This window comes from Phenylobacterium sp. (assembly GCF_036677185.1).
In the GTDB taxonomy this organism is placed as follows: Bacteria; Pseudomonadota; Alphaproteobacteria; order Caulobacterales; family Caulobacteraceae; genus Phenylobacterium.
This window is the reverse complement of sequence record NZ_JAKFEN010000017.1, coordinates 1-224,875: the sequence shown is the minus strand read 5'-3', so window position 1 is coordinate 224,875 and position 224,875 is coordinate 1. Positions and strand designations below refer to the sequence as shown.

Annotated in this window: 212 protein-coding genes, 1 tRNA gene, 5 pseudogenes and 1 riboswitch; of the genes and pseudogenes, 115 read left to right on the top strand and 103 right to left on the bottom strand. The window is 69.2% G+C overall.

From position 1 onward, the window contains the following. The first annotated feature begins 94 nt into the window (after positions 1-94). A complete protein-coding gene (locus tag V6M51_RS08335) occupies positions 95-508 on the top strand; it encodes an Hsp20 family protein (RefSeq protein ID WP_332766238.1) in 414 nt (137 codons plus the stop codon). Between the two features lie 69 nt (positions 509-577). Next, positions 578-832, top strand: a complete 255-nt coding sequence (locus V6M51_RS08330) for a DUF1150 family protein (protein WP_254837199.1) — start codon at positions 578-580, stop codon at positions 830-832. A 50-nt stretch (positions 833-882) separates the two neighbouring features. Here the strand turns inward: V6M51_RS08330 and V6M51_RS08325 are convergent, their stop codons facing one another. The 3 genes from V6M51_RS08325 to V6M51_RS08315 form a co-directional block, all read right to left on the bottom strand. Further along, positions 883-1,347, bottom strand: a complete 465-nt coding sequence (locus V6M51_RS08325) for a PTS sugar transporter subunit IIA (protein ID WP_305674287.1) — start codon at positions 1,345-1,347, stop codon at positions 883-885. A 70-nt stretch (positions 1,348-1,417) separates the two neighbouring features. Then, the gene (hpf, locus tag V6M51_RS08320; protein ID WP_332766311.1) at positions 1,418-2,056 is read right to left on the bottom strand and encodes a ribosome hibernation-promoting factor, HPF/YfiA family; all 639 of its coding nucleotides are present in this window, start codon (positions 2,054-2,056) and stop codon (positions 1,418-1,420) included. Between the two features lie 32 nt (positions 2,057-2,088). Continuing rightward, on the bottom strand, positions 2,089-2,709 hold the full coding sequence (locus V6M51_RS08315; protein WP_332766235.1) for an exopolysaccharide biosynthesis protein: 621 nt from the start codon (positions 2,707-2,709) through the stop codon (positions 2,089-2,091). Between the two features lie 300 nt (positions 2,710-3,009). Here V6M51_RS08315 and V6M51_RS08310 point away from each other — a divergent pair, with 300 nt between their 5' ends. After that, positions 3,010-4,059: an aspartate-semialdehyde dehydrogenase gene (locus V6M51_RS08310; protein ID WP_332766233.1), complete on the top strand. Its 1,050-nt coding sequence runs from the start codon at positions 3,010-3,012 to the stop codon at positions 4,057-4,059. Here the strand turns inward: V6M51_RS08310 and V6M51_RS08305 are convergent. The 5 genes from V6M51_RS08305 to V6M51_RS08285 form a co-directional block, all read right to left on the bottom strand. Then, complete coding sequence (locus V6M51_RS08305; RefSeq protein ID WP_332766231.1) at positions 4,056-4,850, bottom strand: MetQ/NlpA family ABC transporter substrate-binding protein; 795 nt, start codon at positions 4,848-4,850, stop codon at positions 4,056-4,058. The genes V6M51_RS08310 and V6M51_RS08305 overlap by 4 nt on opposite strands. Positions 4,851-4,869: 19 nt before the next feature. Beyond that, positions 4,870-5,535 (bottom strand): methionine ABC transporter permease, encoded by a 666-nt coding sequence (locus tag V6M51_RS08300; RefSeq protein ID WP_332766229.1) that lies wholly within the window; start codon positions 5,533-5,535, stop codon positions 4,870-4,872. Beyond that, positions 5,535-6,515 (bottom strand): methionine ABC transporter ATP-binding protein, encoded by a 981-nt coding sequence (locus V6M51_RS08295; RefSeq protein ID WP_332766227.1) that lies wholly within the window; start codon positions 6,513-6,515, stop codon positions 5,535-5,537. The genes V6M51_RS08300 and V6M51_RS08295 overlap by 1 nt, the downstream gene beginning before the upstream one ends. Positions 6,516-6,709: 194 nt before the next feature. Beyond that, a complete protein-coding gene (gene rpoN / locus V6M51_RS08290; protein ID WP_332766225.1) occupies positions 6,710-8,200 on the bottom strand; it encodes an RNA polymerase factor sigma-54 in 1,491 nt (496 codons plus the stop codon). 119 nt (positions 8,201-8,319) lie between these two features. Beyond that, positions 8,320-9,063, bottom strand: a complete 744-nt coding sequence (locus V6M51_RS08285) for a glutathione S-transferase family protein (protein WP_332766223.1) — start codon at positions 9,061-9,063, stop codon at positions 8,320-8,322. Positions 9,064-9,168: 105 nt separating this feature from the next. Between V6M51_RS08285 and V6M51_RS08280 the strand changes: the two genes are divergently transcribed. Then, positions 9,169-9,900: a helix-turn-helix transcriptional regulator gene (locus V6M51_RS08280; RefSeq protein WP_332766221.1), complete on the top strand. Its 732-nt coding sequence runs from the start codon at positions 9,169-9,171 to the stop codon at positions 9,898-9,900. 33 nt (positions 9,901-9,933) lie between these two features. On the opposite strand, the gene V6M51_RS08275 is transcribed toward V6M51_RS08280, so the two are convergent. The 7 genes from V6M51_RS08275 to V6M51_RS08245 all read right to left on the bottom strand — a co-directional run bounded on the left by V6M51_RS08275 (position 9,934) and on the right by V6M51_RS08245 (position 15,269). Then, the gene (locus V6M51_RS08275; protein ID WP_332766219.1) at positions 9,934-11,982 is read right to left on the bottom strand and encodes a S9 family peptidase; all 2,049 of its coding nucleotides are present in this window, start codon (positions 11,980-11,982) and stop codon (positions 9,934-9,936) included. 83 nt (positions 11,983-12,065) lie between these two features. Further along, positions 12,066-12,800, bottom strand: a complete 735-nt coding sequence (gene lptB / locus V6M51_RS08270; protein ID WP_332766310.1) for an LPS export ABC transporter ATP-binding protein — start codon at positions 12,798-12,800, stop codon at positions 12,066-12,068. A 25-nt stretch (positions 12,801-12,825) separates the two neighbouring features. Continuing rightward, the gene (locus V6M51_RS08265; protein WP_332766217.1) at positions 12,826-13,392 is read right to left on the bottom strand and encodes an LptA/OstA family protein; all 567 of its coding nucleotides are present in this window, start codon (positions 13,390-13,392) and stop codon (positions 12,826-12,828) included. A 53-nt stretch (positions 13,393-13,445) separates the two neighbouring features. Further along, entirely contained in the window at positions 13,446-14,063 is a 618-nt protein-coding gene (gene lptC, locus V6M51_RS08260) for an LPS export ABC transporter periplasmic protein LptC (RefSeq protein WP_332766215.1), read from the bottom strand. Between the two features lie 8 nt (positions 14,064-14,071). After that, positions 14,072-14,689: a ribonuclease D gene (locus tag V6M51_RS08255; RefSeq protein ID WP_332766213.1), complete on the bottom strand. Its 618-nt coding sequence runs from the start codon at positions 14,687-14,689 to the stop codon at positions 14,072-14,074. A gap of 51 nt (positions 14,690-14,740) precedes the next feature. Next, positions 14,741-14,827, bottom strand: a tRNA-Leu gene (locus V6M51_RS08250). Between the two features lie 31 nt (positions 14,828-14,858). Continuing rightward, on the bottom strand, positions 14,859-15,269 hold the full coding sequence (locus V6M51_RS08245; protein ID WP_332766211.1) for a Rid family hydrolase: 411 nt from the start codon (positions 15,267-15,269) through the stop codon (positions 14,859-14,861). Positions 15,270-15,389: 120 nt separating this feature from the next. Between V6M51_RS08245 and V6M51_RS08240 the strand changes: the two genes are divergently transcribed. Continuing rightward, the gene (locus V6M51_RS08240; protein WP_332766209.1) at positions 15,390-16,361 is read left to right on the top strand and encodes a complex I NDUFA9 subunit family protein; all 972 of its coding nucleotides are present in this window, start codon (positions 15,390-15,392) and stop codon (positions 16,359-16,361) included. Here V6M51_RS08240 and V6M51_RS08235 read toward each other — a convergent pair. Then, entirely contained in the window at positions 16,358-17,164 is an 807-nt protein-coding gene (locus tag V6M51_RS08235; protein ID WP_332766207.1) for an undecaprenyl-diphosphate phosphatase, read from the bottom strand. The two genes, V6M51_RS08240 and V6M51_RS08235, sit on opposite strands and share 4 nt — an antisense overlap. 220 nt (positions 17,165-17,384) lie before the next feature. Between V6M51_RS08235 and V6M51_RS08230 the strand changes: the two genes are divergently transcribed. Continuing rightward, the gene (locus V6M51_RS08230; protein WP_332766205.1) at positions 17,385-18,833 is read left to right on the top strand and encodes an NAD(P)-dependent oxidoreductase; all 1,449 of its coding nucleotides are present in this window, start codon (positions 17,385-17,387) and stop codon (positions 18,831-18,833) included. Positions 18,834-18,910: 77 nt separating this feature from the next. Further along, positions 18,911-23,482 carry a glutamate synthase large subunit gene (gene gltB / locus V6M51_RS08225; RefSeq protein ID WP_332766204.1) on the top strand — a complete coding sequence of 1,524 codons (4,572 nt, stop codon included), beginning with the start codon at positions 18,911-18,913 and terminating at the stop codon, positions 23,480-23,482. On the opposite strand, the gene V6M51_RS08220 is transcribed toward gltB, so the two are convergent. Together V6M51_RS08220 and V6M51_RS08215 are read right to left on the bottom strand one after the other, a co-directional pair. Continuing rightward, positions 23,479-23,775, bottom strand: a complete 297-nt coding sequence (locus V6M51_RS08220; protein ID WP_332766309.1) for a GIY-YIG nuclease family protein — start codon at positions 23,773-23,775, stop codon at positions 23,479-23,481. The two genes, gltB and V6M51_RS08220, sit on opposite strands and share 4 nt — an antisense overlap. A gap of 55 nt (positions 23,776-23,830) precedes the next feature. Beyond that, positions 23,831-25,006 carry a citrate synthase gene (locus tag V6M51_RS08215; RefSeq protein WP_332766203.1) on the bottom strand — a complete coding sequence of 392 codons (1,176 nt, stop codon included), beginning with the start codon at positions 25,004-25,006 and terminating at the stop codon, positions 23,831-23,833. A gap of 75 nt (positions 25,007-25,081) precedes the next feature. Here V6M51_RS08215 and V6M51_RS08210 point away from each other — a divergent pair, with 75 nt between their 5' ends. From V6M51_RS08210 to queG, 4 genes are all read left to right on the top strand, one after another. Then, complete coding sequence (locus tag V6M51_RS08210) at positions 25,082-26,167, top strand: citrate synthase/methylcitrate synthase (RefSeq protein WP_332766202.1); 1,086 nt, start codon at positions 25,082-25,084, stop codon at positions 26,165-26,167. Positions 26,168-26,239: 72 nt separating this feature from the next. Next, a complete protein-coding gene (locus tag V6M51_RS08205) occupies positions 26,240-27,202 on the top strand; it encodes a cation diffusion facilitator family transporter (protein WP_332766201.1) in 963 nt (320 codons plus the stop codon). An 11-nt stretch (positions 27,203-27,213) separates the two neighbouring features. Beyond that, entirely contained in the window at positions 27,214-27,900 is a 687-nt protein-coding gene (gene fzlA / locus V6M51_RS08200; RefSeq protein WP_332766200.1) for an FtsZ-binding protein FzlA, read from the top strand. Next, positions 27,881-29,056, top strand: a complete 1,176-nt coding sequence (queG, locus tag V6M51_RS08195; protein WP_332766199.1) for a tRNA epoxyqueuosine(34) reductase QueG — start codon at positions 27,881-27,883, stop codon at positions 29,054-29,056. Before fzlA ends, queG begins: the two co-directional genes overlap by 20 nt. 37 nt (positions 29,057-29,093) lie before the next feature. On the opposite strand, the gene V6M51_RS08190 is transcribed toward queG, so the two are convergent. The 4 genes from V6M51_RS08190 to V6M51_RS08175 all read right to left on the bottom strand — a co-directional run bounded on the left by V6M51_RS08190 (position 29,094) and on the right by V6M51_RS08175 (position 32,986). Then, positions 29,094-29,732 (bottom strand): glutathione S-transferase family protein, encoded by a 639-nt coding sequence (locus tag V6M51_RS08190; RefSeq protein ID WP_332766198.1) that lies wholly within the window; start codon positions 29,730-29,732, stop codon positions 29,094-29,096. Next, positions 29,732-30,550 (bottom strand): crotonase/enoyl-CoA hydratase family protein, encoded by an 819-nt coding sequence (locus V6M51_RS08185; RefSeq protein ID WP_332766196.1) that lies wholly within the window; start codon positions 30,548-30,550, stop codon positions 29,732-29,734. Before V6M51_RS08185 ends, V6M51_RS08190 begins: the two co-directional genes overlap by 1 nt. Before the next feature lie 11 nt (positions 30,551-30,561). Beyond that, entirely contained in the window at positions 30,562-31,470 is a 909-nt protein-coding gene (locus V6M51_RS08180) for a glutathione S-transferase family protein (RefSeq protein ID WP_332766194.1), read from the bottom strand. 82 nt (positions 31,471-31,552) lie between these two features. After that, positions 31,553-32,986 (bottom strand): MFS transporter, encoded by a 1,434-nt coding sequence (locus tag V6M51_RS08175; RefSeq protein WP_332766192.1) that lies wholly within the window; start codon positions 32,984-32,986, stop codon positions 31,553-31,555. Positions 32,987-33,128: 142 nt separating this feature from the next. On the opposite strand from V6M51_RS08175, the gene V6M51_RS08170 reads away from it, so the two are divergent. After that, positions 33,129-34,283 (top strand): saccharopine dehydrogenase family protein, encoded by a 1,155-nt coding sequence (locus V6M51_RS08170; protein WP_332766190.1) that lies wholly within the window; start codon positions 33,129-33,131, stop codon positions 34,281-34,283. Positions 34,284-34,658: 375 nt separating this feature from the next. Beyond that, positions 34,659-34,985, top strand: coding sequence for a UrcA family protein (locus V6M51_RS08165; RefSeq protein WP_332766188.1), 327 nt, complete (start codon positions 34,659-34,661; stop codon positions 34,983-34,985). A 216-nt stretch (positions 34,986-35,201) separates the two neighbouring features. Here V6M51_RS08165 and V6M51_RS08160 read toward each other — a convergent pair whose 3' ends face one another. Beyond that, entirely contained in the window at positions 35,202-36,023 is an 822-nt protein-coding gene (locus V6M51_RS08160) for an acyl-CoA thioesterase (RefSeq protein WP_332766186.1), read from the bottom strand. A 2-nt stretch (positions 36,024-36,025) separates the two neighbouring features. Beyond that, positions 36,026-36,580, bottom strand: coding sequence for a dTDP-4-dehydrorhamnose 3,5-epimerase (rfbC, locus tag V6M51_RS08155; protein ID WP_332766185.1), 555 nt, complete (start codon positions 36,578-36,580; stop codon positions 36,026-36,028). Positions 36,581-36,613: 33 nt separating this feature from the next. Between rfbC and V6M51_RS08150 the strand changes: the two genes are divergently transcribed. Further along, positions 36,614-37,654: a glycosyltransferase family 2 protein gene (locus V6M51_RS08150; RefSeq protein ID WP_332766184.1), complete on the top strand. Its 1,041-nt coding sequence runs from the start codon at positions 36,614-36,616 to the stop codon at positions 37,652-37,654. Here V6M51_RS08150 and argE read toward each other — a convergent pair. Further along, the gene (gene argE, locus V6M51_RS08145) at positions 37,614-38,795 is read right to left on the bottom strand and encodes an acetylornithine deacetylase (RefSeq protein WP_332766183.1); all 1,182 of its coding nucleotides are present in this window, start codon (positions 38,793-38,795) and stop codon (positions 37,614-37,616) included. The genes V6M51_RS08150 and argE overlap by 41 nt on opposite strands. A 103-nt stretch (positions 38,796-38,898) precedes the next feature. On the opposite strand from argE, the gene purU reads away from it, so the two are divergent. The 3 genes from purU to V6M51_RS08130 all read left to right on the top strand — a co-directional run bounded on the left by purU (position 38,899) and on the right by V6M51_RS08130 (position 41,141). Continuing rightward, positions 38,899-39,741 (top strand): formyltetrahydrofolate deformylase, encoded by an 843-nt coding sequence (gene purU, locus V6M51_RS08140; protein WP_332766182.1) that lies wholly within the window; start codon positions 38,899-38,901, stop codon positions 39,739-39,741. Between the two features lie 65 nt (positions 39,742-39,806). After that, positions 39,807-40,634, top strand: coding sequence for an enoyl-CoA hydratase-related protein (locus V6M51_RS08135; protein WP_332766180.1), 828 nt, complete (start codon positions 39,807-39,809; stop codon positions 40,632-40,634). 57 nt (positions 40,635-40,691) lie between these two features. Then, positions 40,692-41,141 (top strand): DUF2214 family protein, encoded by a 450-nt coding sequence (locus V6M51_RS08130; protein ID WP_332766178.1) that lies wholly within the window; start codon positions 40,692-40,694, stop codon positions 41,139-41,141. 158 nt (positions 41,142-41,299) lie between these two features. Here V6M51_RS08130 and V6M51_RS08125 read toward each other — a convergent pair whose 3' ends face one another. The 8 genes from V6M51_RS08125 to V6M51_RS08090 form a co-directional block, all read right to left on the bottom strand. Then, a complete protein-coding gene (locus tag V6M51_RS08125) occupies positions 41,300-42,097 on the bottom strand; it encodes an SDR family NAD(P)-dependent oxidoreductase (RefSeq protein ID WP_332766307.1) in 798 nt (265 codons plus the stop codon). Positions 42,098-42,099: 2 nt separating this feature from the next. Continuing rightward, positions 42,100-42,663 (bottom strand): carboxymuconolactone decarboxylase family protein, encoded by a 564-nt coding sequence (locus V6M51_RS08120; RefSeq protein ID WP_332766177.1) that lies wholly within the window; start codon positions 42,661-42,663, stop codon positions 42,100-42,102. A gap of 70 nt (positions 42,664-42,733) precedes the next feature. Then, positions 42,734-43,234: an FKBP-type peptidyl-prolyl cis-trans isomerase gene (locus V6M51_RS08115; RefSeq protein ID WP_332766176.1), complete on the bottom strand. Its 501-nt coding sequence runs from the start codon at positions 43,232-43,234 to the stop codon at positions 42,734-42,736. Between the two features lie 11 nt (positions 43,235-43,245). Continuing rightward, complete coding sequence (locus V6M51_RS08110) at positions 43,246-44,454, bottom strand: threonine ammonia-lyase (RefSeq protein ID WP_332766175.1); 1,209 nt, start codon at positions 44,452-44,454, stop codon at positions 43,246-43,248. A 62-nt stretch (positions 44,455-44,516) separates the two neighbouring features. Next, entirely contained in the window at positions 44,517-44,801 is a 285-nt protein-coding gene (locus tag V6M51_RS08105; protein WP_332766174.1) for a hypothetical protein, read from the bottom strand. A gap of 11 nt (positions 44,802-44,812) precedes the next feature. Further along, positions 44,813-45,895, bottom strand: coding sequence for a GNAT family N-acetyltransferase (locus V6M51_RS08100; RefSeq protein ID WP_332766173.1), 1,083 nt, complete (start codon positions 45,893-45,895; stop codon positions 44,813-44,815). Positions 45,896-45,966: 71 nt separating this feature from the next. Continuing rightward, a complete protein-coding gene (locus V6M51_RS08095) occupies positions 45,967-47,031 on the bottom strand; it encodes a mannose-1-phosphate guanylyltransferase (RefSeq protein WP_332766171.1) in 1,065 nt (354 codons plus the stop codon). Further along, a complete protein-coding gene (locus V6M51_RS08090) occupies positions 47,032-48,849 on the bottom strand; it encodes an ABC transporter ATP-binding protein (RefSeq protein WP_332766170.1) in 1,818 nt (605 codons plus the stop codon). 103 nt (positions 48,850-48,952) lie between these two features. On the opposite strand from V6M51_RS08090, the gene V6M51_RS08085 reads away from it, so the two are divergent. From V6M51_RS08085 to V6M51_RS08075, 3 genes are read left to right on the top strand one after another with little or no spacing between them, the layout of a single operon-like run. After that, complete coding sequence (locus tag V6M51_RS08085) at positions 48,953-49,480, top strand: D-glycero-alpha-D-manno-heptose-1,7-bisphosphate 7-phosphatase (RefSeq protein ID WP_332766169.1); 528 nt, start codon at positions 48,953-48,955, stop codon at positions 49,478-49,480. Then, complete coding sequence (locus tag V6M51_RS08080; protein WP_332766167.1) at positions 49,477-50,385, top strand: ABC transporter ATP-binding protein; 909 nt, start codon at positions 49,477-49,479, stop codon at positions 50,383-50,385. The genes V6M51_RS08085 and V6M51_RS08080 overlap by 4 nt, the downstream gene beginning before the upstream one ends. Further along, complete coding sequence (locus V6M51_RS08075; protein ID WP_332766166.1) at positions 50,382-51,752, top strand: hypothetical protein; 1,371 nt, start codon at positions 50,382-50,384, stop codon at positions 51,750-51,752. The genes V6M51_RS08080 and V6M51_RS08075 overlap by 4 nt, the downstream gene beginning before the upstream one ends. Here V6M51_RS08075 and V6M51_RS08070 read toward each other — a convergent pair. From V6M51_RS08070 to V6M51_RS08055, 4 genes are all read right to left on the bottom strand, one after another. Beyond that, a complete protein-coding gene (locus tag V6M51_RS08070) occupies positions 51,709-53,331 on the bottom strand; it encodes a cisplatin damage response ATP-dependent DNA ligase (RefSeq protein ID WP_332766165.1) in 1,623 nt (540 codons plus the stop codon). The genes V6M51_RS08075 and V6M51_RS08070 overlap by 44 nt on opposite strands. Before the next feature lie 34 nt (positions 53,332-53,365). Continuing rightward, positions 53,366-53,530 (bottom strand): hypothetical protein, encoded by a 165-nt coding sequence (locus V6M51_RS08065; RefSeq protein ID WP_332766164.1) that lies wholly within the window; start codon positions 53,528-53,530, stop codon positions 53,366-53,368. 46 nt (positions 53,531-53,576) lie between these two features. Then, complete coding sequence (locus tag V6M51_RS08060) at positions 53,577-54,599, bottom strand: ligase-associated DNA damage response exonuclease (protein WP_332766163.1); 1,023 nt, start codon at positions 54,597-54,599, stop codon at positions 53,577-53,579. Positions 54,600-54,945: 346 nt separating this feature from the next. Next, positions 54,946-56,856, bottom strand: coding sequence for a TonB-dependent receptor domain-containing protein (locus tag V6M51_RS08055; RefSeq protein ID WP_332766162.1), 1,911 nt, complete (start codon positions 56,854-56,856; stop codon positions 54,946-54,948). Between the two features lie 196 nt (positions 56,857-57,052). On the opposite strand from V6M51_RS08055, the gene V6M51_RS08050 reads away from it, so the two are divergent. Together V6M51_RS08050 and V6M51_RS08045 are read left to right on the top strand one after the other, a co-directional pair. Then, positions 57,053-57,457, top strand: coding sequence for a PaaI family thioesterase (locus V6M51_RS08050; protein ID WP_332766160.1), 405 nt, complete (start codon positions 57,053-57,055; stop codon positions 57,455-57,457). Further along, on the top strand, positions 57,454-57,864 hold the full coding sequence (locus V6M51_RS08045) for a PaaI family thioesterase (protein ID WP_332766158.1): 411 nt from the start codon (positions 57,454-57,456) through the stop codon (positions 57,862-57,864). Before V6M51_RS08050 ends, V6M51_RS08045 begins: the two co-directional genes overlap by 4 nt. Here V6M51_RS08045 and V6M51_RS08040 read toward each other — a convergent pair. Then, a complete protein-coding gene (locus V6M51_RS08040; protein WP_332766157.1) occupies positions 57,861-58,241 on the bottom strand; it encodes a hypothetical protein in 381 nt (126 codons plus the stop codon). The genes V6M51_RS08045 and V6M51_RS08040 overlap by 4 nt on opposite strands. Positions 58,242-58,312: 71 nt before the next feature. Further along, the gene (gene phnD / locus V6M51_RS08035; protein WP_332766155.1) at positions 58,313-59,305 is read right to left on the bottom strand and encodes a phosphate/phosphite/phosphonate ABC transporter substrate-binding protein; all 993 of its coding nucleotides are present in this window, start codon (positions 59,303-59,305) and stop codon (positions 58,313-58,315) included. A 130-nt stretch (positions 59,306-59,435) separates the two neighbouring features. Here phnD and V6M51_RS08030 point away from each other — a divergent pair, with 130 nt between their 5' ends. From V6M51_RS08030 to V6M51_RS08005, 6 genes are all read left to right on the top strand, one after another. Next, positions 59,436-61,127 (top strand): lysine--tRNA ligase, encoded by a 1,692-nt coding sequence (locus V6M51_RS08030; RefSeq protein ID WP_332766153.1) that lies wholly within the window; start codon positions 59,436-59,438, stop codon positions 61,125-61,127. 53 nt (positions 61,128-61,180) lie between these two features. Then, positions 61,181-61,549: a YccF domain-containing protein gene (locus V6M51_RS08025; RefSeq protein WP_332766151.1), complete on the top strand. Its 369-nt coding sequence runs from the start codon at positions 61,181-61,183 to the stop codon at positions 61,547-61,549. A 104-nt stretch (positions 61,550-61,653) separates the two neighbouring features. Next, the gene (locus V6M51_RS08020) at positions 61,654-62,127 is read left to right on the top strand and encodes a MerR family transcriptional regulator (protein WP_332766149.1); all 474 of its coding nucleotides are present in this window, start codon (positions 61,654-61,656) and stop codon (positions 62,125-62,127) included. Between the two features lie 79 nt (positions 62,128-62,206). Continuing rightward, positions 62,207-63,994: an acyl-CoA dehydrogenase C-terminal domain-containing protein gene (locus tag V6M51_RS08015; RefSeq protein ID WP_332766147.1), complete on the top strand. Its 1,788-nt coding sequence runs from the start codon at positions 62,207-62,209 to the stop codon at positions 63,992-63,994. Further along, positions 63,994-64,446: an OsmC family protein gene (locus V6M51_RS08010; protein ID WP_332766145.1), complete on the top strand. Its 453-nt coding sequence runs from the start codon at positions 63,994-63,996 to the stop codon at positions 64,444-64,446. Before V6M51_RS08015 ends, V6M51_RS08010 begins: the two co-directional genes overlap by 1 nt. After that, entirely contained in the window at positions 64,447-64,866 is a 420-nt protein-coding gene (locus V6M51_RS08005) for a GFA family protein (RefSeq protein WP_332766144.1), read from the top strand. Here V6M51_RS08005 and V6M51_RS08000 read toward each other — a convergent pair. Both V6M51_RS08000 and V6M51_RS07995 read right to left on the bottom strand, forming a co-directional pair. Beyond that, positions 64,863-65,273 carry a very short patch repair endonuclease gene (locus tag V6M51_RS08000; protein ID WP_332766143.1) on the bottom strand — a complete coding sequence of 137 codons (411 nt, stop codon included), beginning with the start codon at positions 65,271-65,273 and terminating at the stop codon, positions 64,863-64,865. The genes V6M51_RS08005 and V6M51_RS08000 overlap by 4 nt on opposite strands. 4 nt (positions 65,274-65,277) lie before the next feature. Then, positions 65,278-66,042 carry a LytTR family DNA-binding domain-containing protein gene (locus V6M51_RS07995; protein ID WP_332766141.1) on the bottom strand — a complete coding sequence of 255 codons (765 nt, stop codon included), beginning with the start codon at positions 66,040-66,042 and terminating at the stop codon, positions 65,278-65,280. 105 nt (positions 66,043-66,147) lie between these two features. On the opposite strand from V6M51_RS07995, the gene V6M51_RS07990 reads away from it, so the two are divergent. Further along, on the top strand, positions 66,148-66,786 hold the full coding sequence (locus V6M51_RS07990; protein ID WP_332766139.1) for a DUF2306 domain-containing protein: 639 nt from the start codon (positions 66,148-66,150) through the stop codon (positions 66,784-66,786). Here V6M51_RS07990 and cysK read toward each other — a convergent pair. Together cysK and V6M51_RS07980 are read right to left on the bottom strand one after the other, a co-directional pair. After that, positions 66,753-67,742, bottom strand: a complete 990-nt coding sequence (gene cysK, locus V6M51_RS07985) for a cysteine synthase A (RefSeq protein ID WP_332766137.1) — start codon at positions 67,740-67,742, stop codon at positions 66,753-66,755. The genes V6M51_RS07990 and cysK overlap by 34 nt on opposite strands. A 96-nt stretch (positions 67,743-67,838) precedes the next feature. Next, on the bottom strand, positions 67,839-68,975 hold the full coding sequence (locus tag V6M51_RS07980) for a DNA cytosine methyltransferase (protein WP_332766135.1): 1,137 nt from the start codon (positions 68,973-68,975) through the stop codon (positions 67,839-67,841). A 45-nt stretch (positions 68,976-69,020) separates the two neighbouring features. On the opposite strand from V6M51_RS07980, the gene V6M51_RS07975 reads away from it, so the two are divergent. The 4 genes from V6M51_RS07975 (at position 69,021) to recQ (ending at position 74,315) form a co-directional block, all read left to right on the top strand. Further along, positions 69,021-69,512 (top strand): COG3650 family protein, encoded by a 492-nt coding sequence (locus V6M51_RS07975; protein WP_332766133.1) that lies wholly within the window; start codon positions 69,021-69,023, stop codon positions 69,510-69,512. An 80-nt stretch (positions 69,513-69,592) separates the two neighbouring features. Then, positions 69,593-71,332 carry an N-acyl-D-amino-acid deacylase family protein gene (locus V6M51_RS07970; protein WP_332766131.1) on the top strand — a complete coding sequence of 580 codons (1,740 nt, stop codon included), beginning with the start codon at positions 69,593-69,595 and terminating at the stop codon, positions 71,330-71,332. An 11-nt stretch (positions 71,333-71,343) separates the two neighbouring features. Further along, the gene (locus V6M51_RS07965; RefSeq protein WP_332766129.1) at positions 71,344-72,366 is read left to right on the top strand and encodes a TauD/TfdA family dioxygenase; all 1,023 of its coding nucleotides are present in this window, start codon (positions 71,344-71,346) and stop codon (positions 72,364-72,366) included. Between the two features lie 104 nt (positions 72,367-72,470). After that, positions 72,471-74,315: a DNA helicase RecQ gene (recQ, locus tag V6M51_RS07960; protein ID WP_332766127.1), complete on the top strand. Its 1,845-nt coding sequence runs from the start codon at positions 72,471-72,473 to the stop codon at positions 74,313-74,315. Positions 74,316-74,336: 21 nt separating this feature from the next. On the opposite strand, the gene V6M51_RS07955 is transcribed toward recQ, so the two are convergent. Further along, positions 74,337-74,756, bottom strand: a complete 420-nt coding sequence (locus V6M51_RS07955; protein WP_332766125.1) for a CBS domain-containing protein — start codon at positions 74,754-74,756, stop codon at positions 74,337-74,339. Between the two features lie 90 nt (positions 74,757-74,846). Next, positions 74,847-77,084: a TonB-dependent receptor gene (locus tag V6M51_RS07950; protein ID WP_332766124.1), complete on the bottom strand. Its 2,238-nt coding sequence runs from the start codon at positions 77,082-77,084 to the stop codon at positions 74,847-74,849. A gap of 268 nt (positions 77,085-77,352) precedes the next feature. Here V6M51_RS07950 and V6M51_RS07945 point away from each other — a divergent pair, with 268 nt between their 5' ends. Then, positions 77,353-78,438: a sensor histidine kinase gene (locus V6M51_RS07945; protein ID WP_332766122.1), complete on the top strand. Its 1,086-nt coding sequence runs from the start codon at positions 77,353-77,355 to the stop codon at positions 78,436-78,438. A 162-nt stretch (positions 78,439-78,600) separates the two neighbouring features. Here V6M51_RS07945 and V6M51_RS07940 read toward each other — a convergent pair whose 3' ends face one another. The 3 genes from V6M51_RS07940 to V6M51_RS07930 form a co-directional block, all read right to left on the bottom strand. Then, positions 78,601-78,831 carry an aa3-type cytochrome c oxidase subunit IV gene (locus tag V6M51_RS07940; protein WP_332766120.1) on the bottom strand — a complete coding sequence of 77 codons (231 nt, stop codon included), beginning with the start codon at positions 78,829-78,831 and terminating at the stop codon, positions 78,601-78,603. 68 nt (positions 78,832-78,899) lie between these two features. Then, on the bottom strand, positions 78,900-79,964 hold the full coding sequence (locus tag V6M51_RS07935; RefSeq protein ID WP_332766118.1) for an alpha/beta fold hydrolase: 1,065 nt from the start codon (positions 79,962-79,964) through the stop codon (positions 78,900-78,902). Then, complete coding sequence (locus tag V6M51_RS07930) at positions 79,965-80,441, bottom strand: PaaI family thioesterase (protein ID WP_332766116.1); 477 nt, start codon at positions 80,439-80,441, stop codon at positions 79,965-79,967. A gap of 216 nt (positions 80,442-80,657) precedes the next feature. Between V6M51_RS07930 and V6M51_RS07925 the strand changes: the two genes are divergently transcribed. After that, entirely contained in the window at positions 80,658-82,091 is a 1,434-nt protein-coding gene (locus tag V6M51_RS07925) for an amidohydrolase (protein ID WP_332766114.1), read from the top strand. Then, positions 82,091-83,458 carry an amidohydrolase family protein gene (locus V6M51_RS07920; protein ID WP_332766112.1) on the top strand — a complete coding sequence of 456 codons (1,368 nt, stop codon included), beginning with the start codon at positions 82,091-82,093 and terminating at the stop codon, positions 83,456-83,458. The genes V6M51_RS07925 and V6M51_RS07920 overlap by 1 nt, the downstream gene beginning before the upstream one ends. Before the next feature lie 3 nt (positions 83,459-83,461). On the opposite strand, the gene V6M51_RS07915 is transcribed toward V6M51_RS07920, so the two are convergent. Continuing rightward, entirely contained in the window at positions 83,462-85,618 is a 2,157-nt protein-coding gene (locus V6M51_RS07915) for a beta-glucosidase family protein (RefSeq protein ID WP_332766111.1), read from the bottom strand. A 123-nt stretch (positions 85,619-85,741) separates the two neighbouring features. On the opposite strand from V6M51_RS07915, the gene V6M51_RS07910 reads away from it, so the two are divergent. Together V6M51_RS07910 and V6M51_RS07905 are read left to right on the top strand one after the other, a co-directional pair. Continuing rightward, a complete protein-coding gene (locus V6M51_RS07910; RefSeq protein WP_332766110.1) occupies positions 85,742-86,332 on the top strand; it encodes a TetR/AcrR family transcriptional regulator in 591 nt (196 codons plus the stop codon). Positions 86,333-86,386: 54 nt separating this feature from the next. Next, positions 86,387-87,601 (top strand): acyl-CoA dehydrogenase family protein, encoded by a 1,215-nt coding sequence (locus V6M51_RS07905; RefSeq protein ID WP_332766109.1) that lies wholly within the window; start codon positions 86,387-86,389, stop codon positions 87,599-87,601. Here the strand turns inward: V6M51_RS07905 and V6M51_RS07900 are convergent. Continuing rightward, positions 87,598-88,986, bottom strand: a complete 1,389-nt coding sequence (locus V6M51_RS07900; protein ID WP_332766108.1) for an amidase family protein — start codon at positions 88,984-88,986, stop codon at positions 87,598-87,600. The genes V6M51_RS07905 and V6M51_RS07900 overlap by 4 nt on opposite strands. A 92-nt stretch (positions 88,987-89,078) precedes the next feature. On the opposite strand from V6M51_RS07900, the gene V6M51_RS07895 reads away from it, so the two are divergent. Then, positions 89,079-89,909 carry an AraC family transcriptional regulator gene (locus tag V6M51_RS07895; RefSeq protein WP_332766107.1) on the top strand — a complete coding sequence of 277 codons (831 nt, stop codon included), beginning with the start codon at positions 89,079-89,081 and terminating at the stop codon, positions 89,907-89,909. A gap of 3 nt (positions 89,910-89,912) precedes the next feature. On the opposite strand, the gene V6M51_RS07890 is transcribed toward V6M51_RS07895, so the two are convergent. The 5 genes from V6M51_RS07890 to V6M51_RS07870 all read right to left on the bottom strand — a co-directional run bounded on the left by V6M51_RS07890 (position 89,913) and on the right by V6M51_RS07870 (position 98,134). Continuing rightward, positions 89,913-91,706 (bottom strand): M3 family oligoendopeptidase, encoded by a 1,794-nt coding sequence (locus V6M51_RS07890; RefSeq protein ID WP_332766105.1) that lies wholly within the window; start codon positions 91,704-91,706, stop codon positions 89,913-89,915. A gap of 33 nt (positions 91,707-91,739) precedes the next feature. After that, positions 91,740-92,705: an alpha/beta hydrolase gene (locus tag V6M51_RS07885; RefSeq protein ID WP_442957844.1), complete on the bottom strand. Its 966-nt coding sequence runs from the start codon at positions 92,703-92,705 to the stop codon at positions 91,740-91,742. 170 nt (positions 92,706-92,875) lie between these two features. Then, positions 92,876-95,005 carry a PQQ-dependent dehydrogenase, methanol/ethanol family gene (locus V6M51_RS07880; protein ID WP_332766101.1) on the bottom strand — a complete coding sequence of 710 codons (2,130 nt, stop codon included), beginning with the start codon at positions 95,003-95,005 and terminating at the stop codon, positions 92,876-92,878. An 82-nt stretch (positions 95,006-95,087) separates the two neighbouring features. Next, positions 95,088-95,735, bottom strand: a complete 648-nt coding sequence (locus V6M51_RS07875) for a metal-dependent hydrolase (RefSeq protein ID WP_332766100.1) — start codon at positions 95,733-95,735, stop codon at positions 95,088-95,090. A 38-nt stretch (positions 95,736-95,773) separates the two neighbouring features. Next, positions 95,774-98,134 carry a hypothetical protein gene (locus V6M51_RS07870; RefSeq protein WP_332766098.1) on the bottom strand — a complete coding sequence of 787 codons (2,361 nt, stop codon included), beginning with the start codon at positions 98,132-98,134 and terminating at the stop codon, positions 95,774-95,776. On the opposite strand from V6M51_RS07870, the gene V6M51_RS07865 reads away from it, so the two are divergent. Both V6M51_RS07865 and V6M51_RS07860 read left to right on the top strand, forming a co-directional pair. Then, positions 98,118-98,756, top strand: a complete 639-nt coding sequence (locus tag V6M51_RS07865) for an acetyltransferase (RefSeq protein ID WP_332766096.1) — start codon at positions 98,118-98,120, stop codon at positions 98,754-98,756. The genes V6M51_RS07870 and V6M51_RS07865 overlap by 17 nt on opposite strands. A 113-nt stretch (positions 98,757-98,869) precedes the next feature. Beyond that, positions 98,870-100,369: a sigma-54-dependent transcriptional regulator gene (locus tag V6M51_RS07860; RefSeq protein ID WP_332766095.1), complete on the top strand. Its 1,500-nt coding sequence runs from the start codon at positions 98,870-98,872 to the stop codon at positions 100,367-100,369. A gap of 216 nt (positions 100,370-100,585) precedes the next feature. Here V6M51_RS07860 and V6M51_RS07855 read toward each other — a convergent pair whose 3' ends face one another. The 3 genes from V6M51_RS07855 to V6M51_RS07845 all read right to left on the bottom strand — a co-directional run bounded on the left by V6M51_RS07855 (position 100,586) and on the right by V6M51_RS07845 (position 103,624). Then, positions 100,586-101,431: a response regulator gene (locus V6M51_RS07855; RefSeq protein ID WP_332766093.1), complete on the bottom strand. Its 846-nt coding sequence runs from the start codon at positions 101,429-101,431 to the stop codon at positions 100,586-100,588. Between the two features lie 60 nt (positions 101,432-101,491). Next, a complete protein-coding gene (locus tag V6M51_RS07850; RefSeq protein WP_332766091.1) occupies positions 101,492-102,778 on the bottom strand; it encodes an adenylosuccinate synthase in 1,287 nt (428 codons plus the stop codon). A 252-nt stretch (positions 102,779-103,030) separates the two neighbouring features. Further along, positions 103,031-103,624 carry an acyloxyacyl hydrolase gene (locus tag V6M51_RS07845; RefSeq protein WP_332766089.1) on the bottom strand — a complete coding sequence of 198 codons (594 nt, stop codon included), beginning with the start codon at positions 103,622-103,624 and terminating at the stop codon, positions 103,031-103,033. 100 nt (positions 103,625-103,724) lie between these two features. On the opposite strand from V6M51_RS07845, the gene V6M51_RS07840 reads away from it, so the two are divergent. From V6M51_RS07840 to V6M51_RS07830, 3 genes are read left to right on the top strand one after another with little or no spacing between them, the layout of a single operon-like run. After that, positions 103,725-104,144 (top strand): VOC family protein, encoded by a 420-nt coding sequence (locus tag V6M51_RS07840; RefSeq protein WP_332766087.1) that lies wholly within the window; start codon positions 103,725-103,727, stop codon positions 104,142-104,144. Beyond that, a complete protein-coding gene (locus tag V6M51_RS07835) occupies positions 104,141-105,121 on the top strand; it encodes a threonine ammonia-lyase (RefSeq protein ID WP_332766086.1) in 981 nt (326 codons plus the stop codon). Before V6M51_RS07840 ends, V6M51_RS07835 begins: the two co-directional genes overlap by 4 nt. Continuing rightward, positions 105,121-105,477, top strand: coding sequence for a GFA family protein (locus tag V6M51_RS07830; RefSeq protein WP_332766085.1), 357 nt, complete (start codon positions 105,121-105,123; stop codon positions 105,475-105,477). Before V6M51_RS07835 ends, V6M51_RS07830 begins: the two co-directional genes overlap by 1 nt. On the opposite strand, the gene V6M51_RS07825 is transcribed toward V6M51_RS07830, so the two are convergent. Next, positions 105,474-106,463: a glutathione S-transferase family protein gene (locus V6M51_RS07825; RefSeq protein WP_332766083.1), complete on the bottom strand. Its 990-nt coding sequence runs from the start codon at positions 106,461-106,463 to the stop codon at positions 105,474-105,476. The genes V6M51_RS07830 and V6M51_RS07825 overlap by 4 nt on opposite strands. Positions 106,464-106,542: 79 nt before the next feature. Between V6M51_RS07825 and V6M51_RS07820 the strand changes: the two genes are divergently transcribed. Then, on the top strand, positions 106,543-107,028 hold the full coding sequence (locus tag V6M51_RS07820) for a GNAT family N-acetyltransferase (RefSeq protein ID WP_332766081.1): 486 nt from the start codon (positions 106,543-106,545) through the stop codon (positions 107,026-107,028). Here V6M51_RS07820 and V6M51_RS07815 read toward each other — a convergent pair. The 4 genes from V6M51_RS07815 to V6M51_RS07800 form a co-directional block, all read right to left on the bottom strand. Then, the gene (locus V6M51_RS07815; protein WP_332766079.1) at positions 107,009-107,968 is read right to left on the bottom strand and encodes a hypothetical protein; all 960 of its coding nucleotides are present in this window, start codon (positions 107,966-107,968) and stop codon (positions 107,009-107,011) included. The genes V6M51_RS07820 and V6M51_RS07815 overlap by 20 nt on opposite strands. A gap of 66 nt (positions 107,969-108,034) precedes the next feature. Next, a complete protein-coding gene (locus V6M51_RS07810; protein ID WP_332766078.1) occupies positions 108,035-111,169 on the bottom strand; it encodes an efflux RND transporter permease subunit in 3,135 nt (1,044 codons plus the stop codon). Then, a complete protein-coding gene (locus V6M51_RS07805; RefSeq protein ID WP_332766077.1) occupies positions 111,166-112,281 on the bottom strand; it encodes an efflux RND transporter periplasmic adaptor subunit in 1,116 nt (371 codons plus the stop codon). Before V6M51_RS07805 ends, V6M51_RS07810 begins: the two co-directional genes overlap by 4 nt. Position 112,282: 1 nt before the next feature. Continuing rightward, a complete protein-coding gene (locus tag V6M51_RS07800) occupies positions 112,283-113,713 on the bottom strand; it encodes a TolC family protein (RefSeq protein ID WP_332766076.1) in 1,431 nt (476 codons plus the stop codon). Between the two features lie 336 nt (positions 113,714-114,049). Here V6M51_RS07800 and V6M51_RS07795 point away from each other — a divergent pair, with 336 nt between their 5' ends. Together V6M51_RS07795 and V6M51_RS07790 are read left to right on the top strand one after the other, a co-directional pair. Next, positions 114,050-115,699, top strand: coding sequence for a M28 family metallopeptidase (locus tag V6M51_RS07795; RefSeq protein ID WP_332766075.1), 1,650 nt, complete (start codon positions 114,050-114,052; stop codon positions 115,697-115,699). Positions 115,700-115,707: 8 nt separating this feature from the next. Beyond that, positions 115,708-116,511 carry a DUF72 domain-containing protein gene (locus V6M51_RS07790; RefSeq protein ID WP_332766074.1) on the top strand — a complete coding sequence of 268 codons (804 nt, stop codon included), beginning with the start codon at positions 115,708-115,710 and terminating at the stop codon, positions 116,509-116,511. A 144-nt stretch (positions 116,512-116,655) separates the two neighbouring features. Here the strand turns inward: V6M51_RS07790 and V6M51_RS07785 are convergent, their stop codons facing one another. Next, positions 116,656-116,964, bottom strand: coding sequence for a hypothetical protein (locus V6M51_RS07785; protein WP_305675406.1), 309 nt, complete (start codon positions 116,962-116,964; stop codon positions 116,656-116,658). A 252-nt stretch (positions 116,965-117,216) separates the two neighbouring features. Between V6M51_RS07785 and V6M51_RS07780 the strand changes: the two genes are divergently transcribed. The 6 genes from V6M51_RS07780 to map all read left to right on the top strand — a co-directional run bounded on the left by V6M51_RS07780 (position 117,217) and on the right by map (position 123,178). Then, positions 117,217-119,154 carry a methyl-accepting chemotaxis protein gene (locus tag V6M51_RS07780; protein ID WP_332766073.1) on the top strand — a complete coding sequence of 646 codons (1,938 nt, stop codon included), beginning with the start codon at positions 117,217-117,219 and terminating at the stop codon, positions 119,152-119,154. Positions 119,155-119,280: 126 nt separating this feature from the next. Further along, on the top strand, positions 119,281-119,691 hold the full coding sequence (locus V6M51_RS07775) for a hypothetical protein (protein ID WP_332766071.1): 411 nt from the start codon (positions 119,281-119,283) through the stop codon (positions 119,689-119,691). Positions 119,692-119,777: 86 nt separating this feature from the next. Next, entirely contained in the window at positions 119,778-120,407 is a 630-nt protein-coding gene (locus V6M51_RS07770) for a TetR/AcrR family transcriptional regulator (protein ID WP_332766069.1), read from the top strand. Beyond that, positions 120,400-121,458 (top strand): alpha/beta hydrolase, encoded by a 1,059-nt coding sequence (locus V6M51_RS07765; protein WP_332766067.1) that lies wholly within the window; start codon positions 120,400-120,402, stop codon positions 121,456-121,458. The genes V6M51_RS07770 and V6M51_RS07765 overlap by 8 nt, the downstream gene beginning before the upstream one ends. Further along, the gene (locus V6M51_RS07760; RefSeq protein ID WP_332766065.1) at positions 121,439-122,416 is read left to right on the top strand and encodes an NADPH:quinone oxidoreductase family protein; all 978 of its coding nucleotides are present in this window, start codon (positions 121,439-121,441) and stop codon (positions 122,414-122,416) included. The genes V6M51_RS07765 and V6M51_RS07760 overlap by 20 nt, the downstream gene beginning before the upstream one ends. Positions 122,417-122,431: 15 nt before the next feature. After that, positions 122,432-123,178, top strand: a complete 747-nt coding sequence (gene map, locus V6M51_RS07755) for a type I methionyl aminopeptidase (RefSeq protein ID WP_332766064.1) — start codon at positions 122,432-122,434, stop codon at positions 123,176-123,178. A gap of 183 nt (positions 123,179-123,361) precedes the next feature. Here the strand turns inward: map and V6M51_RS07750 are convergent, their stop codons facing one another. Continuing rightward, complete coding sequence (locus V6M51_RS07750) at positions 123,362-125,017, bottom strand: M28 family metallopeptidase (RefSeq protein ID WP_332766062.1); 1,656 nt, start codon at positions 125,015-125,017, stop codon at positions 123,362-123,364. Between the two features lie 109 nt (positions 125,018-125,126). On the opposite strand from V6M51_RS07750, the gene V6M51_RS07745 reads away from it, so the two are divergent. The 4 genes from V6M51_RS07745 to V6M51_RS07730 are packed head-to-tail and all read left to right on the top strand — an operon-like array spanning position 125,127 to position 127,926. Beyond that, complete coding sequence (locus V6M51_RS07745; protein ID WP_332766060.1) at positions 125,127-125,789, top strand: TetR/AcrR family transcriptional regulator; 663 nt, start codon at positions 125,127-125,129, stop codon at positions 125,787-125,789. Beyond that, positions 125,761-126,327, top strand: coding sequence for a carboxymuconolactone decarboxylase family protein (locus tag V6M51_RS07740; protein WP_332766059.1), 567 nt, complete (start codon positions 125,761-125,763; stop codon positions 126,325-126,327). Before V6M51_RS07745 ends, V6M51_RS07740 begins: the two co-directional genes overlap by 29 nt. Next, positions 126,324-127,082, top strand: a complete 759-nt coding sequence (locus V6M51_RS07735; protein WP_332766058.1) for an N-acyl homoserine lactonase family protein — start codon at positions 126,324-126,326, stop codon at positions 127,080-127,082. Before V6M51_RS07740 ends, V6M51_RS07735 begins: the two co-directional genes overlap by 4 nt. Positions 127,083-127,086: 4 nt before the next feature. Further along, positions 127,087-127,926 carry an SDR family NAD(P)-dependent oxidoreductase gene (locus V6M51_RS07730; RefSeq protein WP_332766056.1) on the top strand — a complete coding sequence of 280 codons (840 nt, stop codon included), beginning with the start codon at positions 127,087-127,089 and terminating at the stop codon, positions 127,924-127,926. A gap of 3 nt (positions 127,927-127,929) precedes the next feature. On the opposite strand, the gene V6M51_RS07725 is transcribed toward V6M51_RS07730, so the two are convergent. Continuing rightward, positions 127,930-129,801, bottom strand: coding sequence for an ABC transporter ATP-binding protein (locus V6M51_RS07725; RefSeq protein ID WP_332766054.1), 1,872 nt, complete (start codon positions 129,799-129,801; stop codon positions 127,930-127,932). Beyond that, the gene (locus tag V6M51_RS07720) at positions 129,798-131,609 is read right to left on the bottom strand and encodes an ABC transporter ATP-binding protein (protein WP_332766052.1); all 1,812 of its coding nucleotides are present in this window, start codon (positions 131,607-131,609) and stop codon (positions 129,798-129,800) included. Before V6M51_RS07720 ends, V6M51_RS07725 begins: the two co-directional genes overlap by 4 nt. A 441-nt stretch (positions 131,610-132,050) precedes the next feature. Here V6M51_RS07720 and V6M51_RS07715 point away from each other — a divergent pair, with 441 nt between their 5' ends. From V6M51_RS07715 to V6M51_RS07705, 3 genes are all read left to right on the top strand, one after another. Next, a complete protein-coding gene (locus V6M51_RS07715; protein WP_332766051.1) occupies positions 132,051-133,637 on the top strand; it encodes an AMP-binding protein in 1,587 nt (528 codons plus the stop codon). 36 nt (positions 133,638-133,673) lie between these two features. Next, the gene (locus V6M51_RS07710) at positions 133,674-134,738 is read left to right on the top strand and encodes an alpha/beta fold hydrolase (protein ID WP_332766050.1); all 1,065 of its coding nucleotides are present in this window, start codon (positions 133,674-133,676) and stop codon (positions 134,736-134,738) included. 173 nt (positions 134,739-134,911) lie between these two features. Then, positions 134,912-136,129, top strand: coding sequence for an amidohydrolase family protein (locus tag V6M51_RS07705; protein ID WP_442957845.1), 1,218 nt, complete (start codon positions 134,912-134,914; stop codon positions 136,127-136,129). Here V6M51_RS07705 and V6M51_RS07700 read toward each other — a convergent pair. Next, the gene (locus tag V6M51_RS07700; protein ID WP_332766048.1) at positions 136,126-136,863 is read right to left on the bottom strand and encodes a TorF family putative porin; all 738 of its coding nucleotides are present in this window, start codon (positions 136,861-136,863) and stop codon (positions 136,126-136,128) included. The genes V6M51_RS07705 and V6M51_RS07700 overlap by 4 nt on opposite strands. Before the next feature lie 84 nt (positions 136,864-136,947). On the opposite strand from V6M51_RS07700, the gene V6M51_RS07695 reads away from it, so the two are divergent. Both V6M51_RS07695 and V6M51_RS07690 read left to right on the top strand, forming a co-directional pair. Then, positions 136,948-137,847, top strand: coding sequence for a LysR family transcriptional regulator (locus tag V6M51_RS07695; protein ID WP_332766046.1), 900 nt, complete (start codon positions 136,948-136,950; stop codon positions 137,845-137,847). Positions 137,848-137,935: 88 nt separating this feature from the next. Beyond that, positions 137,936-139,099 carry a DegT/DnrJ/EryC1/StrS family aminotransferase gene (locus V6M51_RS07690; protein WP_332766045.1) on the top strand — a complete coding sequence of 388 codons (1,164 nt, stop codon included), beginning with the start codon at positions 137,936-137,938 and terminating at the stop codon, positions 139,097-139,099. Positions 139,100-139,251: 152 nt separating this feature from the next. Here the strand turns inward: V6M51_RS07690 and V6M51_RS07685 are convergent, their stop codons facing one another. Then, entirely contained in the window at positions 139,252-140,937 is a 1,686-nt protein-coding gene (locus V6M51_RS07685) for an alpha/beta fold hydrolase (protein ID WP_332766044.1), read from the bottom strand. Positions 140,938-141,145: 208 nt separating this feature from the next. Here V6M51_RS07685 and V6M51_RS07680 point away from each other — a divergent pair, with 208 nt between their 5' ends. The 7 genes and pseudogenes from V6M51_RS07680 to V6M51_RS07650 all read left to right on the top strand — a co-directional run bounded on the left by V6M51_RS07680 (position 141,146) and on the right by V6M51_RS07650 (position 145,664). After that, complete coding sequence (locus V6M51_RS07680) at positions 141,146-141,805, top strand: ParA family protein (protein WP_332766042.1); 660 nt, start codon at positions 141,146-141,148, stop codon at positions 141,803-141,805. Between the two features lie 82 nt (positions 141,806-141,887). Then, positions 141,888-142,853: a quinone oxidoreductase family protein gene (locus tag V6M51_RS07675; RefSeq protein WP_332766041.1), complete on the top strand. Its 966-nt coding sequence runs from the start codon at positions 141,888-141,890 to the stop codon at positions 142,851-142,853. A gap of 138 nt (positions 142,854-142,991) precedes the next feature. Continuing rightward, positions 142,992-143,828, top strand: a complete 837-nt coding sequence (locus V6M51_RS07670; protein ID WP_332766040.1) for an alpha/beta fold hydrolase — start codon at positions 142,992-142,994, stop codon at positions 143,826-143,828. Next, complete coding sequence (locus tag V6M51_RS07665; protein WP_332766038.1) at positions 143,825-144,259, top strand: DUF3995 domain-containing protein; 435 nt, start codon at positions 143,825-143,827, stop codon at positions 144,257-144,259. Before V6M51_RS07670 ends, V6M51_RS07665 begins: the two co-directional genes overlap by 4 nt. 31 nt (positions 144,260-144,290) lie before the next feature. Continuing rightward, positions 144,291-144,374 (top strand): annotated as a pseudogene (locus tag V6M51_RS07660) (SDR family oxidoreductase); the annotation flags it as partial. A gap of 85 nt (positions 144,375-144,459) precedes the next feature. Next, positions 144,460-145,077 carry an SDR family NAD(P)-dependent oxidoreductase gene (locus tag V6M51_RS07655; RefSeq protein WP_332766037.1) on the top strand — a complete coding sequence of 206 codons (618 nt, stop codon included), beginning with the start codon at positions 144,460-144,462 and terminating at the stop codon, positions 145,075-145,077. After that, positions 145,074-145,664, top strand: coding sequence for a histidine phosphatase family protein (locus tag V6M51_RS07650; RefSeq protein ID WP_332766305.1), 591 nt, complete (start codon positions 145,074-145,076; stop codon positions 145,662-145,664). Before V6M51_RS07655 ends, V6M51_RS07650 begins: the two co-directional genes overlap by 4 nt. Here the strand turns inward: V6M51_RS07650 and V6M51_RS07645 are convergent. Continuing rightward, positions 145,615-145,845 carry a hypothetical protein gene (locus tag V6M51_RS07645; protein WP_332766036.1) on the bottom strand — a complete coding sequence of 77 codons (231 nt, stop codon included), beginning with the start codon at positions 145,843-145,845 and terminating at the stop codon, positions 145,615-145,617. The two genes, V6M51_RS07650 and V6M51_RS07645, sit on opposite strands and share 50 nt — an antisense overlap. A gap of 142 nt (positions 145,846-145,987) precedes the next feature. Between V6M51_RS07645 and V6M51_RS07640 the strand changes: the two genes are divergently transcribed. Further along, positions 145,988-146,734: a YebC/PmpR family DNA-binding transcriptional regulator gene (locus V6M51_RS07640; protein WP_332766035.1), complete on the top strand. Its 747-nt coding sequence runs from the start codon at positions 145,988-145,990 to the stop codon at positions 146,732-146,734. Between the two features lie 5 nt (positions 146,735-146,739). On the opposite strand, the gene V6M51_RS07635 is transcribed toward V6M51_RS07640, so the two are convergent. Further along, positions 146,740-147,642, bottom strand: a complete 903-nt coding sequence (locus tag V6M51_RS07635; RefSeq protein WP_332766033.1) for a LysR substrate-binding domain-containing protein — start codon at positions 147,640-147,642, stop codon at positions 146,740-146,742. 103 nt (positions 147,643-147,745) lie between these two features. Between V6M51_RS07635 and V6M51_RS07630 the strand changes: the two genes are divergently transcribed. From V6M51_RS07630 to V6M51_RS07610, 5 genes and pseudogenes are all read left to right on the top strand, one after another. Then, on the top strand, positions 147,746-149,161 hold the full coding sequence (locus V6M51_RS07630; RefSeq protein WP_332766031.1) for a cytochrome P450: 1,416 nt from the start codon (positions 147,746-147,748) through the stop codon (positions 149,159-149,161). 197 nt (positions 149,162-149,358) lie between these two features. After that, on the top strand, positions 149,359-150,048 hold the full coding sequence (locus V6M51_RS07625) for an MgtC/SapB family protein (RefSeq protein WP_332766029.1): 690 nt from the start codon (positions 149,359-149,361) through the stop codon (positions 150,046-150,048). 618 nt (positions 150,049-150,666) lie between these two features. Then, positions 150,667-150,780: pseudogene (locus V6M51_RS23865) on the top strand (PEPxxWA-CTERM sorting domain-containing protein); the annotation flags it as partial. Between the two features lie 66 nt (positions 150,781-150,846). Next, a complete protein-coding gene (locus V6M51_RS07615) occupies positions 150,847-151,179 on the top strand; it encodes a hypothetical protein (protein ID WP_332766025.1) in 333 nt (110 codons plus the stop codon). Positions 151,180-151,226: 47 nt separating this feature from the next. Further along, on the top strand, positions 151,227-151,694 hold the full coding sequence (locus tag V6M51_RS07610; protein ID WP_332766024.1) for a hypothetical protein: 468 nt from the start codon (positions 151,227-151,229) through the stop codon (positions 151,692-151,694). A gap of 164 nt (positions 151,695-151,858) precedes the next feature. Here V6M51_RS07610 and V6M51_RS07605 read toward each other — a convergent pair whose 3' ends face one another. Beyond that, a complete protein-coding gene (locus V6M51_RS07605) occupies positions 151,859-153,844 on the bottom strand; it encodes a translation factor GTPase family protein (RefSeq protein WP_332766023.1) in 1,986 nt (661 codons plus the stop codon). 169 nt (positions 153,845-154,013) lie between these two features. On the opposite strand from V6M51_RS07605, the gene V6M51_RS07600 reads away from it, so the two are divergent. Both V6M51_RS07600 and V6M51_RS07595 read left to right on the top strand, forming a co-directional pair. After that, positions 154,014-154,718, top strand: coding sequence for a type I pantothenate kinase (locus V6M51_RS07600; RefSeq protein ID WP_332766022.1), 705 nt, complete (start codon positions 154,014-154,016; stop codon positions 154,716-154,718). Positions 154,719-154,741: 23 nt separating this feature from the next. Beyond that, entirely contained in the window at positions 154,742-155,524 is a 783-nt protein-coding gene (locus V6M51_RS07595; RefSeq protein WP_332766020.1) for a site-2 protease family protein, read from the top strand. A gap of 54 nt (positions 155,525-155,578) precedes the next feature. Here V6M51_RS07595 and V6M51_RS07590 read toward each other — a convergent pair whose 3' ends face one another. After that, positions 155,579-155,788 carry a hypothetical protein gene (locus V6M51_RS07590; protein WP_332766018.1) on the bottom strand — a complete coding sequence of 70 codons (210 nt, stop codon included), beginning with the start codon at positions 155,786-155,788 and terminating at the stop codon, positions 155,579-155,581. 110 nt (positions 155,789-155,898) lie between these two features. On the opposite strand from V6M51_RS07590, the gene V6M51_RS07585 reads away from it, so the two are divergent. Together V6M51_RS07585 and V6M51_RS07580 are read left to right on the top strand one after the other, a co-directional pair. Further along, the gene (locus tag V6M51_RS07585) at positions 155,899-156,219 is read left to right on the top strand and encodes an ArsR/SmtB family transcription factor (protein ID WP_332766017.1); all 321 of its coding nucleotides are present in this window, start codon (positions 155,899-155,901) and stop codon (positions 156,217-156,219) included. Beyond that, a complete protein-coding gene (locus V6M51_RS07580; RefSeq protein ID WP_332766016.1) occupies positions 156,216-156,698 on the top strand; it encodes an SRPBCC domain-containing protein in 483 nt (160 codons plus the stop codon). Before V6M51_RS07585 ends, V6M51_RS07580 begins: the two co-directional genes overlap by 4 nt. A 50-nt stretch (positions 156,699-156,748) precedes the next feature. On the opposite strand, the gene V6M51_RS07575 is transcribed toward V6M51_RS07580, so the two are convergent. Further along, complete coding sequence (locus V6M51_RS07575; protein WP_332766014.1) at positions 156,749-157,381, bottom strand: protocatechuate 3,4-dioxygenase; 633 nt, start codon at positions 157,379-157,381, stop codon at positions 156,749-156,751. Positions 157,382-157,573: 192 nt separating this feature from the next. Between V6M51_RS07575 and V6M51_RS07570 the strand changes: the two genes are divergently transcribed. From V6M51_RS07570 to V6M51_RS07555, 4 genes are all read left to right on the top strand, one after another. Further along, entirely contained in the window at positions 157,574-157,786 is a 213-nt protein-coding gene (locus V6M51_RS07570; protein WP_332766012.1) for a hypothetical protein, read from the top strand. A gap of 2 nt (positions 157,787-157,788) precedes the next feature. Beyond that, entirely contained in the window at positions 157,789-158,091 is a 303-nt protein-coding gene (locus V6M51_RS07565) for a hypothetical protein (protein ID WP_332766010.1), read from the top strand. Positions 158,092-158,206: 115 nt separating this feature from the next. Continuing rightward, the gene (locus tag V6M51_RS07560) at positions 158,207-158,722 is read left to right on the top strand and encodes an arsenate reductase/protein-tyrosine-phosphatase family protein (RefSeq protein WP_332766008.1); all 516 of its coding nucleotides are present in this window, start codon (positions 158,207-158,209) and stop codon (positions 158,720-158,722) included. 45 nt (positions 158,723-158,767) lie between these two features. Next, positions 158,768-159,445, top strand: a complete 678-nt coding sequence (locus tag V6M51_RS07555; RefSeq protein ID WP_332766006.1) for a superoxide dismutase — start codon at positions 158,768-158,770, stop codon at positions 159,443-159,445. Positions 159,446-159,585: 140 nt separating this feature from the next. Here V6M51_RS07555 and V6M51_RS07550 read toward each other — a convergent pair whose 3' ends face one another. Together V6M51_RS07550 and V6M51_RS07545 are read right to left on the bottom strand one after the other, a co-directional pair. Further along, the gene (locus V6M51_RS07550; protein WP_332766004.1) at positions 159,586-160,224 is read right to left on the bottom strand and encodes a helix-turn-helix domain-containing protein; all 639 of its coding nucleotides are present in this window, start codon (positions 160,222-160,224) and stop codon (positions 159,586-159,588) included. A gap of 366 nt (positions 160,225-160,590) precedes the next feature. Further along, positions 160,591-162,648: a hypothetical protein gene (locus V6M51_RS07545; protein WP_332766003.1), complete on the bottom strand. Its 2,058-nt coding sequence runs from the start codon at positions 162,646-162,648 to the stop codon at positions 160,591-160,593. 228 nt (positions 162,649-162,876) lie between these two features. On the opposite strand from V6M51_RS07545, the gene ruvC reads away from it, so the two are divergent. The 3 genes from ruvC to ruvB all read left to right on the top strand — a co-directional run bounded on the left by ruvC (position 162,877) and on the right by ruvB (position 165,189). Continuing rightward, positions 162,877-163,380: a crossover junction endodeoxyribonuclease RuvC gene (gene ruvC / locus V6M51_RS07540; RefSeq protein WP_332766002.1), complete on the top strand. Its 504-nt coding sequence runs from the start codon at positions 162,877-162,879 to the stop codon at positions 163,378-163,380. After that, positions 163,377-163,994: a Holliday junction branch migration protein RuvA gene (gene ruvA, locus V6M51_RS07535; RefSeq protein ID WP_332766001.1), complete on the top strand. Its 618-nt coding sequence runs from the start codon at positions 163,377-163,379 to the stop codon at positions 163,992-163,994. Before ruvC ends, ruvA begins: the two co-directional genes overlap by 4 nt. Positions 163,995-164,145: 151 nt before the next feature. Further along, complete coding sequence (gene ruvB / locus V6M51_RS07530; protein WP_332766000.1) at positions 164,146-165,189, top strand: Holliday junction branch migration DNA helicase RuvB; 1,044 nt, start codon at positions 164,146-164,148, stop codon at positions 165,187-165,189. A gap of 184 nt (positions 165,190-165,373) precedes the next feature. Here ruvB and V6M51_RS07525 read toward each other — a convergent pair whose 3' ends face one another. Beyond that, the gene (locus tag V6M51_RS07525; protein WP_332765998.1) at positions 165,374-166,072 is read right to left on the bottom strand and encodes a hypothetical protein; all 699 of its coding nucleotides are present in this window, start codon (positions 166,070-166,072) and stop codon (positions 165,374-165,376) included. 88 nt (positions 166,073-166,160) lie between these two features. Continuing rightward, entirely contained in the window at positions 166,161-166,364 is a 204-nt protein-coding gene (locus V6M51_RS07520) for a DUF1674 domain-containing protein (RefSeq protein ID WP_332765996.1), read from the bottom strand. 112 nt (positions 166,365-166,476) lie between these two features. Between V6M51_RS07520 and V6M51_RS07515 the strand changes: the two genes are divergently transcribed. The 5 genes from V6M51_RS07515 to purH all read left to right on the top strand — a co-directional run bounded on the left by V6M51_RS07515 (position 166,477) and on the right by purH (position 172,408). Then, the gene (locus V6M51_RS07515; RefSeq protein WP_332765994.1) at positions 166,477-166,860 is read left to right on the top strand and encodes a hypothetical protein; all 384 of its coding nucleotides are present in this window, start codon (positions 166,477-166,479) and stop codon (positions 166,858-166,860) included. Positions 166,861-166,900: 40 nt separating this feature from the next. After that, positions 166,901-168,184, top strand: a complete 1,284-nt coding sequence (locus V6M51_RS07510; protein WP_332765993.1) for an RsmB/NOP family class I SAM-dependent RNA methyltransferase — start codon at positions 166,901-166,903, stop codon at positions 168,182-168,184. 47 nt (positions 168,185-168,231) lie between these two features. Further along, positions 168,232-168,894: a ribulose-phosphate 3-epimerase gene (gene rpe, locus V6M51_RS07505; protein WP_332765992.1), complete on the top strand. Its 663-nt coding sequence runs from the start codon at positions 168,232-168,234 to the stop codon at positions 168,892-168,894. A gap of 4 nt (positions 168,895-168,898) precedes the next feature. Next, positions 168,899-170,629 carry a heparinase II/III family protein gene (locus V6M51_RS07500; protein WP_332765991.1) on the top strand — a complete coding sequence of 577 codons (1,731 nt, stop codon included), beginning with the start codon at positions 168,899-168,901 and terminating at the stop codon, positions 170,627-170,629. 59 nt (positions 170,630-170,688) lie between these two features. Continuing rightward, positions 170,689-170,771: riboswitch (ZMP/ZTP riboswitch) on the top strand. A gap of 23 nt (positions 170,772-170,794) precedes the next feature. Next, positions 170,795-172,408 (top strand): bifunctional phosphoribosylaminoimidazolecarboxamide formyltransferase/IMP cyclohydrolase, encoded by a 1,614-nt coding sequence (gene purH, locus V6M51_RS07495; protein WP_332765989.1) that lies wholly within the window; start codon positions 170,795-170,797, stop codon positions 172,406-172,408. Between the two features lie 15 nt (positions 172,409-172,423). On the opposite strand, the gene V6M51_RS07490 is transcribed toward purH, so the two are convergent. Both V6M51_RS07490 and V6M51_RS07485 read right to left on the bottom strand, forming a co-directional pair. Then, a complete protein-coding gene (locus V6M51_RS07490; protein WP_332765987.1) occupies positions 172,424-177,268 on the bottom strand; it encodes an NAD-glutamate dehydrogenase in 4,845 nt (1,614 codons plus the stop codon). 211 nt (positions 177,269-177,479) lie between these two features. Continuing rightward, a complete protein-coding gene (locus V6M51_RS07485; protein WP_332765985.1) occupies positions 177,480-178,616 on the bottom strand; it encodes an AI-2E family transporter in 1,137 nt (378 codons plus the stop codon). Positions 178,617-178,866: 250 nt separating this feature from the next. On the opposite strand from V6M51_RS07485, the gene V6M51_RS07480 reads away from it, so the two are divergent. Continuing rightward, a complete protein-coding gene (locus V6M51_RS07480; protein WP_332765983.1) occupies positions 178,867-180,348 on the top strand; it encodes a helicase HerA-like domain-containing protein in 1,482 nt (493 codons plus the stop codon). Between the two features lie 175 nt (positions 180,349-180,523). Here the strand turns inward: V6M51_RS07480 and V6M51_RS07475 are convergent, their stop codons facing one another. Together V6M51_RS07475 and V6M51_RS07470 are read right to left on the bottom strand one after the other, a co-directional pair. After that, a complete protein-coding gene (locus tag V6M51_RS07475; RefSeq protein WP_332765981.1) occupies positions 180,524-183,223 on the bottom strand; it encodes a PAS domain-containing protein in 2,700 nt (899 codons plus the stop codon). Between the two features lie 117 nt (positions 183,224-183,340). Continuing rightward, complete coding sequence (locus V6M51_RS07470; protein ID WP_305677353.1) at positions 183,341-184,120, bottom strand: SDR family NAD(P)-dependent oxidoreductase; 780 nt, start codon at positions 184,118-184,120, stop codon at positions 183,341-183,343. A gap of 51 nt (positions 184,121-184,171) precedes the next feature. On the opposite strand from V6M51_RS07470, the gene V6M51_RS07465 reads away from it, so the two are divergent. Beyond that, a complete protein-coding gene (locus V6M51_RS07465) occupies positions 184,172-184,600 on the top strand; it encodes a YkvA family protein (RefSeq protein WP_332765980.1) in 429 nt (142 codons plus the stop codon). Between the two features lie 58 nt (positions 184,601-184,658). Here V6M51_RS07465 and V6M51_RS07460 read toward each other — a convergent pair whose 3' ends face one another. From V6M51_RS07460 to V6M51_RS07445, 4 genes are all read right to left on the bottom strand, one after another. Beyond that, positions 184,659-185,528: a DMT family transporter gene (locus tag V6M51_RS07460; protein ID WP_332766303.1), complete on the bottom strand. Its 870-nt coding sequence runs from the start codon at positions 185,526-185,528 to the stop codon at positions 184,659-184,661. Between the two features lie 43 nt (positions 185,529-185,571). Then, positions 185,572-186,288 (bottom strand): 2OG-Fe(II) oxygenase, encoded by a 717-nt coding sequence (locus V6M51_RS07455; protein ID WP_332765979.1) that lies wholly within the window; start codon positions 186,286-186,288, stop codon positions 185,572-185,574. Positions 186,289-186,305: 17 nt separating this feature from the next. Continuing rightward, complete coding sequence (locus V6M51_RS07450) at positions 186,306-187,157, bottom strand: SDR family NAD(P)-dependent oxidoreductase (RefSeq protein WP_332765977.1); 852 nt, start codon at positions 187,155-187,157, stop codon at positions 186,306-186,308. 133 nt (positions 187,158-187,290) lie between these two features. Then, the gene (locus V6M51_RS07445; protein ID WP_332765975.1) at positions 187,291-188,295 is read right to left on the bottom strand and encodes an NADPH:quinone oxidoreductase family protein; all 1,005 of its coding nucleotides are present in this window, start codon (positions 188,293-188,295) and stop codon (positions 187,291-187,293) included. Between the two features lie 314 nt (positions 188,296-188,609). On the opposite strand from V6M51_RS07445, the gene rlmN reads away from it, so the two are divergent. From rlmN to V6M51_RS07430, 3 genes are read left to right on the top strand one after another with little or no spacing between them, the layout of a single operon-like run. Next, positions 188,610-189,788 carry a 23S rRNA (adenine(2503)-C(2))-methyltransferase RlmN gene (rlmN, locus tag V6M51_RS07440; protein WP_332765973.1) on the top strand — a complete coding sequence of 393 codons (1,179 nt, stop codon included), beginning with the start codon at positions 188,610-188,612 and terminating at the stop codon, positions 189,786-189,788. Between the two features lie 52 nt (positions 189,789-189,840). Further along, positions 189,841-190,269 (top strand): DUF350 domain-containing protein, encoded by a 429-nt coding sequence (locus V6M51_RS07435; RefSeq protein WP_332765971.1) that lies wholly within the window; start codon positions 189,841-189,843, stop codon positions 190,267-190,269. Positions 190,270-190,275: 6 nt separating this feature from the next. Continuing rightward, positions 190,276-191,106 (top strand): S1 family peptidase, encoded by an 831-nt coding sequence (locus V6M51_RS07430; RefSeq protein ID WP_332765970.1) that lies wholly within the window; start codon positions 190,276-190,278, stop codon positions 191,104-191,106. A gap of 136 nt (positions 191,107-191,242) precedes the next feature. On the opposite strand, the gene V6M51_RS07425 is transcribed toward V6M51_RS07430, so the two are convergent. From V6M51_RS07425 to V6M51_RS07415, 3 genes are read right to left on the bottom strand one after another with little or no spacing between them, the layout of a single operon-like run. Continuing rightward, a complete protein-coding gene (locus V6M51_RS07425) occupies positions 191,243-192,961 on the bottom strand; it encodes an AmpG family muropeptide MFS transporter (RefSeq protein ID WP_332765969.1) in 1,719 nt (572 codons plus the stop codon). 37 nt (positions 192,962-192,998) lie between these two features. Further along, complete coding sequence (locus tag V6M51_RS07420; RefSeq protein ID WP_332765967.1) at positions 192,999-194,525, bottom strand: response regulator; 1,527 nt, start codon at positions 194,523-194,525, stop codon at positions 192,999-193,001. A 46-nt stretch (positions 194,526-194,571) separates the two neighbouring features. Next, entirely contained in the window at positions 194,572-194,961 is a 390-nt protein-coding gene (locus tag V6M51_RS07415; protein WP_332765965.1) for a helix-turn-helix domain-containing protein, read from the bottom strand. 99 nt (positions 194,962-195,060) lie between these two features. On the opposite strand from V6M51_RS07415, the pseudogene V6M51_RS23860 reads away from it, so the two are divergent. The 4 genes and pseudogenes from V6M51_RS23860 to V6M51_RS07400 form a co-directional block, all read left to right on the top strand. Continuing rightward, positions 195,061-195,249: pseudogene (locus V6M51_RS23860) on the top strand (response regulator transcription factor); the annotation flags it as partial. A 124-nt stretch (positions 195,250-195,373) separates the two neighbouring features. Further along, the gene (locus V6M51_RS07410; RefSeq protein WP_332765963.1) at positions 195,374-195,766 is read left to right on the top strand and encodes a hypothetical protein; all 393 of its coding nucleotides are present in this window, start codon (positions 195,374-195,376) and stop codon (positions 195,764-195,766) included. Positions 195,767-195,935: 169 nt separating this feature from the next. Next, positions 195,936-196,289 (top strand): hypothetical protein, encoded by a 354-nt coding sequence (locus V6M51_RS07405; RefSeq protein WP_332765961.1) that lies wholly within the window; start codon positions 195,936-195,938, stop codon positions 196,287-196,289. A 61-nt stretch (positions 196,290-196,350) separates the two neighbouring features. Continuing rightward, on the top strand, positions 196,351-196,773 hold the full coding sequence (locus tag V6M51_RS07400; protein ID WP_332765960.1) for a hypothetical protein: 423 nt from the start codon (positions 196,351-196,353) through the stop codon (positions 196,771-196,773). Here the strand turns inward: V6M51_RS07400 and V6M51_RS07395 are convergent, their stop codons facing one another. Together V6M51_RS07395 and V6M51_RS07390 are read right to left on the bottom strand one after the other, a co-directional pair. Next, positions 196,774-197,181 (bottom strand): GFA family protein, encoded by a 408-nt coding sequence (locus tag V6M51_RS07395; RefSeq protein ID WP_332765959.1) that lies wholly within the window; start codon positions 197,179-197,181, stop codon positions 196,774-196,776. Between the two features lie 11 nt (positions 197,182-197,192). Beyond that, a pseudogene (locus tag V6M51_RS07390) lies at positions 197,193-197,804 on the bottom strand (ATP-binding protein); the annotation flags it as partial. A 73-nt stretch (positions 197,805-197,877) separates the two neighbouring features. On the opposite strand from V6M51_RS07390, the gene V6M51_RS07385 reads away from it, so the two are divergent. Together V6M51_RS07385 and V6M51_RS07380 are read left to right on the top strand one after the other, a co-directional pair. After that, the gene (locus V6M51_RS07385) at positions 197,878-198,303 is read left to right on the top strand and encodes a hypothetical protein (protein ID WP_332765958.1); all 426 of its coding nucleotides are present in this window, start codon (positions 197,878-197,880) and stop codon (positions 198,301-198,303) included. 146 nt (positions 198,304-198,449) lie between these two features. Continuing rightward, the gene (locus V6M51_RS07380) at positions 198,450-198,902 is read left to right on the top strand and encodes a hypothetical protein (protein ID WP_332765957.1); all 453 of its coding nucleotides are present in this window, start codon (positions 198,450-198,452) and stop codon (positions 198,900-198,902) included. 243 nt (positions 198,903-199,145) lie between these two features. On the opposite strand, the gene V6M51_RS07375 is transcribed toward V6M51_RS07380, so the two are convergent. Continuing rightward, positions 199,146-200,099 carry an IS1595 family transposase gene (locus V6M51_RS07375; protein ID WP_332765955.1) on the bottom strand — a complete coding sequence of 318 codons (954 nt, stop codon included), beginning with the start codon at positions 200,097-200,099 and terminating at the stop codon, positions 199,146-199,148. 108 nt (positions 200,100-200,207) lie between these two features. Between V6M51_RS07375 and V6M51_RS07370 the strand changes: the two genes are divergently transcribed. Then, entirely contained in the window at positions 200,208-200,441 is a 234-nt protein-coding gene (locus V6M51_RS07370) for a DUF6471 domain-containing protein (protein ID WP_332765953.1), read from the top strand. A gap of 4 nt (positions 200,442-200,445) precedes the next feature. On the opposite strand, the gene V6M51_RS07365 is transcribed toward V6M51_RS07370, so the two are convergent. From V6M51_RS07365 to V6M51_RS07330, 8 genes and pseudogenes are all read right to left on the bottom strand, one after another. Beyond that, positions 200,446-201,303 carry a hypothetical protein gene (locus V6M51_RS07365; protein WP_332765951.1) on the bottom strand — a complete coding sequence of 286 codons (858 nt, stop codon included), beginning with the start codon at positions 201,301-201,303 and terminating at the stop codon, positions 200,446-200,448. A 171-nt stretch (positions 201,304-201,474) separates the two neighbouring features. Then, a pseudogene (locus V6M51_RS07360) lies at positions 201,475-202,389 on the bottom strand (YifB family Mg chelatase-like AAA ATPase); the annotation flags it as partial. Positions 202,390-202,590: 201 nt separating this feature from the next. Continuing rightward, positions 202,591-203,538: a glutathione synthase gene (gshB, locus tag V6M51_RS07355; protein ID WP_332765950.1), complete on the bottom strand. Its 948-nt coding sequence runs from the start codon at positions 203,536-203,538 to the stop codon at positions 202,591-202,593. An 80-nt stretch (positions 203,539-203,618) separates the two neighbouring features. Then, complete coding sequence (locus V6M51_RS07350) at positions 203,619-204,434, bottom strand: SirB1 family protein (protein ID WP_332765949.1); 816 nt, start codon at positions 204,432-204,434, stop codon at positions 203,619-203,621. Between the two features lie 14 nt (positions 204,435-204,448). Beyond that, entirely contained in the window at positions 204,449-204,823 is a 375-nt protein-coding gene (locus V6M51_RS07345; protein ID WP_332765948.1) for a YraN family protein, read from the bottom strand. After that, a complete protein-coding gene (rsmI, locus tag V6M51_RS07340) occupies positions 204,820-205,695 on the bottom strand; it encodes a 16S rRNA (cytidine(1402)-2'-O)-methyltransferase (RefSeq protein ID WP_332765947.1) in 876 nt (291 codons plus the stop codon). The genes V6M51_RS07345 and rsmI overlap by 4 nt, the downstream gene beginning before the upstream one ends. A 65-nt stretch (positions 205,696-205,760) precedes the next feature. Further along, the gene (hemW, locus tag V6M51_RS07335; RefSeq protein WP_332765946.1) at positions 205,761-206,927 is read right to left on the bottom strand and encodes a radical SAM family heme chaperone HemW; all 1,167 of its coding nucleotides are present in this window, start codon (positions 206,925-206,927) and stop codon (positions 205,761-205,763) included. Beyond that, on the bottom strand, positions 206,924-207,523 hold the full coding sequence (locus V6M51_RS07330) for a non-canonical purine NTP pyrophosphatase (RefSeq protein ID WP_332765945.1): 600 nt from the start codon (positions 207,521-207,523) through the stop codon (positions 206,924-206,926). The genes hemW and V6M51_RS07330 overlap by 4 nt, the downstream gene beginning before the upstream one ends. A gap of 366 nt (positions 207,524-207,889) precedes the next feature. On the opposite strand from V6M51_RS07330, the gene V6M51_RS07325 reads away from it, so the two are divergent. After that, the gene (locus tag V6M51_RS07325; RefSeq protein ID WP_305677334.1) at positions 207,890-208,420 is read left to right on the top strand and encodes a DUF2975 domain-containing protein; all 531 of its coding nucleotides are present in this window, start codon (positions 207,890-207,892) and stop codon (positions 208,418-208,420) included. Position 208,421: 1 nt separating this feature from the next. Next, positions 208,422-208,661 (top strand): helix-turn-helix domain-containing protein, encoded by a 240-nt coding sequence (locus tag V6M51_RS07320; protein WP_332765944.1) that lies wholly within the window; start codon positions 208,422-208,424, stop codon positions 208,659-208,661. 15 nt (positions 208,662-208,676) lie between these two features. On the opposite strand, the gene rph is transcribed toward V6M51_RS07320, so the two are convergent. Further along, positions 208,677-209,393 (bottom strand): ribonuclease PH, encoded by a 717-nt coding sequence (gene rph, locus V6M51_RS07315; protein ID WP_332765942.1) that lies wholly within the window; start codon positions 209,391-209,393, stop codon positions 208,677-208,679. Positions 209,394-209,407: 14 nt separating this feature from the next. Here rph and hrcA point away from each other — a divergent pair, with 14 nt between their 5' ends. From hrcA to V6M51_RS07290, 5 genes are all read left to right on the top strand, one after another. Then, positions 209,408-210,559, top strand: coding sequence for a heat-inducible transcriptional repressor HrcA (hrcA, locus tag V6M51_RS07310; RefSeq protein ID WP_442957666.1), 1,152 nt, complete (start codon positions 209,408-209,410; stop codon positions 210,557-210,559). Between the two features lie 10 nt (positions 210,560-210,569). Then, positions 210,570-211,184, top strand: a complete 615-nt coding sequence (grpE, locus tag V6M51_RS07305; protein ID WP_332765940.1) for a nucleotide exchange factor GrpE — start codon at positions 210,570-210,572, stop codon at positions 211,182-211,184. A 251-nt stretch (positions 211,185-211,435) separates the two neighbouring features. Continuing rightward, complete coding sequence (locus tag V6M51_RS07300; protein ID WP_332765938.1) at positions 211,436-212,401, top strand: retroviral-like aspartic protease family protein; 966 nt, start codon at positions 211,436-211,438, stop codon at positions 212,399-212,401. Positions 212,402-212,560: 159 nt separating this feature from the next. Then, positions 212,561-213,679, top strand: coding sequence for a DNA polymerase III subunit beta (gene dnaN / locus V6M51_RS07295; protein WP_332765936.1), 1,119 nt, complete (start codon positions 212,561-212,563; stop codon positions 213,677-213,679). Between the two features lie 61 nt (positions 213,680-213,740). Then, the gene (locus tag V6M51_RS07290; protein ID WP_332765934.1) at positions 213,741-215,684 is read left to right on the top strand and encodes a S9 family peptidase; all 1,944 of its coding nucleotides are present in this window, start codon (positions 213,741-213,743) and stop codon (positions 215,682-215,684) included. Here the strand turns inward: V6M51_RS07290 and V6M51_RS07285 are convergent. Then, positions 215,681-217,267, bottom strand: coding sequence for an energy transducer TonB (locus V6M51_RS07285; RefSeq protein WP_332765932.1), 1,587 nt, complete (start codon positions 217,265-217,267; stop codon positions 215,681-215,683). The two genes, V6M51_RS07290 and V6M51_RS07285, sit on opposite strands and share 4 nt — an antisense overlap. Positions 217,268-217,367: 100 nt before the next feature. On the opposite strand from V6M51_RS07285, the gene recF reads away from it, so the two are divergent. Together recF and gyrB are read left to right on the top strand one after the other, a co-directional pair. After that, the gene (gene recF / locus V6M51_RS07280; RefSeq protein ID WP_332765930.1) at positions 217,368-218,507 is read left to right on the top strand and encodes a DNA replication/repair protein RecF; all 1,140 of its coding nucleotides are present in this window, start codon (positions 217,368-217,370) and stop codon (positions 218,505-218,507) included. Further along, positions 218,504-220,945: a DNA topoisomerase (ATP-hydrolyzing) subunit B gene (gene gyrB / locus V6M51_RS07275; protein ID WP_332765928.1), complete on the top strand. Its 2,442-nt coding sequence runs from the start codon at positions 218,504-218,506 to the stop codon at positions 220,943-220,945. The genes recF and gyrB overlap by 4 nt, the downstream gene beginning before the upstream one ends. Here the strand turns inward: gyrB and V6M51_RS07270 are convergent. Then, complete coding sequence (locus V6M51_RS07270; RefSeq protein WP_332765926.1) at positions 220,942-222,090, bottom strand: alpha/beta hydrolase; 1,149 nt, start codon at positions 222,088-222,090, stop codon at positions 220,942-220,944. The two genes, gyrB and V6M51_RS07270, sit on opposite strands and share 4 nt — an antisense overlap. Positions 222,091-222,271: 181 nt before the next feature. On the opposite strand from V6M51_RS07270, the gene V6M51_RS07265 reads away from it, so the two are divergent. The 3 genes from V6M51_RS07265 to V6M51_RS07255 all read left to right on the top strand — a co-directional run. After that, on the top strand, positions 222,272-223,405 hold the full coding sequence (locus tag V6M51_RS07265; RefSeq protein WP_332765925.1) for a Re/Si-specific NAD(P)(+) transhydrogenase subunit alpha: 1,134 nt from the start codon (positions 222,272-222,274) through the stop codon (positions 223,403-223,405). A 14-nt stretch (positions 223,406-223,419) separates the two neighbouring features. Then, positions 223,420-223,740, top strand: a complete 321-nt coding sequence (locus V6M51_RS07260; RefSeq protein ID WP_332765923.1) for a proton-translocating transhydrogenase family protein — start codon at positions 223,420-223,422, stop codon at positions 223,738-223,740. Between the two features lie 4 nt (positions 223,741-223,744). Further along, positions 223,745-224,875: NAD(P)(+) transhydrogenase (Re/Si-specific) subunit beta (locus V6M51_RS07255; RefSeq protein WP_332765921.1), on the top strand; the 1,131-nt coding region annotated here is incomplete at its 3' end.

Genomic DNA, 224,875 nt, shown 5'->3' with positions numbered 1-224,875 from the left:
ATTCCGTCGTCCGCCCACCAGATAGAGTCCATCCGGAGTTTCGCGCCGATTGCGGGCGAGGTTCCGGGGAGTCGCTTGGAGCGAGGACTCTGGAATGAACCGGTCGATCGTATTCGACAGCCCTTTCCTGCTGGGCTTCGATCACACCCGTAGCCTGATTGAGCGCGCGGCCAAGGCCGCGGCCGAGAGCTATCCGCCCTACAATGTGGAGGATCGCGGCGACGGGAACCTGCGCATCACGCTGGCCGTGGCCGGGTTCACCCCCGACCAGCTGCACGTGACGGTGGAGGACCGCCAGCTGATCGTGGCCGGCAAGCGCGAAGGCGCGGGCGAGGAGGCCTATCTGCATCGCGGCATCGCGGCGCGGGGCTTCATCCGCAACTTCGTCCTGGCCGACGGCATGATGGTGGAGGGCGCGCTGCTGGAGCACGGCCTGCTCCATATCGACCTAACCCGACCGGAACCTGAACGGCTGGTTCAGCGGATTCCCATCCGCACCGGCGGATAATCCAGCCCAGCTAGACGGTCGGCTGAACTTGCGACCGTCGGATGCGTTGAGTTTACGGAGGTGGTCATGATGACGCCCAATCTTACGACCGAAGCTTTCGCCGCCCTCGGCGGCCCCGATCTCGTCTATGTCCGGCCGATCAAGGCCGCCGAGATCATCGCCTCGACCCCCGCGGCCCAGATCCAGGGCTTCGATCTCGATCCCAACCAGACCCTCTATGCGGTCCACCGCGCCGATGGCGAGCGCCTGGCTGTGCTGACCGACAAGGAGTCCGCCGTCGCCGCCGCCCTCGCCCACGAACTGGCGCCGGTCTCGGTCCACTAAGTCGTTGGGGCGCCGCTCGTCCCCGCCGCGAGGCGGGGACTTGAGCGCACTCACGCGGCCGCGGAGGGCCGCTCCTGCACCAGCAAGGCATGGATGGCGTCGGGCGTGCGCGCCTTGCGCAGATGATCGCGCAGGTCGCCCTGGCGCAGCAGGCGCGAGACCCGGGCCAGCGCCCGCAGGTGCTCAGTCGAGGCGTTTGGCGGGGCGAACAGGGCGAAGATCAGATCCACCGGCTGGTCGTCGACCGCATCGAAATTCACCGGGGTGTCCAGACGGATGAACACGCCGCGCATGCGGGTGAGTCCCTCCAGCCGCGCGTGGGGCGCTGCGACGCCATAGCCGACCCCGGTCGAGCCCGCGAGTTCACGATCGGCCAGGGCGTCGAGGATCACCCCGGCGTCGATGCCGAAATTACGGGCCGCGACCTCGGCCACCAAGGCCAGGACCTGGCGCTTGTTCGGCGCGGAGGCTCGCGCCGCAATCGCGGCGCGGTCCAGGATATCGCCAATCTGCATAACGTGTGACGCCCAAACAAAATGGCCCCGATCACGTCCCGGGATCGGAAACGCCCGGAAGTCCGGGGTCCTAGACCCCGGCTCCGTTCAGCGCGTTCCCATTCACGGATTTCGTGCGTTCAGGGTCGATCCAGCCGATATTCCCGTCAGGCCGGCGGTACACGACGGACAAGCCGCCGTGAGCGGCGTTCCTAAACACGATTGTCTGAGACTCCGTCAAGTCCAACTCCATGACCGCACTGGAAACGGTCATCTCGCGAACGGGCCTTTCCGTTTCAGCGATAACCATTCCCGACGGCGGGGTATGGGCGGACTGCGGCGTTTCGCCCTCGTCCCAGTCCATGTCCTCGTCGCCCTCGGGCGCTCGGATCACGAAATAGGAGGCCGTCTCCGCCTGGCGGGCGGTGGCCGCCGCGGAGTGGCTCTTCAACCGGCGCTTATAACGCCGGATGCGAGTCTCCATCTTGGCCAGGGCGGCGTCGAAGGCGCCGTGGGCGTCTCCGCCCAGGCCGTGACTTTGCAAGGCTTGGCCAGAGGCCAGCTTCACCGCGCAGTCGACTCTGAAGGAATGGCCCTCTCGGCTGACCACGACGTCCGCGGCGCCGCCGCGATCGAAGTATTTGCCGATAGAACCGGTGATTTCGTCGGTGACCCGCTCGCGCAGGGCCTCCCCGACGGCGACATGCTTGCCGGAAACAAGGACTTGCATGCAGAGAACAACGCGCCTCCGCGCGGTTGGTGTCAAGCGGCCCCGAACCAGTTCACGAGATGTCGAACGCCATCGATCACCAAGTCGGCGGCGACGAACAAAACCGCGCCGCTGACGGCCGCCAGGGCGTAGCCTACCAGGGCGAAAAGCCCGTCCCTCTGGAAGAGCGAAAAGCCCAGAACGCCTATCGTGAGAGCCGGCAGCAGGTTGCCCAGCGGGATGGGCAGGATCAGCACGAACGACAGCAGGGTGCAGATCACCCCGATCACCCGATCGCCGGCCGGCCCGAACATGAAGGTCAGCCGCGGGCGCGAAACCCGCTCGATCCGCTCCACCCACGGCAGCAGCCGACCGAAGATCCTGTCGAGACTGGCGCCCGCCATCCTGCGGTCGTCGATGATTTTCGGCAGCCAAAGCGTCGGGATCCCCATGGCCACCTGCGGCGACAGCAGCAGCAAGGGCGCGCCCAGCAGGGTGGAAGAGCCGGGCGGCAAGGGAAGCAGATTGGGGATGGCGAAGACGAACATCAGGGCGCCGAACGCCCGGCGGCCGAACCGGTCGATGATCTCGCCCACGGCCAGGCTGTCCTGCTCGCCAAGTTCGCGCAGGATCATCGAAATCGGCTTTCGGCGTTCGCTGGCGGCCGGCGGCATCTGGCTCCCCAAGACTCCCAATCGTCCGCTCCAAGAACGTGGCGCAGCGACAACGCGCGAACCACGAAATGGATTTGCGCTGCTTTGCGCTGTTTACAAGCAACCCAGGTTCGAACTATTTCGCGGCCATGCGTCGTTCGATGACCAAAAGCGCGATTAAAACCACCATGCCCGCGGGGCCTGGGGTTTGGCGCGCGCACGCCGCGTAGCACCCCCAAGGACCCCGCCGCCAGGACGGGGTCGCCGATTTCCTTCGAAGACAGGCTCCCCCTCCTCCGGCTCAACTGGAGACGAGACCTGATGCTGTCCACCCTCGAAGCCCCTACCCGCGCCGCCGGCCAGAAGCTGTTCAATGTCGCGGTCGTCGGCGCCACCGGCGCGGTCGGGGGCGAAGTGATCGGCTGCCTGGAACGCCGCGGGTTCCCGGTCCGCGACCTGCGCCTCCTGGCCTCGCCGCGTTCGGCGGGCAAGACCCTCAGCTTCAACGGCCGCGAGGTCGCCATCGAAGCGCTGGACGAGGCGAGCTTCGCCGGGATGGACATCGCCATCTTCGCTTCCTCCAGCGGGATCAGCCGCCAGTACGCCCCGATCGCCGCGGCGGCCGGCTGCCTGGTGGTCGACAATTCCTCGGCCTTCCGCATGCAGGAGGACATCGCCCTGGTGGTGCCGGAGGTGAACGGCGATTTGCTGGCCGCCCGGCCGGCCATCGTGGCCAATCCCAACTGTGTGGCGGCCATCGCGGTCATGGCCCTGCAGCCGCTGCACGCCCGCAACAAGGTCGTCCGGGTGATCGGCGCCACCTATCAGGCCGCGTCGGGCGCCGGCGCCGCGGCCATGGCCGAGCTGGAACAGTCCACCGCCGCCTATCTGGCGGGCGAGGCCTACGCCCCGCGGGTCCTGCCGCACCCCTACGCCTTCAACCTGTTCAGCCACAACGCCGAGGTCGACCCCGCCAGCGGCTACAATGGCGAGGAGCTGAAGGCCATGGCCGAGATCCGCAAGATCATGGCGGCCCCGGAGATGCGGCTCTCCTTCACCTGCGTGCGGGTGCCGGTGCTGCGCGCCCACTCCATGTCGCTGGTGGTGGAGTTCGAGAATCCGGTGACGCCCGGCGAGGCCGAGGCCTGGCTGGCCGACGCGCCCGGCGTGCGGCTGGTCAACGACCACGCCGCCAACCGCTACCCGATGCCCAACGAGGTCTCGGGCCAGGACGACGTGGCGGTGGGCCGCATCCGCAGCGACCTGTCCGACCCCACCGGCCGCACCCTGTCGATCTTCCTGGCCGGCGACCAGCTCCTGAAGGGCGCGGCGCTCAACGCCGTGCAGATCGCCGAAGTGCTGGCGCGCTAAAAGGCAGGCTGCACCGCCCCGTGGTAGGTCTTCTCGATGAAGGCCTTCACCGCGGGGCTGGTGAGCGCCGCCGCCAACTTCTGGACCCGCGGGTCGTCCTTGTTGTCGGGCCGGGCCACCAGGAAGTTCACATAGGGACTCTGCTTGTCCTCGAGGATCAGGGCGTCCCTGGCCGGGTCCAGCTTGGCGTCCAGGGCGAAGTTGGTGTTGATCACCGCCAGGTCCAGCTCGCCCAGCACGCGCGGCAGGGTCGCGGCCTCCAGTTCGCGGAACTTCAGCCCCTTCGGGTTGGTGGCGATGTCGTTCAGGGTCGACAGCGGGTTCTTGGGGTCCTTCAGCGTGATCAGCCCGCCCTTCTGCAATAGCAGCAGGGCGCGGCCGCCGTTGCTGGGCTCGTTGGGGATGGCGACGCTGGCGCCCTGGGGTAGGTCCGCCAGCGCCTTGTGCTTGCGGGAATAGGCGCCGATCGGCTCGATATGGACGCCGATCACCCGGACCAGGTTCGTGCCGCGCGCCTTGTTGAACTCATCCAGATAGGGCGCGGTCTGGAAGTAGCTGACGTCGAGCTGCTTCTGGTCCACCTGCAGGTTGGGCTGCACATAGTCGTTGAACACCTTCACATCCAGCTTGAGCCCCTGCTCGGCCAGGATCGGACGGACCATCTCCAAGATCTCGGCGTGGGGCACGGCGGTGGCGGCGACGGTCAGGGTGTCGGGCGCGCTCTGGGGCGCCTCGCGGCCGCAGGCGGCCAGCACCAGGGCGGCGGCGCTGAGGATCAGGGTGCGGAACATCGGAACTCCTTGGGCGGGGTCAGCGCCGGCTGACCTTGATGACCAGGCGGTCCCCGGCCCATTGCAGCCCTTGGACCAGGGCCAGCAGCATGAGCACGGTGACCACCATGACGTCGGTCTGGAACCGCTGATAGCCGAAGCGGATGGCCAGGTCGCCCAGGCCGCCGGCCCCGACGACGCCGGCCATGGCGGTGTAGGAGACCAGCGCGATGGCGGTGACCGTGGCCCCGGCCAGGATGCCGGGCATGGCTTCCGGCAGCAGGGCGCCGAACACAATCTGGCGCGGGTTGGCGCCCATGGCCTGGGCCGCCTCGATGACGCCGCGGTCGACCTCGCGCAGGGCGGTCTCCACCAGCCGGGCGTAGAAGGGCGCGGCGCCGACCACCAGCGGCGGGATGGCGCCGGCCACCCCGAGCGAGGTGCCGACCAGCAGCACGGTCAGCGGGATCATCACGATCAGCAGGATCACGAAGGGCACCGAGCGCAGGACGTTGACGGTGAACGACAGGGCCGCATTGGCCGCCCGATGGGCCAGCAGCTGGCGGGGCGCGGTGAGGAACAGGATCACCCCCAAAGGCAGGCCCAGGATGACGCTGAACACCAGGGAGCCCCCCAGCATGACCAGGGTGTCGAGCAGGGCCTGGCCGATGTCGGCCCAGACCACATTGGCCAGCAGCGCCTCCATCACGCCTCCTCCACCCGTACGCCGGCGGCGGTGAGGCGAGCGCGGGCTGCGGCCACGTCGCCGCCGACCAGCGAGACCAGGAGCTGGCCATAGGGTTCGTCGCGGATGCGGTCGATGCGTCCGGCGAGGATCGAATAGTCGACCCCGGTGTCGCGGGCGATCCGCCCCAGGATCGGCTCGAAGGTCGCCTGGCCCCGGAAGGTCAGCCGAAGGGTGGGCGGCCCGCCCTCGACCCTGGCGGCCGCGAGCCCCGCGGCGTCGGCCACCAGCCGGCGGGTCACGCCATGGGTGGGATGCAGGAAGACCTCGGCCACCTCGCCGCTCTCCACCACCGATCCGGCGTCGAGCACGGCGACGCGGTGGCAGACCCGGCGGATCACTTCCATCTCGTGGGTGATCAGCACGATGGTGAGGCCGAGCTCACGGTTCAGGTGCGCCAGCAGGTCGAGGATCTGTTCGGTGGTCTGTGGATCGAGCGCACTGGTCGCCTCGTCGCACAGTAGGATCCTGGGGCCGTTGGCCAGGGCCCGGGCGATGCCCACCCGCTGCTTCTGGCCGCCGGAGAGCTGGGCGGGATATTTCGCCGCCTGGTCCGCCAGGCCGACCAGGTCGAGCAGCTCGGACACCCGCGGCCCGACCCGCTCGCGTCGCGTCCCGGCGACCTTCAGCGGATAGGCGACATTGGCCGCCACGGTCTTGGACGACAGCAGGTTGAAGTGCTGAAAGATCATGCCGACCCGGCGGCGCAGGGCGCGCAGGGCGGCCGCGTCCAGGGCGCCGACATCGTCGCGGTCGGTGACCACCCGGCCGGCGCTGGGCCGCTCCAAGCCGTTGATCAGGCGGATCAGGGTCGACTTGCCGGCTCCCGACTGGCCGATGACCCCGAACACCTCGCCGGCGGAGACCTCGAGGCTCACGTCCTTCAGCGCCGGCGAAGGCGCGCGGGGAAAGGTCTTGCCGACGGATTGGAAGCTGATCACGCGCCATCCGTAGCGGCGCTGTCGTGATCCTCAAGATAGATTTTCTTTGAAACCCCAACACGTTCGTCATCCCCGGCCAACGTGCCTGGGACCCATAGACGCTGCGCATCCAGAGGAGCCTCGGACTTCGGTGTTTATGGGTGGCCGGGACAAGCCCGGCCATGACGAGCTTGAGGGGGTAGGAGACGCGCCTCCTAGGCGGTTTCCTTGAGCATCCGCCGCCGCTCCACCGAGGAGGGGATGCGCATGGCCTCGCGGTACTTGGCGACCGTGCGCCGGGCGATGTCGACACCGGTCTCTTTCAAGATGTCGACGATGGCGTCGTCGGAATGGACGTCGCTGTCTGTGCGCTCGGCGTCGATCAGCTGCTTGATCTTGTGGCGCACGCTCTCGGCCGAATGGGCCTCACCGCCCGAGGACGAGGCGATGGAGGAGGTGAAGAAGAACTTCAGCTCGAACATGCCCCGCGGCGTGGCCATGTACTTGTTGGAGGTCACTCGGCTGACGGTGGATTCGTGCATGCCGATGGCGTCGGCCACGGTCTTCAGGTTCAACGGCCGCAGGTGCTCCACCCCATAGGCCAGGAATCCGTCCTGCTGGCGGACGATCTCCGAAGCCACCTTGAGGATGGTCTTGGCCCGCTGGTCCAGGCTCTTCACCAGCCAGTTGGCGCTGGCCATGCAGTCGGCCACGAAGACCTTCTCCTGGTCGGTGCGCGCCGCGCCGGAGACCCGGGCGTGGTAACGCTGGTCGACCAGCAGCCGGGGCAAGGTGTCGGTGTTGAGCTCCACGTGCCACAGGCCGGCCTGGCCCTCGCGCACAGTGACATCGGGGGCCACGGGCTGGGAGGGTTCGCCGCCGAAGGCCGCGCCCGGCCGGGGCGTGAGCGCCCGCAGCTCGGCGACCATGTCGCGCAGGTCCTCGTCGTCGACGCCGCAGACCTTGCGCAGGGCGGGCATGTCGCGCTTGGCCAGCAGTTCGAGATTGTCCAACAGGGCCATCATCGCCGGGTCGCAGCGGTCCAGCTCCTGGAGCTGCAGCATCAGGCACTCGCGCACGTCGCGGGCGAAGACGCCGGTGGGCTCGAATCCTTGCAGGGTGTTCAGCACCGATTCGGCCATCGGCAGGCCGCAGCCCAGCCGTTCGGCGGTCTCGACCAGGTCGCAGCGCAGATAGCCGCCCTCGTCGACCGAATCGATCAGCACGGTGGCCACGGCGAGTTCGGCCGGCGAGAGCCGCGCCACGGAGAGCTGGTCGTGCAGATGCTCGCCCAGGGTCTTTTCCTTGGTCAGCCGGCCCTCGAAGTCGTCGCCGTCCTCGAAGCCGCCGCCGCCCGAACCGGCCTTGGACCAGTCGATGGCGCCGCCGGCGTGCTGGGCTTCGGAATCCCCCGTGGCGACCTCGCCGGGCGAGGCCTGGTCGTGGGTGATGTCCATGTGCGGCTCGGCGCCGCCGTCGGGGATCTGATCGGTGGAGAAGTCATCCGATTCGCGCGGCGCCGCCTCGCGATCGGGCTCGTGGTCGGTCTCGTCTCGGGCCAGCAGCGGGTTGCGTTCGAGCTCGCCCTCGACATAGGCCTCGAGCTCGAGATTCGACAATTGCAGCAGCTTGATCGCCTGCTGCAGCTGGGGGGTGATGACCAGCCCCTGGCCTTGCCGAAGTTCTAAACGCGCGCCGAGCGCCAAATCCGCCTCCTGGCCTGAATCTTGCTCCAGGCTAGGGCGCCCATCCCCACCGATTGGTTAACTCCCTCAAATAAGAGTCGCCGCGCGGACGCCGGGGGAGCGGCGCCCGCGCGCCTCTGTCACGCGGCGACCGCCTCGGGCGCGCGGAACAGCGGGGTCCAGTCATGGTCGGGATAGACCCCGGCCATCATCCGGTCGACATAGGCGACCAGATTGTCGAACCGCATGGCCTGGTCGCGGATCGGGGCGTCGAAATAGGGCGTCATCAGACCCGACAGCACGCCGAAGGCGACGGCGTCGACCCCGGTCGGGCGCTCACCCATCATGAACGCCTGATCGCCGAGCAGGGCCGAGAGCGCGGCGAGCGAGCGCACGCCCAGGCCCAGGATCTCGGCCTCGCTATGACGGCCGACACCCACGGCGCGGATATTGCCGGCGATCTCGTGCTGGATCTGCTTGCGCAGGTCCTCCTGCATCTCCGGCGGCAGCGCCTTGAAGAACAGCGCCGGGCCCTTGGCGAAGTTCTCGGGGACCAGCCAGCGCACATGGGCCGTGGTCCAGGCGAAGTGGTTCTCGATCATCCGCTCGATGGCCCAGGCCTGGGCGCGCTGCACCGGGCAGAGGCCTTCGTCGAAGTCGACCCCGTACTTCCGTTCCAGGTGCAGGCGGATGAAATGGCTGTCGGCGATCATCTCGCCGTCGTCCTCGATCCAGGGGAGCTGGCCCTTGGGTGAGCTCTCCCGTTGGGCTTGAACCCGCTCATAGGCGACCCCCGCCATCTGCAGGTGCACCTCGGTCTTGGTGACATAGGGGCTGATTTCCGGAAGTCCGAAACCGGCGCCGAAGCCGTGGAGCGTGATCATTGGGGTCCCTCCTTTGAATTGACCCCCTAGGCTTAGCGCGCGTCTGCTGCCACCATGTTGTCAGCAGCGTGGCGGCATGCTGCGGACATGACGAAGCGGATTTCCATGCGACGCGCCGACCGGCTGTTCCAGATCATCCAGATCCTGCGCCGGTCGCGCGGGCCGATCACCGCCGACAAGGTCGCCGAGGAGTTGGAGACCTCCAAGCGCACGGTCTATCGCGATATCGCCACCCTGATGGGCCAGCGCGTGCCGATCCGCGGCGAGGCCGGTATGGGCTATGTGTTGGACCAGGGTTTCGACCTGCCGCCCCTGATGCTGACCCCGGACGAGATCGAAGCGGCGGTCCTGGGCGCCCAATGGGTGATCGGCCGCGGCGATCCGGCCCTGGCCCGCGCTGCGGAGGACCTGATCGCCAAGATCGCCGCCGCCGTGCCCGAGCGCCTTCGCCCCTACGCCCTGGAGCCCACCAGCCGGGTGCCGCCGGCCTGGATGACCGAGCCCGACCGCGTGGACATGGCCCAGGTGCGCCTGGCCATCCGCAGCGGCCGCAAGATCCACCTCAAGTACCGCGACGAGCAGGAGCGTCCCACCGAGCGGCTGATCTGGCCGATCACCGTGGGCTACATGCAGACCGTCCGCCTGCTGATCGGCTGGTGCGAACTGCGCCAGGACTTCCGCAGCTTCCGCACCGACCGGGTCGAGGAGGCGGCCTTCCTGGAGGACCGATACCCCGAACGCCCCGCCGCCCTACGCGCCAAGTGGCGGGCCAGCATCCCCAACCGGCCGCATCCGCCACGGCCGGCTCCGCCGTCCTCTTCCTCCCCCATCGCGTAGCTATGGGGGGAGGAAGAGGGCGCGCCCCGCAGCCTAGTTCTTATAGCGCTCGAACCAGGCGAGGATGGCCTGGGCCTTGGCGCCCGACTGCGAGGGCCTGATGGCGATGCCGCCGTGCGAGGCGTCGGGCACCCGGACGAAGGCCGTCGGCACGCCGCGCAGCTTCAGGGCCTGGTAGTATTGCTCGGACTCGCCCACCGGGGTGCGCAGGTCCTTGTCGCCGACCACCACCAGGGTCGGGGTTTTCACATTGCCGACCAAGGAGAGCGGCGAGCGGGCCCAATAGCCCTGCGGGTCCTCCCAGGGCATCTTGCCGAACCAATAGGCGGCCATGAAGTTGGCCCCGTCGACGGTCAGCACCTGGCTGGTCCAGTTGATCACCGGCTTCTGGGTGGCCGCGGCCCGGAACCGGTCGGTCTTGCCGACGATCCAGGCGGTCAGCGCCCCGCCGCCCGAGCCGCCGGTCACATAGAGCCGCTCCGGATCGACGAAGCCCTTGGCGACGGCGGCGTCCACCACGCTCATCAGGTCGTCATAGTCGTGGTCGGGATATTTCTTGTCGATCTCGTTGGCGAAGGCCTGGCCGTAGCTCGTGGAGCCGCGCGGGTTGGAATAGACCACCACATAGCCCGCCGCCGCATAGAGCTGGTTGTCGGTGGAGAAGGACGGTCCATAGGCCGAGAACGGCCCGCCGTGGATCTCCAGGATCAGCGGATATTTCTTGGCCGGGTCGAAATTGGGCGGGGTGACGACCCAGGCGTCGATGGCCTTGCCGTCATAGGCCGAGGTGGTCGGCAGCTTCTCCACCTTGCCCAGGGTCTTGCCGGTGAACAGGTCGGTGTTGAGCGCCGTCAGCCGCTTGGCGCCGCCGCCGCTGGTCACCGCCAGGTCCGAGGGCCGGTCCACGCCCCCTTGCGTGAAGGCCACCGCCCCGGTCTGCGCCACCGAGAACTCGCCGCCGGTATAGGGCCGGTCGAGCGAAGCGCCGGTCAGGCCCTGCGCCAGGGGCGTGAGCTTCCCGTCCAGGCCGATCCGCGCCAGCTTCTTCACCGCGTGGTCGTCATAGCTGACCGCCAGGCTGCGACCGTCGCGCGACCACTGGGCGCCGTCGATGCTGCGGTCCAGGCCCGCGGTCAGGGAACGGGGGTTCTTGCCGTCCCGGTCCATGACATGGAGCTGGACGTTCTCGTAGCTGCGGCGGGCGGCGTCGTCATAGCCCAGATAGGCGATCAGCCGGCCATCGGGTGAGACCTCCGGGGCGGCGTCGGGGCCCACCCGGCTGGTGAGCTGGGTCATCGTCCCGTCGGCGACACCCACCTGCCAGACCTCGCTCTCGTTGGGATCGCGCTCCCAGTCCTTGCCGCGGTTGGCGGCGAACAGAACGTGACGGCCGTCGCGGCTCCAGGTCAGCGGGCCGTTGTCGTCGAACTTGCCGAAGGTCAGCTGGCGGGGCGACCCGCCGTCGGCCGAGACCACGAAGACGTGGCTGAAGCCGGGCTTGAGCTCCCCATCGCCGTCCGCGCGCCAGGTCATGCGGTCCTCGACCTTGAGCGGGGCGGCCCACTTGGCCCCTTCCGGCTTGGCCATCGGGGCGGCGAGCTTGGCCGGCTCGCCCGGCGTCAGCATGGTGATGGCCAGGGACTTGCCGTCCGGCGACCAGGCCAGGTCGCCGGGCGCCTGCTCCAGGGTGGCGACCTGGGCCGAGCGGCCGCTGGCGATCCAGCGGACGTGGATCTGCGGCCCGCCGTCGGGGCCGGAGACGACATAGGCCAGGCGCTGGCCGTCCGGCGACCAGCGCGGGCGGCTATTGGAGCGCTCGTCGGCCACCAGCGGGGTCTGGGCGCCTGTCTTGGGATCGACCAGCCAGATCGAGCGCTTGCCCCGATCGCTCATGATGTCGTTGGCCACCCGCACATAGGCGATCACGCCGCCGTCGGGCCGGAACTGCGGATCGGTGGCGTATTCCAGGCCGAACAGGTCGCGCGGCGTGAACAGCCGCGTCGGCGCCTCGGCCACCTGGGCGGCGACGGGCGTGACGGAAAGCACAGCGCAGGCCGTGAGCAGCAAGCTGATCGAACGCATGAAACAGGAGGGTCCCAGCCGCCCCATTGCGGCGGCGCCCATAGACAGACCTCAGGTCGGTTTTGTCCAGACGGCGGGAACCGTCAGCCGAAGCGTTCGCCCAGATAGACGCGGCGGACCTCGGGATTGTCGACGATCTCGGCGGGCGAGCCCTCGAACAGCACCTCGCCGGCGTGGATGATCGAGGCGCGGTCGATGATGTCCAGGGTCTCGCGGACATTGTGGTCGGTGATCAGGATGCCGATGCCGCGGCCCCTGAGATAGGCGATCACCTCGCGGATGTCGGCGATGGCCAGGGGATCGATCCCGGCGAAGGGCTCGTCCAGCAGCATGAAGGAGGGCTCGGAGGCCAGGGCCCGGGCGATCTCCACCCGGCGGCGCTCGCCCCCCGACAGCGAGATGGCCGGCGCCTTGCGCAGGTGCTCGATGCGCAGCTCTTCCAGCAGTTCGGTGACGGTGGCCTTGGCGCGGGCGGCGCTGGTCTCGCGCAGCTCCACCACCGCCATGACGTTCTCCTCCACGCTCATGGCGCGGAAGATCGAGGTTTCCTGGGGCAGGTAGCCGACGCCCATGCGGGCACGCTGGTACATGGGCTGGCCGGTGATGTTCTCGCCGTCCAGAAAGATCGAGCCGTAGTCGGCCGGGATCAGGCCGGTGATCATGTAGAAGCAGGTGGTCTTGCCCGCGCCGTTGGGGCCCAGCAGACCCACCACCTCGCCGCGGGCCAGCCGCAGGGACACGCCCTTGACCACCGGGCGGCCACGGAAGGACTTGCCGACATTGTCGACCACAAGGCCCTCACCGGCGAGTTCCGGCAGGGTGGCGAAGCGTTCGGGGCGCACCCTAGCGACGCGGGGCGGACGGCCCCGCCGCTTGCTGCTTCTCGGGATAGATCACCGCCCGCGGCCGCGCCTTGCCGCCGCGGCCCTTCGAGTTCGACTGCATCTGGGCGTCGCCGGTGGCGACGTTGACGGTCAGGCGCTCGCCGCGCAGCACGTTCTGGCCGTTCACCGCCACCACGTCGCCGGTGATGACGATCCGCTCGCCTGGCACGTCATAGTCGGCCGCGTCGCCACGCACCTTCTGCTGGGGGGTCACGTAATAGACGTTGCCGATGGCCTCCATGCGGTCGAGCTCGCCGCAGGTGGCGCCCTTGCCGCCCGCCTTGGCGGGACCCTTCTTGCTGTAGGTCTTCAGCACGTCGGCGCGCAGCCGGGTGCGGTCCTGCAGGGCCTCGGCCGAACCGCTCCAGATCGACAGGCATTCGGTGTTGACCACCTCGAGGGAGTCGGCGGTGATGTCGACGGGGGCGTCGGAATCCTGTGAGAGCTGCGCGCTGGCGGGCCCCGCGGCCAGCAGGCTCAGGGCGCAAGCCCCGGCGGCCCAGCGTTTCATCTCAAGCTTGCTCATGCTCATGAAGCCCATGTGGGAAGCCCCGCACCCCAAACCCAGTCCGTGGAAGTCTACTTCGAATTTATCTGGCCGCGCACGCCGCCCTTGAAGACCAAGCGTTCGCCCTTGTCGTACACGCCATAGGACTTCGCGGTGATTTCGCCAAGCGATCCGACGCCCGAGATCTGGCCCTGACCTTCCAGCTCGCCGGTGGCGGTGTTGAAGATCGAGCTGGCGGTGTCGAAATTGGCGTTGGCGCCGTTCATCTTGACGCCGCCATCCAGGTTCAGCACCCGGCGGTCCTCGCGGTAGACGCCGGATTTAGCGGTGATCCGCGTGGGATTGGCCCCCTCCTCGTCCAGGATCAGGGTGGGCTTCTCCAGCACCACGCGCTGATAGTCGCCCTCGTCGCGCACCGCGACCTGGGCGGTCAGCACGAAGGCGCGGCCCTGGTCGTCGCGGCCGACGAATCGGGGATTGACCAGCTGGATCGGTTCATCGTCCTCGGCCGGCGCCGCGCGCCCGCCCATCACCGTGGCGTGGACCACGAAGCCGCCCATGGTGAGCAGGATGAGCGCGATCGCCCCCGGCAGCAGGACCCTTAGCCGCCGGATCATCCGCGAACGCCGGCGCCACCGGGCGAAGTCCCGGCGCGATCCTGGAGCGGCGGAGATGGCGGCGTCGGTCACCTAGGACCTCATGCGTGGGCGAAGATATCGACCTCTTCCCATCCCGCCACGTCCAGCATGGCGCGGTGGGGCAGGAAGTCGAAACAGGCGCGGGCCAGATGGTCGCGGCCCTCGCGGACCAGCATGGCGTCCAGCCGCGCGCGCAGGGCGTGCAGGTGCAGGACGTCGGAGGCCGCATAGGCCAGCTGGTCGTCGGAGAGCTTGGCCGCGCCCCAGTCGGAGCTCTGCTGGGCCTTGGACATGTCGACGCCCAGCAGCTCCCGCGAGACGTCCTTCAGCCCATGGCGGTCGGTATAGGTCCGGGCCAGCTTCGAGGCGATCTTGGTGCAGTAGACGGGGGCGGTCATGACCCCAAGGTGCAGTTGGAACATGGCGATATCGAAGCGGCCGAAGTGAAAGATCTTCACGATCTTCGGATCGGTCAGCAGCCGCTTCAGATTGGGCGCGTCGTAGTCGGGGCGCGACAGGCGCACCACATGGGCGTCGCCCTTGCCGTCCGAGAGCTGGACCACGCACAGGGGATCGCGGCCCAGCCGCAGGCCCATGGTCTCGGAATCCACCGCCACGGCTTCGGCGTCCATAAGGACGCCCGCCGGCAGATCGCCTTCGTGCAGGAAATTAGCCAAGGGGCCTCACGCTCCGGATCAGTATGTGTCCTCTCACTATAGAGAGGAGGATGGTGCCCAGGAAAGGACTCGAACCTTCACGACCTTACGGCCACTGGCACCTGAAGCCAGCGCGTCTACCAATTCCGCCACCTGGGCCCGATCCGCCGGATCGCGCGAGGCGCGTTCCTTAGGGCGCCGTCTGGGCCGGGTCAACGCCCCTTTGCGACGAGATGACGGCGGTCACCTCGATCTGGACCCGGGCGGTGGGCGGCGCCAGCCCCGAGACCTGGACAAGGCTGGCGGCCGGCAGGGTGGCGCCGAACACCTTGGCGTGGGCGCGCGCCACATGGTCCAGATCGGCGAGGTCGACCACATAGGTCACCGTGCGCACCACGTCGTCCATATGCGCCCCCACTTCCGACAAGGCCGAGGCGATGATGGCGAGGGCCGAGCGCGCCTGGACATAGGCGCTGGCCTCGAGGTCGGCGGCCCGAGCCGTCGTGCCGGCGACGAACACCTGGTTCTCCACCCGAACGGCCCGCGAGTAGCCGTAGACGGCCTCGAAGGGCTCGCCGGACCCGATCTTCATGACAGACATGGCATCCTCCTGACGCCACATCATAACGCTTGAAGGGCCCGCGCGGATCGCTCGCATTGCGGCTGCGCCGCGCATCGTCTATCCGGGCGACCTAGAACTCACTGATTTCAAGCAGGCGCCATGCAGGATCTGGTCACCGTCTTCGGCGGGTCGGGCTTCGTCGGAAGCCAGGTGGTGCGGGCGCTCGCCCGTCGGGGCCTGCGCGTCCGTGTCGCGGTCCGCCAGCCGCATCTGGCCCACACCATGCGCCTGATGGGCGACGTCGGTCAGATCGAGGTGGTCCAGGCCAATGTCCGCGTCGCCGATTCCGTGCGCCGGGCGCTGCAGGGCGCGGTGGCCTGCGTGAACCTGGTGGGCGTGCTCTACGAAACCGGCCGCCAGAAGTTCCAGGCCGTCCACGTGGACGGGTCGCGCAACGTCGCCGCCATCGCCAAGGAACTGGGCGTCGAGCGCCTGGTGCAGATCTCGGCCCTGGGCGCGGACGAGGCCTCGACCTCGAAATACGCCCGCACCAAGGCCGCCGGCGAGGCCGCGGTGCGCGCCGCCTTCCCCGAAGCCGTGCTGGTCCGGCCTTCCGTCGTGTTCGGCGCCGGTGACGACTTTTTCAACAAGTTCGGTGAGATGGCCGCGATCAGCCCGGTCCTGCCATTGATCGGCGGCGGGGCGACCAGGTTCCAGCCGGTGTTCCTGGGCGACATCGCCAAGGCCGTGGCCAAGGCGGTCTCCGAGCCCGGCCACGCCGGCAAGACCTATGAGCTCGGCGGCCCGGCGGTCTTCTCCTTCCGCGAGATCCTGGAGCTGATCCTGAAGGAGACCGAACGCAAGCGCATCCTCCTGCCCCTGCCCTTCCCGATCGCGCGGGTGATCGGCGTGCTGTGCTCGCCCCTGGCCGCCTTCACGCCCTGGGCCCCACCGCTGACGGCCGACCAGGTCGAGCTCCTGAAGACCGACAATGTGGTCTCCGGCGCCTATCCGGGCCTGGCGGACCTTGGGATCGAGGCGACCACGGTCGAGGCCATCCTGCCGACCTATCTCTACCGTTTCCGCAAGGGCGGCCAGTTCGCCGACCTGACGGAGTCGGTCGCGGTCTAGCTGCCCGCGAACTGCAGGACGCCGAGACCGATCAGGCCCACCGCGATCCGCCACCAGCCGTAGGGCGTCAGACCGAAGCGGGCGATGAAGCCCAGCATGGTCTTCACCACCAGGACGGCGGCGACGAAGCTGACCACGAAACCGACGGCGATGACGCCCAGGTTGTCGGCGGTGAGCACGTCGCGGTTCTCCCAGAAATCGAGCGCGAAGGCGCCGACCATGGTCGGAATGGCCATGAAGAACGAAAACTCGGTCGCCGCGCGGCGGTCGATGCCGATCAGCGCGCCGCCGACGATCGTCGCGCCGGAGCGCGAGACGCCGGGCACGATCGACAGGCATTGGAACAGCCCGATCCCCACCGTGCGCCAGAAGGACAGCGCCATGGCGTCGTTCTCGCGCGGCCGCGGCGACCAGCGGTCGACGACGATCAGCACCACCCCGCCCAGGATCAGAGACACGCAGATCAGCGGGGCGCTCTCGAACAGCACGTTCTTGATCAGGTCGTGCAGGGCGAAGCCGACGATGGCCGAGGGGATCACGGCGATCACCACACTGGCGGCGAACCAGCGGGCCTGGGGATCACTGGGCAGGCGCAGGAACACGCTCCAAAGCCTTTGGAAATAGAGCACCACCACCGCCAGGATCGCGCCCAGCTGGATCATGACGCTGAAGGTGTCCCAGAAGCCGTCCGGGAGGCCCAGCAGGCTCTTGGTCAGCAGAAGGTGGCCCGTGGAGGAGACCGGAATGAACTCCGTCAGGCCTTCAACGAGGCCGAGGATGACGGCGTAGATCCAATCGGCCACGGCGGAACTCCTTACTGGGACAGGGTGGGACAAGGCGGCGAACAGGGTAAATATGGCGTTTATCCAATTATTGTACTAAATGCCGCTTCGAGGAGGCCGTCGGAGGGTCTTCCTGCCGATTCGCCTCGCTATATGGTCTAATTTATGGATCATGTGGTTTTCCCATGGCCGGTTCTTCTGTAGAAACCTGCCGCGCCCAGGTCGGGCGGGAGGCGCCGCCATGGCCGAACGGATGCTGAAATTCACCACCGTCGAGCGGACCACGCCGGCCAAGCGCGCGGCGACCGCGCGCACAGGCGACTTCCACGAGATCTATGCTGACTTCATCGACGCCAAGGCGGCCGAGCAGGCCTCGCGCTGCTCGCAATGCGGCGTCCCGTTCTGTCAGACCCACTGCCCGCTCCACAACAACATCCCCGACTGGCTGCGGATGACGGCGGAAGGACGGCTGGAAGAGGCCTATCATCTGTCCCAGGCGACCAATTCCATGCCCGAGATCTGCGGTCGCATCTGCCCGCAGGACCGGCTGTGCGAGGGCTCCTGCACCATCGAGCAGTCGGGCCACGGCACCGTCACCATCGGGGCGGTGGAACGCTATCTGACCGACAAGGCCTGGGAGGAAGGCTGGGTCGCCCCCCTGCGCGCCGGCCCCCTGCGCGGCCAGTCGGTGGGCGTGATCGGCGCCGGCCCGGCGGGCCTGGCGGCGGCCGAGCGCCTGCGCGAGGGCGGCTATGAGGTGACGATCTATGATCGCCACGACCGCGCGGGCGGCCTGCTGATCTACGGAATCCCCGGCTTCAAGCTGGAGAAGGAGGTGGTGGAGCGCCGCACCCGTCGCCTGGCCGAGGGCGGAATCGCGTTCAAGCTGAACTTCGAAGTCGGCCGCGACGCCACCCTGGAGCAGCTGCGCCAGCGCCACGACTCGGTCCTGATCGCCACCGGAGTCTACGCCGCCCGTGACCTGATCGTCCCCGGCGCGGGGTCGGCGGGGGTGACCCCAGCCCTCGACTACCTGATCGCCTCGAACCGCACGGGCCTGGGCGACAGCGTGCCGGGCTTCGAGAGCGGCGAACTGAACGCTGAAGGCCGCGACGTGGTCGTGGTCGGCGGCGGCGACACCGCCATGGACTGCGTGCGCACCGCCGTGCGCCAGGGGGCGAAGTCCGTCACCTGCCTCTATCGGCGCGACCGCGCCAATATGCCGGGCTCGACCCGCGAGGTCGCCCACGCCGAGGAAGAAGGCGTGGTGTTCGAATGGCTGGCCGCGCCCCGCGCCGTGCTGGGCGAGGCCGATCAGGCCGCCGGCCTGCGCGCCGCGCGCATGCGCCTGGGCCCGCCGGACGCCACCGGCCGCCAGTCGCCCGAGGAAGTGGAGGGCGGCGCCTTCGACCTGCCGGCCGACCTGGTGATCAAGGCCCTGGGCTTCGATCCCGAGGACCTGCCGCGCGGCTTCGACGCACCTGGCCTGGCGGTGACCCGCTGGGGCACCGTGAAGGCCGACTTCAAGACCATGGAGACGACCCTACCGGGCGTGTTCGCCGCCGGCGACATCGTGCGCGGCGCATCCCTGGTGGTCTGGGCGATCCGCGACGGCCGCGACGCCGCCGACGCCATCCATTCCTACCTTCAGGCCAAGGTCAGCGCCCCGGCGCTGGTCGCGGCGGAGTGAAGCCCATGAGCGATCACCTTTTTCCCGCTCATCCCGGCGAAGGCCGGGACCCAGGTGAAGCCCACCAAGCGCCCCGGATGAATCTGGGTCCCGGCCTTCGCCGGGATGAGCGGAGTGGGGACACCGAGCGCTATCTTGCGAACCGCCAGCGCCTCATCGAAGGCCACGCCTACAACCCCGCCGACGAGCGCGACGCCTGCGGCGTGGGCCTGGTCTGCGCCCTGGACGGCCAGCCGCGCCGCGAGGTGGTGGAGCTGGCCATTCGCGCGCTGAAGTCCGTCTGGCACCGGGGCGCCGTCGACGCCGACGGCAAGACCGGCGATGGCGCGGGCATCCTGCTGAGCGTTCCGCAGGACTTCTTCGCCGATCAGGTCGCCCGCATCGGCCACACCGTGCGGCCGGGCGCCATCGCCGTGGGCCAGGTCTTCCTGCCGCGCAACGACCTGGGCGCTCAGGAGGCCGCGCGGACGATCGTCGAGGCCGAGGCCCTGCGGTTCGGCTTCTACATCTATGGCTGGCGCCAGGTGCCGGTGGACACCTCGGTGATCGGTGAGAAGGCCAACGCCACCCGGCCCGAGATCGAGCAGATCATGCTCTCACCGCCCGCCGGCCTGTCGGGCGAGCCGCTGGAGCGCGCCCTCTTCCTCTGCCGCAAGCGGATCGAGAAGCGCGTCGCCGCCGCGGCCATCCGCGACTTCTACCTTTGCTCCTTCTCGGCTCGGCAGCTGATCTACAAGGGCATGTTCCTGGCCGAGCATATCGACGAGTTCTATCCCGACCTGAAGGACGAGCGGTTCTCCGCGGCGGTGGCGATCTTCCACCAGCGCTATTCCACCAACACCTTCCCGGAATGGCGGCTGGCCCAGCCGTTCCGGATGTTGGCGCACAACGGCGAGATCAACACCGTCAAGGGCAACATCAACTGGATGAAATCCCACGAGATCCGCATGGCGGCCGACGCCTTCGGGGAACTGGGCGACGACGTGAAGCCGGTGATCCAGCCCGGCGGGTCGGACAGCGCGGCGCTGGACAACACCTTCGAGGTGCTGGTCCGGGCCGGGCGCGACGCGCCCATGGCCAAGGCCCTGCTGATCCCCGAGGCCTGGAACGCCCGCTCCGACGAGCAGATCAGCCCGGCCCACAAGGCGCTCTACGCCTATTGCAACGCGGTGATGGAGCCCTGGGACGGGCCCGCCGCCATCTGCGCCAGCGACGGGCGCTGGGTGGTGGCCGGCAAGGATCGCAACGGGCTTAGGCCCCTGCGGGTGGCCTATACCGACGATGGCCTGCTGATCATGGGCTCCGAGGCGGGCATGTGCCGGGTCGACGAGGCCCGGATCGTCAGGAAGACCCACATCGCGCCCGGCCGGATGATCGCCGTCGACCTGGCCGAGGGCCGGCTCTACGCCGAGGACGAGATCATCGACCATCTGGCCGAGCGCCACCCCTACGACCAGTGGCTGGGCAACATGGTCGACCTGGAGGCCCAGATCGGCGCCGGGCCCGAACCCCGCGCCTATGGCCGCGAGGAACTGGTCCGCCGCCAGGCCGCCGCCGGCATGAGCCTGGAGGACATCGAGTTGATCCTCGCCCCGATGGTGGAGGACGCCAAGGAGGCCGTGGGCTCCATGGGCGACGACGCGCCCCTGGCGGTGCTGTCGGACCAGTACCGGCCGCTCAGCCACTTCTTCCGCCAGAACTTCAGCCAGGTGACCAACCCGCCGATCGACTCGCTGCGGGAAACGGCGGTGATGAGCCTGAAGACCCGGTTCAAGAACCTCGGCAACATCCTGGCCCAGGATGAGGCCCAGACCGACGTCTTCGTGCTGGAAAGCCCGGTGCTCACCACCGGCATGTACCAGCGCATCCTCGGCTTCATCGGCGAGAAGAACGTGGCGGTGGTCGACTGCACCATGCCGATCCCGGCGGCCGAGGGCCGGCCGGGCGACGCCCTGCGGGCCAATCTCGACCGAATCCGCGCCGAGGCCGAGGACGCAGCCCTGCGCGGCTGCGCCACCATCGTGCTCACCGACGAGGCCTGCGGTCCCGACCGCGTGGCCTTGCCTATGATCCTGGCGACCGGCGGGGTGCATTCCTCGCTGGTGGCCAAGGGCCTGCGCTCCTACGTCTCGATCATCGTCCGCTCGGCCGAGTGCCTGGACACGCACTATTTCGCCGTGCTGGTGGGCTGCGGCGCCACGGCGGTGAACGCCTATCTGGCCCAGGAAAGTTTCCAGGATCGCCTGGAACGTGGCCTGACCGGCAGCCTGACGCTCCGCGATCTCTGCCTGAACTTCAAGCACGCCATCGAGGGCGGGCTCTTGAAGATCATCGCCAAGATGGGGATCGCGGTGATCTCGTCCTACCGCGGCGGCCTGAACTTCGAGGCGGTGGGCCTCAGCCGCGCCCTGGTGGCCGAGTTCTTCCCGGGCATGCCCTCGCGCATCTCCGGCATCGGCCTGGCCGGTCTCGAGGCCAAGGCGGTGGACCTGCACCGCAAGGCCTGGGACCCGGCGGCGGTCAGCCTGCCCGTCGGCGGCTTCTACAAGGCGCGCCGCGCCGGGGAGAGCCACGCCTTCGAGGCGCGCATGATCCACACCCTGCAGGCGGCCTGCGACACCGGCGACTACGGGACCTACAAGCGCTTCAGCGACGGCATGCGGCGCATGCCGCAGATCCAGCTCCGCGACCTGCTGGACCTGCGCTCCAGCGAGCGGCCGGTCAGCCTGGACGAGGTCGAGAGCGTCAACGAGATCCGCAAGCGCTTCCTGACGCCGGGCATGAGCATGGGCGCCCTCAGCCCGGAGGCTCACGGGGTGCTGAACATCGCCATGAACCGCATCGGGGCTAAGAGCGTCTCGGGCGAGGGCGGCGAGGATAGTGCGCGCTACAAGCCCCTGCCCAATGGCGACAACCCCAACTCGGCGGTGAAGCAGATCGCGTCGGGCCGGTTCGGCGTCACGGCCGAGTACCTGAACCAGTGCCGCGAGATCGAGATCAAGGTGAGCCAGGGCGCCAAGCCCGGTGAAGGCGGCCAGCTGCCCGGCTTCAAGGTCACCGAACTGATCGCCCGGCTGCGCCATGCGACGCCGGGGGTGATGCTGATCAGCCCGCCGCCGCACCATGACATCTATTCCATCGAGGACCTGGCCCAGCTCATCTACGACCTGAAGCAGATCAATCCCGACGCCCGGGTCTGCGTGAAGCTGGTGGCCATGACCGGCATCGGCGCCATCGCGGCGGGGGTGGCCAAGGCCAAGGCCGACGTGATCCTGATCTCCGGCAATGTCGGCGGCACGGGTGCGTCGCCCCAGACCTCGATCAAGTACGCGGGCGGGCCGTGGGAAATGGGGCTTTCCGAGGCCAACCAGGTCCTGACGCTCAACAACCTGCGCCACTCCGTGCGGCTGCGGGCCGATGGCGGCATGCGCACGGGCCGTGATGTGGTGATCGCCGCCATGCTGGGCGCCGAGGAATACGGCATCGGCACGGCCAGCCTGATCGCCATGGGCTGCATCATGGTGCGGCAGTGCCACTCCAACACCTGCCCGGTGGGGGTCTGCACCCAGGACGAGGCCCTGCGCGCCAAGTTCTCCGGCAGCCCGGAGAAGGTGATCAACCTCTTCACCTTCATCGCCGAAGAGGTCCGCGAGATCCTGGCGGGCCTGGGCTTCCGGTCGCTGACCGAGATCGTCGGCCGCACCGACCTGCTGCAGCAGGTCTCACGTGGCGGCGAGCACCTGGACGATCTCGACCTGAACCCCCTGCTGGTCCGGGCCGACCCCGGCCAGAACAAGCCCTATTGCGTGGTCGAGGGCCGCACCGAGGTGCCCGACACCCTGGACGCCCAGATCGTCCGCGACGCCGCGCCCCTGCTGGAGCGGGGCGAGAAGATGCAGCTCACCTACACGGTGCGGAACACGGCGCGGGCCATCGGCGCGCGGACTTCGTCCCATATCGTGCGCAAGTTCGGCATGGACGGGCTCGCGCCCGGCCACCTCACGGTCCAGCTCAAGGGTTCGGCCGGCCAGAGTCTGGGGGCCTTCGCGGTCCAGGGCCTGCGCATCGAGCTCACGGGCGAGGCCAACGACTATGTGGGCAAGGGCCTGTCGGGGGCGACCATCGTCATCAAGCCCTCGCCGCACCTGGCGGCGCCGGAGGCCAACGCCATCCTCGGCAACACCGTACTCTATGGGGCCACGGCCGGACGCCTGTTCGCCGCGGGCCTGGCGGGCGAGCGGTTCGGGGTGCGCAATTCCGGCGCCGTGACCGTGGTCGAGGGCTGTGGGGCCAACGGGCTGGAATACATGACCGGCGGCCGGGCGGTGATCCTGGGGCCGGTGGGCTTCAACTTCGCCGCCGGCATGACCGGAGGCATGGCCTATGTCCTCGACCTGCACGACCGCTTCGAGACCATGCTCAACACCGACAGCGTGGTGATCCAGCGGATCGGCACCCACGCCTGGGAGCAGGATCTCAAGGCCCTGGTGGAAGAGCACGCCCGCGAGACGGGGTCAGCCTTCGCCGCGGGAATCCTGCGCGACTGGGACCGCTATCTCGGCAAGTTCTGGCAGGTGGTCCCAAAGGAAATGGTCCACCGCCTCGACCTGCCCCTGGCCGAGGAAGAAGCGGTGCATCACCGGGCCTAGTAACTCAGCAGGTTGTTGAGGTCGTCATAGAGGTCGCGCCAATCGGTGTTCGTTTCCTCGATCAGGCGTAGCTTCCAGGCGCGTCGCCACTCCTTGATTCGGCGTTCGCGGCGGAAGGCGTTCTCGCGTTCCTCGAAGGCTTCGAACCAGACCAGCTTGTCGACGCCATACTTGGCTGTGAAGCCAGCGCGCGCCTTCTCCTTGTGCTCGAACACCCGCTTGGCGAGGTCGTCGGTCGACCCTGTGTAAAGCGTTCCGTTCCGCTGGCTCGCCAGAATGTAGGTGTAGAACAGCGCGCCCTCCTCCGCTCATCCCGGCCTTCGCCGGGATGAGCGGGGGAAGGAAGGCCTAACCCCCCTCCACGTCCACCCCCACATACCGCGCCCGCGGCCGGATGAGCTGGTCGGTCTGGCCTTGCTCGATGGCGTGGGCGATCCAGCCGGCGCAGCGGGCGACCGCGAACAGGGCGAAGGGCGCGTCCTTGGGGAGCTTCAGGGTCTCGGCCAGGGAGACCAGGGCGAAGTCCACATTGGGGGCCAGGCCGGTGGCGGCGGTGACCGCGCTCTGCAGGGCCCGCAAGTCCGGCGTGGGGGTGAACCGTTCCAGCAGGGCCTCGGCCCGGGGATCGCTCCGCGGATAGAGGTTGTGGCCGAAGCCGGGGATTAGCCGGTCCTCGGTCAGCAGGGCTGCGACGGCCGCGCGCGGGCTGGTGGCGGCGGCCTGGGCGGCGAAGCTCTGGCAGGCCGCCGCCGCCCCGCCATGCCGAGGCCCCGAAAGCGCCGCCAGGCCCGCCAGCGCGCTGGCCGCCAAGGAGGCCCCCGTCGAAGCCGCCACGCGCGCCGCGAACGTCGAGGCGTTGAGCTCATGATCGGCCAGCAGCACCAGGGCGCGGCGAATCAGGTCTGCGCCGGTTCCGCCTGGACCCAAACCCCAGGCCAGGGCCAGCCGATTGGCGATCGCCCCGCCGCCCACCTGGCCGGCAACCGCATCGGTCAGCACGTCCAGCAGGGTGGCGGCCTCGACCGCCAGGGCCATGGGATTGCGGCCCCGGGCCGGCGGATCGACCCCGGCGCGGGCGGCCAGGGCCAGGAACGCCCGCGAGCGCATGTCCGGCCCCTCCGGCGGGCTGGGCCGATCGGTTCGCTTCAGCGCCACCCCGTGGCCGCCGCGTAGCAGCCGGGCCACGGCCTCCAGGGTCTCGGTCTCGGAAAGCGTCACCGCGTCGCGACCGCGATAGTAGAGCCGTCCGCCGGAGATGGTGGTGATGGCCGACGCCAGGACCGGCTCGCCCCAGGCTATGGCGCCGGCGGCGACCTCGGCCACCTTGCGGCTGCGGGTCTTGCGGTCGGTCAGGGCGGCGATGTCGGCGGCCCGATAGAGGCTGCGGCGAGGGTCGCGGGGGTCGACACGGACCTGGACCCGCCCCCGGCTGACATAGGCGTAGAGAGTCTGGGGCCGGACGCCCAGGCGCTCCCGGGCCTCGTCGGCGGCGATCCAGTCGGTCTTGGCAGTTTGGGTGGTCATATATTGATTATATTGATCAAGATTGACGCATCCAGCTTGGCGGCAAATATCACGGCAAGCAAGAGGAGATGCGCCATGTCCGATGGCCTTGAGAACGTCGTCGCCGCCGAAACCGTGATGTCGGAAGTCGACGGTCAGCGCGGCGTGCTAATCATCCGCGGCCGGTCGCTGGACGACCTGGCCGGCCGCACCCGGTTCGAAGAGGTGGCCCGGCTGCTGTTCGACGGCTTCTTCGACGACCTGCCCGATGACCTGACCGAGGGCCTGGGCGCAGCCCGCGCCGAGGTGTTCGGCGAGGTGGCGGCCCTGGACACCGGCCTGATGGACCGCAGCCCCATCGAGGCCATGCGGGCGCTCACCGCCAGGCTGGCTGACGGCGACGACCTGGCCACAGCCCTGCGCCTGATGGCCGCCCCGGCGGTGTTCACCGCCGCTGTGGTCCGCGCCCAGGCCGGCGAGGCCCCCATCGCCCCCGATCCCGGCCTGACCCACGCCGCCGACATCCTGCGCATGACCCGGGGCGGGGTTCCGACCAAGGCCGAAACCGAGGCGCTGGACACCTATCTGGTCACGGTCAGCGACCATGGACTGAACGCCTCCACCTTCGCCGCCCGGGTGATCGCCTCGACGCGGGCGGGCCTGACCTCGGCCGTGGTCGGCGGAATCAGCGCGCTGAAAGGTCCGCTGCACGGAGGCGCGCCGGGCCCGGTCATCGACATGCTGAACGAGATCGGCCGCCCGGAGAACGCGCGTCATTGGATTGAACAGGCCCTGGCCCGCGGCGACCGGCTGATGGGGTTCGGCCACCGGGTCTACCGGGTGCGCGACCCCCGCGCCGACGCGCTCAAGGCCGCGGTGCGCAAGCTGCGCGAGGGCTCCAACAGCCAACCCGCGCGGGTGGAGTTCGCCGAGGCCGTGGAGGCCGCGGCCCTGGCCATCCTCAAGGAGCACAAGCCCGACCGCGCCCTGGACACCAATGTGGAGTTCTACACCGCCCTGTTGCTGGAGGCCCTGGCCTTCCCGCCGTCCGCCTTCACCTGCGTCTTCGCCATGGGCCGTGTCGCGGGCTGGGTCGCCCACGCCCGCGAACAGGTGGCCGGCGGTCGCCTGATCCGTCCGCAGTCGCGCTATGTGGGGCCGACACCCTTGAAGGCGGCTTAGTGCGACATAGAGACCCTAGGTTGAGAGTCATTCTCTGTGGGATCGGCTGAAGGCACGCATTAGACAGGCGGGATGAACCCCGCCCAAGGCCTTACGACCGCCGAGACCGCCAGGCTGACCCGAGGGGTCACCCTGCTGTCGATCGCCGTCGCCCTGGTGCTGGTGGCGATCAAGGCGGTGGCCTGGCGGGCGAGCGGCTCGGTCTCGCTGCTGGCCTCCATGGCCGATTCCGGCCTCGACCTGCTAGCGTCCCTGGTGACCTTCTTCGCCGTGCGGTACGCGGCCGCGCCGCCCGACGCCGAGCATCGCTTCGGCCATGGCAAGGCCGAGGCCTTCGCCAGCCTGGTGCAGGCCGGCCTGGTCTTCGCCTCGGCGGCCCTGATCGGCCAGGAGGCGATCCGCCACATGCTGGAACCTCATGAGCTGCGACAGGAAGGGCTGGCGATCGGCGTGATGGCGATTTCCACCGTCCTGACCGGCGGCCTGATCGCGGCCCAAAGCTGGGTCCTGCGCCGCACCGCCTCCGTCGCCGTAGCCGGCGACCGGGCCCACTACGCCACCGACCTGGCCTCCAACGCCGTGGCTCTGCTGGGCATCGGCGCGTCGGTCTGGCTGGGCGTCAACAATCTCGACGCCGCCGCCGCCCTGGTGATCACCGCCCTCCTGCTCTGGGGCGCGGTCAGCGTGTTCCGCGAGGCTTCCAACCAGCTCCTCGACCACGAGCTCCCGCAGGAGGACCGCGACAGGATCGTCCGGCTGGTCACGTCCGACCCGAGGCTGACAGACGTCCACCAGCTACGCACGCGCGCGTCGGGCCCCTATGTCCACATGCAGATGCACGTGGACCTCGATCCCAACCTGTCGCTCGAGGATGCTCACGCCGTGCTGGTCGCTGCCGAGAAGCGCGTGCTGGAAGCCTTCCCGCGCGCGGACATCCTGATGCATCCCGACCCGCGCGGCGCGGCCGAACCGCACGGCGGCGCATTCGCGGAAACGACTCTCGGTAAACGCGCCCTTAACGTGGACGAGCGATAGTCCGCCACCTGATGAGCGCAGAACGCACCCTTCACCACTTTCCGCTGGACCCGGCCTCGCGCCAGGTGCGTCTGGCCCTGGGTGAGAAGCGGCTGGCCTTCGCCGAGGAGCCGGCCCGCTACTGGGAACGCCCCTCCGAACTGATCGCCATGAACGCCTCGGGCCTGACCCCGGTCCTGACCATCGGGACAGGCCGCGACCGGCTGGTGCTGTGCGAGAGCCGCGCCATCCTCGATCATCTGGAAGAGGCCCATCCCGAGCCGCCGCTGCTGGGCCGCGAGCCCGCCGAACGGGCCGAGGCTCGGCGCCTGCTGCAATGGTTCGACCGCAAGTTCGACTACGAGGTCGGCGGCTTCCTGCTGCACGAGAAGATGGAAAAGCGGCTGTTGGGGCTGGGGTCGCCCGACCTGGCCGCCCTGCGCCAGGGCCGCGACGCCCTGCGCCAGCACCTCGTCTACGTGGAAGGCCTGCTCGGAACCCGCGACTGGCTGGCCGGCAAGCGCCTCTCCCTGGCCGATTTCGCCGCCGCCGCCCACCTCTCGGTGATCGACTATTTCGGCGACGTGCCCTGGCGCGACTTCCCCGCGACCAAGACCTGGTACATGAAGCTGAAATCGAGGCCGGCCTTCCGGCCCCTGCTGACCGATCGTTGGCCCGGCCTCGCGCCGGCGCCGCATTATGACGATCTCGACTTCTGATCCACGCAAAGACCTGATCGCCGCCAAGGCCGTCGAGCTCGGTTTCGACGCCTGCCGGTTCGCCGACGTGACCCAGGCCTGGCCGGCCGGCGAGCGGCTCGCCCTGTTCCTGGATCAGGGCCGCCACGGCGAGATGGGCTGGCTCCAGGAGACCGCCGAGCGCCGCAGCCATCCCCGCGCCATGTGGGCCGGCGCGCGCACGGCGATCCTGCTGGGGACCAACTATGGCCCGGATTCGGACCCCCTCGCGGCCCTGGAGCGCAAGGATCGCGGGACGATCAGCGTCTACGCCCAGGGCGACGACTATCACGAGCTGATCAAGGGCCGGCTGAAGCAGCTCGCCGGCTGGATGGTTGCGAAGTTCGGCGGCGAGCTGAAGGTTTTCGTCGACACCGCCCCCCTGATGGAGAAGCCCCTGGCCGAGCAAGCCGGGCTGGGCTGGCAAGGCAAGCACACCAACCTGGTCAGCCGCGAGTTCGGCTCCTGGCTGTTCCTGGGCTCGATCCTCACAGAGCTGGAGCTCACCCCCGACGGCCCCAGCGGCGGGTCCTGCGGCCAGTGCCAGGCCTGCCTGGACATCTGCCCGACCAAGGCCTTCCCGGCGCCCTACCAGCTCGATGCGCGGCGCTGCATCTCCTACCTGACCATCGAGCTGAAGGGGCCGATCCCGCGTGAGTTCCGGCAGGCGCTGGGCAACCGCATCTATGGCTGCGACGACTGTCTGGCGGTCTGCCCCTGGAACAAGTTCGCCGCGGTGGCGCGCGAACAGCGGCTACACGCCCGCGACGCCCTGCGCGCGCCGCCCCTCGAGGACCTGGCCGCCCTGGACGACGCCGCCTTCCGCGCCCTGTTCGCCAAGAGCCCGGTCAAGCGCATCGGCCGCGACCGCTTCGTGCGCAACGTCCTCTACGCCATCGGCAACTCGGGCGAGGCGCGGCTGACGGCTGCGGCGGAGCGGCTGCTGGGCGACCCGTCGCCCCTGGTGCGCGGCGCGGCGGTCTGGGCGCTGTCGCGGCTGCTGGATGCGGCGGCGTTTGAGGCGATGCGGGCGCGAACGGTGGAGACCGATTCCGATGTCCTGGCGGAGTGGGTTCGCCACAGCACCGCTCACCCCGGCGAAGGCCGGGGCCCAGGTGAAACCCACGATGCGCCGTAGATGAATCTGGGTCCCGGCCTTCGCCGGGATGAGCGGATTATGTTTGCCAGTCCGGCACAGCCTCGTTCGCCTGCGCGGCCTTGGCGCTTTTGAACCCGTCGCGCCCTTGCAGCCGCGCCCAGTACGCGGCCACCGCCGGGCTGAACCGCTCGTGCAGCCCCAGGGTCTCCGCCAACAGCAGCGCATAGCCGACAGAGATGTCCGCCGCCGTGAACCGCCCGGCGCAGAGGTGCTCGGCGCCCTGCAGGGCCGTGTCCACCGCCCGCAGCCGGGCCATGAACCAGCGGCCATAATCCTCCGCCACCTGCGGATTGCGCCGCTCCTTGGGCTCCAGCCGCGTGTAGCGAAGCACGAGGGTCTGAGGGAAGGTGAGCGTCGCCTCGCCCAGATAGAGCCAGTTCAGCCAGGCCCCGTAGGCGGGATCGTCCGGGCCCACCAGCAGCGGGCCGCCGTGCTTGACCGTCAGGTACTGGACGATGGCCGAGGACTCGGTCATCCGCGTCGCCCCGTCGACCAGCAGGGGAATTGTGCCCAGCGGGTTCTCGGCCAGGTACTCCGGCGCGCGGACCCTGGGCGGAAACGGCAGCAGCTTCAGCTCATAGGGAACACCAAGCTCCTCCAGGGCCCAGAGGGCGCGGAAGGAGCGGGCGTCGGCGCAGTGGTAGAGGGTGAGCATCAGTCGGCGTAGGCGGCGGCGCGCTTCTGCATGTTGGCCATCACAGCCTCGACCTGGTTGGGCGAACCGATCAGGGCGGTCTGCTCCTGGCTCTCGGCCAGCAGGATGGCGTGCTGGTCGGCGTCCGGCGCCATGTCCAGCAGCCGCTTGGCGCCGCGGATGGCCGTGGGGCTCTTGCCGGCGATCTCGGCGGCCAGGGCCAGGGCCTCTGCATAGGGATCGGCGCAGACGCGGGTGGCGAAGCCCATGCGCAGGGCCTCCTCGCCGTTGAACTGGCGGCCCGTATAGGTCAGCTCCCGGGCCACGTCGTCGCGCACCAGGCGCTTCATTAGCACCAGGCCGGCCATGTCGGGGACCAGGCCCCACTTGATCTCCATGACCGACATCCGGGTGTCGGCGGTGACGAAGCGGATGTCGGCGCCCAGCGCCAGCTGGAACCCGCCGCCGAAGGCCACGCCGTGGATCGCGGCGATCACCGGCACGGCCTGTTCGCGCCAGACCATCACCGCGTGCTGGGCGCGGTTGGAACCGCCGGGCGTGCGCTTGGTGGTGACCAGGGTCTCGCCCGTGGACGACTGGCCGCCCGACCGTTCGCCGGAGGCCATCTTGCCGAAATTGCCCATGTCGAGGCCGGCGCAGAAGGCGCGGCCTTCGCCGGATAGCACGATGGCGCGGACGCCCGGCCGGGTCTTCAGCGCCTCGCCGGTCTCGATCAGGGCCGAGAACATGGCGTCGTCTAAGGCGTTCATCTTGTCGCCGCGGACCAGGCGGACATCGGCCACGCCGTCCTTCAGCTGCACCTTGATGCGGTCTTCCATGAGGCGCTCCTTCAGGCCTTGCCGACGCGATAGCCGGCGCGGGGAAAATGGATGTGGGTCTTGCCCAGTTCGGGCGTCTCGCGGGCGATGACCACCCGTTCGGGGGTGGCGGCGACCAGGGTTCCGGCGACGGGGTCGCGGCCGTAGTCGTCGGCGGCGACGGTCACCGGCGCGCCCACCGCCAGGGCCTGCGGATCGGCGTGATCGTGAACCGGCGGCGGGGCCGGTTCGGCGTCGTGGGCGACCTGGAGGGCCTGCGCCCCGGTGATTTCGCGGCGGGTCCCGTGGCCGATGGCGGCCACCCGGTCGCGCCAGGCCTGGGTGCGCGGCAGGCCGCTCAGCAACCCATAGGCGACGGCGGGCAGGCTGCGGGCCAGGAACCACAGGTTCATATAGGCGGCGATGTCGGAGAGCCCGGGCGCGGCGCCGTCGAGCCAGTCGCTACGCGCCAGGCCCGCCTCGATCCAGGCCGCCTGGGCGCGCCACTGGGGCCGCATGACGCCGGCCGCGGCCTTCATGGCGGCGATGTCGAACGGCCGACCGGACAACTTCTCGCGGTCCAGGATGAACTCGCGCGAGGTCGCGTCGCCCAGCTCTCCGAAGATGATCGGAACGGTGACGCCGAAGAACAGCCGGTCGGCCCAGAAATTGACCGCCCAGCCGGCCCCGGAGACGCTGGCCGGCCTGGGGGCGCGCGCCTCGATCTCGGCCAGGATGATCTGGGTGTCGCAATAGATGTCGGCGCCCACCTGCATCACCGGGATGCGGCGATAGCCGCCGGTCAGCGGGACCAGGTCGGGCTTGGGCATGATCACCGGGGCCTGGACGGAGTCCCAGGCCAGCGCCTTCAGGCCGAACATCAGCCTCACCTTCTCGGAGAAGGGCGAGGTGTCGTAATGGTGCAGGATCAGCCCGGTCATGGTGGTCCCTCGCGCGCGCGTCTGGCGGGCCGCTGGCCTTACGCTGTCACGGATCTGGCCGCGAGAACACTCTGACCCGACGTCAGCCGGGCTTGCCGTCCTCGGCCAGGACGGCGATGGCCGGTTGGCCGGTGAGGCTCTCCAGGATCGGCGCCTCGGCGTACTGGGCGTCGCGTTCGTCCAGCTGGCGGCGGATGTCGGCGTGACGCCCCGCGTCGAGCCGCCAGCCGATCACGCAGGCCCCGCCCAGCATCACGAAGACGATGGGCCCGAGGATGAAGGTGAACTCCAGGCTTCGGATCGCGGCCGGCGTGTTGGTCGCCCCCTCGGCGGCCACATATCCCAGCCAGCCCAGCAGCGGGAAGGTCAGGACGATGGCGAAGGCCGCGGCGATCTTCGCCGCCAGCGTGTTCAGCGCATAGATCAGGCTGATCTGCTCCTGGCCCTGGTCCAGCCGCACCTCGTCGCCGACGTCGGCCAGCATGGCGCGGATCATCAGGTCGAAGCCCGCCGCCATGAAGCCGCACCAGAACATCATCGGTATGCCCGCCGCCATGCTGGCCTTGGGCAGGAACAGGATCGTGCAAAGGCCAAGCGAATAGGCGGTGGTGGTGGCCATCAGGGTGCGATGCTTGCCGAACCTCATGGCCAGGCGCGCGGTGGCCGGAGCGCCGGCGATGCCCGCCACCACGTAGATCAGCAGCAGGATCGAGGCCTGTTCGGAGGTGTAGCCCCGGGCGTCCGTGAAGAAGAACAGGTAGAGCGCGCTCATCCAGCCGGGGCCCAGGGTGAGCGCCATCTGGGCCAGGACCAGGCGGACCAGGTCGGGCTTGACCAGCAGGGCCCAGAGATCCTTCAGGTTCAGGTGGGCGCCTTCCCGGGCAGGGGCGATGTGCTCGGGCGTGCGCAGGCAGACCAGGGCGACCGAGACCGGGACCAGCCAGAAGATGAACCAGCCCATGGCCTGGACGCCTTCCGCCTCAGACCGGCCGGAGGCGCCCGCCGCGATGGGGATCATCAGCACGGCCACGGCGCCCAGCACGCCGACGGTCGCCACCATCCCGAACACCCGCGAGCGCTGGTGATATTCAGTGGCCAAGGTCGCGGCCCAGGCCAGGTGGCCCAGGGTGACGATCGAAATGCCCAGATAGAGCACGAACAGCCAGCCGATCAGGTAGGCCGCCCCGATCCCCGCCGGGGCCAGGAACAACGCATAGACCGAGGCCATCAGGATCGGCGCCCCGATCACCAGCCAGACGCGATAGCGCCCGAACCGCGTGCGGGTGCGGTCCATGACCATGCCCAGCGCCGGGTCGACCGCGATGTCCAGGAACCGCACCACCGCCCAGGCGATCCCGATAACGCCCAGACTGACCCCCAGGTGGCTGGCGAAATAGGCCGGCAAATAGACGGCCACGGCCACCGCCAGGGCCCACAGCGGCAGGGCGGCGGCGGAGAACGACAGCACGATGGGCGCGGAGAGCGGGCGCCCCGGAGGGCCGGCGTCCTGGATCAAGGCGTTCAAGTCTCCCGCGGCGACATCGCCAGATGACCGGGTTCCTTTGGGGAAGATCAAGCGCCGATTTTCGATCTCGGAGTTTGCGCGGGCCGATCAAATCCGGCATGGTTCCGTACAATGTAAATTGAAGGGGACCGCCATGAACCGCGACGCGGAGTTCGACATCATCGTCTATGGAGCCACCGGGTTCACCGGCCGGCTGGTGGCCGAGTACCTGGCCCAGCGCTACGGCGTCGGCGGCGAGGTGAAGTGGGCCATGGCCGGGCGCAGCGCCGACAAGCTGGCCGCGGTCCGCGACGAGATCGGCGCGCCCAAGGACACCCCTCTGGTGGTCGCCGACGCCGAGGACGCCGCCTCGCTCAAGGCCATGGTCGACCGGGCCAAGGCGGTCCTGACCACGGTCGGACCCTACCAGCTCTACGGCGACGCCCTGATCGCCGCCTGCGCCGAGGCGGGGACCGACTATCTGGACCTTTCGGGCGAGCCGAACTGGATGGCCGCCACCATCGCCGCCCACCACGAGACCGCCAAGCGGACTGGCGCACGAATCCTGCACTCGGCGGGCTTCGATTCCATCCCCTTCGAGCTGGGCGTGTTCTTCGCCCAGGAGACCGCCAAGGCGAAGCTGGGCGGACCCGTTCCGCGGGTGAAGGGCCGGGTGCGGTCCATGCGGGGCGGCCTGTCGGGCGGCACCGCCGCCAGCGGCCGGGCGACCATGGCCGCGATCATGAAGGACCCCAGCCTGATGGCCTTGATGGCCAATCCCTTCGCGCTTACCCCCGGCTTCACCGGCCCGGAACAGCCGCGCGGCGACCAGCCCGAGCACGACCCGGACATGGACGCCCAGGTCGGCCCCTTCATGATGGCGGCGATCAACACCAAGAACGTCCATCGCTCGAACCTCCTGATGGGCCATCCGTACGGGACGGACTTCGTCTATGACGAGATGAGCGTGGTCGACCCCAAGGCGCCGGCGAGCTTCGCCATGAGCGCCGAGGGCGGACCCCAGCCCGGCGAGGGCCCCAGCAAGGAAGAGCGCGACGCCGGCTTCTACGACCTGGTGTTCATCGGGATCGCCAAGGACGGACGCAAGGTGAAGGTCAGCGTGCATGGCGACCGCGACCCGGGCTACGGCTCGACCTCCAAGCTGATCGCCGAGACCGCCATCTGTCTGGTCAAGGACGCCCCCGAAGTCGGAGGCGGGGTCCTGACCCCCGGCGCGGCGCTTGGAGGCCGCCTGGTCGATCGCCTGCAGAAGAACGCCGGCCTGACGTTCAAGGTCGAGACGGCCTAGCAACCGCGGACAGGTCCCTTCTCCCCTTGCGGGAGAAGGGGGCCGTTCGGAGAACGGTCGGATGAGGGTCTCTCGGAACTCTCCGGCCAGCTTTCGTCCAAGCTGCAACCCCGATGTCAGACGGATAGGGCTTTCGACCCCTCATCCGACCCCGCTCTCGCGGGGCCACCCTCTCCCGCAAGGGGCGAAGGAGCGCGCATGCCCGCCTGTGACCCCATGATGTCACCTAAGTAAACTTTATGTAACCAGGTTAATGAACTTCCTGTAATACTCTTAAATCTCTGTCATTACTCCGACTTAACAAGACTTCGAGAAACGTCGGGTCTATCTCGTTGGTCATCGGCCGCCGCGGCGACCAGCAACGGGAGAAACCAGATGTTCAAGTCCACCCTCGCCGGCGTCGCCACCCTGGCCCTCGCCATCATCCCGGTCGCCGCCCTCGCGACGGCCGCCCACGCCGCCCCGGTCACCATCCGCGCCGCCGACATCGACACCCTCAGCCCCGAAGGCGTCCAGGCCTTCCACCAGCGCGCCGAGGCCGCCGCCCGCAAGTTCTGCCGCGCCGAAACGCTGAACCAGCGCAGCCTGGTCGCCAACGCCCGCTGCATGGAAGCCGTCCGCGTGGAAATCTCGGAGAAGTTCGCGGCCCGCAACACCGCGCTCGCCGCCCAGCGCCAAGCCAACACCCTGGCCAGCCGCTAACCGCCGCTGTCAGCCCCCCGTCCGGACCCGGCTCCCCCCAGGTTCGGACTCCCAAGGCCCGCCGCCCCACGGCGGGCCTTTTCATGTCTGGATGTCGGGCGCTGAGCAGATGCTCCCCTCCTGGGGGAGCTGTCAGCGAAGCTGACTGAGGGGGACTTTGACTCTCTTCGGTGGACGTGCGCCCCCTCCCCCAAGAGGGGAGGATCTAATCACCCCTCACCGATACCGGATCAGGGCTTCCTGCGCCGCCGAGGCGACCAGCTTGCCGGCGCGGTTGAAGATCGAGCCGCGGTTGAAGCCGCGGCCGGCCGAGGCCGAAGGGCTGTCCTGGACATAGAGGTGCCAGTCGCTGAAGTCGGTGGCCTGGTGGAACCACAGGGCGTGGTCGAGGCTCGCCACCTGCAGCCGGCCCTCGCTCCACAACACCTCATGCGGGCGCAGGGAGGTGTCCAGCAGGGTCATGTCGGAGGCGTAGGCGAGCGCGCACTGGTTGATCGCCACGTCGGCGGGCAGGGGGTCGCGGGCCCTGAACCAGACCGACTGGGTCGGCTCCATCTTCGGGGCCTTGCCGTGCGGCATGGGATCGACCGGGCGGACCTCGATGGGCCAGGTGCGGCGGGGGGTCTCGTCGCCGGCCGCCTTGCGCAGTTCGTCCTCGTCCATCAGCCCGTCGGGCCCGGGCGGGGTGGGCATCTCGATCTGGTGTTCGAACCCGGTCTCCGGGACCTGGAAGGAGGCGGCGAGGTTGAAGATCTGCTGGCCGTGCTGCAGGGCCACCACCCGGCGCACCGCGAAGCTGCCGCCATCGCGCACCCGCTCCACCTTCAGCAGGATCGGGATCTTCGGGTCGCCCGGCCGGATGAAATAGGCGTGCATCGAGTGGCAATGACGCCCGTCGATGGTGCGGTAGGCCGCGGTCAGGGCCTGGGCGATCACCTGGCCGCCATAGATGCGGCGGGTCTCGCCCTCCGGGGTGTGGCCGCGGAACATGTCGAGGTCGATGGGCTCGATGTCGAGGATGCGGACCAGCTCGCTCATGATCAGAACGCCGCCGCCGGCAGGTCCTTGAACCGAGGCAGGACCTTGTCCTTGTCCGACAAGGTCGGCTCGCCGGTGAGTCCCCAGTCGATGGCCAGGTCCGGATCGTTCCAGATGATCCCGCCCTCGGTCTCCGGCGCGTACTGGCCGTCGACCTTGTAGAAGAGCTCGCAATCGTCGGTGAGCGTGCAGTAACCGTGGGCGAAGCCGCGCGGCACCAGGATCTGCTCGCCGCCCTGCGCGGTGAGCGTCGCGCCCACCCACTGGCCGTAGGTCGCCGAGCCCTGGCGAATATCCACGGCCACGTCGAAGATCGCGCCCTTCAGCACGCGGACCAGCTTGGCCTGGGCGTGGGGCGCCTGCTGGAAGTGCAGGCCGCGCACGGTGCCGGCCTTGGCGCTGAAGGCCTGGTTGTCCTGTACGAAATCGTGGGCGAGCCCGGCCTGCTCCATCACCCGGCGGCTCCAGGTCTCGGAGAACCATCCCCGCCCATCGCCATGGCGCTTGGGCGTGATAAGCAGGACTTCAGGGATCGAGAGCGGCGTAATCGACGTCATGGCGGTCCGGGAGCTTTGGAAAACCGCCACCGCATGGACGAGCGCGCGCAGGAAGACAAGGCAAAGGCGCCCCTTATCACCGTATGCGTGATCGCCTGGAACTCAGGGCCCACCCTGCGCACCTGCCTGGAGCATCTGGCCGCCCAGAGCTTCACCGACTTCGAGACCCTGGTTATCGACAACCAGTCGCCCGATCCCGGCGACGCGGTGATCGCCCGGGCCTTCCCCGGCATGCGGCTGATCGAGAACGCGGAGAACCTGGGCTTCTCCGGCGCCGGCAACCAGGCCGCTCGCGAAGGACGGGGAAGATGGCTGGTCTTCCTCAATCCCGACGCCTTCGCGGCCCCCGACTGGCTGGCCGAGCTGGTGGCGGCCTCGGCGCGCCATCCCACCGTGCGCTCCTTCACCTCGCGCCAGCTGATGGACGAGGATCCCGCCCTGCTGGACGGCCTGGGCGATGTGATGAGCGGCTACGGCATCCCCTATCGCGGCGGCTATCTCTCCAAGTGCCCCGACCAGATCCCGGAGGGCGAGGTCTTCTCCCCCTGCGGCGCGGCGATGATGATCGATCGGGCGCTGTTCCTGGAGCAGGGCGGCTTCGACGAGTTCTTCTTCTGCTATTCCGAGGACGTGGACCTGGGCTACCGGCTGCAACTGGCCGGCGAGCCCACCATCCTGGCGCCCAAGGCGGTGATCCGCCATGTGGGCTCGGCCTCCACCGGCGGCCGCAAGTCGGAGTTCGCGGTCTTCCACGGCACCCGAAACCGCTTCTACGGAGTCTATAAGGACACCCCCTGGCCGCTGCTGCCCATCGTCGTGCCGCTGCACCTGCTGGCGGTGGCCTACATCTCCTCGCGCCGCGAGAACTGGCCCCACGCCCACATCGTCTGGCGCGCCTTCAAGGCCTCGCTGAAAGGCCTGCGGACCATCCTGAAGAGCCGCCGCGAGGTCCAGGCCCGCCGCCGCGTCTCCGCCTGGGCCATCGCCCGGGCCATGACCTGGAACCCCCGCGACCTGACCGGCCGCCGCCCGGTCATTCGCCGCGTGCGGCCCAATCGACCAGGCGAGCCATGAAGGCCGCCCCGCGCTCCATCTGCGAGCGCTCGACATACTCATTGGCCTGGTGAGCCTGGTCGATGGAGCCGGGGCCGCAGATCACCGTCGAATATCCCGCCTGCTGGAACTGGCCGGCCTCGGCGGCGTAGGGCACCACCCGCGGCGGGCCATTGTCGCCGGCCAGGCGCCGGGCGAAAGCTTCGGCCGCCCCGTCCTTCTCCACCGCCATCCCAGGCGTGCCGGAGCGCTGCGCGATCCGGGCGCCCGCCTCGGGGAAGCGGGCCTTGAGGCCTAGGTCCACGGCCGCGACCTCGGCGAAGAACGGCTCGAGGATCTTCAGCGGATCCTGGCCGGGCGGGCAGCGCACGTCGAACTGGAAGGCGCATTCCCGCGCCAGGATGTTGCCGGCCGTGCCGCCGTGCAGGATGCCGATGGTGAGCGTCGTGTGCTTGGGGACGAAGGGCGAGGCGGGATCGGCGTCCCGCTCCAGCCGCTCGGCCAGGGCCGACAGCGAGGCCATCAGCTTCACCGCCTCCATGATCGCCGAGACGCCCAGATGGGTCTGGCTGGAATGGGCTTCCTTGCCGGTCACCGTGACGGTGAAGGTGGAGATGCCCTTGTGTCCGCTGACCGCCACCATGTCGGTCGGCTCGCCCACCACCACCAGGGCCGGGCGCGGCAGCTCGGCGGCGATCATGGCGATCAGGTCCGGCGCCCCCAGGCAGCCGATCTCCTCGTCATAGGAGAAGGCCAGATGGACGGGCATGCGGGGCTTGGCGGCGACGAGGTCCGGCACGGCGGCGAGGGCCAGGGCCAGGAACCCCTTCATGTCGCAGGTCCCGCGCCCGTAGATCCGCCCGTCGCCCTTGGGCGTCAGGACAAAGGGATCGGTGACCCAGGCCTGGCCGTCCACCGGCACCACGTCGGTATGGCCCGACAGCACCACCCCGCCCTCCACGGCGGGTCCTACCGTGGCCAGCAGGTTCGACTTGGTCCCGTCGTGGTTGGGAACCCGCCGGTGCGCCACCCCATGGCCGTCCAGATAGGCCTCGACCCACTCGATCAGGGCCAGGTTGGAGAGCCGCGAGGTGGTGTCGAACGAGACCAGGCTCGCAAGGATATCGATGGCGCGGGGCGTCAGGGCTTCGGCTGTGGGCATGGCGCGGACCCTAGCCCCGACGACGGCGCGCCTCCAAGCGATGACCCGACTCGGCGAGCAGGAACTTGACGGTCAGCCCAAAGTCGGGGCTTTGAGCGGCGCCATGATCCTGACCCTCTCCTGTCCCGACCAGCCGGGCATCGTCGCCCGCGTCTCCAGCTTCCTCTATGAGCGCGGGGCCAACATCCTCGACGCCCAGCAGTATGACGACGTCGAGACCGGCCATTTCTTCATGCGGGTGGTGTTCGCCGCGCCCGGCGCGGATCTCGACGCCCTGCGCGGCGACTTCGGCGACCTTGCCCAGGGCTTCTCCATGCGCTGGAGCCTGCGCGATCCGAGGATCCGCCAGAAGGTGATGATCCTGGCCAGCCAGCAGGACCACTGCCTGGCCGACCTGCTCTATCGCTGGCGGCGCGGGGAGCTGCCGATGGACATCGCCGCGGTGGTGTCGAACCACCCCAAGGAGACCTACGCCAATCTCGACATGCGCGATGTCGCCTTCCACCACATGCCGGTGACCCGCGCCACCAAGCTGGAACAAGAGGCGGCGATCTGGAAGCTGATCCAGGAGACCGGGACCGAGTTGGTGGTCCTCGCCCGCTACATGCAGGTGCTGTCCGAGGGCCTGGCGGCCAAGCTGGAAGAGCGCTGCATCAACATCCACCACTCCTTCCTGCCGGGCTTCAAGGGCGCGCGGCCCTATCACCAGGCCCATGAGCGCGGCGTGAAGGTGATCGGCGCCACCGCCCACTACGTCACCGCCAATCTCGACGAGGGCCCGATCATCGAGCAGGACGTGGAGCGCATCAGCCACCGCGACACGCCCGCCGCCCTGATCCGCAAGGGCCGCGACATCGAGCGCCGGGTCCTGGCCCGCGCCGTGCGCTGGAAGCTGGAGGACCGGGTGCTGCTGAACGGGGCCAAGACCGTGGTGTTCACGGACTGAGGCAACGCCCTGGACTGCCGGCACGGCAGGCGCCTAGCCTCCCTGCAAAGTCCAGGGAGGACGCCATGGCCGACGAGCCTATCTTGCTGATCGACGAACCCGCGCCGCATGTTCGTCGGCTCACCCTCAACCGCCCCAACAAGCGCAACGCGTTGTCAAACGCCCTACGGGCCGAGATCTACAGCGCCCTGGAGGCCGGCGACCGCGATCCCGAGGTGCGGGTGATGATCGTGCGAGGGGCCGGGACCTGCTTCTCTTCCGGCTACGACCTGGCGGGCCTGGGTGAGCTGCCCTGGCATACGGCCGGAAACCAGGGCCAGTGGGCGCGCCACGTGGTCGAGGGCTGCTTCAAGGTCTGGGACCTGGCCAAGCCGGTGATCGCCCAGGTGCACGGCTGGTGCCTGGCCGGAGGTTCGGAACTCGCGACCTCCTGCGACCTGGTCTATGTGGCCGAGGACGCCCAGATCGGCTATCCGGCCGTGCGCACCATGAGCCCCGCCGACAACCATTCCCACGCCTGGCTGATGGGGATGCGGGCGGCCATGGAGCAGATGCTGACCGGGGACTCCATCGATGGGAACGAGGCCGTGCGGCTGGGCTTCGCCAATCGCGCATTCCCTGTCGATCGCCTTGAGGAGGAGGTCTTGGCCATGGCGATCCGCGTGGCCAAGGTCGACCCGGAACTGGCCCAGCTCAACAAGCGCGCCGTGCACCGTCAGATGGAGGCCATGGGCATGCGCACCGGCATCCGGGCGGCCACCGACGTCCATGCCCTGGGCTGGCACACCAAGGCTTCGCGCGAGTACATGGCCCAGATGCGCCAGGGCGTGACCCAGGCGCTCACCGCCCGCGACAGCGCCTTCGGCGACTACCGGACCGGTGACAAGGCGTAGTATTTACATAGTAAGTGAATAGGGCGAAGGTCGCGCGATCAGCCCTGGAGTCGCCCCGTGACCGACCTCGTCCTCGCCATAGTCCACCACCTGCTGGTCTTCGCCCTGGCCGCCATCCTGGCTTTCGAACTGGCCATGGTCCGGCCCGGCCTGGCGGGCGCGAGTCTCAAGCGCCTGGGCGTGATCGACCTGCACTATGGCATGGTCGCGGGCCTGATCTTGGCGGTCGGGTTCGCCCGCGTCTTCCTGGGGGTGAAGGGTCCCGACGCCTATCTCGGAAACTGGGTGTTCTGGGCCAAGATCGCCGCCTTCCTCGTGGTGGGGATGCTGTCCGTGCAGCCGACAATTCGCATCGCCGGGTGGCGGCGCGCGGCGAAGGCCGAACCCGCCTTCGCCTTGACCGCCGAGCAGGCGGCTTCGGTACGCGGCTTCATCGTCGCCGAACTCGCCATCTTCACCCTGATCCCCGCCTTCGCCGCCGCCATGGCTCGGGGTTACGGGCTGTAGGACGACCAGATCCTCCCCCAGCGCGCAGCGCGGTCTGGGGGAGGTGGATCGTCGCCTCTTCGCGACGAGACGGAGGGGGTTTGAAGCGCGCGAAAGCGAGTCAAAGTCCCCCTCAGTCGGCTTCGCCGACAGCTCCCCCAGGAGGGGAGCAACTAGGATCAGCCGATCCGGCTGGACATGCCGCCGTCGACCCAAAGCACCACGCCGGTGATGAACCGCGCCTCGTCGCTGGCCAGGAACAAGGCCGCATAGGCGGTGTCCCAGGCAGTGCCCATCTGGCCGCCCAGCGGCACCCGCGCGTTGCGGGCGTCGCGGACCGCCTGTTGCTCCCGGCCGGTGGACGCGGCGATGCCGGCCACCGCCATCGGGGTGTCCATCAAGCCCATGGCGATGGCGTTGCAGCGCACGCCCTTGGCGGCGTTGGCCTGGGCCGTGGAGGTGGTCAGCCGGTTCACCGCGGCCTTGGAGACCTCGTAGGCCACCTGGTTTCCGCCGGCGATGGAGGCCAGGGACGAGATGTTGACGATCGAGCCGCCACCTTGTTCGCGCATGAGGGGCAAGGCGGCCTTGGTCGACAGCCAGGTCCCCTTGAGGTTCACCGCCAGGATGCGGTCGAAGGCCGCCTCCTCCAGCCGGTGGGCCGGGCCGTCGCCGCCCCCGCCGATGCCGACATTGTTGACCAGGATGTCGATGCGGTCCCAGCGGGCCTTGGCCGCCTCGATCATCGCCGTGCAATCGTCGGCCTTGGTGATGTCGGCGGCGAAGGCGGCGGCCTTGCCGCCCTCGGCGACGATCATCTCGGCCGTCTCCTCGGCCCGTTCGATCAGCCGGTCGACGCAGAGGACCTCGGCGCCTTCGCGGGCGAACAACAGCGACATGGCCCGGCCGTTGCCGAGGGTCTCGCCCGGAGTCTGGCCGGCGCCGACGACGATGGCGGTCTTGCCCGCGAGCCGCATGCTCAAAAGCCCTTCAAGTCGGGATCCAGCACCTGGCCGGCGTCGAGCTGCACCCCGAACGAGTTCAGGATCATCGACACCTGGGTGTACTGGCCGGCGGTGAACACCACGTCCATGCACTGCTTGTCGGAGAAGTGGCGGGTGAGCGCCGCCCATGTTCCGTCGGTGACGAACTGGTCGTTGTGCAGCTCGTCGGACGCCTTGAGCAGGGCCCGGTCGGCGGGGCTCCAGTTGGAGGCGGCGGCGCCCTGCTTGATCGCCTCGATCTCGGCGGCGGTCAGGCCCTCGCGCAGGCCGATGGCGTGGTGCTGGGTCCACTCGTAGCCGGACTTGCAGAGATAGCCGATGCGCAGGATGACGATCTCGCGCTCGCGGGCCGGAAGGTCGTTGCGCCGCGACAGCACATAGTTGCCCCAGGCCAGGAAGCCCTTCGCCGCCTTCGGGGCCTGGACCATGGTGCGGAAGATGTTCAGCACCCGCTCGCCCATGGGCTCGAGGATTTCTTTTTGATCGGGGGTCAGGTCGGCGTCCTGGACCGGCGCGATCCTGGGCTTGGTCAGTCTCATCCGTGCGTTTCCCCGTTCTGTTTGGCGGCCACCAAACAGAGGCGCGGGGTGCAGCGCAAGAGCGAACCGGTCAGCCCTGGCCGATGCGGCCCGGGCCGGGCAGCACGTCGATCAGCTCGATGCGGAAAATCAGCAGGCTATTGCCCGGAATCTCGCCGCCGCCGGCGCCTTCTTCGCCGTAGCCCAGGGCCGGCGGCACATAGAGCACCCATTCGTCGCCCGGCCGCATAAGCTGCAGGGCCTCCTGCCAGGCCGGGATCAGGGCGGCCAGCGGCATGGCCGCCGGAGCGCCGCGCTCATAGGAGCTATCGAACACCTTACCCGAGAGCAGCTTGCCCTCGTAGTGGACCTTGACCTCGTCTTGCGGGGCGGGCTTGAGGCCATCGGCCGGGCCTGAGCGGACGATCTTGTATTGCAGGCCTGACGGCAGGGTCTTGACCCCCGGCGCCTTCGCATTGGTCGCCAGATAGGCGGTGGCCTCGGCGGCCGCCCTGGCGGTCTCCTGGCTGTCGGCCTTGCCACAGGCGGCCAGCGACAAGGCGGCGGCGAGGGCGACGATCAGACGTTTCATTCGCTAGACCTTCAGACGGCGCGCGGCGGGTAGCCGCGATCACGCAGGGCGTCCATGATTTCCTGGGTGTGCTGGGCGTCGCGGGTTTCGATCATGATGTCGAACTCCGCGCCCTTGGCCGGCACATCGAGGGCCAGACGGTTGTGGGCCACCTCGACGATATTGCCGCCCATCTGGCCGATCACCGTCGAGACGGTGGCCAGCAGGCCAGGCCGGTCGTCGCCGATGATCCGCAGGCTGACCAGCCGCTGTTCGCGCACCAGCTCCCGGGTCAGGACCGAGGCCAGCAGCCGGGTGTCGATATTGCCCCCGGTGACGATCAGCCCGACCTTCTTGCCGCGGAACTGGTCGGGATAGGCCAGCAGGGCCGCCAGCGAGGCGGCGCCCGCCCCCTCGACCACCGTCTTCTCCACATTGCAGTAGAGCGCCACGGCCCGCTCGAAGTGCGGCTCCTCGATCAGCAGCACGTCGTCAATCAGCGGCCGGGCGATGGCGTAGGAGAGTTCGCCCACCTGCTTGACCGCGATGCCCTCGGCGATGGTCGCCCCGCCCGTGCCGGTCACCCCGTTCACGCCGCGCATCTTGGCGGTGAAGGACGGATACATGGCCGGCTCCACGCCGACGATACGGACCTTCGCATTGAGCGACTTGGCCACGGTGGCGCAGCCGGCGATCAGCCCGCCGCCGCCGATGGGAATGGGCAGGACCTCCAGGTCCGGCACGTCCTCGAACATCTCCAGCGCCACGGTGCCCTGGCCCGCCATGACCTGCAGGTCGTTGAAGGGATGGACGAAGGATAGGTCGCGCGCCTTGCAGAGCTTCAGGGCGACGTCCGAAGCCTCGTCGTAGTTGTCGCCCTCGATCACCACCTCGGCGCCGTGGGCGCGGGTCTGCTGCACCTTCACGAAGGGGGTCCCGCGCGGCATGACGATGGTGACGGGGATCCCCAGGCGGGCCGCATGATAGGCCAGGCCCTGGCTGTGGTTTCCGGCCGAGGCGGCGATCACCCCGCGCCCGCGCTCGTTGTCGGAGAGCTGCAGCAAGGTGTTGAGCGCCCCGCGCTCCTTATAGGCCGCGGTGAACTGCAGGTTCTCGAACTTCACCCAGACCTCGGCCCCGGTGATCTCCGACAGGGTGCGCGAATGGCGGCAGGGGGTGCGTTCGATATGTCCGGCCAGCCGACCGGCGGCCGCGCGGATGTCGTCGATGGAAAGCGTCATGGCCTAGCCGATGTGGTGCGGGACGCCACGTCTAGCGGCGAGCGCGCCAATCGGCAACGGGCCTAGGCCTTGCAGGTATAGGAGAGCCAGCACAGCTGGTCCCGAGCGGCCTGCTCGGCGGCGTCCAGGCTCTCGTGCAGATCGGAGAGGGCGCCGGACTTCCAGATCATCATGCCGTGTTCGCTCTGCTTGCAGTGCTCCACGTAGCGGTAGAGCCCGTCCTCGCGCTCGGCGAACTCGAGGAACCGCGTCCCGTCGGCGCAGCTCATCGTCTTGACCACCCGCTGAGACACGCCGTCGTCGCGCCGGGCGCCCACAAGGCGCCGAATATCCTGGAGAATCGCCATGCCTTGAACCGCTACCGTAGCCCTCGCCATTGATCCATGCGGCGCATCGCCTTGCCGGGCAGTTCGGAAATCTGGCCCAAGGGCAGAGCTTCCGCCACACGGCGCACCCCATAGGCGACCGCCCGCGTGAGAGTCGCCGGGGAGGGGGCGCCGACGAAGCCGTGGGTCACCCACTGGCCGTGATTGGCGAGGTCGCGCTTGAAGCGGTAGTCGCCTGGACCGAGGTCCAGGCGACTATAGGGGGTGTCGTCCATCCAGCGCAGGATGGATTGGAACAGCAGCAGGCCCGGGGAATAGCGCTCGAATTCCGGGTCGTGGGCGATGATCCAGCCGTGGATCGTACGACGCCCGCGCAGGTGCAGGTGCGCCGCCGCCAAACGGTCGCCGAAGTGAAGTGTGAACATGACCCCGCCGAAGTCCGGATCGCGGCTGGCGAACATCTCGGCCATCAGGTCCCGGGTCCAGCCCGTCTCGAAGATGTCGGTCTGGCCGGTGGCCTTGAGCTGGGCGCGCTTCCATTCCAGCAGCTTGTCGAAATCGGCGGTGGAGCGGGAAAAGGCCTGGAAGACCGCGGAGCCGACCTCGCGTTCGGCCTTGCGGCGCTTCTTGTCGCAGTCCTTCAGCACCGAGGTCCCAGCCGCGCGGCGCTCGGCCTCATAGGCCTCGTAGCCACCCTCGACATCGATAACGTGGGAGACGAACCGACCGCGGGCGAAGCGCTTGAAGGCCGGCTGGCTCTCCAGCATGTGGGAGAAGTCCAGCCGATGGACGCCCAGGGCCGCGACCATGGCGCGGGCGTCGACGGCGACCCCGGCCTCGGCCACCACGCCCTGATAGTCGCACATGGGGGCGCCGGCCGGCATGGCGGTGAACGAGCCCACCCGCACCGGCATGAAGGCCACGTCCCGGCCGTCCTGATGGGCCACGGCGACGCGGACATTGCGTGCGCCCTCGCCCTGGATCCGCTCGATCAGCCGCGCCCAGCCTGGCGCCAGGAAGGGCGTATCCAGCTCGATATCGGCCGCCTGGAGCTCGCCCCAGCGCGCGACGCGCTCGGCCGAAAGGTCCTGCGGACGTAGGACGTCGATTTGCAAAGGCGCGGTCCCCGGACTCGAAGCTTGAGCCGTCAAGGATAACGCCCAAGTCTTTCCGGGACCTTGCCGCGCTACAGCAGGTCGCTTCGCCCCTTGGCCTTCAGGGCGTCGACCGCCGCGCGGACGGCGGTCGGGGCGTCGCGGCGGGTGACCAGGACCACGCCGTTCTCGACCACCACCACCACGTCCTCGACCCCGGCCAGGACCACCGCGGGGCCGTCGGTGCGGGCGAGCGAGCCGCGGCTCTCCACCGCGGTCACCTCGCCGTCGAGGGCGTTGCCGTCGGCGTCGCGGGCCGACAGCTCCCAGAGCGCGTCCCAATTGCCCACGTCGGCCCAGCCGATGTCAGCCGCGACCACGCCGGCGCGGTCGGTCTTCTCCATCACCGCCACGTCGATGGCGATGCTGGGCGCCGTGAGGAAGGCCTCGCCGAGCGTCACTAGGTCGCCGGATCGCGCGGCGCCGGCCACCGCGGCCTCGGCGGCGGCGGCCACCGCCGGCGCCAGGGCCCGGGCGATGTCGAGGAAGGCGCCCGCCTTGAACAGGAACATGCCGCCGTTCCAGGAATAGTCCGGGTCGGCCACGAAACCCTGAGCGGTGACGAGGTCGGGCTTCTCCACGAACTGGGCGACCCGGCGCACCGGACCTTCGCCGGTGGCGCGGATATAGCCGTAGATGGTGGCGGGGCCCGTGGGCTTGAGCCCGAACAGCACGATCTTGCCGGCCTGCGCCGCCGCGCGGCCGGTCTCGATGGCGGCGTGCAGGGCGGCCACGTCGGAGACGAGGTTATCGGCGTGCAGCAGCACCATCAGGGCGTCGGGATCGGCCTCGGCGCCGAAGGCGGCCACCGCCACCGAGGCCGGGGCGGTGTTGCGCGGAGCAGGCTCGGCGATCAGGGCCTGGGGCGTGACGCCCACCTCGGCGAGCTGGGCGCGCGCCAGGTCGGCATGAGCCGCGGCGCAGACCACGACAGGCGCCTCGAACATCTCGCCCACCACCCGCAGGGCGGTGTCCTGGATCAGGCTGTGTTCGCCGCCGAGCCGGTGAAACTGCTTGGGCCGGGCCTGGCGCGACAGGGGCCACAGGCGCGTGCCCGCGCCGCCCGACATCAGGACGGGGATGATCTTGCGCGTCACTCAGGCGGCTCCGGCCGGCGGGTCGTATTCGCTGACCAGGTGGCCAGGGGCGATCTCCTTCAGCTCCGGGACATAGACCTGGGCCAGGGGATCGGCGGAGAGCCGCGATGGCAGGAAGCGCAGGGCGCTGCGTGGATCGAGGGGAGAGGGCGGTTCGCCCACCAGCTTCACCCGGGCCCGAGCCCGCTCGCGAACCGGATCGGGGATCGGCGCGGCCGAGAGCAGGGCCTTGGTGTAGGGATGCTGCGGCGCCTCATAGAGCCGCTCCCGATCGGTCTGCTCCATCACCCGGCCCAAATAGAGCACCATGATCCGGTGGCTGATCTCGCGAACCACCGCCAGGTCGTGGCTGATGAAGATCATCGCCAGACCCATCTCCTTCTGCAGCTCGATCAGCAGGTCGATGATCTGGGCGCGGATGGAGACGTCCAGGGCCGAGACCGCCTCGTCGCAGATCACCAGCCTGGGCCGCAGGATCATGGCCCGGGCGATGCCCACCCGCTGGTTCTGGCCCCCGGAAAGTTCGTGCGGATAGCGGTTGATCAGGCCAGGCGAGAGCCCGGCGCGCTGCATCATGGCCTTCACCTCGGCCTCGCGCTCGGCGTGGGTCATGCCCTTGCGGAACACCTGCAACGGCTCGGCGATGGAGTCGCCCACGGTCATGCGCGGATCAAGGCTGGCCAGGGGGTCCTGGAAGACGATCTGCAGGTCCTTGCGCGCCGCCCGCATGGCCTCGCGGTCGGCATGGGTGATGTCGCGGCCCAGTAGGGTGACAGCGCCGGCCGTCGGCGGCAGCAGGTTCAGCACCGCACGGCTCAGGGTCGACTTGCCGCAGCCGCTCTCGCCCACCACGCCCAGGGTCTCGCCCTGGCGGACCTGGAAGCTGACCCCGTCGACGGCGCGCAGGGTCGCTTTCCCGCCGAACATGCCTTGGCGGACAGGGAAATGCACCTTGATGTCGTGGCCCTCGACGATCACCGGGGCGTCGGGCGCCACCGGGGCCAGGGTCGGGCGACCGCCGCGATCGGCGCGGTCCAGGCGCGGGATCGCGTCCAGCAGGGCGCGGGTATAGTCCGACTTCGGCGCCCCGAAGATGGCCTCGGCGGAGCCCTCCTCCACATAGGCGCCGTCCTTCATCACGCAGACCCGGTCGGCCAGCCGCGCTATGACCCCCATGTCGTGGGTGATCAGCACCATGGCCGTGCCGGTCTCGCGGCCGAGCTCGGCCATCAGGTCGAGGATCTCGGCCTGGACGGTGACGTCGAGGGCGGTGGTCGGCTCGTCGGCGATCAGCAGGGCCGGACCGCCGGCCATGGCCGCGGCGATCATCACCCGCTGGCGCATGCCGCCGGAAAGCTCGTGGGGATATTGCGACAGCCGGCTCGCCGCGTCGGGGATGCGCACCCGGCCGATCCAGTCCTTGGCGTGGGCCGTGGCGTCCTTGTCGCTCATGCCCAGATGCAAACGCAGGGGCTCGGCGATCTGCTCGCCGATGCGCACGTGCGGGGTGAGCGCGGTCAGCGGGTCCTGGAAGATCATGGTCATCTTCGAGCCGCGGATCCTGTTGAGCGCCCGAGGCTTCAGCCCCAGGATCTCCTGGCCCAGGAACTTCACGGAGCCGCTCGCCCGGCCATTGGCGGCCAGCAGGCCCATGACCGCCATGAAGGTCTGGCTCTTGCCCGAGCCGCTCTCGCCCACGACGCCCAGGGTCTCGCCGCGCTGGACCTCGAGGGAGACGCCGCGCACGGCGTTCACCAGCCCGTCATGCGTGGTGAAATCGACCTTCAGGTCGTCGATGGAAAGGACGGGACCGGCCAAGGCGACCTCAACTTGGGCAAACACGAGGGCCGACCATAGCCTCGGCGCCGTCCATTGCGAAAGCGTAAGCCCCAAGCCGCGCGCCTGACTGTATAGTGCCCGCGTGAGCCTGCCCGACGCCCAGACCCGCCCCGCCCTGTTCCTCGACCGAGACGGGGTGCTCAATGAGGACCCCGGCTATGTCCACCGCTGGGAGGACTTCCGCTGGATCCCCGGCGCGCGGGAGGCCGTGGCCGCCTTCAACCACGCCGGCTGGTGGGTGTTCGTGGTGACCAACCAGTCCGGGATTGGGCGCGGCTACTATGGCGAGGACGACGTGGTCGCCCTGCACGCCAAGATGTCGGAGAGTTTGGCCGAGGTCGGCGGTCGCATCGACGCCTTCTACTATTGCCCGCAGCATCCCGACGCGACCGTCGAGGCCTACCGCCATCCCGATCCCCCGGACCGCAAGCCCAACCCCGGCATGATCCTGCGCGCCCTGCGCGAGTGGCCCGTCGACGTGAGCCGCTCGATCATGGTGGGCGACAAGGACGCCGACATGGAGGCCGCCCGGCGGGCGGGCGTCCGCGGGCTGAAATTCCCGAGCGACAACCTGATGGTCTTCCTGGAGAAGGAGCTGGTTCCGGCATGATCGAGGTGAAGGACGTCGTTTACGACTACCCGTCGGCGCGGGCGCTGCATGGGGTGTCGTTCAAGGTCGAGGCCGGCGCCGTCCTGGCCATGGTCGGCCCCAACGGGGCGGGCAAGACCACCCTGCTGCGCTGCATGGCGGCGCTCGACGACGCCACCGAGGGGACCATCTCCATCGGCGGGCTCGACACCCGCGAGGACCCGCGCGGAGTCCATGCGACCATCGGCTACCTGCCCGATTTCTTCGGCCTCTACGAGGATCTCTCGGTGCGTCGGGCGCTCACCTACGCCGCCCGTTCGCGGGGGGTCTCCGAGGCCGCCACCCCAGCCGCCGTCGAGCAGGCCGCCGCCCGCGTCCAGCTGACCGACCGGCTGGAGATGCGGGCCGGGGAACTGTCGCGCGGCCTCAAGCAGCGCCTGGCCATCGGCCAGACCATCGTCCACGAGCCCCGCGTCCTGTTGCTGGACGAGCCCGCCGCCGGGCTCGATCCCGAGGCGCGCCGGGCGCTCTCCGACCTGATCCTGCGGCTCGCCAGGGAGGGCATGACCATCGTGGTCTCCTCGCACATCCTCTCCGAGCTTGAGGACTATTCCACCCAGATGCTGATGATCCGCGACGGTCGGGTGGCCGGCGGCGGGGTGGTGGCGGCCGGCGCCGGGGTGCGCGACGGGACCCGGATCAGCGTCACCTTCTCAGGCCCGCCCGCCGACCTCGACAAGGTGCTGGCCAAGCTGGACATCGCCCTGGAACGCCGCGACGGCGACACCGCCATCCTGCTGGCCGGGAACGGCGAGGACGACTCAGCGGTGTTGGCCAAGCTGGTCGGCGCGGGGCTGAAGGTCTCGGCCTTCCAGCCCACCCGCCGGACCCTGGAAGACGCCTATCTCGCCGAGGCCCAGTCATGAACCCGGAATTCCAGCGCAATCTCTGGCTCGAATCCGCGCCCCGCCGCGTGGCCTGGGCCATCGTCGTCCTGCTGATGATCTATGGCGCGGCGATCATGGTCCTGCGGACCAATCCCTATGGCGCCCTCACCGGCCTGGGCGGCGTGGGGGCGGTGGTCTTCGTGGCCTGCGGCATGATCTGGGGCGCGCGCGCCACGGGGGGTTCCATCCTCAACGAGATCGCCGACCGCACCTGGGACTTCCAGCGGCTCTCGGCGCTGGATCCCTGGTCGATGACCTGGGGCAAGCTCCTGGGCAGCGCCAGCCTGGCCTGGATCTGCGCGCTCACCGGCCTGTTGCTGATGGCCGCCGCCAGCCTGCAGCGGGGCGAGCCGGGCGCGGTCTCGACCCTGATCTTCCTCGTCGCCCTGGCGGTGCTGTTGCAGGCGATCTCCATGGGCGCGGCCCTGGTCGGGGTGCGCAAGGCCCGGGCCGAGGGCCGCACCGCCCGCGCCGGCGGGGTGCTTGGGGGGCTGATCGTTGGCGGCGTCCTACTGTCCTGGGTGGCGGGCTCAGCCGGCTTCCAGCGCGGCGCCGGGCTGGAGGGCTTCGGCGCCATGCTAGGCGCCAAAGGCCTGATCGACTGGGGCGGACGCTACTGGCCGGCCGACGGCTTCCGGGCCGTGTCGGTGACCCTGTTCGCCGCCTGGGCGGTGATCGGGGCCTGGCGGCTGATGCGGCTGGAGCTGCAGATGCGCAACGGCCCCGTCGTCTGGCCGGCCTTCCTGGTCTTCCTCGCGACCTACGCCGGCGGCTTCGCCTGGCGCGACGGCGGCCTTTCCGGCGCGCTCACCACCGGGGCGCTGGCCGTGGCGCTCAGCGCCTATGCCGCGGCCTTCGCCGAGCCCGCCGACCGGGTGCGGATGCGCCAGTTCCGCCAGCACGCCCTGGCCGGAGATTTCGCCCGCGCAGCCCCCTTGGCGCCCGCGCCCCTGGCGCCGCTGATCCTGGCCGCCCTGCTGGTGATCGCCGCCTTGGCCGCCAGCGCCGGCAGCTTCGCGCGGCCAGGCCTGGCCCAGGCCGCGGCCCTGATCGCCTTCCTGCTGCGCGACCTGGGCGTCATCGCCCTCTGCCGCCTGGGCGAGCGACCCCAGCGCGGCGACTTCGCCGCGGTGGTGGCGCTGGCCGTGCTCTACGGGGTTGGCGGCATCGTGGGCTGGTCGGTGGACCGGGAGACCGGGGCGGCCCTCTTCGCCCCGGTGAGCGCGGCGCCGATGCTCAGCCTGGTCTCGGGCCTGGTGCAGGCGGCCGTCGCCTGGGCCCTGGTCGCCCGCAGACTGGGACCTAACGTCCCTCCATCTGCGTCAGCATCCGTTCCAGCGTCGTAAGCTCGTCGGCCTCGCCGGCCGGCTTGTCCCAGCGGATGCGGCTGATGCGCGGGAAGCGCATGGCCACCCCCGACTTGTGCCGGGTCGAGCGCTGCAGGCCCTCGAAGGCCACCTCGAACACCAGGCCGAAATGAGCCTCAGCCTTGACCGCCCGCACCGGCCCGAACCGGTCGATGGTGTTGTCGCGGACGAACTTGTCGATCTGTTTCAGCTCCTCGTCGGTGAAACCGAAATAGGCCTTGCCCACCGGGGTCAAGGATCGCCTGCCGTCGGGACCCTCGGTCCAGACCCCGAAGGTGTAGTCGGAATAGAAGCTGGAACGCTTGCCGTGGCCGCGCTGGGCGTACATCAGCACCGCGTCGATCAGGAACGGGTCGCGCTTCCACTTGAACCACGGCCCCTTGGGCCGGCCGGCCTCGTAGATCGAGTCCCAGCGCTTCAGCATCACGCCCTCGGCGACCTGCGGATCCCCCGCTGGCGGTTCGCGGCGTAGATCGGTCAATGCCGCCCAGGTCTCGAAGGGCTGCAGGGGCGAAAGGTCGATGCGCGAGGTCTTGAGCCTGCCGACGAAGGCCTCCAGCCGCCGGCGGCGTTCGGCGAAGGGCAGGACGCGGGTGTCCTCGGCCCCGTCGGCGAGCAGATCGTAGGCGCGTATGCCGGCCGGGAAGGTCTGCAGCATCTTGGCGTCGACGGTCTTGCGGTTCAGTCGCTGCTGGAGGTCGCCGAAGCTGGCCACCCCGCCACCGTCGCGCATCACCAGCAGTTCGCCATCGAGGGCGCCCTCGAACTCCAGGGCGTCCAGCACGTCGGGGAAGGTCCTGGAGATGTCGTCGCCATTGCGGGTATAGAGCCGCCGCACCCCGGCCTCGTTCACGGCCTGGACCCGGACGCCGTCCCACTTCCACTCGGCGGCGTAGTCGGCCGGGTCGAGCTTGCCGAAGTCGACCGCCTCGTCGATGGCCTGGGCCAGCATCACCGGCCGGAAGCGGCCCGGCGCCACCGCCGAGGGCCGGTCCGAACGGCCCTCCAGCCAGGCGAACAGGTCCTCATAGGGCGGGTGCAGGGCGTGCCAGACCTCCTCGACCTCGGCCACCTCCACCCGGCCCAGATCGGCCGCGGCCTGCTTGGCCATGCGCGCGGACACCCCGACACGCAGGCCGCCGGTCATCAGCTTCAGCAGCGCCCAGCGGCCGGTGGTCTCCAGCCCGTCCAGCCAGGCCTCGATCAACCGCTGGACCTCGGTCCGCGAGGCGCCGCGCAGGGCGTCGACCACCTCCGACAGTTCCGGCTCGCGGTTGGCGCCGGGCCGCCCGGGCCAGACCAGGGCCACGGTCTCGGCCAGGTCGCCCACATAGTCGTAGGACCAGCGGAACAGGGTGGGGTCCATCCGCTCTTCCACCGCCTTGCGGATGAAGGCCGGCTTGGCGGCGTTGAAAACGAGGTCGCCGGTCAACGCCGCCAGGGCCCAACCCCGGTCGGGGTCGGGGGTCTGCGCCAAGTAGTCGCGCACCAGGGTCAGCTTGGCGTTGCGCGACGCCGTCAGCGACAGTCGGTCCAGGAGCTCGGCGAAGGCGCGCATGGAATGAGCTTAACGCGCCTGGAGCGGCTTGGCCTCAACCCTCGCCGATCATGCCGCCTTCCCGGTTCGGCTGGCGCGGCGCGGGGGCGGCCTCGTCGATCATGCCGGTCTCGTCCGGCGGCGGGTTATCGGTCGATTTCAGGCCACCTTCCTTCACGGGCTCCGGCGGCGGGACAGGCTTGTCGCGGGGTTCGGTCATGACGCGGCTCCTTCGCCCGACCAACGCGGCTTCGGGCCCCGTGTTCCTAGTCCTCGGCCTCGTCGTCATAGCCGACCAGGGCCAGCGCCCGGGCCTTGATCCCGTGCAGCTCGGCCCACCGCGCAAGGGCCTCCTCGCGGCCATGGGTGATCCAGAGCTCGCCCGGGCGGATCTCGTCGACGGTGGCGGTGAGCTCGTCCCAGTCGGCGTGGTCGGAGATCACCAGAGGCAGCTCCACCCCCCGCTGGCGGGCGCGGGCGCGAACCTGCATCCAGCCCGAGGCGAAGGCGGTTACCGGATCGGGGAACCGCCGCGACCAGCGGTCGGCCAGGGCCGAGGGCGGGGCGACGATGATGGCGCCGGCGAAGTCCTGCTTGTCCGTCGAGGTGACGGGGGCCAGCGGCCCGAGGTCGATCCCGTGGGCCTCGTAGAGCCGGTTCAGCCGCTCCAGGGCGCCGTGGACGTAGATGGTCTGCTCCCAGCCCGCCTCGCGCAGCAGGCGGATCACCCGCTGCGCCTTGCCGAGCGCATAGGCCCCGACCAGGTGGGCGCGCTCGGGGAACTGGGCGACCGAGCGCAGCAGGCGGGCGATCTCGCCCTTGTCGTCGGGATGGCGGAACACCGGCAGGCCGAAGGTGGCCTCGGAGATGAAGACGTCGCAGGGGACTGGCTCGAAGGCTCGGCAGGTCGGATCTCGGCGGCGCTTGTAGTCGCCCGAGACCACCATGGTCAGGCCCTTCCAGCGCACCACCGCCTGGGCCGAGCCCAGGACGTGGCCGGCCGGGACCAGGCTCACCTCGACCTCGTCGCGGGCGACAGTCTCGCCATAGGCGGCGGCCTGGGTCTCGTCGGCGAAGTCGTCTCCGTAGCGCTCGGCCATGATGGCGAGGGTCTCAGGCGTGGCCAGCACCCGCCCATGCCCCGCCCGCGCGTGGTCCGCGTGGCCGTGGGTGATCACCGCGCGCGCCACCGGCGCCACCGGGTCGATGTAGAAATCGCCGGGGGCGCAATAAAGCCCCTCGGGCCGGGGACAGAGCAGGGCTTCGGGCTTGATCATCCTTGGCGACATGGGGCCTGGTCTGACTTAAGGAACATTACATAGTATTCATATTGTGAAAAAGGGGTCATGACCAAGACTTAACGAGTATTCGGAAGAGAAGTTTCATATACCCCTCTCATCGGGTCGCGGTTGTCGCGGCCCACGCAAAAAGAGGGACACCACCATGCACAAGAGTTTCGCCTTCAACGGCCTCGCCAACCTCGTCCTCGCCGCCACCCCGCTGCTGGCCGTCGCGCTCGCCGTCTACACCCAAGCCTTCACCGCCGTCTAAGGTGCGGTCGCTTGATTAACGATCGAGAGACGGAGGCGCTCCGCGGCCGCTAGGTCCCACGCCGCCTCCGTCCAGATCGAACCCCTAGAATTCCTTCGTCACCAGAACACGGAACCGCTGCGGCGCGGTATAGGCGAGCGTCTCGGCCGGACTGGCCAAGTAGCCGTAATCACCCAAGACATTCAAAGCCTGAACCCGCAGGGTCGCCCTGCCCGGCAGGCGATATCTCAAGCCAAGATCCAGCGTCGTATCCGCTTCCAGCATCGGCTGGACGCCCCCGACCGCGCTCCGGTACGGCCGCCGGCCCACATGCTCGAGACCCGCATCCAGCGACAGGCCCGGCATGGCGCGAACCACATAGTTGAGATTGGCCACGGCCCGGAACCGCTCGACGCCAACCGGCCGACCCCCCGAGACGCCATCGCGGGTCGGGTCCAGCACATAGCCCCCCACCACCACCGAGAGCGTCTCGCTCAGCCGTCCGGCCAGCGAGGCCTCGACCCCACGGTGGCGCACCACGCCGATCAGGCCATAGACATTGGTCGCCGGCTCCAGCCCGGCATAGGGTTTCTCCGTCTCGAACCCGGCCACCACCAGCCGCAGGCCCGGGGTCAGGGCGTAGCGAAGGCCAGCCTCGACCTGGCGTACGCGGATGGCCGGCAGCAGTTCGTTGCGGTTGGCGGCCGAGGCCGGGGCCGAACCGGCCTCTTCCAGGCCCCGGCTGAGGCCGCCGTAGAGATCGAGGCGCTCCGTCACCCGATAGGCGCCCGCGAGGTTATAGAGCCAGGGGGACGCCTCGCGCGCGCTGCGCGATCCATCGGCGGCGACCGAGGCCTTTTCGTAGTCGGTGCGCAACAGCCCTGCGTTCACGGTTAGCCGGTCGCGCCAGTCGAGGCGATAGGACAGGCCCAGCCCCCGCTGGTCCACCTCGCTGCTCGCGTTGGCCCGCGCTCCGGAGAGGTCGGGCTCAGCCACGGCGCGGACCGGCCCCGCGAGAGAGACCATCCCAAGATCGACGATCCGATCCCCGCCGAAGCGGCTGTCCGATCGCCGGCCACGGCCGATGAAGGCCAGGCGGTGGCGCGTATCCTCCCACCGGCCGCTCCAGGCCAGCCGCGCCTCGCCGGACCAGGCCGTGGCCTGCTGGGCGGGCGAAACCACGGCGATCCCAAGCCCGGTCAGGTCGCCGTCGAGCCCGCGATAGAGGTGAGCCACCGCCCGGCTGGGGTCCTCCTGCGAGAAGACGCCGGTCAGGCCGAGGCTCCAGGCCCCGGTGAGGGGCGCCTGGGTCATGACGCCCAGGATCCGCCGCTGGCCGCGTTCGACCGCCCAGTCCTGCACTGAGCGCTGGCCGCGCTCGGGCCGCGGCGGCGGCACGCCGTCTGCGACGGTGAATCGGTAGAGGCCGCCGCGCTCATAGTCGTACTCGCCGCCGAACACCTGCAGCCGCGCAGGTCCCAGCGACACCCGCGCCGTCCCGGCCAGCAGCATGGAACGGCCCGATGGACCGCCCTGGCCATTGTCGTTGTCGAACACCACGCCCAGGCCCAGGGCGGCGGAATGGCGGTCCTGCGCATCACCGTGCTTGAGCAGAATGTCGACATAGGGCTGCTCGTACTCGTCGAGCCCGACGGTGAGGTAGCTGGCTTCCCCGGCCTTGGGGTCGCGGATCTTGTAGTCCACCACGCCTGACGGCCCCGGCAGGTCGATGGCCAGGGCGTTCAGGCCGATGCGCACCGTGGTCGACTCGATGAAGAAGCTGCTCACCCCCGAGCTCTTCACGAAGTACCCGCCGTTCACGCGATAGTTGCCCGCCGCCTCCAGGCTGAAGCCTCGCACCGCCGTGGCGTCATAGATGCCGACCGCCTCGTCCCCGGCGATGAAGCCGAAGGCGTCGTCGGCGCCGACCACGGCGTTGGCGGTGGCCTGGCCGAACGCCGGACCCGCGAAAAGCACGGCCGCCAGCGAGGCGGAGAGAGGGACGAACAGACGCATGACCAACAGGCTCCTCGACACGCGCGACCTCCGCGCGGGCCGTGGATGACCTGGAGCTTCACCACCCCACACTCCGTTTCTTGTGCGGGCATTCTTGGCGCGCCTTCCCCGCCGTCACGTTGACCGGACCGGGCCGGCGCCGCAAACCTGGGGGATGACCGCATTCCCAGAGGCCCTTCGCGAACTAGCTCGGAACATGGTGCAATCCGTGCCCCAGGCCGCCGCCCTCGGTTTCGAGCTTGTCACCGTCGAGCCCGGGCACGGCGCCATTTTCGCCCCCTGGCGCGAGGACCTGGTGGGGGATCCCGACACCGGAGTCATCGCCGGCGGCGTGGTCACCGCCCTGCTCGACCATTGTTGCGGCCTGGCGATCACCTCCTCGATGCTGGGCAATGTGACCGCCTTCTCCACCGCCACCCTGGACCTGCGCATCGACTATATGCGCCCCGCCGCGCCCCGCGCCGGCGTCACCGCCCAGGCCCACTGCTACAAGGTCACCCGCACCATCGCCTTCGTCCGCGCCCAGGCCTTCGACGCCGACCCGGCCGACCCCATCGCCACGGCCCAAGCGGCCTTCGTGCTGAAGCGGCCCGAAGCATGAGCGACCCCGCCGAACGCCTGCAGGCCTTCCTCGCCCGCGTGCCCTATGTGCGCTTCCTCGGCATGCGCGCCGAGCTGGCCGGGGACGAGATGACCGCCATCCTGCCCTTCGCCCCACACCTGATCGGCAACGTCATGATGCCGGCCCTGCACGGCGGGGTGATCGGCGCCTTCATGGAGATGGCCGCCCTCTCCCAGCTCTCGCTCACCGCCCAGAGCGCGCGGGTGCACAAGACCATCGACGTCACCATCGAGTACCTGCGGCCCGGCAAGGCCCAGACCACCTATGCCCGGGCCGACGTGCGCAAGATCGGCCGCCAGATCGCCAATGTGCATGTGGAGGCCTGGCAGGAGGCCCGCGCCAAGCCGATCGCCGCCCTGCGCGGCCACTTCCTGCTGGCGCTCTAAGCCGCCGCCTCGGCGTTCTCGCGCTTGTTCATCGTCGCCTGGGCGGCCATGGCGATGTCCAGGATGGCGATGCTCGCGACGGTCGCCAGGGCCGCGATCGCGTATTTTCGGCGCGGATTGCCGCGGTCCAGGGCGCGGGCCAAGGCGGTGATGTCCATGACGTCGCCGCCGACCCGCATCCAGAACCACGGCCCCGGCTTGACCGGCGACAGCAGGCCCGCGCCGGAGGCGATCTCGCGGGCCCCAAAGGCGCTCATCGCCTCGTCCTCGAACTGCAGCCCGAAGAATCTCGACACCCGCTGGGGCCAGGCCACGGCGACGATCCCCAGCCCGATGGAAAACAAGCCCAAGGCGCGTTTGGCGATCAGCAGATCCATCGGCGGCGTCCTCTCCGGCTCGGAGCCCAGTTCGGAGAGAATGACGTCCAAGGCGGCGGTTGGGTTCCGACCTAGAGTCCCAACGCCTTCTTCTCAGCCGCGATCTTGGCGAGCTCGGCTTCCGCCGCGGCCGTGGCGGCGGCGTCGCCCTTGCGCTTGGCGACGATGAGCTGGCCGGCGGCCTCCATCTCGCGCACCGGCAGCAGGTGGCTGTCGTCGGCCCGCTTGAAGGGCTTGGTCTGGATGCGCTCGAGGATCTTGCGCTGGCGCTCGGCTTCCGGGCCCTCGCCGACCCCGTAACTGAACATGAAGGCGTCTATCTTGGCCTTGAGCGCTGGATCCAGGTCCTTGCGGCGGATCATCGGGTCCTCGGGGATGGTCGGGGAGGTCCAGATCACCTCGACATTGGCCAGGGTGTTGCGGGCCATGTCGGTCTCGATCATGCCCATCCGGTCCATGGAGGCGGTGTTGTTGGTGGCCGCGTCCAGCAGGCCCTGGGCCACCGAGAACAGGTTGGCCTCGTGGTTGGCCGAGCGCAGGGTCTTGAAGCAGGCGTTGGGATCGACCCCGCGCGGCGAGAACAGATAGGTCATGGGCGCCAGGGTCCCCGAGGTCGACTTGGCGTCGCCCATGCCGAAGTCCAGGCTCTTGTCGCAGGCCAGCAGCTTCTCCAGCGTGATCCCCGAGCCCTTCTTGACGACGATCACCGCCTGGTAGCCGTCCGGCCCATCGGGCTTCACCGTGCGGGCGAAGACCTCGCCATTGGCCCGCCGCACCGCCTCCAGCCCCGATTGGTTGGTGAACCAGCCCACATCCGTCTGCCGGAACCGCATGGCCTCGATCAGCGAGGTGTAGTTGGTGCCGAAGAACGGCTTCACCGGAATCCCGATCTGCTTTTCCATCTCGGCCAGGAACGGGCCCCAGTCGGCCATCATGGTCTGGCGGCCCTCGGTCGACATGATCGAGAAGTTGAGAACGGTGGGCGCCGCGGGCGTCTTTTCGGCCGGCTTCCCGCAGGCGGCCAGCACCAGGGGAAGGGCCAGAACCATGCGCCGTGCGATCATCCGGGACTCCTCGATCTTGGCCCACAGCCGGCCAAAGTATCAGTGTCGGCGGCTTGCGTGACACGTTCGCGACGGAGATGAGCCGAAAAGTCCGCTTGAGGCGAGGGGCTTACGGCGCTAACGCCCGCCCATGTCCGTGACCAACACCCTGCAAGGCCTCTCCCACCAAGCCCGCGACGCCAGGAGCTGGCCCTTCGAGCAGGCCCGCCTGCTGCTCGACCGCATCCTGCGCCTGCGCCTGACCGACGGCGAGCGCGACCTGGCCGCCAATCTGATCGGCGAGGGCAAGGCCGCGCAGGCCGTGGCCACCTTCCCGGCCCTGCTGAAGCCGGTGGTGTTCGAGACCGGCTATGGTCCTTCCGGCCTTCCGCACCTGGGCACCTTCGGCGAGGTGGCTCGCACCACCATGGTCCGCGTCGCCTTCCGCGCCCTCACCGACGAGGCCATCCCCACTCGGCTGATCGCCTTCAGCGACGACATGGACGGCATGCGCAAGATCCCGCCCAATGTCCCCAACGGCGAGCTCCTGGCCCAGGACCTCGACAAGCCACTCACCGTGGTCCGGGATCCGTTCGGCACGCATGAGAGCTTCGGGGCGCACAACAATGCGCGCCTGTGCGCCTTCCTCGATGGCTTCGGCTTCGATTATGAATTCGTCTCCTCGACCGACTGTTATCGCGGCGGCCGCTTCGACCAGACCCTGCTGACCGCATTGGCGCGGTTCGACGCCATCCAGAAGATCATGCTGCCTTCGCTGGGCGAGGAACGCCGCGCGACCTATTCGCCGTTCCTGCCGATCAGCCCCAAGACCGGCAAGGTGTTGCAGGCGCCGACCCTCGAGCGGCACGTCGAGCGCGGCACGATCGTGTTCCGCGACGAGGACGGCGAGCTGACCGAGGTTCCGGTCACCGGCGGCGGGGTGAAGATGCAGTGGCGGCCCGACTGGGCCATGCGCTGGACGGCCCTGGAGGTGGACTACGAGATGTCCGGCAAGGACCTGGTCGACAGCGTCCGGCTGTCGAACCAGGTCTGCAAGGTGCTGGGGGGAACGCCGCCGGCCGGGTTCAACTACGAGCTCTTCATGGACGAGAACAACCAGAAGATCTCCAAGACCAAGGGCAACGGCCTGACCATGGAGGAGTGGCTGCGCTACGGCGCGCCCGAGAGCCTCGCCTATTACATGTACCAGTCGCCGAGGTCGGCCAAGCGGCTCTATTTCGACGTCATCCCCAAGGCCACGGACGAGTACCTGCAGCAGCTCGACGCCTTCAACCGCGGCCGGGCGGAGAGCAACGGGCCGGCCATCGACAATCCGGCCTGGCACGTGCACGGCGGCCAGCCGCCGGAAAAGGGCTCCCCGGTCAGCTTCTCCCTGCTCCTGAACCTGGTCTCGGCGGCCGACGCCTCGACCAAGGAGATTCTCTGGGGTTTCATCCGCAACTACATCCCGGGCGCGACCCCGGAAAGCGAGCCCCTGCTCGACCGGCTCTCCGACTTCGCGATCAACTATTACGAGGACTTCGTGAAGCCCTCGAAGCGGTTCCGCGAGCCGGACGCCAGGGAGCGCGCGGCCATGGCCGACCTGGTCGCGCGCTTCAAGGCCCTGCCGGCCGGCGCCGACGCCGAGGCGATCCAGAACGAGGTGTTCGAGGCCGGCAAGGCCGCCGGCTTCGAGCCCCTGCGCGGCTGGTTCCAGGCGCTCTACGAGGTGCTGCTGGGCCAGAGCCAGGGGCCGCGCTTCGGCTCCTTCGCCGCCATCTTCGGCCTCGACCGCACCGTGGCCCTGATCGAACGGGCCCTGGCCGGCGAGCTGGTCGGCTAGGCGCGCGCTGAACGGTCGGTTCATGGTACTGATCCGCGTCAGCGGAGGGGCCGATGCGACTGTTGCTCAACCTTCTTTGGTTCATCCTCGGGGGCTGGATCTCCGGGACCCTGTGGCTGTTGGCCGGGGCGATCCTGGCGATCACCATCATCGGCCTGCCGTGGACGCCGGCGGCGTTCCGCATCGCCGGCTTCAGCTACTGGCCGTTCGGCAAGACCATCGTCGACCGCGACACGGGCGCCACGAGCCTGCTGCTGAACATCCTGTGGTTCGTCCTGGCGGGCTGGTGGCTGGCCCTGCACCACATCGTCCTGGCGGCCGGACTGGCGGTGACGATCATCGGCATCCCCTTCGCCTGGCAACACGTGAAGCTGGCGATCCTCTCCCTGACCCCGGTCGGCAAGGCCGTCGTCGAGACCTGAGCAACGGGGGCTCACGCCCAGGTTACCGTCGATCACCTTGACGTAAACGGAAGCGTGGTTTTACAGTGTCAGGAATAGAAACACAGCGTCCAGGGAGGACGCCCATGCCCGCAGACCTGCGCCGGCCCAATCGCACCTTCACCATCCGGCAGCTCTGCCTGGAGTTCAAATGCACGCCGCGCGCGCTGCGGTTCTATGAGGACAAGGGCCTGCTGGCCCCGGCCCGCGACGGCATGAACCGGGTCTATTCCTACAAGGACCGCGCCCGGCTGCAGCTCATCCTACGCGGCAAGCGGGTGGGCTTGGCCCTGGCCGAGATCGGCGAGATCCTCGACCTCTACGACCTGGACGACGGCGGCGCGGCCCAGAACGCCAAGTCGCTGATGAAATTCCGCGAGCGCATCGTCGCCCTCGAGGCCCAGCGCCACGACATCGACCAGGCCATCGAACAGCTCCGCCACGGCTGCGACGCCCTGGAGAAGCACCTGGCGGCCACCCGGCCCGACCTGCTGCCCCGCGCCGCCGACTATGACCAGGTGCTGCGCGAGCGCCTGGGCGATCTGGAACACGCCAAATAGGCTTCGACGCCTCGTCGCGTCAGGCTATCCAGAGGGCTCGCGGCGCGCCGTGAGCCCTTTTTCGTCCAACGGAGCGGACATGCCCTACCAGCCTCCCGTACGCGACCACGTCTTCCTGCTGCGCGACGTGCTGCAGCTTGAGACCTATTCCAACCTGCCGGGCTTCCAGGACGCGGCCATGGACGTGGTCGAGCAGATCATCGAGGAAGCCGGCCGCTTCACGGGCGAGGTCCTGGCTCCGCTGAACGCCGTGGGCGACAAGCAGGGCTGCACCTGGAACCCCGACCACACGGTCACCACCCCGACCGGCTTCAGGGACGCCTACGCCAAGCTGGTGGAGGGCGGCTGGCCGGCCCTGGGCGCCGAACCCGCCTATGGCGGCCAAGGATTGCCACATGTTGTCAATCTGTCGTTCTCGGAGATGAGCTCCTCGGCCAACATGGCCTTCTCCATGTATCCGGGCCTGACCCATGGGGCCTATTCGGCGATCCTCAACGGTGGGTCGGACGACCAGAAGGACCTCTACCTGCCCAAGCTCGCCTCCGGCCAATGGGGCGGGACCATGAACCTCACCGAGCCCCACTGCGGCACGGACTTGGGCCTGCTGCGCACCAAGGCCGTTCCGCAAGGCGACGGCAGCTATCGCATCTCGGGAACCAAGATCTGGATTTCGGGCGGCGAGCACGACCTGGCCGAGAACATCGTCCACCTGGTCCTGGCGCGAATCGAGGGCGCGCCGGGCGGCACCCGCGGCATCAGCCTGTTCATCGTGCCCAAGTTCATTCCTGACGCCGACGGCAAGCCAGGCCAGCGCAACAGCGTCTATTGCGACGGCCTGGAAGAGAAGATGGGCATCCACGGTAACGCCACCTGCGTGATCCGCCACGAGGAGAGCACCGGCTGGCTGGTCGGTACTGAGAACCAGGGCCTGCGGCTGATGTTCGTGATGATGAACGAGGCCCGCATCGGGGTCGGCATGCAGGGCGTGGCCCAGGCCGAGGCCGCCTACCAGGCCGCCGCCAGCTTCGCCAAGGAGCGCCTGCAGGGCCGCTCGCTGACCGGCCCGAAGAACCCCGACGGCCCGGCCGATCCGATCATCGTCCATCCCGACGTGCGCCGGATGCTGATGGACAGCCGCGCCATCATCGAGGGCGGCCGCGCCTTCCTCTTCTGGACCGCCCTGCATGGGGACCTCGCCCACGCGAGCCCCGACGAGGCGGTGCGCCAGAAGGCCGGCGACTACATGGCCCTGATGACTCCGGTGGTGAAGGGCTACCTCACCGCCAAGGGGCTCGACGTCTGTTCCGACGCCGTCCAGGTCCACGGCGGCTCGGGCTTCACCGAGCACTTCCCGGTCAGCCAGTACATGCGCGATGTCCGCATCGCGCTGATCTATGAGGGGACCAACGGGGTCCAGGCCCTGGACCTGGTGGGCCGCAAACTGGCCGCCGACGGCGGCCGGGCGGTGATGAGCTTCTTCGCCGAGATCGACAGCTTCGTGGAGGCCAACCAGGCCGACGAGGGGCTGAAGCCCTTCACCGAGGGCCTGGCGGAGGCCAAGACCAAGCTGCAAGACGCCACCATGTGGCTGATGCAGAACGGGCTGATGAACCCCGACAACGCCGGGGCGGCGTCCACCGACTACATGCACCTCTTCGGCCTGACGGCGCTCAGCTACATGTGGGCCCTGATCGCCAAGGCGGCCAACGCCAGGATAGCGGCGGGAGAGACCGACCCGTACTACGCCAACAAGCTGGTGATCGGCCGCTACTTCATCCAGCGGATCCTGCCCGAGACCGGCGGCCACCTTGCCAAGCTCAAGACCGGGTCCGAGTTGATGATGGCCCTGCCGGCGGAGGCGTTCTGATGGCGACCTACACCGCCGATATCGAATGGACGCTGAAGGACGGCGAGGATTTCGCCAAGGGCCGCTACAGCCGCGGCCACACCTTGAGCTTCGACGGCGGGACGGTGGTCCCGGCCTCGGCCTCGCCGCACGTGGTCGGCAAATGGGCCGTGGAGGCCGCGGTCGATCCGGAGGAGATGTTCGTCGCGGCCCTGTCCAACTGCCATATGCTGACCTTCCTGCATAAGGCGCGCCTGGCGGGCTTCGCGGTCAGGGCCTATCGCGACCACGCCTCCGGGATCATGGAGGAGATCGCGCCCGGCCGCATGGCGGTGACCAAGGTGACGCTGAACCCGCAAATCGAATGGGATGGCGCGGCCCCCGACCCGGCGGCGCTCGCCCACCTGCATCACCAGGCGCACGAGGAATGCTTCATCGCCAATTCGGTGAAGACCGAGGTCACGGTGGTCTAGATGTCGCTCACCGATACGCGTGAGGCGGCCTGCGCCTGCGGGGGGCTGAGGCTCAGCCTGAGCGGCGCGCCGCGCCTGGTGTCTTCCTGCCACTGCCTGGCCTGCCAGAGGCGGACCGGCGCCCTGTTCGGCTCCAGCGCCTTCTTTCCCCGCGACCAGATCGTCGCCTTGAACGGCGACGAGCGCACCTTCCAGCGGCAGGGTGAGAGCGGCGGGATCCTGACCTTCCACTTCTGCCCCAACTGCGGCTCGACCGTGTATTGGGACAACCCGCGCGTGCCCGACTTGGTCTGCGTCGCCGTCGGGGCCCTTGCCGACCCGTCGTTCCCGCCGCCCATCCGCACGATCTGGACAGTGGCCAAACACGAATGGCTGAGCTTCCCCGAAGAGATTCAGCACTACCCGGAAAACCCGGGCTAGGGCCCGAGCAGGGCCGTCAGCCGGGCGCGCAGCGCCGCGTCGTCCTTCAGGTCGCACTCCCAGATCGTCTCGACGCGCCAGCCCTTCGCCGCCAGGGCCTCGGACGCCGCCACGTCGCGGGCCCGATTGCGCGCCACCTTGCCGACCCAGTAGTCGCGGTTGGCCTTGGGCACCCGCGAACCGCGTGCGCAGTCGTGGCCGTGCCAGAAGCAGCCGTGGACGAAGATCGCCAGCCTGCGGCCCGGCAGGACGATATCCGGGGAACCCGGGAGATCCTTGCGGTTCAAGCGATAGCGGGCCCCTAGCGCCGTCAGGACCTTGCGCACCTTCAGTTCGGGGGTGGTGTTCCTACCCTTCACCCGGCGCATCACCGCCGATCGCTTCTCCGGCGGATAGACGTCGGTCATCGGCCTAGAACCATCCCGCCGACTTCAGCGCCGGCGCATGGCTGCGACTGACCGGGACGCTGAGACCGCCGGCCAGGCGGGCCTCGCCCGCTCCGCGTCGCCAGCGCACGGCCTCGATCGCATCGGCCGCCACCCACCAGGAGCGGTGAACCTGCAGTCCGTGGGCGCCCGCCAGCTCGGCCAGGGCGTCGGCGAAGCGCAGGGTGACCAGGTCGGGGCCGGCGTCGGTGTGGACGCGGAGATAGTGGTCGTGGGCCTCGATGGCGATCAGCCGCGCGGCGCGGCGGCGAGCGGAAAGCCGGCGGCGGAACGCAGCCTCGGCCTCCGGCAGCGGCGGAGCCACCACGACGCGGGTCTCCACCACGGTGCGCGGCCGCCGCCAGACCAGGGCCCGCACCGACATGACCAGCAGGCTGATCACCAACACCTGCCAGAGCAGGTGCGGGAAGTGCGGCGGCTCGAAGGGCTGGGCGTACATCTGGCCCGGGATCAGGATCACATAGGCGGCGACGAAGGGCGTCATCAGCAGGCTGACCGCGCCGACCCGGCGCCAGAACGCGCCCAGCCGCAGGCCCACTGTCTCGTCGATGACGATCCCGATCACCCCGCCGCCGACGATGCAGGCCGTCCAATAGCTATAGCGCGCGGCCGCCGGCATCGCGTCGCTGCCAAAGGGTCCCACCGCGCCCATGAACAGGCCGAGGGCCACCAGCAGGGCGATGTCCGCGGCGATACGGCGCCAGGGCGCTGGCTGAACGAGAGGCTTCATCGGCGGGCCTTCGGTTCCATTCACGCAGATTTGGCGCCGTTCGCGGACCTCGGCTAGCGCGGCTGCAAGACCGCGGCAAGCTCGCCCCGAACCGGAGTGACCCTCATGACCCGACCCCTGACCCGGACCCTCTGGGGCCTCGCCGCCTTCCTGAGCCTGGGGGTGGCGATCTTCTCATACCGCTACCTGCCACGCCTCGGTCTGATGGACCCGGGCATATTGGCCAACCTGTTCGCCAGGCCCTGGCTCGACGTCCATGTGGCCGGGGCGGCGACGGCCCTGCTGCTGGGCCCCTTCCAGTTCCTGCCCGGCCTGCGCGAGAAGCACTGGCGGCTGCATCGCTGGATGGGCCGGACCTATGTCGTCAGCTGCATCGTCGGCGGGATCGGCGGCTTGGTCATGGCCTTCGGCAGCACGGCCGGACCGGTGGCCGGCGTCGGCTTCGGTGTCCTCGCGGTCTGCTGGATCACCGCCAATGTGCAGGCCTGGCGCATGGCCCTGGCGCGGCGCTTCGTCGAGCACCGCGCCTGGATGATCCGTTCCTTCGCCATGACTTTCGGCGCGGTGACGCTACGGCTCTATCTGCCGCTGTTCCCGCTGATCGGCGTGTCGCCCGCGGACGGCTATGTGGCGACCGCCTATATCAGCTGGATCCCCAACCTGATCGTGGCCGAGCTCTATCTCCGCGGCGCCTTCACCCGGCGAGTCGCCTACAGGCCGTCGAACAGCGCCGTCGACAGGTAGCGTTCGGCGAAGCTCGGGATGATCGCCACGATCAGCTTGCCCTGGAATTCCTCGCGGCTAGCCAGGTCAAAGGCGGCGGTCAGCGCCGCCCCCGACGAGATGCCGACGGGGATCCCCTCCTCGCGGGCGACGCGGCGGGCCATGGCGAAGCTGTCGTCGTTGGACACCTGGATGATCTCATCGATGATCCCGCGGTCCAGGATCGAGGGCACGAAGCCCGCCCCGATCCCCTGGATCTTGTGCGGCGCCGGCTGGCCGCCGGACAGCACCGGCGAGGACTCGGGCTCCACGGCCACCATGCGCACGGACGGCTTGCGGGCCTTCAGCACCTGGCCGACCCCGGTGATGGTGCCGCCGGTGCCGACCCCGGAGATCACCGCGTCGACGCGGCCCTCGGTGTCGTTCCAGATCTCCTCGGCCGTGGAGACCCGGTGGATCAGCGGATTGGCCTCGTTGTCGAACTGCTGGGGCATCACCGCACCGGGCGTGGCCTCGACGATCTCCCGGGCGCGGGCGACGGCGCCGGCCATGCCGCGTTCGGCGGGGGTGAGTTCGAGCTTGGCGCCCAGGATGATCAGCATCTTGCGGCGCTCGATGGACATGCTCTCGGGCATGACCAGGGTGATCGGATAGCCCTTTGCCGCGGCCACGAAGGCGAGCGCGATGCCGGTGTTGCCGCTGGTCGGCTCGACGATGGAGCCGCCGGCCTTCAGCAGGCCCTTGGCCTCCAGCCACTCGATCATCGAGACCCCGATCCGGTCCTTCACCGAGGCCAGGGGATTGAAGAACTCAAGCTTGGCGACCACCTCACCCTTGGGCTTCAGCGCCGCGGTCAGGCGCGGCAAGCGGACCAGCGGGGTATCGCCGATCAGGTCGAGGACGGAGTCGAAGATCTTGCCGCGTCCAGCGCGCTTGTAGCGGGCGGCGTCATAGGTGGTGGATCCGGCGTCGGCCATGGGGTGTCTCTGGCTGCAAGGGTCGATTGCCGGTGAACTTAGGCCCGTCGCCGCGATTTGGAAGCGCACTTCTTCTGGGGAAGGGCGCTAGCTGGGCTATTCGGCGGCGAGCGCGGCGTCGGCGGGCGCCAGCAAGGGCTCCAGGATCTCGGCGGCCAGCCAGGCCACAACCGGAACCACCACCCCATCGCCCATGACATGCAGGGCCGAGGTGGCCGTGGATGGGAGCAGATAGGTCTCCGGCAGGCCCATGAGGCGGGCCGCCTCCCGCCCCGTGACCAGGCGCGAGCGGACGCTGTCGCCCTGCGCGACGATCAGGGTCTGGCGCGATGAGCCGCCGCGCGGCGTACGCAGGCAGCCGGCCAGGCCATCGAACCGCGCCTCGGCCCGTTGGACACGGACCTCGTCCTCGACCCGCATGCGCTTAAAGACCGTGCCGACCTGGCGCACGCCGCTCGCCTGGGCGGCCGCCAGCCGCCTTTGGTGCAGCGGCGACATCAGCTCGATCAACCGCGCCGTCCTTGTCGATCCGTGCCAGGCGACCGCGTCGTCCGGCTCCAGCAGGCTGGCCAGGTCGGTGTTGCGCGCCGCCGGCGCCGCGCCGCGCCACCAGATCCAGCGGGCGGCGAGTTCCGACGGCAGCCGGGCGTGAGCGTCCCGCACCAGCCGGGTCTGGAAGGGGCTGTCGCCGATGAGGCGCGCCGGCGGAGGTTCCCTCGTGGCGATCACGAACACCCGCGGTCGCGACTGGGGCACGAAGCGTGCGGCGTCGATCTCCAGCGCGCCGAAGCTGTAGCCCTGAGCGGCCAGCGCCGCGCACAGGGCGGTGAAGTCGGCCCCGCCGTGTGAGGTCAGCAGGCCGCTGACGTTCTCGATCACCACGCAGCGCGGCGCGTCCGCCCCCAGCGCCTCGATCAGCCGCCAGAAACCGAAGAAGGCCGAGGACTTGCCGCCCGCCAGCCCGGCCCGGCCGCCGGCCAAGCTGAAGTCCTGGCAGGGCGAGGAGGCCCAGGCGAGGTCGGCGCCCCTCGGCAGGTCGGCCGGGTCGATGTTCCAGACGTCGCCCGCCTGGAAATGCTCCGCCGCGTCTTCGAAGTTGGCCCTGTAGGTCGCGGCCTTCACCGGATCGAAGTCGTTGGCGAAGGCGCAAGACCAGCGTTCGCCCAGGCCGAGCCGCGCCATGCCGCCGCCAGCGAAGAATTCCAGAAATGTTAGGGCGCTATTCCGACTCATCGGGCAGGAGTCTAGCCTGCCCGCGCCGCCGCGAAAGGACCGCCGATGCGACATGGTCTCCCCTGGACGCTTGCCGGCGTAGTGACCGCCCTGATGCTGGGCGCCTGCCAGCCGCAATCACCGGATGGCAAGGCCGCGCCGCCGCCGGCGGACGCTCCGGACGAGGCGCCGGAACCTCCCGAAGAGCCGGACGAGCCCGCCCCGCCGAAGGAGTTCACCGGCGACCTCGACGCGCGCGGGACCGAGCCCTTCTGGGCGCTGGAAATCCGCCCCGACAAGATCACCTTCACCCGGCCCGACCCGGAGCCGCCGGTGGTGGCGCCCAACCCCGGCGTCGGGGTCGACGACGGTCAGCACGCCGTGTGGTCGACCACCCAGAACGGCAGGACCTTCATGGTCAGCCTGGCGCACGAGGACTGCTCCGACGGCATGTCGGACCTGATGTACCCCTACCTCGCCGTGGTGACGCTCGGCGACCAGACCTTCCGCGGCTGCGCCTTCAAGACCGGCCAGCAGCCGCGCGAGGGCGGCAAATAGCGCGGGCGCCGCTAGGGCGCCCTTGACCTGACCCGTCCCTCGGGCGGCTAATTCTTCCAAAGAGTATGGGAGAGACGGCCATGGAAAAGGCCTGGGACCTGGTGATCCGCGGCGGGACCGTGGTGGACGGAACCGGCGCCGCCCCGTTCCGAGCCGATGTGGCGGTCAAGGACGGGCTGATCGCCCGCATCGGCGAGGTCGCCGGCCGCGGGACCGAGGAGATCGACGCCTCGGGCCAAATCGTCACCCCCGGCTTCGTCGACATCCACACCCACTATGACGGCCAGGCCACCTGGGACCACCATATGCAGCCCTCGGCCTGGCATGGGGTGACCACCGTGGTGATGGGCAATTGCGGGGTCGGCTTCGCGCCCTGCAAGCCCGAGGATCACGACCGGCTGATCCGGCTGATGGAAGGGGTCGAGGATATCCCGTTCCCGGTCCTGACCGAGGGCCTGCCCTGGAACTGGGAGAGCTTCCCCGACTATCTGGACAGCCTGGACCGGCGGTCCTTCGACGTGGACATCGGGACCCAGCTGCCCCACGCGGCCCTGCGGGTCTATGTGATGGGCGAGCGCGGCGCCAATCGCGAGGACGCCACGGAGGCCGACATCCACGCCATGGCCGCCATCGCCAGGCGGGCGGTGGAGGCTGGCGCCCTGGGCTTCTCCACCTCACGGACGCTGAACCACCGCACCAGCGACGGCCAGCCGACGCCCACACTGACGGCCTCCGAGGACGAGCTGGCCGGCATCGCCATGGGCCTGGCCGCCGCCGGCAAGGGGACCCTGCAGTTCGTCTCCGACTTCGCCGATCCGGAGGCCGAGTTCGCCATGCTGCGCCGTTTGGTGGAACGGTCGGGCCGGCCGCTGTCCTTCTCCCTGGTGCAGAGTCCGCGCGATCCCGACCAGTGGAAGCTGCTGCTGGAGCGCCTGGCCGAGGCGTCGGCCGCCGGGTTGGAGATGCGCGCCCAGGTCTGCGGCCGGCCGGTGGGCATCCTGTTCGGCTTCGAGCTGACCCTCAATCCGTTCAGCGCCTATCCGACCTATCGCGACATCGCCAAGCTGCCCCTGGCGCAACGGATCGCACGACTGCGGGATCCGGACTTCCGCGCCCGGCTGCTGGCCGACGGCGCGCCCGGAGGGCCGGGCTTTGCGGCCAACATGACCCGCAATTGGCACATCATGTTCCTGATGGGCGAGACCCCGGACTATGAGCAGACCACCGACCGCACCATCGCCGCCCTGGCCGCCGCCCAGGGGACGACGCCGGAAGCACTGGCCCTGGACCACATGCTCTCGAACGACGGCAAGGGCATGCTCTACCTGCCGTTCCTCAACTACGCCAACGGCTCGCTGGACCCCAGCCACGCCATGCTGACCCATCCCGACACCGTGCCCGGCCTCTCGGACGGCGGCGCCCATGTGGGGATGATCTGCGACGGCTCCTTCCCCACCTCGAACCTGACCCACTGGACACGGGACCGGACGCGGGGTCCGAAGCTCAGCCTCGAGGCGATGATCCGTATGCAGACGAACGACACGGCCAAGGCTGTCGGCCTGCACGACCGGGGCCTGATCGCCGAGGGCTACCGGGCCGATCTCAACGTCATCGACTACGAGAACCTGACCCTCAAGGCGCCCGCCGTGGCCCACGACCTGCCGGCCGGAGGCCGCCGCCTGGTGCAGCGCGCCGACGGCTATGTGGCCACCATCGTCGCCGGCCAGGTCACCTATCGCGACGGCGAACCCACCGGCGCCCTGCCGGGCCGCCTGCTGCGCGGCGCCCGGGCCGCGCCGGTCGCCATGGCCGCGGAATAGGGAGACCCGCGATGACCCCGCACGTGCTGGAGACCGCCTGCGAATGGACCGCCGACGACGTCGCCGATCCCGCCGCCTGGACCGAGCAACTCTCCAACGTCGAAATCGCCGAGCTGGAGGCGGCCATGACCGTCGCCCGCGCCAAGTCCGACGATTTCCTGGAGATCGAGAAGGCCGACTTCCCGCTGCCGACCCTCGGCGCCCGGCTGAAGGCCATCGAGACGGAGCTGATGGACGGGCGCGGCTTCGTGCTGATCCGCGGCCTGCCCCGGGATCGCTGGACCAATGATGACATGTGCCTGGCCTATTGGGGGATCGGGGCCCATCTGGGCCGGCCCTGGCCGCAGAACGCCAAGGGCCACCTGCTGGGCGACGTTACTGACCACGGCAAGGCCCTGGACGACCCCACCGCGCGGGGCAACGAACTGGGCCAGATCGGGCTGGACTATCACTGCGACGGCTCGGACCTGGTGGGCCTGCTCTGCCTGAGGACCGGGGCCTCCGGCGGGCTCTCGGCGGTCTGCAACTCGGTCTCGCTGCACAATCGACTGGTCCGCGAACGCCCGGACCTGGCGGCCGAGCTCTACAAGCCCCAGCCCTTCGACTATCGCGGCGAGCAGGCGCCGGGGAGAGCCGGTTGGTACCTGATGCCGGTGTTCACCGAGCATGGCGGACGCCTGTTCGTCCGGTTGATCGCCCCCTACATCCTGGCCTCGCAGCGCCACGACGACGCCCCGACCCTGACCGACAAGGCCCGCGAGGCGCTGGACTGGCTGAAGACCGAGGCGGACTGCGGTCGCCACGCGGTGATCATGGATTTCCGCCCCGGCGACATGCAATTCATCAACAACTACCACGTGCTGCATGGGCGGACGCCCTATGTGGACGACCGCGCCGCCGGCAAGATCCGTCACCTGAAACGGCTCTGGCTGGAGACCGAGGTCCTGGCCGACCGGCCGGAGATATTCACCAACCGCATGGGCTCGCACTGGGCGCAAAAGCGGGTGATCAGCCGCCTGGACGCGGTGACCTGAGGCCGTCTTGCCGCGGAAATGCTGCGCAGCATGGGCTGCAGCAAAACGCATCCGCGTCGCATTGCCTCTTCGCCTGCCGGGCGGCGCACGCCATATAGCGCCCTATGCCAGCCTCACGTCTTGATGAGGCGCGGGAGATCCTGCGCCGCACCTTCGGACATGCCGAATTCCGTGGCCGCCAAGCCGAGGTGATCGCCGAGATCCTGGGCGGGCGCAGCGCCATGGCCGTGCTGCCCACCGGCGGCGGCAAGAGCGTCTGCTACCAGATCCCCGCCATGATGCGCCCGGGCCTGGGCCTGGTGGTCTCGCCGCTGATCGCCCTGATGGCCGACCAGGTGGCGGGGCTGCAGCAATCGGGCGTCTCCGCCGCGCGGCTGGATTCCACCGGCGAGGCCTGGGAGCGGGCCGACACCTGGGAGAAGATCGAGGCCGGGACGCTGGACCTGCTCTACATCTCCCCCGAGGGCCTGATGCAGCCCTCCATGCTGGAGCGGCTGTCGCGCACGCCCCTGGCGCTGATCGCCATCGACGAGGCCCACTGCGTCAGCCAATGGGGCCACGACTTCCGGCCCGAGTACCGGATGTTGGGCCGCCTGGCCGACATCTTCCCCAAGGTCCCGCGCCTGGCGGTCACCGCCACCGCCGACGCCCGCACCCGCGACGACATCCGCGCCGAGCTGAAGCTGGAGGAGTCGGCCGAGTTCGTGGCCTCCTTCGCCCGGCCCGAGCTGGCCCTATCGGCCGAGCGCAAGCGGGGCGCCGCCCACCGGCGGGTGGCCGAACTGGTGGCCGCGCGGCCCGACCGCTCGGGCGTGATCTATGCCGGCTCCCGCGACGGCACCGAGAAGTTGGCCGAATTGCTGCGGAGCGAGGGCGTCCCGGCCCACGCCTATCACGCGGGCCTGGAGAAGGGCCTGCGCGCCCAGCGGCTGGAGACCTTCCTGGAGGCCGACGCCGCGGTGATGGTGGCGACCATCGCCTTCGGCATGGGCGTCGACAAGCCCGACGTCCGCTATGTGATCCACGCCGATCCGCCGGCCTCCATCGAGGCCTATTGGCAGGAGATCGGCCGCGCCGGGCGCGACGGCGATCCGGCCGAGGGCATCACCCTCTATGGCGCCTCGGACATGGCCTGGGCCTATCGGCGGATCGACGGGCGCGAGGTCGACGACGGGGTCAAGCAGGTCCAGAGCCGCAAGGTGCGCCAGCTCTACACCATGCTGGACGGGACCACCTGCCGCGCCGCCGGCGTGCGGCGCTATTTCGGCGAGGAGGGGGTGGACGCCTGCGGCGTCTGCGACCTCTGCCTGGGGACCGTCGAGACCATCGACGCCACCGAGGCCGCGCAAAAGGCCCTGTCGGCGGCCCACCGCATGGGCGGCCGGTTCGGGCGCGGCCGCCTGGTCGAGCACCTGCTGGGCAAGACCAAGGAGCCGTCGAGCTTCGAGGCCGGCCTCACCACCTTCGGCATCGGCAAGGAGTTCAGCCCCACCGGCTGGCGCGACCTGATCGACCAGCTCTTGTTCGATGGCCTGCTACGCGAGGATCCCAATGACGGCCGCCCCCTGGTGGGGCTGGGCGACATCGATGGGGTCAAGGCGGTCTATCGCGGCGAACGCCGAGTGGCTCTGCGCCAGGGCCTGGAGGAGCACGACCCCACCACCAAGTCCGGCAAGCCGCGCAAGAAGGCCCGCGCCTCCTCGGCGGCCACCGCCATCGGCCCGCACGACCAGCCGCTGTTCGAGGCCCTGCGCGCCTGGCGCCGCGACGAGGCCCACCGCCAGCACCTGCCGCCCTACGTGATCTTCCACGACCGCACCCTGGCCGAGATCGCCGTGAAGAAGCCCGCCGGCCTCTCCACCCTCGCCGCCATCAACGGGGTCGGCGAGGGCAAGCTGGAACGCTACGGCGAGGCGGTGCTCGCCGTGCTTCGGGGCATGGACGCCTAGGGCGCCGCCCGCGCCGACGACCTAGTGGATCGTCTGGCTATGCTCGCCGCCCGGCTGGGTGATGCCGCTCAAGGCCTCGCCCGCCTCGGCGTCGTGGCCGCTGCAGGCCAGGTCGGCCAGGGACACGATGCCGACCAGCCGCTTGTTGCGGTCCAGAACCGGCAGCCGACGGATCTGCTGCTGGCTCATATTGCGCAGTACGTCGTCCACATCCTCGTCGTCGAAGCAGTAGAGGACCTCGGTGCTCATCAGGTCGCGAACCTTGGCGTCGGGGCCTCGGTTCATGGCCACGCCACGGATGGCGATATCCCGGTCGGTGATCATCCCCACCAGCCGGTCGTTCTCGCTCACCGGCAGGATGCCGGCGTCGAGTTCGGCCATCCTCGTGGCGGCTTCGGCGGCGGTCTCGTCCGGATTGGCCATCCGGACTTCACGCGTCATGCATTCGCTCACACGCATATCGAACCTCATCGGGACAGAGGGCCCCCGCATGAGGTGAACCACGGCCCAGGGCCGTTGTTCCTGCGTGACCTAGAACTTCGCCTTCACCTCGACGCCGAGGGTGCGCGGGTCGTTGACGAAGCCGGTCAGGTTGTTGAAGTCGATGCCGCCTTCCAGGCTCTCGTCGTCGGTGATGTTGCGCGCGAAGACCGCCGCCTCCCAGCCGGCCGCCGCGGCGTAGCCGAGGCGCAGGCCGCCTTCCAGCAGCCGGTCGTCGGTGAACTCGGCCGACTGATAGAGGAAGAAGTTGATCTTCGAGCGATAGGCCCAGTCGGTGAAGGCGAAGAACTCGCCGTCGCCATAGGGGACGGCGTAGCGCGCTGTGAAATTGGCGATCCAGCGCGGGGCGTTGGGCAGGCTGTTGCCGTCGATCCGAACCGTCCCGGCGATCGGGCCGGCCGGGTCCAGCACCGTGCAGCCGCCGCCGCAGGGCTGGGTGAACAGGTTCGGATCCTGGATCTCGGTGTGATTGTAGGAGAGGCCCGCGGTCAGCATCAGATGCTCGATGGGCGCGGCCTCACCGTTGAACTCGAAGCCGTAGCCCTCGGCCTTGGCGGCGTTGATCAGCTGGTTGAAATTGGCCCCGCCGCCCACGGCGGTGAGCTGCATGTCGTCGATCTTGTAGAAGAAGAGGTTGGCGTCGACCCGGGCGCGGCGGTCGAACAGGTCGGCCTTGAAGCCGGCCTCGTACGACATCACCGTCTCCTTGTCGGCCACCGAGATGCTCGAACCGAACAGCAGCCGGCCCTGGATCGAGGGGGCGCGATAGCCCTTGGCGATGCGGGCGTAGAGATTGACGTCGGGCGTCACCGCATAGGTGGTGTTGAGGTTGAAGCTGATCTCGTCGCTCTCCGGCGAGGCGCGCAGAACGCCCGGCGGGACCGGGGCGAAGGGCGGGGTGATCAGCTGGGCGGCCATGAACTCCTTGCTGTCGTCGGAATAGCGCAGGCCGCCGCCGACGCTCCACTGGTCGGTTAGCTTATAGTCGAGATTGCCGAACAGGGCCCAGGAGGTGGTCTTCTGGTGCTGGATCGCGAAGCCGTTGCGGACGCCGCCGCCCAGGGTGTCGTAGTTGATCGAGTCGATCTTCACGTCTTCGAAGAAGTAGAAGGCGCCCAGGGTGTACTTCAGCGCCCCGGCGTCGCCGGCCACCCGCAGCTCCTGGCTCCACTGGGCGTGATAGGGCATGCCGTCGGCGCTCTCGGCGGTGAACGGGATGAAGCCCGGGCCGGACGGCGGGGCGAACACCGCGCCGAAGCCGCCGTCGATGTCGCCGCGCGAGAAGGCGGTGACATGCTCATAGGCGGTGATCGAGGTGATCACCGGCCCGCCCAGGTCGTAGGTCAGCTTCAGGCTGGCGCCCGAGGCCTCCACCGTCTGGCCCGAACGAGACTCGGCGTCCTGGAAGATGGTCTCGCGGTCGAAGCCCGGGACGAAGTCGTTGGTCCCCTTGGTGATGACATTGGCCCGGAAGATTTGCGGCGTGCCGTCCAGGTGCATGTAGTGGGCGTTGAACAGGGCGCTGAACGCTTCGTTGGGCGTGAACAGCAGCTGGCCGCGGAAGGCGTGCTCGTCATAGCCGCCAGTGGTGTTCTTCTTGCCGGTGAAGCCGTTGTCCACCCAGTCGTCGCGGTGCTGATAGAGGGCCGAGAGCCGGCCGGCCAGCACGCCCTCGACGATCGGACCGCCGACCGCGCCCTCGGCGTTGATCGTCCCGAAGGTGGCGTAGGAGACCTGGCCGTAGCCGCCGAAGGTCTGGCGGGGCTTGGCGCTGTCGAACTTCAGCACTCCGGCCGGGGTGTTGCGGCCGAACAGCGTCCCCTGCGGCCCGCGCAGCGCCTCGACCTGGTCGATGTCGAACAGCGGGAAGCCCTTCAGCACCGGGCTTTCCAGCACCACCTCGTCATAGACGAAGGAGACCGGCTGGGAGGCGTTGAGGTCGAAATCGGTATTGCCCAGGCCCCGGATATAGGGTCGCGGAAAGGTCCGGCCGAAGGAGGATTCCAGGGTCACGCTGGGGATGCGGGCGGAGAACACCCGGATGTCGCCTCCGGACGACCGGATCACCGCCAGCTTCTCACCGGAAACAGCTGTCACCGAGAGGGGCGCGTCGTTGAGGCTTTCGGCCCGCTTCTGGGCGGTGATGATCACCTCTTCCAGTTCGGTCCCGGCGTCCTGGGCGAAGGCCGCGCCCGGAGCGAGCACCGCCACGAGCAGAGCGGCGCGCGCCGCATGTTTCATGAGGCGCGTACGGTTGAGCCGCGGCATGGCGAAATCCTCTGGGCTGGAATTGCTCGCGCTCTAGGCGACTCCGCGCCGTCATGGAAGCGCAACCGTCCCGTCACGCGCACGACATCGGCCGCATGTGTCTCTGGCGCCGCGAAACGCCCGGAAATCGGGCGTCCGCAGCACATCCACACCCTGGCGGCGGCGGCGAGGCCACACTTGCCCGGTGAAGTTGGTGTCGTTGGGATCAAAATCGCCTCAGAAGGCTTATCGGACTCGGCGGCCGGTTGGCGCCGGTCGGGAATCCGAGATGCGACATGCCCCCAAGCCTTTGGCCGCCCTGGCGAACGACGTGAGCCCGGCGGCCGTGGCCGTCCTCAAGAAGGCGCAGGACGCCTTCCATGAGCGCGAGCTGCATCTGAGGGCGCTGCTGGACGCGCTGCCGGCGGCCGTCTACACGACCGACGCCGAGGGGCGGATCACCTTCTACAACGAGGCCTGCGTGGCTTTCGCCGGCCGGCGGCCGGTGATCGGCAGCGATGAGTGGTGCGTCACCTGGAAGCTGTACTGGCCCGACGGCACCCCCCTGCCGCACGACCAATGCCCCATGGCGCTCGCGCTGAAGGACGGTCGGCCGGTGCGTGGCGCAGAGGCCGTGGCCGAGCGGCCGGACGGCAGCCGTATCAGCTTCACCCCCTATCCGACGCCGCTGCTGGGGCCCGACGGCCAGATCACCGGCGCCGTCAACGTGCTGGTCGACATCACCCATCGCAAACAGGCCGAGGAACGGCTGTCGCTGCTGGCCAACGAGGTCAATCACCGGGCCAACAACCTCTTGTCGATCGTCCAGGCCACAGTCCGCCTGACCCAGGCCGACAATGTCGAGGACTTCCGCGACACCCTCGACGGGCGGATCGGCGCCCTGGCCCACGCTCACAGCCTGCTGGCCAAATCGCGCTGGGCCGGGGCCGACCTGTCCCAGCTGGTGCAGGAAGAGCTCGCCCCCTATGTCGGCGGCCAGACGCCCCGGGTGTGGGTGAGCGGCCCGTCCCTGCCGCTGCAGCCGGAGGCCGCCCAGTCCCTGGCCATGGCCCTGCACGAACTGGCCACCAATGCCGCCAAGTACGGCGCGCTCTCGGCGATCGGCGGCCGGGTCGAGGTGAGCTGGGTGATCACGCCCGACCAGACATTCGAACTGCAGTGGCATGAGACCGGCGGCCCGGCCACGACCCGCCCGCTACGGTCCGGTGTGGGCGGCAGCGTGGTCAAACGCGCCATGCGGCACCTGGCCGGATCGGCGGAGTTCGACTGGCTCAAGACCGGCCTGCAGTGCCGCCTGACCGGCCAGGCCGGGCTGATGATCGCGCCCGCGCCGGAGACCGGCCTTCCGCTCTAGTTGCACGGTCCCGGAAGGAGCTGGCGCGGATTGACCTTGAAGACTGACGGGTCCTTGGTCCAGGCGTCACGGATGGCCTGGTAGGGCGTTCGCCCCATCGGCGCATTCTCTTCCTGACGACTCAGCGGCAATGATGCGCCATCAGAGGCTGGGACTGCACACCTAGTGCTCGGGCGCGCCGTGCTCGCGCATCACCAGGAAGCCGCCGACGCTGACCACCAGACCGGTGATGAAGCTGCCGATGAAGCCGGTGTCGGTGCAGAACCACAGCGTGATGAAGATCAGCAGGGCGGCCAGGGCCAGGGAGCCCCATTTCGCCATCATCACGAACAGGTGGTAGGTCGACACCTGTTCCTGAATTTCCATGTCGCCGCGATGATAGTCGGATGCCATGGCGGGGCCGTCTCTCTTCTCGAAATAAAACCAGTTAGGGCCGGGACTACACGAACCGGCCGTCGGGCTCAAGCCGGCCAGACCGCCAGCATGGCGCGCAGGGCGGCCACCAGGGCCAGCGGCTGGTCGACCATGATGTGGTGGGCCGAGTCGGGGATGGCGATCTCGACGATGTCGTCCGGCAGCGGGCTGGGCTGGGCCTCCGCGCGGCGGCTCATCACCACCGAACGCTCGCCGTAGATGTGGGCCATGGGCACCACGACCTTGGGCTTGCCCTGCGAGGTCATGCCCATCATCCCGCTGCGGTCCAGCTTGTTCCACATGTTGGGATCGAACCGCCAGGTCCAGCCCTCGCCCGAGCCGTCCTCCAGCGGCGCGCGCTTCAGCGAGCGCCGCGCGATGAAGTCGGCCACGAACAGGTTGCCGGCCACCTGGGGCGGCATGAAGCGGAAGCGGGCGAGCGCGGCCTCGATGGTCGGATAGACCCGGCTGGCGCGGTCGGCGGTGGGGATGTTGCGGATCTGCTGTTGGCGCTGGGCTTCCAGCATCCGCTTGCCTTCCGGCGAGTCCGGCGGCGGGCCGCCGAAACCGACGTCGACCAGGATCGCCGCGTGCATTCTCTCGGGATGCTTCACCGCGGCGAAGAACACCTGCGAGCCGCCGAAGGAGTGGCCGACATAGACCGGCTTGCGGCCGCCCTCATAGAGGCCCGCGGCCCGGGCGCAGGCCTCGGCGTCCTCGGCGAAGTCGTCGAAGGCGTAGCTGTCGCGCCAGTCCGAGGCGCCCATCCCGGCCAGGGACATGGAGGCCACCCGGAAGTCGGTGGCCAGCAGCGGGGCGATGAAGCTCCACCACTCGGCATGGGCGGAATTGCCATGAGCCAACAGCAGGCCTGGCTTACCGGCCTCGCCCCAGGTCAGCAGCTCCAACTTGGTGCCGAGCGACTCCACGAAGGTCCGCTCCGGCTGCTGGGCGATGGCGTCCTGGAACCACTTGGGCGCGTCGGGCTCCTGGCCGCGGAACGGCGCCAGCGGCGCCTGGACCTCGGGCGGCAGGGCGCCGGGCTCGGAGTGGATGGGCCGGTCGTCATAGCCGACGGGCGCGCCTTCCTTGATCGCCGGATCCAGAGCCATCTACGCCACCCCTCGAACTTCCCGCTCGCCCGGCTTGCGCACGATGGAGCGGATTCCCTTGTAGACGCCAGTGCCGGTGATCAGGGTGCGCTCGCCGCACCAGATCCGGCCGCGGACGGTGAAGACGTCGTCCTGCTCGGCGATGATCTCGCTGGTCCCTTCCACCCAGTCGCCCATATGGGCGCCGGAGAGGAAGTCGGTGGTCAGGCGCACGGTCACCCAGCCGATCTCGCGCTGGTTGGAGATCACCCGGCCCCAGGCCATGTCGGCGAAGCTCATCAGCATGCCGCCGTGGCAATTGTTCATGCCGTTGGCGTGGTGCTCCTCGACGCGGAAGGCCATGACCTCCGCGTTCGCCGCCTCATCGCGCTTCGAATAGAACGGACCGACCGTGCGGCCGAAGCCGCGCTGCCAGAGATTGATGACATAGCCGTCTGGAACGACGGCGGCCTGCTCTTCGGTCAGATCGTCGGACATGGCGCAAGGTGACTAACGTCCGTTTGAAAAATGGCAAGCGGCGAAAGGGCGCGCCGCTTGGGGGCGCCGCGGACCATGCTGACCCCTACGGCGCCGCTGGCGCGCGACCGTGCCTCCGTAGCTCCGGGATTGCGCAAAATAATCCTCCGGATCGGCTTGTTTCCGGCAAGCTCCGTGGTGTCTTATCGCCGGTAAGAGACTGTGGGGATATCCGGGATGAGACGAGTTTGGACGGCGGTCGCGCTGATCGCGGCCACGGCCCTGGGCGGGTGCGCCACGGGCGCGGCGCCCACCAAGAAACCCGCCGGCGAGAGCGCCAAGGCGCGGCCCCTGGCCAAGGGCCTGGACGCCGCCAACAACGGCGACCCCTACGCCTCCACCTACCGTCCCTTGCCCTCGCGCCCGACCGCCCTGGTCGGCGCCAGCGTCTTCACCGGGACCGGGAGCCTGATCGAGAACGGCACGGTGCTGATCCGCGACGGCAAGGTCGAGGCGGTTGGCGCGGGCCTGGCCGCCCCCGCCGGCTATGAGCTGGTCGATGCGCGCGGCAAGTATGTGACGCCGGGCCTGATCGACACCCACTCCCACCTGGGCGTCTATCCCTCGCCCTCCGTGCCGGCCCACTCCGACGGCAACGAGCTGACCGATCCCAACACCGCCCAGGTCTGGGCCGAACACTCGGTCTGGCCGCAGGATCCGGGCTTCAACCTGGCCCGCGCCGGGGGCGTGACCACCATCATGGTGCTGCCGGGTTCCGGCAACCTGATCGGCGGCCGCTCCGTCACCCTGCGCAACGTGCCGGCTCGCACCACCCAGGACATGAAATATCCCGGCGCGCCCTACGGCCTGAAGATGGCCTGCGGCGAGAACCCCAAGCGGGTCTATGGCGGCCGCACCCGCGCGCCCTCGACCCGGATGGGCAATGTGGCCGGCTACCGGACCGCGTGGATCAACGCCGCCGACTACGCCCGCAAGTGGGACGACTACCGCGCCAAGGCCGACCGCGGCGAGAAGGCCGATCCCCCCAAACGCGACCTGCAGCTCGAGACCCTGGTCGGTGTGCTGAAGGGCGAGATCCTGGTGGAGAACCACTGCTACCGGGCCGACGAGATGGTCCAGATGATCGGGATCGCCCAGGAGTTCGGCTACAAGATCACCGCCTTCCACCACGCCTCGGAGGCCTACAAGATCGCCGACATCCTGGCGAAGAACGACATCTGTACCGCCACCTGGGCCAACTGGTGGGGGTCGAAGCTGGAGGCCTGGGACGGCATCGAGGCCAATGCGGCCCTGGTCCACGCCGCCGGCGGCTGCGCCATCATCAAGTCCGACGATCCCGACGTCATCCAGCGCCTGAACCAGGAAGCCGCCGAGGCGCTCGCCGCCGGCCGCGCGGGCGGCCTCACGATCAGCGAGGCCGAGGCCATCAGGTGGATCACCGCCAATCCGGCCAAGGCGCTCGGCCTCACCGACACCGGCGCCCTGGAGCCCGGCAAGCGGGCCGACGTGGTGCTGTGGGACAAGAACCCCTTCTCGATCTACGCCCGCGCCGACCGGGTCTATCTCGACGGCGCGATCACCTACGACCGCAAGGATCCGCGCTACCAGCCCAAGTCTGACTTCGAACTCGGCCAGGGGGCCAACCGCTGATGCGTACCCTATCCGCCAGCCTCGCGGCCCTCACCCTCGCCGCCTTGGCCACGCCGGGCCTGGCCCAGAACCTGGCGATCACCAACGCGCGGATCCTCACCGCCGGTCCCGGTGGTGAGATCGCCAGCGGGACCATCCTGGTCGTGAACGGCAAGATCACCGCCGTCGCCGGCGCCGACAAGGCGCTGTCCATCGCTTCGGGTATTCCGATCATCGACGCCAAGGGCGCGACGGTGACGCCGGGCCTGGTGGCGACCAACACCCTGCTGGGAGCCGTGGAGGTCCGCTCGCTGGGCGACGACCTCGCCGTCGACAATCCCGACATCGGGGCGTCCTTCGACGTCCAGTACGCGCTCAATCCGGACTCCACCCTGATCCCGGTGGCGCGGCTGGCCGGGATCACCCGGGCCATCGTCACGCCGATCCCGGCGCGCGGCGGCGGGGGCGGCGAGCATGCCGACGATGGCGGCGAGGCCGAGCAGTACACCGCTGGCGGCGGCGGGGATTCCAAGTCCCACGCCCTGTTCGCCGGCCAGGCCGCGGTGATCCACCTGGCCGAGGGAACCGACATCCTGGTGAAGCCGAAGGTCGGCATGGTGGTCCCCTTCGGCGACGGCGGGGCCAATGTGGCCGGCGGCGCACGCGGGGCCGAGATCGTGGCGCTCAAGGCCGCCTTCCGCGACGTGCGCGACTACATGCGCGACAAGGCCGCCTATGACCGGGCGGGGGTGCGCGACCTGGCGCTGTCCAAGGCCGATCTCGAGGCCCTGATCCCGGTGGTCCAGGGCCGCATGCCGATCATCGCCTCGGCGCACAAGGTCTCCGATATCCGGGCGGTGCTGAAGTTCGCCCGCGAGGAAGGGGTCAAGCTGATCCTCAGCGGGGCGGAAGAGGGCTGGATGGCCGCCCGCGAGATCGCCGCGGCCGGGGTCCCGGTGCTGACTGATCCGCTGAGCGACCGGCCGGAGAGCTTCGAGCTGTTGGCCTCCACCCTGGAGAACGCCGCGCGCCTGCAGGCCGCCGGGGTGACTGTGGCCATCGAGGGGTCGGGCGGCGCCCATCGGGTGCGGGAGATGCGCTACAACGCCGGCAACGCGGTGGCCTACGGCATGCCCTATTCGGCGGCCCTGGCGGCCGTGACGATCAACCCGGCCAAGATCTTCGGCATGGCCGACACCATCGGCTCCATCGAGGCCGGCAAGGACGCCGACCTAGTGATCTGGACGGGCGATCCCCTCGAGCCGCTCTCCCAAGCCACGGCTGTGTTCATCAAGGGCGTGAGCCAGCCGATGACCTCGCGCCAGACCGAGCTGCGGGACCGCTACAAGACGCTCAACGGCCCCTATCCGGTGGCCTATCCGAAGTAGGGGTTACGGTTTCAGCGTCCGTGCCGCGAGCCTCGCCTCGCCGCGCAGGGTCATCGTCTCCGCCGAGGTTCCGACGGACACCTCAACCCTGCCCGCCGCGATGCGCCAGCCGGGCAGGCTGACGTCGTAGCTGGCGAGCAGGCGCGGGTCGGCGGTCACGGTCACCCGCCGCATCTCGCCCGGCGCCAGGGCCACGCGGGACCAGCCGATGAGGCGCGGCCCACCGGCCACCGTCGCATAGACTTGCGGCGTGTCGATCCCGGCGCGGCCGCCGGTATTGGTGACGTCGAAGCTGACGGTCAGGGTCTCGCCGCCCTCGACCGACAGGCCGGCGTAACTGAACCGCGAATAGGAGAGGCCGAAGCCGAACGGGAACTGGGTCGGCTTTCCCGCCCGGGCGAACCAGCGGTAGCCGACGTCGGCGCCCTCCGGATGCTCCACCGAGAAGCGGCCCTTGTGCTGCTGCACGCCCGGGAAGGAGGTGGGGATGGTCTTCCCCTCCACCGGCGGGCCGAAGATCATGCCGGGGATCTGCGGCCGGACCAGGTCGTCGGTGGAACGCGGGAAGCTGATCGGCAGGCGGCCGGAGGGATTCACCTCACCGGTCAGGACACGGGCGATGGCCTCCCCGCCGCGCACGCCGGGATACCAGGCCTGCAGCAGGGCGGCGACGTCATCCAGCCACGGCGTCAGGACCGGGGTCCCGGTCTCCAGCACGACCACGGTCTTCACCCCCGTCGCGGCCACGGCGGCGATCAGGGCGTCCTGGTCGCCCGGCAGGCTGAGCGTCGGCAGGTCCTCGGCCTCGGTGCACCATTGGTCGGCGAAGACGATGGCCACGTCGGCGTCGCGGGCGGCCTCGGCGGCGGTCTGGGGATCGGTCCCGGCGTCATAGGTCACCGCGACATTGCCCAGCAGGCCCCGCAGGGCGGCCAGCGGCGCGGACGGATGGTAGGTGATCCGTGAGAAGGCGGAGGACGGCCCCATGGTCACCGGGATCTCCAGCCCCTGTTCGCCCGGCGCGATCACCTGGGACGAGCCACCGCCGGAGAGCACGCCCACATCGGCGTGGGCCCCGATCAGCGCCACCTTGCGCATCCCCGAGAGCGGCAGGACGCCGTCGTTCTTCAAGAGCACGATCCCTGCCTCGGCGGCGGACTGGGCGACCTTGGCGTTGGCCTGGTAGTCGGTCTCGCGCCGTTCGGCGGGATGGTCGAAGACCCCGTGGGCGATCAGGCTGCGCAGGATGCGGTGGACCATGTTCGCGAGCCGCTCGAACGGCGCCTCGCCCTGTTGCACGGCCTCCTTCAGCAGCTCGCCGAAATAGACCTGCTTATCGAGCTGCTCGCCGCTTTCCTGGTCGAGGCCCGCCAGGGCCGCCTTGGCCGTGGTGTGCACCGCCCCCCAGTCGCTCATCACCCAGCCGGGATAGGCCCAGTCCCCCTTCAGCACCTGGTTCAGCAGGAAGTCGTTCTCGCCGGCCCACTCGCCGTTGATCCGGTTGTAGGCGCACATGACCGAGCCGGGATCGCCGCGCTCGATGGCGATCTGGAAGGCCAACAGGTCGCTCTCCCGCAGCGCGCCCTCGTGGATGCGGGCGTCGACCACGTGGCGGCAGGTCTCCTGGTCGTTGAGCGCGAAGTGCTTCAGCGTGCAGACGATGTCGTTGGACTGGGCCCCGCGGATGGCCTCGCCCGCCAGCACCCCGGCCAGCAGCGGGTCCTCGCCCAGATACTCGAAATTCCGCCCGCAACGCGGCTCGCGGGTCAGGTTCGCGCCACCGCCCAGCAGGACATTGAAGCCCTTGTCGCGGGCCTCGGAGCCGACCATGGCGCCGGCGGCATAGGCCAGTTCCGGGTCCCAGGTGGAGGCCAGGGCAAGGCCCGACGGCAGGCCGGTAGCGCCGTCGCCCGGGCGGATCTTGCGGGGATTGGCGATCCCCAGGCTGGCGTCGGTCTCATTGAGCGGCGGAATGCCCAGCCTCTCCACCCCAGGGATGTAGCCGGCTCCCATGGCCGCGTCGGCCGGCGGCGGATTGACCAGGGCCGGCATGGGCCCGTGGACCAGGGAGATCATCTCGTCGAGGGTCAGTTCGGCGATCAGCAGCTCGGCCCGCGCGTCGGGCGACAGGCTCTTATCCATCCAGGGCTGGGTCGGCATGCTGGGGCTTTCTGAAGTGGCTCTGGGGTCACGCTAGCTATTTTAGCCCAATTGGGCAATAATAGAGTCATGGTCGAGACGGCGACGAGACAGCGGGGTCGCCCGGCGCGGGACTCGCGTCCGGTGGAGGAGACGAGACGCCTCATCCAGCAGGCCGCGCTGACCCTGTTCTCCGAGCGCGGGTTCGAGGGCGTCGCCCTGCGCGACATCGCCACCAAGGCCGGCGTCGAGCACAGCCTGGTGCGCTATCACTTCACCGACAAGGCCAACCTCTGGCGGGCCGCCCTGGGCCACCTGATCGACCAGATGAACGCCGACCGCGCGGTGAGCTGGCGTTCGACCCGCGGTCAGCCGCTGGTGGAACGCTTCAAGCAGTATCTGCGCGACTATGTGCGCTACTGCGCCCGGCATCCGGAACACGCCCGGATCATGGTCCATGAGACGGTCGGCGATTCCGACCGCACCGCCTGGATCGCCGAGCAGATCGTGGGGCCGCAACACCGCGCGGCCCACAAGACCCTGACGGCTCTCATGGACGAGGGCCGCCTGCCGCGGATGGAGCCGCGACGCCTGATCTACATGATGTCGGCGGCGGCCCAGGCGCCGTTCACCCTGGCCGGCGAGGTGCGCCACGCCTATGGCGTCGACACCGCCACCGAAGCCGAGATCGAGGCCCATGCCGAGGCCCTGATCGCCCTTTTGATCCGGGACTAGCCTGCCGGTCCGTCACCTGCTCAAACTCCCCCGAAAGATCGAAGGGAGCGCCCGATGCATGTGGCCTGGAGCCAGGAAGACCTCGCCTTCCGCGACGAGGTCCGCGCCTTCCTCGACGCGGAGCTGACGCCCGCCATGCGTCACGAGACGCGGCTCATGACCAGCGTCTACGCCCCGCACCAGCTCTCCGTGGCCTGGCAGGCGATCCTGCACGCTCGGGGCTGGGCGGCGCCCGCCTGGCCCGTGGAGTATGGCGGCTGCGGCTGGAGCCCGGCCCAGCGCTACATCTTCGCCAGCGAACTGGCCGCCGCCGGCGCCCCGCCCCTGTCGCCGATGGGGATCGGAATGTGCGGGCCCGTGCTGATCGGCCACGGCTCGCCCGAACAGAAGGCCCATTACCTGCCGCGGATGCTGACCGGCGAGCACCAGTGGTGCCAGGGCTATTCCGAGCCGGGCTCGGGCTCGGACCTCGCCTCCCTGCAGATGGCCGCGGTGGACGACGGCGACCATTTCGTCTGCACGGGCCACAAGCTGTGGACGACCCACGCCAATGTCGCCAACTGGATCTTCTGCCTGGTGCGCACTTCCCAGGAGCGTATCCCGCAGCAGGGGATCACCTTCCTGCTGATCGACATGACGACGCCCGGGATCGAGGTGCGTCCAATCCTCATGTTGTCCGGCGAGCACATCCAAAACGACGTCTTCTTCACCGACGTCCGGGTGCCCAAGGCCAATGTGGTGGGCAAGGTCGGCGAGGGCTGGACCGTCGCCAAGTACCTGATGGAGTTCGAACGTGGCGGCGGGGTCTCCACGCCGGGGCTCAAGGCGCGGCTCGACCGCATCCGGGAGATGGCCGCCAAGGAGGGCGTGCTGGCCGATCCCGGCTTCGGCTCGCGCCTGGCGCAGCTCGCCATCGAGATCGACGCCCTGGCGGCGGTGGAGCTGCAGATCCTGTCGAACCTCAGCCAGGGCGATGCGCCGGGCGCCAAGTCCTCGATGATGAAGACCGTGGGCACCGAGCTGAGCCAACGGTTGACAGAACTCGCCCTGGAGGCCGCCGGCGGCTACGCCGCCGCCTACCAGCCCCACGCCACCCGGCCCGGCGGCCCGACGCCCAACTACCGGCCGCCTTCCGACCAAGGCTATGTCGGCCCCGACCACAGCCTGACCGTGGCGGCCAAGTACCTGAACGACCGCGCGGCCTCGATCTATGCCGGGACCAACGAGATCCAGCGCAACATCATGGCCAAGGCGGTGTTGGGCCTCTAGCCGCGCCAGGGGGTCGGCGGCCGCACGAAGCCGCCGAACTCACGTTCCATCAGACCTGCGAAGGCGATGGTCGTGCGGTCCTCGAGGAAGGGCCCCACGGCCTGAAGGCCGATCGGAAGGCCGTCGGCGTCCAGGCCCGCTGGCATGGCCGTGGCCGGATTGCCGGTGAGGCTGGCCAGGGTTCCCCACAGGGATTGGGTCTCATAGGCGACCTTGGCGCCGTCGATCTCGATCATGGCCGGGCCATCGGATCCGTTGAGCGGCAGGGCCTGGACGGGCATGGCGGGACAGAGCACCACATCCCAGTCCTGGAAGAGGGCGCGCCACCGGTGGGCGATGGCCGTGCGCCGCCGGTCGGCCGCGATCCAGTCACGGTGGGAGCTGGCGCCGCTTCCAGGCTCGTCCGGGGCTTCGCCGCTCAAGGCGGCCATCAGCAGTTCGACGAAGGTGTCGGCGATTTCGCCAAGGTCGGGCAGGTGCGGGCTGCCCCGGCCGACCTTGCAGCCCAGCGCAGCCAGGGCCGTCGCGCGCAGATCGAGGGTTCCGGTGATGCTGGCCGCCGTGGGTACGAGGGGATGGCGGTCCAGCACCAGCACCCGATAGTCCTTCAAGGCGTCGTGCCGGGGCGGCGGCAGGGCGAGCCGATAGCCGACGGCGTCGCGGTCGTCTGGACCTGCGGTGACCTCAAGCGCCAGCGCCAAGTCCTCGGCGCTACGGGCCATGGGCCCCACCACCGACATGTCGACGCCGGAGGCGCTCGACAGCACCGGCGTCCCCGGCGGCGCGAAGCCGCGGGACGGGGTCAGGCCGTTGGACGGCTTGTGCGCAAAAATCCCGCAGAAGTGGGCCGGCGCCCGCAGGGACGAGGCCAGGTCCGAGCCGTATTCCAGCGACACGAAGCCGGCCGCCAGGGCCGCGGCTCCGCCGCCGGACGATCCCCCGGGCGTGCGCGACAGGTCCCAGGGGTTGCGGGTGACGCCATGGATCGGGTTGGCGCTCTGCCAGTCGGCCAACATGGTCGGGATATTGGTCTTGCCGATGACGATCGCGCCGGCCGCCTTCAGCCGCACGACGGCCACGGCGTCCTCGAGGACCGGGATGTCCTGCGTCCCTGGCAGGCCCCAGGTGGTGGGCAGGCCCGCGACGTTGAAGGCCTCTTTGACCGTCATCGGCAAACCCAGCAGGGGCCGCGTGTCACCCGCCGCCAGGGCTTCGTCGGCCTTGCGAGCCTCGGCCCGGGCGCGGTCGAAGTCGCGGACCACCACCGCGTTGATCGTCCCATCCAGGGCCTCGATACGGCTGATCGTGTGGTCGAGCAGCTCCGCGGCTGACACCTGGCGGGAGCGCAGATCGGCGACGAGACGGGTCGCGGTTCGATACTCCATGACGCAGTTCCTTCGGCTGGCGGCCGGTGTTTGCTAGCCGAGCCCGCTCGGGTGGGCTTGATCGGGATTGCGGGTCGCGGGAGGTTGGATGGATGTCGCTGACCAGCCGGGCGCTCTGGACGATCGACCGCAACCTGAGCCGCGAGCTGAGTCTGGCCGGGATCGCGGAAGCCTGCGGCGTCTCGCGCCACCATCTGGCCCACACCTTTCGCGAGGTCGCCGGCCGGCCGGTGATGGACTATGTCCGAAGCCGTCGGCTCAGCGAGGCGGCGGTGGCGCTGGCTGGGGGCGCCGGCGACATCCTGGGTCTGGCCCTTGAGAGCGGCTATGCCTCGCACGAGGCCTTCTCGCGGGCCTTCCGCGCCCAGTTCGGCGCGACGCCCGAGGCGGTCCGCCGACGCGGCTCGACCAAGGGTCTGGTCCTTTCCGGACCCGTGATCGCCCCCAGCCGAACAGCTCCGGGCTTGCCGCCCCCACGGTTCGCGTCAGCCGGTGAGATCCTGGCGGCCGGGCTCTCCCAGCGCTGCGCCTTCGAGGATGGTCCGACGATCACGGGCATCTGGCGACAATTCGGGCCACGCTTCGGCGAGGTTGAGAACCGGGTCCAGCCGATCCCTATCGGGGTCGTGGCCGATCCGGACGACGAGGGCCGGTTCGCTTACACGGCCGCCGCCGAGGTGCGCGACTTCTTCGAGGTTCCGGGCGACCTCAGCCGCCTGCGCATCCCGCCGCGGAACTATGCGGTGTTCGCCCACGACGACCACGTCTCGACCATCCGCCAGACCTACCGGGCGATCTGGAACGACTGGCTGCCGGACAACGGCAAGACCCTGGCCGATGCGGCCACCATCGAACGCCACAGGCCGACCTTCGACACCCGGACCGGACTTGGCGGCCTCGAGATCTGGATTCCGCTGGGGTAGCCCCTACCCCACCAGCTCGTCGAACTCGTCGACCAGACGTTCGAGCTGCTTCACGCCGGCCGCCCAGAAGGCCTTTTCGCGGGGGTTGAGGCCGAAGGGCTTCAGGGCTTCCACATAGGTCCGCGTGCCGCCGGCGGCGAGCAGGTCCTCGTAGAGCGGCGCGAAGGCCTTGGGATCTTCGCGCCGCTTCTCCATCAGGCCGCGCACCAGCAGGTCGCCGAAGGCGTAAGCGTAGACATAGAAGGGCGCGTGCACGAAGTGGCTGACATAGGCCCAGTAGTGCTCGTAACCGGCGTTCAGCTTCACCGCCGGGCCCAGGCTCTCGGACATGACGTCCAGCCACAGGCCGCTGATGTGGTCGGGCGAAAGCTCGCCCTCAAGCCGCGCGGCGTGGAAGCGGGTCTCGAACCGGTGGAAGGCGATCTGGCGGACCACGGTGTTGAGGCCGTCCTCGATCTTGCCGGCCAACAGGCCCATCCGTTCGGCCTTGGATGCGCCCGCCAGCAGCCGTTCGAACACCAGGCCCTCGCCGAAGATCGAGGCGGTCTCGGCAAGCGTCAGCGGGGTGTCGGCCAGCAGGGTGCCCAGCGGGCTGCACAGGGTCTGGTGGACCGCGTGGCCCAGCTCGTGGGCCAGGGTCAGGACGTCGCGCCGCTCGCCCATATAGTTCAGGAACACATAGGGGTGGCGGTTGGCGGTGACCGGGTGCGAATAGGCGCCGGACTGCTTGCCGGCCCGGGGCCGGGCGTCGATCCAGGGCTGGGCGAAGAAGGTCTGGGCGGTGTCGGCGAACTTGGGCGCCAGGTCGGAGAAGCTCTCCAGCACCATGCCCTTGGCCTCGTCCCAGCCGTAGGTGCGGGGCTGGGCAGTGTCGAGCGGGGCGTTGCGGTCCCAATAGTCCAGGGTCTTGCGGCCCATGACCTTGGCCTTCAGCGCATAGTAGCGGTGGCTGATCGACGGGTAACCCTCGACGACAGCGGCCTCCAGCGCCTCGACGGCGTCGGCGTCCACCTCATTGGCGATATGACGCGAGGCGGCGGGGTCGGGATATTTCCGCCAGCGGTCCTCGACCTGTTTCTCGAAGGCCAGGGTGTTCATGGCGAGCGCCAGGTTGGGGGTGCGCTCCTCCAGCGCCTTGGCGAGGCCCACGGCGGCCTGCTTCCTCCGCGCGGCGTCGGGGTCCGACAGGCGGTTCAGCGCTTCGGGCAGGGTGAGTTTCTCTGGACCGACCTTGGCGACCAGCCGGGCCAGGGTCTCGTCATAGAGGCGGGTCCAGTTGGCAACGGCCGGGCCGCGGTCGATCAGTATCCGCTCCAGGTCGGGCGACAGCTCGTGGGGCCGCGACAGCCGCACGCGGCGCATCCAGGGCCGCCAGCGGGCGGCGGGGGGATGGGCCTTGAACGCCATCTCGATCTCGTTGTCCTCGAGCTGGTTGAGCTCGAGGGTGAAGAACAGGCTCTCGGCGGCGATCTGCGAGGAACGGGTCCGCAGGTCGCCCTCGAACTTGGCCCAGGCCGCGTCGTCGCGAGCGACGGAGGCGGCGAGCGAGGCGTAGGCGCCCACGCCCCACAGGCCGTTGGTGGCGGTCTCGTAGAGGGTGATCCCGTGGTCCAGCAGTTCGCCCAGGCGCAGCGGATCGCCGCGCATGGCCACGAAGCGGCCCTTCAGCTTGATGAGCTCGTCATTCGCGGCCTTGGCGGCGGCCAGGTCGGTCTCGATGCGGGGATCATCGCGACCCACATAGAGGTCGTCGAGCCGCCACTGCGGCAGGGTGTCCAGTTTCACGGGCGCGTTCATGCGCGGACTGATAGCCGCTCCCCGGCGCTGCTCCTAGCGGGCAGCCGACATAAACCCCTTCCGTTCCATCCACTTCAGCGTGATCTCCGGCCAGGCCGCCACCGGCTTTCCGACCGCGAAGCGCAAGCCGAAACCGTGGCCGCCTTCCTCGAAGACGTGCAGTTCGGCCGGGACCTTCTTCGCGCGCAGGGCGTCGAACAGGGCGAGCGCGTTCTCCACCGGAACGCTGTCGTCGTCGGCGGCGTGCACGATGAGCACGGGCGGCGCGTCGGGGCGGGCCTGATCCTCCAGGGAATAGGCGGCGAGTTGCTGGGCGCTCGGCGACCCGCCCAGCAGGCTCTTGCGCGACCTCGCATGGGCGAAGGGCGGCTTCATGGTCCCAACGGGATACATCAGGACCGAGAAGTCGGGGCGCGCCGAGAGCGTGTCGGTGGCGTCGACCGGCACGTAGACCCGCTTGTCCCAGGCCAGGGTCAACTCACCCGCCACGTGGCCGCCGGCCGAGAAGCCCATGACGCCCAGCCGCCGGGGGTCGATCCCGAACTCGGCCGCCCGCCCGCGGATCAGCCGCAGGGCCCGCTGGCTGTCCTGGAGGGCCACGTCGGGACCCGCCGCCCAGCCTTCGTGCGGCAGGCGGTAGGACATGACGAAAACGGTGACGCCGCGGGCCGCGAACAGCTCGGCGGCCTCATAGCCCTCCTTGTCCATCACCACCCAGGCATAGCCGCCCCCGGGCGCCATCAGGATCGCCGCGCCGTTGGGGCGGTCGGGGCGGAAGACCACCAGGGTAGGGGTGACGACGCCGCGGACGATGCGGTCACGCAGCGCGTCCGGCGACTTGCGCCGCTCGATGACCTCTTCCTTGGCGGTCGCGTGTTCGCCGCCGGGAGCCGCGCCGGGCCAGATCGGGAACTGCTGGGTGTGCGGACCGGCGGGACTGGCCGCGCCGAGGGTGAGCACGGCGAAGGCCGCGAGGAGAAGCTTAGACACCGGTGTCATTTTCGGAGGTTACCCCGGTGCGACGGCCCAAACAATCGTCATCCTCCGGTCGTCTGAAAGACGATCCGGGGGACCCAAGCTGAGTTGCAGAATTTGATAGGCCGCTTGGGTCCCCCGGATCAGCCTGCGGCTGACCGGAGGATGACGAATTTTGTGTCAGGTCTTCTAGGTCAGGTCTTGGGCGGAGGTCCGCCCTTGGCCGGGGCGACCGCGGGAGCTGCGGCGCCCCGCGCCTCGGTGAGAACGTAGGCCCGCAGATCCTCGGCGCCCTTGGCGTCGAAGAAGCGGCTGAAGCTGGCCATGCCGCGCGTGGCCAAGGCCCCGTCGATCACCACCGATTTCCAGCTGTCGGCCGAGAGCAGCATCTGCGAACGCTTGAGGTCCGGCAGGAAGGTCCCGGTGGCGTTCGGCCCGTGGCAGACTTGGCAGTTCTGGTGGAACAGGGCGAAGCCGCGCTTGGCGTCGCCGGTCGAGGTCACGCCGGTGAGGTCGAGGGTCGCCACCTCCGGCCGCACATAGGCCGGCGCGACGGCCTTGCCGCCCAGCTTGAAGACCATCAGCCGGCCGGGCAGCCGCGGACGATCCGGTAGCAGGAAGGGCGCCGACAGGGCGCCGGCCCCGCCATAGCCGACCATCAGGGCCACATACTGCTCGCCATCGATCTCGTAGGTCGAGGGCGGGGCGATGACCCCGTTGTCGGTCTTGTAGGTCCACAGCTTCTTGCCGTCGCCCGCGCTATAGGCCGCGAACTCGCCCTGGGCGGCGCCCTGGAAGATCAGCCCGCCCGCCGTCGACAGCACGCCCGCGTTCCAGAAGTGCGGATGCTCGATGGTGAAGCGGGCCTTCTGGGCCACCGGGTCCCAGGCGATGAGCTGGCCCTTGACCATGGCCTTGACCGCCGCGATCTGGGCCTTGTCGGTGGGGAGCGCATTGGCCAGGAAGTCCGTGCCGACGTTCCAGCCGCCGGCCCGATAGGTGTAGCCGGCGTCCGGGGTGTAGGCGAACGGGACCACCTGGGCCGGGATATAGACCAGGCCCTCCTTCGGGTTGAAGGCCATGGGGTGCCAATTGTGGGCGCCGAAGGGGGCGGGGATCTGCAGCGACGGCGCCTTCTCGTAGCGCACGCCGGGGTTCTCGATGGGCCGGCCGGTCTTCATGTCGACGCCGGAGGACCAAGTGATCGGCACGAAGGGCTTGGCGGAGATCAGCGCCCCGGTGGCGCGGTCCAGCACGTAGAAGAAGCCGTTCTTGGGCGCCTGCATCAGCACCTTGCGCGGGGCGCCGTTCACGTTGAGGTCGGCGAGCATGATGTGCTGGGTGGCCGTATAGTCCCAGCTCTCGCCGGGCGTGGTCTGGTAGTGCCAGACGTATTCCCCGGTGTCGGGCTTGAGCGCCAGGATCGAGGAGAGGAACAGGTTGTCGCCCTTGCCGTCCGAGCGCTTCACGTGGTTCCAGGGCGAGCCGTTGCCGACCCCGGCATAGAGGAGATCGAGCTCGGGGTCGTAGGCCATGGCGTCCCAGACCGTGCCGCCGCCGCCGGTGGCCTTCCAGCCTTCGCCGAACCAGGTGGCCGCGCCCTTCTCCTTCATGACCTTGTCGGAGGCGGCGTTGTCGGGCGCCCCGGTGGGGTTGGGCGTGGTGTAGAACCGCCAGACCAGCTTGCCGCTGGCAGCGTCATAGGCCGAGAGGTAGCCGCGCACGCCATACTCGCCGCCGCCGTTGCCGATCAGCACCTTGTCCTTGATGACCCGTGGCGCGCCGGTGATCGTGTAGGGCTTGGCGGTGTCGGTGGTCTGGACGCTCCAGGCCTCAGCCCCGGTCCCTGCGTCCAGCGCGATCAGCCGGCCGTCCAGCGTGCCGACATAGACCTTGCCCTTCCACACCGCGACGCCGCGGTTGACCACGTCGCAGCAGGCGTCGAAGCCCTTCTCGCCCTTGACCTTGGGGTCGTAGGACCACTTGAGCTCGCCGGTCTTGGCGTCGAAGGCATAGACCTTGGACCAGGCGCTGGTGGTGTACAGCACCCCATCGACCATGATCGGCGTCGCCTCCTGGCCGCGATCGGTGTCGAACTCGTGCATCCAGGCCAGGCCCAGCCCGGCGACATTGGAGGCGTTGATCTTGTCGAGCGGGCTATAGCGCTGCTCGTCATAGGTCCGGCCGTAGGAGAGCCATTCGCCGTTGCCGCTGGCCGCGGCGATCCGCGCGCCGTCGACATCGCCGGCCTTGGTCCCGCCCTGGCCGCAGGCGGCGAGCAGGGCCGTGGCCGCGAGCGCCGCAGCGAGTTTCAGCATGTGCATGGTCGCCTCCCAGAGAGCCGTTCAATCGCGGCCTTGGGAGGAACTATGCGCGGAACCTCACCTTGGGCAAGCTGCCGCTGGGTCAAGCCGCGGGCTTTGTCCGATCGAGCGCCCAGGCGATCAGCCCGATGACCAGATAGATGGCGATGGCCATGCCGCCGAGACCGGCGCTGTCGCCACCGCCGGGCATGACCATGGCGGTGATCTGCACCGCCACCAGAACAGTGACGAACAGCAGTACCGGCCACAGCGCCTGCCCGTTGCGACCGCGCAGCCACGCCCAGGCCGCGGCGCCGAGCGCCAGCAGGCCGATTTCCACGGCCTGTTCCGGGACCGGATAGTTCCAGAGGCCGAAGCCGACCTTGCCGTCGCCGAACCAGAGCTCCAGGTCCGGGCGGTGGACCACGAGATCGAGGATCCAGTGAGAGAAGACCGCCAGGCCCACGAACACCGCCGCTCGCGTCGGCAGGCGCAGGACGAACCTGACCGCCAGGGCCGCGGCCAGCGACCAGAGCACCACCGCCGGCAGGCTGTGGGTATAGGGCATGTGATAGAGGTCCAGGCTCGATCCGGGCAGGGACGGGTCGATGCGCACCTTCTCGACCCCGGCCATCACCAGGGCGCCCCAACCGATGTCAATGAGCTGGGCTCCGATGACATAGGTCCAGAGCGGAGCGCGGGGCTCGATGGCCTTGGCGGCGAGCGAGGCGGCGTAGTGGCCGACGAACATGGCGGGTCCTTCCCGTGGATCAGGCGGCCAAGGTCCAGCTAGCCGGCGGAATAGGCAATCGACGGTTTCCAAACCCCGGCCATTCGCAAATGCAGAGGCGCCAGCGAGACGACCGCCGGGGTCTTGGCGAGGACGGCCAGGCGCATGGCCTCGTTGGACGCCTCGACCTCGCGGATCATGGCCTTGAAGCGCGGGTCGCCGCGCAGGGATTGGGTCGTCGGGTCGAGGTCGAGCCGGGTGAAGGCGTCGATGTCGTAGAGGACCCGGTAGCCCGCATCGATGGCCGCGCGGAGTTCCGCCAGGGCGCGCTCCTTGTCGCCCAGCATGGCGTAGGCTTTGACGCGGGCGATGCGCCGGGCGTTCATCTGGCGCAGGCCGGGCCTCGGCTCCGTCGCGGCCAGCACCGCCTGCACGATCCGGCGAGCCTGGCCCTGGTCGCCTGTCTGCTGGATGACATAGGCCGCGCCGACCGCGTCGCTGGCGAGCCGGGGCGAGACCTTGGGCGTCGGCTCGAACAGCTCCGGCGAAGTCACGAGAAGCTGTTCGCGAGCGAGATCGAACTGGCCCAGATGCGCCCCGGCCAGGACGACGCCGCTGCGCCAGACGGGATCGGGCTCCGGCTGGGCCAGCCCGGCCTGGGCGAGCCGCATCAGGCCTTGATGGTCGCCGGCCACGAGGAACTCGATGGCCGCGACGATCGGCCCGATGACCGGCTTTTCCTTCCAGTCATCCAGGGCCGCGACCGCTTCGCGCGGCATGCCGAGATTGTAATAGTAGTTGGCCAACTGGATCGACGAGGCCGGATCGGTCTTGGGCGCGGCCGCCAACCGGTACCAGACAACCGCCTGGTCCAGCCTGCCCTGCTCGGCCAGCACGTCCCCGAGTTGCTCCTTGGAGTCGACGTATTCCGGAAACAGCTCGACATTCATCCGGTAACGACGCTCGGCCTCCTGCAGCTTGTCGGTGGCGAACAGCGAGCCGGCCAGGGCGTTGTTGGCGACGCGGTCCAGCGGGTCGATCTCCAGCGCCCGGCGCAGATAGGTCACCGCCTCCTGCGGCCGGCTCCCGGCGATGAAGTCGCCATAGAGGCTGAGCGCCTCGGAATCCCGCGGCGCCAACTCCACGGCCCGCCTGTAGGCGGCCTCGGCCTGCCCCTCGGCGCTCTGCTGGCCCTCCCGGATGAACCGGATGGCGCTGAGCATGCCCTTGGCGACATAGGCCGAGGAGGATTTGGGATCGAGCTCCAGGGCCTTGGCGATCTGCGCCTCGGCGTCGCGCACCGCCGGCAGGAAGTCGCCCTCAAGGTGGTTCTGGGCCAGATAGGCCGTGGCGTAGGCGTAGTCGGCGCGCACCTCGGCGTTGTTGGGCTCCATCTCGATCAGCTTGCGATAGATGGCCTGGGCGGACTGGAGCTGCGCCTTGCCCTTCTGGCGCACCTGGCCCTTGGCGACGACCTCCAGCCGATAGGCCTCGGGATCGCGCCGCACCGCGCGCTGGGGCCGCTGGCCGGCCCCCAGCTCCGCCTTCAACGCCTCGGCCACGCCGTCGGCGATCTCGGTCTGGATGGCGAAGGCATCGTCCATGGTGCGGTCATAGGTCTCCGACCACAGGTGGAAGCCGTTCTTGACGCTGACCAATTGGCAGGTGACGCGCAGCCGGTCGCCCGAGCGGCGTACGCTGCCCTCCACCACATGGGCGACGTTCAACTTGCGGCCGATCTCGCGGACGTCCTCGTTCCTGCCCTTGAAATAGAAGGCCGACGTGCGGCCGGCGACCTTGAGGTCCGGGACCTGGGCCAGGCTGTTGGTCACCTCCTCGGTCAGGCCGTCGGCGAAATACTCGGCGTCCGCCGCCTTGCTGAAATTGGCGAAGGGCAGGACCGCCACCGACTTGCTGGGCGCGCTCATCCTCAGCCCGCCGCCGCCCAGGGACCCGGCCAGGCCGAAGGCGGTGGCCACGAATACGACGACCACGGCGGCGATCGCCGCCAGGGCGCCCCAGTCCATCCAGTTCAGCCGGCGGTTCGGCTCCTCGGCGGCGGCCTTGCTGGTCCGCCGGATCGAGCCGTCGGGACCCAGTTCGAAGGCCCAGGAGACCAGGACCGCGACCGGCAGACCCAGGGCCAGCAACAGCAAGGTGAGCGCGGACGCCCCCTTTGGAAGGTCGAGGGTTTCGAAGACGGTCTTGGCGACCTGGAAGACGCCCCAGGCTGTGACCGTGTAGACGCCGGCCACACGCACCACGTTGCGTTTCTTCAATTCGCTGAGGAAGTGCCGGAAATCCAAGGCCGCCCCCACGGATAACCTCGGCACTATGCTCGAAAGCGAGAGCAGGTGAAGCCCCAGCTTGCGCCGCCGCGGCGGGTCGCGGCAGTCTCGATCCATGAAACCCCTGGTCATGATCGGCGCCGGCCCCGGATCGCTTCCCCGTATCGTGGCCGAGATCGCCGCCGCGCGCGACGCGCCCCTGGCCGGCTATCTCGACGCCGGGACCGATCCGCGGCCGCCGACCACGCCCCTGGTTCGGCTGGGCGACGAAAGCCGCCTCGACGATCCCGCCTTCCTGGCCGCCCATGACCTGGTGGTGGCGGTGCAGGGACCGACCCGCCGCGCGCTATTGGAGGCCGTCCTCGCACGGGGCGGGTCGCTGCCGGTGGTGGTCCATCCGGGCGCGACCCTCTCGACCACAGCGACCCTGGGGGCAGGCACGATCGTCTCGGCGGGGGTCATCGTACAGTCGGACGCCCGGATCGGACGGTTCTGCGTGCTCAACACCGCCTGCACCATCGACCACGACAATGTGCTCGGCGAGGGGGTGTCCATCTCGCCGGGCGTCCACACTGCAGGCCATGTGACCATCGGCGACGGCGCCTTCATCGGCCTGGGCGCGGTGATCATCGGCGGGGTCACGGTCGGCGCTCGCGCGACGGTCGGGGCCGGCGCCGTGGTGGTGCGCGACGTGCCCGAAGGCGCCACCGTGGTCGGCAACCCCGCGCGACCCCTGCCGCCCAAGCCGCGTTAACCCCCGACTCAGGACTCCGAAACCCCGCCTTTACCCCGACCCTGTATCAATCCGGGTCAACGAGCCTCGTCCACGCAGACGAGCGTCCGGTTTCACGTGTGGGTGTTTTTCCAATGACCAAGACGGTCCTCGTCGTCGATGACGATCCGACGCAACGCCGGCTGATCCAGTCGGTCCTGGAGCGTGACGGCTTCGCCGTCGCCCACGCCGAGAGCGGCGAGGCGGCGATCACACGCCTGCAATCGGGCGCCGCGGCCGACATCGTCCTCCTGGACCTGGTCATGCCTGGCATGAGCGGCCAGGACACCTTGAAGGAGATGCGCGCGCGCAATTTCGCCACCCCGGTCATCGTGGTCACCGCGACCGGCGGCATCGACACCGTGGTCCAGGCCATGCAGTCGGGCGCCTGCGATTTCTTCATCAAGCCGGCCTCCCCGGAACGCATCATCGTCTCGATCCGCAACGCGCTCTCGATGGGCGCGCTGAAGGGCGAGGTCGACCGCCTCAAGAAGCACTCCTCCGGCCGCATGACCTTCGCCGACATGGTCGGCGATAGCCCGGCCATGACCCTGATCAAGCGCATGGGCGAGCGGGCGGCCAAGTCCTCGATCCCCATCCTGATCACCGGCGAGAGCGGGGTCGGCAAGGAAGTCATCGCGCGCGCCGTGCACGGCTCGTCCGACCGCGCCGGCAAGCCCTTCGTGGCGGTGAATTGCGGCGCCATCCCCGAGAACCTGGTCGAGAGCATCCTGTTCGGCCACGAGAAGGGCAGCTTCACCGGCGCCACCGACAAGCATGTGGGCAAGTTCCAGGAGGCCAACGGCGGCACCCTGTTCCTCGACGAAGTCGGCGAGCTGCCCCTGGACACCCAGGTCAAGCTGCTGCGCGCCCTGCAGGAGAGCGAGATCGACCCGGTAGGCTCCAAACGCTCCATCAAGGTCGACGTCCGCATCGTCTCGGCCACCAATCGCGATCCCGCCCAGGCGGTGAAGGACGGCCTCTTCAGGGAAGATTTGTTCTACCGCCTGAACGTCTTTCCGATGGAGGCTCCGGCCCTGCGCGATCGGCGCGAGGACATCCCGGCCCTGCTGGACCACTTCGTGCGCCGCTTCAATGTCGAGGAGGGCAAGACCGTGGTCGGCGCCTCGGCCGAGACCCTGGCCTTCCTCATGGCCTACGACTGGCCGGGCAATGTCCGCCAGCTGGAGAACGCGGTCTATCGCGCCATCGTGCTCGCCGACGCGCCCTATCTGCAGCCCTACGACTTCCCGGCCATCTCCGGCGTGGCGGCCCCGCCACCCGAGGCGACGGCCTCGCCGTCCAGCCGCGTTCCCCTTCAGCTCCCGACCGCCGAGCAGTTGGTGGCCGAAATGTCCGCCGACGCGCCGGTGCGCATCCTCGACAACCGCGGCCACCTGCGGACCCTGGAGGAGATCGAGCGCGACCTCATCCAGCTCGCCATCGAGATCTATGCCGGCCACATGAGCGAGGTCGCCAGACGCCTCGGCATCGGCCGGTCCACCCTCTACCGAAAGGTCCGTGAACAGGGCCTCGACGACGTCCTGAAAGGATCCGACGATGAAGCCGACGGTTCTGAGACCGCAGCTGCGTGACGACCGCCTGCGCGAGCTGATCCGCCAGGGTCGGCTCGCGGCCCTGCGCGCCGAGACGGCCCGCGCGGCGCGGGCGCTTTAGATTTTAGCTCCTCATCCAGCGCGCCGCGCGATTTGGAGTCCCGCCCTTCGGCGACAAGGGCGCTGAAGCCCGCAAACAAGGGGCAAAGTCCCCCTCGCCCAGAAGGGGAGCACCTATGGAAACCGTGCGGCTATCTAAGCCGCTTGGCCTTCCTCGGCGTCGTCCTGGGGCAGCAGGGCCAGCAGCGGCTGGGCCTCGCGGGCGATCTCGGCCTGGTCCATGACACCGCGCTCGGAGACGATGGCCAGATAGCGCTGGAAGTCGGTGGTCATGGCCGCCAGCTTCAGGTCCTTCATGCCATTGGCCGCGCGGTGCAGCTCGACCATCTGGGCCAGCATGGCGCGCAAGGCCTGGCGGGGATCGGTGGAAACCGCCGGAACAGCAGCCTTCAGGATCTTCAGCGCCTGGGTGATCCGGGCCTGGTCGGTGGTGGCGGTGGCGTCGGAGCGGCGCTTCAGCGGGCCGGTATAGTCGCCGGAATTGAACCGCCGCCGGTCGGGGCCGATATACTGCACCGCCTCGACCCAGTCGCGGGGACGCAGGGTCACGGCCTCCAACCGCCTCAGCAGGTCCCTGGCGGTGTAGGGCTTGCGCAGGAATTCATGCACGCCCGCGTCGCGGGCGGCCATGATCGCCGAGGGGGTGGCCGCGGCCGTCACCATGATCACCGGCGCCATGCGGCAGGCGATGTCGGACTTGCGTAGCTGGCGGGTGAAGTCGACGCCGTCGACGTCCGGACCCGACAGCTCCACGAAGATCATTTGCGGACTGACCTGGCGCGCGGCCTCCAGCCCCTTGCGGGTGGAGACGGCGTTCCAGAGCTGCACCGGGGCGATGTTGCGCATCAGCTCGGCGAGCAGACGGGCGCTGGCCGGCGCCGGATCGATGATCAGCACCTTCTGCATCAGCGGCGCCATCCGCTGGACAAGCTTGAAGTCGTCGTTGAACACGGCCCGGGCGGCTCCGAAGGACTCCAGCACATGCTAGCCCCATCGTCCTTAAGATGGCCTTGACGGCCTGCCGCTCGATCCTGGCTCCGATCAGTCCTGGAACGGGTCGCGCACCATGATGGTGTCGTCCCGCTGTGGGCTGGTGGAGACCATGGCCGCGGGGGCCCCGATCAGTTCCTCCACCCGGCGGACATATTTGACCGCGTTGGCGGGCAGGTCCTTCCAGGAGGTGGCGCCGGCCGTGCTCTCGCTCCAACCATCGATCTCCTCATAGATCGGGACCAGGGCCGACTGGGCCTTCAGGCCGGCGGGCAGGTAGTCGAAGGTCTTGTCGCCCAGCCGGTAGCCGACGCAGATCTTCAACTTCGGCAGGCCGTCCAGCACGTCCAGCTTGGTGAGCGCGATGCCGTCGATGCCGTTCAGCGCCACCGATTGGCGGACCAGGGCGGCGTCGAACCAGCCGCAGCGGCGCGGCCGGCCGGTGACCACGCCGAACTCCTTGCCCACCGTGCCAAGGTGCTGGCCGATCTCGTCATTGAGCTCGGTGGGGAAGGGCCCCTCGCCGACCCGGGTGGTGTAGGCCTTCACGATGCCCAGGACATAGCCGGACCCCTTGGGCCCCAGGCCCGATCCCGCCGCGGCCTGGCCGGCGACGGTGTTGGACGACGTCACATAGGGATAGGTGCCATGGTCGACGTCCAGCAGGGCGCCCTGCGCCCCTTCGAACAGCACCCGCTTGCCCGACTTCACCACCTCGTCCAGCAGCCGCCAGGCCGGCTGGGCGAAGGGCAGGACCTTGGGCGCGATCTCCTCCAGCGCCGCCAGCAGCTGGGCGCCGTCGTATTCCGGCAGGCCCAGGCCCCGGCGCAGCGGGGTGTGGTGGGCCAGCAGACGGTCGATCTTGGCCTCCAGGGCGTCGCGGTCGGCCAGGTCGCCCACCCGGATGGCGCGCCGGCCAACCTTGTCCTCGTAGGCCGGGCCGATGCCGCGGCCGGTGGTGCCGATCTTGTTGACCGCGGCGGCCTCGCGCGCCTGGTCCAGGTCGCGGTGCAGGGGCAGGATCAGGCAGGCGTTGTCGGCCAGGACCAGCAGGTCGGGGGTGATCGTGATCCCCTGGGCGCCGATCTTGGCGATCTCCTCCAGCAGGTGCCAGGGATCGACCACCACGCCGTTGCCGATCACCGACAGCTTGCCCTGGACCACGCCCGAGGGGAGCAGGCTGAGCTTGTAGACCTGGTTGCCGACCACCAGGGTATGGCCCGCATTGTGGCCGCCCTGGAAGCGCACCACCACGTCGGCGCGGTTGCTGAGCCAGTCGACGAGCTTGCCCTTGCCCTCGTCGCCCCACTGGGCGCCGATCACCGTCACATTGGCCATGCAGATACGATCTCCCGGCCTGCCGAGCGGGTCCGACCACGCCCTTCGACAGGCTCTCGGCGGGTGGACTGGATCGATTTTAGGAAGCGGTGGCGAGCGCCTTCAGGCGACGGGCAGCCGTTCGGCGGGTGTAGACCAGCGTGAGGCAGGCGCGTCAAGCCCCGGGCTCGCAGGCCCGGATCACTCCCCTCTCCCCCAAAAGATGGGTGGAGAGGAGGATGACCCTGCATCCGCGGAGCCCGAGGCCAAGCCTCAGAAGCTGTAGATCAGCCGCACGCCGGCGTCGTCCATGCCTTGGTTCTTGCCGCTCGAGAACACTTGGCCGTTGGAGATGTGCACCCAGGAGATCTCGCCCGCCCAGCGGTCGTTGAAGTGGTAGCCGAGGCCAAGCTCCCCCTGGAACAGCACCTTCGAGCCGAAGTCGATGCGGGTGTTGTAGAGGTGCAGCCGCCGCTGGATCTCGGCGGGGCTGAGGCCCGGCGCGTTGACCGGCGGCAGGTCGGTCTCGCCATCGGTATAGGCCAGGCCGACACCCGGCCGGAAGTACAGCTTCTCGGTGATGGCGATCGGCCAGGAGAGTCCGGCGGCCACGAAGTTCGAGGTGTTCTCGCTGTTCACGGAGACGAAGGCGTGGGCTTGAGGCCGGCCGATAGGCGAGAGCGTCTCGATGCGCTCGCTGCGCAGGCCGATCTGGAAATCGGCCCCGTCCTCGCGTCCGGCCGCGCCCAGCCCCAAGGCGTTTCCGATGAAGGTCACGTCGTGACCGTAGACGCCTAGCAAAAGATCGGCCGCGCTCACCGGTCCGGCCAGCGCCACCAGCACGGCGCCCAGAATCAATGCACGCATGAAAGCCTCCCGAGCTTGACCATAAACTAGTGATGCGGTGAGGCGTTCCAAGGGGCCCGAACATATCGCGCTCGTGGGCCTGGCGCGGTATGAGGCGGGTATGACCCGCCCCCGCTTCCATCTCGCCTTTCCCGTTCGCGACCTGGTCGAGGCGCGCGCCTTCTATGGCGGGCTGCTCGGCTGCCCGGAGGGCCGCTCCAGCGCCGACTGGATCGACTTCGACTTCTTCGGCCACCAGATCGTCGCCCACCTGGCGCCCGACGAGATCGGCCATCGCTCGACCAGCGCCGTCGACGGCGAGGACGTGCCGGTCCGCCACTTCGGCGTCATCCTGACCTTGCCGGACTGGCAGGACATGGTCGGTAAGCTGGAGGCCGCGAAGGTGAAGTTCATCATCGAGCCGCAGATCCGCTTCGAGGGCGAGCCGGGCGAGCAGGCGACCATGTTCTTCCTCGACCCCTCGGGCAACGCCATCGAGTTCAAGGCCTTCGCCGACGACGCCATGGTCTTCGCCCGGTGAGCGTCAGCCTGGCCGACATCGAGGCCGCCGCCGGGCGGCTCAAGGGCCACGCCGTCGAAACCCCGCTGATCGAAAGCCCGGCGCTCAACGACAGACTGGGCCGCCGGGTGCTGATCAAACCCGAGACCCTGCAGCGGGTCGGAGCGTTCAAGTTCCGCGGCGCCTATAACCGCCTGGTCCAGCTCTCGCCCGACGAGCGGACGCGTGGGGTGGTGGCCTTTTCCTCCGGCAACCACGCCCAGGGCGTGGCCCTGGCGGCCAGGCTGCTGGGCATGCCGGCCCTGATCGTCATGCCCTCCGACGCCCCGGCCGTGAAGGTCGAGGCGACGCGCGGCTATGGCGCCGAGATCCGGCTCTATGATCGGCTGACCGATGACCGGGTGGCCATCGCCGCCCAGATCGCCGCCGAGCGCGGCAGCGTGGTCGTGCCGGCCTTCGACGACCCGCACATCATCGCCGGCCAGGGCACGGTCGGATTGGAACTGGTCCGCCAGGCGCAGGCCCTGGGCGTGACCTTCGACGTGGTCGCCTGCCCCATCGGCGGCGGCGGCCTGTTGGCTGGGGTCTCCACCGCGGTCAAGGCGCTCTCGCCCAATACGGCCATCGTGGGGGTGGAGCCGGCGGGCTTCGACGATACGCTGCGGTCCCTGGAGAAGGGCGAGCGCGTGACACTCACCCCCACGACCCGCTCGCTCTGCGACGCCCTGGAGAGCCCGGCCCCCGGCCACCTCACCTTCCCCATCCTGCAGAAGACCGTCGCCGACGTGGCCCTGGTCACCGACGCGGAGGTCGCCCAGGCCATGCGCTACGCCTTCTCGGTGCTGAAACTGGTCGTGGAGCCCGGCGGCTCGGTGGGCCTGGCCGCCCTGCTGGCCGGCAAGGTCAAGTCCTGGGGCGACGGATCGACCGGCCTGGTGCTCTCCGGCGGTAATGTCGACCCCGAGCTGTTCGCCAAGGTCCTGCGCGAGGAGGTCTGATGATCCGCGGAAGCTGCCACTGCAAGGCCACCCAGTTCGAGGTGACCCATCCGCCAAAGGACGTGAACTCCTGCAACTGCACCCTTTGCACCAAGCGCGGGGGGCTCTGGGCCTATTACGCCGAGGCCGAGTTCAAGCTGACCACCGCCCCCGACCGGGTCTCCACCTACCAGTGGGGCGACTACATGATGAAGCTGCACTACTGCGCGATCTGCGGCTGCAGCACCTATAACGAGGGGCCCACCTGGGTCGGCCGCGAGCTCGATTTCGACCGCATCACCATCGGCGTCAACGCCCGGCTGTTCGACGACTTCGACCTGGACCAGGTCCCGGTCCGCTACTCCGACAACCGCTAACCCGCCAGCGCCGCGCGCGCCGCCGCCGGCAGCCAGCCATCGACTCGGTTCCTGGCCGCGTCCGACAGCGCTCCATGGGCCTCGCGGAGCTGGGCGAGGCAGCGGACCTGATACTTGAAGACCCCCTGGCTGTAGGGCCGGCCCATCAGCTCGACCTCGAAGGTCTCCTCGCCCCGGCCAGCCGCCTCGGCATTGGCCAGCAGGAACGGCAGGTATACCTCGGCGGCCAGTTCCAGCAGGCCGCGCATCGCGGCGGTCGGTTCGTCGCGCCACTCGCCCTCCACCCCGCTGGCGTCATCGAGACCGGCGATCCAGCGCATCAGATAGGGCGCGCGGGCCAGCATCAGGTCGTGCGGCGTCGGATCGGTGGCGAGCTGCGAGAACTGGCCGAACCAGGCGAAATCCGCCAGCGAGGGGCGCGAGCCGAACAGGTAGCCCTCGTCCGTCGCCATGACGTCCAGCAGGTCGAAGGCCCGCTCCGTGCTGGCCTCGATCACCGGGGCGTTCTGCGGCGTGCAGCCCACCAGGGCCATCCGCCCGGTCTGGCGCTCCCGGAAGGTCTGGCCGAAGGTCTCGATGCGCTCGCGCCCCTGGCCGCGGAACCGGTCGAAGGCCAGCCAGCGGCCCATCTGGATCTGATCGCGATCAAGGTTCCAGCGGTGATGGAACATGGCCTTGGTGCCCCACTCGTCGGCCATGTCCTCCAGCAGGAAGTTCGCGAAGGCCTGGGCTTCGTCGTCCGGGATCACCGAGCGCTCGGCGTGGCGGCGCTCCAGCTCCGCCACCAGGGGCGTGGAGTCGTTCATCACCGTCCCGTCGGGGAACTCCAGCACCGGGATGACCGGCGCGCGAACCTGGGCGAACAGCGCTCCCATGGTCGTGGGATCGTTGGCCGCGATCCAGATGTGCGGCAGGCGGCGGTAGCGCAGGACGGCGCGGACCTTCAGGGAATAGGGCGAGCCCAGCCCGCCATACAGCCGATACATCCGCTCTCCCCCCGTGTTTGCGCCATCTGACCCCCTGGTGTCCTTGCCGCCAAGCCCGACGAGGCCCAAATCACCGGCCATGACGATGATCCGCCCCGCCGACGCGACCGACTGGCCCGCGATCTGGGCCATACTCGAGCCCACCATCCGGGCCGGCGAGACCTATGGCCTGGACCGCGCCATGGACGAGGCCGCCGCCCGCGCCTACTGGCTCAATCCCGCCAACGACCCCTTCGTATTCGAGCAGGACGGCGAGATCCTGGGGACCTACTACCTGCGCGCCAACCAGGCGGGCGGCGGGGCCCATGTCTGCAACTGCGGATTCATGACCGGCCAGGCGGCCCAGGGCAAAGGCGTGGCCCGCGCCATGGGCCGGCACGCCCTCGACCATGCCCGGGCGCGGGGATTTCGCGCCATGCAGTTCAACTTCGTGGTCGCCACCAACACCCGCGCGGTGACGCTGTGGGAGAGCCTGGGCTTCACGACCGTCGGCCGCCTGCCCGGCGCCTTCGCCCATCCGACCCTGGGCTATGTCGACGCCCTGGTCATGTTCCAGGCGCTGTGAGCGCCGGGCTCGCGAGGCGCCGATAGATCGTCGCATAGGGCGCCAGCATGATGGCGTGCAGCGCCGCGGTCAGGAACGAACCTGCCCCGAACACCGCCACGCCGACGATGACGGCGATCATCAGCCAGTTCTCGGGCGGGTTCGCGAACAGCTTGTCGGGGGTCTCCAGGGTCAGCAGGTCGACGCCCATCCCCAGCACGGCGGCCACGGCGACCATCACGAACACGATGGCCAGGACCACTTCGATCATCAGGATGAGCCCGACCAACGCGAGGCTGGTGAGGAACATCGGCCAGGCGTGCCCCTTGGTGAGCGGCCAGGATTCGAACAGCATGAACTTCCGTTCCGCGAAGGTCATGGGCATCGACAGGGAAAGACGCAGCGCCGCCCACCAGAAGACGCCCATCCCGCCGATCGCAAACAGGGCGAAGGCCAACCATTCCACGGGCGTGGTGTTGGCTCCGGCCAGGCCCAGCAGGACGCCGACGATCATGAAGGGGATCATCACCACGAAGGCGGCCATCATCAGTAGGACGACGCCGACGGCGAGCACGGCGGCGAGCCAGCCCTCCTGCGGGCCGACGCGCAGGTACCAGAACGCCCGGTTCTCCGGTTCGAGAACCGCCCGCAGGACCGCGCCATAGAGCAGGACGGCGGCCAGGATCGAGGTGGCGAACTGCACCAGTTGCATCAGCATCATCTTGGCCTGCATGCCGAGAAGCTGCTGGAGCTGCGCCGGGGTCGCGGCGTCCGTCGATCCGCTGGTCGCCGACTCCCTGGCCATGGCGATGAAGTCCGGGAAGATGAGCGCGAACATGGCGATCTGCGGCAGGACGCCGACGACGAAATAGGCCAGGCCCCAGACCAGTACGGCCAAGGGCTCGCGCCGGATCAGCGCGAATCCCGACCCGACCGCCTCACCGATGGAAAACGTCGCCATGCCCCCGCCTCCGCAACCCTCGGGCGAGGAGCATATGTCCCTCGCGCCGATGCGCAAAGGCGGAGCTTAGAAACGGTCTTCCGGCGCGACCTGGGGGGTCGCCTGGCGGGGGGTCACCAGCCTGGCCAGCTTGGGCTTCAGCCAGTTCTCGAAGTCGTCGACGAACTCATAGACCACCGGCACCAGCACCAGGGACAGCAGGGTCGAGGTGATCAGGCCGCCGATCACCGCCACGGCCATGGGCTGGCGGAATTCCGCGCCCTTCTCCAGGGCGAAGGCGGTGGGCAGCATGCCGGCGGCCATGGCCATGGTGGTCATGACGATGGGCCGGGCCCGCTCGCGGCAGGCCTCGATCAGCGACTCGCGCTGGCCCATGCCCTCGCGTTCGCGCTCGATGGCGTATTCGACCAGTAGGATCGAGTTCTTCGCCGCGAGGCCCAACAGCATCAGGAAGCCGATCAGCGAGGGGATGGATAGCGACAGGTTGAAGACCAGCAGGCCGAAGAACGCCCCGCCCACCGCCAGCGGCAGGGCCGAGAGGATGACGATCGGCTTGAAGAACGACCGGAACAACAGGACCAGCACGCCGTAGATCATCGCCACGCCGGAGAACACCGCCAGGCCGAAGGAGGCGAACAGCTCCTGCATGGCCTCCAGGTCGCCGGTCTCGGCCGGGGCCACCCCCTTGGGCAGATTCTTCATGATCGGCAGTTCGTCGACCGCCTTGTTGGCCACGCCCATCTCCACGCCGTTGAGCTCGGCCTGGACGGTCTGCTGGCGCTTGCGGTTGAGACGCTCGATCCGGGCGGGACCCGCCTGGAACTCCACGTCGGCCACGGCGTCCAGGGTGGTCATGCCGCCCGAGGCGGTGGGCAGGCGCAGGGCCTTGATCCGCTCGATGTCGGCGCGGGCCTCGGCGGGCAGGCGGATCCGGATCGGCAGGCGGCGCTCGCCGTCGGTCAGCTTGGCCACATTGGCGTCGATGTCGCCGACGGTGGCGACGCGGGCGGCCTGGGCGATGGCGTCCACCGAGACGCCCAGACGGGCGGCCTCGTCAGCGCGGGGCCGGATGACCACCTCGGGTCCGACGGGGGGCGTGGCCGGACGCGGGTCGGCGATCACGTCCAGGGTCCGCATCTGGCGCTCCAGCTCGGTGGAGGCGGCCAGCAGGGCGTCGGGGTCGTCGCTGGTGAGGATCTTCTGCAGGCCCGCCGAGCCCTGGAAGTCCAGGAAGCTGACCCGGGCGTCGGGGATGACCAGCAGTTCGGCGCGCATCTCCTTGCGCAACGCTTCGCCGGTGATGTCGCGCTTCTCGTTCAGCAGCACGGTGACGGTGCCCGACCGCAGGTCGCCGCCGCCGCCGCCCATGCTGCCCGGACCGGCTGAAGCCACGGTCGAGCCCATCTGGGCGAAGACCCCGATGACCTCGGGACGCTTCTGGAACACCTGATCGATTCGCGCCGCCACCTCTTCCATGTCGGCCGCCGTGGCGCCTGGCGGGCCCTGGACATTGACATAGACGTAGTCGGGATCACCGGCCGGCTGGAAGCCTTGGGGCAGCAGGGTGGCCAGGAACAGGGACCCCACGAACATCACGCCGCCGGCGATGGAGGCGACGATCCGGTGATCCAGCGCCCATTCCAGGGCGTTGCGGTAGAAGCCCTCGAAGGGCTTGCGCGGATGGGGATTGGCGGCCGGCTTCATCAGGTAGGCGGCCATCAGCGGGGTCAGCAGTCGCGCGACCACCAGCGAGAACAGCACCGCCACCGAGACCGTGATCCCGAACTCGCGGAAGAACTGGCCGGCCATGCCCTTCATGAACGAGACCGGGGTGAACACCACGATGATGGCCATGGTGGTGGCCACCACCGCCAGGCCGATGGCGTCGGCGCCCTCCATGGCGGCCTGGAACGGGCGCATGCCCTGGGACACCCGCTTCTCGATGTTCTCGATCTCGACGATGGCGTCGTCGACCAGGATGCCGACCACCAGGGTGAGCGCCAGCAGGGTCACCACGTTCAGCGAGAAGCCGAACATCTGCATGAAGAAGAAGGTGGGGATCAGCGAAACCGGCATGGCGAAGGCGGTGATCGCCGTCGAGCGCCAGTCGCGCAGGAAGAACAGCACCACCAGGGCCGCCAGGAACATGCCCTCCAGCAGCACATGCTGGGTGGCCCGGAAGCTGGCGCGGGTCTCGTCCACCGCCGAGAATATCTTGGTGAAGGTGACGCCCTTGTGGGTGGTCTCGAGCTCCTTGAGCTTGGCCAGGACCTTGTCCTCGACCGCCACGTCGCTGGCGTCCTTGGTCTTCATGACCATGACGCCGACCACGGGCCGGCCGTCGAGGCGGGCGAAACCACGAACCTCCGACGAGCCGTCGCCGACCTCGGCGATATCGGTCAGCTTCACGAAGCCGCCAGCGCCGGTGGGCACGGTGAACTCACGCAGCAGGGCCAGGGTGTTGACCGATCCCAACACCCGCAGGGTCTGCTCGCGTCCGCCCACCTGCACCCGGCCGCCGGGGGAATCCAGGTCGGCGGCGCGCAGGGCGTTGTTGACCTGGGCCGCGGTCAGGCCGCGGGCGTTCAGCTTGTCGGGGTCGAGGATGACGTTGATCTCGCGGGTCACCCCGCCGACCCGGGCCACCTGGGCCACGCCCTTCTCGCCTTGCAGGGCGCGGGCTAGGGTGTCGTCCACGAACCAGGACAGCTCCACGTCCGACATGGCCGGGGCGGCCACCGCGTAGGTCATGATCGGCAGGTTGTCGAACTCGACCCGGGCCACGGTCGGCTCGTCGATCTCGCGCGGCAACACCGACCTGGCCTGGTCGATCCGCGACTGGACCTCGTCGGTCTTCTTCTGCAGGTCCTCGCCCAACTCGAACTCGATATTGGTGCTGGAGACGCCCTGGGTGACGGTGGAATAGACGTTCTTGACGTTGGCCAGGCTGGCCACGGCGTCCTCGACGGGACGCGTGATCTGGGTCTCCATCTCGCCCGGCGCCGCGCCGTTCTGCGTCACGGTCACCGAGACCATGGGCAGGGAGACGTCGGGATACATCTTCACCGTCAGCCCGGCATAGGCGAACACCCCCGCCAGGACGAGGGCGGCGAACAGCACCGCCACCGGCACCGGATTCATGATCCCCCAGGCGGAGATGCGCATCCCGCCCGAGCCGCTGTGGGGATTGGGAGCGTTCATCGGGCCTTGCTCGTGGGCTTGGCGGCGACGGCGGCCTCAACGGGCTTGACCAGATCGCCGTCCAGCAGGAAGGCCGCGGCGTTCTGGACGACGCGGGTCCCGGCGGGCGGGCCCTTGACCAGGGCGACCAGGCCGCCGCCGCGCGCGCCGGTGGCGATGGCCACGCGCTTCACCTTGTTGGCGGCGTCGACGGTCATGACACTGGCCCCGTCGGCGTCGTAGCGCACAGCGGTCTCGGGCACCGAGAGGCCGGCGCCGACCGCATCGTCGAACTGGGCGCGGCCGTAGCCGCCGGCGCGGATGTCGGAGCGAACCGGCAGCAGGATGCGCACGATCCCCAGCTTCGACTGGGTGTTCACCTGAGGCGAGACCAGCCGCACATGGCCGATGGCGCTGGCCCCTGAGGGCAGGGTGACGGTGGCGCGCTGGCCGGGGCGCACCCGGGCCAGGTCGTCCTCGGTCAGTTCGGCGGCGAGCTCGATCTGGCCGTCTCGGGCGATGCGGAACCAGGGGGTCCCGCCCCCGGCCGAGAGGTCACCCGGCCGAACCGTGCGCTCCAGCACCAGGCCGGAGACGGGGGCGGAGACCGCCAGCTTGCCGGCCCGGGTGGTGGCGTCGCGATAGGCGGCGGCCTGGGCGTTGGCGGTGGCGCGCGCGGCGCGGGCCTGGAAGCGGCGCTGGTCCAGCGCCTCCTCGGAGAGCACGCCCTGGCCATCGAGATCCTTGACGCGGGCGGCCTCGCGCTCGGCCTGTTCGGCCTGGACCGCGGCCTGGGCGGCCAGGGCCTTCTGCTGCTCGACCTGGGCGCTGATCAGGGCGCCGTCGAGCTGGGCCAGGGTCTGGCCGGCGCGGACATAGGCGCCTTCCTCGACCAGCACGCGGGCGACGCGATAGCCGGTGACTTCGGGCGCCACGGCGGCCTCCTCGCGGGGGATCAGGCTGCCCGAGGCGGTGAGCGCCCCGGTGATCGGCCGGGCTTCCACTCGGACCACACGCACGGCGCGGGCCTGGGCGGCCGGGTCCTTCTTCGGCGGCTCCTTCTTGCCGCAGGCGGCGAGGCCCAGGAGCGAGACGGCGACCGTGACGGTCAGCAGGCGTTTGGATCTCGTCACGTCAGCGAGCCTTCTTGTTGTTGGGGGCGGACGCCAGCGGCCAGCCGCCGCCGAGCGCCTTGTAGGTCTGGACGGCGCGGCGCAGGGCCTGGACCTGGGCGCCGGTCTCCTGGGTCCGCACCGCACGCCAGGATTGCTCGGCGCCGAGGGCGGTCTGAAGGTCGGTGAGGCCGGCGGCATAGCCACGGCGCGAGGCCTCATAGGCTCGCTCGGCGCGGTCCTCGCCGGCGTCCAGCAGCTCCACCCGACGGCGGTCGGCGGCCAGTTGCACCATGGCGTTCTCAGCCTCGCCATAGGCGACCTGCACCGCTTTTTCGTAGGCGATGGCGGCCTGCTCGACCTTGGCGTTCTGGACCTTCAGCTCCGAGAGCAGGCGCGGGATGTCCAACACCGGGACGGTGACGTTGCCGCCCAGGGTCCAGCTCTGGATGGTGGCCGAATAGCCGGGCTGCTCGGTCTTCTGGACGCCGATCCCGGGCGCCAGCTTGAAGGTCGGCAGGAAGGCCAGCCGCGCATAGTCGCGCCGGCCCAGGGACGAGACCAGCATGGCCTCGGCCTGGCGCACATCGGGCCGGCGGGTCAGCAGCTCGCCCGGCAGGCTGGCGGGAACCTCGGGGATCGCGCCCACCTGGGCGTCGACGGCCAGGCTCGTGGTCGGTTCGATCCCGCGTCCGACCAGGATCAGCAGGGTGCGGCGCTGGGCCTGCAGTTCGGCCTCGAGGCCCGCCGCCTGGGCCCGGGCCTGGGCCAGGTCGCCGGCCACCCGATCCTCGTCCGAGCGCGAGGCGATACCCCGCTCGACGCGGGTCTGGGCGATCTGGGCCAGGCTTTCCTGGATGCGGACGCTCTCACGGGCGTCAGCGAGCTGGATGGCCAGGCCCCGCGCCTGGAAATAGCTGTCGGCCACGCTGGCCGCGAGGCTGGCGCGGGTCCCCTCATAGTCGAGGCGCGCGGCGGCCATCTCGGCGTTGGCCGCCCGGCGGGCGGCGAACACACGGCCGAACAGGTCGATCTCCCAGGTGACGTCGAAATTGGCCGACTGGCTCTCGCTCTCGCCGCTGGAGGAGAAGCCCGGGATGTTGACGACCGTGCCGTCGACCACCTCGTTCTCGGTCCTGGACGCCGCACCGCGGATATTACCCTGGGGCAGGAAGGCGTTGAGCGCCCCGGAGCGCTGGGCGCGAGCCTCCTTCAGCCGCGCGGCGGCCGAGCGGGCGTCGGGGCTGGCGGCCAGGGCCTGGTCGATCAGGCCGGTGAGCTGCGGATCGTTGAAGCCGATCCACCAGGCGTCCAGCGCCACGGCGCCTGCCGGCGGGGCCGGCAGCTCGTAGGCGTCGGGAAGACGGGTGTCGACCTCGTGCGTCGAGGCGCAGGCCGCCAGCGCGAGGCACGCCACGGCCATGGGGCCGGCTGCGAGAGAAGCTGGGCGCATCATTCTTTTCGTCTATCGGGCCCGGGAATCGCCGGCCAGGAATTCCCGGCCTTGGGGAGGCGCGACCCGGGTCTGGGTATCGGCAGTTCTGTACATGGTACGATGTCGTGTCGATGGCAGGTCAGCCACATTAAAAAAGCTTAACAATATCCGGCCGGATCACGTGGCGTCAGCGACCTAGCGCATCGCGGGCCTTGGCGCACGCGCCTTCGGGGCCGCGACCGCGACGCGGCGGCCACACTTGCGACCCGAATGAGGATGCAAAAGCGGCCTTCCGCCCTCGCATCGCCCGATCTAGGGTCCTGCGGCATTTCCAATCCCCCTTCTGAGTGATCCATGAAACAGTTTCTCCTCGCTGGCGCTTCGGCATGGGCGGTTTTCGCCGGACAGGCCCAGGCGGCCGATCTCGATCCCGCCAAAATCTCGGGCCATATCCAGGTCCTGGCCTCCGACGCCTTTGAGGGGCGCGGCCCCGCCACCGAGGGTGAGAAGAAGACCGTCGCCTACATCGCCGAACAGTTCAAAGCCGTGGGCCTGAAGCCCGGCGGCGACCTGAAGGACGGCCAGCGCGCCTGGACCCAGGACGTGCCCCTGGCCCGCTTCGAGACCAAGGGCCCGGTGAGCGTCAACATCACCTCGGGCGGGGCGACCCAGAGCTGGACCCAGGGCGAGGAGATCGCCATCCGCGCCGCCCAGACCGGGGTCGACCATGTCAGCATCAAGGACGCCCCCATCGTCTTCGTCGGCTACGGCGTCACCGCGCCGGAACGCAAGTGGGACGACTTCAAGGGCGTCGACCTGAAGGGCAAGATCGCACTGGTCCTGGTCAACGACCCGGACTTCGAAGGCGGTGAAGGCGACTTCGGCGGCAAGGCCATGACCTATTACGGCCGCTGGACCTACAAGTATGAGGAGGCCGCCCGCCAGGGCGCGATCGGCTTCCTGGTGATCCACGAGACCGCCGCCGCCTCCTACGGCTGGGCGACGGTGAAGAACTCCAACACCAACGTCATCTTCGACATCATCCGCGCCAAGCCCGCCGCGGCCCACGCCCCCATCGAGGGCTGGGTCCAGCTCGACCAGACCAAGGCGCTGTTCCAGGCCGCCGGTCTCGACTTCGAAACCCTGAAGGCCCAGGCCAAGACCCGCGCCTTCAAGCCGGTGGCCCTGACCGGGGCGACCATCTCCATCGACTACGCCGTCGACGCCCAGAAGATCGTCTCCAAGAACGTGGTCGGCCTGCTGCCGGGCGCCAAGCGGCCGGACGAGACCCTGATCTACTCGGCCCACTGGGACCACCTGGGCGTGGGCCTGCCGGACGCCAAGGGCGACAAGATCTACAACGGCGCCGTCGACAATGCCGACGGAATCGCCACCCTGATCGAGATCGGCCGCGCCTTCGCCAAGGGTCCCAAGCCCGACCGCTCGGTGGTCTTCCTGGCGGTGACCGCCGAGGAGAAGGGCCTGCTGGGCTCGGAATACTACGCCGACAATCCGCTCTATCCGCTCGGGACCACCGTGGCGGACATCAATATGGACGCCCTGTCCCCGGCCGGTCCGGCCAAGGACTTCGGCTCCTCGGGCAACGCCGCCTCCACCCTGCAGGACGACCTGATCGCCGCCGGCAAGGCCAAGGACCGGTATTACACGCCCGATCCGCGCCCCGAGGCGGGCAGCTTCTTCCGCTCCGACCACTTCCCCTTCGCCAAGCGTGGCGTGCCGGCCATCTCCTTCGGCTCGGGCCGCGACCTGGTGAACGGCGGCAAGGCCGCCGGCGACGCCTACGCCAAGGCCTACACCGCCGACCGCTACCATCAGCCGGCCGACGAGTTCGATCCGAGCTGGAACCTGGAGGGCGTCGCGCAGGATGGCGAATTGATGTTGGACCTGGGCCGCAAGCTGGCCAATTCGACCGAATGGCCCGCCTGGAAAGAGGGCTCGGAATTCAAGCAAACCCGCGACGCCACGGCGTCCCAACGCAAGTGAGGCGCTAGATGGCTGGCAAGGGCCTGATCCGGGCCGGGATCGGAGGCTGGACCTTCGAGCCCTGGCGGGGCGTGTTCTATCCCAAGGGGCTGAAACATGCCGACGAGCTGAACTATGCCAGCCGTCACCTGACCACCCTGGAGATCAACTCCACCTACTATTCCAGCCAGAAGCCCGAGACCTTCGCCAAGTGGGCGGCCTCCACGCCGGAGGGCTTCGTCTTCTCGGTGAAGGCCTCGCGGTTCGCCACCAACCGCCGGGTCCTCGCCGAGGGCGCGGATTCCATGCAGAAGTTCCTGACCCAGGGGATCGTCGAGCTGGGCGACCGGCTGGGGCCGATCCTCTGGCAGTTCATGCCGACCAAGAAGTTCGACCCCGACGATTTCGCCGGCTTCCTCGACCTGCTGCCCAAGACCCAGGACGGCCTGAAGCTACGCCACGTGGTCGAGGTGCGGCACGCCAGCTTCGCCGACCCGGCCTTCATCAAGCTGTGCCGCGACCGCAACGTCGCGATCTGCGTCTCGGAGAATGAGAACTATCCGCTGATCCCCGACATCACGGCCGACTTCGTTTACGCCCGGCTGCTGAAGGGCTCCGACGACCTGCCGAACGGCTATCCGGAGGACGGCCTCGACGCCTGGGCCGAGCGGTTCACGGCCTATTCCGGCGGCCAGGTCCCCGGCGACCTGGCGCCCGTCGACCGCACCGGCCCGCCGGAAGGTCCGCGCGAGGTGTTCGCCTACTTCATCCACGAGGGAAAGGTCCGCGCCCCGGCCGCGGCCCAGGCCCTGCTGTCGCGGGTCAACAAGTAGCTTTTCCTCCCCTGTTTACGGGGGAGGGGGACCATCCGCCATTCGCTCCGCGATGTGGGAGGAAGAGAATCGTCAAAACGCAAAACGCCTCCGGCTGAAGCCGGAGGCGTACTGGCAAGAATACAGAATTCTTGGTGGTGCGGTTTAGGCGCCGCCCGGGAAGCGCATCGGAACCTTCACGGTCCCGGTCTTGGTTCCCATCGGCAGGGCCTCGGCCACGCAGAGCGCCGCCTTATCGAAACCCTTGCCCGCCTTGTTGTCTTCCAGCACCTTGCAGCCCGAAAGCTTGCCGGCGTCGGCCGTGCATTCGAGCATGACCATGGCTGCGTCACGCGTATTCGCGTGCTTGGTCAGGCATTTGCTCATGCTGGCTTGGAAGTCAGCTGCGGATGACGCGCCGGCAAAAGCCAGGCAGAGAGCGACACCCCCCACGATCTTGATGAAATTTTTCATCGCCCCACTCCTTTCTAGATAACGGACGCATCCCCTCTATGCAGGATTCAGGTTAAAGGAATCTGAGTCGGCGAACTGATTTGCGGTTAACACGAAGTAAAAGCGCCGCGACCATTTAGCGCTGATTTCGCCGGTCTCTATAGACGCGAGCGCGCGCAAGAACCGCCAGAAACGGGGTTTCAGTGACGATTGGTTAGCAACCTCACGCCATGGTGTTCGAAATGCTAATCGTCCTTCTGGGGGATATCGGAAGTGAAGCGCCTTCGGCTTGTGGACTCGCCGCTGATCGTAAAGATCGGCTTCGCACCCGCCTTCGCCTTGGTGATGCTGGCCCTGATGGCTGGCGGCGCCGTGGTCATTCAACGCGGCCAGGCGGCCGACCTTGAGCAGGTGGTTCGCACCGACCTGCCCAACACTCTGAGGCTGCAGAAGGTCTCCGAGCGCATCACCGCCGTCCATGGCGAACTCTACTTCCTCCTGACCCACCAGGCCGCGGCGATCGACACCGACAAGATCGAGGGCAAGAGCCAGGCTCTGCTCGCCGAGGTCGACGCGATCACCAAGGAAGTTCAGGCGATCCAGGCCAACGCGCCGGACTCCCAGAAGAAGAACTTCGCCGACCTGGTGAAGGCCCTGAAACAGACCCGCGACGCGCTCGACGTCATCGCCGCCATGATCACCACCGACTTCGGAACCGCCGCCGGCTTCGCCGCGCCGTTCGAGGAAGAATACGGCAACATGACCGGCACCCTGAACAAGATCGTTCAGGCCGGCCAGGCCCAGACCGACGCCAACGCCAAGGCCAGCGAGGCCCGCGCCAACTCGGCCCAGACCATGACCCTGATCGCCGCCCTCGCCACCCTGCTGATCGCCGGGACCCTGGCCTGGGCGCTGACCACCATGCTGCGCAAGGACGTCAAGAAGATCGCCAGCGCCACCGAGGCCCTGGCTCGCGGCGACAACACCATCGACCTGGCCGCCCTGGAGCGTAAGGACGAGCTGGGCGCCATCGTGTCGTCCCTGACCATCTTCCGCGACAACCAGCTGCACCTGGAGAAGCTGCGCCAGGAGCACGAGCAGACCGAGGCCGCCGCCGAGACCACGCGCCGCGAGAACGCCGAAGCCGCCGCGGCCATCGCCGAGGAGCAGGCCATGGTGGTCAACTCCCTCGCCCAGGCCCTGGACAGCCTCGCCACCGGCGACCTCACCTACCGCCTGGACCGGGAATTCCCCGGCGACTACCGCAAGCTGCGCGACGACTTCAACGCCGCCTCCGCCAAGCTGGAAGAGGCCATGCGCGCCATCGCCGGCGCCACCGCCTCCATCCAGTCCGGCGCGGGCGAGATCAGCCACTCGGCCGACGACCTGTCGCGCCGCACCGAACACCAGGCCGCCACGCTGGAACAGACCGCCGCGGCCCTGGATGAGATCACCGCCACGGTCAACAAGACCTCGGACGGCGCCAGCCACGGCCGCGAGGCCGTCGCCTCGGCCAAGACGGATGCGGAGGAAGGCGGCGTCGTCGTCAGCCGCGCCATCGAGGCCATGGGTCAGATCGAGGGCTCGGCCAAGCAGATCAGCCAGATCATCGGCGTCATCGACGAGATCGCCTTCCAGACCAACCTGCTGGCGCTGAACGCGGGCGTCGAAGCCGCCCGCGCCGGCGACGCCGGCAAGGGCTTCGCGGTCGTCGCCTCCGAGGTGCGGGCGCTCGCCCAGCGCTCGGCCGAAGCGGCCAAGGAGATCAAGGCGCTCATCTCGGCTTCGAGCCAGCAGGTCGCCGAAGGGGTGAACCTGGTCGGCGAGACCGGCAAGGCGCTGGAACGCATCGTCCGCCAGGTGGCCGAGATCTCCAACGTGGTCGGCGAAATCGCCGCCTCCGCCAAGGAAGAGGCCCTCGGCCTCGGCCAGGTGAACACCGCCGTCAACCAGATGGACCAGGTGACCCAGCAGAACGCCGCCATGGTGGAGGAATCCACCGCCGCCAGCCGCGTCCTCGCCGACGAAGCCCAGGAACTGGCCCGCCTCGTGGCCCGCTTCAAGGTCAATGGCGGCCAGGCCGCCCCGGTCGCCCGCCACGCCCCGCCGCCCCAGCGTTCCCACGCCCCGCCGCCGCGTCCGCAAAGCCGCGGGAACACGGCGCTGGCCTCCGCGCCTCACGCCGAGGACGACAGCTGGGAAGAGTTTTAGTACCCGAGGAAGAGTAGCGTTTTACGAGGGGTCGCCGAGAGGCGGCCCCTTTTCTTTGACCGGCCCCAGCGCACGGTCTAATCATGGTTAACCAGGTCTTAAGGGCGGCAGGAGGAGGATGACGCCATGCGCCTCCTCCCCCTGCTCCTGAGCCTCGCCGTCCTGGCCGCCGGCCCGGCGGGCGCCCAGCAGGCCAAGCCCGCCGCTGAACCGCAGTTCCAGGGCGGGCGGATCGTAGTCCCCACCACGCCCGGATCACTGGACGGCCTGGCCAAGGCCACCGCCGAGGCCCGCGGCGGGCCGGCGAAGACCGAGGCGCCCCAACCGTGGGCCTCCACCCCGGCTCCGCTGCCGCCCATGCTCGCCCCCCTGGCCCGGCCGGCCTCGGTCGATGGCGGCGCCTGCCGGCTGTCCTGCGCGCGCAGCTATTATTTCTGCCTGTCCGGCGAGAGCGTCGACGAATGCCCGGCCGCCTGGGGCCAGTGCCGCGCCCGCTGCGACGCGCCCAGCCCGCAACCGGGGGTTCCGGCCGCCTAATCTCGCCTGGTGAGCGCAGGAAGTTGGCGCGCACGCCCGCGCATGACTAGAATGACGCGCGTCAGTTTTCTCCGAGTCAGTCCTACATGTCCGAAGTCGCCTATCTTCCCTCCGGCAAGCGCGAACTCACCAAGGTCGCCAACCGCCAGGCCATCCTGGACGCCGCCCGCGAGGTGTTCGGCGAGCTGGGCTACGACACGGTCACGGTGCGCGACATCATCCGCCGCACCGGCCTGGCCGCCGGGACCTTCTACAACTACTTCAAGTCCAAGGAGGAGGTGTACGTCGCCCTCTCCGACGAGGGCGCGCGCCAGTTCGCGCCCATCCTCAAGGCCCATCGCGCCCAGTCGGCCAACTGGGAAGAGTTCGTCCACGCCGCCATCCAGGCCTATTTCCTGTTCCTGGCCGACGTGCACAAGAACTGGGAGGCCCAGCGGCCGCCGGGCGAGACCCATCCCCATGTCCACGGCGAGACGCCCGAAATGAAGGCGGTCTTCAACGAGGTGCGCGACGCGATTATCGAGGAGATCGCCCGCGGCGGGGCGCCGGCGGCCGATCCCGACTACCTGGCCGCCTCGTGCATCGCCGTCGCCCGCGAGGTCGGCGACAAGATGCTGTCGCGCCGTCCCGTGGACGTCAAAACCGCCACTGAGTTCGCCGTCGCCATGATCCAGGGGGGCCTGAGGGGCCTGCCCAAGGCCAGGCGCGATGGCTGACCAGCGCGTTCAGCGTTTCCTGGTCCGCACCCTCCTGTCGCTGCCCTCGCCGATCCTGCGGCTGATGGCCGGCGGCGGCGTTGTCTATGTCGGGGGCCGCACCCTCGATCCCCGCCTGCAGTTCCTGGCCGCCCAGGCTTCGCGCGGCCCGGCCATGACCAGCCTGTCGCCGGAGGAGGCGCGGCGCGCCAACACCCAGGGCCTGGTGGCGCTTAGCGGCGAGCGCGAGCCCGGCGTCCGCGTCGAGCCTCTGGAGATCCCCGGACCGGACGGCCCGATTCCCGCCCGCGCCTATCGACCGGCGAGTCAGGACCCCAGCGCCCCGGTCATGGTCTTCGCCCACTTCGGCGGCGGCGTGATCGGCGATCTCGACACCTGCGACGCCTTCTGTTCGGTCCTGGCCAAGGTGGGCCGCGCCGCCGTGGTCTCGGTGGACTACCGCCTGGCGCCCGAGCACCGCTTCCCCGCCGGCCTGGACGACGTGCTCGCCGCCTACCGCCATGTCCGCGACCATGCGCAGGACTTCGGCGCGCCGCCCGGCCATGTGGCCATCGGCGGAGACTCCATGGGCGGCAACTTCGCCGCCATCATCTGTCAGGAGATGAAGCGCGCCGGGGAGCCGCAGCCGGCCCTGCAGCTGCTGATCTACCCCTGCGTGGACGTGGCCAGCGAGACCCAGTCCATGACCACCTACGGCGAGGCCTTCCCGCTGTCGTCGGCGATGATGGACTGGTTCATGGGCCACTATATGGGTCCCGACGCCGACCCGGCCGATCCGTCCCTCTCGCCGTTGCGCGAGCCAGACCTCTCGGGCCTGGCGCCGGCCGTCATCGTCACCGCCGGCTTCGATCCTCTGGTCGACCAGGGCGAGGCCTACGCCAAGCGCTTGGCTGACGCGGGGTCGCCCGTGATCTACCGCTGCTACGACAGCCTGGCCCACGCCTTCACCGCCTTCACCGGCGCGGTCCCGGCCGCCGACACCGCCTGCCGCGAGATCGCGGGCCTGGTGCGGGAAGGCCTGGAGGGACGAATTGCGCGCGCTGGTCGTTGAGGAACTGAAGCCCGATTACGCCGGCTGCGTGGTCAAGGAAATCCCCACCCCCGATCCCGGCCCTGGCGAGGTGCGGATCAAGGTCCGCGCCGCGGCGGTCAACTTCCCCGACCTGATGCAGACGCGGGGCGAGCACCAGCACAAGCCGCAGATCCCTTTCATCCCCGGCATGGAGCTGGCCGGCGAGATCGACGCCCTGGGCGAGGGCGTCACCGGCTGGAAGCTCGGCGACGCCGTGGTCGGCGGCGCGCGGATCGGCGGCTTCTCGGAGTATGCGGTCACCCCCGCTGCGGCCCTGCGCGCCAAGCCCCCCTCGCTCGGCTTCAGCCAGGCGGCGGGCTACGCCGTGGCCTATCTCACCGCCTATGTGGCCTTCGTCCGCCGCGCCCAGGTCGAGGCCGGCGAGTGGGTTCTGGTCCACGGCGCGGCCGGCGGCGTGGGCCTGGCCGCCGTGGATCTCGCCAAGCATCTCGGCTGCAAGGTGATCGCCGCCTCGGCTTCCGACGACAAGCTGGCGGTCATCCAGCGGGAATACGCCCCGGACGCCATCGTCAATGTCACCGGCGGCTTCCGCGAGCGGGTCAAGGAGATCACCGGCGGCCGCGGCGCCGATGTGATCTACGATCCCGTGGGCGGCGACGTCTTCGACGAGAGCATCCGCTGCATCGCCTTCAACGGCCGCATCCTCTCCATCGGCTTCACCTCGGGCCGCCTGCCGGTCATGCCGGTCAATATCGCCCTGATCAAAGCCATCTCCCTGATGGGCGTGCGCGCCGGCGAATACGGCCGCCAGCTCCCCGAGAAAGGCCGCGAGAACAACGCCGCCATCTGGGACCTGGCCCCGCACATGAAGCCCCGCGTCCACGCCGAATACGCCCTCGACGACTGGCGCGCGGCCTTCGACACGCTTGCCGAGCGCACCGTGATCGGCAAGACGATCATCCGGCCGGATCTGTGATGAGCGGGATGTGAAATGACCATCGAAAACGACGACGACCTCCAGGGCCTGAAGGCCGCCGGACGGCTGGTGGCCCGCACCCTGGAAGCCATGGGCAAGGCGCTGGAGCCGGGCATCACCACTCGTGAGCTGGACCAGCTCGGCCGCGCCATGCTGGAGCGCGAGGGCGCCCGCTCGGCCCCGGAGATCACCTATAACTTCCCGGGCGCGACCTGCATCTCCGTCGGCCCCGACTGCGCCCACGGCATTCCCGACGACCGCAAGGTGGCGGCCGGCGACCTGATCAATATCGACGTCTCGGCCGAGCTCGGCGGCTATTTCGGCGACACCGGCGCCAGCTTCGCGGTGCCGCCTGTGACCCCAAGGATCGAGCGCCTGTGCCGCGACGGCCGCCGGGCCATGTGGAGCGGCATCCGCGCCGTGAAGTCCGGTGGGCGGCTCAACGAGATCGGCAAGGCCATCGAGACCTTCGCCGACCGCAACGGCTACACCCTGGTCAAGAACCTCGCCAGCCACGGGGTCGGCCGCTCGCTGCACGACGATCCGGGCGAGATCCCCACCTGGTGGGAGCCGCGCGACACCCGCCGCATCCATGAGGGCCTGGTCTTCACCATCGAGCCCTTCCTGTCCCTGGGCGCCGACTGGGTGGAGGAAGGTGACGATCACTGGACGCTCACCCCGCCTGGCCGTCAGCCCACGGTGCAGTACGAGCACACCTTGGTGGCGACGCGCAGCGGGCCGGTGATCCTGACCTTGGCCTGAAGGACGAGAGCGCCGGCCGAACTCCTCCTCTCCCCGCTTGAGGGGAGAGGGTAGGGCGAGGGTTCGCGACGCGAAGCGGCGCAATTCGGTCTAGCAACAAGCTCAGTGCGGCGGAGACGCCCCCCTCACCCTACCCTCTCCCCCCGCAAGCGGGTGGAGAGGGGGAAGCTGCGCTGCTCGCGCCTACTTCCGCTTGGCGGCGCTGGCGTCGCGCGCGGGCTTGAACTCCGAGCCGGGCTTCCAGTTGGGCCAGGCCGTCGAGTTGGCGGTTTCCTTGCCCATCTCATAGAGCAGGGCCACGTCCTGGGCCGCGCCGCGCAGATCCCAGTCGGCGCGCCAGACGTCGCAGGTCTTGTGGTAGCAGTTGGCGGTGTAGTCGCTGACCCAGGCCTCGCCGGCCGCGCGGCCGCCCTCGATCAGGTCCTGGCCGCCGCCCAGCCCCATCAGCAGCAGCACCGGCACACCCCGTTTGGCCAGGCTGAAATGGTCGGCCCGGAAGAACAACGCCCGCTCCGGATGGGCGTCGGGGGTGACCGTGCGGTTCTGGCGTCTGGCCGCCGCGGCGAGCTGGTCCTCCAGATCGCTCTGGCCGGCCCCGATCAGCACCACGTCCTTGGCCGGCCCCACGGGCTGCAGCACGTCGATGGTCAGGTTGGCGGCCATGGTCTCCAGCGGGACCGTCGGATGGACGCCGTAATATTCCGAGCCCAGCAGGCCGCGCTCCTCGGCGGTCCAGGCGGCGAAGACCAGGGTGCGGTCGGGGCGCGGCCCGGCCTTGAAGGCCCGCGCGATCTCCATCACCCCGGCCACCCCGATGGCGTCGTCCAGGGCGCCGCTACGGTCGGCCTTGCCCGCGGCGTCCGGCGCGCCCAGGCCATAGGCGTCCCAGTGGGCCGAGAACATGACGCTCTCCTCAGGCCGCTTGGCGCCGGTCAGCTTGCCGATGACGTTGCGGCTGATCACCTGGGTGTGGGCCACGGCGTAATCGGCCGAGAAGCTCGCGCCCTTCAGGACCACGGGCTGGAAGGCCTTGGTCCGCGCCGCGACCTTCTGGGCCTCCAGGTCCAGGCCCGCGCGCTTGAAGAGATCGACCGACGCCTCGCGGGTCAGCCAGCCCTGCAGCAGCAGCTTGTCCTTGGCCGGGTCGGCCCGCACGATGTCGAAGGCCTCGCCGTTCGACGCGATCACCGTCGACCAGCCGTAGCCGGCCCCCGGCGCCTCGTGGACGATCAGGGCGCCGAGCGCCCCGCGGCGGGCGGCCTCCTCGTACTTGTAGGTCCAGCGGGCGTAGTAGGTCGCCGCCTGGCCGCCGAAGGTCCCGGCCACCGGCTCGCCGGGCTTGGCCTCGAAGTCGGGGTCGCTGATCAGGAAGACGGCGATCTTGCCCTTGAGGTCGACGCCCTTGAAGTCGTCCCAGCCGCGCTCGGGGGCGGTCACCCCGTAGCCGACGAAGACCAGCGGCGCGTCCTTGATCGCCACCCGGTCCACCGGCCGCAGGGTGGAGACCGAGATGTCGGTTCCCCGCACCAGGGGCCGCGAGACGCCGTCCTGGCCGAGCGAGATCGTCGAGGCGCCCGGCAGCTCGAACTTCACCAGGGCCACGTCCTGGGTCCAGGCCCCCTTCTCGCCGGCCGGCTCCAGGCCGAGCGCCGCGAATTCCTTGGTCAGGTAGGCGATGGTCTTGGCTTCCCCCGGCGAGCCCGGCCCGCGCCCCTCGAACTCCGGCGCGGCCATGGTCTTGACGATCGCCGACAGCCGCGCCGGATCGATGGGGCCGGACTCCTGGGCCTGGGCGGCGGTGGCGAGGAAGGCCGAGAGGGCGGCGGCGAGGATCCGCATGGAGAACGCTCCGGAAACGACGAGGCGACGACCCTTACACCGGCTTCGGCGTTCGGGCACCCGGCCGGGTCGATTGCCAAACGAACGATCGTTCGTTAGTGGTGGCGCCATGAAGTTCGAACCCGCCCTCGTCAAGGACACGCGCGCACGCATCCTCGAGGCGGCGCTGGAACTATTCGCCGAGCACGGCTACGCGGGGACCTCGGTGCGCCGGCTGGCTCGGGCGGTCGGCCTGCGGGAGAGCAGCCTCTACAACCACTTCGCGGGCAAGGAGGCGATCTACCACGCCCTGATCGACGCCCATGGCCCGGCCAGTTCGGCCGACCGCCTGCGCGGACCGCGCTACGCGGCGGTGAAGAACGACCCGGCCGCCTTCTGCCGACTCTATGTCGAGGACCTGCTCGACCAATGGTCGGATCCCCGCGAGCAGCGCTTCCAGGAACTGATCCTGGCCGAGCGCAACCGGTTCGAGGGCGAGCGCGCGCACTATGTCGAGGCGCTGTTCTCCGACGAACTTGGGATGGTTACCCGCTTTTTCAGCGGCTTCGCCCTCGGTGAGCCGATCGCCGCGCCCCAGCCGAGCGAGACCGCCCGGCTGTTCATGGCCGGCCTGACCTTCATCCGGCTCGAGCACTACATCATGCCGGCCAAGGCCTCGACGCGCGCGCGCGTCCGCGCCGCCCTCGACCGGTTCCTCGACACCTTCCTGGCGCTCATCGCCGCGCTTCAGCTCGGAGACGCCCATGGGCCGCCTGCCGCTCGTCGATCCTGACACCGCCACCGGGGAGGCCGGCGAGGCGTTACGCGCCGCCGCCGTCAAGCTGAACATCTTCCGGATGATGGCCCATGCAGAGACCTGCGCCGTGCCGCAGATGCGCCTGGGCGGGGCGATCCTGGCCAAGCAGGAGTTGAGCCACCCCCTGCGCGAACTCCTCATCCTGCTGGTCGCGAACCTGGAGGGCGGCGCCTATGAATGGGTGCAGCACGTCCCCATCGCCGAGGGCGTTGGCGTGCCGTCCGCCCAGATCGCCGCCATCGGCGAGGGCGACCTGACAGCCTCGGTCTTCGACTCCGCCGAGCGGGCCCTACTGGCCTTCGGTCGCCAGGTCATCGAGACCGTGCGCGTCGAAGACGCGGTCTTCGCCGAAGCCAAGCGCTGGTTCTCCGACCGCGAGATTGTCGAGGCGATCCTGACTATCGGCTTCTACATGACCATGGCGAGGCTGACCGAGGCGACCTGCACGCCGATCGATCCGCCCGCCGGCATGACGGTGTTCAATTCCGCCCAGCGCGCGGCGGCGCCGGCGTGAGCGTCGAGCTCTACGCCTTCACCTGCGGTCACCTGACCATTCCGCACGGCTTCCTGCTGGAGGGCCGCGAGGGCTGGATCACGGTGCCGATCCCCGCCTATCTGATCGTCCATCCGAAGGGCCGGGCGGTGTTCGACTCCGGCTTGCATATCCAGGCCCAGACCGACCCGGTCGGCTATATGGGCGAGGCGGGCCTGAAATACGCGACCTTCCACTTCCACCCCGGCGAGGAGTTGGCCGCCCGGCTGGCGGCCATGCAGGTCGACGCCGCCTCGGTGGATTACGTGATCAATTCACACTGGCACTATGACCACGCCGGCGGCAACGCCCAGGTCCCCAACGCCGATGTGGTGGTCCAGGGCCGCGAGGTCAGCCACGCCTTCGCCGCCGGCGCAGCCGCGGGTTACCTCAAGCAGGATTTCGACACCGGCCAGCGGCTCAGGCAGGTGGACGGTGAGCACGACCTGTTCGGCGACGGCTCGGTGGTTTGCCTGCCGACCTACGGCCACACGCCGGGCCACCAGTCGCTGCGGGTGCGGACGGCCGACGGTGAGTTCATCCTGTGCGGCGACGCCTGCTACCTCAAGGAATCCCTGGACAACCTGCACGCCCCCGGGGTGATCGCCGACAAGGCCGCGGCCGTGTCGGTGTTCCACCGCTTCCGCCAGATGCAGGCTCGGGGCGCACGGATCATGTACGGCCACGATCCGGCATTCTGGAAGTCCATCCCCCAAGCGCCGATCAGGCTGGGCTAGGACCATGACACAGACCGAACTGAAACCCCGTCCGCCCAGCGCCGAGTCCCTCGGTGAGGCCCCCGGCCGCGGCCGGCTGGCCGGGCGCCGCATCCTGGTGGTCGGCGGCGGCCAGCGGGTGTTCGACGCCGCCACGGACCCGATCGGCAACGGCCGCGCCATGTGCCTGCTCTACGCCCGCGAGGGGGCCAAGGTCGCCGTGGCCGACGCCAACCTGGCCAGCGCCGAACAGACCGTCGCGCTGATCCGCGAGGCCGGCGGCCAGGCAGAGGCGGTGGAGGCCGACGTCACTGTCGAGGCCGACATGGTGCGGATGTTCGAGGAGGCCTCGGCGGCTCTCAGAGGCGGCCTGGACGGCCTGGTCTACAATGTGGGGACTTTCGGCGGCACGGGGCTGCGCGGCTTTGACCTCGAGGAATGGGACCGGATCTTCGCCATCAACCTGCGTGGGGCCATGCTCTGTTGCCGCGAGGGGCTGGAGCGGCTGGAGGCCGGCTCGCCCATCGTGCTGATCTCGTCGATCGCCGCCCTGCGGGCCGGCTCGCAACTGGTGGCCTACGACACGTCCAAGGCGGCGCTCGCGGCCCTGATGCGCCACAGCGCCCTGGCGGGCGGCAAGCGCGGCATCCGGGTCAACACCGTCTATCCGGGCCTGGTCGACACTCCCAACGGCCGCACGGCCGGGGCGGGCCGGCCCTCCCGCGGCAAGGGCGAGCACCTGGCCTTCGGCCGCCAGGCCACCGCCTGGGAGATCGCCTACGCCACCCTGTTCTTCATGTCCGACGAGAGCGTCTATGTGACGTCCCAGCAACTGGCCGTGGACTCCGGCGCCAGCGGTCTCTGAGCCTTACGTCCGGGTAGCGAATTCCGCGTCGCCGGTCGCCGCCACCACTTGGTCGTCGAAGGAGGCGTGGGCGGAGGTGTAGAGGTGGGCATAGAGCCCGCCTTGGGCCATCAGCTCGTCGTGCGGCCCCTGCTCCAGGATGCGGCCCTGCTGCAGCACCACGATGCGGTCAGCGTCGCGGATGGTCGCCAGCCGGTGGGCGATGACCATGCAGGTGCGGCCGGCGAACAGCACCTTCAGCGCCTTCTGGATCGCCTGCTCGGTGAAGGAGTCGATATTGGCCGTGGCCTCGTCGAGGATCAGGATCTGCGGGTCGGCCACCAGGGCCCTGGCGAACGAGATCAGCTGCCGCTGGCCCATGGAGATGTTGCGGCCCCGCTGGCCCAGCATGGTCTGGTAGCCCTCGGGCAGGCGCATGATGAAATCGTGGGCCGAGACCGCCTTGGCCGCGGCGATCACATCCTCGGTCGTGGCGCCGGCGGTGTTGTAGCGGATGTTCTCCTCGATGGAGCCGGTGAACAGGAACGGCTCCTGCAGCACCATGCCGATGGTGGCGCCAAGGCTGTCGAGGGTCACGTCGCGCACGTCGTGGCCGCCGACCAGCACCTGGCCCTGGTCGACCTCGTAGAACCGGTGGCTGAGCGCGATGATCGAGGTCTTGCCCGAGCCGGTCGGCCCCACCAGGGCCACCACCTCCTTGGGCCGCACGGTCAGACTGATGTCGTGCAGCACCGGGCGAGCCGGGTCGTAGCCGAAGGTGACGTTCCTGAACTCGACCGTGGCCGGGATGTCCTTCAGCGGGATGGCGTCCGGCTTGTCCTGGATGGCGATTGAGACGTCCAGCACCTCGAAGATCCGGTGTCCCGCCGCCATGGCCCGCTGCATGATCGTGTACTGCATCGACAGCATGCGGACGGGATCGAAGAACCGCTGCACATAGAAGATGAAGGCGACCATGACGCCGACATCCAGCCGCCCGCCCAGCACCGCACCGCCGCCCACCACGATGACGATGGCCATGGCGAAGCCGGTCAGCACGTCCACCGTCGGCACCATGATCTGGGTCATCCAGGCCGCCCCGTTCTGGGCGTCCATGTTCTCGCGGGCCTTCTCCTTGTAGAGCTCGAAGTTCACCGCCTCGCGGCGGGTTTCCTGCACGGTGCGGATGCCGTTGATGTTCTCGGCCAGGGCCGAGTTGGCGGTCGACGAGGCGTCGCGCGCCTCGCGGAAGCTGGACTTCGAGAACGGCAGCCAGATCGCGCGGATCGCGATCAGCGCCGGCAGGACGGTCAGGGTCAGCAGCCCCAGCTTCAGGTCCATGCTGAGCAGGACGGCCGTGATGCCCACCAGCATGACCACGTCGCCGATGGCGCCGGTGGAGCTCTCCAGGAACTCCTGCAGGGCGTTCACGTCCCCCTGCAGTCGGGCCATGATCCGGCCCACATGGGTCTTGTCCATGAAGGACAGCGAGACGTCCTGGAAGTGGTCGAACATCCTGCGGCGGATGTCGAAGATCACCCGCTGGGCCAGCCGGGCCGACAGCCATTGCTCCACGAAGAAGGCGACGGAATAGACCGCCACCAGGCCGGCGAAGGCGATCAGCGTGCGGTCCAGCTTCCCCGCGTCCCCGGTCACCGCCGAATTGACCGCCTGGCCGATCACGGCCGGAATCGCCACCACCGAGACCGCGGCGAACAGCACCGCGACCACCGCCATGGCGAAGGCCTTCTTGTGCGGCTTGAGGAAGGTCAGGAACCGGCGCGCGACCTTGGTGTCGAAGGTCCCGAAGATGTCGTCGCCCTCGGAGGAGCCCAGCGAGGCGCGCGGCTGGCGCGGCGCCTCGTTCGGGGGGATGTCGGCGGTGAGGTCGCTCATCCGCGGACCTCCTCGGTCTCGAGGATCGGCGTATCGTCCAGCACGGCCTCGGCGTCGGAGCGGGTCTGCAGCTCATAGAGGTCGGCATAGACCCCGCCCTGCCGGACCAGCTCGGCATGGGTCCCGCGCTCGACCACCTGGCCGTCGTCCAGGACGATGATGTGGTCGGCGTGCATCAGGGACGACAGGCGGTGGGCGATGACGATGGTGGCCTTGGTCTGGGTGGCGTGGGCCAGCGCGTCGCGCACGCGCCGTTCGGTCACCGCGTCGATGGCGGCCGTGGAGTCGTCGAAGATCATCACGCCCGGTCCGGGCACCACCCCGCGGGCGATGCTCATCCGCTGGCGCTGGCCGCCCGACAGGGCCACGCCGCGCTCGCCCACCCGGGTCTCATAGGTCTCCGGCAGGCCGGCGATATGGTCGTGGATCTGGGCGGTCTTGGCGGCGTCGACGATGCGCTCCTCGGCCGCCCAGGGGTCGGCATAGGCGACGTTGTGGCCGATGGAGCTGTCGAACAGGAAGGCCTCCTGCTGCACCAGGCCGACATATTCCCGAAGGCTGGCCAAGGTCACGTCGCGGATGTCCTGGCCGTCGATGGTGATCGCCCCGCCGGTCACGTCGTAGAAACGCGGAATCAGGTTGGCGAGGGTCGACTTGCCGCTGCCCGGCGGGCCGACGACGCCCAGGGTCTGGCCCGCGCGCACCTCGAAGCTGATGTCCTTCAGGATCTGCTTGCCGCCCGGGTCATAGGCGAAATCCACATGGTCGAACCGCAGCGTGCCCCCGGTAGGCGCCAGCGGCTTTGCGCCGGGCGCGTCGGCGATCTCGGGCTCCAGGTCCAGCACCTCGAACAGCCGCGCCCCGGACGAAGTGGCCCGCGCCGCGGCGTTGAAGATCATGGCGATCTGGCGGATCGGGGTCTGCAGCAGGGTCATGTAGGTGAGGAACTCGGTGAGCTTGCCCACCGTCATGGTCCCGTCGATCACCTTGTGGCCGCCGTACCAGAGCAGCACCCCCATGGAGCCGTAGAACGAGACCTGCATCACCGACACCGCCCGGAAACGCAGGGTGATGCGCTTGTAGGAATAGTGGAGCGCATCCAGCGAGGCGGCGTCGAACTTGGCCATCTCGAAGCGCTTGCCGGCGAAGGCGCGCACCACGCGGATGCCTTGCAGGTTCTCCTCCATGGTGAGCGTCAGGATCGCCATCAGCTCCTGCACCCGCAGCCAGGTGACCCGCAGCAGGAAGCCCATCCGCCCCAGCGCCGCCCCGGCGACCGGCACGAAGGCCAGGCCGATCAGGCCCATGACCAGGTCCGTGGACAGCATCATGTAGCTGGCGAAGCCGAGCAGCAGGGCGAGCGTCAGGGCCTGCATCATGCCGCCCTGGATGAAAACCCGCGCCCCCTCCAGGTCGAGCATGCCCCGGGTGATCAGGTCGCCGGAATGGATGCGGTCGTGGAAGCCGAAGCTGAGCCGCTGGAGTTGCTGGAAGAACCGCAGGCGTAGGTCGTAGCCCACCTGCTGGCTGACATATTCCCCGTGATAGCCGGCGGCCATGGTCATCAGGCCCCGCACGATGGTGGCCGCGATCACCAGCAGGGCCGTGCCCCACAGCGCCGCCTGGGCCTCGCCCGCGTGGCCGGCGCCGGCCGTGAGCAGCACCTGGGCCTGGTCCACCGCGTTGCCGAACAGCCGCGGCAAGGCGAGGCTCGCCACGGCGGACCCAAGGGAGCAGATGATGGCCAGCGACACGCGACCCGGATACTTCAAGGCCAGGGCGGTGATCCGCTGCAAGACCCTGGGCATCTGACTGACATCCACCTTCGGTGCGGAGTCAGAAGGTCCCGCCCTCCGCTGGGAGGGGGGAGAATCACTCATCACAATTTCCATGTCCGAGTATGGAAACCATTTTGCGGCGCCGGTTCACCGTGCGCCAGACACGATTTGACGAGACAGATGAAATATAGATTTGTCCGTATGCGCTGTTCTACAGCCCGCCCTTGGCGGGGCCGGGCGGCCTGTTGACCTACCGCGGGACCGAAACGCGACGGTCCCGATCCGGTCGGCGTACGGATTCCACATGGCGTTGTCGCCGCTGCGATCCCCTGTCATGGTGGGTTTACGAGACGGAAAGGCCCTAGCCCGCGCGCATATTTCGCGTTGTCGGCCGGCCGCCAAGCTCCGTCTCGCACCATAGAAAAAGAGCCGCGCCGCCGTTCCTCCGGCCCGTGGCGACGGGAGGATTTGATGGAAGATTTGAAAGAGCGCGTGAGCCTGGACCAAGCCCTGGAAGCGGCCGCCACGGTCGGCATGACCACCGCCGTCTGGGCTCGGGTGCATCCCGACAAGGCCGCGGTCATCGACCCCGGCGGCCGGACCAAGACCTTCGCCCAGCTCAACGCCGCGGCGAACCGGCTCGCCCGTCTCTTCCGTCAGCACGGCCTCAAGGCCGGCGATTCCCTGGCCCTGGTCTGCTCCAACCGCGCCGAGTTCGTTGAGGTGCTGGCCGCCACGTTGCGCGCCGGCATCCGCTTCACGCCGGTGAACTGGCATCTGACCGTCGACGAGATCGCCTACATCATCAAAGACTGCGAAGCCAAGATCCTGGTCGGCGAGGCCCGGGTGGCCAGCGTCGGACCGGCCGCCGAGCAATGCCCCGACCTGGTCCTGAAGCTCGCCGTCGGCGGCGCCATTCCGGGCTTCGTCGACTACGACACCGCGCTCGCCCCGCTCGATGGCTCCGACATCGCCGACCCCGTGCTCGGCAATTCGATGATGTACACCTCGGGCACGACCGGCCGGCCGAAGGGCGTCTTCCGCCCGGCCCCGGTGGTCACCCCCCAGGCCATGTACGCCCTGCGCGGCTACGACCACGAGACTTCGGTCCAGCTCTGCGCCGGGCCGGCATATCACGCCGCCCCGCTGGCCTTCGACGTCCGCGCCGCCATGGGCGCCGGCGTGCCGCTGCACTTCATCGACAAGTGGGATTCCGAGCTGGTCCTGAAGACCATCTCCGAACAGAAGGTCACCCACCTGCACCTGGTGCCGATCATGTTCCAGCGCCTGCTGGCCCTGCCGCCGGAGGTGAAGGCCAGGTACGACATCAGCCATGTGCAATACATCGTCCACGGCGCGGCGCCCTGCCCGCCGGAGGTCAAGCACGCCATGATCGAGTGGTTCGGCCCGATCCTCTCGGAATACTATGCGGGCTCGGAAGGCGGCGCCGGCTTCACCATCTCCTCCGAGGAATGGCTGAAGAAGCCCGGCAGCGTCGGCAAGCGGCCCATGCTGCTGCAGTGCCGGATCCTCGACGAGAACGGCGATGACCTGCCCAATGGCGTGGCCGGGGGCATCTATCACCAGCTCCCGCCCGGCGGCGGCTTCACCTATTACAAGGACGAGGCCAAGACCAACGCCAGCCGGGTGGACGGCTTCTTCACCATGGGCGACGTCGGCTATTTCGACGAGGACGACTACCTGTTCCTCACCGGCCGCAACGCCGAGACCATCATCTCCGGCGGGGTGAACATCTATCCGCAGGAAGTCGACAACGAGTTGATCAAGCATGAGGCCGTGGCCGACTCCTCCACCGTCGGCGTTCCGCACGACGAGTGGGGCGAACAGGTCAAGGCGGTGATCCTGCTGAAGGCCGGCTACACGCCGTCCGACCAGCTGGCCCAGGAGATCCTGGACTTCGGCCGCAAGACCCTGCCCGCGTTCAAGGTGCCGCGCAGCCTCGACTTCGTCACCGAATTGCCGCGCTCCGAGGCCGGCAAGATCCAGCGCAACAAGGTCCGCGCCCCCTACTGGGAAGGCCGCACCCGGCAGATTTAGACGCGGCGCGCGCCGCGACGAGGGGGGAGAATGCCGGTGATCGCCCGGTGGGTCCGGGTCGGGCTTACGCTGTTCGTCCTCGTCGCGGCGGTCGTGGCTGCGCGGCTGCTCGCACCGATCTCGACGCCGCCCTTCGAGGGGCCGGCCGGAAGGCCGCTGGCGGGCAGCATCGCGGTCGCCGAGCGCTGGGCGATCAACGGCGTCGAGCAGTCCGTCATCATCCGCGGCCGCGACGCCTCAAAGCCGATCCTGATCTGGCTTCACGGGGGTCCGGGTTCCGGCGAGACCCCGATCCTGCGTGTCCTGAACGGCCAGCTCGAGGAGTCCTTCACTGTCGTCTACTGGGACCAGCGCCTCGCCGGTCAGACGCTCGATCCCCTGGCGGCGCCAGAGAGCCTGACCATCGATCAGATGGTCGCCGATCTCGAGGTGCTCGTGGACCGCCTCCGCAAGCGGCTTGGCCAGGAGAAGGTCGTGCTGATCGGCCACTCCTGGGGCACGATGCTCGGCGTCCTCTACGCCAGCCGACACCCCGATAAGGTCGCGGCCTATGTCGGCATTGGCCAGATGGCCGACAAGCCGCGCGCCGAGGCGCTGTCCTATGCCTACGCCGCCGATCAGGCGCGACGCCGACAGAACGGCGAGGCCCTGCGCCAGCTCCGGGAGATCGGTCCTCCGCCCTATTCCGGCGAGGAGATCTTCGTGCAGCGCGCCTGGCTCTACGAATTCGGCGGCGCCTCCTATACGGACATGAGCCTTCCGCGCCTGATCCTGATGAGCCTCGGTTCTTCGGAGGCGAACTGGCGCGACCTCTACGCCACCTCAAACGGGGGCGTTCTCGGCGCGCGCCTGCTGGAGCCGCAGCTCCTGAGCCGCAACCTAGACCGGACCTATCTTCGCTTCGACGTTCCGGTGCTGATCGTCGCGGGACGCCACGATCACCTGACCAGCTCGGTCCTGGCCCACCGCTACTACGAGCGCATCCAGGCGCCCGCCAAGACCTTCGTCTGGTTCGAGCGCTCGGGGCACAATCCTCACCTGGAGGAGCCCGCCAAATTCAACGCCTGGCTGGTCGAAGCCCTGCGCTCTTCGCCGCCATAGCCATCCATCGGCGATACATCGCTTGGCCATCCCGCACGGCCCCGCATAGGATCGCGCCACCTCGGGGCGCGGCCTCGAAATCCAGTGGGGCTGAACCTGTGAAGAACCTGATTTCGGGCGTCGCGCTCGCCGCGACGTTCGCCCTGGCCGCCTCCGCCCAGGCGGCGGGACCCATGACCTTCGTCCAGGCCGGCAAGGTCCTGATCGACCCCGCCTCGGGCAAGGTCGAGACCGCCAAGACCCTGGTGGTCCAGGACGGCAAGGTGGTGCGCATCGCCGACGGCTACGTCGCCGATCCCGGCGCCAGCGTGGTCGACCTGAAGGACAGCTTCGTCCTTCCCGGCCTGATCGACAGCCATGTGCATTTGACCGGTCAGCAGAACCCCAACAGCCGCCTGGAGGAGGTCACCCAGTCCTCGGCCGAGCAGGCCATGGTCGGCGCCCGTTACGCCAGGCGCACCCTGATGGCCGGCTTCACCACCGTGGCCGATCTGGGCGCGGAGAATAACGCCATCTTCGCCCTGCGGACGGCCACGGCCAACGGCGACGTCCCGGGACCGCGGATCATCGCCTCGGGTTCGGCGATCTCGGTCCATGGCGGCCACGGCGACGTCAACGGCTTCAGCGAGGAGGTGATGCACGTCCTGCGGCCGGGCTCAGTCTGCTCCGGCCCCGACGACTGCCGCCGCGCGGTGCGCGAGCAGGTCTGGAAGGGCGCCGACATTATCAAAATCACCGCCACCGGCGGGGTGCTGTCCAACACCGCCGCGGGCCTGGGCCAGCAGTTCTCCGACGAGGAGCTGGCGGCCATCGTCGACGCCGCCCACCGCATGGGCCGCAAGGTCACCGCCCACGCCCACGGCCTGGACGGGGTCAACGCCTTCCTCAAGGCCGGTGGCGACTCCATCGAGCACGGCACCTATCTCGACGCCTCGTCCATCGCGCTGTTCAAGAAGTCCGGCGGCTATCTGGTCCCGACCCTGATGGCCGGCGACTATGTGGCGCGGATCGCCGCCAGCCCCGGGAACTTCCTCACCCCCGCCCAGTCGGCCAAGGCCCTGGAGGCCGGCCCCAAGATGCTGGACATGGCCCGGCGCGCCCATGAGGGCGGGGTCAAGATCGCCTTCGGCACCGACACCGGCGTCTCGGCCCACGGCGACAACGCCCAGGAGTTCGCCCTGCTGGTGAAGGCCGGCCTCACCCCGCTGGAGGCGGTGCAGTCGGCCACGGTGGTCGCGGCCGAGCATTTCGGACTTTCCAAGGAGATCGGCGCCCTGACCCCCGGCCACGCCGCCGACCTCATCGCCGTGAAGGGCGACCCGCTCAGCGACGTCACGGTCCTGCAGAAGGTCGGCTTCGTGATGAAGGGCGGCGTGGTCCACAAGAACTAGCCGACCGGCACGTAGGGCAGCTGCAGGGTCAGGGTCCCGACCAGGGCCGGCGAGCACCAGTCGGCCTGCAGGTAGTTGCACTGCGCCCGGCTGAGGTCGGTCCCCACATAGCGCAGCTCGAAGGCGGCGTGCTTGGCCTGGGCCTTGCCGCCGACCTCCCAGAAGGTCCGGTCGTGGCCCTTGTCGATCCAGCGCCGGCCGAGCTTGCTGGTGAGGGTGAGTTGCGGGGTGAGCGCATAGGCCGCCTCGCCCTCCACCCGCCAGGCCTCGCCGCTGCCGTAGGGCGCCTGCGGCGTCCAGGCGACATTGCCGCCCAGGGTCAGCTTCTCGAAGCTCCGCCGCGCCTTCACCTTGGTCTGCAGGAAGTCGTAGGTCGGGCCCCAGGTCTTGTTGTCCGGAAAGGCGGAATACATGGCCTCGAGCGTCACCCGCGTTCCCTTCACGTCGAAATGGCGGCCGGCATAGAGGTCGACCTCGTAGGAGGTCTTGCCGGGATCGCGATAGTCGACCTGGCTCACGAAGACCCCGGCATAGGTCTTGTCCGGCCGCCACCAATAGAGCGAGCCCTGCAGCACCGGCCTGTTGTTCGAGGCGCTGATCCCGTCGAACCGGTACTGGCTGGCCACCAGGATCCAGGGCACGAGCACGCCGTGCTTGCCGACGGTCTGGGCGGCGGCCGGCTGCGGGAGGGCGAGCGCCGCGAGCGCGCCCAGGGCGGCGAATGTCTTGACCATCGACGGGTCTCCGAACGGCGTCGCGTCCGTCGCGACCCCCAAGGCCTAGCCTTCCGGTGAATTACGAGTTACTGAATTCGCTGCATGAGTGAATTCGATCTTAATCAAATACGCCGCCTGGACGGCGGCCTGCTGCTGGTGTTCCGCGAGCTGCTCCGGTGCGGCCGGGCCAGCGAGACGGCGCGGCGCCTGGGCCTGACTCCCTCGGCGGTCAGCCACGCCCTGACCCGCCTGCGCGACCTGTTCGGCGACCCGCTGTTTGTGCGGCGGCCCCACGGCCTGGAGCCCACCCGGCGCGCCCTGGAGCTGGGGCCGCGCATCGAGGCCCTGATCGACATGGCCGGTCAGGCGCTGACCCCGCACGGCGGCTTCGACCCGGCTCGCAGCGGCCGCCGCTTCAACCTCGCCGCCCCGGAGTTCGTCACCGCCCTGATCGGCGGACCGGTGATCGAGGCCATGCGCCGGCAAGCCCCCGGGGTCTCTTACGTCATAGGGTACTCGGCCCAGTCGCCGGCGCTCGACGCCCTGCGCCGCGGCGAGATCGACCTGGCGCTCGGCCGCTTCGCCAACCTGCCGCCGGGCGTCACCGCCGAGCCGCTGTTCACGGACCGCTACTGCGTGGTGGCGCGGCGCGACCACCCGACCCTCAAGGGCGAGATCGACCTCGAGACCTATGGCGCCGTCGGCCACGTCTTCGCCCATTCGCCCAGCGAGGTGGGCGCCCACACCGCCGAGACCACCGTCATCGAGACCCTGGTGGCCGCCGTGCCGGGCTGGCTGACCGCCCTGAATCTGGTGGCGGTCACCGACGCCATCGCCACCTGCCCGGAAAGCCTGGCCCGGCGCTATGCCGAGCGCTGGGGCCTGCAGATCCTGAAGGCCGACTTCGAGCTGTGGTCCTTCGACATCCAGGCGGTGCGCCGCGAGAGCGCCGATCCCGGGGTCGACTGGTTCCTGGGCCTGGTGCGGGCAGCCATGGCTTGAGCGGCCGCAAAAATCCGTCACCAAGCGTGTTTGGCTTCGCTAGACTCGCCGTGCCATGAAGCGCGCCGCTTCAGACTCGGATCGCCAGATGCCCATTCCGTTCATCGATCTCCAGGCCCAGCGGGCCCGCCTCGGCCAGCCCCTGGAGGACGCCATCCTGAAGGTGGTGCGATCGGGCGCCTACATCATGGGGCCGGAGATCGCCGAGTTCGAACGCCAGATGTCCGCCTACGGCCAGGCGCCCTACGTGCTGTCGTGCGGCTCGGGGACCGAGGCCCTGGTCCTGCCGCTGATGGCCTGGGAGATCGGTCCCGGCGACGCGGTGTTCTGCCCGTCCTTCACCTTCGCGGCCACCGCCGAGGCCATGCCCCTGGTCGGCGCCTCGCCGGTCTTCGTCGACATCCTTCCCGACACCTACAACCTCGACCCCGCCAAGCTGGACGCCGCCATCGCCGCGGTGAAGGCGGAGGGCAAGCTGACCCCCAAGGCGGTGATCGCCGTCGACCTGTTCGGCCAGCCGGCGGACTATCCGGCCATCGCCGCCGTCGCCCGCAAGCACGGCCTGAAGCTGATCGCCGATTCCGCCCAGGCCTTCGGCTGCACCCTGAACGGCCAGCACCCGATCCATTGGGCCGACGTCACCACCACCAGCTTCTTCCCGGCCAAGCCGCTCGGCTGCTACGGCGACGGCGGGGCGGTGCTCAGCAAGGACGAGCGCCTGCACGACCTGCTGGTCAGCCTGCGCGTCCACGGCCAGGCGGTGAAGTCGGATCTGGTCGGCCGCACCTTCGAGCACGATCCCAAGTACCTGAACCTGCGCATCGGCATGAACAGCCGCATGGACACCATCCAGGCCGCGGTGCTGCTGCAGAAGCTGACCATATTCGACGATGAGATCCGGGCGCGGAACGCGGTCGCCGACCGCTACGCCCAGGGCCTCTCCGACGTGGTCGCCACGCCCAAGGTGATCGATGGCGGGATTTCGGTCTGGGCCCAGTACACCATCGAGACCGCGGACCGCGACGGCCTGGCCGCGCACCTGAAGAGCCAGGACATCCCCAGCGCCGTCTATTACCCGATCCCGATCCACAAGCAGGACGTCTATTCGGTCTATCCGGCCCCGGACGGCCTGCCGGTCACCGAGGCCAAGTCGAAGGTGGTGATGAGCCTGCCCATGCACCCCTATCTCACCCCCGACCACCAGGACCAGGTGATCGCCGCCATCCGCGCCTATGTGAAGCGCAACGGCTGACCTTCATCGTCATCCCCAAACGACAACGGACGCAGCCCGTGGGGGGCCGCGTCCGCTTTTGAGCTGTGATCGACCGAAACTCCCCCAAGCTCGGCCTCTCCAGTCGGGCCGATGGAAACACAGGTGCGACCGCCGCGCATGACGCAAATGGACTATGCCGCCGCGTCGCGCATGATTTCCTCCCAGTGCTTCAGGGCCAGCAGGTGGCCGATGCCGGGCTTGACGCGCACTTCACGGGGCGTGTCGCCCAGGAAGGCCAGCAGGTCGGGCAGCGGCGCCATCACGTCCTCCGCCCCGTGCCAGACCACCAGCGGCGCCCGCAATGCGGTGACCGTCAGGTTCTGGCCGCGCCGGAACGCGCGCACCTCGTCGGCCGGCCCCCGACTGGTGCGGGCCAGGGCCTCGCCCACATAGGCGGCGATGAAGGGCAGCACCTCGGGATGGCTCTCGACGAAGGCCTTGTCGGCGGGGGAATGGGCGATGGAGCGGCGCAGCACCTTCTCCACCTGGGCCGGCGAGACTCGCAGGCGCAGAACCGCGAACAGGGTCTCGACCACCCAGGGATTGTTCTCGATGCGGGCGCGAAACAGAGCCAGGGGGTTGCGAGGGGCGTCATCCAGTCGCCGCGGCGGCCGGCCGGAATAGAGATGCACCGCCGTGACCCGCGGCCCCAGCCGGATGGCCGTCTGCAGCGCCGAGGGCGCCCCCGACAGCAGGGCGCCGATCCTCACCTTCTTGAGTTCCAGGCGGTCGCACAGCTCGACCATGTCCTGCGCCACGCCGTCGAAGCTGTAGTCCGACCTGGGGTCGGACTGGCCGAAACCCGGCCGTTCGGCGCTGATGATCCGCAGGCCGAGCTCACGGGCCAGACCCTGGGTGCCCGGCGGCATCAGCGACGAGCCCAGGCCCTCGTGAAACGACAGGATCGCCCGACCGGCCGGATCGCCATAGTCGCGATAGGCCAGCCGCCGGCCGTCGGTCAGCACGATGCTGCGCACCGTGGGCGCGTCGAGGACGGCGTGCTCCATCCGCCGCTCCGGCCCGTCGGCGTCCATGGCGTTGGCCACAGCCGACAGCTCGGTCAGGGCCCGGATCAGGTCGCTCTGCCGGTTCAACCCCATCTTGTCGAAGATGGCGCGGAGCTGGTTGCGCACGGTATTGACGCTGACCTCCAGCTCGTCGGCGGCCTCCTTCAGCGCCCGGCCGTCGCGCAGCTTCATGGCCAGCCGGACCTCGGCGGGGGTAAGGCCGAAGCTCTCGCGCATGGCCGCCCACAGCCGGCCGGTCTCCTCGATGGCCGGGAACACCACAGCGAAGGCGTCCTGCGTCATCTCGGCGGGTCCGATGGCGCCCGGCAGGTCGCGGGCCGGGATCACATAGGCGAAGCGCGGGCCCTCCTCGGCGTCGCGCTGCAGCTTCAGGATGATTCGCCCCCCCGCCAGCGCCCGGGCCTGGCCCAGGGCCCGGCTGAGGGCCTCGCCATTGGCCGGCTCCGAGAAGGTCGGGGGCGAGCCGACCCGCACCTCGCCGAGACCGTCCTCGATCACCGTCAAGGCCGCGGAATTGACGGCGATCGTCCGCCCCTGCGCCGACAGCACGATCCAGCCGATATCGCGCCGGAGCTGACGGTTGGCGGCCGGCCCCTCGTCCGACCGGCTCAGCAGCCGGGCGATGTCCTCGCTGTGGGCCAGGTCGCGGATCGACTGCACGGAGAGGTCCTCGCTCTCCGGCTCCGCGCCGAGCGCGTCGATGAGCTGTTCCCAGTTCTCCAGGTCGGCGGCGATCCGATACATGGTCTCGATGACCAGGGCGGCCTTGGCGTCTCTATCGGCGTCCATGCGGGCGGGTCGCCAGTCCTTGCGGGAATCGTCTTCACATTAACTAACACGTTCGTCGAACCCAAAGCGCTCACACCGAGCAGGACGCCTCACGTTGAGTGGGCGAACAACCGCCTGGGGAATTTTCTTGCGCGATGGAACGGATGTCACAGCCATCTGCAAACTAGCTTGACCATTGCGCCCCCTCGCACCGGCGCGGAGCCGGCCCATGCGCACCATCGCCGTCATCGCCCGCAAGGGCGGTTCGGGTAAGACCACACTCGCGGTGCATCTGGCGCTGGCCGCCCATCTGCGCGGCCGCCCGGCGCTGATCGCCGACACCGACGCCCAACGATCGTCCAGCCAGGTCCTCAGGGGCCGCACGGAGGTCGGCCCGGCCTGGGTCGAGACCTCCGGCCCCAAGCTCTTCGCCCTGCAGCTTTCGGCCCTGCGCGAGGGGGTGAACACCTTGGTCGTCGACACCCCGGCGGCGATCGAGGAGGAGATCAGCCACGCCATCGTGGCCGCCGACCTGTGCCTACTGGTGATCCGCCCGACCTTCCTGGACCTGGCCGCCGCCATCCAGACCGCCGAGATCGTCCGGCGCCTGCGCAAGCCCGCCCTCATCGTGGTCAACCAGGCGCCGGTCGCCCGCAACGGCGTCGAGCCGCCGGCGGTCAAGCGCGCGCTGCAGGCCCTGCTGCTCATGCGCCTGCCGGTCATCCCGATCATCCTGCGGGCCCGCGCCGGCTATCAGTCGGCGCTAGAGCGCGGCCGCTCGGTCGAGGAGATGGAGCCGTCCGCCGAGGCCGCGCGCGAGATCGCCGAGCTCTGGACCTTCGTCGAGACCTTCGTCTTCGGCCGCGACGCCGCCCAAGCCGTGCGATAGCCCGCGCTTTCCCTTGCGCGCGACCCTTCCGCCCGGTTAGCTTCCGGTCAAACATTTGTTTAAGTCATTTGGGAGAAAGCGCATGAAGGCGGCGGTCTATTACGAGAACGGCGGTCCCGAGGTCCTGAAGTACGAAGAGGTTCCCGACCCCGCCTGTCATCCCAAGGGCGTGGTGATCCGCGTCGAGGCCGTGGCCATCGAGGGCGGCGACACCCTCAACCGCTGGCGCGGCCCGCTGATGACCGTGCCCCACGTGGTCGGCTACCAGGCCGCCGGCGAGATCGTCGCGGTCGGCGCCGAGGTCACCCACCTGAAGGTCGGCCAGAAGGTCGCCACCGTGAACAACTGGGGCAGCCATGCCGAGCTGCGGTCCGTCCCGGCCCGCAACTGCTGGCCGATCCCCGATGGGTTCGACGTCAAGAAGGCCGCGGCCATCCCGGTCACCTTCGGCACCGCCCATGACTGCCTGTTCGAGTTCGGCCGCTTGAAGAAAGGCGAGACGGTCCTGGTCCAGGCCGGCGCCTCGGGCGTCGGCGTCGCCGCCATCCAGCTCGCCAAGCGCGGCGGGGCGAGCCTGATCCTGGCCACCGCGTCCTCCGACGAGCGGCTGGAGCGGCTGAAGCCGCTCGGCCTCGACCACGGCATCAACTACACCCGCGACGACGTCGTGCGCGAGGCCAAGCGGCTGACCGACAACAAGGGCGTCGACGTCATCGTCGACTCGGTCGGCGGCCCCACCCTGCAGGGCTCGATCAATGCCCTGGCCTATCGAGGCCGGGTCTCCATGGTCGGCGCCGCCGGGCGCGAGGCCATGGTGGTCGACGTGGGCTCGATGATGGGCGGCAACCGCTCGCTGTCGGGGGTCTTCCTGGGCGCGGAGATCGGCACCGACCGGGTGCACGACAACATCCAGCAGCTGATAAACGACGCCGCCAAGGGCGAACTCGAGGTGGTGATCGACAAGGTCTTCAAGCTCTCGGAAGCCGCCGAGGCCCACGCCTATATCGAAAGCCGCGCCGCCGTCGGCCGCGTGGTCTTGGTGCCTTAGAGAGACACGCCCACCCCCGCTCATCCCGGCGAAGGCCGGGACCCAGATTCATCTCGAGCGGGCGGTGGGCTTCACCTGGGCCCCGGCCTTCGCCGGGGTGAGCGGGGTCTGAGACGCCGCGCAAGAGGAGATCACCAGATGCCCAAGGCCAGGAACGGCGCCGTCGAGATCGAGTACGAGACCTTCGGTCCCGACGCCGCCCCCGCCGTCCTGCTGATCAACGGCCTCGGGTCCCAGATGACCCGCTGGCCCGCGGCCTTCTGCGAGAAGCTGGTCGCCACGGGCCACCGCGCCATCCGCTTCGACAACCGCGACACCGGACTTTCCACCTGGTTCAAGCCGGGCGAGTCCTATGCGCTCTCCGACATGGCCGCCGACGCCGTGGCGGTGCTGGACGCCGCGGGGGTGAAGAAAGCCCACGTGGCCGGGGTCTCCATGGGCGGTATGATCGGCCAGGCCGTGGCCATCGAGCATCCGGACCGGGTGCTGTCCCTGACCTCGATCATGTCGGCCAGCGGCGCGCCGGGGACGCTCGACCCGACACCGGAGGCCGGCGCGGTCCTGACCACCGCCCCGCCCGATCCCGAGGCCGACCGCGAGGCCTTCATCGCCCATGGGGTGAAGAACGCGCTCACTATCGGAAGTCCCGGCTATCCCTGGCCCGACGGCGCCCTGCGTGAGCGGGTCATCGCCGAGCATGGGCGGGCCTTCAACCCCACCGGCTCGGCCCGCCAGATGGCCGCCATCCGCGCCGACGGCGACCGCACCGAGCGGCTGTCGAAGCTCGCCGTCCCCACCGTGGTCCTGCACGGCGCCGACGATCCGCTGGTCCGGCTGGTCGGCGGCGAGGCCACCGCCAAGGCCATCCCAGATGCGGAGCTGCGGGTGGTCCCCGGCATGGGCCACGACCTGCCGCCGGCCCTCCACGACACGTTCATCGACGCCATCCTCGCCGCCGCGGCGCGCGCCCGGTGATCAACCCGCTAGCCATCGGCCTCGCGGCCCTGCTGCTAGCCATCGCCGGACTGCACCTGGCCTGGGCCTTCGGCGTTCGTTGGCCGGGAACCGACGAGCTGAGCCTGGCCGACAAGGTGCTGGGGGCGCGGCCCGGTTCGCGGATGCCCTCCACCGGACTGACGGTCTTCGTGTCCCTGGCCATCGCGGCCGGCGCCGCCGTGATCCTCGCCTTCAGCGCCGAAGCCCTGGACGGGCCTTGGCGTCCGCTGCTCGCCACGGCCTATTTCATGCTGGCCGGAGTCTTCCTGGTGCGCGGCCTGGCGGGCTTCGTCCCCGCCGTCTGGCGCCGCGCGGAGGGGACCGCCTTCCACCGCCTCAACCAACTCTACTATTCGCCGCTCTGCCTGCTGATCGCCGCGGGCCTGGCGGTCAATTTCGCGCTCGGCTGACCCGCCGCGCGCCAACCTCGAAGGAACCACCATGGGACGACTTTCCGGCAAGACCGCCGTCATCACGGGCGCCGCCAGCGGCATCGGCCGGGCCAGCGCGATCCTGTTCGCGAAAGAGGGTGCGAACCTGGTCATCGCCGACAAGGCCGAGGCCGTGAACGACACCGCCAAGCTGGTCACCCGACGCCGGCGGCAAGGCCGTGGCCCTGGTCGGCGACGCCGGCGAAGAGGCCTTCGTCGAGAGCCTGGTGGCCCGCGCGGTGAAGGACTTCGGCGGCCTCGACGTCTGCTGGGCCAATGCCGGCGTCTCCGGCGGCTGGACGGCTTTCGACGAGCAGGACGCCGCCTTCTGGGCCGAGATCCTGCGCATCAACCTGATCGGGGCCTTCCTGGCCGTGAAGCACGCCTCCCGCGTCATGATCCCGGCGGGCAAGGGCTCGATCATCTGCACGGCCTCGGTGGCCGGCATCCGCTCGGGCGCGGGCGGCTCGCCCTATTCGGCGTCGAAGGCGGGCGTCATCAGCCTGACCCAGACCGCGGCCAACGAGTTCTACGGCACCGGCGTGCGGGTCAACGCCATCTGCCCCGGCCTGATCGAGACCGGCATGACCCAGCCGATCTTCGACGGCGCTCGGGCGCGCGGCAACGAGGACAAGATCGGCCAGCTCAACCCGCTGACCCGCGGCGGCGTGCCCATCGAGATCGCCAACGCCGCCCTGTTCCTGGCCTCCGACGAGGCCTCCTATGTCAACGGCCACGCCATCGTGGTCGATGGCGGCCTGTCCTCGTCCCACCCGGTGGTCCGGCGCAAGCGATGATCTACCTGGCGCGGCACGGCGAGACGCACTTCAACGCCGAGGGGCGGATGCAAGGGCATCTGGACTCGCCCCTCACCGAACTGGGGCAAGCCCAAGCCAGGGCCATGGGCGAGCGGCTGGCCGAGCTGATTGGCGACCCGGCCGGCTGGCGGCTGATCTCCAGTCCGCTCGGCCGCGCCCAGGCTACGGCCAAGGCGATCGCCGCGCGGCTCGGGCTCACGCCGGAGATCGACCACCGGCTGATCGAGGTGTCGTTCGGCGACTGGGACGGGCGGCTGCGCGCCGAGCTGGCGCGGGAGCACCCCGACACGTTCGGACGAGGCCAGTGGCAGTTCGCGGCGCCCGGGGGCGAGACCCATGAGTCGGTCGAAACCCGCATCGCCGACTGGCTGGCGGAGCTGCCGCCGGAACCGGAACGCAAGGTGGTCATCGTCTGCCACGGCGGCTCGGGCCGCGTGGTTCGCGGCGCCTATCTGGGCCTCTCGCGCGCCGAGACCTGGGCTCAGGACGTCCCGCAGGACGCCGTCTATCGTCTGCTCAATGGATCGAGCGAGAGAATAGATTGTTCCAACGTGGCCGTGGGGTGATTCGGGTCGATAGCACCACCAGCCCCAGGGCCGCCACCGCGCCCAGCAGGAAGGCGCCGGCCACGGCGCCGGAAAGCCCCGCCGCCCCGATGGTCAACGGGCGGCGATCCATCCAATGCACGACCTCGGCTTCCGGGGGTTCGGCGAGGTTGTCGTCGGTATAGTCGCTGTAGTCGGTCATCTCTAGGCTCCACCTCGTCCTAGGGCTCAACCCCCAGGCGCGGCCGTGGTTCCTCCGTCCCCTCTGGTCCCCACGTCTGGCCTTCGCCGCCTTCCGACGCTAGAAGCGCCCACCTGCTGCAAGAAAAGCCAGAACGAGACCCATGGCCGGACACTCGAAATTCAAGAACATCATGCACCGCAAGGGCCGCGCCGACGCGGTGCGGTCCAAGCTGTTCTCCAAGCTTAGCCGCGAGATCACGGTGGCCGCCAAGGCGGGCCTGCCCGACCCGGCGATGAACGCCCGCCTGCGCCTGGCGGTGGCCAACGCCAAGGCCGAGTCCATGCCCAAGGACAATATCGACCGGGCCATCAAGAAGGGGGCCGGCGGCGACGCCGAGAGCTATGACGAGGTCCGCTACGAGGGCTTCGGCCCCGGCGGGGTGGCCCTGATCGTCGAGGGCCTGACCGACAACCGCAACCGCGCCGCGGCCAATATCCGCACCATCTTCTCGAAGAACGGCGGCAATCTCGGCGCCTCCGGCTCGGTGGCCTTCCAGTTCGACCGTTTGGGAGAAATTAGTTATCCGGCCAAGGTCGGCACCGAGGACGCGGTCATGGAGGCCGCCATCGAGGCCGGCGCCCAGGACGTGGAGTCCGACGAGGACGGCCACACCATCTACACCGCCTATGAGGACTTCGCCGAGGTCGCCGCGGCCCTGGAGGCCACGCTGGGCGAGGCCAAGACCACCAAGATCGTCTGGCGCGCCCAGAACCTCACCCCGGTCACGGGCGAGCCGGTCGGCACGCTGATGAAGCTGCTCGACGCCCTGGACGACGACGACGACGTGCAGAACGTCTATGGCGACTACGATATCTCCGACGAGGACATGGAGAAGTACGGGGGCTAGACGCCCTAGCTCCGTCCCGGCGGCGCGGGCGCCTTGGCCGCTTCCTCCGTCAGCCAGTCGCGGAACGCCGCCACCGACGGCCTGACCTCCCGCGAGGGGGTCAGGAACCAGAACCTCGAGGGCGTGGGCGCGAAGCCCAGGGGCGCGGCCAGCCGTCCGGCGGCGATGTCGCCCGCCACATAGATCCAGGGGCTAAGCCCCACCCCCATGCCGGCGGCGGCGGCTTCAAGCACATAGAAGACGTGCTCGAACTCCTGGACCTCCGGCGCGCGCGGCAGGGTCACGCCGGAATTGTTCTCCCACTCGATCCAGGCCGTCTGGCGGGTGCCGGTGGTGAGCCGGGTCAGGCCCTCCAGACCCGTCGGCCCGTCGCCGACTAGGTGAGGCGCCGTCACCGGGCCAGTGAAGTTCTCCAGGAAGGTCGTGGCGTGGGCGCCGGCGATCGGCGCGGTCTCGTTGACCCGGATCGCCGCGTCGAACCGCTCGCGAGCGAAGTCCACCGGGGCGTAGGACTCGGTCACCTTCACCCGCACCGCCGGATGGCGCGCGTGGAAGGCCGGCAGGCGCGGGATCAGCCAGCGAATCGCGAGCGTGCCGACGCAGGACAGGTGCAGTTCCTCGTGGGCGGCGGCCTTCAGGTCGGTCAGGGTGCGCTCCACCTGATCGAAGGCGCCCGACAGCGACGCCGCCAGCCGCTGACCCGCCTCGGTCAGTTTCAGCCGGTGGCGCGGGCCCTCGGTGAGGTCAAGACCGACCGCCTCCTCCAGGCTGCGTATCTGGCGGCTCACCGCCCCGTGGGTGACGCACAGCTCGTCGGCGGCCAGGGTCATGCGCCCGCGGCGGGCGAAGGCTTCGAACGCGCGCAAGGCGGTCAGCGGCGGCAGCGAACGCTTTTCCAGGAGCCTCATCCTTGTGATCTCACCTCACAAGCATATCGCGGTTATATCGTTTGGTGCAACGCAGCATCCGGCCCCATGCTGAGGAGGTCGAAAGGCTCGCAAGATCAACACCATGACCGATTTCGCCTTCGCCCCCTTCGCCCAGGAACCGTCGTCGCCACGCGCGCCTCCCACGCGTTTCCGGCCCGCCGCGCCGGATCAGCCAGAGACCTGGCCGAGCCTCTACGACGTGTTCCTGGGCGAAACCTCGCGCAATCCGCTGGTGGGCTGGCCGCGGGAGACCTTCGACGTCCTGAACCGCAAGACCAGGATCCTGCACCTGACCTATCACGGGATCAGCGACCCGGAGGGGATCAAGCGGGTCTTCCTCGACAACGCCGCCAACTACCCCAAGCCCGGCCTGGTCCGGAAGATGGTGGCGCCGGCGCTCGGGGACGGCCTGTTCTCGGCCGAGGGCGAACTGTGGCGCGACCAGCGCCGGCTGATGGCCCCGGCCTTCACCCCCGCCGCCCTGGCGGGCTTCAACCCCACCTTCATGTCCGTGGCGCGCCGCACCGCCGATCGCTGGGCCATGGGCTCGGTGGAGCGCGTCGACATCGCCGCCGAGGCCACCCGCACCACCTTCGAGATCATCGACGAGGCCCTGTTCTCCGGCGAGGCGGGCCTGGATTTCCGCGACACCGCCCCGCATCTCGAGGCCCTGATCGCCGCCGCCGGCGAGTACCGCCTGGGGGTGCTGTTCGGCATGCCCTGGCTCGACCAGAGCGCCGTCCAGCGCCGCGGGGCCCGGGGCCGCAAGGCGCTGCTGGGCCAGCTCGCCGACTTCATCGCCAAGCGGCAGGCCGCGCCCGCGCCCAGCGAGGACTTCATGACCCGGCTGCTCGACGCCTTCGCCGAGCGCTACGAGCCCAGGGTGGCCGCCAAGCTCGCCCTGGACAACGCCGCCACCTTCTTCGTCGCCGGCCACGAGACCACCGCCAACGGCCTGGCCTGGGCCATCTACCTGCTCAGCCGCGATCCCCAGGCCCAGGACTGGGCGCGCGAGGAGTCCCAGGCCGCCCTGGACGCCGGCGGCTCGCCGGCCGAGATCCTGGCGCGCCTACCCTATCTGCGGATGGTCTGGGACGAGACCCTGCGACTCTATCCGCCCGTGCCGCGCATGGACCGCCAGGCGCTGGAGGACGACGAGATCTGCGGCCAGCCGGTGCGCAAGGGCGAGATGGTCAGCGTCTGGCCCTGGGTGGTGCATCGCCATCGCAAGCTTTGGAACGAGCCCGAACTGTTCAATCCGGAGAACTTCGACCCCGAGGCCAAGGCTCAGCATCACCGCTTCCAGTACATCCCCTTCGGCGCCGGCCCGCGCATCTGCATCGGCATGGCCTTCGCCCAGGCCGAGGCCCTGCTGATCCTCTCCCATTGGCTGGCGCGGTTCCGCTTCCGCCCGGTCGAGGGCCACACCGTCATGCCCCTCGCCCACACCACGCTCAGGCCGAGAGGCGGCCTGCCGATGATGGTCGAGCGGGTTTAGGTCTGCACTCAAATCCGCTCATCCCGGCGAAGGCCGGGACCCAGATCTCGTAGCGCAGTGGCTGACGGGACGAGCTCGCAGCCCGTAGAACCCGCATCGGAGCCATTCCATCTGGGTCCCGGCCTTCGCCGGGATGAGCGGTGCGTGGAGGGAGCCGCCGCCGTGAAGCTTAACCGCGGCTCGCGCGTTCCGGCTGGATGGACTGGTGGAACCCCGACCTCATATGGCCCCTGCTAGGCGCGACCATCGCCAGCGGCCTGATCGGCTTCGAGCGGGAATACCGCAGCCGGCCCGCCGGCTTCCGCACCCACATCCTGGTCTGCCTGGCCTCGACCCTGCTGATGCTGACGGCGGTCCATCAGGTGCGCTGGCTCAGCGACACGCCGCACGAACTGATCCGCATCGACCCGGCGCGCATGGCCCACGGCATCCTCACCGGGATCGGCTTCCTGTGCGGCGGGGTGATCTTCCGCGAAGGCCCCACGGTGCATGGCCTGACCACCGCGGCGTCGCTGTGGATCACCTCGGCGCTCGGCGTCCTCTACGGGGTCGGCTTCTATGGTCTGGCGATCGGCGGCACGGTCCTGACCCTGGCGGTGCTGGCTGGCCTGCGCTGGCTGGATTTCCGCCTGCCCCATGTCAGCCATGTGGACGTCGCCATCCGCTATCCCCGCGACCAGGCGCCCGGCGAGGCGGCGTTCCGCGCCCTGATCGGCGAGTTCGGGCTGAAGGCCGAGGTGGTCCGCCAGAGCCTGACCGCCGATGGGGTGATGGAGCTGGCTGCCACCGTCAAGGGACCACGGCCGGCGACGACGGACCGACTCGTCCAGCGCCTGAAGACCGAGCCGGGCGTGCTGGCCTTCGACATCGCCCCGCGCCACGAATGACCCAATTCCCCCCACACGGGACCGGGCAAGGTTAATTCGCCCGCCGCCGCCTGAATCAACTTGGCCGTGTCGCCAGAGCTGAGCGAGATCGCCGGCAGTTCGAGTCAGGTGACGATCATGAAGACGGTTCTCGGGGCTCTGGCCTTCGCGCTTGCGGTCCTGGCGGGTCCCGCCCAGGCCAAGCTCATCACGTTCGACGACCGCACGCCGGTCGCCCAAACGCTCACCTCCTACGAGGGCCTCGACTGGGAGAACATGAGCACGCTCGGCGCCGTCTGGTACGCCGGCTTCGAGGACACCGGCTTCGGCCACGGAACCGTCTCGCCGGAGAACGTCGCCTTCAACGCCGGCGGCGACGTGGTGGGCGCGGTGTCGCTGGCCACCGGGAGCTTCGACTTCGAGAGCGCCTATTTCACCGCCGCCTGGATCGACGGTCTGCAGCTGCGCATCCAGGGCTTCAACGACGGACTTGAGCTCTTTTCCCAGGTGCTGAACCTCGACACCGCCGGGCCGACCTTCTTCGCCGCCGGCTGGGGCGGCCTCGACAGGCTGACCTTCACCACCTGGTACGACGGCTGCTCCTGCAAGGGCCGCCAGTTCGTGATGGACAATCTCAAGCTCACCTCCGAGGTCCCCGAGCCGTCGACCTGGGCGATGTTGGTCATAGGCTTCGGCGGGGTCGGGGTCTTGATTCGCGGCGCTCGCCGTCGGGAGCAGCCCGCGGTCGCATAGACGCGCCGGAACTGCCGGGACCGCGAGGTCGTTGTCTCTCCCGAAGCTTCAGGAGAACCCCAGGCCATGGTCGACCAGACGAACACCCAACCCACGCCCAAGCCGCGCCGCGGCGCGGCGCTGAAGCAGGCCGCCGCCCCCTTGGTCGGCGCGGCCTCGGACCTGGCCCACGAAGCCAAGGTGGCTCTGACCGAGAAGGCGAGCGTCCTGCAGGCCAAGGCCCAGGAGGGCTACGGCGTCGCGCGCCAGGAGGCCCGCAAGCGTCTGGGCGAGGCCGAGACCTTCGTACAGGAGCGGCCCTACGCCTCGCTGGCCATCGCCGCCTTCGCCGGGTTCCTGATCGGCCACATCATCTCCAGCGCCAAGACCAACGTCGTCTATCTCCGCGACGAGCGCTGACGCCGGCCCGCTAAGAATCTCGGCGGCAGGGTGCTACAGCCCCGCCCATGAGCACCATCCGCCTCTGGACCCTGTCCAGCCACCACTCCGCCTTCCGCGTCGGCGGCTGGGCCCATCTGCGCCAGACCACCGACGGCCTGGCGGGCGCGGCGGGCGGCGCGCGCCAGATCACGCCCGAACGCACGGCCCTGGCCGGCCTGGCCGCGGCGCTCAAGGACCTCCCCCCGGGCGATCTGGCCGTCCATGCCGACAGCCCGATCGTGCTCGGCCCGATCCGCGCCATGATCCTGGGCGAGGCCGCCGCCCCGCCGGAAACCGACCTCGACCTCTGGGCCCAGGTCCAGACCGCGCTCAAGGGCCGTGCGGTCGCCTTCGTCCGCGCCCCCGTGACGCCCAACACGCCCCAGGCCTTCGCCGCCGCCTGGGCCGAACTCGCCCGCGACAAGGCCAAGACCCACGGCCCCTTCACCCACCCGATCCCCAAGCCCAACCTCGCCAAGGTCCAGGGATTGTAGAGATGCGGGGCCTCACTCAACGTCGTCATCCTCCGGGCTCGCGAAGCGAGATCCGGGGGACCCAAGCTGACTCTCAGGATGTGGCGGACGCCGCTTGGGTCCCCCGGATCGTCTTTCAGACGACCGGAGGATGACGAGGTTGGGAGGTGGTCGGATCGTCGTGGTCAGACCCGCCGCTTGAGGTTCAGCAGATAGACCTTGCGATCGAGCGGGTCGTGGTCAGTGCGAGGCCGCGACGGGACCGGTCCCCGCACCGGCTGGTGCTGGTGGAAGGCGGTTTCCAGCACCCCCTCGCCGCGGGTCAGGGTCGGCAGCTTCTGCTGCAGCTCGTGCACCCGCGCCGCCGGGATCTCGCCCTCCAGCCGGCAGGCCGATCCCCGCATGGCCTGGGTGCGTGGGACCGCCTCCACCTGGGCCAGGACCGAGAGGATCGACCCCAGGGTGTCGCCGGGGATATCCAGCTCGAAGCGCTGCATGGGCTCGCAGACGGCCACCCCGGCCTGCTTCAGCGCGGCCATCAGCACCAGGGGCGTCAGATTGCGGAAATCCCCCGCCGTGCTCGACATGCTCTTGTCGAAGATGGCGTGGGAGTGGCTTTGCCGCGGCTGGTAGCCGGAGTGGGTCATGGTCACCACGCAGTCGGTGACCGCCCAGCCGTGCAGGCCCTGGCCCAGGGTCTTGAACACCGTCTCCTCCACCGCCCGGTGGAAGGCGTGCGGGATCGAGCCGAACTCCACCTCCAGCCGGAAGGTCACGCCGGAATCGATCGGCGCCGGGTCGATCCGCAGGCCCACCGTGGCGAGGAAGGGGTTGGGCCATTCGCGCAGGACCTCGACGGCGCAGCCGGAGCCCACGGGTCGCTCGATGCAGATGGTCGTGGTCTCGTCGAACTCAACCTCGACCCCGTACGCGCTGGCCAGGGTCTCCTGGATGACCTCCTTCTGCACCTCTCCATAGAGCGAGACGTAGATCTCCTGGCGGATGTCGTCCTGCCGCAGGTTGATCAGAGGATCCTGCTCGGCGAGCTGGACCAGGGCGCCCAGCAGGGCGCCGCGCTCGGCGGCGCGGCGCGGAACGATCACCGTCTCGAGGGTCGGCGGCGCGAAATGGCGCTGGGCCGAGCCTTCTCGCGGCAGGCCGACAGCGTCGCCGATCTGGATGTCGCCCAGGCCCCAGAGCTTACCGATCTGGCCGGCGGCGAGGCTGTCACGCTTCACCGCCCCGCCACGGTCGAAGACCCCGATGGCGGTGACCTTGGCCTCCTTGCCCTGGCCGAACTTCAGGCGGTCCCGCGTCCGCAGGGTTCCGGAGAACATGCGGACATAGGCGATCTTCTCCCCCGCCGGCCCGCGCTCGACCTTGAACACCGCGCCGGAGACCGGGCCGTCCGCGTCGGCCCGCGCCCTCGGCAGCAGCCGGGTCACGCCGGCCATCAGGGCTTCCACCCCGGCGCCGGTGATCGCCGAGCCGAAATAGACCGGATGGACCAGGGCCCGCCGGGTCTGGGCGGCCAACCCCTTCCGAAGCCGGCCAGGCGCGGTGAGGGTCCCGCCCTCCAGATAGGCCGCCAGCATGAGGTCGTCATGGTCGGCCAGCCGCTCGACGAGCCGCGCCCTGAACCCTTGGTCCTCCGGCTCGAACGGGGTGAAGTCGGCGTCCTGCCCGCCGAGGTCGCGGGCCGATCCCATGGCGACGATGGCCGGGGTCAGCCGTTCGGAGATCGCCTGCAGCACGGCCTCGTCCTGCGCCCCGCGCCGGTCGATCTTGTTGACGAAGATCAGCGTTAGGATCGCCAGCCGCTGCAGGGTCCGCATCAGGACGCGGGTCTGGGCCTGCACCCCCTCCACGGCCGAGATCACCAGCACCGCGCCGTCCAGCACGTTCAGCACCCGCTCCACCTCGGCGATGAAATCCGGGTGGCCGGGGGTGTCGATCAGGTTGACGGTGACGTCGCCCACCACGAAGGAGGCGACCGCGGTCTTGATGGTGATCCCGCGTCGCCGCTCCTGGTCCAGGGAGTCGGTCTGGGTGTCGCCGTCGTCCACGCTGCCGATCGCCGCTATGGCGCCGGCCTCGTAGAGCAGTCGTTCGGTGAGGCTAGTCTTGCCGGCGTCTACGTGCGCCAGAATCCCCAAGTTGAGCGTGGGCATAGAGCTTCAAATCCTGTCGATAAGAGGAATCTCCTTTCGCGATGGACATGAAGCTTCGGCGCACGGGGCTCTCCGGGATCGGTTGTTCGGACGCTCAGGACAACAGATGCGCGGGGTCATGGCAACCGGCCCCTGGCGCAATCCTCGGCCTTGGGTAGGAATAGGCGCCGTGAGCAGCCTCGCCGCCATAGCCGCCCGACTGACGCCCTTCCGCCCGGCGGCCGGGCCCTTCGTGGTCGGGATCACCGGCTCGGTGGCGGTGGGCAAGAGCACCTTCGCCGAGGCGCTGAAGGCCGCCTTCGAGGCGGACGGCGACGGCGTCGAGCTGGTCTGCACCGACGGCTTCCTCCATTCCAACGCCCGGCTGGAGGAACTGGGCCTCACCGTCCAGAAGGGCTTTCCCGCCAGCTACGACCACGCCGCCCTGCGCGCCGCCCTGGAAGGCGTGCGCCACGGGCCCACCCGCTTCCCCGGCTACAGCCACGTGACCTACGACGTCGACGAGGCGCTCTCCCGCGAGGTCGCCCCGTCCGACGTGCTGGTCATCGAGGGCCTGGCCCTGCGCCATCCGCTGACCGGCCCGCCCGGCCTGCTGGACGCCCTGGTCTATCTGGAGGCTGAGGAGGCGGACCTGGAGCGCTGGTTCGTCGCCCGCTTCATGGGGCTTTGGGACCTGGCCGAACATGACCCGGCCTCCTTCTACGCCCGCTTCCGGTCCATGAGCCGCCCGGAGGCGCAGGCCTTCGGCAAGATGGTCTGGGAGCGGATCAACCTGCCCAACCTGCGCGACCACATCGCCCCGGCCCGCGCCCTCGCCGACCTGGTGGTCCGCAAGGCCGGCGATCATGCTATCGCGGGGGTCGAGACACCCTAGCCGCATTTCCGATCGGAGCCCCCTTGGCCGACGCCGTCCTGCCCACGACCGAACGCCCGCCGATCAGCCCCAATGCGCTCATCCTGCTGGTCCTGTGGATCGCCAGCGGCGCGGCGCTCGCCCTGGTTCCCGAGGCGACGGGCCCGCTGACCTTCGCCTTCGTGGTGCTGGGCTGGATCGCCGCGGTGGTGGTCCATGAGTTCGGCCACGCCTTCACCGCCCACAAGGCCGGCGACCCGACCATCGCCGAGAAGGGCTACCTCACCCTCGACCCGTTGAAATACGCCGATCTCGGGACCTCCATCGTGATCCCGGTCATCGCGCTGGTCCTGGGCGGGATCGGCTTTCCGGGCGGGGCGGTCTATCTGCGCGAGGACATGATGCGCTCGCGCGGCTGGCGCTCCCTGGCGAGCCTGGCCGGGCCGGCCGGCACCTTCCTGGTCCTGCTGGCTCTGGGCGCGGTCATCCACCTCGCGGCCCCGGCCCTGCCCGGCGGCGCGGGCAATCCCCTGGTCGCGGCCCTGGCCTTCCTGGCCTTCCTGCAGGCCACGGCCCTGGTGCTGAACCTGCTGCCGGTGCCCGGGCTCGACGGCTTCGGCATCCTGCGCCCCTGGCTGCCCCAGGCCGTGCGCCAGCGGCTGGCCCCCATCGAGGGGATCGCCATGCTGGCCCTGCTGGCCCTGCTGTTCTTCGTGCCCTTCGCCGCGGCCCTGTTCTTCGGCGTGGCCCTGCTGTTCACCGACATCCTGGCCCTGCCCCGCGAGCTGATCCAGGCCGGCTGGGACGCCTTCAAGTTCTGGTCCTAAGCGCTTTCAGGCGAAGTGGACGCCGGTTCGCCGCCAGAAAGCGCGCACGACCAACTAGGCGTGGGCCTCGCCCGGCTCGGCGGCGCGGGCGCTTAGCCGCCCGGCGAAGGTGCTCACATGCCGCGCGCCCTGCCACAACTCGGCGCCGAAGGCGTTGACCAGTCGCGAGGCCCGCTCCAGGGCCTGCGCCTCCGAGGCGCACGACCATTCCTCCGTCCGCGCCACCTGGCCCGCGGAATCGAACACATAGAACCGGTAGTCCATCTCGCCGTCCTCCGTCCTTGACGGCAGACGAACCGGCGCCCGCACCGCCCGGTTCCTTCACGTTCTGCGTGCGCTTGACATGTGACCTTACAGTCACCTATTGTCCGCTCGTGACCGACGACGACCTGGTTTTCAAGGCGCTCTCAGACCCCACGAGGCGATTCCTCCTCGACCTGCTCCACGCCCGCGACGGGCGCACGCTCTCGCAGCTGGAGGCCGAGGTGGCGATGACCCGCTTCGGGGTGATGAAGCATCTGAAGCTGCTGGAGGAGGCCGGTCTGGTGGTCACGCGCCGTTCGGGGCGCGAGAAGCTGCACTACCTCAACCCCGTTCCCATCCGGCTGATCCACGACCGCTGGATCGGCAAATACGCCGAGCGCCCCCTCTCGGCGCTCACCAACCTGAAAGCCGACCTGGAGTCCGACACATGAGCGACACCACCCAGATCTTCGAGATCTACATCAAGGCCCCGCCCCAGAAGATCTGGGACGCCATCACCAGTCCCGAATGGACCGCCAAATACGGCTATGGGGGCCGCGGAGAGTTCGACCTGCGCCCCGGCGGCGTCGCCCACTTCCACGCCAACCCCGACATGATCCAGATGGGCCTGCCCGAGGTGATCATCGACGGCGAGGTGCTGGAGGCCGATCCGCCCAACCGCCTGGTCACCACCCACCGCTGGCTGTTCAGCGAGGAGAACAAGGCCGAGGGCTTCACCCGCATCACTTGGGAGATCCTTCTCACCGTCGGGGGCTTCTGCAAGGTCACCATCACCCACGACGTCGCCGGCGCCCCGATGATGGCGAGCGCGATCCGCAGCGACTTCTCCGACCAGGGCGGCGGCGGCTGGAACTGGATCCTCAGCGACATGAAGTCCCTGCTGGAGACCGGCGCGACCATGGCCGCCTAGGCGGTTCGGCGAGGGCTTGGATCCTTCTCCCCTTGCGGGAGAAGGACGCCCTACCCATCCATCAGCACGATGTCCCAGCGGTACTTGCCGGCCCCCGTCGCGGCGGCGACCGAGGTGCCCGCCTCGCCGCCCAGGCCCTTATAGAGCTGGTCCTTGGCGTTCAGCGCCGCCTTCTCCGGGAAGTACATCTGGGCGCTCAGCCGGTGGGCGGTCCCGCGCACGTCGAAATGGATGTGCGGGGTCCGCAGGCCGATGGGCGAGTCGTAGGCGGCCGGCTTGATCGTGGTGATCCGCCAGCCGCCGTCCTTGTCGGTGCGCAGATTGGCGAAGCCCTGGAAGTTGGGGTCCAGCGGCGCCTTGCTGATGTCGTTGGCGTGGGCGTAGCGGCCCGCGGCGTTGGCCTGCCAGATCTCGATCGTCGCGTCGCGCATCGGCGCCCCGTGGCGGTCCAGCACCCGGCCCGAGATCTCGATCACCTCGCCCAGCGCGCGGGCCTTGTGGCCCTTCAGCCAGACCAGGTCGGCGTCGGCCTCGGCCAGGTGGTTGACCGGATAGAAGGGCCCCATGGGCGACTCCGCCGTCCCCGCCAGCGGCGGCAGGGCCTGCCCCCTCGCTCCGCCGGCGACGAGCGCCGCCCCGGCCATGACCGCGAAACCCCGACGCGAAACCAGAAGACTGTTCACCGACACCTCCCCATCTGCGTTCATCCCGGAGCCGATTGGATACCCATGGACGGCCAAGTCCATTGGAGATTGTTCGGCTTTTCCCGCTCTCACCCTGAGGCTGCGCCGCCGCGCGAAATGCAGCCGGGACGGAGTCGCCGCGCCGAGAATGTTCTGCTTTTGTTCATGACAACACTGTCAGCAGGAGCCCCCATGACCAAGGTCCGCTATCTCGGCGTCACCGACCCCAAGGCCGCCTTCGAGGCCCTGCGCGACTACCACCACGCCCTGATCAAGCTCCAGACCAAGTGCCGGCCGTTCGGCGCCGACTACCTGGTGATCATGGCCGCCAAGGAGGCCCTGGAGACCGCCGCCTTCCACTTCACCCGCGACAGCGGCTTCTATGCGGGGGCGCCGCACGGCTGACCATGCGCCCGCTCGCCAACCTCGCCGACGCCCGGCTCGAGGACGCCCGCCGCTATCCGGGCTGCGTCCTGATGCTGGGCTGCGAGATCTGCGGCTGGGCCCGGGGCTATGAGGTGGGGAAGGTGATCAACCGCCTCTACGAGCTGCGGGACGGAGGCTTCACCACCCTGGTGGCGGACGTGGCGCAGTCGGTGAAGCGCCCGTGTCCGCGGTGCCAGGGGAAACACTGGGCGACGCAGCTAGCCTACCCGACCCACATCGATGAGCGGGAGACGAAGCGGCTGGCGGGGCGGTATCGGAATTGATGAAGCCGTGCCTTGCCAAGCCCATGATGCGGGACTAGCCGTATACGTCCGGGATGAGGCGGTGTCCCGGTAAGGCTTCGGCCCAAGCACCGCGCAACTCCGCTTGGAGACGCGCATGGCTTCCAGTCGCACATCACCACCAGCACATCTAGGCCGCAGGGCCGTCGTCATCGCCATGGGTCTTGCGCTGGCGCCTGGCCTGGCGAAAGCGGCCTGCCCTCCGGTTCGGGTGCTTTTCGTCTGCCCCGCAGGCTCAGTCAAAAGCGCCATAGCCCGCGAAACCCTGAAGCGCCGCGCCGCCGATGGGGGCGTTTCCCTGTCCGTCTCCTCGCGCGGCGTGCGCCCGGAGGACCACGTCTCTCTCGGACTGGCGGCCAAACTCAAGGCGGACGGGCTCAATCCCACGTCGGAGCCGCTGCGCGCGCTGGCGGAAACCGACATCGGTCAAGCTGACATCGTCATTGCATTCGACGAGGCCTCGGACGAGCCCATGCTGCGCTCGGCGCGGGCGTGGAAAACTCCGTCCTGGAACGGAGACTACGCCGCAGCCAAGGCCGATCTGGATGGTCGGCTCGCCCTGCTGCTGGTGGAACTCACGGCGCGCGTCGCACGGCCTTGCGGAGCGCCGTGACGGCATCGCGCGCCCTAGGGTGAGCTCACACAACGGGAGAACGAGATGACAGAAGCCGCCTTCGACCGACGCGCCCTGCTCGCCGCGACAGGACTGCTGGCCGCCGCCCTCCCGGCGGCCGCCCAGCCTGCAGCCTTCGCGCCGACACCCCTGCCCTTTGACCCAAGGACCGTACCGGGCCTGTCCGAGAAGCTGCTGATGAGCCATCATGACAACAACTATGTCGGCGCGGTGAAGCGCCTCGGCGCGATCCGCGCTGAGTTTGGCAAGCTCGACTTCGCCGCGGCTTCCGTGTTCCAGATCAACGGCCTCAAGCGGGAGGAGCTGATCGCCTGGAACTCCATGATCCTGCACGAACTCTATTTCGCGGGGTTGGCGGCGCAGGCCGCGCCCAGCACGGGCCTCGCTCAATCCATCGAACGTGATTTCGGCAGCCATGATCGTTGGGCCAGTGAGTTCGCCGCGATGGGCAAGGCGCTGGGCGGCGGATCAGGCTGGGTGCTGCTGACCTATAGCCGACATGACGGAAGGCTCGTGAACACCTGGGCCTCCGATCACACCCAGACGCTCGCCGACGGCGCGCCCCTATTGGCGCTCGACATGTATGAGCACGCCTACGCCATGGACTACGGCGCAAAGGCCGCCGGCTACGTGGACGCCTTCATGAAGGCGATGACCTGGTCGGAAGCCAATCGTCGGTTCGCTTCCGCCTCGCGGGCCTGATTGGTCCGCAATCTCATCGCCTGACCGGGCGTTCCGTTGGCGATCGGGTCCGTGGCCCTGTTCGGGGCCAGCGGAGCGCGAGCCGCCCTGTTAGAGCGTGACGGGCGCCTGAACCGGCATCCACTTCAGGCTGTCACGCTCTAGCGGCCGTGGGTCACCTCCTCGGGCCGGTCGTCCGGGTCCCAGGCCTTGGGCGACAGCACCGCGGTCCGGTGGCACGCCTGCTTCAGGGCCGCGCGCAGGGTCGAAGGCTTCGCCCGGTCGACCAGCTCCAGCAGCCCGTCGCTCAGCATGTCGGCCTGCAGTCGCCGGCTGATCCCATAATCCGAGGCGAAGGCCGGATAACGGTGCAGCCAGTTATAGACCGTCATGATCGTCGGCATGCCCGGATCACGGCAGATGGCCGCCAGGCTGCGGCCCTGGATCAGCCCCATGCAGATCGCATCGGCCCGCTCTTCGGAATAGGTGCTGACCGAACCCGGATGATTGCGCTTCTTCACCTTGGGCGGCCGGGCCGCCCGCCGCGCCAGCACCTCCCGCGCCCGCCTGCGCCGCGCCTCGCGCCGCACGATGTGGAAGGCCTCGCCGAACTCCGGGTCCTTCTCGGCCCAGCGATAGACCGTCGGCGGCGTCGGCATCCCCGGCCGCCGGCAGATGGCGTGCAGACTCTCGCCCTGGGCCATCAGCCGCAGCACCTCGGCCCGCAGCTCGACCGTGAACCCGCTGGCGAAGGCGGGCGTCACGCCCTTGGTGGGAGGGGACCAATCGGCGAGGGCCATGATGGTGGAGATTGGTCTGGGTCGGCGAGATTGGCAAGAACAAACAGGGAACTATCGCCCATCATCTTTCTCCCCTTGCGGGAGAAGGTGGCCCCGCGAGAGCGGGGTCGGATGAGGGGTCGAAAGCCCTATCCGGCTAGCGGCGGCGCAGCCGCGAACGTCCCAAACGCTGACCGCGGAAAACACAAAGGGCACGGACACGCTGCTCTGCGGCCGCCGCATCGGGCTCCATCTGCGCTTTCCGTGTTTTCGGTGGTCGATCTGGGCGTCGCCATCCTCGCCCTCTTCGTTCGGCATTTCATCTGCGCAAGAATATCATCCTCGGAAACTGACACGTAATCGTATCGATAAACTCGCAGTCTTCGTTCAATCCTGAAAGACTTCCCGGTGCCAGTTTGTGTAGTACGGCCCCGGACTCCAAACTCCGAACCTCAACGACTTCCGCCTAAAGACAAATCGGATATCGCGCCGACCAAGGCGGTTTCTGACACCGGCCCCTAGATCATTAAATTTTGAGAGATAGGCTGAGCAGTCCTGATAACCGTCATTGCAGATCTGTTCGACAACATCACCGCTACGTAGCCCAACGCGCTGGGCCGTGGTCCCGCCGGAGACATTGGTGATAAAGAGCCCCATCTCATCATCGCTATCCCAGGACAAACCCTGAAACACTGCGAGCCCGGCGATCGCAGAGGCCTCTCGACTTCTGGAAAACGCAACCTGCCGAATTTGCTCGCGAGCTTCTCCAGCGACAATCTCTGTGTAGTATGCCGCTGAGCGTGCGTAGTTTCCTGCTCGATTTTCCCCTGCCGCAAGTATCCAAAGTGCATTGTCATAAGCATTGCGCTCTGGATACTTCTCTATCACCTTCAGAAGGGACTCCTGCGCGCCCACCCAGTCGCGCAAGATGAATAGCTTATGCCAGCCGGTCTCTGAAAGAACATCATCCATCAGAGGATGTTCGGAAAGTGCCTCCTGAAATTTCACGAGATAATTCAGAGATTTGTCGTACTCTCCGAGCTTCCGTGAAATCATCGCGGCCTGATAGAGCCCTCGACCGTACTCGAGGGGATCCTCCTTGAGAACATCCAGGCAGCCGTCGAGATAGGACCTAGCGCCTCGGCGCCGTTCCAAGTCACGGATGCTCATGAAGACAAATCGGCACCGTTGCGGCGGCGTGTACGCGATCAGAGATGAAATCTTATCGATATCCGACTTCGCCTCCTTCAACTCATCAAGGCACGGCAGCCCCTTGGATTCGGTCAATTTGCAGGCGTTCTGGATAGCCCGGCCGGCCGACTGGAAGTCGGCGGTGCCAATGAGTTCGTAGACACGATCCAGAGTGGGACTAAGCACCAGATATGCTGCTGACTGGTTGCCCATCCCCTCCAAAAGCTTCGCGTAGACCAACGCCCTTTCGAGCTTCCCGTTCTCTGCCAATTCCCCAGACAACGACATATAGACGTCGATGATGCTTCCGCCGTGCGGAAATTCCTTGGCGTATTGTTCATACAGAGCAACATTCTTTGGCCATTCGGACGCATTGGCGTACTCTAGCAAGGTCATGTCGCGAATTTTGCTTCTTGGATATCGAGAAAGGGATTCTGGATATCTCTTCAGGAAGTATAGGGCGTAATCCGTGAATAGGTTTTCTTCGCGTGGAAAGTTTTTTTGAGTTTCTGATATCAATTGAGACAGTCGAACTCGGTCACGTTCGTTCGGCAGGTATCGCGCAACGTGGGTTTCACTCTTGCGAAGCAATTCCATCGCGCCAAAGGGGATATGTGCCCAGTACGCACTGAAATCCGTCCGTCGACAACGATTCTTGAGCTCAGAAGCGGTGCTTTCGGCCACCTGCCATCCGTCCCGTATACTGATGGCCCTAATGTGAGCCTGCACAGCAAATACATACCTTGTATCGTCGGGAGCTCGGCCACCGTAAATTTTACAAATGTATTCAAGGCCCTCTCGATGGAGACCTTCACCATAGTAGGTCGCTGTTATCATGCCGCGGATTTGCTCGGCGGTGGCGTCGTCTGGTCCTGCCGCTAGCGCACTTTCATAGAGACGACGCGACTGGCTATACCGGCCGCTCTTCAACTCCTCGTAGGCGCGGGCGATTGTTCCAACCTTGAAAGTATTCAGAAGGTTCGTGATCATTGGTGCGGTGAATGCAAGTACCGTCAGTATTACGGAAAACCAGAACAGCACGGTTATGACTAGACGAACGAGACGGTATGCCTGCGCCTTTCCGACCTTCTCGTTGATCGCGCGGTCAAATATCCGAGCGACATTCGGGTTCGCGCTGGTGCGCCAGACAACAAAGAAGAAGGCGACCACGATCAGGCCCGAAAGCCGATATTCCGCCGGTGCGCCGGCAAGAATTTGCAGAAACCCAACAAGAGGATTTGAGTTGGAATTCATTGAAGGCCCCCGCTTGTGACCCTAGCGGCGACTAGACTTCTCGTCTAGGCTGTAACTCTTCGTCATAATCGCGCGGCGTCACACCTGCGTCACCCAGGTTGGGACCGTCCCACGCCATCCACGAAGGGGGGCGCGACGTTTCGACTGGCTCACCCCCCTCAACGTTTGCTTAACCCCGCCAACGTCCTGTATCCCTACCCGGAACAGATGACGAACGCGCCGATTCCCATGACCGCTTCCCTCCGCATCCTCGGCCTCGATCCCGGCCTGCGCCGCACGGGCTGGGGGGTGATCGCGGTGGAGGGGTCGCGGCTGACCCACGTGGCCCACGGGGTGATCGCGCCCAAGGACAGCCTGCCCTTCGCCGAGCGGCTGCTCTGCCTGTTCGACGCCATCTCCGAGGTCGTCGCCCTCCACGCGCCGCACGAGGCCGCGGTGGAGGAGACCTTCATGAACAACAACGCCGCCTCGGCGCTCAAGCTGGGCCACGCCCGGGCCATGGCCATGATCGTGCCGGCCCGCGCCGGCATACTGGTCGCCGAGTACGCCGCCACCGTGGTCAAGAAGTCGGTGGTCGGGACCGGGGCGGCCGACAAGGACCAGGTGGGCTTCATGATCGCGCGCCTGCTGCCCACGGCGGGAAAGACCACCGCCGACGCCGCCGATGCGCTCGCCGTCGCCATCGCTCACGCCCACCACCGCCGGGTCCGCAACCTCGGGGCCGCCGCGTGATCGGCCGGCTGCGCGGCCTGGTCGCCGAGGTCGGCGAGGAAGACGCCCTGATCGACGTGGCCGGGGTCGGCTATGTGGTCCGCTGCGGCTCGCGCACGCTCGGGCACCTGCCCGCCATGGGCGAGGAGGCGGTGCTGCACGTGGAGACCCAGTGGTCAGAGGCCAATGGCATGAAGCTGTACGGCTTCCTGGGCCGTGACGAGCGCCGGGCCTTCGTCATGCTGCAGGCCATCCAGGGGGTGGGACCCAAGGCCGCGCTCTCGGTGCTGGACGTCCTGCCGCCCAATGAGCTGGCCCAGGCCTGCGCCCGCGACGACAAGGCCGCCGTCGGCCGCGCCAACGGGGTGGGCCCCAAGCTCGCCCAGCGCATCGTCACCGAGCTGAAGGACAAGCCGCTGACCGACGGCCCGGTGGCGGCCTTCCACGCCTCGGCCCTGGCGTCGGCGACACCGCCGCCCCCGTCCGCCGCCGGCGAGGCGGTGGCCGCCCTGCTGGGTCTCGGCGTCGCCGAGGTCAACGCGCGCCGCGTGGTCGAACAGGCCCATCTGAGGCTCGGCGAGGACGCCACCATCCAGGCGCTGATCAAGGCCGGGCTCCAGGAGCTGGGGCGGTGAGGGGCGAAGCGCCCTTTTCCTCCCACGTTTACGGGGGAGGAGGACCGCGAAGCGGTGGAGGGGGCGGCCTCAGGCTCTGCGCCCGGACTCGCCCCCTCCACCACGCCTTCGGCGCGGTCCCCCTCCCCCGCTTCGCAGGGGCGGAAAAAGCATGACCCGGATCGTTTCGAGCGAGCCCCAGGCCCAGGACGCCACGGTCGTCCACGACAAGGCCCTGCGCCCCCAGACCCTCGCCGAATTCGTCGGCCAGGAGCAGGCCAAGGGCAATCTCAAGGTCTTCATCGAGGCGGCCAAAAGCCGGGCCGAGGCGCTCGACCACGTGCTGCTATTCGGCCCGCCCGGCCTGGGCAAGACCACCCTGGCCCAGATCGTCGCCCGCGAGCTCGGCGTGAACTTCCGCGCCACCTCCGGCCCGGTCCTGGCCAAGGCCGGGGACCTGGCGGCGATCCTGACCAATCTCGAACCGCGCGACGTGCTGTTCATCGACGAGATCCATCGCCTGGCCGCCAATGTGGAGGAGATCCTCTATCCGGCCATGGAGGACCATGTGCTGGACCTGATGATCGGCGAGGGGCCCTCCGCCCGCTCGATCCGCATCGACCTGGCGCCCTTCACCCTGGTGGCGGCGACCACGCGGGCGGGCCTGCTGGCCACCCCCCTGCGCGACCGCTTCGGCATCCCCCTGCGGCTGGAGTTCTACACGCACGGCGAACTGCAGAAGGTGCTGACCCAGGCCGCCCTGAAGATGGGCCTGTCGCTGGCGTCCGACGGCGCCGCCGAGATCGCCGCCCGCGCCCGGGGCACCCCCCGCGTCGCCGGCCGCCTGCTGCGCCGGGTGCGCGACTTCGCCGCCTCCGACGGGGTGACGGTGATCGACGGCAAGGCTGCGGCTCGGGCCCTGGCCCGCCTCGACGTCGACCCCGCCGGCCTGGACGCCCTGGACCGCCGCTACCTCACCGCGCTCATCGACAACTATGGCGGCGGCCCGGCCGGGGTGGAGACCCTGGCCTATGCCATCGCCGAGGCCCGCGACGCGGTGGAGGACGTTATCGAGCCCTTCCTGCTGCAGCAGGGCTTCATCCAGCGCACGCCGCGTGGCCGCATGGCCTGCGGCAAGGCCTACAGCCACCTGGGCCTCACCCCGCCCCCGCAGATTCAAGCGGGCGGGCAACCGACCCTGTTCGAGGACGAGTAAGGGCGCCGATCGGCACGAACCCAGGTGCTCCCCCCCTCTGGGGGAACTCCCGGCCGAATGGCGAACTGAGGGGGACTTTGGCGCGCTTTGTGGGCCTCAACCCCCTTCGTCACATCGCCAAACCGGGCGACGCGCCACACGCCCCAAAGTCGCGCTGCGCGCTGGGGGGAGAATCTAGCAGAACCTAGTGCTTGCCGCCGCCGCAGCCGCCCTTGCAGCCGCCGCCGTGGTGGCCGCCACGACCGCCGATGCGGACATTGACGCGCGAGGACGAGTAGGCCGAGGCCGAGGCCCGCGACGAGGCGCCCGCGAAGGCGCCAGACCCTGCGACGGCGTAGCCGCCGCCCCCGCCATAGCCGCCGCCGTCCATGTAGCCGCCGACACCGCCGTAGTCGTAGAAGAAGCTGGACGGCACGGAGATCGTCCCGCGGTTCACCAGCTCGCCGCAGCCGCAGGGGCTCGGGCTATAGCCGCCGCAGCCGGAATTGCAGGCGGCGCCGGGCCAGCCGTAGTTCTGCGAGGCGTAGCCGTAGGTCGGGATCTGGTAGCCGTAGCCCCGGGCGTGCTCGCGGTGATGATCGTAGCGCGGCGCCTCGACATAGCGGCGCTCATGGTCGGACGGACCGTAGCGGTCGGGGACGCGCGCGTCGTCGACATAGCGGCCGCGCCAGCCGCTGTCGTATTCCTCGTCCTGGATGCTGCGCTCGGCATAGGCCATGCGATGGCCGTCGGCGTAGCCGCCCTGTTCATAGCGCGCGTCGTAACGGCTGCTGGGGCCCTGGCCGGGCCCGCCCATCAGCTCGGGATATCGGTCCTGGGCGAGAGCCGAGCTCGCGCCGCACACCAGGGTTAGACCGACAACCGCGCTCAGAATCCGACGCATGACGCCTCCGCACACACTACTGCAGGGCGAACCTAAGCGGGCGCGGGCGGCCTCGCGACCGCTTGCCCCTCAGGCGGGAGCGGTAGGGTTAAAAATCAACCGCTATGCCCTTGCGTTCCCAGTCGCCGAAGCGCGTGGGCTCCAGGCCCTTAGGGCCGCCCAATTCGGCGGCGCGTTCGGCGGCCTCGGCTTCGGCGGCGCGGCGGGCGGCGGCCTCTTCCAGCGCCCGGCGAGCGGCGGGGGTGAGCGCCTTGTCCGGCGCGGCGTTCAGCGGGATCTGGTCCTGGCTCATGTCGGGAATTTAGGGACTCGGCGTGCGGAAGGCCAGGATTGTCAGCCGGCCGGTCCTGGGCTCTAGTCGTGGTCGCAGGCGTCGAGCACGACGCGCGTTCGGGGGAACGTCCATGTCCAAGCTTTCCTTGTCTTTCTTCACGGTGGCCGCGCTTTGCGGACTGGTTGGAATGGTCTTCGGCGCGGTGATGGGCGTCACGGAGGACTTCACGCTTTCGCCCTCCCACGCGCACCTCAACCTGCTGGGCTGGGCGAGCCTGGCGATCATGGGGACCTTCTACGCCCTGGCCGGGCGCGGAGGCCGCCTGGGCTGGACCAATTTCGTGCTGTCCAGCGCCGGCGCCATCGTCATGTCGCTGTCGCTGGGCCTCTACCTGGCGGGAAACCAGCCGTTCCTGAGCGGGGTGATGGCGGGAACGGTGATCGCCGTGCTGGGCATGGCGACCTTCGTCGCGTCGGTGGCGCGAAGCTGGGGTCGGGCCAAGATCGCGACCTAAGCGGCTTGCATCCGGGCGCGGAAGGGGGCACGCCGCGCCGGTGACAACAGACACCGACCTCGGCCTGCCCGCCCGCCGCGCGGCCCTCGACATCCTTTCGGCCAGCCTGGCGCGCCGCGCGGGCCTGGACGAGGCGCTCAACCGGCCCGCCTTCGGCGCCCTGCCGCCCCGCGACCGGGGTTTCGCCATGGCCCTGGCCATGGCTACCCTGCGCCGGCTGGGGGCGGTTGACCGCGCCCTCGACGCCAAGCTCGCCAAGGCGCCGCCGGACGCCATACGCAACATCCTGCGGATCGGGGTCATCCAGGCCTTCGTGCTGGACACCCCGGCCTTCGCCGCGGTCACCACCAGCGTCGACCTGGCGGCCAGCCATTCCTCGACCCGGGCCTTCAAGGGCCTGGTGAACGCCGTGCTGCGCGGCCTGCTGCGCGAGCCGCCGAACCTGGACGAGCCGGAGTCGCTCGCCCCCGGCTGGCTCTACGCCCGCTGGAGCGCGGCGTTCGGACCCCAGGCGGCGCACGACATGGCCGCCCTGATCGCCGACGAACCGGCCACCGACCTGTCGGCGAAGTCCGCCGAAGGGCTCGATGCCCTGGCTGCCGAGCTGGAGGCCGAGATCCTGCCCGGGGGGACCCTGCGCACGGCCCGCAAGGGCGACGTGGCCGCCTGGCCCGCCTATGAGGCGGGCTCCTGGTGGGTGCAGGACGCCAGCGCCGCCATCCCCGCGCGCCTGCTGAGCGTCAAGGCGGGCGAGACCGCGCTCGACATGTGCGCCGCGCCGGGCGGCAAGACCCTGCAGCTGGCCGCCGCCGGCGCCGTGGTCACCGCCATCGACCGCTCCGCCGCGCGCCTGGTGCGGGTGAGCGAGAACCTGAAACGCATCGGGCTTAGCGCCGAGGTCACGGCAGCCGAGGCCGGCGACTGGGCCGACACCCGCGAGTTCGACGCCGTGCTGCTGGACGCCCCCTGCAGCGCCACCGGCACCTATCGCCGCCATCCCGACGTTCTGTGGGCCGCCCGCCCCGGCGACGTGGCCGCCCTGGCCGGGGTGCAGGCGCGCCTTTTGGATTCCGCGGCGCGGCGCACCAAGGTCGGCGGGCGGCTGGTCTATTGCGTCTGCTCCCTGGAACCCGAGGAGGGCGAGGCCCAGGCGGCGGGCTTCCTGGCTCGGCATCCCGGCTTTTCCCCGTCCCCCGTCGCCCCCGGCGAAGGCGGCGCCCCGGAGGCCAGCCGGCTGGCCGACGGCGCCCTGCGGCTGCTGCCCCATCAGCGGCCGGGCGGCCAGGATGGCTTCTACGTGGCCCGCTTCACCCGCGACTCGTGACGAATTGACGGTTGGCGCGACGGCCGGGCTTGGCTAAGTCGAGGATCATGACCCGCGCTCCGATCATCGCCCCGTCCATCCTGGCCTCGGACTTCGCCAAGCTGGGCCAGGAGGTCGCCGCCATCGAGGCGGCCGGCGCCGACTGGGTGCATGTGGACGTCATGGACGGCCACTTCGTGCCGAACATCACGCTCGGCCCCGACATCGTCAAAGCCCTGCGCCCGCACGCCAAGATCCCCTTCGACGTCCACCTGATGATCGCCCCGGTCGATCCCTATATCGAAGCCTTCGCCCAGGCCGGCGCCGACATCATCAGCGTCCATCCCGAGAGCGGGCCGCACCTCAACCGGACCCTGAAGCGCATCCGCGAGCTGGGAGCCAAGGCCGGGGTGGTGTTCAACCCGTCCACCGATCCCAGCGTCGTCCAGTGGATGATGGACGAGGTCGACCTGATCCTGGTCATGTCGATCAACCCGGGCTTCGGCGGCCAGAAGTTCATGCACTCGCAGCTCAGGAAGATCGAACGCCTGCGCAAGATGATCGACGAGACGGGACGGCAGATCGAGCTTGAGGTCGACGGCGGGGTGACCGTCGAGACCGCCCCCCTGTGCGTCGCCGCCGGCGCCACGGCCCTGGTGGCCGGCACGGCCGTGTTCAAGGGCGGCCCGCAGGCCTATGCCGCCAACATCCGCGCGCTGAAGGGCGGCTAGGATCTTGGCCGGCGGCCCTCCGGCGATCTTCGACACCCCCGGCGGCGCCTGGGCCCTGACCCTGGCGGAGGGCGGACGCCGCGCGCTCCGCCGCGAATGGGCCGGGACCGGCCTGCACCGTTGGCTGCTGTCGCGCCCGAAGGCTGAGGGCCTGGCCGGCGAACCTAAGGATCCACGCCCCGCCGATCTGGCCGCCGGACGCCGCCTCCTGGCCGGACGCTTCGAGTTCGGCGGCGCCAGCCTGGAGGCCGGGGTGGGCGGCGATCCCTGGGACCGGCCCAGCCCCTCGCGCCGCTTCGCCGCGGCCCTGCATCGGTTCGACTGGAGCCGCGACCTGATCGCCGTGGGCGATGACGGCGCAGCCGAGGCCCTGCGCCTGACCCTGGACTGGCGGCGGCTATTCGGCCGCTGGAATGGCTTCGCCTGGTCGCCCGAGGTGCTGGAGCGCCGGGTGTTCAACCTGGCCTGCGCGGCGAAGGCCGTCAGCGCCAAGGCCTCGGACGCCGAGGCCGGACTGATCGCCCAGGACCTGGCTCGCCAGGCGCGACACCTTGTGACCCTGATCGACGGACCGGTCCGGGCCGCCGAGCGCGCCTGCGCCGCGGCCCTGGCTGGCGGCGCCCTGGCGGGCGACGCGGGGGATGACCTGATCGCCAAGGGACTGGCCCGGCTGCGGCGCGCCTTGCCGGTCACCGTGCAGCCGGATGGCGGCCACGCCTCGCGCTGCCCGCGGGCAGCGCTGGAGCTGCTGTTCGACCTGCAGGCCCTGGACGAGGCCCTGGTGCATCGGGGCATCGCCCCGCCCGACGAGATGCTGCGGGCCATCGACCGGCTGGCCGGGGCCGTGCGGTTCTTCACCTTGGCCGACGGCGGTTTGCCCGACCTGCAGGGCGGCGAGGGCGGGATCGCCAACTATGTCGCCGCGGCCCGCGCCAGCGAGGGCGCCTCGGCCAAGCTTCCCACGGCGCGCAACGGCTATCAGCGGCTGGAGGGCCGCAGCCTGCAGGTGATCGCCGACGCCGCCCCGCCGGCCCGGGGGCCGTGGAGCGTCACCGCCTGCGCCCAGCCCCTGGCCATGGAGCTGCTGATCGGCGGCCGTCGGGTGATCGTCGCCAGCGCCTGGTCGCCCGATGCGGTGGGGCCCCAGGCCCTGCGGATGGCGGACGCCGGTTCGACCGCCACCCTCGGCGACCAGGCCTGCGGCGAGCCGTTGGGCGGGTTCCGCGCCGGGGTGCTGGGACCGCGGCTGGTGGGCGCCTATGACGCCGTCGACGCCCGGAGGCAGGAGGCCGACGGGGCAGTCTGGCTGGAGTTGGCCCATGACGGCTGGGCCAAGCGGTTCGGCCTGCGCCACGAACGCCGGCTCTATCTCGACCTCGCGGCCGACGAGCTGCGCGGCGAGGATCGGTTCCTCCCGGCCCGGCCTGGGGTCGACCTGGGCGAGGCCGGCCGCCGCTTCGTCCCCTTCACGGTGCGCTTCCACCTGCACCCGGAGGTCAAGGCCAGTCTGGCCCGCGACGGCAAGAGCGTCTTGCTGCAGGCCGGCGACCAGGAGCACGGCTGGTGGCTGCGCAACGACGCCAACGACGCCTCGGTGGAGCCCTCGGTCTTCTTCCAGGACGGCCAGCCCAGGCGGGCCCAGCAGATCGTCCTGCGTGGCCAGGCCCGGGTCGAGACCGGCGCCCGCATCCGGTGGAAACTCGCCGCCGCCGACATCTGGCCGCCGCCACAATGACAATGCGCTGTCAATCGGCTGCTGGATTGACCTGACGCCGCTCCGGGCCTATGCCCCCGCCCATTCCGTGTGACTGGCGAATGAAGGTGGGCGACCACCGGGGAGCGCGGGATCTCATATGCCGCTCGCCTGGGCAATTTCCTTGAAACGCATCAGGAGACTGCCGTGCCCGCCGCGCCGAATTTCCCGCCCGCTCCCGACCGTGTCGCGCCCAAGCGCGCCCTGATCTCGGTTTCCGACAAGACCGGACTTGTCGACGCCGCCAAGGTTCTGGCCGAGCTGGGCGTCGAGCTGGTCTCCACCGGCGGCACGCGCGCCGCCATCGCCGCTGCCGGCCTGGCGGTGAAGGACGTCTCGGACCTGACCGGCTTTCCCGAGATGATGGACGGGCGGGTGAAGACCCTGCACCCCATCGTTCATGGCGGGCTGCTGGGGGTGCGCGACGCGCCCGACCACGCCAAGGCGATGGCCGACCACGGCATCGGGGCCATCGATATCGTCTATGTGAACCTCTATCCGTTCGAGGCCACAGTGGCGAAGGGCGGCGCCTTCGAGGACTGCGTCGAGAACATCGACATCGGCGGTCCGGCCATGGTCCGCTCGGCGGCCAAGAACCACGGCTATGTGGCCGTCTGCACCGAGATCGCCGATCTGGAAGAGGTGCTGGCCGAGCTGAAGGCCGACGGCGGCACCAGCCTGGAGCTCCGGAAGAAACTGGCGGCCCGCGCCTATGCCCGCACCGCGGCCTATGACGCGGCCATCTCGGCCTGGTTCGCCAAGTCGCTGGGGGAGACCGCGCCCGCGCGCCGCGCCTTCGCCGGCAAGCTGGTCCAGACCATGCGCTACGGCGAGAACCCGCACCAGGCGGCGGCCTTCTACGCCGAGGAAACCCCGCGCATCGGCGTCGCCACCGCCCGCCAGATGCAGGGCAAGGCGCTCAGCTACAACAACATCGCCGACACCGACGCGGCCATCGAGTTGGTGGCGGAGTTCGATCCCGCCGCCTCTGCCGCCGTGGCGATCATCAAGCACGCCAATCCCTGCGGCGTGGCGCTCGGTCCCGACCTGAAGAGCGCCTATGAGCGCGCCCTGCAATGCGACCCGGTCTCGGCCTTCGGGGGCATCGTGGCGGTGAACCGCCGACTGGACGCCGCCGCGGCCCGCGAGATCATCAAGATCTTCACCGAGGTGGTGGTCGCGCCCGAGGCCGACGAGGACGCCATCGCCCTGTTCGCCAAGAAGAAGGATTTGCGCCTGCTCCTCACCGGCGGCCTGCCCGATCCACGCGCGGCGGGCGAGGTCTACAAGCAGGTGGCCGGCGGCTTCCTGGTGCAAAGCCGCGACACCGCCCACATCACGGCCGCCGACCTGAAGATCGTCACCAAACGCCAGCCGACGGCGAGCGAGATCGCCGACATGCTGTTCGCCTTCACGGTGGCCAAGCACGTCAAGTCCAACGCCATCGTCTACGCCAAGGACGGCCAGACGGCGGGCATTGGCGCGGGCCAGATGAACCGCAAGGACTCGGCGCGGATCGCGGCTCTGCGGGCGGGCGAGGCGGCGGAGGCCGCGGGCTTGCCGGCGTCGCTGGCCAGGGGCTCGGCCTGCGCCTCCGACGCCTTCTTCCCCTTCGCCGACGGCCTGCTTCAAGCCGCGGAAGCTGGCGCGACCGCGGTGATCCAGCCGGGCGGCTCGATCCGCGACCAGGAGGTGATCGACGCCGCCGACGCCGCCGGACTGGCCATGGCCTTCACCGGGGTGCGGGTGTTCCGGCACTAGCCCGCCGGGCTGGCCCTACCGCTTCTTCCCCACGTCGGCGCTCGCCAGTTCGCGCAGGGCGGCGTTGGCGATGGTGAGCTTGGCGAAGCTCCAGCCACCGCCGGCCGCCTCGATCTCCTCCACCGACTTGCGGGCGGCCTCGGCGAGGTCGCGGCGCAGGGCGGTCCAGGAGCCGATGGCGGCCTGGGCGGTCTCGGCGCTCTCGCCGGCCTGGGCGTTGCCGGCGAAGGCCATGATCGCGCGGGTGACCGCCGCCTGCTCGGCCAGCAGATCCTCCACCAGGCGCCGGACGGCGGTGCGTTCGAAGCTGTCGCCGGCCGTGAAGCCGCCGGCCGCGGCGCGCAGCCGATCGAAGGCGAAGATGCGTCCGACCTGGTGATAGAGCCGGGCGACGTTGGCCAGGGCCCAGCTCGAGGCGTCGGCCAGGTCGACCAGGTCGACGGCGGTGGTCAGGGGCTGCAGGTTGGCGACCGGGCGGGCCAGATCCTCGGGCGCCCCGGCCTCGATCATGCGGACCACCTGGGTTTCCAGGCGCTCGCGCTCCACCGGTGAGAGGATCTCGGGGATCAGCTTCTTCAGGGTCGCCGCGCCGGGGCCGTAGCGCTTGACCAGGGCCTCGACCCCGCCGCCGGAGCGGGCCGCGCGGCGGGCCAGCCAGAACGTTTCGCCGCGCAGGGTGTAGGCCAGGCGCCGATAGAGGGCCATCTGGCCCGCCGCCGGGATCTTGCCGTCCAGCGCCGAGACCTGGTTCCAGAGGGCCGGCAGGCCCAGCACCGCCTTGGCCGCCTCATAGGCGGTGACGAAGGCGGTCACGTCGCAGGAGGCCGCGGCCATCAGCCGTTCGGGGAAGGACGGTCCGCATCGGTTGATGACGTCGTTGGCCGTCACGGTGGTGATGATCTCGCGGCGCAGGCGATGGCGGCGCAGGGCCTCGTCGAACTTGCGCACCCCCTTGGGGAAATAGCCCTCCAGGACGTCCTCGAAGAACGCGTCGTCCGGGACCTCGCTCTCGATCATGTGGCGCTTGAGCTCCAGCTTGCCGTAGGCCAGCAGGATGGCCTCCTCCGGGCGGGTCAGGCCCTTGCCGGCCTGACGGCGTTCCACGATCGCATTGTTGTCGGGCAGGCCCTCCACCGCGCGGTCGAGCTGGCCGCGGGATTCCAGCAGGCTCATGAACCGGGCGTGCGGTTCCAGCTCCCCCGGGGCGTCCAGGTCCATCAGCGAGAGCGCCAGGGTCTGGTCGTAGTTGTGGGCGAGCACGTGGCGGCCAACGTCCTCGGTCATCGACTTCAGAAGCTTGTCGCGCTTGGGCCGGTTGAAGACGCCGTTACGCTCCAGCATGCCGGTGAGGATCTTGATATTGACCTCGTGGTCCGAGGAATCGACCCCGGCGGAATTGTCGATGGCGTCGGTGTTGATCCGTCCGCCCTTCAGCGCGAACGCGATGCGTCCGGCCTGGGTGAGTCCGAGATTGGCGCCCTCGCCGATCACCTGGACCTTGAGCTCCTCGGCGTTGACGCGGATGGCGTCATTGGCCTTGTCGCCCACCTCGATGTGGGTCTCGCCTCGCGCCTTCACATAGGTGCCGATGCCGCCGACATAGAGCAGCTCGGCCGGCGCCTTGAGGATGGCGTGCATCAGCTCGGCCGGGGTCAGGCTGTCGGCCTCGATCCCCAATAAGGCCCTGATCTCGCGGCTGAGCGGGATCGATTTGAGGCTGCGGGGGAACACCCCGCCGCCCTTGGAGATCTTCTTGCGGTCGTAGTCGTCCCAGGAGGAGCGCGGCAGGGCGAACATCCGCTCGCGCTCCTTGTAGGCGGCGGCGATGTCCGGATCGGGGTCGATGAAGATGTGGCGGTGGTCGAAGGCCGCCTGCAGCCGGATCTGGGTGGAGAGCAGCATGCCGTTGCCGAACACGTCGCCGGACATGTCGCCGACGCCGACCACGGTGAAGGGCTCGGCCTGGATGTCCTTGCCCAGTTCGCGGAAGTGGCGCTTGACCGCTTCCCAGGCGCCGCGGGCGGTGATGCCCATGACCTTGTGGTCGTAGCCCGCCGAGCCCCCCGAGGCGAAGGCGTCACCCAGCCAGAAGCCGTAGGACTCGGCCACGCCGTTGGCGATGTCGGAGAAGGTCGCCGTGCCCTTGTCGGCGGCGACCACCAGATAGGGGTCGTCCCCGTCATGCACCACGACGCCCTGCGGATGGATCACCTTGCCGTCGGCGTCGAGGTTGTCCGTGAGGTCGAGCAGGCCGCAGAGGAAGGTCTTGTAGGCGCGGATGGCCTCGGTGCGGATGGCGTCAGGGGTTCCACCCTTGGGCAGCTGCTTGGGATAGAAGCCGCCCTTGGAGCCCACGGGCACGATGACGGCGTTCTTGGTCTGCTGGGCCTTCACCAGGCCCAGGACCTCGGTGCGGAAGTCGTCGCGGCGGTCGGACCATCGCAGGCCGCCGCGGGCGACGGGGCCGAAGCGCAGGTGCACGCCCTCCAGGTGAGTCGCCCAGACGAAGATCTCGCGATAGGGCTTGGGCAGGGGCAGGTCGGCCACCTGCGGGGAGGCGACCTTGAAGCTGATATAGGGCTTCACCCGGCCCTCGGCGTCGAGCTGGTAGTAGTTGGTCCGCACGGTGGCGGCGACCAGCAGGGCCAGGCGGCGCAGGACGCGATCGTCGTCCAGGCTTTCGACCAGCTGCAGGGCCGAGGTGATCTCGTCCATGACCTTCACGGCCTGGGCGGAGCGGGCGTTCAGATCGGCGGCGATGGCCGGGTCGAACTTGGTGCGGAACAGGTCGAGGATCAACCGCGCCACGCCCGGATGGTTGGAGAGCGCGGTCTCGGTGACCCGCTGGCTGGGATCGAGGCCCGATTGCTGGCGATGTCGTGAGAGGGCCCGGATCAGGGCGGCCTCGCGCCAGGAGATGGAGAGCTCCAGCACCAGGCGGTTGAAGCCGTCGTTCTCGGTGGCGCCGGTCCAGACCGCCACGAAGGCGTCCTCGAAGGCAGCGCGCAGGTCATCGAACACCAGGTGCTCGCCGTTGGCGTCGTCGATCTCGAACTCGTGGACATAGACCCGCCGCGCGCCGGCCGGCGTCACCGGGAAGCCGTTCTCGACCATGGCCTTGAGGTCCATGTTCTCCAGGATCGGCAGAACGTCGGCGAGGGGCGCGGGCGAGCCCGGGCGGTAGAGCTTGAAGCGGAACTGGGTCTTCGAGTCGGCGGCCCGGCGGAAGGCGCGCACCCGCACCGGCTCGCCGGGGGTCAGGCTCTCGATGACGTCGATATCGGCCAAGGCCTCCTCGACGTGGTAGCGCTCGCGGTAGCCGGCGGAGAAGGCCTCGGCATAGCGGCCGACGATCTGGGCCACCTGCTGGGTGGCGCGGCCCGAGCCGCGCACGGCCGCGGCGAAACGGTCGGACCAGGTGCGAGACGCCGCGGCGATCTGCGCCTCGACGGCCTTCAGGTTGGGTTCGTCATGGGCGCCGGGCTGGAAGCCGATGATGAAGTGCACGCGGGCCAGCGGCGAGTCCGAGAAGGTCGGATAATAGGCCGAGACCCGGCCGCCATAGGCTTCGGCCAGCATGTCGCCGGCCCGCTCGCGCAGGTCGGAATCGTAGCGCTCGCGCGGCACGTAGAGCAGGACGGAGGCGAAGCGGTCGAAGGGATCGCGCCGCTCGAACAGCCGCACCCGGGGCCGGTCATAGAGGTGCAGTATGGCCAACGACATGGCCAGCAGGTCGTCCTCGGCCGCCTGGAACAGCTCGTCGCGGGGATAGCTCTCCAGGATGTTGCGCAGGCGCTTTTCGTTGTGGCTGCCCGGAACCTTGCCGGCGCGGGCCAGGACGTGGGCGGCCTTGGCGCGGATCAACGGCACGCTATGGGCCGGCTCGTCATAGGCCTCGGCGGTGAACAGGCCGACGAAGCGGATCTCGCCCGAGGGCTTGCCGTCGGCGCCGTAACGCTTGACGCCCACATAGTCCATGTAGCCGCGCCGATGGACGCGCGAGCGGACGTTGGACTTGGCCACGGTTACTGGATCGGCGCCCAGGCCGGCCTGGATCTGGGCGGTCAGCAGGGCGGGCTCGGAGGTGCGGCGCAGGACCGTGCGCGTGGGATCGCGCAGCACGCCCAGGCCATCCTCGGGCAGGAAGAGCGGTTCCTCGGCGGCATAGTCGCCGTTCTTCAGGCGCGGATACTCGTAGATTCGCGCGCCGAGATAGACGAAATGCTCGTCGTGGAGCCACTCGAGGAAGGCCGCGTCCTCGTCGCGGGCGGCGCTGGCGGGCGAGATCTTCAGCTCGGCGATGGCGCGAGCCATCAGGGCCAGCATGGCCGGGAAGTCGTCGACGGCGGCGCGCACGTCATCGAGTGTCGCCTTCAGTCCGGCGACCAGGGCGGCCTCGCGATCGGATCCGACCTTTTCCAGGATCACCTGGATCATCGACTCGCGGCGGGCGGCGCCCTCGGCCAGCCGCGCGCCCTTGCGGTCCCGGGCCACGGCGACGATGGGGTGGAACATGGCCCGGACCGACAGCCCCTGATCGGCGATCTCGCCCATCACGCTGTCGACCAGGAAGGGCGCGTCGTTCTGCAGGATTTCCAGCCGTTCCAGCTCCGGGACGCCGTCCACAGGGACCAGCCGGACCACCGGGGCCGAACCCTTGCGCGTGGCGGCGAAGACCCAGAAGTCGGCCAGCAGGGCCGCCAGCGCCGCGGTCGGAATCTCGGGCAGTTCGTCCGGGGCCGCGTCCTCCGCCGCCTGGGCGATGAAGTCGCGGGCCGCGTCGCTCTCGTCGCCGACGAGCTTGCCGAAGGCGGCGATCAGGGCGCGCTGGGCGGAGCTTTTTCTGGGAGCCTTGCTCATGACCCGCCTCCATTCTCAAGACGGGAGCTTCCGGACACGAGAACGCCGCCGGAGGAGAGAGTCCGGCGGCGCGTTGTTCCGCCCTGGGGGGCGAGGCGGAACACTCGGGGCTCGCGGCGGCTGGGGCTAAAGCCGGCGTCGCCAGGAGATCGGGGGTTTCCCGAACAGCACTGAGATAGGTAGGAAAAAGCCAAGTTGAAGACCCTGGTTTTCAGGATATGGGTTCACGCTTACGTGACGCGGGGGTGCGCCTTTCGGGCGCGGGTTTCTTGTCCGGGCTGCCGGTCGGCTTGTGTTCGCGCAGTTTCTCCGGCTCGCCGTCGGCCGAGAGCAGCACCGCCAGCCAGCGGGTTCCGCTGAACTGGGCCAGGATCACCATGGCCATGACGGTGAGCGGCGTGGACAGGAACATGCCCGCCATGCCCCACAGCACGCCCCAGAAGGCCAGGCTGAGCAGGACCACCACCGGGTCCATGTTGAGGCTGTCGCCCTGCATGCGCGGCAGGATGATGTTGCCGACCACGAACTGGATGGCCTGCAGCACCCCCAGCAGGATCACCGCCGGCCAGAAGGTCGGGAACTGGATGAGCGCGAAGATCGGCGGCGCCAGGATGCCCACCGCCCCGCCGATCACCGGGATGTAGGAGGCGATGAAGATCAGGAAGGCCCAGAAGATCGCATTGTCGAGGCCCATGACCGCCATGGCGATCCAGGACGCCACGGCGATGATCAGGCCGGTGACCGTCTGGACCCACAGATAGCGCTCCACCCCGTCGCGGATGCGGCGGAAGGCCGCCATGGCTTCGGCGCGTTCGGCATGGTGCGGGAACAGGCCCACCACCTTGCGCTGGAACCCGCGCCGCGAGGCGATGATGAAACCGAGATAGATCAGGATGAAGAAGGCGTCGGAGGCGAAGCCCTGCAGGCCCTTGGCGACGTCGGCCAGATAGGCGCTGGGGTTCAGGCGGACGAAGAGTTCGTTGACCGTCGGTGGCACGTCCATGCCCAGCAGCCCCGCCACCTGGGCGATCAGGCCGTTGAGGCGGGGCGTGTAGGCGACCAGCTGCCCGACGAAGCTGGTGGCGTTCTCGGCGATGACGAAGGTCGAGCCGCCGAACAGCAGCACCGAGAGCACGATGGCCGCCGGCAGGGCGGCCTTTTCACTGACCCAGGGTAGGCGCGAGCGGATCACCCGGGCGAATCCGTCGATCATCACCGCCAGGAAGACCGCCAGGGCCAGAGGGGTTAGGATGCCCCGCAGCCAGTAGAGCGCCGCCCCGCAGGCGATCACCGACAGGATGACCGTGGCGGTGCGGGTGACGGTCGATTGGGAGGCGGCTTCGGGCATCGGTCTCTCGCGGAGCTCCCTGGTCGACCGCGACTGTCCGCGTCGGGGAGGTCCGCGTCAATTTTGGCGATCCCTACCCTGGTTCGGGCGGGAATTGCAGGTGTTTTGCCGTCAGTTCGTTAAATTTCGGTCCAACCTGCTCGGATTCTACAGGTAATCGGCATTCACATTTCGCGCCCCGTTTGCCGGTGGTCGCCGGCGCATGGCGCGGATAGCTTGGCCGACCGTACGAAGTGTTTGGGAGCAAACGATGTCCGACGGCGTCATGATCGGCTTTTCCGACCATCCGGAGATGCTGCGGCTGGACCGCGCCAACCGCCATGGCCTGGTGGCCGGCGCCACGGGGACCGGCAAGACCGTCACCCTGCAGATCCTGGCGCAGGGGCTATCGGACGCCGGCGTGCCGGTGTTCGCGGCCGACGTGAAGGGCGACCTCTGCGGGATCGCCGCGATCGGCGCGCCCAACGAGAAGATGCTGGCCCGCGCCGCGACCATGAAGCTGACGCTCCACCCGGCCGCCGCCCCCGTCGTGTTCTGGGACCTGTTCGGCGAGCAGGGCCACCCGATCCGCGCCACGGTCTCGGAGATGGGCCCGCTGCTGATCTCGCGCATGCTTGAGCTGAACGACGTCCAGGAGGGCGTGCTGACGGTGGTGTTCCGCGCCGCCGACGACGAGGGCCTGCTGCTGCTGGACCTGAAGGACTTGCAGGCGGCGCTCACCTTCGCGTCGGACAACGCCTCGGCGCTGGGCGCCAAGTACGGCAACGTCTCGCCCACCACCGTGGCCACTATCCAGCGCAAGCTGCTGATGCTGGAGGACCAGGGCGGGGCGGGGCTGTTCGGCGAGCCCGCCCTGCAGCTCTCCGACCTGATGCGCGCCGACGGCTCGGGGCGCGGCTATGTCAACATCCTGGCGGCCAACCGCCTGATCGCCAGCCCGCGGCTCTACGCCACCTTCCTGCTGTGGTTGATGAGCGAGCTGTTCGAGGAACTGCCCGAGGTGGGAGATTCCGAGAAGCCGCGCCTGGCCTTCTTCTTCGACGAGGCGCACCTGCTGTTCCGGGACGCCCCAAAGCCGCTGCTGGAAAAGGTCGAGCAGGTGGTCCGCCTGATCCGCTCCAAGGGGGTGGGGGTCTATTTCGTCACCCAGAACCCGGCCGACATCCCCGAGACGGTGCTGGGCCAGTTGGGCAACCGCATCCAGCATGCGCTGCGCGCCTATACCCCGGCCGAGCAGAAGGGCCTGCGCGCCGCCGCCCAGAGCTTCCGGGAGAACCCGGCGTTCGACACCGCCGAGGCGATCCAGGGCCTGGGCGTGGGCGAGGCCCTGGTCTCGGTGCTGGACGAGCGCGGCGCGCCCACGGTGGTGCAGAAGACCCTGATCTGCCCGCCGGTCTCGCGCCTGGGTCCGATCACGCCTGCCGAACGCACGGCGGTCATGGGCCAGAGCCCGGTGCGTGGGCTCTACGACGCGGCCAAGGACCGCGAGAGCGCCTTCGAGACCCTCAAGGCCCGCGCGGTCGCCGCGGCCGAGGTCGCGGAAGCCCCGCCCGCCCGCCGGGCCGCGGAGCCGGACGACGAACCGACCCGCCGCGCGCAGCCGCGCGCCCGCGCCTCGAACCGCCAGGGCATGGGCGAGGCCTTCGCCAAGTCCTTGCTGCGCCAGGCCGGCAGCACTATCGCCCGCGAACTGATGCGCGGGCTGATGGGCAGCCTGAAGAAGCGGCGGTAAGGGGCGGCGTCCTTCACGAAGATGCTCCCCTCCTGGGGGAGCTGTCGGCGAAGCCGACTGAGGGGGACTTTGACTCCTTCTGGCGCGCTTCAACCCCCTCCGTCTCTCCGCTTCGCTCCGAGCCACCTCCCCCAAATCGCGCTGCGCGCTGGGGGAGGAACTGATCTCCGCCCCCCTAAACGCCCACTCGCGCCTCTCCCAGAGCGTCGCGGACGGCCGCCGCGAGCTGCTCGGCGCGGAACGGTTTGCGCAGAACAGGCCAGGACGAGGCGTCCGGCGCCCCGTGCAGGCGGTCGCCGGCATAGCCGGTGGTGAGGATGATCGGCAGGTCGGGATGGCGCGCCCGCACGGCGCGGGCGAGTTCCGCCCCATTCACCCCGCCCGGCATGACCACGTCGGAGATCAGCAGATCGAAGCGCTCCGGCCCGGCGAGCCGGAGCAGGGCCGAGGGCCCGTCGGCCTCGCTGGTCACCCGGCAGCCGAGATCGGCCAGCAGGCCCTCGGTGACCGCCCGCACCGCGCTGTCGTCCTCCACCAGCAGGATCCGCGCGCCCCGCGCCCGGCCGTCGTCATCGGCGTGGTCGGCGGGCGGCTCGGCCCGCGCCTCAGGTTCGGCGGCAGGCAGGTAGAGCGCCACGGTGGTCCCGCGCCCGAGTTCGGACTCGATGGTCACCGCCCCGCCGACCTGCTTGATGAAGCCATAGACCTGGGCAAGCCCCAGACCCGTTCCCTTGCCGACCTCCTTGGTGGTGAAGAAGGGCTCGAAGGCCCGTTCCAGCGTCTCGGCCGCCATGCCCGCGCCGGTGTCGATCACGCTGACCACGATGTGGTCGCCAGCCTGGGCGCCGGCGACCTCGCCCTCTGCGAGGGTGCGGCGGGCGGTGGCGATCTCCACGCGCGCGCCGGGCTGGTCGGCGGTGGCGTCGACGGCGTTGACCACCAGGTTCAGCAGGGCGGCCTCGAATTGGGCCGGATCCAGCCGGCTCATGCCCACTCCGGGATCGCCGCTCAAGGTCAGCAGGACGCTCTCGTCGCCGGCGCGGCGCGCCAGGGGCTCGACCTGTTCGATCAGGCCGTGGACGTCGACCACCTCCAGCTTCAGCTCCTGGCGGCGGGCGAAGACCAGCAATTGGCGGGTCAGGCGCTCACCGCGACGGCCCGCGGCCAGGGCCGCTTCGCCCAGCCGGCGCACCCGAGCGGTGTCCTCCGGATGACGCAGGATCATGTCCAGGCCGCCGATCACGACAGTCAGCAGGTTGTTGAAGTCGTGCGCGACCCCGCCGGTCAGGCGGCCGACGGTCTCCAGCCGCTGGGCCTGGGCCAGGGCGGCCTCGGCGCGGGCCCGCTCCTCCAGGCTCTGCTGCAGTTCGCGGGTGCGTTCGGCGACGCGGGCCTCCAGGTCGGTGCGGGCCTCGACGATCTCGGTGATGTCGGTAGAGGCGCCGAACCAGCGGTGGATGTCCCCTTTTGGATCGCGGATCGCCGAGGCGCGACCGTTGAACCAGCGATAGACCCCGTCATTGCGGCGAATGCGGTACTCGATATCGTAGGGCAGGCCCCCCCGCACCGCCTGGGACCAGGCTTCCCGGACGCCGTCGCGGTCTTCGGGATGCACGGCCTGCAGCCATCCCTCGCCATAGTGCTCAGGCGCCGAGACGCCGGTGAACGCGGTCCATTGCGGGCTCAGATAGTCGCAGTAGCCATCGGCCCGGTTCGACCAGATGAGCTGCGGCAGGCTGTCGACCAGGGCGCGGACGCGGGCCTCGCCTTCGCGAAGGGCGGTTTCGGCGACGCGCCGGTCCGTCACGTCGACGCACGAGCCCACATAGCCCATGAAGGCGCCCTCGCCGTCGAAGGCCGGGGCGGCCGCCTCGTCCAGCCAGCGGTAGCGGCCGTCGTGACGGCGGATCCGGTATTCCAGTCGCGCCGACTCGCGCCGGGCGAAATGCTCGGCATAGGCCGCCAGCAGGGGCTCGCGGTCGTCGGGATGGACATTCTCCAGCCAGCCGCGGCCCCGTTCCTGTTCCAGGGTGCGGCCGGTGAAGGCCAGCCAGGTGTCGTTGAACCAGCTCGCGCGCTGGTCGACTCCGCTCATCCAGATCAGCACCGGCGCGGCGTTGGCGATGTTGCGGAACTGGTCGCGGCCCCGGACGGCGGCGGCCTCGGCCTCGCGCTGCGCGGTCACGTCGCGGAACGAGACCGCCACGCCGCCCTCGAGCTTCACCGCGCTGGAGCGCAGGTAGCGTTCCTGGCCGTCGATGACACGACGGACCTCGATATCGTCCGGGCCGTCGGAGGCCATCACCGCGGTGAAGCGGGCGATGGTCTCGGCTCCGGTCTCGCCGGGAAAGGCCTCGCTGACCCGACGGCCGACCAGGCCCTCGACGCCGTCCGGGGCGATTCGCTCGGCGGCGGGATTGGCGTAGACCCAGGCGAAGTCGACGACTGTCCCGTCCTCGATGACCGCCTCGAGGATGACGAAGGCGTCCAGTCCGTGCTCCTGGAAGATCCGGAACCGCTCCTCGGCGGCGACCCCGCGGACGATAGCCAGGCGCAGCGCCTTGGCGATGACCACGGTGGTGAGCGCCGTCACCACGAAGAAGATGAGCTGCGAATAGTTCGGGACGTCCATCCACAGCGCGGCCACGACGCCGACGCTGGCCAGGGTGGCGATCAATCCCCCGCGCAGGCCCGCCACCAGGGTCGCGAACAGCACCGCGGGATAGAAGGCCATGAAGTTGGGGGGATGGGGCAGGATGAAGCCCGCGGCGTGATGAAGGCCGCTGGCGAGCGCCACCGCGCCCAGGGCCGTGGCATAGGCCGCCGCCGGATGTTCGATCGCGGTGGCGAACCTCTGCGCCCAACGTCCGATCATGACGCGTTCACGCCCCCACAAAGCACTCCGCGCCTACGGAAAGCCGAAACGAGGCGCAGGTAAAGCGGCGTCATGGACGAGGCGGACCGGCCTTGCGAACCAGTCCGCCACCATGACCTAGCGCGGGGCCATCCGGATCGCCCCGTCGAGGCGCACGTCCTCGCCGTTGAAATAGCCGTTGGTGATCATCTCCAGCGCCAGGGAGGCGTAGTCCTCGGCGTTGCCGAGCCGCTTGGGGAAGGGCACCGAGGCGGCCAGGGCCTCTTTCACCTGCGGCGGCGCGGCGTTCATCAGCGGGGTGTTGAAGATTCCGGGCAGGATGGTGTTCACCCGGATGCCGTCGCCGGCCAGGTCGCGGGCGATGGGCAGGGTCATGCCGACCACGCCGCCCTTGGACGCCGAATAGGCCGCCTGGCCCATCTGGCCGTCCTCGGCCGCCACCGAGGCGGTGTTGACGATGGCGCCACGCTCGCCGTCGATCGGCTCCAGGTCCAGCATGCCCTTGGCCGACTTGGCGATGCAGCGGAAGGTGCCGACCAGGTTGATCTGGATGATCATGTTGAAGGCGTCGAGCGGGAAGTGGCGGGTCTCGCCGGTGGTCTTGTCGCGGCTGGCGGTCTTGGCCGCGTTGCCGGTGCCGGCGCAGTTGACCAGGATCCGCTCCTGGCCGTGGGCCGCGCGGGCCTTGGCGAAGGCCGCGTCGACCTCGTCGTCCGAGGTCACATTGACCTTGCAGAACACGCCGCCCACTTCTTTTGCGACCGCTTCGCCCTTGGCTTCGTTCATGTCGAAGATGGCGACCTTGACGCCGTGGGCCGCGAGTTGGCGCACGGTGGCTTCGCCGAGGCCCGAGGCGCCGCCGGTGACGACCGCGGCGATGGAGGAATCGAGTTTCATGGACGCTTGGCTCCCGTTCTCGTCTAAACTGATGTCGGAGGCTTTAGCCCGATGAGCGCAGACTCAAAAGCGTCACGCCACGTCAACGGCGGCGCTTTCGACCCCAAGCAGGCCCTGGATCCGGCCCGGGCCCTGGTCCCGTCGGTGGTCCAGGTCAACGAACAGCGGGTGGCCAAGGGCTTCTGGCCGAAGATCCGGCGCACGGCGGCCAAGATCCCTTTCGCCGGCGACGCGCTCTCGGTCTGGTTCTGCGCCAAGGATCCGGCCACGCCGCGCACGGCCAAGGCGATGATGATGGCGGCGCTCGCCTATTTCGTCCTGCCGGCCGACGCCATCCCCGACGTCCTGGCCGTGGTGGGCTTCACCGATGACGCCGCGGTGTTCGCCGCCCTCATGGCCCTGGTGGGCAAGAACCTGAAGCCCCGCCACCGCGACGAGGCCAAGGCCCTGCTCGCCCAGATGCAGCGCGACGACGACTAAAGCGCTTTCAGGCAAAGTGGCGACCGGTTCGCCGCCAGAAAGCGCGGCCAATGAAAAACTAGAGCGGCTCCTCGCTCACGACGATCGCCGCCTTGGCCTTGCTGAGCTGGTGCTCGCGCCAGGTGATGAACAGGGTCGAGGCCACCACCAGGGCCGCGCCGGCCACGGTCCAGACGCTGGGGATCTCGTGGAACAGCGAGACCCCGACGATCACCGTGAACACCAGGCGGACATAGTCGATGGGCGCCATGGCCGCGGCGTCGCCAATGGACATGCCCTTGATGTAGCAGCCCTGGGTGATGGTCCCCAGCACCCCCATGGCGCCCAGCAGGACCAGGTCGAAGGGCTCCGGCCAGCGCCAGGTGAGGATCGCTCCCGGTATGCCCAGGATCAGGCCCAGCGTCGCGGCCCAGACCAGCAGCACGGCGGGCGAATGGTCCCGGGTCATCACCTTCATGCCGGTGATGGTGAGCGCGAACAGGAAGGATGAGGCCAGCATGGCCAGGGCCGGCAGGCCGATGGCGAACGCACCGTCCACGCCCGGTCGCAACATGACGAGCACCCCGATGAAGCCGACCACCGCGGCGCCGATCCGCAAGGGGCCCACGGTCTCGCGCACCACCAGGGCCGCCAGCGGCACCAGCCAGAGGGTGCGGGTGAAGGAGAGCGCATTGGCGTCGGCCAGGGGCATCTTCTGGAAGGCGTAGAAGGACAGGATCATCCCCACCGTGCCCGCCGCCGAGCGGAACAGCAGGATGCCCGGCCGTGTCGTCGTATAGGCCGCGCGGCCCCGCCGGATGATGATCGGCAAGAGGACGATGAAGCCCGCCAGCTGGCGGTAGAAGGTCTGCAGCGCCGCAGGATAGTCGTCGCCCAGGAACTTGATCAGCGTGGTCATGCCGGTGAAGGCCAGCGCCGAGGCGACCATCCACAGGGCGCCGTGGACGTTCGGGGTCAAGGCGACGCGGGGCTCAGCGCTCACGGATCCATCCGGTGACCGACAGCCGCTCGCCGGCCGCGTAGCTCGCCACCTGGGTCACCGCGTGGGGCTGGGGCACCCGGAAGATGTTCAGTGCATTGAAGGTCGGGACATAGGCCTCGGCCACATGGCCGTCGGCGTCGTGGAAGGCCAGCAGCCCGCCCCAGTCGGTGCGCCAGGCGCGGGTGAAGTTCAGCACATAGGCGTAGAGCCGGTTCTTGCCCTCGACCCCGTCGTCGTGGGTGGCGAGGAAGTCGCCGGCCCGGTAGCGGGTCGCCTGGGCGTCCACATAGGCCGGCCGCGGGTCGCCCGTCAGCTTGCGGACGAACTGGAGGAAGGCCTCGCTATTCAGCAGGTCGTAGACGGACTCCAGGGGCGCGAGGGGCCCGCCGGCGCGTTGGCCGGCCTCCCTCAGGTCCGACAGCCGCCAGGCGTCGAACTGGTACTGGAAACCCGCCTTGCCGCCCTCGACCATGGCCGCGTCGAGGGCCGCCCGGCGCTCGGCCGGCATGGCCGCCAGGGTCTCCAGGGCGAAGTCATAGCCCTTGCCGTTGACATGCATGGACTTGTGCCAGGGCGTGGCGGTCGCGAGCGCCGTGCTCACCGCTCGAGCCTGGGCCAGCGGCAATATGCCGGGCAGGTGCAGCCGGCCGAAACGGGCGAAGGCCGGCGCCAGCTTGCCGGGGTCGAGCCCCGCTGCGAGCTTCAAGCTGGAGGCCGGACCGCTCAAGACTGGGCGGGCGCCAGGTCGCCGAACATCGCCGCGAACGGAGAGCCGGCGCTCTGGTCCCAGGAATGGCGGCTGCCCACGGTGATCCCGCCATCGACCACGATGTGCGTGCCCGAGACGAAGGCCGCGGCGTCGGAGGCCAGGTAGAGCGCGGCCTGGGCGATGTCGTCGGGCATGCCGGCCTTGGGCACCGGCTGGACCGTGGCGGCGGCGTCGGCGACACGGGCGGCCATCTGGTCGGCGACCTCGCGCGGCAGGCCCATGGAGGCGCCGAAGATCGAGGTGGCGATCAGGCCGGGACAGATGGCGTTGACCCGGATCTTCTGCGGCGAGAGCTGGGCCGCGGCCGAGCGGCTCATATGGATGACGCCGGCCTTGGCGGTGGAATAGGCGATGGGCCCCCAGCCCGCCTGCAGGCCGGCGATCGAGGCGGTGTTGATGATCGAGCCGCCGCCGCGCTCCAGCATCAGCGGCACGGCGTGCTTCATGCCCAGCGCCGGACCGCGCACCAGGACGTCGAAGATCCAGCTCCAGCCCTCGGCGGTGATCTCGGTGATCGTGGTCATCCGGTCGGAGATGCCGGCGTTGTTGAACAGGATGTCCAGCCCGCCGAACTCGGACTTGGCGAGCTTCAGCGCGGCCTCGATCTCACTCTCGTCGGTGACGTCGCAATGGACGTAGGCGACCTTGCCGGGGAAGCGCTTGGCCAGCATGGCGCCTTTTTCGTCCTGGATGTCGGCCGCCACGACCCGGGCGCCCTCGGCCACGAACAGCTCGACCGTGCCCAGCCCGATTCCCGACGCGGCCCCGGTGATCACCGCCACCTTGCCGTCCAAACGTCCCGCCATGCTTTCCCCTCCGCTATATGATCGGCGATAACTAAAGCCGGATCGATGCGGCGTCGAGAGCAAGGCGCCGTTCGGGCGTCGCGCCAAGCCCAGATGCACCCCTTCTGGGGGAGCATCTGGGAGGTTGGCCTCATCAGTCGATGGTCACGACGACCTTGCCCATGGCCTTGCGGCTGCCGAGGTGAGCGATGGCGTCGGCGCCCTTGGCGAGCGGGAAGCTTTCGGAGACATAGGGCTTGATCTTGCCCTTGGCGTAGAGCGCCAGCAGCTCCTCGATGCTCTGCTGGAACAGGCCGGGGTTGCGCGCGGTCCAGTTGCCCCAGAACACGCCGACGATGTCGCAGCCCTTCAGCAGGGCGAGGTTCAGCGGGATGCGCGGGATGTCGCCGGCGGCGAAGCCGATCACCAGGTAGCGGCCTTCCCAGGCGATCGAGCGCAGGGCGGGCTCGGCATAGTCGCCGCCCACTGCGTCATAGATCACGTCGAAGCCGTCGGCCCCGCCGGCTTCCTTGAAGAGCGCGCCCAGCGCCTTCTGGCCGTCCTTGTCGAAGGGCCCGCGGCCATAGACCACCCCAGCGTCGGCGCCGTGCTTGATGGCCAGGTCGACCTTCTCCTGGGTGGAACAGGCGGCCACGACGCGCGCGCCCATGGCCTTGCCCAGCTCCACGGCCGAGAGGCCGACGCCGCCGGCCGCGCCCAGCACCAGCAGGGTCTCCCCGGCCTTCAAGTGGCCGCGGTCCTTCAGCGCGTGGTAGCTGGTGCCGTAGGTCAGGATAAAGGCCGCGGCGATGTCGTAGGGCATGGCGTCGGGGATCTTGGTCAGCCGGCCCGCAGGCGCGCTGACCTGCTCGACCATGCCGCCGGAGCCGATCTGGGCCAGGACGCGGTCGCCGACCTTCACATTGGTCACGCCCTCGCCGATGGCGGTGATGACGCCGGAAAGCTCACCGCCGGGCGCGAAGGGCCGCGGGGGCTTCGCCTGGTACTTGTCCTCGATCATCAGCACGTCGGGGAAGTTGATCCCCACGGCCTTGACGTCGATGGTCGCGAAGCCGGCCTTGGGCGCGTCCGGCGCGGGGATGTCCTCATAGACCAGGGTCTCGGGTCCGCCCGTAACCTTGCTGAGCACCGCTTTCATCGTCGTCTCCCGCGTCATATTGGATTTGCGGCGGACGCTAGCGCAGGGGCGCGGGGCGCGGAAGGGTCGGACGAACATTTGTTTGATTTCGGCGCGGCCACCCCACTCCCTCGTCATCCTCCGGTCGTCTGAAAGACGATCCGGGGGACCGAAGCGGCCTATCAAGTTCCGCAACTCGGCTTGGGTCCCCCGGATCTCGCTTCGCGAGCCCGGAGGATGACGAGGGTGGGGGTGTGCGGACCGCCGCAGGGCGTTGATTTGGTGGAAATGGGTCCTTCGCCTATATTGGCCGGCTTCCAGACAGCGAGTTTCCCTTGGGCGTCACCCTTGATCTTTCGCGCGGATCTTCCGCGCCCGCGGCCGTGAAGCCGAACCTCTCCGGCCTGACCCGCAAGGGCCTCGCCGAGGCGCTGGTGACGGCTGACGTGGTGAAGCCCGAAAAGGCCAAGATGCGGGCGACCCAGCTCTGGCGCTGGATCCACCATTATGGCGTCACCGACTTCGCCATGATGACCGACGTGGCCAAGGAGACCCGCGCGGCCCTGGCCGAGGCCTTCTCGCTCACCCGCCCCGAGATCGTCGAGCGCCAGGTCTCCAAGGACGGCACCCGCAAGTGGCTGATCCGCATGGCCCCGGGCATCGAGGTCGAGACCGTCTACATCCCCGATGTCGGCCGCTCCGGGGCGCTCTGCGTCTCCAGCCAGGTCGGCTGCACGCTCAACTGCACCTTCTGCCACACCGGCACCCAGGCCCTGGTGCGCAACCTGACCGCCGCCGAGATCGTCGCCCAGGTCCAGGTCGCCCGCGACGACCTTTCCGAATGGCCCTCGCCCAAGGAGGACCGCCGGCTCTCCAACATCGTCTTCATGGGCATGGGCGAGCCGCTCTACAATCTGGACAATGTCGCCGACGCCATCGACATCATTTCCGACGGCGAGGGCATCGCCATCTCGCGGCGGCGGATCACCGTCTCGACCTCCGGCGTGGTCCCGGAGCTGCACGAGCTGGGCGAGCGCACCCAGGCCATGCTGGCCATCTCGCTGCACGCCACCAACGACGCCCTGCGCGACGTCCTGGTGCCGCTCAACAAGAAGTATCCGATCGAGCAGCTGATCGCCGGCATCCGCGCCTATCCGGGGCTGTCCAACGCCCGGCGGGTGACCTTCGAATACGTCATGCTCAAGGGCGTCAACGACAGCCCGGCCGAGGCGCTGGCCCTGCTGAAGCTGCTGAAGGGCGTGCCGGCCAAGATCAATCTGATCCCGTTCAATCCCTGGCCGGGCACGGACTACGAATGCTCCGACTGGGGCGCCATCGAGAAGTTCGCCGCCATCCTCAATCGCGCCGGCTACGCCTCGCCGATCCGCACCCCGCGTGGACGCGACATCCTGGCGGCCTGCGGCCAGCTCAAGTCGGAGAGCGAGAAGGTTCGCGCCAGCGCCCGGCGGAAGGCCCCGGTCGAGCCGCCGGCGGCGGAGGGCATTGTGGTCTAGCGCCACCGTGATAACCCTTCGCCCCGACTTTAACATTCGCTGACGGGCCCCCATGCCGCCAGATCTGCAGTCCCCCGAGATCCAGGCCTTCGCCACCGGCTTCCCGATCACCCTGATGCATATCGGGGTGACGGTGCTGATCCTGGTCCTCGCCGCGGGCGTCTATATCCTGCTGACTCCGCACAAGGAGATCACCCTGATCCGCGCGGGGAACTCCGCCGCGGCCCTGTCGCTGGGCGGGGTGTTGCTGGGGCTCTCCATTCCGCTGGCCACCTCACTGGCGCGTTCGACCTCCATGCTGGAGATCGCGCTCTGGGGCGCCGCGGCCGTGGCGCTGCAGCTGCTGGTCTTCCGGCTGGTGGACATGCTGTTGCGCGGCCTGCCCCAGCGGATCCAGGAGGGCGAGGTCGCCGCCGCCGCCCTGCTGGTCGGGGCCAAGCTCGCCACCGCCGTGATCATCGCCGCCGCGGTCTCGGGCTGAGCCCGAATGCATTTCCCACGCCTGCCCGACTGGCTGGTCTATCTGGCGGTGGTCTTGGCCCTGCTGATCGCCGCCGTGGGCCGCCAGGAGCGCGCCGACGCCCCGCCGCCGCCGCCGCCGGTGGCCGGCGACGAGGGCCTGCCGCTGGGTCCCGCCTCGCCCTTCGATCCGTCGGTGGTGGTGGACGTGCCGGACAGGGCCGAGCCCGGGGTGGGCACCGCCTTCTCGGTGGCCGACAAGGGCGTCTGGGTCACCGCCCGCCACGTGGTCGACGGCTGCTCGCAGACCGCCATCGTGGTGGCCGAGGGCCGCGGCGTGGAGGCCAGGGTCCGCATCGACCCGCGCGGCGAGGCCGCGATCCTGACCACCGAGGGCGGGGCGCCGCCCCTGCCCATGGGCCTGGACCAGCCCCTGCGCCGGGGCGACCGCGCCTATCACCTGGGCTTCCCGCAGGGCCAGCCGGGGGAGGCCACCTCGCGCCTGCTGGGTCGCGAGAACCTGGTGGTGCGTGGCCGCGGCGCGCGCACCGAGTCGGTGCTGGTCTGGGCCGAGACCGGCCGCACGGACAATCTGAAGGGCTCCCTTGCCGGACTTTCCGGCTCGCCGGCCCTGGACCGCGCGGGCCGGGTGGTGGGCGTCACCGTGGCCGAGTCGCCGCGCCGGGGACGGATCTACACCACCGCTCCGGAGACCGTGACCAGCGCGCTCGCGGCCACCCGGGAGCGAGCCTCGGGCTTCGCCATGGGCGAGCCGATCACCATCGACAACTACGGCCGGGTCGCCGACAGCCTGCGCCGCGACCTGCGGGTGGCGCAGGTGATCTGCCTGAAGACGTAGGCGACCACCCCAAACACCGCTCACCCCGGCGAAGGCCGGGGCCCAGATCGTAGGGCTCTGAACTCGTGTTCAATTCGCCGGCTCAGCGGCCGAATCTGGGTCCCGGCCTTCGCCGGGATGAGCGGGTTGTTGTGGGTTAGGCCACCGTATCGGGAGCGGTCTCGGCCGTCGGGGTCCTGGCCGCGACCATGAAGGCCAGGACCACGCCGATCACGCCGATCAGGGCCGAATAGAGGAAGAACACCACATAGCCGGCGCCGAGCGCCTGGGCGGTGACGCCCGACTTGGCCGCCGCCGCGGCATAGGCTTCGGGCGGGGTGGCGGCGAACAGGGCCTTCAGCGCGGCGAAGACACCGCCGGCGTCGGCGGAGGCGGCCGCCCCCTCGACGATCCGCCCCGACTGCGAAGCCACCAGCTTGCCGGGCAGGGAATAGAGCGACGAGAACAGAGCGTACTGGGTGGCCGTGAAGCCCGCGGAGGTCAGGCTCGACATGTAGGCGATCAGGCAGGTGCCGGAGAAGCCGCCGGCGATGTTGTCCACCCCGATGGCGATGGTCAGAGCGCTCATCGAGGCGCCCTGGGTGGCCAGCCAGGCGAAGACCAGGTTGCTCAAGGGCCCCGCGAAGGCCCCGACCACCAGGGCCCGCAGCAGGCCTAGCCGCACCACCGCGAACCCGCCCAGGCCCACGCCCAGCATGGTCATGGGGATGCCGAACACCTTGCGGATCTCGGCGATCTCGATCTTCGAGAAGCCCAGGTCCTGGTAGAACGGGTTCATGATGTTGAGCACGAAGTCCGACAGCCGATAGAGGCAGATGGTGGCCAGGATCAGGGCCGCCAGGCCGCCGAACCGGGCGAAGAACTCCCGGAACGGCTCGCCGAGCGCCACGCCCAGATAGCGGCCCGGACGGGTCTGGACCCCGGGCACGGGACAGGCAGCCAGGAAGATGATCGTCCCGCCGACCACAACGCCTGCGATCTGGGCGAAGACGCCCCAGGGCTTGGCCTCCCAGGCGGCCTTGAAGCCCTCGGCGGCGCCGGCCTGGCCCAGGCGGGCCATGGCGTCGGTGAGGATCGCCACATTGCCCGAGAGCCCCGAGCCCAACACCAGGGCGCCGAACACCAGCACCGCCAGGCGGGCGAACCATTCGGGAATCTCGAAGGCCGGGCGCGAGGGGATGTCCTCGGCATGGATCGGGCGGATCTCGTGCTGGGCCTCGCGCGGCGCACCCAGGACGCCCGCGACGCCGATCAGCATCAGCAGCGCCATGATCGCGTAGCTCATGTTCCAGGAGATGATCTCGGCCAGGGCCAGGGCCGCGGCCCCCGCCGCCACATTGGCCAGCCGCCAGCCCCACTGGTAGGAGGCCGCCAGCACGCCCTGCTTCTCCTGGCCCGCCGCCTCGATCCGCCAGGCGTCGATGACGATGTCCTGGGTGGCGCCGGCGAAGCCGACCACCACGGCGAAGAGCGCGATCAGGCCGAGATTGGCGGCCGGATTTCCGCCAGCCATCAGCCACAGGCCGATCATGATCGCCGCCTGGGCCACCAGCATCCACGAGCGGCGATGGCCCAGCCACTTGGTCAGGCCCGGCACCTTGGTGCGGTCGATCAGCGGCGCCCAGAGGAACTTGAAGGAATAGGCCAGGGTCGCCAGGCTCAGGAAGGCGATGGTCTCCAGGCTCAGGCCGGCGTCGCGCATCCAGGCCGACAGGGTGTCGAAGATCAGCAGGTTGGGCAGGCCCGAGGCGAAGCCCAGGGCCAGCATCACCAGGGAGCGGCGTTCCAGATAGACGGCGAGCGCCTGCAGGGCTCCGCGCTTGGGGGCCGGCGCGGCTTGGCTTTCGATGGTCATGGACAGGCGTTCCCGGCGCGCGGGGCCGCCCCCGCCGTCAGCGGACCTTGGCCCGCTCCGCTTTTCCCGTCCAGTCGCCGCGCCCGGTCCACTTGGCCAGCGCCCGGCGTAGGGCGTCCGGGGAGAGCGGCTTGACCAGGAAGTCGTCCATGCCGGCCGCTAGGCAGGCGTGACGGTCCTCCTCGAAAGCATTGGCGGTGAGCGCCACCACCGGGGTCCGCACCCCCAGGATCCGCGCTCGCTCGGTGGTCTGCAGGCCCGACATGCCGGGCATGCGCATATCCATCAGGATCAGGTCGTAGTCGCCGACCGCGAGCGCCGCGAGCGCCTCCTCGCCGCCGCCCGCCTGGTCGACCGCGCATCCCTCGCGGATCAGCAGGGTGCGGGCCAGCAGGGCGTTGATGGGATTGTCCTCGACCAGCAGCACGCGGGCGCCCGGCGCCGCGGCCGGGGCGACCCGGTCGTCCTCCGGCGCCTCGACGCGTTCGGCGCCCGTGCGCAGGCCGGCGGCGGCCAGCACCCGCTCGGCCAGGGATCCTCGGCGCAGGGGCTTGATCAGATAGCCGGCGAAGCCCGCGGCGCGGTAACGGTCGATCAGGCCGCGATCCTCCGGCGCCAGCAGCACGATGGCCGTGCGCCCGGCCGGCAGGGACAGGATCTTGCCGGCGGCGGCCAGGCCGTGGTCCAGCAACAGGACGTCGGCGGGGCCGGTCTGGGCGATCAGGGCCACGACACCCGTGGCGACGACGGCGTCGCCGCCGCCGGCCTCGATCTGGCGGCGCGCGGACTCGGCGAGGACGGGATTGGCGCTGGCCAGCGCCACGGTGCGGCCGCGCAAGGCGAATTCGGGCGTTGCGGGCAGGCGTTCGAAGTCCGCCTCGAACCAGAAGGTGGCGCCGCCGGAGGCCGAGGTCTCGACGCCAACCGCGCCGTGCATGGCGCTGGCCAGCTTGCGGGCGATGGCCAGGCCCAAGCCCGCCCCGCCCAGCTGCACGTCGTGCGACGGGTCGGCCATCTCGAAGGCCTCGAAGATCTTGTCGCGCGCCGCCTCGGTGACCCCTGGGCCGGTGTCGGCCACGGCGAAGCGCAGGCGTTCCCCGACCTCGGCGACGGTGACCAGCACCCCGCCCTGCGTGGTGAACTTGATGGCGTTGCCGGCGAAATTCAGCAGGATCTGGCGCAGCCGACCCTCGTCGGCGAAAGCCTGGCCGATCCCGGCCGGCGCGGCCCAGGCGATCTCCAACCCTTTTTCGCGGGCCCGCGGGGACATCAGCTCGCACACCGAACGCAGCAGGCCCTCGACCTCGAAGGTCGACGGCTGCAGCTCGATCTTGTCGGCGCCCAGGCGGGCGAAATCCAGTACGTCGTTGACCAGGCCCAGCAGGTGTTCGCCGGAATCGCGCAGCGCCGCCACATAGGCGCGCTGTTCCTGGGTCAGGCGGGTGCCCTCAAGCAGCCGGGCCATGCCCAGCACCCCGTTCAGCGGCGTGCGGAATTCGTGGCTCAGGGAGGCGAGCTGTTCGGCGCTGACGTTCGCGGCGCGGGGCGGGGTCTTGCGGGCCATGGCGTCAACCCTAACCGCCGCCGCTTAATGGAGGGTCAAACCCCCTTCAGGACGAGCGCTGGACCGCCATTTCGCGGGCCAGGGCCACCAGGGCCGTCCGCGCCGAGGCCTTGGGGATGTCGACAAAAGCCTCCAGCAGGTCGACCGCCCCGGACATGGCCAGGGCCTGGACGATCTCGTCGGCGGCGTCGGAGATCGCGCCCTCCTCGCCCACCAGCCAGCCGACGGTGGTGGCCAGCGCCGCGGCGACCGCCACCAGGGTGGAGCCCGAGACTCGGTTGGCCCCGCGCTCGTATTTCTGCACCTGCTGGAACGACACGCCGATCTGATCGGCCAGCGCGCCCTGGCTTATCCCCAGGGACTTGCGCCGCAAACGCATCCGCGCACCGATGGCGATATCGACGGGATCGGGCCCGGCAGCGTCGTCGAGGGCCATGTTGCGACCTCCTCAGCCGCTCTGCGGCCATTTGCGGCGCGGGAGCGTAGCCATAGCGAGTAGACTCGTTCTCACACGGGTGTCTAACCTGTTCACCTTATGCGCGCGCCGCAAGAGACGATCGAGGACCTTGTCGAGCTTCTCACTCCCCGGGAGCGGGATTGCCTGCGGCTTGTCGACCGTCATCTCAGTTCCAAACAGATCGCCCGCGAGCTTGGCATGTCCAAGGCCTCGGTCGACACCTATTGCGACCGCGCCCGGCGAAAGTTGGGCGTAAGCGACCGCTACAGCGCCGCACGCGCCCTGGCCGACCACGACGCGGTTGTCCCCATCGCGTCGGGACACGATCCAATCAGGACAGACAACGAGGCCCGCCTGCCGCTCCATGACGCCGAACAGGGAGATGCGGCGTATGGGCGAGTTGTTGCGAGAGCTGGCGGACATCCGGGCGATCCGGACGGGACTGGCGGCCGATCCGGACCACGCGATCCGGCGGGCGGACATCGGGCGGGCCCTGCGCCTGCGCCAGGAGGTGGAGGCCTTCGAGCGCCGCTGGCCGGAGCATCGAGCCGACCAGCCGATGGTCCCGGCCTTTTCCTGGAGCCAGCTGGAGCGGCAGTTGGCGGATCTCGTCGACACCCCGGTCAAGCAGACCATGGCGCGGGAGCTGGTCTCGGCCACCCGCAAGATGGCCCGCTTCAAGCCGCCCGAAATGATCCTGCGGGAAATCCTCTGCCTCAGCTGGGCGCTCTTGGACGAGAGCTTCCAGCCGGAGCCCGGGGAGGGATCGGCCGAAATGACCTAAGCCCCGCGATACGCCTGGGCCTGGTCGGTCTCATCGCCATCGTCTCGGCCCTCGCATTCGGGGCCCTGCTGGCCGGCCTCCACGCCCTCCAAGACCTCATCTGAACTCACCGAAATTCTGGAATTTCCATCAACGCACCGGGGGGCTTCCGGCGCGCAGGAGAGAACTCATGCTCAAGCAACGCCGAATGATCGCAGACCAGATCGCCGCCAGCCTGTTCGAGGCCGAGGCCGCCATCGATGTCGCCCTGGCCAAGACCGCGCGCCTGGCGGGCGTCATGCCGGGCCTTCGCGCCGACGCCGGCCTCTCGGCCCTGATCGGCCAGGACGCTGTCGAACGCGCCAGCGAGGCCATCACCGCGCTCGCCAGCGCACGCCGCGCCATCGTCGAGACCCACAAGGAACTGGACGCCGCCAAGACCCAGATCGGCCTGGGCGCGGTGATGTTCGGCGACGGCGCCGAAAAGCCGCCGCAAGCGGCGCTCGGCCGCAGGCTCCGCACCGTGAGCCAAACCGCAGCCTGAGCTTTCAGCTCTGGCTCGGCTCTGCCTAGAATGGGACCCTTGGGCGACCAGGGGTCCTTTCTTGTATTTCCAGAATCTCCCGCAACAGATCTGGCTGGTCGTGATGGCCTTGGTCTGCGGCCTAGCGTTCTGGCGTGGGCGCCGTCCGGAATGGATCGTGGCAGGCGCCTGCATCCTGGCATGGGCGCTCACACCGCTGGCGCAGAACTCCCGCAATTGGTTCGATCCACAGTGGGGCGTCTTTGCTGTCGACCTAGCCCTACTCGCGGTGCTGGTCTGGCTGACCTTGACCACAGACCGCACCTGGCTGCTGTTCGCCAGCGCCTTCCAGCTCTTGGCGGTGATTATCCACCTGGCCATCCTGGTCGACCACAGCGTAAACCCCATGCCCTACCGTCAGGCCTTGGTCATCTGGAGCTATCTGGTGATCGCAGCCCTGGGCGTGGGATCGTGGCTCGAGGGCTGCCGAGCGCGCGCTGATTAGCTAGCCTCCATAGTTCCCCGGAATCTGCTTCACCCCGTCGGTGATCTCGTACCAGGCGGGCTTGGAGGCGACGTTGAGGTGGATCACCGGCCGAAGGCCCGGATCGTCGTCCAGGGCCGAGGCCGCGACGGGAAAGGTCTCGTGTTCGTCGGAGGGCTCGCCGATGGGCGAGCCGCAGGTCCCGCAGAAGCCGCGCACATGGCGGAACGGCGGCTCGGGCGTGTAGCGGCGGATGTCTTCGGCGCCGGAAAGCAGGCGGAAGTCCCGCGCGCGGACCATCAGCACCGCGGCGAAGACGCCGGCCGACTTGCGGCAGCGCGAGCAGTGGCAATAGGACAGCGACAGCGGCTCGCCGACGATCTCGAATCGCACCGCGCCGCACAGGCAGCTTCCGCCGATCGGGCTCATCGTCGTCTCCTTCACACCAGGGCCGGCGCGACCGTGCGCCGATAGACCAGGGCTTCGGCCACGTGGACGCGGCGCACGCCGCCGGAGCCCTCGAGGTCGGCGATGGTTCGCGCCAGGCGCAAGGTCCGGGTCCAGCCGCGGGCGGTCAGGCCGCCGGCCTCCGCGGCCTTGGCCAGCAGGGCCCGGGCCGGGGGGTCGAGGTCGGCGATCTTCTCGAGGAAATCGCCGTCGGCGCGGGCGTTGAGCGCGGCCCCCTCCTCGCCGGCCCGCTCGACCTGCAGGGCGCGGGCGGTCGCGACCCGGGCGGCGGCCTGGGCCGTGCCCTCGGCCGGGGCCGGCAGGGCGAGGTCGGCGGCGCTGACCGGCGGTACGTCGATCTGCAGGTCGATGCGGTCCATGAACGGGCCCGAGACCTTCATCTGGTAGTCGGTCTGGCAGCGCGGGGCGCGACCGCAGGCGCCACGGCCCGTCCCGCCCATGCCACACTTGCAGGGGTTCTGGGCGGCCACCAGCTGGAAGCGGGCCGGGTAGCAGACATGGGCGTTGGCGCGGGCCACCGTCACCTCGCCGGTCTCAAGGGGCTGGCGCAGGGAATCCAAGGCCTGGGCCGAGAATTCCGGCATTAGGTAGCAAACACACCCAGACTGATACGAACATCGCCGGTTACGATGGCCGAAACATCGGATGTGGTGATGCATGACAGAACGCCCCAACACGGTCGCCGGTCTCCTAGAGAAACACCGCGAGATCGCCGGGAAGATCGAGCATCACCGGCAGGCGTTGAACGCCCTGGTCTTCGACCTTGAAGCCGTCGAACACACGATCAGGATGTTCGACCCGGCGGCGGTGTTGCCCCGCGCCAAGCCCCAGCCGTCGAAGGACGCGGCCTTTCGGGGCGAGATGCGGCGGGACACCCTCAACGCCCTTCGGACGGCCACAGGGCCGCTGACGAGCCTCGACATCGCCCGTCAGGTCATCGCGGGCCGCAAGCTCACGGAAGACGCCCCCACGGTGCAGATGATCCGCAAGCGCGTCAGCGCCAGCCTGTGGAAGCTGGCGAAGGCGGGGATTGTTCGGGAGGTGGCCCTGGTGGGCGACTACAAGGGGTGGCAGGTATCTTAAGCCGCGCCACAACATGTTGCTCCCTCCCCACGGACGCGTAAGTTTTGTTCCGGTCACGTTCTTCCCACGCCCCAAGCCAAGAAATGACTCGGCGCCCCGATGGGAAGCGGCTATATTCGTCGCCTAACTAGGGTGGTGGCGGCGAAATGTCGGACCTAATCTCGGCAGTTGATCAGGAAATCGCGGAGCTAGAAGATGCTCTGCGCGCCGATCCGCGCCACCAAAAACTCAAGGCGCTCAGGGAGTTGCGGGCGCTTTACGGTGGCGCTAGCGCCGGCTTCGACGTGTCCAGTGCCGCCGCCCCCAAGCCACCGGCAAGCAGGCGAGACGGCCTTCAGCGCAGAATCGATCCAGACCGCCTGAAGATTTTGGAGGAGGTTGAGGTGCTGCTGGACGTACTCGGTCCAGACCCGGTCAAAACGGCTGATCTCTATGACGTCTTGGTCGCCAGTGGGCACAGGATCGGGGGCAACGAGCCCAAGAGCAACCTGAGCGCCATGCTGTTCAACTCCGGCCGGTTCGTATCCAACGGGCGTCGGGGATGGACGCTCAAGCCCAAGCCTGAGGAGCCGGAGCAGCTTGAGGAGGAGTCTGTGTAAACGCAAAACGGCCCGACCAAGGGCCGGGCCATCCGCACGCCGGAGCAAGCTCGCGACGCAGTCAGTTCGCACCCGATTGTCTAGCAAAACCTGCCCGGTGAATCAACCCTCTCGTTAGGGCCTAAGGGCATGACTCCGTTAGATAAGTCGCGCAGGAAGCAGCGACGCATACCGCATCCGCGACCCCACGCGCCGCCTTATCGGCCGCCCAAGCCCCGGCCACACCCGAGGCGCTAGGGGCCCTTACCGCTGCCAATAGCCCTTCCACTGGCGGCTGACGGGGTGCGCGAGCGCCGCGCCGGTCGCCAGCAGGAATTGCTCGCCGTTGGAGACGCGGCGGTTGTCCTCACGCCACGCCATCTCCATCGCGTAGGCGGCGAGGTACTTTCCGGCGATGTGATGGTGCTGGCCGATCTCGGCGCGGCGCAGGCGCGAGAAGAACGACTCAGCCATGTTGGTGCTGATTTCGCCGTTCGCGTACTCGACGCTGTGGTTGATGCGCTTGGTCAGGAACTTGGCGGCGAGGTTGTCGTAGGCTGACGCTTCGTCGGCGTAGATGGTCGAGCCGGGCTGCACGGTCGCGGCGATGACTTCGGCGCCCGCGCCTTCCGACTTGGCGACGAAGGCTTGGCTCTGGCCGTCACGCTCGCGCATGACCACGACCACCTGACGCTTGCCGGTTTGGGCCTGGGCGGTGCGGCGGTCGATCCGGTGTTCCTTGCGGTTGGCGGGCTTCACGTAGCCGCCGAAATAGGCGCCATCGACCTCAACCTCGCCCGACAGCTCGGACGTGGCTTGCTCGGCCGCCAGGGCTTCCCTGATCTTGTGCGAGAGGACGAAGGCCGTCTTGTACTGGCAGTCCAGATCGCGGCTCAGTTGAAGCGCGCTGTGGCCCTTGGCGCCGTTCACGAAGATGGCGATGGCGGCGAGGATGTCGCGCAGATCCATCTTGCGGCTGGCGAAGATGGTCGAGGACGTGACGGTGAGCTGAGCGGTGCAGGCCTTGCACTTGAACAGGCGACGGGCCTTGAACTCCCACACGATGTAGCCGCCGCACTTGGGGCACACCGGCTCGCCGTCCGTGGCGGCCCAGCGGATCGACTTGAACACGTCGAACGCCTGGTCGTCGGAGAGGCGCATGACCTTCGCCAGCGAGAGGCTGCGGGCGGCGGTCGAGAGGAGGAAGTGCTGAGACATCATCATATCCGGTGTAACTGTCACCAGATATGAGGTTATGCCTCATCGTTGTCAATGGTGAAAACATCGAATATGATGATATTCGACACTGGAACCGGAGACCTCGCCATGACGAAGCCTGACTTCAAGGACTTCGACTGGACATCCCACGCCAAGAACCTCCTCAAAGGGGAGCTTAAGCGGAAGGGGATGAGCTATCGCCAGTTGGCCGAGCGGCTGACAGAAATGAACATCCCGGAGAACGAACGGAACATCGCCAATAAGATCAGCCGGGGCGGCTTCACCGCCGCGTTCTTCCTCCAGTGCTTGGAAGCCATGGAGATCGACAACCTGAGGCTCTAGGGCGCTATTCAGTCGAGGCGGCTGGGTCCGACCCATACGGACGGTCGGTCGCTCGCCCCACAACTGCTCGGCAGCCCCTTGCTGGCAAAACGGGCGCGCCCTCTGGGTCCCACGTATCCCGTTCCACAATCGCCTGAAGGTTGTTCATCAGGAGATCCATGATGATAACACTTGCGGCCGCCTCCTTGGTTTTAGCGATGCCGAGAGTGGGCTGAACGGGAGCTATGTCGGCGAACTTCATGACTGCGTATTCGCCCATGTTCTCGCAGATCCACATCCCAACTTTCTCCTGCCAAACCCAAACCAGGTCTTGCTTTTGCTTCAGTAATTCGCCGTCGGCAGCCTGGATGGTGAGCTTTAGATCGACGCCCTCCGAGATGAAGGCCTTGAGCGGCCGGGTAAATTGGGAGCGGTTGGTCTGCCCAAGCGCAGCCTCTCTGACGGTCGGAAATCCCTTCGGCGTAGGCCCAGTAGTTACGCCTCGCTCGTCCGTCGTCCGCTCACCGACAACACCGCCTTTCGGAGCCGGAGGCGGCTTCCCGTGCTTTGGCCCGGCCCCGGCGATCCCGAGCACCGATGCGAGGCGCGCGCCAGCGAAGGCTCCTTGGTAGGCGATGTAGCCGCCGGTCACCATGAGAAGCGCGCCAATGAATATGAGTGTCATGCGACCTCGCTTCCGTTTCAGGACCCAATGGCAGAACGACCGGACACTGGGGAAGAGGCTGATGCTAACCAGCGCCAATCCAAATAGAACAACGGGGAGCTTCAAGACGTCGGGCACAAGGTCGGGGGCGACGCCGGTCACGAGGACCCCCCCGAAGGCGACTGCATACTGCATCGCCGCGTCGCGCCTATTGGACATGTGGCGATCCTGCCCGGACTCGTCCCGAACCGGCAACGCTTGCTTGCATTTCGGACCACTGGTTGAATTCTCCAATGGCATTGGTCGCTCCCATCCCATATCCGGTGATCTCCATCCGCATCAGTGGCGGTGAAATCCCTGGATTGGGTGTGTTTGCTACCTAATGCCGGAGAATTCCGGCAGCTCGTCCAGGAACAGCACGCCGTTGTGGGCCAGCGAGACCTCGCCGGGTTTCACCCGCAGGCCGCCGCCGGTGAGCGCGGCCATGCTGGCCGAATGGTGCGGCGTGCGGAACGGCCGGGTGCGGGTGAGCGCCCCCTTGGCGATCAGCCCGGCCACCGAATGGACCATGGAGGTCTCCAGCAGCTCGGCCGGCGAGAGCGGCGGCAGCAGGCCCGGCAGGCGCGCGGCCATCATCGACTTGCCCGAGCCGGGCGGGCCGGTGAACAGCAGGTTGTGGCCGCCGGCCGCGGCGATCTCCAGGGCGCGCTTGGCGTTCTCCTGGCCCTTGACCTCGCGCAGGTCCGGGACCCGCTCCCCGTCCAGCATGGGGCCGGGCCTGGGCGCCGAGAGGATCTGGGTCCCGCGGAAGTGGTTGACGATGGCGATCAGCGAGGGCGCGGCCAGGACGCGAGTGTCGCCGGCCCAGGCGGCCTCGGGCCCCGAAGCCTCCGGGCAGATCAGGCCCAGGCCCATGGCCCCGGCGGCCACGGCGGCGGGCAATGCGCCGGCCACCGCCACGATGCGGCCATCCAGGGAGAGCTCCCCCATGGCCGCCCAGTCGGCGAGCGCGTCGGGCGGCAGGATGCCCATGGCCCCCATGACCGCGAGCGCGATGGGCAGGTCGTAATGGGCGCCTTCCTTGGGAAGGTCGGCCGGCGCCAGGTTGGCGATGATCCGTCGGGAGGGCATGGCCAGGCCCAGTCCGGCGAAGGCGGCGCGGACCCGCTCGCGGCTCTCGGCGACCGCCTTGTCGCCCAGTCCGACCAGCATGAATTTCGGCTCGCCGCCGGTGAGCTGGACCTCGACGTCCACGCGCCGCGCCTCGACGCCCTGGAACGCCACCGTGACCACCCGCGACGCCATTTCTACCCCCGCCCGTCCCACTAGAAATCAAGAACTGATGCTCGCCGAAACCCGTCTTTACTTTCGGCGAACACGCGCTTGAAAGAGTTCAACTTTATCCACAAGCCCAGCACGCCGCGCGGCTCGGATCAAGAACAAAAATAGAACTTAAGGGGAAAGTGAGACGTTTCCGCGACTTGGACGGGTGTCTTGAAGCCCGAGCTAAGCCTTGGCGCGGAGGGCTTCAATCCGTCTCCACATGATCTCGGTCGCGTCGATTCCGCTGAACCGCTTCAGGGCCTGGGCGCCGGTTGGCGAGGTGACATTGATCTCGGTCATGTAGTCGCCGATCACGTCGATGCCGACGAACATCAGGCCGCGCCGCTTCAGCTCCGGCCCGATGATGGCGCACAGTTCCAGGTCGCGGGCCGACAGCTCAACGGCCTCGGCGACGCCGCCGACCGCGAGGTTCGAGCGGATCTGGCCGGCCTTGGGCACGCGGTTGATGCCGCCCACCGCCTCGCCGTCCACCAGCAGGATGCGCTTATCGCCCTTGGAGACCGCCGGCAGGAACTTCTGGGCGATCACGGGCTCGCGGCCGATGGCCCGGTGCAGGTCCAGCATGGCGTCCAGATTGGGGTCGTCGGCCAGCAACCGGGCCACCCCCGAGCCGCCCAGGCCGTAGAGCGGCTTCAGCACGATGTCCCCGTGCCGGGCGCGGAAGTCGTAGATCGCCTCGACGTCGGAGGTGATCAGGGTCGGCGGCTGGACGCCGGGGAAGTCGGTGACGAACAGCTTCTCGGGCGCGTTGCGCACCTCGGCGGGGTTGTTCACCACCAGGGTCTTGGGATGCACCTTGTCCAGGAAGTGGGTCGAGGTGATGTAGCTCATGTCGAATGGCGGGTCCTGGCGCAGCAGGATCACGTCGAACTCGGCCAGCTCACGGACCTCCCATTGCCCGAAGGTGGCGTGGGCGCCCTTGACCCGCTCGACCGTCACCGACCGGCCGCGGGTGAAGACCTTGCCGTCCTCCATGGCCAGCCGGTCCGGGGTGTAGACGAACAGCTCGTGGCCCCGCGCCTGGGCGTTCTCGAGCATGAGGAAGGTCGTGTCGCCCTCGATATTGACGGCCTCGAGGGGGTCCATCTGGACGGCGACCTTCAACGACATCGGCTCGGTTCCTTACGGCGAAGGCGTCTGAGATAGGCGGCGGGACGTCCAAGCGCCAGCGAGGATCGCTAAGGACGCTGTCAGTTCAGCCGCAGGCGCACGCGTTCGCGCTGGGCGCGGGCGGCCAGCGCCGCGCCGCCGTCCAGGGTCCCGGCGTGGGTCAGGGCCTCCATGGCGCCGGCCAGCGCGCCCTGGCCCTCGCGGGCGGCGGCGACGTCCAGCCAGGGGCGGTGGTCGGCGGGATCGAGCAGGGCCCGGCGCAGGGCGGCGCGCTCGGCGCGGGGGAAGTCGCGGGCGTTGCTGGCGCGGGCGAAGATGTTGTTCTGCAGGCGGATCAGCACGTCGCGGTCGCTGGCCGGCGCCATCAGGCGGTCCAGCCGGTCGGCGACATTGGGGGTCAGGCCGGCGTGCAGGGCCCGGCGGGTGAGTTCGGAAGGCAGCACCACCCGGCCCTCGCTGAACGGGTCCATGGCCAGCGGCCCCTCGGCCGTCTCGATGCGCAGCAGGAAATGGCCGGGGAAGTCGACGCCCTGGACGGTCAGGCCGCACTTGCGCGCCACGTGCAGGTAGAAGACCCCGAGCGCCACCGGCAGGCCCTTGCGCCGGGTGGCCACGGCCACGACGTCGGCGTTGTCGGGATGCTCGTAGGTGAACAGGTCGCCGCCCAGGCGCAGGTCGCCGGCCATGGCCTCGGCCAGGGCCTCCTCCGGGCTCTCCACGGCCAGCCGTTCGGTCAGGCGTTCGACCCCGAAGCGGGCCAGGTCGCGGGCGGCGTCCGGGTCGCGCTCGGGATCCTCGTGCACGGCGCAGGCGATGGCGGCCTCCAGCAGTGGGAAGTCGCCGTCGCCGGCGCGGCCGGCTTCCTTCAACAGGGTTTCAGCGTCTTCTCGGGTCATCGGTCCCTAACGACTCAGGCGCCGTTCCAAGCGTCCCGACTATGAATCGGAAGCTTGCCGGGCGCGAGGGCGATCAGATCGAGGCGAACCGCAAGTTTTTGCAAGCTGGGCCGTCGGGCCGCGAGCATTTGTCCCGCCCGGCGCAGGCGATCGCGCTGCGTTTCGGTGACCGCCTCGAGGGCCGATTCCAGGGTGGTGCGCTGCTTGACCTCGACCACCGCCAGCACCTGGCCGCGCTGGGCCAGCAGGTCGATCTCCCCCTGCGGCGTGCGCAGCCGGAAGCCCAGGATGCGGTAGCCCTTGGCCATCAGCCAGATCGCCGCCCAGACCTCGGCCCGGCGGCCGGCCAGCCGCGCGGCCGCGCCCCGAGCCTGGCGGACGGGGTTCATTCGCCGTCTCCGGCCTTGAGCGCCATGGCCCGGCGGTAGAGGTCGCGGCGGGGCAGGCCCAGCGCCTTGGCGACCTCGGAGGCGGCCTCGGCCGGGCGCAGGCGGGCGAGGGCGTCACGCAGGGCGGTGTCGGCGTCCGCGGCGGTGGCGGCCTGCGCCCGGCCCGGCCCGACCATCAGGACGAACTCGCCCTTGGGCGCGACCATCCGCGGATCGGCGGCCAGCTCGTCCAGCGAGCCACGGGTGACGGTCTCGTAGAGCTTGGTGAGTTCGCGGGCCACGACGGCCTCGCGGGGCCCGAACACCGCGGCCATGTCGGCCAGGCTGGCGGCGACCCGCGACCCGCCCTCGAAGAACACCAGGGTGGCGCGGATCCCGGCCAGTTCCTCGAAGAAAGTGCGCCGCGCGGCGCTCTTGGGCGGCGGAAAGCCCGCGAACAGGAAGCGGTCGGTGGGCAGTCCGGCCACGGACAGCCCCGCCAGCAGGGCCGAGGCGCCGGGGATTGGATAGACGGCCGCGCCCTGGGCGATCGCCTCGCGCACCAGCAGGAAGCCGGGATCGGAGACCAGCGGGGTGCCGGCGTCCGACACCAGGGCCACCCGGCCGCCGTCGGCCAGGACGGCCAGCGCCTTGGGCCCGGCCCGCTCGGCGGCGTGCTCGTCATAGCGCTCGAGCTTCTTGGAGAGGCCGAAGGCGTGGAGCAGCTTGCCCGCCACCCGGGTGTCCTCGGCCAGGACCAGGTCGGCGGCCGCCAGCACGTCCAGGGCCCGCAGGGTGATGTCGCGCAGGTTGCCGATCGGCGTGGCCACCACATAGAGGCCGGGCGCGAGCGGCGCGTCGGAGAGTTGCGGCGGCGGGGGATGGCGCGACATGGGCAAGGCTTCGCCGCTCAGGGCGAGGAAGGCAAGGCGGTTCGCCCGATCAGGGAGCGGGCGGCTCAGGTCGCCAGCCGACCGGTGACATGGTCCAGCAGCAGGCGCCCAGCGGCGGTGGCGCGCAGGCGCAGGGGGTCGTCGGCGATCAGGCCGGCGGAAACCAGGGAGACCACTTCCGGGTGGTTCGGCGTCAGGCCCAGGGCCGCGACCTCGGCGAACGCCACGCCCGGCCCGATCCGCAGGCCCGAAAGCAGGCGTTCCTCGGCGGTCTGGCGGGGGTCGAGGACCTCGCGGGTGGCGAAGCCGGTCCCGGCCTCGCCGACGGCGGCGATATAGTCGGCGGGCCTGGCCTGGGCGCAGGTGGCGACCCGGCGGCCGTCCAGGGTCAGGCGGCCATGGGCGCCGGGCCCCACGCCCACATAGTCGGCGCCGGTCCAATAGACGAGGTTGTGGCGCGAGCGGGCGGCGGACCCGCGCGCGTGGTTGGAGACCTCGTAGGCCTCGAACCCCGCGGCCTCCAGGACCTGCTGGGTGGTCTCGAACAGGTCCGCGGCGTCGTCCTCGCCCGGCGGGACCAGGGTCCCGCGCTTCACCGCCCGGTCGAAGGCGGTGCCGGCCTCGATGGTCAGTTGGTAGGGTGAGATGTGCTCCGCGCCGAGCTTGATCGCGGCCTGCAGCTCCTCGGCCCAGGCCAGCGGCGTCTGGCCGGGCCGGGCGTAGATCAGGTCCAGGGACAGGCGTGGGAAGGTCCGGGCGGCGACCCCGGCCGCGCGCCGCGCCTGGGCCGCGTCATGGTTGCGGCCCAGCAGCTTCAGGGCGTCGTCGTGCAGCGACTGCAGGCCCAGCGACAACCGGTCGACCCCGGCGGCCGCGAAGCCCGCGAACCGGTCAGCCTCGGCGTCGGTGGGATTGGCCTCCAGGGTGACCTCGATGTCGGCGGCCGGGGTCCAGAGCCGCTTGGCGAGCGCGACGATCTCGCCGGCCCAGTCCGGATCCATCAGGGAGGGCGTGCCGCCGCCCAGGAAGATCGAGACCAGCTCGCGCGGGCCGGTCAGTTCGCGCTGGGCGGCGAGGTCGGCGCCGATCGCCTGGACCAGCCGCGCCCGCTCCTCGTCACGACCTCGCGCCCGAACCACGTTGAAATCGCAATAGGGGCAGATGCGCGCGCAGTAGGGCCAGTGGACATAAACGCCAAGCGGGGGCGCCCCCAGCGGCGCGGCGACGTTCAAGTCAGGGCGGCCTTGAGCTTGGCGAAGGCCCGGGCCCGGTGGCTGTCGGCGTCCTTCACGGCGGGGTCGAGTTCGCCATAGGTGACGTCGTGGCCCATCGCCTGGAAGATCGGATCATAGCCGTGGCCCCGGTCCCCGCGGCCGGGAAAGACCAGGGTCCCGTCAACGCGGCCCTCGACCACCACCGCCGGTCCCCCCGGCCAGGCGACGGCGAGCGCGCAGGTGAACCAGGCGGAGCGATCGTCGCCGCCCGCCTCCTCCAGCCGTTCCTCGACCTTGCGCATGGCGGCGGCGAAGTCCTTGTCCGGGCCGCCCCAGCGGGCCGAGAAGATGCCCGGCTGGCCGTCCAGGGCGGCGACCGACAGTCCCGAATCGTCGGCCAGGGCGATCAGGCCCGAGGACTCGGCCGCGGCGCGGGCCTTGAGCAGGGCGTTGCCGGCGAAGGTGGCCTCGGTCTCCTCAGGCTCAGGAAGGCGGAGGCTTCCGGCGGTGACCAGTTCAAAACGGTTGTCGAGGATGGCGGCCAGTTCGCGCGCCTTGCCGGGATTGTGGGTGGCGACCACCAGCTTGGCGCCGGGTTCGAGCTTGAGGGCCATGGGGGGACTCCGGGACGGGATGGCCGCGGACCATAGGCGAGGCCAGGTCGGCCCGCCATCATCCCGGCGAGCGCGCCTCTGCTGCATTGCGAAAAGTTCACAATGTTACGTCGATTTAATATCGTTTATCGATAAATTCGTTGATCGAAAAGCGATGTGGTCCTATTCCTGCTGCTCAGAAGGGCGCGACAAATGTTGCGTCGCACAATGAGACAGGAGATTGAAAATGTTCTCTTCCATGATGAGCGCGATGGACCGGATGCTGATGGCGGCGGTCGTGGTTATGGCGGCGGTTCCGACCGTGGCCGTGGTGGCGCAGCGCCTGATCGCCTAGTCTGGCGCCTTCGCTTTCGACGGAGGGCCGCAATGCGCGCCTTGGGACCCGGCTCGGTGTCGAGCTTCCTGAAGACCATCCTGGACGTGGTGTTCTTCGCCCTCTGGGCGGGGGTGGTCCTGGTGGGCGTGCTGATGCTGCTGGCCCTGCTGCTCAGCTTCAATCCGGAGCTGATCGACAGCATCTCGATCCGCGCCGGCGCCGCGGAGATCGCCAATCTCGGCCCCGTCATGGTGGGCGGACTGGCGGCTGCGGCGCTCTACATGACCGGCGTCCTGTTCATCGTCGATCGGCTGCGGCGGATCTTCATGACCTTGACGGCCGGAGACCCATTCCATCCCGACAATGTGCGGCGCCTGAGGGTGATCGGCCTGATCCTGGCCGGCCTGGAGCTGCTGCGCTACGCCGTCTGGGCCGTGGGCGCCTGGCTGCTGCCCGGGGCCAATGAGGTCGAACCCAATTTCAGCCTGACCGCCTGGTTCTCGGTCCTGGTGGTCTTCGTACTGGCGGAGGTGTTCCGCGAGGGCGCGCGCCTGCGCCGCGAAGCGGAACTGACGATCTGACATGCCGATCCGTGTAAACCTAGACCGCGTGCTGCTGGAGCGGCGCATGTCGCTGACCGAGCTCGCCGACCGGGCCGGCGTCACCATCGCCAACCTGTCGATCCTCAAGACCGGCAAGGCGCGCGCGGTCCGTTTCTCGACCCTTTCGGCCCTGTGCCGCGAGCTCGACTGCCGGCCGGGCGACCTGCTCGACTACGAGCCCGGCCCCGAAGACGGTCCCGGAGACGATGACGGCTTCTGAGGCGGCGCGGGCGGTCTAGCCGCCCGTTGCGATCCTCTGCAGCTCGCAAAGTTCGCCGATCCCCTTGCGGGCCAGGGAGAAAAGCGCCTCGAACTCGCCCTGGCTGAAGCCGCGCTTCTCGCCGGTGGCCTGGACCTCCACGATGTCGCCCGTGCCGGTCAGCACGAAGTTGGCGTCGGCCTCGGCGTTGGAATCCTCCTCGTATTCCAGGTCCAGGACCGGAACGCCCTTGAAGATCCCGCAGGAGATCGCCGCCACCTGATCCAGGATCGGGTCCTTCACGATCAGGCCCTCTTCCATCAGGTATTTGGTCGCCACCCGCAGGGCCACCCAGGCGCCGGTGATCGCCGCCGTGCGCGTGCCGCCGTCGGCCTGGATCACGTCGCAGTCGATGGAGATCTGCCGCTCGCCCAGCGCCACGGGATCGACGATCGCGCGCATGGAGCGGCCGATCAGCCGCTGGATCTCCTGGGTGCGGCCCGACTGCTTGCCTTCCGAGGCCTCGCGGCGGCCCCGCGTGTGGGTCGCGCGCGGCAGCATGCCGTACTCGGCGGTGACCCAGCCCTGGCCGCGACCGCGCATGAAGCCTGGCACCCGGTCTTCGACACTGGCGGTGATCAGCACCTTGGTGTGGCCGAAAGAGGCCAGGCACGAGCCCTCCGCATAGCGGTTGACGCCCACCTCCAGGGTCACGGGACGGAGCAGGTCGGCGGTACGATCGGACGGGCGCATGGGAAACCTTGGCGATGGTGCTGGCGTCTTGCGCCGGCGGGCTTATCCTAGATCGAAGAGGTTCCGTCCATGGCTCGCAACGAGCACCGCCGCCTATCGTGACCAGCCCCCTGCTTTCACCCGGGCCTTCGCTCGCCGAACTGGATGCCCGCGCCCGCGATATTTTCCGCCGCGTGGTGGAGAGCTATCTGGAAACCGGCGACCCGGTGGGCTCGCGCACGCTTTCCAAGGGCGGGGTGCACCTGTCCCCGGCTTCGATCCGCAACACCATGCAGGACCTGACCCAGCTCGGCCTGCTGGGGGCGCCCCATGTCAGCGCCGGCCGCGCCCCGACCCATGCGGGCCTCCGGCTGTTCGTCGACGGCCTGCTGGAGGTGGGCGACGTGGCCGAGGACGACCGCCGCTCCATCGAGGCGCGGCTGACTGGCAAGGGCATGAACTTCGAGGAAGCGCTGAACGAGGCGACCGCGATCCTGTCGGGCCTGGCGGGCGGCGCCGGGGTGGTGGTGAGCCCGGTGCGCGACGCGGGGGTCAAGCACGTGGAGTTCGTCTCGCTCTCCGCCGACCAGGCGCTGGCGGTGATGGTCTTCGAGGACGGGGTGGTCGAGAACCGACTGATGAAGCTGGCCGCCGGCGTCACCCCCAGCGCCCTGCAGGAGGCGTCGAACTTCATGAACGCCCGGCTGCGGGGGCGCACCCTCAACGAGGCCAAGGCCGAGGTGCGGCACGAACTGGACACCGCCCGCACCCAGCTGAACGAGGTCGCCGCGCGCCTGGTCGAGGAAGGCCTGGCCGGCTGGGGCGGCGGCGAGGGCGCCGAGCGGTCCCTGATCGTCCGCGGTCGCGCCAACCTGCTGCACGACCGCGAGGCCCTGGACGACCTGGAGCGTGTGCGCATGCTGTTCGACGATCTTGAACAAAAGGAACAACTGATAGGTTTGCTGGACGACGTCCGGGAAGCCCAGGGCGTGCGGATCTTCATCGGCGCCGAAACGCGGCTGTTTTCGCTTTCGGGTTCCGCCGTGATCGCCGCGCCCTATATGACGGGCCAACAAAAGGTGCTGGGCGCGATCGGCGTGATCGGGCCCGCGCGCCTCAACTATGCCCGGGTGATCCCGCTGGTGGACTATACCGCCCGCGTGCTCTCCCAGGTCGCGAACGGGTAAAGGATTTTAGATGTCCGACGATCAAACGCCGGCTGAAGACTTCGAAGAGATCGCCGACGCTGCGGCCGATGAGCTCCTGTCCCTGCGGGCGGAGAACCAGGCGCTGAAGGATCAGGTCCTGCGCGTCGCCGCCGATGCGGAGAACACCAAGCGCCGGACCGAGCGCGAGGCCAATGACGCGCGCGCCTACGCCATCCAGAAATTCGCCCGCGACCTGCTCACCGTGGCCGACACCCTGTCGCGGGCCCTGACCACCCCGCCGGCCAGTGGCGAGCCGGCGGTGAACAACTTCGTGGTGGGCGTCGAGATGACCGAGAAGGCGCTGCAGACCGCCTTCGAGAACAACGGCCTGAAGAAGATCGATCCGGTGGCCGGCGCCAAGTTCGACCCCCACCAGCACCAGGCGGTGATGGAACAGGCCTCGGCGGATGTGGCCGCCGGCGGGGTGATCTCCACCCTGCAACCGGGCTACGAGCTGCTGGGCCGGCTGATCCGTCCGGCCATGGTGGTGGTGGCGGCCAAGGGCTCCGGCGCGCAGGCCCCGGGCGGCGGCGACGCCCCGGCCAACCCCTATGCGGCCAACGACGGCGAGGACTCCGGCGGCGCGGTCGACACGCGAGCGTGACAGCCTGAAGTGGATACCGGGTCAGGCGGTTGTCACGCTCTACACTTTTGAAGCTAGACCCTTTTCATCCGGTCAGATGAGTCCATCTGACCCGGAAAGGGTCTAGGGCGTAACGTCTGAGTTACTCCTTGTTCCGCAAGGAAAATCCCGACCTCGGCCATTTGACCCCGATCCCCGCCGGGCGTAAGCTCGGCCTAGAACAAAAAGGGGTCGGAAACGTGCAGGCAGGGTCACAGACTCGCCGGGCGATGATGGGGTGGAGCGCCGCCGCTGGCGGAACCCTGCTCACCGCGCCGGGTTGGGCGTTCGGCCAGGAGGCCGCGCGCCCCATTCTTTCTCCTGTTCTTCCCGAAGTCCTGGCCGAGCTGGCCGACGAAGACCAGCCGCCGACCACGGTCGACACCAACTCCAGCAACGTGTTCGACCACGTCACCGCGCCGGTGATGATCAATGGCCGCGGCCCCTTCCGCTTCATGGTCGACACCGGGGCCAACACCTCCTGCGTCTCGCAGGGCCTGGCCGAGACCCTGGCCTTGCCGCGCGGCAGGGCGCTGCGGGTGCACACGGTGGTCGGGCCGCGCTCGCGGGCCAGCGTCAACATCGACCGACTCGACATCGGCTCGCGCACCCGGCGCAATATCGAGGCGCCGGTCCTGCCCATGGCCGGGTTCGGCATCGACGGCGTGTTGGGGATCGACTGGCTGAAGGGCCAGCGCCTGGTCCTGGGCTTCGCCGGCAAGACCCTGGAGATCACCAAGTCTCGCCGCGAGGCCAGCGCCGAGGGCAAGGTCGTGGTGCCGGCCCGGCGCAAGTCCGGTCAGCTCACCATCGTCGACGCCGATCTCAGCGGCCGCAAGATCAGCGCCATGATCGATTCCGGCTCGCAGTTCTCCCTGGGCAACACCGCCCTGCGGCGAATCATCGAGCGGATGGACCCCAAGGCGGCGTCCAAGGCCCAGAAGGTCGGCCTGCTGTCCATCGCCGGCGAGGCCTTCACGGGCGAGCAACTCAACCTGCCGTTCATGCGCCTGGGCGGCCTGACCCTGGGCAATGTCCCGGTGGTGTTCAGCGACGTGCCGGTCTTCCGGCTCTGGGACCTGCACGACACCCCGACCATGATGCTGGGCATCGATCTGCTGACCCAGTTCACCACGGTCTCCCTCGACTTCGGCCGCTCGTCGGTCCGCTTCGACATCGCCGACAGCGCCAGGGCGTAGCAGCGAACCGATCCCGACCCGTCGATATCCCCAGGCCGGACGCCGCAGGCGCCGGGGCCCTCTTCCCCGCGGCTTCTAAATGATTAAAGTCCCAGGTCCCTTCCTGTGGGGGGCGCCGGCGACTCCCTCGCACCGGCGCTTGGAGGTCCGGACCACATCATGAAGCTTACGATCGAACGGGCGGCGCTCATCAAGGCGCTGGGGCATGTGCAGAGCGCGGTCGAGCGGCGCAACACCATCCCGATCCTGTCCAATGTGCTGCTGTCGGCCGAGCGCGACCGGCTCACCTTCTCGGCGACCGATCTCGACATGGAGATCATCGACGAGGCCTTCGCCCAGGTGGACCAGCCGGGCCAGATCACCGCGCCCGCCCACACGCTCTACGAGATCGTCCGCAAGTTGCCGGAAGGCGCCGACGTCTCCCTGTCGTTTACAGGCGAGGATCCGCGCCTGACCGTCTCGGCCGGGCGCTCGCGATTCAACCTGCCGGTGCTGCCGGCCGGCGACTTCCCGGTGATGTCCTCCGACGGGCTTTCGTCGCGCGTCCCGGTGGACGTGGGCGACCTGATCCGGCTGATCGACAAGACCCGGTTCGCGATCTCCACCGAAGAGACCCGCTACTATCTGAACGGCCTCTATCTGCACACGGTGGTGGAGGACGGGGTGGCCAAGCTGCGCGCCGTGGCCACCGACGGCCACCGCCTGGCCCTGGCCGAGATGATCGCCCCCGAGGGCTCGGCCGGCACGCCCGGCGTCATCGTGCCGCGCAAGACCATCGCCGAGGCGCGTCGCCTGCTGGAGGACGCCGGCGAATCGGTCGACCTGCAGCTCAGCGCCCAGAAGGTCCGCCTGGATTTCGGCGGCGCCGCGCTCACCTCCAAGGTGATCGACGGCAACTTCCCCGACTACAGCCGGGTCATCCCGAAGGACAACAACCGGGTGATGATGGTCGACAACAAGCTGTTCGCCCAGGCGGTGGACCGCGTCGCCACCATCTCGGCCGAGAAGAGCCGCTCGGTCCGCATGGCTATCGAGCCCGGCAAGGTGATCCTCACCGTCCGCAATATGGAAGCCGGCCAGGCTGTGGAGGAGATCGAGGTCGACTACGACGGCGAGGCCTTCGAGCTCAGCTTCAACGCCCGCTACCTGCTGGACGTCACCGACCAGATCAGCGCCGAACAGGCCGAGTTCCGCTTCGGCGGACCCAACGACCCGGCCCTGGTGCTCGACCCCACCGACGCCGACGTCCAGTACGTGCTGATGCCCCTGCGGGTCTGACCCTCGACGTAGGGCCACGCTGGTATAGACTTCGCCCATAAGACTACGGGTGGAAACGTCTATGCGTCGCGTGCTGATCGGCGGTCTCGCCGCCCTGCTGACGGGCGGCTTCGCCCTGGCCGGGACGCCGACTGTCAAGCGCGAGGTCGGGACCCTGGTCACCGAGAACGTGCCTGAGACCCCGCCGGCCGTGCGCGAGCAGCTCCGCCGCTACCAGAACGCCCGCTCGGCCAGCTTCCTGGACTGGCTGGCCGACGGCACGATGCTGATCGCCACCCGCTTCGGCCAGACCCCTCAGATCCACCATGTGAAGGCCCCAGGCGGCGACCGCACCCAGCTCACCTTCTTCGACGAACCGGTGACCTCGGCCGCCGCCCAGCCGGTGGTTCCGGGCGCCTTCGTCTTCGCCCGCGACTCCGGCGGGGACGAGTATTTCCAGGGCTACGCCTCGGCGGTCGAGGGCGGCGAGGCCCAGGTCACCGAGCCCAAGACCCGCAATACCGGCTTCGTCTTCTCCCCCGACGGGAACCTGCTGGCCTGGAGCCGGGTGACCCCCGGCAAGGGCGACTACGACATCATGCTGATGCGCACCGGTCAGCCGACCACCCGCCGCGTGGCCCTGAAGGGCAGGGGCGCCGTCGGGCCGGTGGCGTTCTCCGCGGACGGCGGCAGGATCCTCTTCAAGCGCGCCATCTCGGCCCAGTCGAGCAAGGTCTTCGTCCTGGAGCTGGCCACCGGCCAGGTGACCGAGATCAATCCGACGCGGAAGCCGATCGCCTATTCCGGCGGCGAGTTCACCCCCGACGGCCGCCGGGTCCTGATGCTGTCGGACGAGAAGTCCGAGGTCGCCCGGCTGGTCGAATACGACCTGGCCAGCGGCCGCAAGGCGGTGGTGGCCGACGGCGGCGCCTGGGAGATCGAGGCCTTCGACCTCTCGGAGAACGGCCGGCTGCTGGCCTATGCGATCAACCAGGACGGCCGCTCGCGGGTGGTGGTCGCCGATATGGTCACGCGCCGCGCCCTGCCCCAGCCGGAGCTGCCCCTGGGCGTGCTGGTGGACCTTAAGTTCTCGCCCGACGCCCTGCGCCTGGCCATCGGGCTGAACTCGGCGACCTCACCGGCCGACGTCTGGACCTGGAATATCGCGGAGGCGAGTCTCGTCCGCTGGACCCACAGCGAGATGGGGGGCCTCAAGCCCGCCGACATGGTCGAGCCGGCCCTGATCCGCTTTCCCAGCTTCGACCGGCGCGAGATTCCGGCCTGGGTCTACCGGCCCAGGGCCGCGAAGGGGCCCACGCCCGTGATCATCGATATCCATGGCGGGCCGGAGGGCCAGTCGCGGCCGGGCTTCTCGACCGCCTACCAGTACTGGGTGAACGCGCTGGGGGCGACGGTGATCTCGCCGAATGTCCGCGGCTCGACCGGCTACGGCAAGACCTATCTGGCCCTGGACAACGCCCTGAAGCGCCAGGACTCGGTCCGCGACATCGGCGCCCTGCTGGACTGGATTGCGACCCAGCCGGACCTCGACAAGAGCCGGGTGGTGGTCTCCGGCGGCTCCTATGGGGGGTTCATGACCCTGGCGGCGCTGGCGGCCTATAACGACCGCCTGGCCGGGGCCATCGACACCGTGGGCATCTCCGACTTCACCACCTTCCTGACCAATACCGAAGGCTACCGCCGCGACTTGCGGCGGGCCGAGTACGGCGACGAGCGCGACCCGGCCATGAAGGCCGAGTTCGACCGCATCTCGCCGCTCAACCTCACCGACAGGATGACCAAGCCGCTGTTCGTCATCGCCGGTTTCAACGATCCCCGCGTGCCCTGGACCGAGGGCGAGCAGATGGTCGCCAAGGTGCGCGCCAACGGCGGCGACGTCTGGTGGATGATGGCCAGGGACGAGGGCCACGGCTTCCGCAAGAAGCAGAACCGCGACGCGTTGCGGGAGGCGGAGACGCTGTTCCTGCGGAAAGTGTTCGGGGCGGCGCCGGCCGCGACGGACTAGTTGCGCGAGCCGCCGGTCGCAGGGGCGCCGGCGGCCTGTACCGGAGCGACGCAGTCGCGCACTTCGCAGAAGACCCGCGCCGCCTCGGCGGCGAAAACGGCCCGATAATACGCTTCCGACGCCTCGAGCGCGGCCTGACGCGTCGACGCGCCGCGGCGCAGCTCGCTGGCTGGCCCCGACAGGTGGGCGACGACAGCTTCGAGGTCGGGCCGGGCATAGGCGAGGGCGTAGGCCACCGCCATTCTCTCGACGTAGCGGCGCACGATCTCCTCGAAGGCGAAGCGGTAGGCCGCGAGCAGCCCGGCCTGATCGGGCGGCGTGGCGGCGGCGAAGCGGTCCAGCGCCTTGCGCACCTCGTCGGCCTGACGCTCATGGTCTTCGAGAGCCACAAGCTTCCTTGCGAGCGCCAGCATGGTTGGATCGGCTGGACCTGGTGACCGCCAAGCCGGGTCGGGCTGCGGGGCGGGCGGCGTGGGAAAATCGACGACCAGTGTCACCGTCTCGCCTTCCAGGTCCTTGTCTCCGGATCTGGTCTCGACACGGTAGGCATCCGCCAGGTTGCGCGCCGACGTTCCAAGGCCAAGGCCTGCCGGCGCCTCACCGACGAGCGCACAATAGGAAACGCCGCCGCCCTTGATCACGATGCAATTGAGCCTGGCCCATCCGGCGACGCCCAGCGCCTGGGTGAGGGGTGGCGTGGCCCGGCGGATCTCCTGGGGCGTGGGCGTCTTCGAAAAATTCGGCGCGATCACGCCGGCAAGTTCCGGGCGCGCCACATCGCAGCGCTTGCTCTCGCAGAATTTCGCGCGAGCGATCGCGCTCATTTCCGCGACGACCGTGACGCCGAGCTGAGCGACGAGATGTTCGGCGTCCCGCCGAGCGTTCTCCATCGCCAGGCTGGCGGGACTCGACAGGAATGTGGTCATGGCTTGAACGCTCGCCGCATCGCCCCCGGCGGCGTAGTGCGCCGCTGTGGAGGCCGCATATGGGACGGCGAACTTCGTGGCGGCGCTCGCCATCGCCTTGCGAGCGTCCGCGCGGACCTTTTCGTCGGTGACTTTGCGGTCCAGGGCGATCATGCGGGTCACGGACGATTCCGCCTTTGCAGTGAAGGCGCGCTCCAGCACCTTGGCCAGGGCGGCCGTTTCCGCGGTCAGCGCCGGAGGCGCGGCCGGCGCCTCGGGCGGGGTGTCAGGCGCCTGCGACCGTGGCAGCGTGTAGCGTATGGGAATCCTTACGGTTCCTCCCGCCACCGGCGTGCCGTCGACCGTCTTGGGCTTCATCCGGAACAAGGCGGCGGCTTCCACAGTGGCCGCGCCAAAGCCCAGGCCCGTCGGCTGCTCGCTGACCGCCGAGCAGGCGTGGAGAACGCCCGCTGCGTTTATCGAGCACGAGATCGTCGCGCGCCCTTCGAGGCCGAGCAGCTGCGCTATTGCGGGATAGACCCTGGCGAGCGCCTCGGCGTCGGGCCGCTCGATCCAGTCTGGGTTGGTCACCACCGAAGGTCGAGGCTGCCCGTGCGCCGCCCCGGCCAGAACGACCGCTGTCACCCAGATCGCGCAACCAGCCCAAGCACGCGCCATAAACGCTCCCACAACCCCGGCGGGCACCCTAGCGCAGCTTCGCGCGCGCTCAAGCCCCACCCCCTTCGCGCGTGTGCGCGAAACCCGCTATGACGCGCCGGTGACCGCCTTCAGCCACCTGACCCTGACGGATTTCCGCTCCTATGCGCGGGCCGAGCTCGCCCTCGACGGGCGGCCGGTGTTCCTGGTGGGCCCCAACGGGGCGGGAAAGACCAATCTGCTGGAGGCGATCAGCCTGTTCACCGCCGGCCGGGGGCTGCGGGGCGCGGCCATCGCCGAGCTGGGCCGCCGCCAGCCGGGCGAAACCCAGGGTCGGGCCTGGGCGGTGGCCGCGGTGATCGTCGAGGCCGGCGAGGAGACCCGGGTCGGCACCGGGGTCGAGACCCCCGGCGCGGCGCGGCGCACGGTGCGGCTGGAGGGCGAGGCCGTGCCGCCGGGACGCCTGGCCGATCTGCAGCGCCAGGTCTGGCTGACCCCGGCCCAGGACCGGCTGTTCCTGGAGGGCGCGGGCGACCGCCGCCGGTTCCTCGATCGCCTGGTGTTCGCCGGCGAGCCCAGCCACGCCGCCCATGTCTCGGCCTACGAAAAGTCCCAGCGCGAGCGCATGCGGCTGCTGACCGACGGCCCAGCCGACCCGGCCTGGCTCTCGGCCCTGGAAGCTCGCCTGGCGGAGGCCGGGGCCCTGATGGCCGAGGCCCGCGCCCGCACCCTGGCCGCCCTGCAGGCTGAGATCGACGGCCGCGGCGACCGGCCGTTCCCGCAGGCGAAGCTGACCCTCACCGGCGACTGGGAGCGGATGGCCGGCGAGGGGGTCGAGTTCGCCGAGATCGAGGCTCGCCTGGCCCGGTCCCTGGCCGCCGCGCGCGACCGCGACGCCGCCGCCGGGCGGGCCCTGACGGGGCCGCACAGGGGCGATCTGCTGGTGGTGCACGCCGAAAAGGACCGTCCGGCGGCGGAATGCTCGACCGGCGAACAGAAAGCCCTGATTTTGAACCTTGTTTTGGCCCAGGCGGCGCGTCTTTCGCGTGCAGAATCGGCGCCAAACCCTATATTGTTGCTGGATGAGGTCGCAGCGCATCTGGACCGCCGCAGGCGAGCCGCGCTGTTCGACGAAATCGAGGCGCTCGAGCTGCAGGCGTTCCTGACCGGCACGGACGAGCTTCTCTTTGAGGATTTGAAGGGCCGGGCCCAGGGCGTCCATGTGGACGGCTCCAGCTTGGCGATTCTGGACACTGAATGACTGACGAGACGCAGATCCCGGACACCTCGGGCGAGCATGCCGGCCAAGCCGAGTACGGCGCGGAGTCCATCAAGGTGCTGAAGGGCCTGGACGCGGTGCGCAAGCGTCCCGGCATGTACATCGGCGACACTGACGACGGCTCGGGCCTGCACCACATGGTCTATGAGGTGGTCGACAACGCCATCGACGAGACCCTGGCCGGCTGGGCCACACGGGTCGAGGTGATCCTCAACGCCGACGGCTCGGTGACCGTCACCGACGACGGTCGAGGGATCCCTACCGACATCCACGAGGGGGAAGGCGTCTCGGCGGCCGAGGTCATCATGACCCAGCTGCACGCCGGCGGGAAATTCGACCAGAACTCCTACAAGGTCTCCGGCGGCCTGCACGGGGTCGGCGTCTCTGTGGTCAACGCGCTGTCCGACTGGCTTCGCTTGAAGATCTATCGCGGCGGCAAGGCCTACGAGATGGAATTCCGTCGCGGCGACGCGGTCTCGCCCTTGATCGTCACCGGCGACGCGCCCCTGCGCGAGAACGGCGAGTTCCTGTCGGGGACCGAGGTCACCTTCATGGCCTCCACAGACACCTTCGCCTTCATCGACTACGACCGGAAGACCCTGGAGCACCGCCTGCGGGAGCTGGCCTTCCTGAACTCCGGCGTCACCATCTGGCTGAAGGACAACCGCGAGGCCGAGCCCTTCGTCGAGCTGCTGCACTACGAGGGCGGCATCGAGGCCTTCGTGCGCCACCTCGACAAGGCCAAGACGCCCTTGCTGCGCACTCCGATCGTGATCCGCGGCAAGAAGGAGAACGTCGAACTCGACATGTCGCTCTGGTGGAACGACGGCTATCACGAGAACGTCCTCTGCTTCACCAACAACATCCCGCAGAAGGACGGCGGCACCCACCTGGCCGCCTTCCGCTCGGCGCTCACCCGGATCATCACCGGCTATGCGGAAAGCTCCGGCGCCACCAAGCGCGAGAAGGTCTCGCTGTCGGGCGAGGACGCTCGCGAGGGGCTGACCTGCGTGCTGTCGGTCAAGGTGCCGGATCCCAAGTTTTCCTCCCAGACCAAGGACAAGCTGGTCTCCTCCGAAGTGCGCCCGGCCGTGGAAGGCCTGGTCTCCGAGGGCATCGGCCAGTGGTTCGAGGAGCACCCCACCGAGGCCAAGCTGATCGTCCAGAAGATCGCCGAGGCCGCCATGGCCCGAGAGGCCGCCCGCAAGGCCCGCGAACTGACGCGGCGCAAGTCGGCCCTCGACATCACCTCCCTGCCCGGCAAGCTCGCCGACTGCCAGGAGCGCGATCCGGCCAAGTCCGAGATCTTCCTGGTGGAGGGCGACTCCGCCGGCGGCTCGGCCAAGCAGGCCCGCAACCGGGAGAACCAGGCGATCCTGCCCCTGCGCGGCAAGATCCTGAACGTGGAGCGCGCCCGTTTCGACAAGATGTTGTCATCCGACCAGATCGGCACCCTGATCGTGGCGCTGGGCGCCGGCATCGGCCGCGACGAGTTCGATATCGAGAAGCTCCGCTACCATAAGATCGTGATCATGACGGACGCCGACGTCGACGGCGCCCACATCCGCACCCTGCTGCTGACCTTCTTCTACCGGCAGATGCCGGAGCTCATCGAGCGCGGCTATCTCTATATCGCACAGCCGCCGCTCTATAAGGCGACCAAGAACCGCCAGTCGCGGTATCTCAAGGACGACTCCGAGCTCGAGAACTACCTCATCGACGAAGGCGTCGAGGGCGCCACCCTGGACCTGGAATCCGGCGAGCGGCTGGTCGGCGCCGATCTGCTGGCCCTGCTGCAAAGCGCCCGCGGAGCCAAGGCCAATATCGAACGCCTCTCCAGCCGCGCCCCGGCCATCGCCATCGAACAGGCGGCCCTGGCGGGCCTACTGAACGAGGGCGGCGGCGACATGGCCAAGGCCGCGGCCCGCATGGACCTCTACGCCGAGGAAGGCGACGGGAACTGGACCGGAGAGGTCGCGGCCACCGGCGGCTTCGCCTTCTCCCGCGTCCGTCGCGGGGTGTCCGAGCGCGTGGTGCTGGACGACCTGCTGCTGCACGCCGCCGACGCCCGCAGGCTGGCCGAACGCTCGGCCGCCATGGCCGAGACCTTCCAGGGCGTGGGGACCTTCACCCGCAAGGACCGCTCAGCCAAGGTGCGCGGCCCGCTGGACCTGTTCGCCGCGGTGATGGAAGCCGGCCGCCGCGGCCTGGCGATCCAGCGCTACAAGGGCCTTGGCGAGATGAACCCCGACCAGCTCTGGGAGACGACGCTCGACGCCGACGCCCGCACCCTGCTGCAGGTCAAGGTCAACCACGCCGACGACGCCGACGACATGTTCACCCGCCTGATGGGCGACCTGGTCGAGCCGCGCCGCGAATTCATCCAGGAGAACGCCCTGGACGCCGAGGTCGACGTCTAGAGCGGGGCGCTCAGCGCCTCCAGCCATTCCAGAATCATCGGCGCGGCCTTCAGCACGGACGGGTCGTGCCCGACGGCGCCCACGTCGACGGCCCGCGCGTCCGCGCCGGCCGCCGTCATCCGGCGTGCGGTGGCGATCGCCTCCTCCGGTGGAACGTCTATGTCCAGGTCTCCATAGTAGAGCCGCACCGGCGCCTTGGGCGTGAACCCTGACACCTCGTTCGCCGCCATGGCGTCGAGGAACCAGTGACGGCCGCCGGTGTCGTACGCCGCCAGGAACCGCGGGGTGAACAGCGCGCGGGGATCACCGGGCAAGGCCGCGATGATCTCCTCAGGCGTGTGCGGCCGATCGAACAGGTCCGGCACGAGCTCGACATAGGCCGGCGCCAGCAGGCTCGCCAAGGGCTGGCCATAGCGCGCCGCGTAGCCCCGCGCCGTATAGGCCAGATAAAGCGAATGCTGGGGCGACCCGCCTCGCAGGGCGTTCTTGAAGCTGATGGTCAGCAGGTTGTGCGGCCCGGCGATGGCCGCCGCGCCCAGGACCGGCTGGCCGGCGGCCTCGAGCGCGCGCAGCGCCGCCAGGCTGGCGTGGCCACCCTGGGAGAACCCGACCAGGAACGCCGGCGCGCCGGGCACGCCCTCGATCCGGCGCGCCGCGGCGATGATGTCGGTGACGGCGCGCGCGGCGTCGCCGGCCACCAGATACGGATGCGGTCCCTTCGATCCGCCAAGACCCAGATAGTCCGGCGCCACGGCGGCGTAGCCCGCGCCCCCGAACAGGATCGCACCCGCCAGGCCGTCGGTGGAGAGATTGGACGGCACGGCTGTGCGGGTCGTCGTCGTGCCATGCTGAAAGCTGACCAACCCCCTGGCCTTCGCGCCGCGTGGGAGGGCGACCATTCCGGTGGCCATGGCGCGGCGACCGTCGGAACCATGGGTCGGATAGCTCAGCCGGTAGCAGTCGATCCGTCGGCGCGGCTTGACGCCGTTCACCCCGGCGAGCCGCAGCAACAACCAGCTCTCCGGCGCGGAATAGGACCGCAGGAAGGTGAGTCCCGGAGGCGCAACGGGTTCGGTTCTCGGCGCGCAGGCGGCGAGCCCGCCGCCACCCAGGATCGCCAGCATCTGTCGCCGATCGCCCCTCATGCGCTCGCCCCCAGGGTCGCTCTGCGGCGACATCGGCGGACAGTCGCCCAAGGAGCCGGCGGACGCGAGTCGAAAGCGGTCAAACAACTGTTCGAATTTACGCTCAGGTCGCTGGACAAGGCCTGACGGCCGCCCTTATGGTCCCCCGGCTTTCGTCGGGTTTCAGGGGGACCGTAAGCGCATGGCCGTCATCGCCGTCACCAAGGAACGTCGCGCCGCCGAAACCCGCGTGGCCGCCACCCCGGAGACGGTGAAGAAGCTGATCGCCAGCGGGTTCTCGGTGGTGGTCGAGGCCGGCGCCGGAACCGCCGCCTCCTACCAGGACGCCGACTACGCCGCCGCCGGCGCGACCCTGGCCAAGACCGCCAAGGACGCCATCGGCAAGGCCGACATCCTGTTCAAGGTCCGCGCGCCCGTCGACGAGGAGATCGCCGCGCTGAAGTCCGGCGCCCTGGTGGTGGCGACGCTGAACCCGCACCAGGACAAGGATGCGCTGAAGGCCCTGGCCGCCAAGGGCGCCACCGCCTTCGCCATGGAGTTCGTGCCGCGGATCACCCGCGCCCAGGTGATGGACGTCCTGTCCTCCCAGGCCAACCTGGCCGGCTATCGCGCGGTGATCGAGGCCGCCGAGGCCTATGGCAAGGCCATCCCGATGATGATGACCGCCGCCGGCACCGTGGCCGCGGCCAAGGTGTTCATCATGGGCGTCGGGGTCGCGGGCCTGCAGGCCATCGCCACGGCCCGACGGCTGGGCGCGGTGGTGACCGCCACCGACGTGCGGCCCGCCACCAAGGAACAGGTCGAGAGCCTGGGCGCCAAATTCCTCGCCGTCGAGGATGAGGAGTTCAAGAACGCCCAGACCGCCGGCGGCTACGCCAAGGAGATGAGCCCCGAGTACCAGGCCAAGCAGGCCGAACTCGTGTCGAGCCACATCGCCAAGCAGGACATCGTCATCACCACGGCGCTCATCCCCGGCCGCCCTGCGCCCAAGCTGGTCAGCGCCGAGCAGGTGGCGACCATGAAGCCCGGCTCGATCCTGGTCGACCTGGCCGTCGAGCAGGGCGGCAACGTGGTCGGCGCCAAGCTGGGCGAGGTGGCCGTGACGGCCAATGGCGTGAAGATCCTGGGCGTGCCCAACCTGCCCGGCCGCGTGGCCGCCGACGCCTCGGCGCTCTACGCCCGCAACCTGATGGCCTTCGCCGGCCTCTTCCTCGACAAGGAGGGCGCCTTCGCCCCCGACTACGAGGACGAGATCCTCAAGGCCGCCCTCGTCACCCAGGGCGGGGCGATCGTCCATCCCGCGCTCACCGCCTGATCCCGAGAGATAAGATGGAAGCTGTCGATCCCACCGTCTTCCGCCTGGCGATCTTCGTCCTGGCGATCTTCGTCGGCTACTACGTGGTCTGGAGCGTGACCCCGGCCCTGCACACGCCGCTGATGGCGGTGACCAACGCTATCTCCTCGGTGATCATCGTCGGCGCCCTGCTGGCCGCCGCCGCCCACAGCCCCGACGGCGGAGCGCTCACCGGCAGCATCATTATCTCCAAGGGCGCAGGCGCGGTCGCCGCGGCCTTCGCCGCAGTCAATATCTTCGGCGGCTTCCTGGTCGTCCGTCGCATGCTGGCCATGTACAAGAAGAAGGCGAAATAGGCCCATGAACGCCAATATCGCGGCCATCGCCTACATCGTCTCAGGCATCCTGTTCATCCTGGCCCTACGCGGCCTGTCGAGCCCCACCACCAGCCAGGCGGGCAACCGCAACGGCATGATCGGCATGACCATCGCGGTCGGCACGGCGATGCTGACCCTGTGGGGCCAGGACGCGCTGGACACCCTCACCCTCGGCCTGATCCTGGGCGGGGTGGCCATCGGCGGCACGGTGGGGGCGGTCATCGCCCGTAGGGTCGCCATGACCTCCATGCCGCAGCTGGTCGCCGCCTTCCACAGCCTGGTCGGCATGGCCGCCTGCCTGGTGGCCGTGGCCGCCATCTACACGCCCGCCGCCTACGGCATCATGGGCGAGGACGGGACCGTCCACCTCAACTCGCTGATCGAGCTCAGCCTGGGCCTGGCCATCGGGGCGGTGACCTTCACCGGCTCGGTGATCGCCTTCGCCAAGCTGAACGGCAATATGAGCGGCGCCCCGATCCTGCTGCCCGCGCGGCACCTGCTGAACATCCTCATCGCTCTGGCCATCGTCGCCCTGGTGGTGGTGCTGGTGATGAGCGGCGGCCAGGCGATCTGGGCCTTCTGGGGCATCTTCGCGCTTTCCCTGCTGGTCGGGATCACCCTGATCATCCCCATCGGCGGCGCCGACATGCCCGTCGTGGTCTCGATGTTGAACTCCTACTCCGGCTGGGCGGCGGCGGCCCTGGGCTTCACGCTCGAGAACGTCACCCTGATCATCACCGGGGCCCTGGTCGGCTCGTCGGGCGCGATCCTCAGCTACATCATGTGCAAGGCCATGAACCGCAGCTTCGTCTCGGTGATCCTGGGCGGCTTCGGGGCCGACGACAGCGCCGCGGCCGGCGGCGCCAAGGCCGAGACCCGGCCCGTCAAGCAGGGCTCCGCCGAGGACGCGGCCTTCATCATGAAGAACGCCAGCAAGGTCATCATCGTCCCGGGCTACGGCATGGCCGTCTCCCAGGCCCAGCACGCCCTGCGCGAAATGGCCGACAAGCTGAAGGAGGAGGGCGTGGAGGTGAAGTACGCCATCCACCCCGTCGCCGGCCGGATGCCGGGCCACATGAACGTGCTGCTGGCCGAGGCCAACGTCCCCTATGAC

Coding starts and splice junctions, on each gene's coding strand:
- V6M51_RS08210 (WP_332766202.1), top strand. CDS start 25,082: ATGTCCGATGGCCTTGAGAACGTCGTCGCCGCCGAAACCGTGATGTCG.
- V6M51_RS07490 (WP_332765987.1), bottom strand. CDS start 177,268: ATGAGCAAGGCTCCCAGAAAAAGCTCCGCCCAGCGCGCCCTGATCGCC.
- V6M51_RS07270 (WP_332765926.1), bottom strand. CDS start 222,090: ATGAGGGGCGATCGGCGACAGATGCTGGCGATCCTGGGTGGCGGCGGG.
- V6M51_RS07955 (WP_332766125.1), bottom strand. CDS start 74,756: ATGACGCGTGAAGTCCGGATGGCCAATCCGGACGAGACCGCCGCCGAA.
- V6M51_RS08160 (WP_332766186.1), bottom strand. CDS start 36,023: ATGAGCGAGCTGGTCCGCATCCTCGACATCGAGCCCATCGACCTCGAC.
- V6M51_RS08120 (WP_332766177.1), bottom strand. CDS start 42,663: ATGAGACTGACCAAGCCCAGGATCGCGCCGGTCCAGGACGCCGACCTG.
- gltB (WP_332766204.1), top strand. CDS start 18,911: ATGAATCTGGGTCCCGGCCTTCGCCGGGATGAGCGGAGTGGGGACACC.
- V6M51_RS07950 (WP_332766124.1), bottom strand. CDS start 77,084: ATGCCGCGGCTCAACCGTACGCGCCTCATGAAACATGCGGCGCGCGCC.
- V6M51_RS07260 (WP_332765923.1), top strand. CDS start 223,420: ATGGAAGCTGTCGATCCCACCGTCTTCCGCCTGGCGATCTTCGTCCTG.
- V6M51_RS07570 (WP_332766012.1), top strand. CDS start 157,574: ATGACCAAGGTCCGCTATCTCGGCGTCACCGACCCCAAGGCCGCCTTC.
- V6M51_RS07915 (WP_332766111.1), bottom strand. CDS start 85,618: ATGCCGACCCAGCCCTGGATGGATAAGAGCCTGTCGCCCGACGCGCGG.
- rpe (WP_332765992.1), top strand. CDS start 168,232: ATGACCCGCGCTCCGATCATCGCCCCGTCCATCCTGGCCTCGGACTTC.
- V6M51_RS08240 (WP_332766209.1), top strand. CDS start 15,390: ATGCAGGATCTGGTCACCGTCTTCGGCGGGTCGGGCTTCGTCGGAAGC.
- V6M51_RS07810 (WP_332766078.1), bottom strand. CDS start 111,169: ATGAACGCTCCCAATCCCCACAGCGGCTCGGGCGGGATGCGCATCTCC.
- V6M51_RS08170 (WP_332766190.1), top strand. CDS start 33,129: ATGAACCGCGACGCGGAGTTCGACATCATCGTCTATGGAGCCACCGGG.
- V6M51_RS07995 (WP_332766141.1), bottom strand. CDS start 66,042: ATGAAGCCTCTCGTTCAGCCAGCGCCCTGGCGCCGTATCGCCGCGGAC.
- V6M51_RS08040 (WP_332766157.1), bottom strand. CDS start 58,241: ATGGATCTGCTGATCGCCAAACGCGCCTTGGGCTTGTTTTCCATCGGG.
- V6M51_RS07350 (WP_332765949.1), bottom strand. CDS start 204,434: ATGACCCGAGAAGACGCTGAAACCCTGTTGAAGGAAGCCGGCCGCGCC.
- V6M51_RS07365 (WP_332765951.1), bottom strand. CDS start 201,303: ATGTCCAATAGGCGCGACGCGGCGATGCAGTATGCAGTCGCCTTCGGG.
- V6M51_RS08110 (WP_332766175.1), bottom strand. CDS start 44,454: ATGACGCTTTCCATCGACGACATCCGCGCGGCCGCCGGTCGGCTGGCC.
- V6M51_RS07720 (WP_332766052.1), bottom strand. CDS start 131,609: ATGCCCAGGGTCTTGCAGCGGATCACCGCCCTGGCCTTGAAGTATCCG.
- V6M51_RS08070 (WP_332766165.1), bottom strand. CDS start 53,331: ATGCGCGCCTTCGCCGAGCTCCTGGACCGACTGTCGCTGACGGCGTCG.
- V6M51_RS07435 (WP_332765971.1), top strand. CDS start 189,841: ATGCCGCCAGATCTGCAGTCCCCCGAGATCCAGGCCTTCGCCACCGGC.
- V6M51_RS08215 (WP_332766203.1), bottom strand. CDS start 25,006: ATGACCACCCAAACTGCCAAGACCGACTGGATCGCCGCCGACGAGGCC.
- V6M51_RS07830 (WP_332766085.1), top strand. CDS start 105,121: ATGATCCGCGGAAGCTGCCACTGCAAGGCCACCCAGTTCGAGGTGACC.
- V6M51_RS07685 (WP_332766044.1), bottom strand. CDS start 140,937: ATGGACGCCGATAGAGACGCCAAGGCCGCCCTGGTCATCGAGACCATG.
- V6M51_RS07325 (WP_305677334.1), top strand. CDS start 207,890: ATGCGCGCCTTGGGACCCGGCTCGGTGTCGAGCTTCCTGAAGACCATC.
- V6M51_RS07370 (WP_332765953.1), top strand. CDS start 200,208: ATGACGAAGCCTGACTTCAAGGACTTCGACTGGACATCCCACGCCAAG.
- cysK (WP_332766137.1), bottom strand. CDS start 67,742: ATGGCCGACGCCGGATCCACCACCTATGACGCCGCCCGCTACAAGCGC.
- V6M51_RS08135 (WP_332766180.1), top strand. CDS start 39,807: ATGGCCGACGAGCCTATCTTGCTGATCGACGAACCCGCGCCGCATGTT.
- V6M51_RS07395 (WP_332765959.1), bottom strand. CDS start 197,181: ATGAGCCCGATCGGCGGAAGCTGCCTGTGCGGCGCGGTGCGATTCGAG.
- recQ (WP_332766127.1), top strand. CDS start 72,471: ATGCCAGCCTCACGTCTTGATGAGGCGCGGGAGATCCTGCGCCGCACC.
- V6M51_RS07300 (WP_332765938.1), top strand. CDS start 211,436: ATGGGGTGGAGCGCCGCCGCTGGCGGAACCCTGCTCACCGCGCCGGGT.
- V6M51_RS07725 (WP_332766054.1), bottom strand. CDS start 129,801: ATGAGCGACCTCACCGCCGACATCCCCCCGAACGAGGCGCCGCGCCAG.
- V6M51_RS08030 (WP_332766153.1), top strand. CDS start 59,436: ATGTCCGTGACCAACACCCTGCAAGGCCTCTCCCACCAAGCCCGCGAC.
- V6M51_RS07555 (WP_332766006.1), top strand. CDS start 158,768: ATGACAGAAGCCGCCTTCGACCGACGCGCCCTGCTCGCCGCGACAGGA.
- V6M51_RS07880 (WP_332766101.1), bottom strand. CDS start 95,005: ATGCACATGCTGAAACTCGCTGCGGCGCTCGCGGCCACGGCCCTGCTC.
- V6M51_RS08330 (WP_254837199.1), top strand. CDS start 578: ATGACGCCCAATCTTACGACCGAAGCTTTCGCCGCCCTCGGCGGCCCC.
- V6M51_RS07525 (WP_332765998.1), bottom strand. CDS start 166,072: ATGCGTCGGATTCTGAGCGCGGTTGTCGGTCTAACCCTGGTGTGCGGC.
- V6M51_RS08060 (WP_332766163.1), bottom strand. CDS start 54,599: ATGTCGCCAAGGATGATCAAGCCCGAAGCCCTGCTCTGTCCCCGGCCC.
- V6M51_RS07515 (WP_332765994.1), top strand. CDS start 166,477: ATGTCCAAGCTTTCCTTGTCTTTCTTCACGGTGGCCGCGCTTTGCGGA.
- V6M51_RS08065 (WP_332766164.1), bottom strand. CDS start 53,530: ATGACCGAACCCCGCGACAAGCCTGTCCCGCCGCCGGAGCCCGTGAAG.
- V6M51_RS08325 (WP_305674287.1), bottom strand. CDS start 1,347: ATGCAGATTGGCGATATCCTGGACCGCGCCGCGATTGCGGCGCGAGCC.
- ruvC (WP_332766002.1), top strand. CDS start 162,877: ATGACCGCTTCCCTCCGCATCCTCGGCCTCGATCCCGGCCTGCGCCGC.
- V6M51_RS07850 (WP_332766091.1), bottom strand. CDS start 102,778: ATGGCCAATGTGACGGTGATCGGCGCCCAGTGGGGCGACGAGGGCAAG.
- V6M51_RS08315 (WP_332766235.1), bottom strand. CDS start 2,709: ATGCCGCCGGCCGCCAGCGAACGCCGAAAGCCGATTTCGATGATCCTG.
- V6M51_RS07940 (WP_332766120.1), bottom strand. CDS start 78,831: ATGGCATCCGACTATCATCGCGGCGACATGGAAATTCAGGAACAGGTG.
- V6M51_RS07770 (WP_332766069.1), top strand. CDS start 119,778: ATGTCCGAAGTCGCCTATCTTCCCTCCGGCAAGCGCGAACTCACCAAG.
- queG (WP_332766199.1), top strand. CDS start 27,881: ATGACGATCTCGACTTCTGATCCACGCAAAGACCTGATCGCCGCCAAG.
- V6M51_RS08205 (WP_332766201.1), top strand. CDS start 26,240: ATGAACCCCGCCCAAGGCCTTACGACCGCCGAGACCGCCAGGCTGACC.
- V6M51_RS07970 (WP_332766131.1), top strand. CDS start 69,593: ATGGAAAAGGCCTGGGACCTGGTGATCCGCGGCGGGACCGTGGTGGAC.
- purU (WP_332766182.1), top strand. CDS start 38,899: ATGATCCTGACCCTCTCCTGTCCCGACCAGCCGGGCATCGTCGCCCGC.
- rsmI (WP_332765947.1), bottom strand. CDS start 205,695: ATGTCGCGCCATCCCCCGCCGCCGCAACTCTCCGACGCGCCGCTCGCG.
- V6M51_RS07580 (WP_332766016.1), top strand. CDS start 156,216: ATGAGCGACACCACCCAGATCTTCGAGATCTACATCAAGGCCCCGCCC.
- V6M51_RS07860 (WP_332766095.1), top strand. CDS start 98,870: ATGACCAAGACGGTCCTCGTCGTCGATGACGATCCGACGCAACGCCGG.
- V6M51_RS08005 (WP_332766144.1), top strand. CDS start 64,447: ATGTCGCTCACCGATACGCGTGAGGCGGCCTGCGCCTGCGGGGGGCTG.
- V6M51_RS07385 (WP_332765958.1), top strand. CDS start 197,878: ATGACAGAACGCCCCAACACGGTCGCCGGTCTCCTAGAGAAACACCGC.
- V6M51_RS07745 (WP_332766060.1), top strand. CDS start 125,127: ATGAAGTTCGAACCCGCCCTCGTCAAGGACACGCGCGCACGCATCCTC.
- V6M51_RS08185 (WP_332766196.1), bottom strand. CDS start 30,550: ATGGAAGACCGCATCAAGGTGCAGCTGAAGGACGGCGTGGCCGATGTC.
- grpE (WP_332765940.1), top strand. CDS start 210,570: ATGTCCGACGATCAAACGCCGGCTGAAGACTTCGAAGAGATCGCCGAC.
- V6M51_RS08245 (WP_332766211.1), bottom strand. CDS start 15,269: ATGTCTGTCATGAAGATCGGGTCCGGCGAGCCCTTCGAGGCCGTCTAC.
- phnD (WP_332766155.1), bottom strand. CDS start 59,305: ATGATCGCACGGCGCATGGTTCTGGCCCTTCCCCTGGTGCTGGCCGCC.
- V6M51_RS07630 (WP_332766031.1), top strand. CDS start 147,746: ATGACCGATTTCGCCTTCGCCCCCTTCGCCCAGGAACCGTCGTCGCCA.
- fzlA (WP_332766200.1), top strand. CDS start 27,214: ATGAGCGCAGAACGCACCCTTCACCACTTTCCGCTGGACCCGGCCTCG.
- V6M51_RS08165 (WP_332766188.1), top strand. CDS start 34,659: ATGTTCAAGTCCACCCTCGCCGGCGTCGCCACCCTGGCCCTCGCCATC.
- V6M51_RS07560 (WP_332766008.1), top strand. CDS start 158,207: ATGGCTTCCAGTCGCACATCACCACCAGCACATCTAGGCCGCAGGGCC.
- V6M51_RS08075 (WP_332766166.1), top strand. CDS start 50,382: ATGAACCCGGAATTCCAGCGCAATCTCTGGCTCGAATCCGCGCCCCGC.
- V6M51_RS07285 (WP_332765932.1), bottom strand. CDS start 217,267: ATGGCGCGTGCTTGGGCTGGTTGCGCGATCTGGGTGACAGCGGTCGTT.
- V6M51_RS07625 (WP_332766029.1), top strand. CDS start 149,359: ATGGACTGGTGGAACCCCGACCTCATATGGCCCCTGCTAGGCGCGACC.
- V6M51_RS07345 (WP_332765948.1), bottom strand. CDS start 204,823: ATGAACCCCGTCCGCCAGGCTCGGGGCGCGGCCGCGCGGCTGGCCGGC.
- V6M51_RS07445 (WP_332765975.1), bottom strand. CDS start 188,295: ATGAAAGCGGTGCTCAGCAAGGTTACGGGCGGACCCGAGACCCTGGTC.
- V6M51_RS07930 (WP_332766116.1), bottom strand. CDS start 80,441: ATGTCCGACGATCTGACCGAAGAGCAGGCCGCCGTCGTTCCAGACGGC.
- ruvB (WP_332766000.1), top strand. CDS start 164,146: ATGACCCGGATCGTTTCGAGCGAGCCCCAGGCCCAGGACGCCACGGTC.
- V6M51_RS08150 (WP_332766184.1), top strand. CDS start 36,614: ATGGACGAGCGCGCGCAGGAAGACAAGGCAAAGGCGCCCCTTATCACC.
- V6M51_RS07885 (WP_442957844.1), bottom strand. CDS start 92,705: ATGACACCGGTGTCTAAGCTTCTCCTCGCGGCCTTCGCCGTGCTCACC.
- V6M51_RS07975 (WP_332766133.1), top strand. CDS start 69,021: ATGCGACATGGTCTCCCCTGGACGCTTGCCGGCGTAGTGACCGCCCTG.
- V6M51_RS08010 (WP_332766145.1), top strand. CDS start 63,994: ATGGCGACCTACACCGCCGATATCGAATGGACGCTGAAGGACGGCGAG.
- V6M51_RS07795 (WP_332766075.1), top strand. CDS start 114,050: ATGAAACAGTTTCTCCTCGCTGGCGCTTCGGCATGGGCGGTTTTCGCC.
- V6M51_RS07465 (WP_332765980.1), top strand. CDS start 184,172: ATGAGCGCAGACTCAAAAGCGTCACGCCACGTCAACGGCGGCGCTTTC.
- V6M51_RS07470 (WP_305677353.1), bottom strand. CDS start 184,120: ATGAAACTCGATTCCTCCATCGCCGCGGTCGTCACCGGCGGCGCCTCG.
- V6M51_RS07945 (WP_332766122.1), top strand. CDS start 77,353: ATGCGACATGCCCCCAAGCCTTTGGCCGCCCTGGCGAACGACGTGAGC.
- V6M51_RS07825 (WP_332766083.1), bottom strand. CDS start 106,463: ATGTATCGGCTGTATGGCGGGCTGGGCTCGCCCTATTCCCTGAAGGTC.
- V6M51_RS07640 (WP_332766035.1), top strand. CDS start 145,988: ATGGCCGGACACTCGAAATTCAAGAACATCATGCACCGCAAGGGCCGC.
- V6M51_RS08180 (WP_332766194.1), bottom strand. CDS start 31,470: ATGACCGGGCTGATCCTGCACCATTACGACACCTCGCCCTTCTCCGAG.
- V6M51_RS08080 (WP_332766167.1), top strand. CDS start 49,477: ATGATCGAGGTGAAGGACGTCGTTTACGACTACCCGTCGGCGCGGGCG.
- V6M51_RS07650 (WP_332766305.1), top strand. CDS start 145,074: ATGATCTACCTGGCGCGGCACGGCGAGACGCACTTCAACGCCGAGGGG.
- V6M51_RS07800 (WP_332766076.1), bottom strand. CDS start 113,713: ATGCGCCCAGCTTCTCTCGCAGCCGGCCCCATGGCCGTGGCGTGCCTC.
- rph (WP_332765942.1), bottom strand. CDS start 209,393: ATGCGCCCGTCCGATCGTACCGCCGACCTGCTCCGTCCCGTGACCCTG.
- V6M51_RS07965 (WP_332766129.1), top strand. CDS start 71,344: ATGACCCCGCACGTGCTGGAGACCGCCTGCGAATGGACCGCCGACGAC.
- V6M51_RS07925 (WP_332766114.1), top strand. CDS start 80,658: ATGAGACGAGTTTGGACGGCGGTCGCGCTGATCGCGGCCACGGCCCTG.
- V6M51_RS07845 (WP_332766089.1), bottom strand. CDS start 103,624: ATGCGTGCATTGATTCTGGGCGCCGTGCTGGTGGCGCTGGCCGGACCG.
- V6M51_RS07615 (WP_332766025.1), top strand. CDS start 150,847: ATGGTCGACCAGACGAACACCCAACCCACGCCCAAGCCGCGCCGCGGC.
- V6M51_RS08115 (WP_332766176.1), bottom strand. CDS start 43,234: ATGAAACGTCTGATCGTCGCCCTCGCCGCCGCCTTGTCGCTGGCCGCC.
- V6M51_RS07405 (WP_332765961.1), top strand. CDS start 195,936: ATGCTCAAGCAACGCCGAATGATCGCAGACCAGATCGCCGCCAGCCTG.
- V6M51_RS07905 (WP_332766109.1), top strand. CDS start 86,387: ATGCATGTGGCCTGGAGCCAGGAAGACCTCGCCTTCCGCGACGAGGTC.
- V6M51_RS07730 (WP_332766056.1), top strand. CDS start 127,087: ATGACACAGACCGAACTGAAACCCCGTCCGCCCAGCGCCGAGTCCCTC.
- V6M51_RS07430 (WP_332765970.1), top strand. CDS start 190,276: ATGCATTTCCCACGCCTGCCCGACTGGCTGGTCTATCTGGCGGTGGTC.
- hpf (WP_332766311.1), bottom strand. CDS start 2,056: ATGCAAGTCCTTGTTTCCGGCAAGCATGTCGCCGTCGGGGAGGCCCTG.
- V6M51_RS07900 (WP_332766108.1), bottom strand. CDS start 88,986: ATGGAGTATCGAACCGCGACCCGTCTCGTCGCCGATCTGCGCTCCCGC.
- dnaN (WP_332765936.1), top strand. CDS start 212,561: ATGAAGCTTACGATCGAACGGGCGGCGCTCATCAAGGCGCTGGGGCAT.
- V6M51_RS07980 (WP_332766135.1), bottom strand. CDS start 68,975: ATGAGTCGGAATAGCGCCCTAACATTTCTGGAATTCTTCGCTGGCGGC.
- V6M51_RS07450 (WP_332765977.1), bottom strand. CDS start 187,157: ATGGCGGGACGTTTGGACGGCAAGGTGGCGGTGATCACCGGGGCCGCG.
- V6M51_RS08015 (WP_332766147.1), top strand. CDS start 62,207: ATGCCCTACCAGCCTCCCGTACGCGACCACGTCTTCCTGCTGCGCGAC.
- V6M51_RS08310 (WP_332766233.1), top strand. CDS start 3,010: ATGCTGTCCACCCTCGAAGCCCCTACCCGCGCCGCCGGCCAGAAGCTG.
- V6M51_RS07700 (WP_332766048.1), bottom strand. CDS start 136,863: ATGGTCAAGACATTCGCCGCCCTGGGCGCGCTCGCGGCGCTCGCCCTC.
- V6M51_RS08335 (WP_332766238.1), top strand. CDS start 95: ATGAACCGGTCGATCGTATTCGACAGCCCTTTCCTGCTGGGCTTCGAT.
- V6M51_RS07840 (WP_332766087.1), top strand. CDS start 103,725: ATGACCCGCCCCCGCTTCCATCTCGCCTTTCCCGTTCGCGACCTGGTC.
- V6M51_RS07460 (WP_332766303.1), bottom strand. CDS start 185,528: ATGGTCGCCTCGGCGCTGGCCTTCACCGGCATGACCACGCTGATCAAG.
- V6M51_RS07920 (WP_332766112.1), top strand. CDS start 82,091: ATGCGTACCCTATCCGCCAGCCTCGCGGCCCTCACCCTCGCCGCCTTG.
- V6M51_RS07695 (WP_332766046.1), top strand. CDS start 136,948: ATGAGTGAATTCGATCTTAATCAAATACGCCGCCTGGACGGCGGCCTG.
- V6M51_RS07320 (WP_332765944.1), top strand. CDS start 208,422: ATGCCGATCCGTGTAAACCTAGACCGCGTGCTGCTGGAGCGGCGCATG.
- V6M51_RS07610 (WP_332766024.1), top strand. CDS start 151,227: ATGAGCACCATCCGCCTCTGGACCCTGTCCAGCCACCACTCCGCCTTC.
- V6M51_RS07590 (WP_332766018.1), bottom strand. CDS start 155,788: ATGGACTACCGGTTCTATGTGTTCGATTCCGCGGGCCAGGTGGCGCGG.
- rfbC (WP_332766185.1), bottom strand. CDS start 36,580: ATGACGTCGATTACGCCGCTCTCGATCCCTGAAGTCCTGCTTATCACG.
- V6M51_RS07875 (WP_332766100.1), bottom strand. CDS start 95,735: ATGTTCGTCGGCCACTACGCCGCCTCGCTCGCCGCCAAGGCCATCGAG.
- V6M51_RS07790 (WP_332766074.1), top strand. CDS start 115,708: ATGGCTGGCAAGGGCCTGATCCGGGCCGGGATCGGAGGCTGGACCTTC.
- V6M51_RS07865 (WP_332766096.1), top strand. CDS start 98,118: ATGAAACCCCTGGTCATGATCGGCGCCGGCCCCGGATCGCTTCCCCGT.
- V6M51_RS07715 (WP_332766051.1), top strand. CDS start 132,051: ATGGAAGATTTGAAAGAGCGCGTGAGCCTGGACCAAGCCCTGGAAGCG.
- V6M51_RS08190 (WP_332766198.1), bottom strand. CDS start 29,732: ATGCTCACCCTCTACCACTGCGCCGACGCCCGCTCCTTCCGCGCCCTC.
- V6M51_RS07635 (WP_332766033.1), bottom strand. CDS start 147,642: ATGAGGCTCCTGGAAAAGCGTTCGCTGCCGCCGCTGACCGCCTTGCGC.
- V6M51_RS07380 (WP_332765957.1), top strand. CDS start 198,450: ATGTCGGACCTAATCTCGGCAGTTGATCAGGAAATCGCGGAGCTAGAA.
- V6M51_RS08265 (WP_332766217.1), bottom strand. CDS start 13,392: ATGAGCAAGCTTGAGATGAAACGCTGGGCCGCCGGGGCTTGCGCCCTG.
- V6M51_RS08230 (WP_332766205.1), top strand. CDS start 17,385: ATGGCCGAACGGATGCTGAAATTCACCACCGTCGAGCGGACCACGCCG.
- V6M51_RS08105 (WP_332766174.1), bottom strand. CDS start 44,801: ATGGCGATTCTCCAGGATATTCGGCGCCTTGTGGGCGCCCGGCGCGAC.
- V6M51_RS07740 (WP_332766059.1), top strand. CDS start 125,761: ATGGGCCGCCTGCCGCTCGTCGATCCTGACACCGCCACCGGGGAGGCC.
- V6M51_RS08300 (WP_332766229.1), bottom strand. CDS start 5,535: ATGGAGGCGCTGCTGGCCAATGTGGTCTGGGCCGACATCGGCCAGGCC.
- V6M51_RS07895 (WP_332766107.1), top strand. CDS start 89,079: ATGTCGCTGACCAGCCGGGCGCTCTGGACGATCGACCGCAACCTGAGC.
- hrcA (WP_442957666.1), top strand. CDS start 209,408: ATGGTGCTGGCGTCTTGCGCCGGCGGGCTTATCCTAGATCGAAGAGGT.
- V6M51_RS08305 (WP_332766231.1), bottom strand. CDS start 4,850: ATGTTCCGCACCCTGATCCTCAGCGCCGCCGCCCTGGTGCTGGCCGCC.
- V6M51_RS07690 (WP_332766045.1), top strand. CDS start 137,936: ATGCCCATTCCGTTCATCGATCTCCAGGCCCAGCGGGCCCGCCTCGGC.
- V6M51_RS07545 (WP_332766003.1), bottom strand. CDS start 162,648: ATGAATTCCAACTCAAATCCTCTTGTTGGGTTTCTGCAAATTCTTGCC.
- V6M51_RS07265 (WP_332765925.1), top strand. CDS start 222,272: ATGGCCGTCATCGCCGTCACCAAGGAACGTCGCGCCGCCGAAACCCGC.
- V6M51_RS08050 (WP_332766160.1), top strand. CDS start 57,053: ATGGTGCAATCCGTGCCCCAGGCCGCCGCCCTCGGTTTCGAGCTTGTC.
- V6M51_RS07680 (WP_332766042.1), top strand. CDS start 141,146: ATGCGCACCATCGCCGTCATCGCCCGCAAGGGCGGTTCGGGTAAGACC.
- V6M51_RS07705 (WP_442957845.1), top strand. CDS start 134,912: ATGACCTTCGTCCAGGCCGGCAAGGTCCTGATCGACCCCGCCTCGGGC.
- V6M51_RS07820 (WP_332766081.1), top strand. CDS start 106,543: ATGACGATGATCCGCCCCGCCGACGCGACCGACTGGCCCGCGATCTGG.
- map (WP_332766064.1), top strand. CDS start 122,432: ATGACCATCGAAAACGACGACGACCTCCAGGGCCTGAAGGCCGCCGGA.
- V6M51_RS07375 (WP_332765955.1), bottom strand. CDS start 200,099: ATGTCTCAGCACTTCCTCCTCTCGACCGCCGCCCGCAGCCTCTCGCTG.
- V6M51_RS08025 (WP_332766151.1), top strand. CDS start 61,181: ATGCGACTGTTGCTCAACCTTCTTTGGTTCATCCTCGGGGGCTGGATC.
- V6M51_RS07475 (WP_332765981.1), bottom strand. CDS start 183,223: ATGATCGGACGTTGGGCGCAGAGGTTCGCCACCGCGATCGAACATCCG.
- V6M51_RS07485 (WP_332765985.1), bottom strand. CDS start 178,616: ATGCCCGAAGCCGCCTCCCAATCGACCGTCACCCGCACCGCCACGGTC.
- V6M51_RS07420 (WP_332765967.1), bottom strand. CDS start 194,525: ATGGCCCGCAAGACCCCGCCCCGCGCCGCGAACGTCAGCGCCGAACAG.
- V6M51_RS08125 (WP_332766307.1), bottom strand. CDS start 42,097: ATGCGGCTCGCGGGCAAGACCGCCATCGTCGTCGGCGCCGGCCAGACT.
- V6M51_RS07425 (WP_332765969.1), bottom strand. CDS start 192,961: ATGACCATCGAAAGCCAAGCCGCGCCGGCCCCCAAGCGCGGAGCCCTG.
- V6M51_RS07775 (WP_332766071.1), top strand. CDS start 119,281: ATGCGCCTCCTCCCCCTGCTCCTGAGCCTCGCCGTCCTGGCCGCCGGC.
- V6M51_RS07565 (WP_332766010.1), top strand. CDS start 157,789: ATGCGCCCGCTCGCCAACCTCGCCGACGCCCGGCTCGAGGACGCCCGC.
- V6M51_RS08055 (WP_332766162.1), bottom strand. CDS start 56,856: ATGCGTCTGTTCGTCCCTCTCTCCGCCTCGCTGGCGGCCGTGCTTTTC.
- V6M51_RS07550 (WP_332766004.1), bottom strand. CDS start 160,224: ATGGCCCTCGCCGATTGGTCCCCTCCCACCAAGGGCGTGACGCCCGCC.
- V6M51_RS07330 (WP_332765945.1), bottom strand. CDS start 207,523: ATGGCCCTCAAGCTCGAACCCGGCGCCAAGCTGGTGGTCGCCACCCAC.
- V6M51_RS08275 (WP_332766219.1), bottom strand. CDS start 11,982: ATGCGTTCGATCAGCTTGCTGCTCACGGCCTGCGCTGTGCTTTCCGTC.
- V6M51_RS07765 (WP_332766067.1), top strand. CDS start 120,400: ATGGCTGACCAGCGCGTTCAGCGTTTCCTGGTCCGCACCCTCCTGTCG.
- V6M51_RS08000 (WP_332766143.1), bottom strand. CDS start 65,273: ATGACCGACGTCTATCCGCCGGAGAAGCGATCGGCGGTGATGCGCCGG.
- V6M51_RS07645 (WP_332766036.1), bottom strand. CDS start 145,845: ATGACCGACTACAGCGACTATACCGACGACAACCTCGCCGAACCCCCG.
- V6M51_RS07480 (WP_332765983.1), top strand. CDS start 178,867: ATGTCCGACGGCGTCATGATCGGCTTTTCCGACCATCCGGAGATGCTG.
- V6M51_RS08285 (WP_332766223.1), bottom strand. CDS start 9,063: ATGATCACGCTCCACGGCTTCGGCGCCGGTTTCGGACTTCCGGAAATC.
- V6M51_RS07605 (WP_332766023.1), bottom strand. CDS start 153,844: ATGCCCACGCTCAACTTGGGGATTCTGGCGCACGTAGACGCCGGCAAG.
- V6M51_RS07815 (WP_332766079.1), bottom strand. CDS start 107,968: ATGGCGACGTTTTCCATCGGTGAGGCGGTCGGGTCGGGATTCGCGCTG.
- V6M51_RS07415 (WP_332765965.1), bottom strand. CDS start 194,961: ATGGCCCTCGACGACGCTGCCGGGCCCGATCCCGTCGATATCGCCATC.
- gshB (WP_332765950.1), bottom strand. CDS start 203,538: ATGTCGTTGAAGGTCGCCGTCCAGATGGACCCCCTCGAGGCCGTCAAT.
- V6M51_RS08045 (WP_332766158.1), top strand. CDS start 57,454: ATGAGCGACCCCGCCGAACGCCTGCAGGCCTTCCTCGCCCGCGTGCCC.
- V6M51_RS07750 (WP_332766062.1), bottom strand. CDS start 125,017: ATGCGGATCCTCGCCGCCGCCCTCTCGGCCTTCCTCGCCACCGCCGCC.
- V6M51_RS07990 (WP_332766139.1), top strand. CDS start 66,148: ATGACCCGACCCCTGACCCGGACCCTCTGGGGCCTCGCCGCCTTCCTG.
- V6M51_RS08280 (WP_332766221.1), top strand. CDS start 9,169: ATGCGACGCGCCGACCGGCTGTTCCAGATCATCCAGATCCTGCGCCGG.
- V6M51_RS07670 (WP_332766040.1), top strand. CDS start 142,992: ATGCCCAAGGCCAGGAACGGCGCCGTCGAGATCGAGTACGAGACCTTC.
- V6M51_RS07870 (WP_332766098.1), bottom strand. CDS start 98,134: ATGACCAGGGGTTTCATGGATCGAGACTGCCGCGACCCGCCGCGGCGG.
- argE (WP_332766183.1), bottom strand. CDS start 38,795: ATGCCCACAGCCGAAGCCCTGACGCCCCGCGCCATCGATATCCTTGCG.
- V6M51_RS07785 (WP_305675406.1), bottom strand. CDS start 116,964: ATGAAAAATTTCATCAAGATCGTGGGGGGTGTCGCTCTCTGCCTGGCT.
- V6M51_RS07675 (WP_332766041.1), top strand. CDS start 141,888: ATGAAGGCGGCGGTCTATTACGAGAACGGCGGTCCCGAGGTCCTGAAG.
- gyrB (WP_332765928.1), top strand. CDS start 218,504: ATGACTGACGAGACGCAGATCCCGGACACCTCGGGCGAGCATGCCGGC.
- V6M51_RS07290 (WP_332765934.1), top strand. CDS start 213,741: ATGCGTCGCGTGCTGATCGGCGGTCTCGCCGCCCTGCTGACGGGCGGC.
- V6M51_RS07410 (WP_332765963.1), top strand. CDS start 195,374: ATGGGCGAGTTGTTGCGAGAGCTGGCGGACATCCGGGCGATCCGGACG.
- V6M51_RS07935 (WP_332766118.1), bottom strand. CDS start 79,964: ATGGCTCTGGATCCGGCGATCAAGGAAGGCGCGCCCGTCGGCTATGAC.
- V6M51_RS08020 (WP_332766149.1), top strand. CDS start 61,654: ATGCCCGCAGACCTGCGCCGGCCCAATCGCACCTTCACCATCCGGCAG.
- V6M51_RS07520 (WP_332765996.1), bottom strand. CDS start 166,364: ATGAGCCAGGACCAGATCCCGCTGAACGCCGCGCCGGACAAGGCGCTC.
- V6M51_RS07890 (WP_332766105.1), bottom strand. CDS start 91,706: ATGAACGCGCCCGTGAAACTGGACACCCTGCCGCAGTGGCGGCTCGAC.